This window comes from Paraburkholderia sp. SSBN10T, assembly GCF_056619545.1.
Genome location: NZ_JBWQQI010000007.1, coordinates 1 through 227,448 on the forward strand (window position 1 = coordinate 1; position 227,448 = coordinate 227,448).

Here is a 227,448-nt window from a genome sequence, read left to right on the forward strand (position 1 = left end):
CGCGCTGCGCGCCCCGCCGAAGGGCATAACCCCTTCTTCAGATGTCGTAGGTAGGTATGCCTGAGAAGGCGGGGCTGCCTAGGTTCGCGGCAAATGGTGCGGCCGTGCGGCAGCACCAGGAGCAATGGAATGGACATCTCCTCACCCGGCTAGCGCACGGCGCATAAGCAATTGCACAACGTGCAATTTGCGATGTGCTCGGCATGCCGCCGGCGCCAGCGTACCGCTAGTGGGCAAGCCAGAGATCGTTGGAATATCTATGGGGAGTGTGCAGAAGGCGCTATGCCCAACGGCGGGGCGCGCAGCGCAACGCTGGAACGGATCACGGCCTTGTCGCTCAGTTGAGTGGCGCGAGGGCCGGTCTTCGTGCGGACCATTCCGTGGTGGCCTGAGTGGTGGACACCTACAGGCTAGCGGTTGTCAGCCCGCTTTCTTTGCCTACTTTCTTTGCGGCGGCAAAGAAAGTAGGTGCCGCCCCGCACAGGGGCAACGCTAATAAACCATTAAGAATGCAAGGAAAGGCCAACACCCCATGAACAACAACCAAAAACCAAGGCGCCGCAGGCAAACAACCAACCCACCGCAGGCACCCCCCTCAACCCCTTATAATCAACGATTCCATCGCATTTCAGCAGACTTCCAACAATGAGCGACAACACGCTTGCCAAGAGTTTCGAGCCCCACAACATCGAAGCCCAGTGGGGCCCGGAGTGGGAAAAACGCGCCTACGCCGCGCCGGCGTTCCTCGAGAACCGCAAGAACTTCTCGATCCAGCTCCCGCCGCCGAACGTCACGGGCACCCTCCATATGGGGCACGCCTTCAACCAGACGATCATGGACGGCCTCACCCGCTACCATCGCATGCTCGGCGAAAACACCCTCTGGGTGCCCGGCACCGATCACGCGGGGATCGCCACCCAGATCGTCGTCGAGCGCCAACTCGACGCCCAGGGCGTCTCGCGCCATGACCTCGGCCGCGAAAAGTTCGTCGAACGCGTCTGGGAGTGGAAGCAGCAGTCCGGTTCGACCATCACCAGCCAGGTCCGCCGTCTGGGCGCCTCCATCGACTGGTCGCGCGAATACTTCACCATGGACGACAAGATGTCCGCCGCCGTGCGCGACGTATTCGTCCGTCTGTATGAACAGGGTCTGATCTATCGCGGCAAGCGCCTCGTCAACTGGGATCCGGTCCTCATGACCGCCGTCTCCGACCTCGAAGTCGCCAGCGAAGAAGAAAACGGCCATCTGTGGCATATCCAGTACCCCCTCGCCGACGGCTCAGGGCATCTGACGGTCGCCACCACCCGCCCGGAAACCATGCTCGGCGACGTCGCCGCGATGGTCCATCCGGAAGACGAACGCTACGCCGCCCTGATCGGCAAGATGGTCAAGCTGCCGCTCACCGGCCGCGAAATCCCCATCATCGCCGACGACTACGTCGACCGCGAATTCGGCACCGGCGTCGTCAAGGTCACCCCGGCGCACGATTTCAACGACTATCAGGTCGGCCAGCGCCACAAGCTGCCGCAAATCGAAATCCTCACGCTCGAAGCGAAGATCAACGACAACGCGCCGGAAAAGTACCGCGGTCTCGATCGCTTCGAAGCACGCAAGCAGGTCGTGGCCGATCTCGAAGCCCTCGGCCTGCTCGAGTCCGTCAAGCCGCACAAGCTGATGGTGCCGCGCGGCGACCGCACCGGCGTCGTGCTCGAACCGATGCTCACCGACCAGTGGTTCGTCGCCATGAGCAAGCCGGCCCCGGAAGGCACCTACAATCCCGGCAAGTCGATCGCCGAAGCCGCGCTCGACGTGGTCCGCAACGGCCAGATCAAGTTTGTGCCAGAGAACTGGACCACCACGTACTACCAATGGCTCGAAAACATCCAGGACTGGTGTATCTCGCGCCAACTCTGGTGGGGCCATCAGATTCCGGCGTGGTACGGCGAAAACGGCGAAATCTTCGTGGCGAAGAGCGAAGACGAGGCGCGCGCCCAGGCCGCCGCAAAGGGCTACAGCGGCGCCTTGAAGCGCGACGAAGACGTACTCGATACGTGGTTCTCCTCGGCGCTGGTGCCGTTCTCCTCGCTCGGCTGGCCGAACCAGACGAAGGAACTGGAAGCCTTCCTGCCCTCCTCCGTGCTCGTCACCGGCTTCGACATCATCTTCTTCTGGGTTGCGCGGATGGTCATGATGACCACCCACTTCACCGGCAAGGTGCCGTTCGACACCGTTTATGTGCACGGTCTGGTGCGCGACGCCGAAGGCCAGAAGATGTCGAAGAGCAAGGGCAACACGCTCGACCCGATCGATATCGTCGACGGCATCGACCTCGACTCGCTGGTCGCCAAGCGCACCACCGGCCTGATGAACCCGAAGCAGGCGGCGTCGATCGAGAAGAAGACCCGCAAGGAATTCCCGGACGGCATCCCCGCGTTCGGCACCGACGCCTTGCGTTTCACGATGGCGTCGATGGCCACGCTCGGGCGCAACGTCAACTTCGACCTCGCACGCTGCGAGGGCTACCGCAACTTCTGCAACAAGCTGTGGAACGCCACCCGCTTCGTGCTGATGAACTGCGAAGGCCACGACTGCGGTTTCGGCAAGCCCGCCGATGCTTGTGGCCCGAATGGCGAGGGCAACTGCGGCCCGGGCGCTTATCTCGACTTTTCGCAGGCGGACCGCTGGATCGTCTCGCACCTGCAGCGCGTCGAGGCCGAAGTCGCCAGGGGTTTTGCCGATTACCGCTTCGACAATGTGGCGAACGCCCTATACAAGTTCGTCTGGGACGAATACTGTGACTGGTATCTCGAGCTCGCCAAGGTGCAGATCCAGAGCGGCACGCCGGAACAGCAGCGGGCCACCCGCCGCACCCTGCTGCGTGTGCTCGAGACGGTCCTGCGCCTCGCGCATCCGGTGATTCCGTTCATCACCGAGGCGCTGTGGCAGAAGGTGGCCCCGCTCGCCGACCGTTACCCGCAAGGTAAGGCAGAGGGCGAAGCCTCTATCATGGTGCAGGCTTATCCGGTAGCCGATCTCAGCAAGCTCGACGAGGCCGCCGAACAGTGGGTAGCCGACCTGAAAGCCGTGATCGACGCCTGCCGCAACCTGCGTGGGGAGATGAACCTGTCGCCGGCCACCAAGGTGCCGCTGCTGGCTGCCGGCAATGCGGAACGGCTGCGCACCTTTGCGCCGTACGCCCAGGCGCTGGCGCGTCTGTCGGAAGTGCAGATCATCGCCGACGAAGCCACGCTCGACGCCCAGGCACATGGCGCGCCAATTGCTATCGTTGGAAACGACAAGCTGGTGCTGAAGGTGGAGATCGATGTCGCCGCCGAACGCGAGCGCCTGTCGAAAGAGATAGCGAGACTCACCGCCGAAGTGACGAAGTGCAACGCCAAGCTGCAAAATGAAAGCTTTGTTGCCAAAGCCCCGCCTGCAGTCGTTGAGCAGGAGCAGAAAAGGCTGGCAGAATATGAAACGACCATCGGCAAGCTGAACGCGCAACTTGCGCGCCTGCCGGCCTGATTGATGCTCCACGCCTGTGCCGGTGCACAGGCGCAGCCACCAGAGGACTCAGGGTAATCACATGCTAAAAGTTACAAAAGCGGTATTTCCGGTAGCAGGTCTCGGCACCCGGTTCCTCCCCGCCACCAAGGCGAGCCCGAAGGAAATGCTGCCCATCGTCGACAAGCCGTTGATCCAGTACGCGGTCGAAGAAGCCATGGCGGCCGGCATCACCGAAATGATCTTCGTCACGGGCCGCAGCAAGCGGGCCATTGAAGACCACTTCGACAAGTCGTACGAGATCGAGGCCGAACTCGAAGCGCGCGGCAAGGACAAGCTGCTCGAACTGGTGCGCAGCATCAAGCCGAGCCATGTCGACTGCTTCTACGTGCGTCAGCCCGAGGCGCTCGGCCTCGGCCACGCGGTGATGTGCGCCGAAAAGCTGGTGGGCGACAACCCGTTTGCGGTGATCCTCGCGGACGACCTGCTGTACGGCACGCCGCCCGTGATGGCGCAGATGATCGAGGTGTTCGACCACTATCACAGCTCGGTCATCGGCGTCGAAGAAATCCCGCCGTCGGAGACGAAGTCCTACGGGATCGTCGACGGCAAGGAGTGGGAAGATTCGATTATCAAGATGTCGGGCATCGTCGAGAAGCCGGCGCCGGAAGTCGCGCCGTCGAACCTGGGCGTAGTCGGCCGCTATGTGCTCAAGCCGCGGATTTTCGAGCATCTGCGCGCGCTGAAGCCGGGTGCCGGCGGCGAACTGCAGTTGACGGACGCGATCCAGTCGCTGCTCGCCGACGAACAGGTGCTGGCGTACAAGTATCACGGCACGCGTTTCGACTGCGGCAGCAAGCTCGGTTATCTGAAGGCGACCGTCGAGTTCGCACTGCGCCACCCGGAAGTGGCGGCGGATTTCCAGGAATATCTGCGCACGCGTTCGCCGGTGCTGGAAGGCTGAGCGGACCCTAACACACAAGCGCGGGGAAATCCCGCGCGGCAGACGTCAAAAAGGCGCTGTGCCCGCAAAATGCGGGCACAGCGCCTTTTCTTCTTTCTGCGTGATGCATGAAAGGACGGTGAAAGCGACGCCCGCTCAGCGGCGCCGCATCAAAAACACAAACACCTTGTCCTGCATCGAAACTTCAACGATTTCATTGCCCGTCTGCTTGGCGAAGGCGGCGAAATCGCGCTGCGAGCCGGGATCGGTGGCGAGCACCTTGAGAATCTGGCCGCTTTCCATGTCGGCGAGCGCCTTCTTGGCGCGCAAAATGGGGAGCGGGCAGTTCAGCCCGCGCGCATCGACTTCCTTGTGAACCTGAATTTGCATCGACGATGACCTTCGGGATGAGGCGCCGCGAACGACGCCGGACAGAGGGCCAAATTCTACCGCAGCCGTCATATCCCCGCCCGATGCCGCGCGGATATGACGACGATCACAGAAGCGCTTTCCAGCCCCTTACAGCGTCACCGCCTGCCCGCTGTGCAGCGACTCGCGCAGCGCGCTGCCGATGCGCGTCGCCTCCAGCGCGTCCGCCAGCGTCGCGCCCGCCGACGCCCCACCCTGCACCGCCGCGACAAACGCCCGCGCTTCGTAGAGGAAAGCGTCCTCGAAGCGATCGAAGAAGGTCGGCGTGCATTCGTTGCGAATGCCGCTCGCATCCGTGATCTCGACGCGGTTCAAGCGCGGATTGTGGCCGATCGCCAGCGCGCCCGCCGTGCCGATCACTTCGCTGCCGGTGTCGTTACCGTGCGCCATGGTCCGCGACGCGTAGAACATCGCGAGGCGCCCGTCCTCGAACTCGCAGATCGCGACACCATTGTCGACGTCGCCGAATTCGCGCAAGCCCTCATGCAACGCGACCGTGCCGCTGGCAAACACGCGTTTGGCGCGCGGCTTGCCGAGCAGCCAGCGCGCGACGTCGATGTCGTGCACGGTGCAATCGAGAAAGATCCCGCCCGAAGTCGGCGCAAAACGCACGAAGAAACCGTCTGGATCGTTCTTGTCGGTGGTTTGCGAGCGCACCAGGAACGGCCGGCCGATCACGCCCGCCTCGATCTTCTCGAACGCGTCGCGATAGCTCGGATCGAAACGGCGCATGAAGCCAATGGTTGCCTGCAGGTGCGGATGGCGCTCCGCTTCCGCCAGCACGCGCTCGCACTCGGCCAGATCCAGCGACAGCGGCTTCTCGCAGAACACATGCTTGCCGGCGCGCAGTGCGTCGACGATCTGTTGCGCATGCAACGCCGAGGGCGTCACGAGCCACACCGCGTCGACCTCGCGGTCTTCGAGCAGCGCGGCGTAGTCCTTGTACGCACGCGGCGCCGGCAAAGCCTCGCCAGCCCACGCAAGCTCTTCTTCAAGCGGACTGCAGACCGCGACGAGCGCGGCGCCCGGAACGCGATACGCGAGATTCTCCGCGTGACGCTTGCCGAGCCGCCCGAGTCCGACTACGCCGACCCGCACGGGTTGGCGGCTGGTAGAAACCGTCGCCATCATGCGCCCTCCCCGAGCCGCACCGGCCGCCCTTCACGCCACGAGCGCGTCGCGGCGTCCGCCAGCTCGAGCGCCTTCAGGCCGTCCGCCACCGTGGTGCGAACCGGCTTGCCCTGCGTGACCGCTTCGAAGAAATGCGCGATTTCCGCCGCGTACGCAGCCCGGTAACGCTCCAGGAAAAATGCTTCGGGCACATCGCTCGAAACTGCCGTCTTCGAATAGGCGACCACCTCGGTCGGACGCACGTTGCCGGCCTGCAGCATGCCGTTGCTGCCGAGCACTTCGAAACGCTGATCGTAGCCATAGGCCGCGCGCCGCGCCGTGTTGATCTGGCACAGGCGCCCGCTCTTCGTACGAATCGTCACCGCGGTCGAATCGATGTCGCCCGCCTCGGCAATCGCCGGGTCGCTCAGGCAACTGCCGGTCGCATGCAGCGTCTCGGCTTCGTCGTCGAGAATCCAGCGGAAGATGTCGAAGTCGTGGATCAGCATGTCCTTGAAGATGCCGCCCGAATGCTTGATGTACTCGACCGGCGGCGCCCCCGGATCGCGGCTCGTCACGATCAGCATTTCCGGCGTGCCGATCTCGCCCGCGTCGATGCGCGCTTTCAAGGCGGCAAAAGTCGGATCGAAGCGGCGCTGAAAGCCGATCATGCAGACCACGCCCGCGCGCTCCACGGCTTGCGCGCAGGCACGCGCGCGCTCGAGCGTCAGGTCCACGGGCTTTTCGCAGAAGATATGCTTCTTCTGCGCGGCCGATTGCTGGATCAGATCCGCGTGCGTGTCCGTGCTCGAACAGATCACGGTCGCGCCGACCGAGGCATCGCCCATCGCGCCGTCAATATCCGCGACCTGCGCCCCATGCAAGGCGGCAAGCGAGGCCGCCGCTTCCCGGTTCACGTCCACCACATACTTGAGCCGCACGCCCGGCTGCCGCGCCAGATTGGCCGCATGAATCCGGCCGATGCGCCCTGCACCGAACACTGCTACGTCGATTGTCTTGCCGCCTGCCATCTCAGTCATCGTATCCTCCAGTGTCTTTCGATTCTTCTACGTTCAATTCGAGCTTGTACGCGAGCGCGATGAACAGCGCCTGGCACAGGCAGATCGTGCTGGTCAGCGAGCGGAACGCAAACGCGCTCCCCTCCTTCACATAAAGTTGCGTGGTGGCGTAGCGTGCGAGCGGCGACAACTGGCTGTCGGTAATCACCAGCGTCTTCGCCTGATGATGATGCGCCACGCGCAAGCAGTATTGGGTTTCCTTGCCGTACGGCGCGAAGCTGATCGCGATCACCACGTCGCCCTTCCTGACGCTCCTGATCTGCTCGCGATACATGCCGCCGAAACCGGACACCAGATGCACGCGCTTGGGCGTGTGCTGCAGCGCATAGACGATATAGCTCGCCACCGGAAACGAACGCCGCACGCCGACCACATAGATGTTGTCGGCCTGCTGCAGCATCTTCACGGCGGCGTCGAACTCCGCGTCGTTGAGGCCGGCTTCGAGTTCGTCGAGGCCGCCGCGACAGGCGGCGACGAACTCGCGCGCCACCGCGCCGCCGGACAAGGCCCCCGGTTTTTCGTCGATCAGCTTGCGAATGCGCTGCTGGTAGCTCGGCGACGACGTGCCCTGGCCCGTGTACGCCTGGCGAAACACCGCCTGCAGATCGGAGAAGCCCGAGAAGCCAAAGCGCTGCGCAAAGCGCACCACCGCCGACGGATGCACGCCGCAGCTCGCCGCGATATCGCTGGTGCGATCGACCATCACGCTCGAGCGATGCTGCTCGATATAAGTCGCCACGTTCTTCAACTGACGCGGCAACGACTCGTAGTTTTCCGCGATGCGCTGCATCAAATCTTCGACGCTCGGCAATTCTTCTGTGCTGTCTTCCGCCATGGCTCTTCCTTTGCCGCTTTATTGCGCTGCAAAACGGCCTCCACAAAGGCTCTGTGCACCGCGCTGACGTTGCCGATTATAGGCAGGCGCCCCGCCAAATGGAACATATTTTCCATTTTTCTTTGTCATGAAATTTTCATTGCAACACGACGGAAGATGGCCTAATCTTGGTTCTGAGCGATGGTGTTGCGAGCACGCGTATTCACGCTAAGAGGGCTCGCAGGCATGCGGAAACACCAGACGCTCCCTTCAATAACGAAGACCGAGAAAGGTGGAGACATGAGACTTTGCAATGGCAAGGCAACGCTGAGGATTCTGGTGGCGGCACTGGCGCTGACGACGGGATTGGCCGCCACGAGCGCAGCCCGCGCGGCCGATGCGCACTTCGTACTGATCAGCCACGCACCCGATTCCGATTCCTGGTGGAACACCATCAAGAACGCCATCAAACAGGCCGACGAGGACTTCAACGTCGAGACCGACTACCGCAATCCCCCCAACGGCGACATCGCCGACATGGCCCGCCTGATCGAACAGGCTGCCGCGCGCAACTACGACGGCGTGGCCGTCACCATCGCCGACTACGACGTGCTGAAGGGTTCGATCGGCAAGGTCACCGAAAAGCATATTCCGCTCGTCACGATCAACTCCGGCACCGAGAAGCAAAGCGCCGATCTGGGCGCGATCATGCACATCGGCCAGCCGGAATATGCAGCGGGCAAAGCCGCGGGCGAAAAGGCCAAAGCCGCCGGCGTCAAATCGTTCCTGTGCGTGAACCACTACGCCACCAACCCGGCCTCGTTCGAACGTTGCCGCGGTTTTGCCGACGCGCTCGGCGTCGACTTCAAGACCTCCACGCTCGACGCCGGCACGGACCCGACCGGCATCCAGTCGAAGGTGAGCGCGTATCTGCGCAATCACCCTGACACCGGCGGCGTGCTGGCGCTCGGGCCGCTCTCGGCGGCGCCGACCATCAAGGCGCTGCAGCAGATGGGTCTGGCCGGCAAGCTGTGGTTTGCGACCTTCGACTTTGACGACGACATCGCCAAGGCCATCAAGGACGGCACGATCCAGTTCGCGATCGACCAGCAACCGTACCTGCAGGGCTATATCGCCGTGGCGGTGCTGGCCATCGCGAAGCACGACCACACCACCGACCCGGTGAAGATCCGCCAAATCCTGCAGGCCAACCCCAAGTTCCAGGCGCGTCTGTCCACCTATGGGCTCGCCCCCTCCTATGGTCCGCGCAATATCGGCTCCGGTCCGGGCTTCATTACGAAGGAGAACATCGACAAGGTGATCAAGTACGCAGGTCAGTACCGCTAAGCAATGTTGCATTGAATCCGGGTACGGGAGCACCGTCCCGGCAGGCATGAAGGGAGCGCGGCCAGCCGCCACCGGCCCCGCCGCGCCCGCTTCCCTTCGCAAGGTTCCACTTGCACTTCACTTGCATCAAGCGCCTTTAAGCGTTGCGTCGTCACGACGCGATCCGCCGGCGCATCAAGGAGAGCTTCAATGGGCGTCGCCAACCCTTTCCACGCCAAACATCACCGTTCCGAACAGCAAGCCGGCGCCGCCGCCGGCACCGACGAGCGCGTGCGCCGCGAATCGTGGTTCAAGCATCTGCTGAGCCGTCCGGAATTCGCCGCCCTGGCCGGCACCGTCATGGTGTTCCTGGTGTTCGGGCTTGCGGCCGGCAACTCCGGCATGTTCAACCTCGACGGCGTGATGAACTGGTCGCAGGTTGCCGCGTATCTTGGCATCATCGCGGTCGGCGCCTGCCTGCTGATGATCGCCGGTGAGTTCGACCTCTCGATCGGCTCGATGATCGGCTTTTCCGGCATGATGGTCGCCCTGCCGACCATGTACTTTCACTGGCCGATTGCGCTGTCGATCCTGTTCGCGTTCATCGGTTCGATGCTGCTCGGCGCCCTGAACGGCTACCTGGTGATGCGCACCCGGCTGCCCTCGTTCATCGTGACGCTGGCGTTCCTGTTTATCCTGCGTGGCCTCACGCTCGCCCTCTCGGTGATGTTTGCCGACCGCACCATCATCTCCGGCGTCGGCGACGTCGCCGCACAAGACTGGTTTGCCCACCTGCTGTTCCAGGGCGTCGCCTTCAAGGGGCTGTTCGCCTGGCTCGCACATATCGGCCTCGTGAAGACGCTCGATAACGGCCTGCCGCTCGTGCCGGGGATTCCGAAAGTGCTGCTCTGGTGGTTCGCGCTGGCCGTGGTCTGTGCCTTCACTCTCGCCAAGACGCAGTTCGGCAACTGGATCTTTGCGGTAGGCGGCGACGCCAACGCCGCGAAAAACGTCGGCGTGCCAGTGCGCCGCGTGAAGATCTCGCTGTTCGTGCTGACCGCGTTCTGCTCGTGCCTGTACTCCGTACTGCAGGTGTGCGACATCGGTTCGGCGGCAGCGGACCGCGGCCTGCAAGCGGAATTCGAGGCCATCATCGCCGCGGTGATCGGCGGCACGCTGCTCACGGGCGGCTACGGCTCGGTTGTCGGCGCAAGCTTCGGGGCGTTGATCTTCGGCGTCGTGCAGATCGGCATCACGTATACGAACATCGATTCGGACTGGTTCCGCGTATTCCTCGGCGCGATGCTGCTGTTCGCGGTGCTCTTTAACCATTACGTGCGCAGCCGCGTCGCGGCATCCCGCTAATCGAGGAGATCACGATGAACACCCCATTGAACACGACCCCGGGCACGACAGCGGGTGCGGCACAACCCGCGGACGGCGACTACATCCTCGCGCTGGAAAACGTCAGCCGCTATTTCGGCAACGTGATTGCGCTGAAGGACATCACGCTGCGTTTAAAGCGTGGCGAAGTGCATTGCCTGCTGGGCGACAACGGCGCCGGCAAATCCACCCTGATCAAGACGCTCGCCGGCGTGCACCAGCCGAGCGAAGGCACCTACCTCGTCGACGGCAAGCCGGTGCATTTCACCTCGCCGAAAGACGCGCTCGATCTCGGCATTGCCACCGTCTATCAGGATCTCGCGCTGGTGCCCCTGCTTTCGGTGGCGCGCAACTTCTTCATGGGACGCGAGCCGCAGAAAAAGCTGTTCGGTTTTATCAACGTGATGGATCTCGACCATTGCGCGACCGCCTCGCGCGAGAAGCTCGCGGAAATGGGCATCAACGTGCGCGACCCACATCAGCCGATCGGCACGATGTCGGGCGGCGAAAAGCAGTGCCTCGCGATTGCGCGGGCGATTCACTTCGGCGCGCGCGTGCTGATTCTCGACGAGCCGACAGCGGCGCTCGGAGTAAAGCAGAGCTTCAACGTGCTGAAGCTGATTCATACCGCACGGGCCAAAGGCATCTCGGTGATTTTCATTACGCACAACGTGCACCACGCCTATCCGATCGGCGATTCGTTCACGCTGCTCAACCGCGGCAAGTCGCTCGGCACCTTCACCAAGGACACCATTACCAAGGACGAAGTGCTCGACATGATGGCCGGCGGCGCCGAAATGCAGAAGATGATCGGCGAACTCGAAGGCGCGACGATCTGACTTGCGCGACGAAGCTGCGTCACGAAGTTACGTCAGTCAGGCACCAGGACATACAGGACATTTCATGGCTCTCACCAGCACACCCACGTCAACCGCCGCCAGCCGCTTTGCTCCGGGCCGCAGCCGCGACATCATCTGCCTCGGCCGGCTCGCGGTCGATCTTTACGCCCAGCAGGTCGGCGCGCGGCTCGAAGACGTGTCGAGCTTTGCGAAGTATCTCGGCGGCTCGTCGGCCAATATCGCGTTCGGCTGCGCACGGCTCGGACTCAGCTCGGCGATGCTCGCGCGGGTCGGCAACGACCATATGGGGCGCTTCCTAACCGAAACGCTCAGCAAGGAAGGTTGCGACGCCAGCCACGTGCGCATCGACCATGAGCGCCTGACCGCGCTCGTGCTGCTCGGCCTCAAGGACCGCGATACCTTCCCGTTGATTTTCTACCGCGAAAACTGCGCGGATATGGCCGTGGACGAAGCCGACTTCGACGAAGCCTTCATCGCCTCGGCGAAGGCGCTGCTGATTACCGGCACCCACTTCTCCACCGAGCAGGTGAACCGCACGAGCCGCCGCGCGCTCGATTACGCGCGCCGCAACGGCGTGCGCACCGTGCTCGATATCGACTACCGTCCGGTGCTGTGGGGCCTCACCGGCAAGGCCGATGGCGAGACCCGTTTCGTCGCGAGCGAGGACGTCACCGCGCATATTCAGCGCATCCTGCCCTTGATGGACCTCGTGATCGGCACCGAAGAAGAGTTCCGCATTGCCGGCGGCAAGACCGAACTGATCGACGCGCTCGCGATGGTGCGCGCCGTCACGCCGGCCACGCTGGTGGTCAAGCGCGGTCCGCTCGGCTGCCAGATCATCGACGGCGATGTACCCGCGGCGCTCGACGACGCGCCGATCCATGGCGGCGTCGAGGTCGAAGTATTGAACGTGCTCGGCGCAGGCGATGCGTTTGCCTCCGGCTTCCTGTCTGGCTGGCTGCGCGATCAGCCGCTCGACGCGTGCGCGCGTGCCGCAAACGCGAGCGGTGCGCTGGTCGTGTCGCGTCACGGCTGCGCCCCGGCGATGCCCACGCCGGCCGAACTCGAGTACTTCCTCGCCGAAGCGAAAGCCGACCCGCAACGCATGCGCCGCCCCGACCTCGACGCGAAGCTCGCTCGACTGCACCGCGTCTCGCCTGCCCGCAAGCAATGGAACGAAGTGCTCGGTTTCGCGTTCGATCACCGCAACCAGTTCTTCGATCTGGCGCAGCAGACCGGCGCCGACGAAGCGCGCATCGCGCAATTGAAAAGCCTGTTTGTCGAGGCCGTCGCCCAGACCGAAAGCGCGCTCGGCTTGCAGGGCCGCATCGGCGTGCTGATCGACGACCGCTACGGCCAGGACGCGCTCAACGCGGCCACCGGCCGTGGCTGGTGGATCGGGCGGCCGGTGGAACTGCCGGGTTCCGTGCCGCTCGTGTTCGACCACGGACGCTCGATCGGCACTTCGCTGATCAGTTGGCCGCAAGAGCATGTGGTGAAGTGCCTCGTGCAATACCACCCCGACGAGCCTATCGAGCAGCGGCTCGAACAGGAAGCGCAATTGCGCGCGCTCTACAATGCGACCCAGGCGAGCGGCCATGAGCTGCTGCTCGAAGTGATTCCGCCGAAGCACGCGCATCTGCCGGGCGGCTCCGATATCGTGTATCGCGCGTTGAAACGCCTGTACAACATCGGCATCTATCCGGAGTGGTGGAAACTCGAACCGATGGAAGCCGCGCAATGGCAGGCTGTCGATGCGCTGATTGCCGAACGCGATCCGTACTGCCGTGGCGTGGTGCTGCTCGGACTGTCGGCGGCGGTCGAACAACTGAACGAAGGCTTTCGTGCGGCGGCGCAATCGGCAACCTGCCGGGGCTTCACGGTCGGCCGGACGATTTTCCATGAACCCAGCCATGCGTGGCTCGCAGGCTCGATTGGCGACGACGAACTGATCGCGCGGGTAAGACAGACCTTCGAAACCCTGATCGCCGCATGGCGCGCCACGCGCGGCGACTCCGCGGCACGCAGCACGACGCCGCCTATCGTTCACCAGGAGCAGGCTGCATGAACCAGCGCATCTTGCATCACGATCCCACCTCCACTCATCATGCGTCCGCTGCTGCATCGCCTGCGCCGACGCCGGGCACGGTGCGGCTTACCACCGCCCAGGCGCTGGTGCGCTACCTCGCCGCGCAGCGTGTCAGGAGCGAGGATGGAAGCAGCACCGAGCCGCTGTTCGGCGGCGTCTTCGCGATCTTCGGGCACGGCAACGTCGCGGGGATTGGCGAAGCGCTGTACCAGCATCGTCGTGAGCTGCCGACGCTGCGCGCACACAACGAGCAGGCGATGGCGCATAGCGCGATTGCGTATGCGAAGGCGCATTTCCGGCGCCGGATGATGGCGGTCACCACCTCCATCGGCCCCGGCGCGACGAACCTGCTGACCGCCGCGGCGCTGGCCCACGTGAACCGTTTGCCGATCCTGCTGCTGCCCGGCGACACGTTCGTCTCGCGCGCCCCCGATCCGGTTTTGCAGCAGGTCGAAGACTTTCACGACGGCGGCATTTCGGCCAACGACGCGTTCAAGCCCGTGTCGCGCTACTTCGACCGCATCGTGCATCCGGCGCAATTGCTGAGCGCGCTGCCGCGCGCGCTGCGCGTGCTGACCGACGCCGCGCTATGCGGCCCGGTTACGCTGGCGCTGCCGCAAGACGTGCAGGCCGCCGCATGGGATTTTCCCGCTGACTTCTTCGAACCGCGCGTGGTCGGCTTCCATACGCCTGCGCCGATTGCCGAAGAAATCGGCGCCGCGCTCGAACGCTTGCGACGTGCGAGCCGGCCGCTGATCGTAGCCGGCGGCGGCGTGCTGTATGGACAAGCCACCCAGGCGCTGCATGCATTTGCCACTGCGCACGGCATTCCCGTGGCTGAGACCCAGGCGGGCAAAGGCGCGCTGGCATGGAACGACCCGCTCAACGCAGGCGCGCTCGGCGTGACCGGCTCGCCGGCGGCCAACGCCCTCGCGCACGATGCCGATTGTGTGCTGGCCATCGGCACGCGTCTGCAGGATTTCACCACCGGCTCGAACACACTGTTTACGCAAGCCGACGTCATTGGCATCAATGCGAATGCGTTCGATGGCCTCAAGCATCGCGCGCTCGTGGTGCAGGCCGATGCGCGCCTCGCGCTCGAGGCACTCGCTGCGCAGCTCAGTGGCTGGCATGCCGATCCTGCGTGGAGCTCACGCGCCCGCAAGCTCGCAGCAGGCTGGCGCGACGCGGTCGGCATGCTCACGCATGCGCCGCAACACGAGGCCGTCTTGCCCTATGACGCGGACGTGATCGGCGCGGTGCAGCGCTCGAGCGCCACCTCTGCCACGGACGATATCGTCGTGTGCGCGGCCGGCACGCTGCCCGCCGAGTTGCACAAGCTGTGGCGCGCGGGCCGTCCCGGTGCGTATCACGTCGAATACGGCTATTCGTGCATGGGCTACGAGATTGCCGGCGGCCTTGGCGCGAAGCTGGCCCGCCCGGAGCACGAGGTCATCGTGATGGTCGGCGACGGCAGTTATCTGATGATGAACAGCGAGATCGCCACCTCGGTGATGCTCGGCGCCAAGCTGATCATCGTCGTGCTCGACAATCGCGGCTACGGGTGTATCAACCGCCTGCAACAGGCCTGCGGCGGCGCTCCGTTCAACAATATGTTCGACGATTGCCAGCAAGGACCGCTAGGCGCCCCGCCGATCGATTTCGCGGCGCACGCGCGCTCGCTCGGCGCACAAGCGGAACACGTTGCGAATGTCGGCGAACTTGAAGCGGCGCTGCAACGCGCGCGCGCCGCGGACCGCACGTATCTGATCAGCATCGACACCGACGCCGCCCGCACCACCGACGACGGCGGCTGGTGGTGGGAAGTGGCCGTGCCGGAAGTATCGGAGCGCGAGAGCGTGCGCGCGGCGCGTGCGCACTACGAAGCCCAGATTGCCGAGCGCGCCCGGGGCGCCGGCGACACCGAAACCGATTGAGGACACTCGCATGGCTCAGTTCGAAGTACGCATTGGCATCAACCCGCTGTCGTGGATGAACGACGACCTGCCGTCGTTGGGCGGCGAAACGCCGCTCGAAGTTGCGCTGACCGAAGGACGCGCGATCGGCTATGACGGGTTCGAGCTCGGCAACAAGTTTCCGCGCGAACCGCAGGCTTTGAAAGCGCTGCTCGCGCAATACGACCTGGCGCTCGTCTCCGGCTGGTATTCGGGCAAGCTGGCGAAGCGCAGCGTCGCAGAAGAGATTGCGTCGGTGGACGCGCATCTGGAACTGCTGTCGCGCAACGGAGCGACGGTGATGGTGTACGGCGAGGTAGCCGATTCGATCCAGGGCGCACCGCAACCGCTCTACCAGCGGCCGCGTTTCTTTAGCGAAGCGCAGTGGGACGCCTATGCCGCCCGCGTAGACGAATTCGCCCACTATACATTGAGCCGCGGCGTGCGGCTCGCGTACCACCACCACATGGGCGCATACGTCGAGACGCCGGCCGACGTCGACAACCTGATGTCGCGCACGAGCGAGGCCGTCGGCCTGCTGTTCGATGCCGGCCACATTACGTTTGCCGGCGGCGATCCGGTCGCGGTGCTCGACAGGCATATCGGGCGCGTGTGCCACGTGCATTGCAAGGACGTGCGCCCGGCCGTGATGAAACTGGCGCGCAATCGCAACTGGAGTTTTCTGGACTCGGTGATCAACGGCGCGTTCACGGTTCCGGGTGACGGCACGATCGATTTCCCGTCGATTATCGAGCGCCTGAAACGACATGGTTATCGCGGCTGGCTGGTGGTCGAGGCAGAGCAGGACCCGATCATTGCGCCATCGTACGCGTACGCGGAGAAGGGATACCGGACATTGCGATCACTGGTGGACGCGCCGCTCGATGCGGGCACGTCTGCCACGAAGGAGGCAGCATGAGTTTGCTGGTGAAGGCACAGCGCGAGGGCCAGACGATCGCGCGGGTGACGCCGGAGACGGCGGCATGGCGGTATGTGGGTTTCGCGGCGTATCGGTTGGGCACGAACGAGGTCGTGCATGTGTTCGAGACGGCGCGGGAAGTGTGTATTGTGGTGCTGGCGGGCGCGGTGGATGTCGAGACTGCGGATCAGAAGTGGAGTGGTCTCGGCTCACGTGACAGTGTGTTTGAGGATGCCGCGCCCTATGCGGTGTATTTGCCGCCTGGGGTACGAGCCACGGTGCGGGCGGTGCGCGATGCGGAGGTGGGAGTGGCTAGCGCGCCCGCCAAGGGTGAATTTCCGGTGCGGTTGATCGAGCCGTCGCAGATGAAGCGTTCCACGCGAGGTAAGGGGCTTAATACGCGGTATGTTTGCGATATCTTGCCCCAGACTGACGATGCCGAGTCTTTGCTGGTTGTTGAGGTTCGGACGCCTGGTGGGCATGCTTCCAGCTATCCTCCGCATAAGCATGACAGCGACAACGTGCCGTTCGAGAGCTCGCTGGAGGAGACTTATTATCATCGGCTCGATCCGGCGCAGGGGTTTGCGTTTCAGCGGGTGTATACCGATTCGCGTGATATCGATGAGTCGATGGCTGTCGAGGATCATGATGTTGTTATGGTTCCTCGTGGGTATCATCCGGTTGTGGTTCCCTATGGGTATGATTCGTACTACCTAAATGTTATGGCTGGGAAGCAGCGGGTTTGGCATTTCAAGAACGATCCGGCGCATGAGTGGATTATTAATAAGGAATGAGGTTTTGCCTTGCAGGGGGCCTTGGGGTTTTGCCTGCGGCGCCTTGGTTTTGGTTGTTGTTCTTGCTGTTTTGGCCTTTCCTTGTTTTCTTATCGGTCTATTGGCGTTGCCCCTGTGCGGGGCGGCACCTACTTTTCTTTGCCGCCGCAAAGAAAAGTAGGCAAAAGAAAGCGGGCTGACAACCGCCAGCCCGTAGGTGTCCACCACTTAGGCCAACGCGAAGTGGTCCGCACGAGGAGCGGCCCTCGCACCCTCCGCGTTAGTGACAAGGCCGTCATCCGTTCCAGCGTTGCGCTACGCGCCCCGCCGAAGGGCATAACTCCTTATTCAGACGTCGTCGTAGGTGGGTATGCCTGAGAAGGCGTGGCTGCCAGGGTTCGCAGCAAATGGTCCGGCCGCACCAGGAACAATGGCATGGACTCCACCTCACCCGGCTAGCGCACGACGCATGAGTAATTGCGCAACACGCAATTAGCGATATGGTCGACACGCCGCCAGCGCCAGCGCGCCGATAGTGGGCAGGCCATAGATAGTTAGAATCCCTATGGAGTCTGCAGAAGGCGTTATGCCCGACGGCGGGGCGCGTAGCGCAACGCTGGAACGGATGACGGCCTTGTCACTTGCGCGGACGGTGCGAGGGCCGCTCCTCGTGCGGACCATTCCGCGGTGACCTGAGTGGCGGACACCTACGGGCTAGCGGTTGTCAGCCCGCTTTCTTTGCTTACTTTCTTTGCGGCGGCAAAGAAAGTAAGTGCCGCCCCGCACAGGGGCAACGCCAATAAACCAATAACAAAACAAGGAAAAGCCAACACCACAAACAAACCAACAAAGAGCAAGGCGCCGCAGGCAAACAACCAGGCCGCCTGCAAGGCAAAAACAATAACTATTTCCTCCGTGCCAGATCAACCCGAAGCCCCCCATCCTCCCCCATCCAAACCCGCCCTTTGGCAACATCACGCCGATAAGCATAGAGGTCAAACCGCATACCATGAGGAGCACTACTATCCTGAATCAAGGTCCGCCCATTCACGACAAGCGAATCAAACATCTTGATATCACCGGACTCGATCCAGACATAACTCTGCCCCGCCCCTGCGGGCGGCCGCGCGACAACGGCCCCACTCTCGCACCGAAACTTGAGCACAAGCCCTTCATCGGTCACAGTAGCACTCGCCAGATGCCCCTGCAAAACCGGCGGCGGAAAAACCGTGTACTGATCGAACACAAGCTGGTTCCCCTGTAATTCAACACCCTTGCGCACGAAGGGCGTCAAAGAAGCCAGCGGTATATTCAATGCCCTCAACATCCCCGCCTGCGGCACGCCCAACACCTTCACCGAGGTCGGCTCATACACCAGGTGCCGCTCATCCCGCGCCGCGATCGTCCCGCGCATCGTCGTCGGCAACCACATACCCGGGAAGTGGTTCCATAGCTTGATGCCGCCCGTCACCTGCAACGCGCCGTTCTCCGGCGTCAACGTCAGATCGTTCAGCGAACGCGGCTCGTAGTCCAGCAGATAATCGTTGAACAACGCCGCCATCGCCGGCCACGGTTCCACGACCTCACCGCCAATGACGCGGATGTCGTACTGCTCAGGATCGTCCAGATCGACCGGCTGGCCCGGCTTCTTCGGCACCATCTGTGCATCCAGCGAGCGCACGTGAAAGCCGATTCGACCCGAGACGAAGAAATCCACGTTCTGCATATGGATCAGCGGCGCCGGCCCCGGCGAGTGTCGTTCGTCCGTGATCGCCGAACCCGGTGTCAGCGTGTTTGTGCCGGAAAACGCAGTCCGGGTTCCGACAGGAATGGTGCGTGCTTCCAGCGTGCGCAATTCAGGCGGCACGCTGCGCCATTGTGCGCGCGCCGCCGCAAGCGAGGCCTGCTGCGCGCGAATGAAGCTGTCGTTAAAGCGTGCGCTTGCGCTGCCGGTTTGTTGGGCGGCATCGTTTGATGTGCTCGCCAACGTGTCGAACGACGGTAGATGCACATCGAGTGCTCCCGCTTCGTCGAAGGTGAAATAGCCCGCCGCCATCTGCTCGCGGTAGTGGTACAGGTCCAGCACGAAGGGGGTGTTTGCATCCAGCGGCGTCAACGCCATGTCGATGTTCATCGGTATCGAACGCATGAACTTCACGTCGCCGCCTTCCACCAGCATGCCGCGCGGCGGCATCGCGGCGGGCCACGCGATGCTTTGCAGCGTATGGTCGTCAAGCGTAAAGCGCACGCCGGCGGCCGACGTGTCGATCTGCGTGATCGTCATGCGTAGTGCCGGCGGCGGCGTCAGTCTGGCGACCTGCATCACCACGTCGTCGCCCTCGAGGCGGGCAATCGGCGTATCTACTTTCAGCAGGTCCGCCATCTTGACGTGCGCGGCCTGCATCAGCTTGTCCGCGGCGACGCCGGCCACCTCCACGTGGTCCGGGTGGAACACGAGTTCCTCCCGGTTGCGCATCGACAACGTGCCGCTCAGTACGATCGGCACCCAGCCGTCGCGGTGCATTTCGCCGGTAATGCGCAACGTGCCGCCGTCCTGCGGCACCACTCGCATGTTGCGCAGCGGCGAGCCCTGGTACTGGAACAGATAGCGGTTGAAAATCGCCGTCAGCCTGGCGCTATCGAGTGTGACGTCGCCGCGGTGCACGTCGATCACAACGCTGGTCGGATCGTCGAACACAATCGGCGCGCCCGCATGCGTCGGGGTCAGCGTCGCGGCCATATCGTGGATCATGAAGCCGATGTCGCCGATCACACGGAAATCCACGTCGCGCGCGAACATCATCGAGCCGTCAATGCCGGAGTCGCGCAGCGTCAACGGACGCACGCGTTGTTCCGTCAAACCGCTGGCCGCCGGCACACGCGCGGCAATGCGCTGTTCTTCGGCAAGCTGGCGTTGTTTGGCGAGTTCGAGTGCAGGACGCGTGGCAGGCGCGTTTGCGTCGGACGAAGACGCGTCGCTTGCAACAGCCTGCTGTCCTTGCGTCAGGCGCGGCTGTTCGGGTAGTCCGTCGGCGCCTGTAGCGGCGGCGGTCAGCGCAGCGGCGCCTGGGCCAGACGTCGCTGACGCGTCACTCGCCGATGAACTCGCATCCGCACAGGCCGAGACGAGCAATGTCATCGTGACGAGTACAGCACCCGGCCCGCATCGCGCGTAACTTGCTGGGCGTGTCCGTTGCGGCGGTGGTGCGTCGTCGGCGACGAACCATCCGCTCGCAGCGGACGACCACGAAGCGATTGCCGCGGCCAGCCGCCGAAGCGCCCGCGACACGCATCTCAACGCCATCGGTGCGTCGCAGCGGTCTTCGGTTGCTGTCTCTGCATGTGGCATGGTGTCTCCTCCCTCCTTAGGCCGCGGCGCGACTTCGCATGCGCAGCAAAGGGTTGTGTATGGCGTGGCGGGACATGCTTGCAACACCGTGCAGCCCGCTCTCGCCTGTCACTTGATTGTCTGCATTTGTCGCAGCATTGCCGACAAGATTTCTGGAGGAGGCTCACCAAACGATCAAGCGTTTGAATCGACCCGTCGTCTCGCTGCCAACCCTTATGGAGGCTGGCACTGGAGGATTTGCAAAATCAGGATTCAAACAGGGTGGAGCGCGCTGCCGGGCGGCGCACAGGCAGCGGCGCCGGGCTCGCGCGCGAAGCGCAGCGGAAACAACACGAAAGCGGCCCGCCAGCGGCGCAGAAGCCGGACATAAAAGTCAGCGAAACGACACATGCCGCAATGCAATACGCGAGGCGCTACACTAGCCGACGCCCAGCCATTCCTGCATCACGTCGCGCCGTTCATAAAACACGTCGAGCGGGCCATCGAAGACAATTTCGCCGTGGCCCATCACCGCTATCCGGTTTGCCAACTGGTGGGCGATTGCCAGCCGCTGTTCGATCAGCAGCATCGCCACGCCGCGCTCGCGCAGCACGCGCAGGCACTGCGCGACCTGGGCGACCACCTGTCCCGCGAGCCCTTCGGCAGGTTCGTCGATCACCAGCAGATCGGGATCGCCCAGCAGCGCGCGCGCCAGCGACAGCATCTGCTGCTCACCGCCTGACAGTGCGCCGGCCCGAGTGCGCCGGCGCTCGCGCAACACCGGAAAGAGCGTGTATGCGTCGTCGAACGTGAAGCGCGGGGCCCGTCCACGGGCACGCGGCGCGAGGCCTAGCTGCAGGTTTTCGTCCACGCTCAATGCCGCGAAGATGTCGCGGTGCTCAGGCACGTAGCCAATGCCGAGGCGAGCGATTTCAAAGGTCGGCACGCCGATCAGCGAGCGCCCCGCGAAGCGCAGCGCGCCCTCGGCACGCACCATGCCCATGATCGTGCGAGCCAGCGTCGAGCGCCCGGAGCCGTTGCGTCCCACCAGCGCCACCACCTCGCCCGCCTCGACGCGCAGGTCGACCCCGTGCAGCACCTGGCTCGCGTCGTGCCATGCGCACAATCCGGTGATCTCCAGCAACGCGCTCATCGTGGCTCGCCCTCGCCGAGGTAGGCCGCGAGCACCGCATCGTCGGCGCGAATCGCGGCGGGCGTCCCGGTTGCGATCACGCGGCCTTGCACCAGCACCGAGATGCGATCCGCGAGGCTGAAAACCGCGTCCATATCGTGCTCGACCATCAGCAAGGTGCGCCCTGCCGTGGTCTCGCGAATCAGCTCGATTGCGCGGGCTGCTTCAGCCCGGTTCATGCCGGCGGTCGGCTCGTCGAGCAGCAACGTATGTGCACCGCTCGCCAGCGCAATGCCGAGATCGAGCGCGCGCTGCTCCGCGTAGCTCAAGGTGCCGGCCAGCAGCGCGCGGCGCGCGCTCAGCCCGACGGCCTCCAGCACCGCCTCGGCTCGGGCGTCGACTTCGCGCGAGCCGCTCCAGCGATGCCACCAGCGCAAGCGGTCCCGCTCAGCGATCGCCGCCGCGCAGCGCAGGTTGTCGAAGACGCTTAGGCGTGCGAAGACGCTGGTCGTCTGGAAACTGCGCGCCAGTCCGCGCCGGCTGATCGCCGGTGGCGCCAGGCGGCTCAGGTCGACTCCGTAGAGTTCGATGCGCCCAGCGTCAGCTCGGGCGTGGCCCGCAATCAGATTGAAGAGCGTCGATTTGCCAGCGCCGTTCGGACCGATCAGCGCATGTCGTTCTCCCGGCTCCACCGCCAGATCGACACCGCGCAGAATCTGCGTCGCGCCAAAGCGTTTTTCGACGCCGCGCAGCGAAAGCGCCAAGGTCATGGCGTACCTCGCCGGCGGTGGGTTCCGTAGGTCAGACTCATCCATGCCCGCCGCGCTGCGCGCGCCGCCAGCCAGCCTGGTCCCGCGAGCAGGCAAAGCACCAGCACCAGCCACTTGCCGGACGACATCGCATCGCGCAGGAGTCCTGCTGATGCTCCCCACGGCAGCCATTGCAGACTCTCGCCGGCATCCGCATCGAACTGGACGGCATACGCCCACTGCACCGCCAGCACGCCGGCCAGCGTCCACAGCAGCAGTGCCGACGCGCTCCACAGATAGGGCCGCAGGCAGCGTCGCCAGCCATGCGCGGCGAGCCGCGCCGCCTGGGCTCGTCCCCAGCCGGTCAGGCCGTCCGGCGAAGCGCTCACCACGACAATGAAGAACAGTCCCAGATAAAGCAGCCAGGCGCGTGTCGCGCCGGCGACCACCACGCTGAAGAACGTCAACACGATCGCCCCGGCCACCGGTCCGAAAAACGATGCAGTGCCGCCGATCACCGTAGCGATCAGCACCGAACCCGAACGCAACATGCCGACGCTCTCGGTCGACACCAGTTCGAGATTGATCAGCCCGAGCGTCCCCGCCACGCCCGCAAAAAACGCCGACAGCACCACAACGCCGTAACGGATGCGCCACGGGTAGCAGCCGATCGCCGCCGCGCGAACCGGGTTGTCGCGCACCGCGTTGGCGAGGCGCATGAACGGCGTGCGCGACAACGCGAATACCGCCGCGCAGGCGAGCAGACACCAGAGCGCGATCAAACCATACGTGGCGCGCGCCGGACCAAAATTCCACGCCGCGAACCACGCACCGCCCGCACGATCGATCGGCACGCCGGCCTCGCCGCCGAACCAGTCGGGCAGCGTCCATGCGGCCGCGGCCACCAGTTCGCCGATACCGAGCGTGATCATCGCAAAGGCGGTCCCGGCGCGGCGCGTCGAGAGCGCGCCGAGCAGCACGCCGCACAGCGCACCCGCGAGCCCGCCGACGAGCGGCAACAACGGCAGCGGCACGCCAAACTGGTTGAAGACCCGCGCCGCGACGAGCGCGCCGAGACCCGCATAGGCAGCGTGGCCGAACGAGAGCAGCCCTGCTTCACCGAGCAGCAGGTTGTAGGAGAGCGCAAAGACGATCATCGTGGCGGTCTGCGCGAGGTACGCCAGCAACCAGCTTTGCGATCCGGCAAACAGGGGCGCCGCCAGAAACGCAATCAACGCCAGCCAGGGCAGCCGGTTGCGCCAGGCAGGCGTCGCGATGCCAGGTTCACCAGGTGAATCAGGCGGACCGGATCGATCTGGCCTGTCTGCTGGGTCCGTTGCATCCGCCATCCGCGCCCCCGCGAGCGGTCCTGAGGACTCTTTGATATCTCGTGTAGAGGTGCGCGGGCGCTGCGCGTTGCGGGGATCACGCATCGCTGTCGCGCTGTCCGAGAATGCCGCGCGGGCGCAGCGCCAGCATCGCTACCAGCAGCAGGTAGGGCAACAGCGGTGCGAGTTGCGCTAGCGTGAGACCGTCCCAGGCCGGCGGCAGCGACTGCCCGAAGGTCGAGGTGATCTCGCCCAGCGACAGGTCGCTGGCAACCGCAAAGGTTTGCACACAGCCGACCATCAGCGATGCCACCAGCGCCCCACCCAGCGACCCCAGACCGCCGATCACCACGACCACGAAAACGATCGAGCCGACCGACTCCCCCATCGCCGGTTCGATCACGAAGAGCGGCGCACCGATCACGCCGGCGAGCGCAGCGAGCGCCGTACCGACGGCAAACACGCCGGTAAACACGCGCGGCACGTTATGCCCGAGCGCCTCGACTGCACGGGGCTGGGTCAACGCGGCCCGCACGATCAAGCCGGTTTTCGATACGCGCAGCACCGCATACAGCACGGCGAGCATGGCGACGGACACGGCCATCATGAACCCACGATAACGCGGAAACGCCGCGCCGTAGACCTTGAAGAGCGGCCCATCGAGCACCGCCGGCACGCTCGCCGTCAGCGCGGACAAGCCCCAGACGAGCTTGATCGCTTCGCCGATCAGATACGCGGCGCCGAAGGTCAGCAACAGTTCGGCGAGGTGTCCGTGCGGCCGCACGCGGCGCAACAGCCAGCGCTCCATGGCCGCGCCGGCACACCCGACGGCGAGTGGCGCGAGCACCAGCGCACTCCAGAAGCCGGTGCGCGCAGCCACCGAGAAACCGACATACGCGCCGAGCATGTAGAAGCTGGCATGCGCGAAATTCAGCACTCCTAGCATGCTGAAAATCAGCGTCAGGCCCGCCGACAGCATGAACAGCAGCAGCCCGTAGCTGACGCCGTTGAGCAGGTTGATCACAAACGACTGCACGCGCGTGCCGTCCGTTACTGCGGCTGAACGACGAGCGCTTCGAGCGCCGAGCGCAACGCGTCGGGCAGCGCGACCGGCCGGCGCGTTGCGCGGTCGACGTAGACATGCACGAAATGGCCTTGCGCCGCCGGCTGCGCCTCGCCCTCCTTGAACAGCCCCACCTCGTAGCGCACGCTCGTCGAACCGAGCCGCACCACCCGCAGGCCAGCCTCGACACGCTCCGGAAACACCAGCGGGGCGAAGTAGTTGCACTGCGTTTCGACCACCAGGCCGATGGTCGCGCCGTGCTCGACATCGAGCACGCCGGCACGAATCAGGTACTCGTTCACGACCGTGTCGAAATAGCTGTAGTAGACGACGTTGTTCACGTGACCGTAGACATCGTTGTCCATCCAGCGGGTCGTGATCGGCAGGAAGTGCGGGTAGGCGGTGCGCGGCGCGGGGGCAGGTTTGTTCATCGTGAGCGGGGTCCGGGTCGTTGTATCCACAGGCTTGGTTAACGCGCGGCGGCCGGCAAGCAGCGGCAGCCGGCCGCATGCGTCCTCATTTACTGCCCGGGCCGCTCGACGAACTCGAACGGCAAGCCGCGCCGGCGCATGAACTCGCCCAGCGCCTGACCAGTGCCAGCGCGCCACGGACGCAGCCTGGCCGGCTCGACCAGCCGATACTCGAGCAGTTCCGGCGACAGCGAGATTGTGCCGTAGGCCCGCACGTGATACGCGATGATCAGTTCGTTCTTGCGGATGAACTCATAGACGCCGATCAGCTCGACCGTTTCGGCATGCAGCGAGGTCTCCTCACGGACTTCGCGCGCAATCCCCTCCTCCGGTGTCTCGCCATTCTCCATGAAGCCGGTGATCAGCGCGAAGGTGCCCTCGGGCCAGGCGGCATTGCGCGCCAGCAGAATTTTGCCTTCGTACTCGACAATCGCGGCCACCACCGGCAGCGGATTGTTCCAATGGACGTAGCCGCAGGTCTCGTCGGGGCATGCCTGGCGGATGCGGCCGCCTTCGTGTTCAGGGTCGGTGCGTTCGACGAGAGGCGTAGCGCAGCGGGGACAGAATCGGTAGTCACTCATGGTGGGCGGGGAATCGTCCCTTGGTATGTCGTTGTGATGCCGGGTTGGGCCTTGTCACGGCGCATGCCGCGCTGACGCATTGCCCATCTGTTGCCGATGCGGCGCTCATCTGTGCGCTCAGGCTGCTGTGCACAGTTCGCGCACCTGGGCGACGAAACGCTCGACCGTCTCCGGCTGGGTATCCCACGCGCACATGAGCCGGCAACCGCCCGCGCCGATGAATTCATAGAACTTCCAGCCGTGCGAGCGCATCGCCTTGGCCACATGAGCGGGCAACTGCGCGAACACCGCATTCGATTCGGTCGGGAACATGATGCTGACGCCCGGAATCCCGGCAAGACGCGTTTCCAGCAATTGCGCCATCGCGTTGGCGTGACGCGCATTGCGCAGCCACACGTCGCCGTCGAGCAGGCCGAGCCACGGCGCCGAGATAAAGCGCATCTTCGAAGCGAGTTGCCCGGCTTGCTTGAGGCGGTAGGCGAAATCGTCCGCCAGCGCGCGGTCGAAGAACACCACCACTTCGCCCACCGGCAAGCCGTTCTTGGTGCCGCCGAAGCACAGCACGTCGACGCCGGCGCGCCAGGTGATCTCGGAAGGATGCACGTCGAGCGCGGCCACCGCGTTGGCAAAGCGCGCGCCGTCCATGTGAACTTTCAGGTGGCGGCGTTTCGCAATCGCGGCGATCGCGCGCACTTCTTCGACGCTATAGACAGTGCCCACTTCGGTGGACTGCGTGAGCGTCACGACCTTGGGCTTCGGATAGTGGATGTCGGCGCGACGCGTGACGACGGCCTCGATCGCATCGGGCGTCAGCTTGCCGCCGACGCCCGGCGCGGTCAGCAGTTTCGAGCCGTTCGAGAAGAACTCCGGGCCACCGCACTCGTCGGTTTCGATATGCGCCAGTTCGTGGCAGATCACCGAGTGGTACGACTGGCACAGCGACGCGAGAGCGAGCGAATTGGCCGCCGTGCCGTTGAACACGAAGAAGACTTCGCAGTCGGTCTGGAACAGCTCGCGCAGGCGGTCGCAGACCTGCTGGGTCCAGGAGTCGTCGCCGTACGCGGGTTCGTGGCCGCTGTTGTTGGCGGCGATCAGCGCGTTGAGCGCTTCGGGACAAATGCCCGCGTAGTTGTCGGACGCGAAATGTTGCATGGCAGGCGTGGCGCCCGGCGACGGGCGCTGCAGGGATGACCGGAAAGCGGTCATTTTAGTGCGCCAGCCGCTAAATTGTTTTTGCCCGCTGCGATTTAAGGGTGCTTTACCGATGCGGACGATGCGCGACCCACGTCAACCCGAGCGCGCCGAGCAGCAACGCGCCTGCGGCGAGCCACAGCGCGGGCGAGAACGAACCGGTATGGGCGGCGATCGGCGCGGCCACCAGCGGGCCGACGATCTGCCCGACGCCGTAGGCCGCGGTCGCATAGCCCATCAGGCCGGCAGCGTGATTGCCGCGCAGGCGGCGCGCCTCGCGCATCGCGAACAACGTGATGGCGGTGAACGGCAGCCCGATCAGCATGCTGCCGAGCGCGAAGCCGCCGGCCGTCGGCCACACGATGCCCGACGCCACACCCGCTGCCTGCAGGACATAGCAGGCGGCCAGCAGGGTGCGATTGTCCCAGTGGTGCGGCAGACGCGCCGCACCGAGTGCGCCGGCCATCAGCGCGAGGCCGAACATCGGCCAGAACAGGTCGGGCCACGCGGAACCCGGCAGCGCATGGCGCGCGATCACCGGCAGGAAAGTCGCGGTGATGATGTAGCCGAAGCCTGGCACGCCGTACAGTAAGACTAGCCAGAAGGCGTCGGCGGGGTGTGCGGGACTGGTGGGGGCTTTGGCGGAGAGGGTTGTGACTGAGGGGGTTGTGGTTAACGGGGTCGCGGCTGCGGAGGCTGCGGCTGAGATCGTTGCAGGAGCGGTGGACGAGGCTGAGTGAGCGGCGCCATCACCGCTTGCAGATGCCGCGGCGCTCGGGCCTGCCTGCGCCTCCTCGGCAAACACCCGCCAGACCAGCGCGGACAGCACCGCCGCGGCCAGCCCGAACCCGAGCCAGCCCGCAGCCGCCCCCAGGCGCCCCGCGATGCTCACGAACAGCCCCGTCGCGACGATCCCCACACCCGGTCCGCTATAGATCACCCCACCCCACTCGTGCGCACCCAGTTCGGCAAGCCGCCGCAAGCCCCATTGCGATGCAAACACAAAGATCCACGCGCTCACCACACCCGCGGCGAAACGCACGATTGCCCAGATCCAGAAGTGATTGGTCAGGCCCATCGCGAGGGTCAGCAGCACGGTCACCGCGAGCCCCATCCGCACCATCCGTGCCGGTTCGACGCGCAACGCCGCGCAGCTCACCGCACCGGCGAAATAGCCGGCGTAATTGCACGACGCGAGCCAACCGCCATGACGGATGTCGAGCCCGCCGCCATGCAGCATCAACGGCAAGAGCGGCGTAAAGGCGAAGCGGCCGATCCCGAGAGCCACCGCCAGCACGATCATGCAAGCGATCGCGGCCTGGCGCGCGGGGTAAGGTCCGGCCGACGCGGTGAATGTGCGGGTTGAAGCGAGATTGTCCATGCAACTTCAAAAGAGTCAGATGCAGCCGAAAACCGGCGCAGGCCTGGCAGACACGCCAGGCACCTCAAGCCAGCATAGCTTGACGCATCAATCACGAAAAATGAATAATATTGATGTGAACCATCACACGGAGAGAATCATGGATCTGGCTGCATTGACGATTTTTCGCGCCGTGGTGCGCGAGAACGGCGTCACGCGCGCTGCCGCGAAGCTCAACCGGGTGCAGTCGAACGTGACGACACGCATCAAGCAGCTCGAAGAGCAACTCGGCACCGAGCTGTTTATCCGCGACGGCCGCCGGCTGGTGCTCACGCCCGCGGGCGAAACCTTGCTGCCCTACGCCGAACGGCTGCTCGCACTCGCCGACGAGGCGCGCCATGCGCTGCGCGAAGATCGCCCGAGCGGCCGCCTGCGCCTCGGCACCATGGAAAGCGTGGCGGCGAGCCGCCTGCCGGGGCTGCTCGCGCACTATCACCAGAACTGGCCGGAGGTCGGACTCGAACTGGAAACCGGCACGACCGGCCATCTGATCGAGCGGGTGCGGGCGTTCGAAGTGGACGCCGCGCTGATCGCCACCCCGCACGATGCCGACTGGGCCGGTGAGCTGTTCGAAACGGTGCCGGTGTTTCGCGAGGAACTGGTGATGCTGACGCCGCGCGGCCATCGGCCGATTCGCGAAGGCCGCGACATCGCGCTGTCGACGCTGATTGCATTCGAGCGCGGCTGCGCGTATCGCAGCTACGTCGAGAAGTGGTACATGGAGCATGGCATCCGCCCCGCGCGGGTGCTGGAGCTTGGCTCGTATCATGCGATCGTCGCGTGCGTGGCGGCGGGGGCGGGGGTGGCCGTCGCGCCGCGCTCGGTGCTCGACTTGCAGCACGATATGAACAACATCGCGGTTCATTCGCTCGGTGACCTGGGCATGATCGATACGCTGCTGATCTGGCGACGCGGACATTTCTCTTCGGCGCTCAGGGCGCTGCGCGAGACGCTGCTGGCCAGCAGCAATTTGATGCAGCCCGTGAGCGGGCAAACCGAGGCGGGATTGCAGACGGCATAGCAGTTGGCGCCAGACGAGACGGGATCGCAGACGGCGTAGCGGTTGGGACAAGTCGAGGTGGAACTGCAAATGGCGTAACGACCGAGGCCAGGCGCGTCAAAACAAAAGAGCCGCGAGCTTTTACGCTCGCGGCTCTTTTGTTTCAGGTGCCCCGCTACAGAAACAGGACACTCCGGACGCGCTTACAACTGTATTTACAACTGCGCTTCGACCCAGCCCTTCACACCGGCCAGCGCCGCCGGCAGATTCGCCGGTTCGGTGCCGCCCGCCTGGGCCATGTCGGGACGGCCGCCGCCCTTGCCGCCCACCTGCTGCGCCACGAAGTTGACCAGTTCGCCGGCCTTCACCTTCTTGCTCGCATCCGGCGTCACGCCGGCGATCAGGCTGACCTTGCCGCCTTCGACCGAAGCGAGCACGATGGCGGCGTTCTTCAGCTTGTCCTTCAGCTTGTCGACGGTTTCGCGCAGCGTCTTGACGTCCGCGCCATCGAGCGTGGCGGCCAGCACGTGCACGCCGGCCACTTCGACTGCCTGGCCGGCCAGTTCGTCGCCCTGGCTCGAAGCCATCTTCGACTTGAGTGCGCCGAGTTCCTTCTCCAGCGCCTTCACCTGGTCCTGCACCTGGACGATGCGTTGCGTCAGTTCCGACGGTTGCGCCTTCAGAGCCGCAGCGGCCGCGTTGATGCGGGTGTCGAGCTCCTGCACGTAGCGCACCGCGTTGTCGCCGGTAATCGCTTCCACGCGACGGATGCCGGCTGCGACGCCGCCTTCCATCACGATCTTGAAGAAGCCGATATCGCCGGTGCGGTGCACGTGCGTCCCGCCGCACAACTCGCGCGAGAAGCCGAGGTCGAGCACGCGCACTTCGTCGCCATACTTTTCGCCGAACAGCGCCATGGCGCCGCCCTTTACCGCTTCGTCGAACGGCATGACGCGCACGATGCCCGGCGCGTTCGCCAGCACTTCCGCGTTGACGATGGCTTCGACCTGACGGATCTGCTCGTCGGTCATCGGCGCGTTGTGCGCGAAGTCGAAACGGGTCTTGTCCGGGTCGACGAGCGAGCCCTTCTGCTGCACGTGCGAACCGAGAACTTCACGCAGCGCCTTGTGCATCAGGTGGGTGGCCGAGTGGTTGCGCGCGGTGCGGGCACGACGCACCGCGTCGATTTCCGCCTTCACGACGTCGCCGACTTTCAGCGTGCCCTGCTCGAGCGTGCCGTGGTGGCCGACCACATCGGCCTGCACCTTCAGCGTGTCCGCCACCGCGAAGCGCACGCTCGCGTTGGCGAGCAGGCCTTCGTCGCCGACCTGGCCGCCGGATTCCGCGTAGAACGGCGTGTGGTCGAGCACGACCACCGCCTGCTGCCCGTGCGTCACTTCCTTGACCGAGGCGCCATCCACGTACAACGCGATCACCTTCGCGTCGTCGAAGACGATTTCTTCATAGCCGTGGAACGTGGTCTTCGCGCCCGAGTACTCGAGGCCCTGCGCCATCTTGAACTTGCCGGCGGCGCGCGCCTGCTCGCGCTGGCGCGCCATGGCTTCGTCGAACGCGGCTTCGTCGACCGTCACTTCGCGTTCGCGGCACACGTCCGCCGTCAGGTCGAGCGGGAAGCCATACGTATCGTGCAGCTTGAACGCCAGTTCGCCGTCGAGCGTCTTGCCGCCCTTCGCTTCCAGCTCCGCCAGGGCGCCTTCCAGAATCGACATGCCGTGCTCGATGGTTTCGAAGAAGCGCTCTTCTTCCTGACGCAGCACGTCCGTCACGCGTTGTTCCGCGTCCTTCAGTTCGGGATAGGCCCCGCCCATTTGCGCGACCAGATCGGCCACCAGGCGATGGAAGAACGAACCCTTCTTGCCGAGCTTGTAGCCGTGGCGAATGGCCCGGCGCACGATCCGGCGCAGCACGTAGCCGCGGCCTTCGTTGCCCGGAATCACGCCGTCCACGATCAGGAACGAGCAGGCGCGGATGTGATCGGCGATCACCTTCAGCGAGTTGTTGGTCAGGTCCGCCACGCCGGTTTCGCGGCCCGCGGCCTGGATCAGCGCCTGGAACAGGTCGATCTCGTAGTTGCTGTGCACGTGCTGCAGGACGGCGGCAATACGCTCCAGGCCCATGCCCGTATCGACGCACTGCTTGGGCAGCGGCGTCATGTTGCCTTGCGCGTCGCGGTTGAACTGCATGAACACGAGATTCCAGATCTCGATGTAGCGGTCGCCATCTTCCTCAGGCGATCCCGGCGGGCCGCCCCACACGTCCGGGCCGTGGTCGTAGAAGATTTCCGAACACGGGCCGCACGGGCCGGTGTCGGCCATCTGCCAGAAGTTGTCCGAGGCGTAGCGGGCGCCCTTGTTGTCGCCGATGCGGATGATGCGCTCGACCGGCACGCCCACTTCCTTCGCCCAGATGTCGTGCGCTTCGTCGTCTTCGTGGTAGACCGTGACCCACAGCTTGTCTTTCGGCAACTGGTAGACGCCCGTCAGCAGCTCCCACGCGTAGTGGATCGCGTCGCGCTTGAAGTAGTCGCCAAACGAGAAATTGCCGAGCATCTCGAAGAACGTGTGGTGACGCGCGGTGTAGCCGACGTTTTCAAGGTCGTTGTGCTTGCCGCCGGCGCGCACGCTGCGCTGCGCGGTCGTAGCGCGCGAGTACGGACGCGATTCCGCGCCGAGGAACACATCTTTGAACTGCACCATCCCCGAATTGGTGAAGAGCAGCGTCGGGTCGTTGCCGGGCACAAGGCTCGACGAGCGGACGATCGTATGGCCCTTCGATTCGAAGAACTTGAGGAATTTCTCGCGGATTTCGGCGGCTTTCATAGCGTACTGGGGACGGTCCTGGCTGGATCTGGCGACATCCGGAGATGCGCCAACCGAAGGTTGCTTAAACGACTGATTATACGGGATCGGCGCCCTTGCGAGGCGGCGCGGGCCGCCTCGTGCGCAGGATTAGCCGTTCGGCCAGGCTTTGGCCCCTGCCGGCGAATTGGCGCATCGTTCGTCTTATGACGTTCGGCCGAATGGGGCCGCGCGCAGGAATCGCTTAAGATTCTGCACATCGGCGCCGCCGCGGCATCGGCACTCTCACCAGAGCGCGCCCCGGCCGGCGCGCCGGCTTCGCAGTTCGGCCAATAAGGAGACATCGGAACACTATGGGCGCTCTCAGTCATATCCGCGTGCTGGACCTCACCCGCGTGCTCGCCGGCCCGTGGTGCGCACAGACACTCGCCGATTTCGGCGCGGACGTCATCAAGATCGAACGCCCGCAGGTCGGCGACGACACGCGCCACTGGGGCCCTCCATACCTGAAGACGCCGGACGGCGCGGATACCCACGAGGCCGCCTACTACCTCGCGGCGAACCGCAACAAGCGCTCGGTCACGGTCGATATCGCCACCCCCGAGGGGCAGCGCATCATCCGCGAGCTGGCCGCCCAAAGCGACGTAGTGCTGGAAAACTACAAGGTCGGCCAGTTGAAGAAATACGGCCTCGACTACGCCTCGCTGAAGGAAATCAAGCCGGATCTCGTCTACTGCTCGGTGACCGGCTTCGGGCAGACCGGGCCGTATGCGCAGCGGGCCGGCTACGACTTTATCGTGCAGGGCATCGGCGGCTTCATGAGCATTACCGGGGAGCGCGACGGCCTGCCCGGCGGCGGCCCGCAAAAGGCCGGCGTGGCGATCGCGGACCTGATGACCGGCATGTATTCGACCATTGCCGTACTCACCGCCCTCACGCACCGCGACCGCACGGGTGAAGGCCAGTACATCGACATGGCACTGCTCGACGTGCAGGTCGCGATGCTGGCGAACATGAACTCGAACTTCCTCGCGAGCGGCCAGCCGCCGGCCCGCTGGGGTAACGCGCACCCGAACATCGTGCCCTACCAGACCTTCCAGACCAGCGACGGCTGGATCATCGTCGCGGTCGGCAACGACGGCCAGTTCCGCAAATTCGTCGAGGCCGGCAGCCGCCCGGAATTGGCCGACGACGAGCGCTTCGCCACCAACCCGGCCCGGGTGCGCAATCGCGACACGCTGGTGCCGATCCTCGCGGAGATGGTCCGCACGCTCGGCAAGCAGCAGTGGATCGCGGCGCTCGAAGCCGCCGGCGTGCCCTGCGGGCCGATCAACGATCTGGCGGAGGTGTTCGAGAACGAACAGGTGGTGGCGCGTGGCATGCAGGTCGATCTGCCGCATCCGAGTGGCGGCACCGTCAAGCTGGTGCGCAATCCGATCAATATGAGCGGCACGCCACCGCAGGCGCTGGCCCACCCGCCCACGCTCGGCGAGCATACCGAAGCCATTCTGCGCGACGTGCTGGGTTACGACGAGGAGCGGATCGCGGCGCTGCGCGCGCAAGCGGTGATCTGAAACAGGCGACGCAGAGGGCTCTGGGCGAAAGCCGGCCGCGGGCGCTCAGGCCACCGGACGCGGGTTCATGAGCGGGTTCGGGTTCGGACTCGGGTTCTGCGTTGGCGTCGGCTTCAGGTTCGTGCGCGGGTGCACGGGCACGTGCGCCGGCTCATCCGCCCGCTCACCCACCCACTCATTCGCCCTGCACCGCCTTCGCCAGCCAGCTCCGCCCCTCGTCCCAATCGCCAAGGCCACTCTCGGAATTGATATGGCCGCGTGCGCCGATTTCGCGCCAGCGGCTGCCCCACGCTGCAGCACACGCCTGCGAAAACGGCACGCCGCCATACGGATCGTCGGTACTCGCGACTACGACGCCCGGAAACGGCAGCGGTTCAAGCGGCACCGGCGCGAAACCGCTGGCATCCCGCGGAAAGCCCTCGCCCGTCGGATCAGGCACCGCCACCAGCAGCGCACCCGCCACTTTCGCCAGACTCCCGGCGCTCGCGTACTGCGACGCCCAGAACGCCACCGTGAGACATCCCAGACTGTGCGCGGCGAACGCAACCGGGCCCTGCGCGGCGTGCACCGCCGCCTCCAGCGCCCGGCACCAGGCGTCGCGCACCGGATGATCCCAAGCCGGCATCTGGACGCGCTCGAACCCCGCGTGCAAGCTTTCCCAGCGCGTTTGCCAATGCCCCTCGCCCGAATTCATATAACCCGGCAACACCAATACCGTTTGCTCAATCATCGCGCCTCCTCATGTCTACGCGGCTCCCGTCAAGCCGGCTATTGAAACACACGCGGAGCACACCAGGAACACACGCGCCCAAACCGCGCGCTCAGGCTCCGCGCCGGCCGCATTCCAAGGGGCCTCGCTCACCCGTCAACCAGGCGATTTCCCCCCAGCTACGGCATGCAAGCGTGTGCAAAAAACCCCGAGCGTTGGCCGGAAGCCGCACTCAGTCTGCCGGAAGGGTGGTCGTCAGGTAGAATCAAGAGATAAGCGAGCGCACCGCGCGCCCTCGACCGACCTTCTCCATCTCGCATGAATACCGAACGCAACGACGCGCCAGCGGCATCCAATTTCATCCGCAACATCATTGACGAAGACAACCGCTCAGGAAAGTGGGGCCAGCGCGTGGAAACGCGTTTCCCGCCCGAGCCGAACGGTTACCTGCACATCGGCCACGCCAAGAGCATCTGCCTGAACTTCGGCGTGGCGCGCAGCTACGGCGGCATCTGCCACCTGCGTTTTGACGATACCAATCCGGAAAAGGAAAGTGTCGAGTACGTCGAATCGATCATCGACGCCGTGCAGTGGCTCGGCTTCGAGTGGCGCAAGGACGGCAACGAGCACCTCTACTACGCCAGCGACTACTACGACAAACTGTACGAGTTCGCCGAGTTGCTGATCCAGCGCGGCAAGGCCTATGTGGACAGCCAGTCGGCCGAGGAAATGCGCGCCAATCGCGGCTCGGCCACGGAAGTGGGCACGCCTTCGCCGTTCCGCGAACGCTCGGTCGAGGAGAACCTCGACCTGTTCCGCCGCATGAAAGCCGGCGAGTTCAAGGAAGGCGAGCACGTGTTGCGCGCGAAGATCGACATGGCGTCGCCGAACTTCAACATGCGCGACCCGGTCATCTACCGGATCCGTTTCGCCCATCACTACCGCACCGGCGACAAGTGGTGCGTGTACCCGATGTACGACTACACGCACTGCATTTCGGACGCGCTGGAAAACATCACGCATTCGCTGTGCACGCTGGAGTTCGAAGACCATCGGCCGCTCTACGACTGGATCCTGAACGAACTCGCCGAAGCTGGCATCTTCGCCCGCCCGCTGCCGCAGCAAATCGAGTTTTCGCGTCTGAACCTCACGTATGCGATCACCAGCAAGCGCAAGCTGCTGCAACTCGTCACCGAAGGCCACGTGGACGGCTGGGACGACCCGCGCATGCCGACCATCGTCGGCGTGCGCCGGCGCGGCTTCACGCCGGAGGCGATCCAGTTGTTCTGCGAGCGCATCGGCGTGACGAAGGTCGATTCGTGGATCGACATGAGCGTGTTCGAAGGCGCGCTGCGCGACGACCTCGACGACAAGGCCCCGCGTACGGCCGCCGTGCTCGACCCGCTCAAGCTGATCATCGACAACTTCCCGGAAGGCGTCACGGAGGAATGCAACGCGCCGGTGCATCCGCATCATCCGGAGCACGGCACGCGGCGCTTCCCGATCTCGCGCGAGCTGTGGATCGAGCGTGACGACTACAACGAAACGCCGCCCAAGGGCTACTTCCGCCTGTTCCCGGGCAACAAGGTGCGTCTGCGTTACGGCTACGTGATCGAATGCACGGGTGCGGACAAGGACGAAAACGGCAACGTGACCGCCGTCCACTGCAACTACTTTCCGGACAGCAAATCGGGCACCGAAGGCGCGAACAACTACAAGGTCAAGGGCAACATCCACTGGGTCAGCGCCGTGGGCGCCTGCCCGGCCGAAGTGCGCATCTACGACCGCCTGTTCAAGGAACCGCAGCCGGACGCAGGCGGGCGCGATTACCTCGAAGCGCTCAATCCCGATTCGAAGCGGGTGGTGCAGGCCTACCTGGAGCCGGGCGCGCGCGACGCCCTGCCGGAGCAGCGCTATCAGTTCGAACGGCACGGCTACTTCGTCGCCGACCGCGTCGATTCGAAGCCGGGCAAGCCCGTGTTCAACCGCATCGTGAGTTTGCGCGACAGTTGGGGCAAGCCGGCGTAAGCTCGATGGCCGGCGGACGAGGCGCGCCGGCTCGGCAATGGCTAGGCAACGGATATATGCGTCGTCTTGCGTCAGCGCGTGCTGGCCGGGCATCGCTGAGGTCGAGGGCATCGCGGGCATCGAGCATGCCCGCGGCGCCCCGCCCGTTCGTTAGCATAGCGATCAATCGCGCGTGACGGTGCGTGCACCGCTTTCGGAGGAACGATGAGGTTTGCAGCCTGCCATCCGTCACGTCAATGCATCGCGCTGGCCGCGCTCGCGGCGGCCTGCTTCGCGTCCTCCGCGCAAGCGCAGGAACAGGAACTCACCGGCACGCTCAAGAAAATCCACGACGAGCAGACCGTCGTGCTCGGCGTGCGCGAAACATCGATCCCCTTCTCCTACTTCGACGGCCAAGGCACGGTGGGATATTCGCAGGCCATCGCCCTCGCCGTCGTCGAACAGATCAGGAAAACGCTCGCCCTGCCCGAGCTCAAGGTGCGCGAAGTCACCGTCACCTCGTCGAACCGCATCCCGATGCTGCAGAACAACCAGATCGATCTGGAATGCAGCTCCACCGCGCATACGCACGAACGCGAAGCCGAAGTGGCGTTCTCCGACAGTTTCTTCCAGTATGCAGTGCGTATGATCGTGCGGCGCAGCAGCGGCATCGCGGATTTTCCGGAACTGGCCGGCAAGGCCGTGGTAACGACGGCGGGCAGCTCCGACGAGCGCTTGCTGCGGCGATTGAACAGCGAGAAGCATCTCAGTATGCGCATTACGAGCGTGCGCGATCTTCCGGAAGCGGTCGCCGCGCTCAAGGACGGCCGCGCCGCAGCCTTCGTGATGGACGAGCCGATCGTGTATGGCTTCAAGGCGACCGACCCGCATCCCGACGATTTTGTGGTGACGGGTACGCCGCTTGGCTATGAGGTGTATGCCTGCATGTTCCGCAAAGGCGATGCGCCGATGCGCGAGCTCGTGAACGGCGTGATCGAGCGGATGCAGACCTCCGGGGAAGCGGAGCGTCTCTATAACGTGTGGTTCACGCAGCCGATTCCGCCTCGCGGGATCAATCTGAATTCCCCGCTGTCGGCGGCAATGCGCGCGCTGTTCGCCCACCCGAACGATCGCGCGCTCGATTGACTGAACGTACTTCGTGAACGCACTTCGCACCCGTGTCCGGCTCGTGCCTGGTTTTCGGACCGAGCCCGCTTGCGGGCTGTGCCTGGCTTTGTACCGCGCCGGGCCTCACAAGCTACGATGCAGTTCGGTCAGCGACAACGTGGTCTGGAACAGACGCGTCAAACTGCGGCTTGCATAGCGTTCGACCTCCTCCGGCGCGGCCCAGCGGTAAGCGTCCATTTCGGGAATCAGCGTGCCGTCCGAGCGGCGTGGAAACATCGACGTGCAGACGCACTGCGACAGGTCGAGTTCTTCGGCACGAGCACGCGCCGCGAACAGATGCAGGTCCTTGTCGCGCCGGTAGACGAACAGGCCCAGGTCCTTCAGGCGCTCGGCGGCGATCACGAGACCGGTCTCCTCGACCAGCTCGCGCAGTGCCGTGAAGTGCGGTGCCTCGCCCTCCTCGCCATGACCTTTCGGAATATCCCAGTGAGACGTCTCGGTGGCATGCGCGAGCAACACGCGCCCGTGCGGATCGAGCAGCACGACGCCGCAGGACACGACACGTGCGTTGATAGCGGCAGACATCGCGCGCCTCGTGTGCCCGCTCAATGCTTCTTCTGGAGTTGCCACGGGCCGCTCGCGGCGCGGCAGAACTGCGGACGCAGCGACATCGACTGTCCCTTCGCATTGAGCACCACGGTCGCGTGAAACAGGGCACGGGTTCGCATCGACATTGAGTATTCTCCTCGGGAGATCGTTCGGGCAGTCACGAAGCGCTTCGTGATCTGGACCTGAAAAGCATAGCATGAGGTCTTTGCCAGAGTGAGCCCGCACGCCACCTCGGCGTGGTTTTCATGCTGCGGCCGCGAAGCTACGCTTTCCTTGCGTTCATCAGAGAATCGCCAACTCATCAGGATGTCGAATCAATCAAGGTATCATCTGCCAATTGGGCGAGGCATAGCGGAATGCTCGACAGACAACTCGAATCAACAGATGCGTTCATCGCAGGACGGGATTTCTCGCTTGCAGATATGCCGATTGGCCTTTCGATCAACCGCTGACTCAGCGCGACGGGCTGCCGCCACGATCCAGCAGCGCGCCCCTATGCCTTCTAAGTGCCTTCCTCCTGCACACCAATCGCCGCAAACTGCGCCTCAGGTGTGTGGATTGCTATGCTCCGCAGTTGTATCCTCAAAGGCCTGAGGGAACCTGTTCCCCGCCGCCAACCAGAATGTCGCCAAAATGAAACTTTCGTTGCCGCCCCACGGACGGGCAAACCGCATGTATCCGCCGGGCTCGTCCAGCCTGCAAAGCCTCGCGTCGGTAATTACCGGTGTCGTCGTGGTATGCGGGCTGTATTTCGGCCGCGCCGTCCTGATTCCGATCACGCTGTCGGTACTGCTCAGCTTCCTGCTCGCACCGCTGGTGGCAGCGCTGCGGCGCTTGCGCATGGGGCAGTTGCCGTCGATTTTCATTGCGGTGTTTTTCGCGCTCGCCGTCGTGCTGGGCGCGGGTGCGCTCATCACGGCGCAGATCGTCCAACTGGCGGCCGATCTGCCGCAATACCAGGTGGCGATCGAGCAAAAGATCGAGACCGTGCAGGAAAAAACCGTCGGCCGTGCCGACATCCTCATGGGCAAAGCCGCGCAGACCCTGCAACGGGTCGCACCGTCGCGTCCGGCGGCGCCGCGCAGCTTCGGCAAAGCGAGCCGTAACGCCCCTGCGGCGCCGATGCCCGTCGAGGTGCACGAGCCGGCGCTCACGCCGATGCAACTGGCCCAACGGGCGTTCTCGCCAATCATCGAGCCGCTCGAAACGACCTTTATCGTGCTGGTCGTGACTATTTTCATCCTGCTGCAACGCGAGGATCTGCGCGACCGCGTGATCAGCCTGTTCGGCTCGCGCGACCTGCATCGCACCACCACCGCCATCAACGACGCCGCGAGCCGGCTGAGCCGCTATTTCGTCGCACAACTGGGCCTGAACCTCAGCGTGGGCGCGGTGCTCGCCATCGGTCTCGCGGGCATCGGCGTGCCGGGCGCGTTGCTGTTCGGCGTCGTCGCCGCGCTGCTGCGCTTCGTGCCGTACATCGGCATCTGGATTGCCGCGCTGCTGGCCGTGTCTCTCGCCGCCGCCATTCAGCCGCAATGGACCATGGCGGTGTGGACGTTGATCCTGTTCGTGGTCGTCGATCTGGTGGCCGGTCAGGTGGCCGAGCCGTACCTGTACGGCCGCCGCTCGGGCCTCTCGCCGCTCGCCGTGGTGGTCGCAGCGATTTTCTGGAGCTGGCTGTGGGGCCCCGTCGGGCTCGTGCTGTCGACCCCGCTCACGTTGTGCGTCGTCACGCTGGGCCGCTATGCCGACCGGCTCAACTTCCTGACCATCCTGCTCGGCGACCAGCCGGCCCTGACGCCGGCCCAAATGTTCTATCAGCGGCTGCTGGCCGACGACCCGCACGAAGCCATCGTGCAGGCCGACCGGCTGCTTGGCGAGATGTCGGTCATCGATTACTACGATCAGGTTGCCCTGGAAGGGCTGCGGCTCGCACGCAATGACGCGCTGCGCGGCGTGCTGACCTCGGAACAACTGGCTCGTTTTAACGAGGCGGTGGTCGATATCATCGAGAACCTCGAAACGGTAGAAGGCCTGCCGGACGGGATGGAGACGCCCGACGCGGCCGACGCCGCCCACGCTCACGGCCGGACCGAGCCGCATTATGGCGGCGGCGCAAGCCCGCAAGGCGTGGGCGACACCGTGGTGCTGTGCATCTCCGGACGCGGCGCGTTCGACGAAATGGCGGCCGCGATTGCCGTGCAACTGCTTGGCCGGCAAAACATCACGACTGTGGCGACGACCTACGAGCAATTCCGCAGCACGCGTAGCGAAGCGCAAGAAGCCAACAGCGCGACGATCCTCTGCGTGGTTTCGCTCGACGCCTCCGAGTCACCGCCGTATTTGCGCAACCTGCTCAGACGAATACGCAATCAACCCACGCCCGCAACCGTGATTGTCGGCCTCGGCGGTCTATCGGAAAGCGCGGGGGATGAAGCGGCAGCGGGTAACACGCGCAACGCCACGACATTTCGCGGCCTGATCGAAGAATGCCGGGCTGCCGTGCTCGCGCCGCCGCATGAGGAGCATGCCCAAGGGGCTGCTTAAGCGGCGGTCCCGCGCACCGGTCTTGCCGTCCGCGCGGGCCGGGATTGTTACGTGCGCGACGCCAAACAGCTAGCAGGTAGCCCCCCGGTAGCCGCCAGGCGGCCGCCGCTACAATAACCGCTCAAAGCCTCCACCGAACCCGCGCCCCCGCCATGCAGCATCTGAAATACCTCAGCGCCTATCCGGCCACGCTACAGGACAAGGTTCGCCGGCTGATCACCGAACAGCAACTGGGCGCCTATCTTGCCGACAAATATCCGCATAGGCACACGGTGCAAACCGACCGCGCGCTCTACGAATATGTTGCCGACCTGAAGCGCGAATTCCTGCGCAGCGGCCCCGCTATCGACAAGGTCGTCTACGACAGCAAGCTCGACGTGCTGCGACACGCGCTGGGTCTCCATACGACCATCTCGCGCGTGCAAGGCGGCAAGCTGAAGGCAAAGAAAGAGATTCGCATCGCCTCGCTGTTCAAGGAGGGCGCGCCCGAGTTCCTGCGGATGATCGTCGTACACGAACTCGCACACCTGAAGGAAAGCGATCACAACAAGGCCTTCTACCGGCTTTGTGAGTTCATGCAGCCCGGCTATCATCAAACCGAGTTCGACCTGCGTCTCTACCTGACGCATCGCGAACTGGTGCGTGAACAGTCCGCCTGATTCCCGATTCCACATTCCCCCGCAGAGGACAAACCGGTGTCGTCAATGAATCTTCGGTTGTACGCAGACGCGCAGTTCGCGAGCCCCTATGCGATGTCCGTTTTCGTAGCCCTTCACGAAAAGGGCTTGCCGTTCGAACTTTCGAGCGTCGACCTCGCCCGCGAGGCCAATCGCGCGCACGACTTCGCCGCACCGTCGCTCACGCAGCGCGTGCCGATGCTGGTCCACGACGACTTCGCGCTGTCGGAGTCGTCGGCCATCACGGAATACCTCGATGAGGTGTTTCAAGGTGCGCCGCTGTATCCGGCCGCCTCCCGGCAACGCGCACGGGCGCGCCAGGTGCAGGCATGGCTGCGCAGCGATCTGCTGCCGATCAGGCAAGAACGTTCGACCGAAGTACTGTTCTACGGTCCTTGCGGCACCCCGCTTTCCGACGCGGCACATGCGGCGGCCGGCAAGCTGTTCGCTGCTGCAGAGGCGCTGCTCGCGAGCGGCGCGCCGAATCTGTTCGGCGAGTGGTGTATCGCCGATGTGGACCTGGCGCTGATGCTCAACCGCCTGGTGCTGAACGGCGATACGGTGCCGCAACGGCTCGCCGACTACGCGAGGCATCAGTGGCAACGACCGTCCGTGCAGCGCTGGGTCAAGCTGGAGCGCCCCGCCCTTTAACGGTCTGCAGTCCTGTTGTTAGAGGTGCGCGGCAATGCGTCCAGGCACGCAGCGCCGCCTGGCGCGCAAGCCAGCATGCGCGCCAGGCGGCGCTGCGCGCGCTAATGCAGATCGCAAAATGCCCCGGTCTGGACGTCGATCCAGAGCATCTTCCCATCCGTCCTGTGGCTATATACAAGCGCACGCGACTCGCGCTGGCTGTGCAGAAAGCCTAGAACCGCATGCAACGTATGTTTGCCGCGGTAACGCAAAGATCGCGTGGTTTCGCCGCTGCCGATAACAATCACGATTGGGTTGATACGCACTTTTTGTGCAATCAGATCAGGCGTTGCTGCAGACATGGTTGCCTCCGGTGTGGGGTGACACATGGGATAACGTCGATGGCTGCGCAAGCTTGAGGTTGCGAAAGGCGCGGTAAGGCAAGGCTGGTTTGCACTTCGCGGGCGGCTGCGCAATCCTTTGCGCGACTCATGCCGGCTACCATCGCCATGAGTTCTGCGCCGCCTCCATAGCGCCTCCTACGTGCCCATGAAAGCATCGTAGGACGTTCATTCACGCGCCTCTATCGGCGGCGGCGGATAGTTCGGTCAGGATCGGCCCCAGCTAAGGATTGCCTGAGCGAAGCCGACGCGTCGCGTTTATTCGTCGGCGAGACCGTGTCTGATCGAGTAGCGGATCAACTCCGCATTGTTGCCAAGGCCAAGCTTTTGCATGAGCCGCATCTTGTGCGTGCTGATGGTCTTCGCGCTGAGCGCGAGCATCTCGGCAATATCGTTGATGGTCCGGCCCGACGCAAGCATCTGGAGCACCTGAAATTCGCGGTCGGAGAGAACCTCGTGTGGTGGCGCGTCGCCCGAGTGCGTCTCGAAGATAACCGCGTCGACCAGCTTCGGGTCGATGAAGCGCCCGCCGTCAGCCAGTTTGCGAATCGCGGCAAGCAGCACCTCGGGATCGCTGTCTTTCGTGACATAGCCGGTCGCACCCGCGCGCAACGCGCGCGACACGACCTGCGCCTCGTTGTGGATGCTCAGCACCAGTACCGGCAGCTCAGGTTGCTCGGCACGCACGCGCCGGATCAGGTCGACGCCGCTGATGCCAGGCATCGTCATGTCCAGCAGCAACAGATCGATGTCGCAGCTACGCAACTTGTCGACCACTTCGGAGCCTTGCGCCGCCTCCCCGGTCACGACGATATCGTCGGTCGTGGCGATAATCTGTTTCAAGCCCCCGCGCACAATCGCATGGTCATCTGCAATTAGAATTTTGATCATGAATAGGATCCGCCGGCGAGCGGAACGTGTTTGAAAACCGCGATGTTTGAGCGAGGAGCGGCATCTCCCCTTGAGTGCGGTGATTCTCATTGTTCGGATGCGGCACGCGTTGCCGAATCGCGGCGTACCCATCGGGCGCCGTCGCGCCGCTGAGGCGCCGCAGGCGTGGCACGCAGTCTAGCGCTTCTTCTGCTGCTTCTTTTGGTGCGTTTTCTGGTGCTTCTTTTAATGCCTCTTTTAGCGCACGGCACACTCCGCTTGCGCCGCCGTAGCGTGCGCATCGTCGCCCACGACTGCGATCCGATCCGCAACGTTTTCCTTTACCGGAAACCGCATGTATGCCAGCGCTCTCGCCGCTCGCGAGCCGCGCTGCGGCGCCGCTGCGCGCGACAAGATCATCTCCACGCAGTCTGCAAGCTCGCACAATGCCGGCATCGCCTCGGTGCCGATGCTTTCAGGGTGCGTTTTGCGCAGCGCCGATAACGTGTCGCCGAGCCGCCGGATCGACGCAGGGTGGCTATCCGTGAGCGGCCAGCAATGCATCAGACAGACAAGCGGTATCACGCTTCGATGCTCGCACCAGGTATCGAACAGGCGCATGCAAATCGAGTTGAGATGCTCCACCGCATTTTCACGTTCGGACAGGGAGGCAATCATGGCCGGCAGCCAGCAAAAGATTTCCGATATCCGATAATAAGTGACCCATCCGGTCGACGCAGTCAGGAAGCGCGGAAATTGCGCGACATGGCCACTGAACCGATAGTAAGGAAATCCTTAGCCATAGAGTTGATGCGTCAGGCCGTCGGCGAGACGGAAAATGCCGCTGAAAACGTCGGGAGAGACGGGAGTCAACACTCGCCTTATCATTGTGTGAAGCCCACCACAATCAGGTCGGGGACCTCGTCGAACCGCGAGACACCCAAAAAAAGACCGCCAGGCCCCTTCGATCCGAATCCCCATCTGAAGACGCAATGCAGCGTCGTCCAGGAAGGTTTAGCAGGCAGCGTATGAACGAATCCGTGCGTGATCCGGTGACAGAGACTGAACTGAAAGCGCTGAAAAAGCGCAATACCGCCTTGCAACGGAAGCTGGACACGCTGCAGCGGCAACTCATCGAACAGGAGCAACGCCTGCACCTGACACACGCGGCCCTCGACAAAATACACGAGGCCGTCTACCTGACCGATGAGCATGGCCATATCGTCTACGCCAACGAAGAGTCCTGCCGCTCGCTCGGATACAGCGCAACGGAGTTGTTGCGACTACGGATAACGGATATCGATCCCGACTGGACCACCGAAAAGAGCACCCAGCTTTGCTGCGAATTGCGCGAGCACGGCACCCTCCTCATTGAGACCAGGCATTGCCGCAAGGACGGCAGTGTGTTGCCTGTCGAGGTCAACGCAAGCCGTGTCGAATACGGCGGCAAGGAATACCACCTGTCACTGGTGCGGGACATCACCGAGCGGGAACTCGAGGCCAGGCTCCAGAGACTGCCGGAAAACACGCTCCACGTCATTTGCCGCTATGACCGGCAATGCCGGCTCGTGTATGCGAATTCGGGACTTTCCGGAACGCTGCGCAAACACGTGCAGGACTTGCTGGGCAAGAAGCCGACCGAACATACGGCCGATCCTCAATATGCGCGCTATCAGGCGTCGATCGCCGCGGTCATCGACACCGGGATAGAGCGCGATTTTGAAATGACCGTGCGGGAGGGCGATGGCGAGTCACGTCATCATCACATCCGCATCATGGCCGAACACGGATTAAAAGGGGAAATCGTGGGCGCGCTTGCCCTCGGGATCGACGTAACCGATCGCAGGGAGGCGGAGCAGCGGCTCCATGCGAGCGAACAGGCGTTCCGCGCTGTCGTCGAGCATTCACCCGACTATATCGCGCGCTACGACCTCCGCTACCGCCGCGTGTATGCCAACCCGGCGCTGCTGAAGCTGATGGACCGTGCTGCCGGTGAAGTGATGGGCACCACGCCCACGGAGTTGTCTTCGTTCGTCGACTCACAGCAGTACATGGAGCAGTTGCAGCAGGTCGCCGAGAGCGGCCGCGAAGTGACCCGGGAGGTGCTGCTGCGCGATGTCTCGGGCCGGGTCCGCTGGGGGCACATGCGGGTCGTTCCTGAGTTCGCCCCCGACGGCAAGGTGACAAGCATGCTCGCGATCAACCGCGATATCGACGAACTCAAGCGCAGCGAACGGGCTTTTCGCACCCTCGCGGAAAATGCGCCGGACCCGATCATCCGCTACGACCTGAACTGCCGGCGCACCTACGTCAATCCGGAATTCGAGCGCGTCAGCGGCGTGCCCGCCGAGAAATTGCTGGGTCAGCCCGCGGGACGAACAGACGGTGCGACGCCTGAAGTGGCCCGGCGTTTCCGGGCGAAGCTGAAGGAGATCATGGCAAGCGGCACCATGGACAAATTCGAACTCGCCTGGACCAAGGACGGCAAGGCGCAGTGCTGGTTTGTCCACGCGGTGCCTGAAAACGACGCACACGGAACCGTTCAGAGCGCGTTGACCGTCTGGCGCGATATCAGCGAACGCAAGGAAGCCGAGCAGCGCTTGTGCGAATCGTACGAGTTGCTGCGGGAACTCACGTCGCGACGGGAAACGGCGCGTGAGGAAGAGCGCAAGCGCATCGCACGCGAACTGCACGACGAGCTTGGGCAACAACTGACGGCGCTACGGATGGGCGCGTCGACGCTGCGTATCCGCTTTGGCCAGGACAATCCTGAACTTGCCGCACACGTGCAGAAAATCCTGGTTCTTGCCGACAAGACGATGCAGGTGGTCCGCGACGTCGTCGCTTCGCTGCGTCCGGCAGTTCTCGACGCGGGCATCGTCGCGGCGCTCGAATGGCTCGCGGCTGAATTTTCGCGTGACGCGCAGGTGACCTGCCGCCTGCGCGTACCGGAAGAAAATGTGGCGATTGCCGAGAATCGGGCGATCGCGCTGTTCCGCATCGTCCAGGAAGCCCTCACCAATGTCGCACGGCACGCGCAAGCTAGACACGTCTTCATCACGCTGGAGCAGAAGGGTTTCGATTGCCTGCTGGAAGTGCGAGACGACGGCAAAGGATTCGACCCGGCGGCGGTCGGCAGGCAATCCTTTGGGTTTGTCGGCATGAAGGAGCGCGTGTTGATGCTCGGCGGCGAGATCGACATTGCCAGTACGCGAGGCAGCGGGGCTGCTATCCGGGTACGTGTGCCCATTCGGCAGGCGCACGAGACGTTGCAATGCGGGTGAGGCTCACCGGCGGACGCCTCAACCGGAATGTCTGGCCCGCCCTACACGATTCGAACGTGTGACCTACGGCTTAGAAGGCCGTTGCTCTATCCGTCTGAGCTAAGGGCGGAAAATAAGAGACGACACTGGAATTTTAACCGACCGGACAATTCACGCCTTGGCCGATCAATAAGCGGCCAGTGTCAACGCGACCGCTGCGGCCTGCCCGTTCACCGCCGCACGAGAGCACCTCTCGCAACAGCACCTTAGCCACCGGGCGAGGCTCAGCGCAATGCAGGGGCCGGATTATAACCGAACCCGAGACGCAGCTCACTGCAGCCGGCCTGGCTGCCGCGAGCGCCCCCGCATCACCGCGATGGCGCGCTCAAACCGGTTGCGCATGCAGCATGAACCAGCCGAGACACACGATACCCGCGATCACGCAGTACACGCCAAAGCTCGCGAGGCGCCCGCGGCCTTCGAAATAACGCATCAGGAAGCGCACGCTCAGATACGCCGCGATGGCCGTCAACACGCCACCCAGCAGCGCGTCGCCAAGCTGGCCAGGGGCATGAAACAGCTTCGGCAGTTCGAGCACGCCCGCGGCAAAAATGATCGGCGTGCCGAGCAGGAACGAGAATTCCGCCGCCTTCTCGGCCGTCAGACCCACTGCATTGCCGGCGATCATCGTCAGGCCGCTGCGCGAAAAGCCCGGAATCAACGCGCCGATCTGCGCCAGCCCGACGAAAAACGCCTGGCGCAACGTCAGCTTCTCCGGCGGCTGATGCGCGCGCGAACGCTGCAGACGGTCGCCGAACCACAACAGCACACCATTGACGATCAGCGCGAACGCCACGATGCGCAGATCGTGGAACAGCAGTTCCAGGCGCTTTTCGAGCACCAGCCCAACCAGCCCGGCCGGAATCGTGCCGATGATCAGCGCCCACATCATGTGGCCGTCGTCATTGCGACGCCCGCCGAGCGAGGCGAAAAAGCCGCTGATCAGCGCGATCCAGCGCGCGCGGAAGTACCAGAGCAGCGCCAGCGCGGTGCCGAGATGCAGCGCCACGAGGAATGGCAGCAACTGCGGCGCATGCGCGTCGATATGCATGCCGAACAGCGCGGGCACGAGGAGGGTGTGACCAAGGCTGCTGACGGGGAACAGTTCCGTGACGCCCTGCAGCACGCTCAGAAAAATCAGAAACGACAAGCTCACGCGGCGGTCCTTTTAATGAGTAAACAATCGGGGAGGAGCACGCCGGACCACAGCAACCGGCGCATGGAAGCGCACCGATTATGCCTGGCCACCATGTCAGCGCCAAGCGTTTGAACGGTATTTGGGGAAATTTTGACGCATTGCGTCACAACTCGAAACGGTTGTTACGCCGCTGCAAGCTATTCGGCGCGCCGTTGGGCGGTCGCCCGTGGTGAGGGCCGCCCGTGCGGCGACCCATGCGAGGTGAGTATCGGAGCCGGCCTGCCTTGCTGCGGGTCGCGCGGCAAGGGTATCCGGAGCCGGGCGCTCAGCGGCCGAGCTTGTAGAAGAAGTACACCGTGCTGCCGGTAAACATGCCGAACAGGGCCATGCCCATTGCCATTGCGAGATCCATTGCACCCTCCGGAATCCGGTCAGGCCCGGCGGGACAATCGGCCAGGCAGTCCGGCGATTATCGTCAAGCTTGCCGGTGGCGCGAACCCGGAATTCCCCGAGAAGGGTTTCCCCGTAGAGCAAAGCAGCGCAAAATCGGCCTCGCGTCTGCGTTGCCGCGTGCCCTGCAGCCACGCAGTCCATTGACACAACCGCCACCAACCAGACTGTCCACCATGGCCCAATTCCAGCATCAGGACATCATCGAAATCACCCACGGCGCCTCGCTGCTGCGCTTCGCGCCGCAAGCCGGCGGGCGCCTGCTGTCGTGGCATATCGACGGCCAGCCCGTGATCCACTGGCCCGACGACGCCGACTGCAGCCAGCCGGCAAGAATCCGCGGCGGCAACCCGCTGCTGTTTCCGTTTCTCGGGCGCCACCGCGTCGACGGTCAGATCGGCCGCTGGCGCGACGCCGCCGGCACCGTACGCGACCTGCCGATGCACGGCTTCGCGCGCGACCTGCCGTTTGCGGCGAGCGTCGAACCCGCCGCGGCCTTGACGGCCGCATCAGTGTCCGCGCCAACGGTCGCTTCGGCCGCCGCGTCCGGTGCGACGGTCCGCATGACGCTCGCCGACAGCGACGCCACCCACGGCGGCTACCCGTTCGGCTTTCGCTTCGAAGCTGTCTACCGGCTCGCCGACGACCACACGCTCGACGTCGAACTGATCACCGTCAACACCGGGACGACGGCGTTGCCCTACTACGCCGGCCATCACTTCTATTTTTCGCTGCCGCATACGCAGCGCAGCGAAACCGTGCTCGAGCTGCCGCCCACCGGACGCCGCTATCAGCAGGCCGACGGCTCGATCAGCGCCGCCGAGCCCGGCGCGGCGCGCTACACGCTCGACGAGGCGCGCATTCTCGACCGCTTCCATTGCCTGACCGACGGCCCGGCAGCACCTGGCGACGGCACGCCGCAACCGCCGGTGCGGCTGATTGCGCCGGGCCTGAACCGCACGATCACGCTCGACCTGCAGCGACCCGGCTCGGTGCCCTGGTACGCCGTGACGACGTGGACCGAAGCGGCGGACTCGGACTTCTACTGCATCGAGCCCTGGCTCGGCCTGCCCGACGCGATCCACAACGGCCTCGGCCTGCGCTGGCTCGAACCGGGCCGGACCGAGAGCGCCGCCCTGCGCATCGCCGTCGACGCCCTGCGCTGACTTGCCGCGTACCAGGCCGCCGGCCCGGGCCGCCGCGTGGTGCGGCCCGTGGCTCACCCCGTGCCGCTCACGCGGCGCGGTCCCGTTTCGGGTGCTGCGCTGCAAAACCGTTAGAATCGGACGTTTTTGCCACTCTGTCGCGTGATCGGGATCGGCGCGCGGCGGCGCTTTGCGAGGTCCAATGTTGGGAACAAGAAGAATGAAACGGCTCGTGTGCGTGTCGTTGTTGGCAGTGCTCACCGCATGCGGGTCCGCGCCAGTGGGTCCGGGGTTCTATCGCGTCGAACGGGGCGATACCTTGTCGAAGATTGCCCGCAGCAGCCGGCAGTCGGTTCAGAGCATCGTGCGCTGGAACAACCTGTCGAATCCGGACAGCATCGAGGTCGGTCAGGTGCTGCGCGTCGCGCCGCCCGGCGGCAATTCGGCGCCGGTCACGGCCTCGACCGGCGGCGGCGCGCGCGGCGGCAACAGCGCGGCTGCCGCGCCTGCCCCGCGTAGCGCGCCAGCCGACACGTCGCCGGCCCCCGCGCCGGCCTCGTCGATCTCGCTCGTCTGGCCGGCCGACGGCACGGTGATCCGCCGTTTCGACGGCTCGAATTCGAAAGGCATCGATATCGCCGGCAGCGCGGGCACGTCGGTGGTCGCCGCCGCAGCCGGCACCGTGGTGTACGCGGGCAATGGTCTGCGCGGCTACGGCAATCTGCTGATCCTCAAGCACAATGCCGACTATCTGACGGCGTATGCGCACAACCGGGTGTTGCTGGTCAAGGAAGGCCAAAGTGTCACGCAAGGCATGAAGATCGCCGAAATGGGCGATACCGATTCGGACCGCGTCATGCTGCACTTCGAGCTGCGCTATCAGGGCCGCTCGATCGATCCGTCGCGCGCACTACCGGCACGTTAATTGCGGGTGATGACGCAGCCGCGCAAGAACCTCGCTTCCTGCGCGACGCTGCGTCTGACATCGGACATGGCGCTGCACGCCCCTGTCCGCCACCCCAATCCGGGAGGAGCCTCCCATGAAATCTGGATGGACCCCAAGCGCCGTCGCCGCGCTGGCGCTCGCGAGCCTCGTCGGCTGTGCCAGCTCGACAAAAATGACCTACTTGCCTAGCGGCGACACCGGCTTCGCCATCAACTGCAGCGGCAGCGACGCCAGCGAAAGCTGGGCCGAATGCTACAAGCGCGCGGGCGAAGTGTGCGGCGCGTACGGCTACGACGTGGTGTCGAAGGATGTCGACAACGGCGCCACCTCCGGCGGTTCGATCGGCGGAGTCTTCGGCGCCAATGTGAAGAACCGCTCGATGGTAATTCGCTGCAAACAGTAACGACAATGCGACAAACAGGCCGCCTTGACAGCGCCGCTTGCGCCATTCATCAGACACATTGCGGGAAACCTTGCATTCAATCCCAATTGAAGCGCAATCCACTCCGCCAAATGCAAATTTTGCAATTACCTGAAGAAAAAAAGCCCGGCTCAAAGGCCGGGCTAACGGGGGTTCGGCGCATATCGGTAAAGGACCGGTTCACCATGCGCCAAAACAGAATCTATCAACGCCATCTTGTCTACGCAATCATTTAATTACGCAAAAACTGTGACACGGCGCACGGAGTACGCATTCCGTGAACCAAAGTAATGACAAAAACGCCGATAAAGCGTACCAATTGAAACAGGGTGGCGCTCTGAAGAAGTTCACTCAAAGAGCCAATCAGATAAGCCCACACCCTTACTGGGCGGTCATCTGGTGAGATTCTCCCGTTTGCCCAATCAATCAATCAATAGTTAAACTGTTAAATTTTAAAACGTAAAATCCCAATTTCGACGATTTGTCCGCTTTGGTGCGAAAACGCACCTTTCATTGCCTGAAATTTCAAACTGTGGATCGACATCCGAGCCACATTCATCAGCTCTTTCGGATTAATTCGCGTAATGCGGACCATTTTATCTGTTAAATGTTTTGAGATAAAGCAGGCAGTGAGTCTCTCCGTACATTGCGAACCGACGGAAAGCGAGATTGCACGCGGAGGCAAATAACGCCGCATTGCGGCCGTCATTTGCCAGCGTATGCAATTTCAGTTACAGCACGCGCAACCCCAGTTCCGTCACCAGCACGGCGGCCTGCTGATGCGAAATCGTCGCGCCGCGAAACAGACCCGCATCGACAAGGCGCACGCCGCTCAGGTCGGCGAGGCGCAGGTCCGCGCCATCGAAACGGGCTCCTTTCACGTTGGCGTCCTTCAGACTGCCGCCCTCGAAAATCGCCTCGCGAAAATCGGCGCCGGCCAGATCGGCGTCGGAAAAATCGAGTTCCTGCAAGGTGGCTTTACGAAACGACAAGCCGCGCAGATGCGCACCGATCAGCAGTGTTTCGACGAACGTCAGACCGAGGGTGCTGCAATCCTCGAAGTTCGCGCCGGTCAGCTTGCAACCGTGATAGCTCGCCGAGGCAAGTTTCGCGCGGCGCCAGCTCGTGTTGTTGAGATCGCTCGACTGGAAGGCGGCATCGACCAGGTCCGCCGACGCGAAATCGGCCTGGCGCGCGCGGCAGCGCAGCCAGCGGGTTTGCGTCAAGGTGGCGCCGAAAAACGACGTCTCGGCGATGTTGCAACGCTGAAATTCGGCGCCGCGCAAATCGAGCCGCGACAGGTCCGCACCTTCGAAATCGCAGTCCTCGAAACGCAGCGGTTGCCGGGTGGCGCCGAGCAATTGCTGCACGTCGTCCCGTGCGAGCGTCGCATCGGCGACGGTGTGAACGCCGGCGTCCGGCGTCGTAGAATTGAGCGGCATAAGAAAGTGATTCCTGCGCGCTCCGGCACATGCCCGAGCGCAAAATGCCAAGCGTACCGGAACGCGCCGCCGCCGTGGCGCACAACCTGCGATGGTTTATAGTAACGCCCGCCCTTTTGCCACCCCAGCTACACGATGACCTCGAACGCCGCCGCCCATAGTCCGCTCTACCTCTCGCTGCTCGCGGAAACCGCGAAAATCGGCTGGCCGGAACTCGAACGTTTTTTTGCACGCGGCATCCTGCTGCACGTCGCACGCGACCTCGATCTGGTCAGCGTCGCCGAAGCGATCGCCAGCGACGATACGGCGCAAGTCACACAATGGCTCTCGGCGGGGCTGGTCGAGCGCATTCAGTCCGACACCGCCGCCGATTTCGCCACACGCGATCCGGACCTCTGGGCAGTGGTTGTCTCACCGTGGGTCTGCGTGCAGGAACGCGGCTGAGCAAGCCCGGGCGAGCCGGACGCAGCCGATTCGCGGCGCCGTCGATACGGCCTTGGCCGCTCATCTGGCCGGGGCCTCGTATCTGGCCGGGGCCTCGTATCTGGCCGGCACGGCGCCACGCCGATGCGGTTGTTGCTACGCATCGCGCATAGCGTTACGCCGGTATCCGCGATTGGCTGACTCTCTTTGGTCGGTCGCAGCGTTTATTCCAGTTACCGCTTGAAACAAGCGCATACATATCTCGCGACCCGCGCGTCCTAGAATGGCTGCAGCCCGCGCTCTCCGCGCGAACAGTCTGCGCGGGTCAGAAGTGCCGGCGTGCCCGCGCCGGCACTTCGCCCTTCCATTCAGACGTGCGGCGTGCGTAGCCTTCCCGCCGCCGAGCGGCACACGGCACACGCTTGCGAGACCTTATTGCGGTGCAGCCTGTGACGGCGCCGTCTGCGCTGCGTCCGGCGTGTCGAGTATCGTGGGCGGCCGGTCGTCGGTCGGCACACCGTGATAGTCGGGCGGATCTTTCGGAGGCGGGCCGTGATGCCCGGAAGCGGGATCGTTCGAGCAGCCGGCAAGGGCCGCCACAGCAAATGCAATCAGAAGGGCGCGATTCATAGACTCTCTAAAGTGAACATAACAACGCAGGTGCGCCGAGAGTCTACCTGCAAAGTCCGGGCAAGCGCACGTTGCCATACACCGCCCAGGTGCCGCTTTTTCGTCGTCTGACCTACTATGTACCCATGGCTGCAATCATCGAAGGAGGCTGCCATGGACGCTGAATCGATTGCGGGTTTCATCGGGCTCGGAGTGGGCCTGTTCGTGCTGCTGGGCTTGTCGATTTTCGAATCGCGGACCTACCGGCGCGAGCACAACGGTGAAGGGATGATGCACCACTGGCTGTCCGAGCATCACGTGCTCGACTGGACACGGCGCAAACACTAATTCCACATCACCTTCGTGACTGCCCGCTTGCCAGGTCACGAGACGCGCGCATGAGACTAATGGCAATGCGGCATCGAGGCCCCGCGGCAGGGAGGCGCGCCGCTGTTTGCGTGCAACCGCGGCGGTTACACGCCAGCCTTCGCCAACACCACGATCGACACGCCGAGCGCCTCGCGCTGCGTGTCCTCATTGCGATACGAATGCGGCACATGGCCGGGGAACGCGAGCACGTCGCCGGTTTCGAGGCCGTGCCGCTCGCCCGCCACAAAGATCGCCACGCGCCCTTCCATGCAGGTGAAATATTCGCGCGTGCCGGGCAGATGCGGCGTGCCGCGCATATACGCACCGGGCGCGAACGCCATGGTCTCCAGAATGCCGTCGGGCATCGGCTCCGGGACCAACGGACGGATCGTCAAACCATTGCCGCGATTCTGCGCGGAGATATCGTCGCGCGTCCACTTGCGGACCTTGGCGCGCGGCGACGCCAGTAATTCATCGAGCGGCGCACCCAGCGCGCCCGCCACCTTCATCAGCACCGCCAGCGAAGGATTGCCCTCGCCCGACTCCAGATTGGCCACCGTCGAGCGCGGTACGCCCGATGCCTTCGCAAGGCCCTCCTGCGTCAGCGCACGCGCATGCCGCAACGCCACCAGATTGCGCGCCAGATGCTGGGCCGCATGCGCCGCGTCCGGCACGGTGTCGCGAGCGGGTTCGTAAGCGGTCTCGTCCATCGTATCGACTTTCCGACAAGGGGTTGGACATCGCACTCGGCCGTGCGGTGTGGGGCTCCTATTATCGGGTCATCGAGACGGCGCCGGTAAAGCGATCGTCTCCCCCTTGAGCGCTTTGGAGAATCCACATGACCCGATCGAACAGAAACCTGCAAGGCGTGCGTGTCGCGCTCACCGGCGGCACCTCGGGACTCGGCCTCGCGTTGCTGGACGAACTGCTGGAGCGCGGCGCGCACGTCGCCTTCGTCGCGCGCCATGAGCAACGCGTAGCCCAGGTGGCCGCGACCCGTGCGAAGGCCGCCGGGATCGTCGGCGATATCGCGAACAAGGACGACATCTATCCGCTCGCGCTGCAGATCAGCGGCCTGCTCGGCGGAGTCGACGTGCTGGTGAACAATGCGTCGGCGCTCGGACCGGTGCCGCTCGCGCTGCTCGCGGACACCGAGTGCGAAGACTTCGAAGCCGCGCTGGCGACCAACCTGCTCGGCCCGTTCCGTCTTACCCGGGCCCTGCTCGGCTCGTTGACCGCGGCCGCCCGCGAACGCGGCGGCGCCGTGGTACTGAACGTCTCCAGCGATGCGGCCGTCGAACCCTATCCGACGTGGGGCGCGTACGGCGCCAGCAAAGCCGGCTTGCGGCATCTGAGCCGCATCTGGGACAAGGAACTCGCCACCCAGCGGGTGCGTGTGCTGTCGCTCGATCCAGGCGATATGGATACGCCGCTGCATGCCCTCGCCGCGCCCGGCGACGACCCCGCCAGCCTGAAACGCCCCGCCGACGCGGCCCGCGAATTCGCCGATGCGATCGAAGCGGCCTTGCACGCGCTGCGCAATCCAGCCCAGCGTGAAGGAGCCCAAGCATGACGATGCCCGCCGCCGCCCTGCCGGTGCAACGGCCTCACGACGCCCGCCTGCTCGTGATCGACTCGCACGGGCACATCGAACACCGTCCACGCACGGCTCTCGCGCAACTGCTGCGCGAAGGCGACTGCGTGATCGCCAACGACGCGGCAACCCTGCCCGCCAGCCTGCAAGGCATCCATCGACGCAGCGGCGCCACGCTCGAAGTCCGGCTCGCGGGCCGGGCGTCGCTCGATCCTTCGGATGTCAAACGTTTCACCGCGGTGGTGTTCGGCGCAGGCGATTTCCACACGCCGACTGAAGCGCGCAGCGCCCCGCCTGACCTGTTGCCCGGCGACCGGCTGAGGTTCGGCAAGCTTGGCGCGACGATCGTGCGCACGCTCGATCACCCGCGTCTTGTCGAACTGCAATTCGAAGCGGATGCGGCCCGCATCTGGCGCGCCCTGGCGCAACAGGGCAAGCCGGTTCAGTACGCGCATCTGCACGATGCGCTCGCCTTATGGGATGTGTGGACGCCGATCGCCTCGCAGCCGGTGGCGTTCGAGCCGCCGTCGGCGGGATTCGTGCTCGACTGGCGTACCGTTGCGCAATTGCAGGCGCGCGGCATCGGCTTTGCGACGCTCACGCATGCAGCGGGACTGTCGTCCACCGGCGACGCGGCGCTCGATGCCCGCTTGCCGCTCGACGAGCCTTACCGCATTCCGGCCGCAACCGCAGCGCTGATCGCTGCCACTCGCGCGCGGCAAGGGCGCGTGGTGGCGATCGGCACGACCGTGGTGCGGGCGTTGGAACATGCGGCGAGAAGCGATGGCACCGTGCGTTCGGGCGACGGCGTCGCCAACCAGCGGATCGGGCCGCAGACGAAACTGCGGGTGGCCGACGTGATCGTCTCCGGCACCCATGAACCGGAGACGAGCCACTATGCGTTATTGCGCGCCTTTACCGATACGTTGACGTTGCTCGGTGCGACCGAGGAACTCGAGGCACATCGCTATCGCACGCACGAGTTCGGCGATTCGGTGTGGATCGAGCGGCGCGCCTGTGTCGTGTGCGGGACGCGTGCGTATCCAGTGGATCCGCGTGAACGGGAGCGCGAGCGTTGCGTGACCTGCTGATGGAAAGGTACGAGCGCGCCCGCATGCCTTGCAAGGCCGCTTTGGCAATTTCCGCATTCCGAGATTGACGGCCATACGTCAGACCAGATAGAATCTCTGATTCGTCGGAGCGTAGCGCAGCCTGGTAGCGCATCTGATTTGGGATCAGAGGGTCGTAGGTTCGAATCCTATCGCTCCGACCATAGAATCAAAGGGGTTACACGCTTGCGCGTGTAACCCCTTTTTCTTTGCTGCCACGGTGAACTCGCCGGAGGGTCGTCAAGCGCGCCACCTGGCGGTACGCCGGTATGGCCACTCAACCTCCGGCTTGAAGCAGGACACAAGCTGGAAACACTTTCGAAGCCATTGAAGGATCGATCCGTGCGCAAATTCCTCTCGCTCATTCTGCTCGCGGCAAGCGCCGCAGCATTCACACCCGTTACCGCCGAGGCGCATCCGCGCGTGGTCTGCAAGCGGGAGTGGTATCGAGGCCACCTGGTGCGCCGTTGCCGTCAGGTGCCGCCGCCGCGTCATCACCGTCACCATCGCCGGCCGGCCCCGCATCGCAAGCCGAATTACGTCTAGCCGAGCCGCTGGGCGGTTTGCCGCACATCCGCGGCGAGCGTAACCGCCTGCCATTCTCATCAATGCCTGCTGGGTCGGCTGAGATCGTAAAGACGGCGGCGCTGCATCTCGCCGATCACGCGCCTGCGCATCATCTCGCGCCGGTAGTGGGCTACCGCGAAAATCACCGCAAACAACAAAACCGAAAATCCAATTGCGGTGGCCAAAACAGTTTCGTCCATAGCGGCCTCTTCCCAGATGCTGCAGTCATCCGCAGCCGTATTCGCTTCACCACCCGCAATTCAAGACCCGCGCACGACCTGGTGAACGCAGTTAGTCACCGGTGCGGTATGCGCGCCACGCACTGCGCTTAGCGCTGACCTGCCTGCGACGTGCCGTTGCTACCTACACCGTAGCCGCTCGTATCGCCCTTCGCAGCGGCGACGCGGGCTTCGGCAGCCTGAATGTTTTCCGGGTAATGCATCCAGTCGCTCGGGTTGTAACCGGCCTTTTCGACCTGAACCAGGTCGGCACGTACTTGTGCGCGGGTCAGCCCCTGGTTCGACTGGGCAAATGCGGCGAGCGGCGCCGTAATCAGAGCAGCAATGACAACGGCTTCAATCAGCGACTTCATGACAACTACCTCCAGAGATTGTTTTATCCGGCGCCCCATCCACTTGGTGTGCGACCGATGTTCACAGTCTATGACCCCGACAACCTAGGGTAAATACTTAGATGCTGAATACACTGTTGTCAAAAACATCATAATTTCGAGATACCGTCTGACCATTGTTAACAGCGGGGTTTCCCCGCTCGTCCTAGCATCTAAGCGCCGGGTTAACAGATCGCCGCGGGCATCGGTTCTATCGCAGACCGCTTGCTGCGCGCGAGGCGCTGCAATCGCATCCTGACCATCACGCGGGCACGGACCCGCAAGCCGCAGCAGCCCGTCAGCCGGCCACGCAATGCGCGTGGCTGTTCGTACATGCATGCCGGTCATCGTCCGGTCGAACTGCAGACCGTGACGCGGCGGTGCAAGTGTCTTGAGATCTGAAAGTCGGCAATGAGCGAGGACCGGCCGGGGAAAGGGCTCAGATGTCAGAAAACCGCTCACAGACCACGGGCAAAATCGGGGGCGCGCAGATGCTCATGTTTCTTGATCAGGACATCGCGCACATCGCCTGCGTCATGCCGGCCGCCCTGGCCGAAGGCCGCGGCGGGCCGATCCTGTCTGCCGATTATTGGCGCCGGCGGCTCAACAGGCTGCTGGACGACAACCACCTGACGCGCGCGCAACTTTGCGCGCTCGACAACCTGTTGCTCCAGCTCGATGCCTTCGACGCTCGCCATCACCGCGTCGACGCAGCCAATCGATCGCCAGTGTCGCTCGATATCTCCACCACGCGAGCACCACGCCGGAAAGTCTCCTGAGCGTCTGCGGTTGCACCTTGGCCGTTCAACAACCGGCTCGGCACGTCTTCGGGTGAACTGTTGGCTTGATAACGTTGCTTCGCAAAACGTCTAACTAAGATGACTGCTGGCAAATTCTGAAGAGTCTCACCATGCGCTATCCGTTCGATATCGCCGTTGCCTACGCCTTGCTCCTGTTTGTGATGTGTTGCGTCGTGAAGCTGGCGCTGTCCTGATCCGTCTGCGCGCAGAGCCGGCTTCGCAACGCACTGAAGCGGGTTCGCGACGCCCCGCCGTCGCGTCCCTGCGCGCTCACTCCCCCGCCCTTTCGTCGCGTCCGGAAACCGCTCTCCCTCGCTTGACGCCGGCATCGCATGCCTTGCTGTCATCTGCGCACCCATGCGACAGTGATACAACGTGGCGTCGCTCCCGTTTGCGTCGTCCAGGAAGCGCAACTATCTTGCGCGGGACCGGAGCAAGCGCTAAAGCAAAGCGCTAACTCCAGTCGACAAAGGAGACATCCATGAATCTGATCCTCTGGCGTCACGCCGAAGCCGAAGACATCGCACCGAGCGATCTCGCCCGCCAATTGACCGTACGCGGCCGCAAGCAGGCACAAGCCGTGGCGAAATGGCTGCGCGCACGGCTCGACGAAGACGCCGTGATCCTCGCGAGCCCGGCCGCGCGCACGATCCAGACCGTCGAAAGCCTCACCGATCAATACCGAGTGGTGCGCGAACTCGCACCCGGCGCCAGCGCGGCTGACGTGCTTGCTGCTGCCGGCTGGCCGGACGGCATTGCGCCGACCGTGGTGATTGTCGGCCACCAGCCCACCTTGGGCCATGTCGCGGCGCAACTGCTCGCCAACAGCGAATCGAGCTGGCCCCTCAAGAAAGCCGGGCTGTGGTGGCTCTCCAGCCGCGAACGCGACGGCGACGAACAGGTCGTCCTGCGCGCCGCCATCGGCCCCGATCTGGTGTAACCCAGCGTAACCGGATTACGCGCGTCGAACCGGTTTAGCTTACGGACTGTCATCTAAAGGTCATGGCATTGCCATGCGAACGTCACCGTGCATTACTACATTGGCGAAAAAGTGAAATTCTCATTTTTCGACTTGGAACGCCACATGCCAGATTTGCCGACGTCCTCCCTGCCGCTCGCTTCGACCCTCGAGACGCGCCGTCGTCTGCCGCATGCCGAAGAGACGGTCACAGCGCAACACAGGCTGCAGGTCGCCTGGGCGCGCACCGATGAGGAGCTTCGCGAAGCCCAGCGTCTGCGTTACCGAGTCTTCGCCGAGGAAATGGGCGCACGCCTGACCGGCCCGGCCGGCCTCGACGTCGATGCCTTCGATCACTACTGCGATCACGTGCTGGTGCGCGATCTCGACACGCTCAAGGTGGTCGGCACCTACCGCGCCCTGCCGCCGCACCAGGCGGCGCGGATCGGCCGCCTGTACGCCGAGAGCGAGTTCGACGTCTCGCGTCTCACCCATCTGCGCGCGAAGATGGTCGAAGTGGGCCGCTCCTGCGTGCACCCGGACTACCGCAACGGCGCCGTGATCATGTCGCTGTGGGGCGGCCTCGCTGCCTACATGTTGCATAACGGCTACGAAACGATGCTCGGTTGCGCGAGCGTGGCGATGGCCGATGGCGGCCACTATGCGGCGAACCTGTACTGCGCGCTGCGCGACAACGCGATGACGGCGCAGGAGTACCGTGCCTTCCCGCACACGCCGCTGCCCGTCGACGAACTGCAAACCGGTGCGAAGGTCGCGCCGCCGCCGCTGGTCAAAGGCTATCTGCGACTCGGTGCCAAGATTTGTGGCGCGCCGGCTTGGGATCCTGACTTCAATACGGCTGACTTCCTGACGCTGCTGCGCCTGTCGGAAATCAATGCGCGCTATGCACGCCACTTCCTTGGCGATACGCTGCCGGGTTGATTTGAACACTAGGCTGGACACTGAGCGTAGCGCTACGCTGTCACCGTAAACAACAACAGCCCGGCAAGGACCACTTGCCGGGCTGTTTGCTTCAGAGATTCAATGCTGCCAATGCGCCGGCATCAACGCCATTGTGGCGAGCATCGTCTCGTGCGGGTCGTCAGTCGTCCGTATAAACAACCCGATACGAGATGCCGACCTTTTCCCACTCTGCCGCTTCCTGAATCAGGCTGTAGTCGGTGAGCGGGTTGTTGGCGACCCATTCCTTCGGCAGGCGCACTTCGTAGCCATTGTTGACGCGGCTCACGGCGATCCCCGGCAAACCGACGTCGGCACGGCGCCGGCACAGCAACGCCGCGAGGCGCAGGCAGAACAGCAGCGGCCATTCCACCTCGCGTGTTTGCGAGAGCTTGCCGAGCTTGCCCGCGTGTCCCAGCACGAGCGCGGCAAGGCGCGCCTGGTCGGTACGCGAAAAGCCCGGCATGTCCGCGTTGCTGGCGATATAGGCCGAGTGCTTGTGATACGCGCTGTGCGAGATCGACAGGCCGATCTCATGGAGCGAAGCAGCCCAGCCCAGGAACATGCGGTTCTCGCTACGACGTTCGTCATCGGGCTCGTCGAACTGGTCGTAAAAGCTCACTGCCAGTTCGCCGATGCGCCCCGCCTGCGCGCGATCGACGCCATAGCGCCGCATAAAGCCTTCCACCGTGACCGTGCGCATGTCTTCGTGCTGCGAACGCCCCAGCAGGTCGTACAGCACGCCCAGACGCAAGGCGCCGTCGGTGGTGTCGACATAGTCGACGCCCAGTTCGTCGAACACCGCCAGCATGATCGACAGGCCGCCCGCCAGCACCGGAATCCGGTCGGCCTTCAGCGCCACGAGTTTCAGCCGGTTGACGTTCTCCGCCTTGATCAGCGCGCGCTTCAGGCGTTCGAGGCCGCCGCGCGAGATGCCGTGCGTGATACCGGGATCGTTGAAGCCGTTCGCTTCGACCAGTTCCGCGAGCGCGCGAGCCGTGCCCGACGAGCCGATGGCCTGCTCCCAGCCGGTCTTCTTGTACTCGTTGGAAATGATCTGGATTTCGCGGCCGGCCGCGAGTTCGGCCTGGCGCATCGTGTACTCGTCGACGTTGCCTGCCGGGAAGAAGGCGCGGCTATGGCTCACGCAGCCGATATACAGGCTTTCCATCTTGATCGGCGTGTAGTGCGAGCCGATGATGAACTCGGTCGAGCCGCCGCCGATATCGACCACCAGCCGCTTGCCGGGACTAGCGGGCACCGAGTGCGCAGCGCCGGCATAGATCAGACGAGCCTCTTCGCGTCCGGCAATCACTTCGATCGGAAAACCCAGTGCGGCCTGCGCCTCGCCAAGAAACTCGCCGGCGTTCTTGGCGATCCGCAGCGTGTTGGTGGCGACCGCACGCACGTGATCGGGATGAAAGTCGCGCAGCCGTTCACCGAAGCGTTTGAGCGCATCCCAGCCGCGCACCTGCGATGCGCGGTCGAGCATCTTTTCGCTCGACAGGCCGGCCGCGAGCCGCACGGGCTCGCGCAGTGCATCGACCTGGTAGATCTGGCTGCCGGCATCGGTTTCCTCGACCCGGCCCACGATCAGCCGAAAGCTGTTCGAGCCAAGATCGACGGCGGCGAGAAGTTGTGGAGTGTGAACCATCGATTGAGCGGACTCCATGCGCGCAAGCGCGGCCCGCTTGTTGCTAGCCGCGCTGTTCAAAGACGACATTTTAAGCGTACCCGACCTCACGATGTAACCTTCGCGCATGATTGCATGCGATATGGTCCCATTTGACTGCGTCATATTTAAGACACAGCACGGATACAGCGTAAAATTGATGACAATTCCAATGTCATAAGAGCGTCATCATACTGTGAGAATTTCCGAGCGTCTTTCGCCGTCCCTTCCTGACCTTACATTCTCACCATCGATGTCCACCCGCTACCCTCTTTTAAATCGCGAACTGGGCATCCTGGGTTTTAACGAGCGTGTATTGGCGCAAGCCGCCGATCCCGCCGTGCCCTTGCTCGAGCGCCTGCGCTTCATCTGCATCACCAGCAGCAACCTCGACGAGTTCTTCGAAGTCCGCATGGCCGGGCTGCAGGAGCAAATGCGCGACAATCCGGGCGCGCTCTCGCCGGACGGCATGTCGCTGCAACACGTCTATGACCTCGTGGTCGAGCGCGCGCAGAAACTCGTGCATCGCCAATACCGCATGTTGCACGACACCGTGCTTTCCGCACTCGAACAGGAAGGTATTTATTTTCACGGCACTGAAGTCTGGAATGAAGCGCAGACCGAATGGGCGCGCAATTACTTTTTCGACGAATTACTGCCGGTTCTGACACCGATCGGGCTCGATCCCGCGCATCCATTCCCGCGCGTACTCAATAAAAGTCTGAACTTTGTGGTCGAGCTCGAGGGCAAGGATGCGTTCGGCCGCCAGGCGCTGATGGGCATCGTGCAGGCGCCCCGCGCATTGCCGCGCCTCGTGCGCATGCCGCAGGAACTGTCGGGCTATACGCACGGCTTCGTGCTGCTCAGCTCGCTCCTGCAGCGCTTCGTGGGCGAGCTGTTCCCGAATCTGGTGGTGCGCAGTTGCAACCAGTTCCGCATTACCCGCAACAGCGAACTGTTCGTCGACGAAGACGAAATCACCAATCTGCGCGTCGCGCTGCAGGGCGAACTGCCGGCGCGGCACCTGGGCAACGCGGTGCGTCTCGAAGTGTCGGCGGACACCCCGGCGCATCTGGTGCGGCGCCTGCTCGACGAAAGCGGCCTGTCGGAGAAGGACTGCTACTTCGTCGACGGCCCGGTGAACCTGGTGCGGCTGATGCAATTGCCGGAGATGGTCGACCGGCCGGATCTGAAATTCGTCCCGCATATTCCGTCGATCCCGCCGCAGATCGCCAACAGCGCGAGCCTGTTCGATGTGATCGATAACGGCGACGTGCTGCTGCATCACCCGTACGAAAGCTTCCAGCCGGTGCTCGAACTGCTGCTGCAGGCCGCCAAAGACCCGAACGTGATGGCGATCAAGCAGACCATCTATCGGACGGGCACCGATTCGCCGCTGATGGACGCGTTGATGCAGGCCGCGCGCAACGGCAAGGAAGTCACAGTGGTCGTGGAACTGCTGGCGCGCTTCGACGAAGAAACCAATATCAACTGGGCCGCACAGCTCGAAGCGGTGGGCGCGCATGTGGTCTACGGCGTGGTGGGCCACAAGTGCCACGCGAAGATGATGCTGATCGTGCGGCGTGTATCGCACAACGGCAAGATGACGCTCAAGCGCTATGCCCACCTCGGCACCGGCAACTATCACCCGCGCACCGCCCGGCTCTATACCGACTTCGGCTTGATGACAGCCGACCAGAAGATCTGCGAAGACGTGCACCACGTGTTCCAGCAGCTCACCGGCATCGGCGGCGAACTGAAACTGCACGAGCTGTGGCAGTCGCCGTTCACGCTGCATCCGAAGCTCGTCGAGGCGATTCGCGCCGAGGCGGACCATGCGCGCGCCGGCAAGAAAGCGCGCATCGTCGCCAAGATGAACGCGCTGCTCGAGCCGACCGTGATCGCCGAGCTGTACGAAGCGTCGCAGGCCGGCGTGAAGATCGACCTGATCGTGCGTGGCGTATGCTCGTTGCAACCGGGCGTGCCGGGGCTGTCGGAGAACATCACGGTGCGCTCGATTGTCGGGCGCTTCCTCGAACATCACCGCATCTTCTACTTCTACGACGACGGCAAGGAACAGGTGTACCTGTCGAGCGCGGACTGGATGGACCGCAATTTCTTCCGCCGCGTCGAAGTCGCGTTTCCGATCAACAATCGCCGCCTCAAGCGCCGCGTGATCGCCGAGGGTCTCTCGGCGTTCCTCGGCGACAACCAGTCGGCCTGGCTCATGCAAAGCGACGGCCACTATCGCCGGCGCCGGCCGGGTAAGTCCTCGCGTAACGCGCAGATGAGTCTGCTTGGGAAATTCTGCTCCTGATCAAGCCTGTCGTGCAGCGTAGCCGCTGGTACCGCGGCTACGCTGCGCGGGTCGTAAAAAAACCGCCTGACAAGGCGGTTTTTTTATTCGACCACAGCAGACGGCCGTCAAGCCGGTGCGGGCTGCCGCCGCGCCGTGCGGAACACCGGGAAGCGCACGGTGAACGTGCTGCCGCGCCCTTCTTCGCTCTTCACTTCGAGCTGCGCATCGTGCCGTTGCAGCACGTGCTTGACGATCGCCAGACCCAGGCCGGTACCACCGGTGTCGCGCGAGCGGCTGCGGTCGACCCGGTAGAAGCGTTCGGTGAGCCTCGGAATATCCGCGGCGGGAATCCCGAGGCCACTATCGACCACCGCGAAGGTCGCGCAACCGCCGTTCGCCTGCCACGTCACATGAATCTTGCCGCCGTCCGGCGTATAGCGGATCGCATTGGTCACCAGATTGCCGAGTGCGCTCAGGATCTCCGTTTCGACGCCGGTGACGGTCAGCCCTTCGTCGGCATCGAAGGTGATCAGATGATGATCGCTCGAGAGGTTTTCCGCGTCGTCACGCAAATGTCGCAGGACCGCGCGCATATCGATCATCTGGTCGCTCGGCGGCTTGTTGTCGCCTTCGAGCTTGGCAAGCACCAGCAGGTCGTTGACGATATGCCGCATGCGCGCCGCCTGCTGCTCCATCAGCTCGAGGTAGCGCGCGCGTTCGGCTTCGCCTAGCGGCAGTTCGCGCATCGTCTCCAGAAAGCCCGACAGCACGGTGAGCGGCGTCTTCAGTTCATGCGAGACATTGGCGACGAAGTCGCGCCGCATCGCATCGGTGCGCTCGAGTTCGGTGATGTCCTGCGACAACACCAGCTTGCGGTTCTCGCCATAAGGAAACACCTGCACCGACAGCACGTTCTGGCGCTTCTCGCCCATCCCGCGCATGATCAGCATATCTTCGTAGTGGTGCGAATTCAGATAGCGGACGAAGTCGGGCTGGCGCACGAGATGGGTGATGTGCTGACGCAGATCGCGCTTCGCATCGAGGCCGAAATGCACCTCGGAGATGGCGTTGCACCATTCGATCTGGTCATGATCGTCGAGCATCGCCACGCCGTTCGGCGACGCCTGAATCGCCTGGATGAAGCGCGAGTGCTGCTGCTCGACCTGGCGCACCTGGGCATGCCAGCGCTTCGCGAGCTTGTGCAAACGGTAATAAATTTCGCCCCAGATACCCGGTGCGCTCGGCACTTCGCCGTAGACAGGCGCATCGAGCAGACGCCACAGACGCTGTTTATGGAAGGTGCTGAAGACGCTCTGCGCGAGCAGTACGACGATTGCGAAGATCAGTGCCGTCCTGACGTTGACGAACACGCCCAGCAACGCGCACAGAACAGCAAGCAGCACGACCGACACAATGGAACGCGCCCAGATGATGTTCATGTTCTAGCGATCGAAGAGAAAACCATGCGCCGCGATCGGTCCCGCGGCATTGTCATTCATGCGGCGATACGCCCGGCCAGGCGTGTCGCGCATGCCGGATCTTGCCGGTCGGCCGTTAAGCGCTTTTCGCGAGCCGGTAACCGCTGCCCCGGACCGTTTCAATCATAGCATCGCACCCCGCCGGTTTCAGCGCGGCGCGCAGGCGCTTGATATGGACGTCCACCGTGCGCTCTTCTACGAACACGTGGTCGCCCCACACCTGATCGAGCAGTTGCGTACGGCTATGCACGCGCTCCGGATGGGTCATGAAGAAGTGCAGCAGGCGGAACTCGGTCGGACCGAGATCGAGCTTGATCTCGCTGCCTTCCGCATGCGCCGCGACGCGATGCGTGGCCGGATCGAGCTTGAGCCCGTTGATCGCGACCACATCCTCGGTCAACTGCGGCGCCCGGCGGCGCAACACCGCCTTGATGCGCGCCATCAGTTCCTTCGGCGAGAACGGCTTGGTGACGTAATCGTCCGCGCCGATCTCGAGGCCGAGCACCTTGTCCTGTTCATCGCCACGTGCGGTCAGCATGATGATCGGAATGTGCTTGGTCCGTTCGTTGTTACGCAGATCGCGTGCGAATGCGATGCCCGATTTACCCGGCAGCATCCAGTCGAGCAGGACGAGGTCAGGCAACACGTCACTGATCAGGTTCTGTGCCTGTTCCGCGTTGTAAGCGCGGATCGGGCAATGGCCCGCGTGCTGAAGATTGACCGAAATCAGTTCGGAAATAGCGGGCTCATCTTCAATGACGAGAATGCTGCTGGGCATCGACACCTCTTGACCTTTTAAGCAGGGGTTAACTAAGCGCTTCGCGCTCGAGCGCGTCGCGCGACTTGTGCCGCACGTCGGTGCCCTTGACGATGTAGATGATGAATTCCGCGATGTTCTTCGCGTGGTCGCCGATCCGCTCGATCGCCTTGGCGATGAACAGGAAATCGAGGCCCACCGAAATCGAACGCGGATCTTCGGTCATGTACGAAATCAGCTTGCGCACGAAGGCACGGAATTCCTCGTCGATCGCCTTGTCGTCGCGCACGATCTGCGCGGCCGCGACCGTGTCGAGGCGCGCAAACGCGTCGAGCGCGCGGCGCAGGATCGACACCGCCATCTCGCCCGACAGCTTGATCTCGGCGATATTGATCTGGCGCGACGCACCGTCTTCCATCAGGCGCTTGGTGCGCTTGGCGATCTTTTCGGCCTCGTCGCCGGCGCGCTCGAGATTCGTGATGGTCTTCGAAATCGCGATCAGCAGGCGCAGGTCGCGCGCGGCCGGCTGGCGGCGCGCGATGATGTTGCTGCACTCTTCGTCGATCTCGACTTCCATCTGGTTCAGGCGATCTTCGGCAGCGATCACCTGCTCGCACATGTCGAGGTCGAAATTGTTGAGCGCGATCATCGCATTGACGATCTGCGACTCGACGAGTCCGCCCATTTCGAGAACCTTCGACGAAGCGAGATTCAGATCGGCGTCGAACTGACTGGAGAGGTGTTTGTCGGACATGTCATGCTCCCTAATGGTGCAGCTCGGGGTTAGCCGAAGCGGCCGGTAATGTAGTCCTCGGTTTCCTTGCGGACCGGCTTGATGAAGATCTTTTCGGTATCACCGAATTCGATCAGCTCGCCGAGGTACATGTAGGCAGTGTAGTCCGAACAACGCGCTGCCTGCTGCATGTTGTGGGTAACGATCACCACGGTGTAATCGCTCTTCAGTTCCGCGATCAGCTCTTCGATGCGGCCCGTCGAAATCGGGTCGAGCGCCGAGCACGGCTCGTCGAGCAACAGCACTTCCGGACGGATCGCGATGCCGCGCGCAATGCACAGGCGCTGCTGCTGGCCACCCGAGAGGCCGTAGCCGCTCTGCCCGAGCTTGTCCTTCACTTCGTTCCACAGCGCGGCCTTGGTCAACGCCCATTCGACCCGGTCGTCCATTTCCGAGCGCGGCAGCGTTTCGAACATCTTCACGCCGAATGCGATGTTGTCGTAGATCGACATCGGGAACGGCGTCGGCTTCTGGAACACCATGCCGATCCGCGCGCGCAGCAGCGAAATATCGCGCTTGGTGGTCAGCAGGTTTTCGCCGTCCATAAGGATTTCGCCTTCGGCGCGCTGCTCGGGATAGAGCGCGTACATCTTGTTGAAGGTGCGCAGCAGCGTGGACTTGCCGCAGCCCGACGGGCCGATGAACGCGGTCACCTTGCCTTCGGGAATCTGCAGATTGATGTTCTTCAGCGCATGGTACTTGCCGTAGAAGAAGTTGAGGTCGTTGACCTTGATCTTCGGCTGCGCCGACGCTTGGGCACTGGCGCCCTGGGCGGGGTCGAAACCGGCGGGCGCGGTGGGACGCGCGGTCGGATTGAGTTGAGTTTCTGCCATGTTCATCGGATTACTCCGCCCTTACTTTTTCGAAAAGATCGTACGCGCGAGGATGTTCAGGCCCAGCACCCCCAGCGTGATCAGGAAAACGCCGGCCCATGCAAGCGATTGCCACTGCGGGAAGGCGCTCATCGCAAACTGATAGATCGTGACCGGCAGGTTTGCGACCGGCTGATTCATGTTCCATGAGAAGAACTGATTCGACATCGCGGTGAACAGCAGCGGCGCGGTTTCACCGGCAATCCGGGCGACGCCGAGCAGCACGCCGGTGATGATGCCGGCAATCGACGCCTTCAAGGTAATCGACAGCACCATCTTCCACTTCGGCGTGCCGAGCGCAAAGGCCGCTTCACGCAGCGCGTTCGGCACCAGCTTCAGCATGTTTTCGGTCGTGCGGATCACGATCGGGATCTGCAGCAGCGCCAGCGCGAACACGCCGGCCCAGCCGCTGAAGTGACCGAGCTTCGCGACGACGAGAGCGTACACGAACAGGCCCACGACGATCGACGGCGCCGACAACAGGATGTCGTTGATAAAGCGCGTGACGCTGGCGAGCCAGCCCTTCTGGCCATACTCGGCCAGATAGACGCCGGCGAGAATGCCGATCGGCGTGCCGACGAAAGTGGCCAGCACGATCAGCATCAGGCTGCCGACGATCGCATTTTGCAGGCCGCCGCCATCGGTGTTCGGCGGCGGGGTCGACTGCGTGAACAGCTCGACCGACATGCCGCCGATGCCGAGGCGCAGGGTCGTGTAGAGAATCCAGATCAGCCAGATCAGGCCGAAGGCCATGGCGGCGAGCGAGAGCGTCAGCGCAATCGCGTTGGTGACGCGGCGGCGGCCTTGCAGCTTGACCCGCATGGCCTCCAGCGCGGCCGGATCCACCGAACCCGGCATCTTCATGGTGGGCTGGCTCATTTTGCGCCCTCCCCTTTCTCGAGGCGAAGCAGCATGATCTTCGAGATCGCCAGCACGATAAACGTAATCACAAACAGGATCAGGCCCAGTTCCATCAGCGCCGAAGTATGCAGGCCCGGCTCCGCTTCCGCGAATTCGTTGGCCAGCGCCGAGGTAATGCTGTTACCCGGTGAAAACAGCGAGACGTTGTCGAGCAGATTGGTGTTGCCGATCACGAACGTGACCGCCATCGTCTCGCCGAGCGCGCGGCCCAGACCCAGCATCACGCCGCCGATCACGCCGCTCTTGGTGAACGGCAGGACGATCTTCCACATGACTTCCCACGTCGTGCAGCCGATGCCGTACGCCGATTCCTTCAGCAGGACCGGCGTGACTTCGAACACGTCGCGCATCACCGAGGCGATGTACGGAATGATCATGATGGCGAGGATCACGCCCGCGCACAGAATGCCGATACCGATCGGCGGGCCCTGGAAGAACATGCCGACGAACGGCACGCCGCCGAGCACGACGCCAAGCGGCTTTTCAAACCAGGTGGCGAAGATCGGCGCGAACACCAGCAGACCCCACATGCCGTAAACGATCGACGGAATCGCGGCCAGCAGTTCAATGGCAATGCCGAGCGGCCGGCGCAACCATGCCGGCGACAGTTCAGTGAGGAACAGCGCGATGCCGAAGCTAACCGGCACGGCGATCACGAGTGCGATGATCGAGGTGGCGATCGTGCCGTAGATCGGCACGAGCGCGCCGAACTTCTGGCTGGGTGGATCCCAGTCGGCCGTCCAGAGGAAGCTCAGGCCGAATTGTCTGATCGAGGGCAGCGAAGCGACGATCAGCGAAACGATGATGCCGCCTAGCAGCAGGAGGGTGACGATCGCGGAGAGGCGCGTGAGACCGCCAAAAATGACATCGCCGGCGCGACTGGGCGCTTTCTGCTGCGCCGCGCTGCCGGGAGTGCTCGACACGAGAGGGATGTCGGACATGGGGACCTATGTACCTGTGACCAGATGCCGCGTGACACAACGCCACGCAACCAGCGCTACAGCCGCCCAGCCTCACATGAGGCTGGGCGGCTTGTTACTACGCGTTTGACGCTTACTCGGCGATTGCCTTGCCCGATGCGTCCTTCACCTTCTCTTTCCACTGCGTCTTGATTTCCGTCACGACCGATTCCGGCAGCGAGATGTAGTCAAGATCGTTTGCAGCCTGGCCGCCGTTCTTGAACGCCCAGTCGAAGAACTTCAGCGTTTCGGCGCCTTGCGGTGCCTTGTCTTGCGTCGTGTGCAGCAGCACGAACGTCGCGCCGACGATCGGCCATGCGTTCTTGCCCGGCTCGTTCGTCAGGATCTGGTAGAACGACTTCGACCAGTCAGCGCCGGCTGCCGCTGCCTTGAACGTGTCCGTTTCCGGCTCAACCACTGCGCCCGACGAGTTCTTCATCGCAACGTAGTTCATGTGGTTTTGCTTGGCGTACGCCCATTCGACGTAACCGATAGCGCCCGGCAGACGTTGCACGAAGGCTGCGACGCCGTCGTTGCCCTTGCCGCCCGTGCCCGTCGGCCAGCTAACCGTTGCGCCTTCGCCGACCTTCGACTTCCAGTCTGCGTTGACCTTCGACAGGTAGTTCGTCCAGATGAAGCTGGTGCCCGAACCGTCAGCACGGCGCACCACCGCGATGTCCGTATCCGGCAGCTTTGCCTTCGGGTTCAGTGCGGCGATCGCCGGATCGTTCCACTTCTTGATCTTGCCCAGGTAGATGTCGCCGAGCACTTCGCCCGACAGCGTCAGTTGGCCCGGGGTCACGCCCGGCAGGTTCACAACCGGCACCACGCCGCCGACCACCGTCGGGAACTGGAACAGGCCTTCCTTGGCCAGTTCGTCGTCCTTCAGCGGAGCGTCCGAGCCTGCGAAATCAACCGTCTTGGCGATGATCTGCTTGATGCCGCCCGACGAACCGATGCCCTGGTAGTTGACCTTGCCGCCGCCCGACTTCTGATAAGCGTCAGCCCACTTCGTATAGATGGGTGCTGCAAAGGTGCTGCCCGCGCCGGTAATGTCGGCGGCTTGCGCTGCGATCGCGAAGAGCGCGCCAGCCAGGCCAGCGAACGCGGTTTGCATCAATTTCATGAGACCTCCAGTGGTGTGAGCGGATTACACGACACCGCGAAGAATAGGGTCTCTTTGTGACAGTAACGTGACGAACCGTGAAAACCACGTGACAGTATGGTTACAGCAATGAAAGTAAGATTTGGCTGATGAAAGCTGCCGGAGCGGCGTTTTCGCCATGTTTGTAGAGATTAGGCGAAAAATGCGCGGCGAGAACGTTTGCGTGTCGATGAAGGGTTTCTGGAAGGGGGCTCGATCGAAACGGAAGCCGTCAGTAAGGGCGGGAACCCATGGCGCGATAGCCGGGCTCCCCTCGGCGAAAGGAAGGCGCGACGCCGCGACAATTGGCCGCGGCGACGCACACTCCCGCCCTGACGGGGCGGCTTCCCGATCAGGCGGTTGCCTGCTTGACCACGCTGGCAATGGCCTCGGCATGCTCAACCGCGTCGTCCACCCGCTGGGCTTCGACCATCACACGCAGCACCGGCTCGGTGCCGGAAGCGCGGATCAACACCCGGCCGTGCCCTTCCAGCGCTGCCTCGGCTGCGCTGATGGCGCGACGGATCGGATCGCTGCCCTTCCAGTCCGCCCCCGGTTGCATCCGCACATTGATCAGCTTCTGCGGGAACAGCGTCACGCCTTCGAGCAGTTGGCCGAGCGTCTTGCCGCTGCGCTTCATGGCCGCCAGCACCAGCAGCGATGACACGATTCCGTCACCGGTCGAATGGCGGTCGAGCGAGAGGATGTGGCCGGAACCCTCGGCCCCCAGTTGCCAGCCGTGTTCGCGCAGTTGTTCGAGCACGTAACGGTCGCCGACCGCCGCGCGCACGAACTGCACGCCGGCGCGCTGCAGCGCCACTTCGACCGCCATATTGGTCATCAGCGTGCCGACCGCGCCTTCCACCTTGCCGTCGGTTTCAATGCGATCCTTGACCAGCACATACAGCAGTTCATCGCCGTTGTAGAGGCGGCCGGCGGCGTCGACCACCTGCAGGCGGTCGGCGTCGCCATCCAGCGCGATGCCGAGGTCAGCGTGGTTGGCCCGCACCGCGCGCACCAGCGCGTCCGGCGCGGTCGCGCCGACGCCGTCGTTGATGTTGAAGCCGTTCGGCGCGACGCCGATCGGGATCACGTCTGCCCCGAGCTCATGGAATACGTGCGGCGCGATGTGATACGCCGCACCGTGCGCGCAATCGACCACCAGCTTCATGCCGCGCAGATCGAAGGCGGCCGGGAAGGTGCTCTTGCAGAACTCGATATAGCGGCCAGCGGCGTCATCCAGACGGCGCGCCTTGCCGAGCTGCTCGGAGGCGGCGCAGTCGAGCGGCTGCTCCAGTTGCTCCTCGATCTTCAGCTCGACTTCGTCGGGCAACTTGTCGCCGTGGGCGGAGAAGAACTTGATGCCGTTGTCGTAGTAGGGATTGTGCGACGCGCTGATCACCACCCCGGCCGCAAGGCGCAAGGCGCGCGTGAGATAGGCGATGCCCGGCGTGGGCATCGGACCGGCCAGCATGACGTCGACGCCTGCGGCCGAAAAACCCGCCTCCAGCGCGGCTTCGAGCATATAGCCCGAGACGCGCGTGTCCTTGCCGATCAGGACAGTCGGACGCTGGCCGCTGTTGACCCAGCGGTCCCCGCCCGCCAGCACCTTGCCGGCGGCGTAACCCAGCCGCAATACGAAATCCGGCGTGATCGGCGCCTCGCCAACCTTGCCGCGAATGCCATCGGTACCGAAAAAGCGACGTGCCATCTTGATGTTTTCCTTTCTCTTCGAAGGGTCAGTTGCGACGCGCTGCGTCGCGCATGGCTGCCCAAACTTTTAATGCATCGACTGTCTGCGCCACATCATGCACGCGCAATATCGCGGCGCCCCGCTCGGCGGCGCACACCGCCGCAGCGATGCTTGCGGCCAGCCGCTCGGACGCCGCCCGGCCCGTGACCGCGCCGAGCATCGACTTGCGCGATATGCCGACCAGAATGGGAAACGGTGCGGGAAACGGCGGCTCGCCGCGCGGCGCCGTGTCAGGCAAGCGGGCGAGCAACGCGTAGTTGTGTTCGATCACCGCCTTGCCGAAGCCGAAGCCGGGATCGACGCTGATGCGCCGTTTCGCAATACCCGCCTGCGTCAACGCAGCGACCCGTTGCTCCAGGAACGCCCGCACCTCGCCGACGACGTCCTGATAGGCGGGCTCGCCCAGTTGCATGGTCTGCGGCTCGCCCAGCATATGCATGACGCACAGGCCGCATTGGCTGTCGCGCACGGCCTCGAGCGCACCGGGCATGCGAAAGCCCCAGATGTCGTTGACGAGATCCGCGCCTGCGGCCAGCGCGTGGCGCATCACTTCGGGCTTATAGGTGTCGACGGACAGCGGCACCTGGGCGCCGCGCAACTGTTCGATGAGCGGAATCACCCGCTCCAGTTCCTCGTCGAGCGACACCGGCGGCGCACCGGGACGGGTCGATTCGCCGCCGATATCGATGATGTCGGCGCCGTCGAGCATCATCCGCTCGGCCTGGCGCAGCGCATCGCCGCGCATCGCGAACTTGCCGCCGTCGGAGAACGAATCGGGTGTGACGTTGAGAATGCCCATCACCAACGGGCGCTCGAAGCTCAGCGTGAAGCGGCCGCATTGCAACGGCTCGGGGGTGGGGAGAAACGATAATGCGGTGTTCGACACGTTACGGGCCATACCAGCAGGCAAATCAGATGAATGCAAAACGGGCCGGTGTGAAATCACACCGGCCCGTGCTTTGGACGTTGCTTCGATCAGGCCGGCGCAGTCGCGCTGCCCGGCTTCACCTCAGTGCCCGTGCTGCCGCCCGACGAAGCGTCGCTTGCCGACGGCGGCGAACTCTTCGGCGCGCGCGGCGGACGGCCAGCCATGATGTCGTTGATCTGATCGGCGTCGATCGTCTCCCACTCCATCAGGGCCGCAGTCATCGCTTCGACCTTGTCGCGGTTTTCGTCCAGCAGGCGCTTGGCGAGGCCGTACTGTTCGTCCAGCACACGGCGGATTTCCGCGTCGACCTTCTGCTGCGTCGCTTCCGAAATGGTGCGCGTGAAGCCGCGGCCGAACGGCGTAGCGTCATTCTCGTCGTCCACGTAGACCATCGGTCCGAGCGCATCGGTCATGCCGAAGCGGGCCACCATGGCGCGGGCCGTAGCCGTAGCCTTGTTGAAGTCGTCCGAGGCGCCCGTGCTGATCAGGTTCAGGAACAGCTCTTCCGCCACCCGGCCGCCGAACAGAATCGCCAGACGGTCCAGCAGGTAGTCCTTCGAGTACGTTTCGTTATCGTGCTCCGGCAACTGCCACGTCACACCCAGCGCACGACCGCGCGGGATGATGGTGACCTTGTGAACCGGATCGGCCTTCGGCAACAGCTTGGCGATCACCGCATGGCCCGACTCGTGGTACGCCGTGGCGCGCTTCGATTCTTCGCGGATCACGGCCGACTTGCGCTCCGGACCCATGAAGATCTTGTCCTTCGCGTCTTCGAAGTCGATCATTTCGACGATGCGCTTGCCGCGGCGTGCCGCGAACAGTGCCGCTTCGTTCACGAGATTCGCGAGGTCAGCACCCGAAAAGCCCGGTGTGCCGCGTGCGATCACCGCTGCGTCGACGTCGTTCGAGATCGGCACCTTGCGCAGGTGCACCTTCATGATGTGTTCGCGGCCGCGGATGTCCGGCAGACCGACATAGACCTGGCGGTCGAAACGGCCCGGACGCAGCAGCGCCTTGTCCAGCACGTCCGAACGGTTCGTGGCGGCGATCACGATCACGCCCGAGTTCGCTTCGAAGCCGTCCATCTCGACCAGCATCTGGTTCAGCGTCTGTTCGCGTTCGTCGTTACCACCGCCCATGCCGGCGCCGCGATGACGGCCGACCGCGTCGATTTCGTCGATGAACACGATACACGGAGCGTGCTTCTTGGCCTGTTCGAACATGTCGCGCACACGCGCCGCGCCGACACCGACGAACATTTCCACGAAGTCCGAACCGGAAATGCTGAAGAACGGTACTTTCGCTTCGCCGGCAATTGCGCGGGCGAGCAGCGTCTTGCCGGTTCCCGGCGGCCCGACCAGCAGCACGCCGCGCGGGATGCGCCCGCCGAGCTTCTGGAATTTTTGCGGATCGCGCAGGAAGTCGACCAGTTCCGAGACTTCTTCCTTGGCTTCGTCGCAACCGGCGACGTCAGTGAAATTGATGGCGTTGTTGTTCTCGTCGATCAGACGTGCGCGGGATTTGCCGAACGAGAACGCCCCGCCTTTCCCGCCCCCCTGCATCTGCCTCATCATGTAGAACCAGAACCCGATAATCAGGATTGTCGGTCCGAGGTAATACAGCGCGGACATCAGCGCGCTCGGTTCGTCATCGGCCTTGCCGCTCACCTGAACGCCGTACTTCATCAGGTCGCCGACCATCCAGATGTCGCCGGGCGACACGATCTGGTATTTCTGGCCGTCTGCTGGAGTGACCGTGAGGTTACGCCCCTGAACGATGACGTTCTTGACCTTGCCGTTCTTTGCGTCGTCCATGAACTGCGAATAGGAAACGCCTTCCTGGATACGGGGCTTGTCGAACTGCTTGAACACCGTAAACAGCACCAGTGCGATAACCAGCCACACTGCTGCCTTCGAAAACATATTGTTGTTCAAAGCACCACTCCTTCACTCATAGACGGGCGCCTACATTTGCCTTGCGGCACCACTAAAGCATTCTAATCCAGTCCGCAGACCCCTGCCATAACGTTTCGCTACCACAGAAATAGCGCAAGACGCTGTCCCAGTGCCGCTTTTCCGACAAATCTGGAACTCAAAAAGGTCGCGGGACGCTCACTGGGGTATCCACTTAAGCGGGCCGTTTCAGATGCTTACCCAAAATAAAAGTCTCGGACGATTTATCGCGCGACGCTTTCGGCTTGCGCGCGGCCACCGTCTTAAACTGCTGCTTGAACTTTTCGACAATCTGGCTGTAACCGCTGCCGTGAAAGCATTTGACTAAAAGGGCACCATCCGGCTTCAGATGATTCTGCGAGAATTCCAGCGCGAGATCGCATACATGCTCGATCCGCGCGGCGTCCGCGAGCGCCACACCCGACAGGTTGGGCGCCATATCCGAAATTACAAGATCGACCTGACGCTCTCCGACCAATTCTTCCAGTTGGTGCAGAACCGTGTCCTCGCGGAAGTCGCCCTGGATGAAGGTGACATCGGCAATCGGCTCCATCGGCAACAGGTCGAGCGCGATAATCGTGCCGTCGATGCCGCCTTCGCGCGCCGCATCGCGCTTCGCGCCCTGCGCCAGCTTGTTGCGGGCGTACTGGCTCCAGCTACCGGGCGCCGAGCCGAGGTCGACAATGACCTGGCCGGGACGGATCAGCTTGTCCTGTTCGTCTATTTCCTTCAGTTTGTAGGCTGCACGGGCACGGTAACCCTCCCGCTGCGCCAGTTTCACGTACGGATCGTTGATGTGATCGTGCAACCACGACGTGTTGAACTTGTTTTTTGCCATTAAACGTTGAACTCTTGCTGCGTGATGTCGCGCTTTTAGCGGATAATACGCGTTTAATTTGCGCGGCTGTCAGCGCATGGGTCATCAACCCGTGAGCCATCAACCGCGTTCTCTGTTGTTCTGACGCGCCGCCCTGCCTGATCGAGCCCAATAAGCGACCCAATCGCTCGAAAATGCAGGCGCCGCCATTTTAGTCGAGTCTCCCACTTTCCATGCCAGCCCTCAAAGTCTCTTCCGATCAACGCGCCGAGTTGCGCTCCCAGGCACATGCGCTCAAACCGGTCGTGCTCATCGGCGCCGAGGGCTTGACTGACGCCGTTCTGGCCGAAATCAAGGTCCACCTTGGCGCGCATCAGCTAATCAAGATTCGCGTGTTCGGCGACGAACGCGAAGAACGGATTGCCATCTACGAACAGATCTGCGACACGCTGAACGCCGCGCCGATCCAGCATATCGGCAAGCTGCTGGTGATCTGGAAGTCGGAAGCGGCGGCCCGGCCCGCTAGCCGCGCCAAACGTGGCGAACTGCCGAGCGCCCGCCAGGCGGCATCTGAAGAAACCAAGCCGGGTAAAGGCCGTGCCCCGCGCGTCGTCACGGTGGTCAAGCCCTCCGAAATCCCGATGCGCAAGCCGAAGCCCAAGAAAGTCGTGGTGCGCGGCAACGAACGCGTCACCGCGGGCGGCAATATCAAGCGCGCCAAGAAGCGCCAGACCAGCGCCAAGCGCCCGCATCAGGCAGTAAAGTAAGCGGCTCTGGAGGCTGAGGAGGCTGCGGGCGCCTTTTGCCCGCAGCGCAGTGAAGCGTTCGTCGTGTGACGTTCGCGGTACGTCACCTGCGGCATTTCACGCGCGGTGGTTCACCAGCGGTACTTCACCCGCAGTACTTCACCATTAGCCGGCGGCGCCCTTACCCGCTGCGCCTTGGACCCCTTTCCTGGGCTCCATTCCCGGAGCTCACCACGCTCGCTTCGACGGGCAGCTTCCACACCAGTGCAACCGCGAGCAAGCTCTCGATCAGATAAAACAGGCTCGACACGCCGTGCAGCACACCGAAGCGCGTCGCGTCCGGAGAATGAGCGACATCCGTGCCCGCCTCGAGCGCAGCCATGCGGATTGCATTCATGAAAGGCTGTAGCGCAAAGTATCCGAGCAGCACGCACACCAGCATCCCGGCAATCAGCCAGCGCAGACGGCGATAAGCGTTGTTGCCGCGGCGGATCAGCCCGTTGGCGAGCACCAGCAGCACGGCCCCGCACACTACGCCAAGCACGCCTTCGATGAGAAACAGTTGTGCCGCGACCGCGCCCGCCGAGATCCGGTCGAGCGAGTTGAACAGCACGGGCGCAACCGCATAGCCGATCGTGAGCAGACTGCCGACCCACACAACGGTAAGCAACCGGAACACCCGATGCGGCATGGGGGACACCTGAGTAGACACCTGGGCGGCCTTTAGACGTAGCTGACGGCGATGATTTCGTACTCGCGCACGCCGCCCGGCGCCTGCACCGAGGCCACGTCGCCTTCCGACTTGCCGATCAGAGCCCGTGCAATCGGCGAGCTGATCGAAATCAGACCGTGCTCGAGATCCGCTTCGTCGTCGCCGACGATCTGGTATTTGACCGACGCACCCGAATCGAGGTCTTCAAGCTCCACGGTCGCGCCGAACACGACGCGACCGTCGGCGTCTACCGCCGCGGGATCGATAATCTGCGCACCGGCCAGCTTCGACTCGATTTCCGCAATGCGGCCCTCGATAAAGCCTTGCTTCTCTTTCGCAGCGTCGTACTCGGCGTTTTCCGACAGGTCGCCTTGGGCACGTGCTTCGGCGATCGAGTTGATGACCGCCGGACGATCAACCGATTTCAGGCGCTGCAGTTCATCGCGCAACTTGTTGGCGCCGCGCGTCGTCAATGGAATAGTGCTCATAAACAGCTCTAGTGGCAAAAAACGGCCATAAAAAAAATCACCGCGGTTAAGTGCATCCCCGCTGGCGCCTTAGCCCGGGCAAAGCCCATGCCGGTACCTTGGGGGACGCCGCTTAACCGCGGCACTTACATCTCGGACAGGTATTCGAAGCCTTAGTTTAGGCGAGCGTGGAGTCCTTGTAAATCATAGACTTCCAGGTCCTTCAGATACCGCAAGCCTTCGACCGCAGCCCTTGCACCCGACATCGTCGTGTAGTACGTGACCTTGTTCGCCTGGGCGCTCATGCGGATTGAGCGCGAATCGGCAATCGCAGCGCGGGTTTCGTCGACGGTCGTGAAGACCAGCGCGATTTCGCCGTTCTTGATCATGTCGACGATGTGCGGACGGCCGTCCTTCACCTTGTTGACGACCTTGACCGGAACGCCGGCCGCTTCGATCGCGGCAGCCGTACCCTTGGTTGCAACGAGCGGGTAGCCCAGTTCGTGCAGCATGCGCGCGACTTCGACGGCCTTCGGCTTGTCGGCGTCCATCACGGTCAGAAGCACCGTGCCCGACTCCGGCAGACGCGAGCCTGCGGCGAGCTGCGACTTGAAGAGCGCCTCGCCGAAGGTCTGGCCCACGCCCATCACCTCGCCGGTCGAACGCATTTCCGGTCCGAGCACCGGGTCGACCGCCGGGAACTTGACGAACGGGAACACCGCTTCCTTCACGCTGAAGTACGGCGGATCGATTTCCTTCGTCACGCCCTGCTCGGCCAGCTTCTGGCCGACCATCGCACGTGCTGCGATCTTGGCGAGCGGCAGGCTGGTCGCCTTCGAGACATACGGCACCGTGCGCGAAGCGCGCGGGTTCACTTCGAGCACGTAGATCACGTCCTCTTTCGAGCCGTCCGCTTGCGGCACTTGCTGGATCGCGAACTGCACGTTCATCAGGCCGATCACGTTCAACGCCCTGGCCATCGCGCCGGTCTGGCGCTTCAGTTCAGCCACGGTTTCCTTCGACAGCGAGTACGGCGGCAGCGAGCAAGCCGAGTCGCCCGAGTGCACGCCCGCCTGTTCGATGTGCTCCATCACGCCGCCGATAAACACGGCGTCGCCATCGGAGATGCAATCCACGTCGCATTCGATCGCGTCGTTCAGGAAGCGGTCGAGCAGCACCGGCGAATCGTTCGACACCTTCACGGCCTCGCGCATATAGCGCTCGAGGTCGCGCGGCTCGTGGACGATTTCCATGGCACGGCCGCCCAGCACGTACGACGGACGCACCACCAGCGGATAGCCAATCTCGTCGGCGAGCTTGAGCGCTTCGTCTTCGGCGCGCGCAGTGCGGTTCGGCGGCTGGCGCAGGCCGAGGTCCTGCAGCAGCTTCTGGAAGCGTTCGCGGTCTTCGGCCGCGTCGATCATATCGGGCGAAGTGCCGATGATCGGCACGCCGTTCGCCTCGAGATCGAGCGCGAGCTTCAGCGGGGTCTGGCCGCCATACTGGACGATCACGCCGACCGGCTTTTCCTTGTCGACGATTTCGAGCACGTCTTCGAGTGTCAACGATTCGAAGTACAGACGGTCGGAGGTGTCGTAGTCGGTCGAAACGGTCTCGGGGTTGCAGTTGACCATGATCGTTTCATAGCCGTCTTCGCGCATGGCGAGCGCGGCGTGCACGCAGCAATAGTCGAACTCGATACCCTGGCCGATCCGGTTCGGGCCGCCGCCCAGCACCATGATCTTCTTGTTGCTGGTCGGGTTCGCTTCGCACTCTTCCTCGTAGGTCGAGTACATGTACGCCGTCTTGGTGGCGAACTCGGCCGCGCAGGTATCGACGCGCTTGTAGACCGGGCGTACGTTCAGTTCGATCCGGCGTTGCCGCACTTCAGCCGGCTTCGCGCCGAGCAGCCTGGCGAGGCGACGATCCGAAAAACCGCTTTGCTTCAGATACTTCAGTTCTTCCTTCGACAGGCTCGCCAGCGTGCGGCCACCCAGCGCCTTTTCCTTCAGGATGATCTGTTCGATCTGCGCGAGGAACCACGGATCGATGGCGGTCTCTTCGAAGATTTCCGCGGCGCTCATGCCGATACGGAACGCGTCGCCCACGTACCAGATCCGGTCCGGACCGGCTTCGCCGATCTCGCGGATGATCTCGTCGCGGCTGGTGGTTTTTTCGTCCAGGCCGTCCACGCCGACTTCGAGACCGCGCAGCGCCTTCTGGAACGACTCCTGGAAGGTACGGCCGATTGCCATCACTTCGCCGACCGACTTCATCTGCGTGGTCAGGCGCGGGTCGGCTTCGCGGAACTTCTCGAACGCGAAACGCGGAATCTTGGTGACGACGTAGTCGATCGTCGGTTCGAACGACGCCGGGGTCTGGCCGCCGGTGATTTCGTTCTTCAGTTCATCGAGCGTGTAGCCGCAGGCGAGCTTCGCCGCGACCTTGGCAATCGGAAAGCCGGTGGCCTTCGAAGCCAGCGCCGACGAACGCGACACGCGCGGATTCATTTCGATCACGATCATCCGGCCATCTTTCGGATTGATCGAAAACTGCACGTTCGAGCCACCGGTATCCACGCCGATCTCGCGCAGCACCGCGAGCGATGCGTTACGCAGGATCTGGTATTCCTTGTCGGTAAGCGTCTGCGCCGGCGCGACGGTGATCGAGTCGCCGGTGTGGATGCCCATCGGGTCCAGATTTTCGATCGAGCAGACGATGATGCAGTTGTCCTTCTTGTCGCGGACCACTTCCATCTCATACTCTTTCCAGCCGAGCAGCGATTCTTCGATCAGCAGTTCGCGCGTCGGCGACAGGTCCAGGCCGCGCTTGCAGATCTCTTCGAACTCGTCACGGTTGTAGGCGATGCCGCCGCCCGAACCGCCGAGCGTGAACGACGGACGGATCACCACCGGGTAGCCGCCGCTGCCGGTTTCGGCTGCGATCTGCGCCTGCACTTGCAGCGCTTCTTCCATGGAATGCGCGGTGCCCGACTTGGCCGAACCGAGACCGATCTTCGTCATCGCGTCCTTGAACTTCTGGCGGTCTTCCGCCTTGTCGATGGCTTCCGGCGACGCGCCGATCAGCTCGACCTTGTACTTTTCCAGCACGCCGTGCGCGTGCAGATCGAGCGCGCAGTTCAGCGCGGTCTGGCCGCCCATCGTCGGCAGGATCGCGTCCGGGCGCTCCTTGGCGATGATGCGCTCCACCACTTCCCAGGTGATCGGCTCGATGTAGGTCACGTCGGCCGTGTTCGGGTCGGTCATGATCGTCGCCGGATTGCTGTTGACGAGAATGACCTTGTAGCCTTCCTCACGCAGCGCCTTGCACGCCTGCGCGCCCGAGTAATCGAACTCGCACGCCTGGCCGATGATGATCGGACCCGCGCCGATGATGAGGATGCTCTTGATGTCTGTCCGCTTGGGCATAACGCTCTCGCTAATGTATTCCTGAATTCTTTCCGTTGGCGCGCTGCACCGCTGCTGCCGGAGCCGTTGTTTCCGTTGGCTTCCCGCTGCCGCGGCGGCGCGCTCTGTTCTGTGCGCTTGCGCAAGCGTCCGGCGCTGTTACCACCGGTGCTCCGCGTTGCGCGGGCGTCTTCTTATATACAGACGCCTGGACGCCTTATCTGGCCAGCTTATCTGGCCACACTCTAGGCAGCCGCAGCGGCCGCCGTCGTGCCGGCTTTCTTGTGGTCCATCAAGCCGGTGAAGCGATCGAACAGATAAGCAATGTCGTGCGGACCAGGCGACGCTTCCGGGTGACCCTGGAAGCAGAAAGCCGGCTTGTCGGTCAGCGCAAAGCCTTGCAGCGTGCCGTCGAACAGCGACACGTGGGTGACGCGCGCATTGGCCGGCAGCGTGGCGGCGTCGACTGCGAAACCATGGTTCTGCGACGTGATGACCACGCGGCCGTCGTCGAGATCCTTCACCGGATGGTTCGCGCCGTGGTGGCCGGTCTTCATCTTCATCGTCTTCGCGCCGACCGCGAGACCCATGATCTGGTGGCCGAGACAAATGCCGAAGGTCGGGATGCCGCGCTCGATCAGCTCTCTGGTAGCTGCGATCGCGTAGTCACACGGCTCCGGGTCGCCCGGGCCGTTGGAGAGGAACACGCCGTCCGGATTGAGCGCCAGCGCGTCCGCCGCGGTGGCTTGCGCCGGCAGCACGGTGACGTGGCAGCCGCGCTCGGCCAGAATGCGCAGGATGTTGTACTTGACGCCGTAGTCGAACGCGACCACCCGGTACTTCGGCGCACTCTGCGTGCCGTAGCCGCTGCCCAGTCGCCACTCGGTCTGGGTCCACTCGAACGATTCCTTCGTCGACACAACCTTGGCCAGATCCATGCCGGCAAGACCCGGGAACGAGCGTGCCAGTTCGATTGTCTTGGCTTCGTCATCCGACCCGCCCAGAATCGCGCCGTTCTGCGCACCCTTGTCGCGCAGCACGCGCGTCAGCTTGCGGGTGTCGAGGCCGGCGATGGCCACCACGCCTTCGTCCTGCAGGTATTGCGAGAGCGTGCGCTCCATGCGGAAATTCGAGGCGAGAACCGGCAGATCGCGGATGATGAGGCCGGCGGCATGGACTTTCGTGGCTTCGACATCTTCGGCGTTCACGCCGACGTTGCCGATATGCGGATACGTGAGGGTCACGATCTGACGCGCGTAGCTCGGGTCAGTCAGGATTTCCTGATAACCGGTGATAGCGGTGTTGAAAACGACTTCGCCAATCGTATGGCCGGGGGCGCCGATCGAGTAGCCACGAAAGACCGTGCCGTCGGCGAGCGCGAGCAGAGCGGGAGAAAAAGACGGCAACACGGGAGACTCCTTGGGGGAACACCCTGTGCCGACCTGTCTATCCGAGCCGTGCGAGCCGCAGCGAGGCGCATCGGCGTGATGCGCGCGCAGGCTCGCTCGCGTATCGCAGCAGACGTCGCAAGGGCGCGATGGATCCATTGTATGGATTGATCGGCTGGGTGCGGTGCGTCAGCCGCGCGCGGCGGATGAACGGTGTGGGAGAGGTAGGCGCTAGGGTGCGGGTTGATAAGCTCAAACCTTGGAATTATAGCTCTAAAGTGCCCCTCTCTCCAAATGTGAGATAGCTCCGGGACCGGGCGCAGAGCCCTCCCGGACACGCCAAGGCCTTTATCCATAAGGCTCTCAGGCCATCGCATCCTGATTTAGGCAGCGACGTCGGGATATCAAACAGCTCCGGCCTGAAAGCAGCCCGCAGGCCACCGGCGAAGCGGCTCGGGAACGCCTCCGGCGGACCTCATAGGCCGCAAAAAGCCCACCTCACGAATGATGCTCCGCCTGCAGATGAGCGTGCTGGGTCAGCACCCGGCTCGGCAATACGTACCAGATCGCACTGGCGATCTGCAGCACGACGAGGATGCCCCAGGCACTCAGGTGTGCTTCGGCTGGATAGTGGCCGGCGGTAGCCGGCCACAACGACAGCATCGCGCCGACGCCGATCTGGAAACCGAAGATCAGCAAAAAAATAATTAGCGTGAGCGTGGTATTGCCGCGGCCGATCAGATGCGGCGGGAAATGCCGCGCCAGCACGGCATAACTGAGAATGCCGGTGCCGCCGAAGATGCCGTAGGCGGCCCAGAGCAGCCCTGCCGGCAGCGGGGCGCCAAACATGATGAGCAACTGCGTCGCCACGAAGAGCGCCATGCCGATGCCGCAAAACGCATAGAGCGAGACGCCGAGCTTTTCCAGACTGCGCGCCGAGGCGCCGAAACCGATGCAGCCGGCCATCATCGCGAAACCGAGAATCGACACCTGGGCGGCGGCCTCACGAGGCGCGAGCCCCATCACGTCGCGCATCCACGCGCCGACCCACAGCGACTGCATCGCATAGAACACGCCTTGCGTGACGACCGAAAACGACGCAATTTTCCAGAACGCCGGACTTTTGAGGATGTGCCAGGTGCCCTTGAACTGCGTGCCGAGGCTCGCCTGGCGATGCCCGTCGCGCTTATCCGGCGCAAGCGTCCACAAGGCGAGCGCCACGACGACGGTCAGCACGCCCAGCGCGCCGCACACCGTACGCCAGCTCATGAAGGTCAGCGTCCAGGTCAGCGGCGAACCCACGGCCACGCCGCCCAGTCCGCCGACCGCCATCACCAGGCCGTTCATCAGCGGCAGCCGCGCGGGCTCGAAATGCTGCGCCAGCGCCTTGAACGCCGCGCCCAGACACACCGAAACGCCGACGCCGATCAGCAGGCGCCCGAGCATCATCATGCCCAGGCTGTGCGCCGCTCCGAATACCCAGATCCCCGCCGCCGCAAACAGCAGCGTGCCGGCCGTGACCCGGCGCGAGCCGTAGTGATCGAGCAGCACGCCCGCCGGCAGTTGCGCCCCCGCGAAGCCAAGGAAATACAGACTCGTCAGCAGACCGAGATTGGCGGCCGACAGGCCCAGATCGTGCGTGATGAGCGGCGCAAAGCCGAGATTGACACCGCGAAATACATAGGAAACGAAGTAGCCGGCTGAAAACAGCAGGAACACGCGGAGCTGGGTGGACGACATGAGTAATCGGCGGTTTCGGGTCAGACGAAAGCGCTCACGATAAAGGAAAAGGCAAGGAACGGGCGCAAAGACCCTGAAATGAAAACGCCGTCACCACAGGTGACGGCGTCGAAAAACGAGAAGTGATCGGAGCGCAATTCATGCGCTGCCCCCGCAACGCATGTGGCCACTTCCGTGAGAGCCGCTTTGGTCTAATTGCCCTTCTTCGCCTTGGCCGCGGTCTTCGGGCGGCTTGCTGCCGCAGCCTTCGACGCCTTGCTGGACGTGCCCGGGGCAGGCGCTTTCGACGTCTTGCCCTTGGCGGCGCTGGACGCGGAGGATTTGCTGGCCTTGCCCGCGGGATCCGACACCTTGACGACGGCGGTGCGGCCACGACCTGAGCGCTTATCGTAGCGCGAATCGCTCTTCGTGTCTGCGACCTGGGTGCCGATGCGCTCGACGCCACCGCCCTGCACGCTCGTTGCGATGCGCTCCGGGCCCGGCTCGCTCGGCATGGCCTTACCTACAGGAACGTGCAGCACGATAACCTGACCCGGGTTCACCTGATCGCGACGCGTACGGTTCCACGCCTTCAGTTGACCGACCGAAACGCCATAACGCACCGCCAATGCCGCCATGGTCTGCTTGCGCCGCACGCGGATCAGCATCTTGCGCGTGTCGGGGACATCCGGCTCCATGGCGAGGACGGCGCTTTCGGCGACGTCGGCACTGATGTCTTCGTCGGCATCGTCGTCGCTGCGTGGAACGACGATCGTCGAGCCCGGCTTCAGGCGCATGCCGACGGGAATCTTGTTGACTTCCATCAGCGTGTCCGCGTCCACGCCGATCTTCTGCGCGATCGCGGCCGGCGCCGCGCGCTCGGTCACCGTGTAGGTGGTCCACGACGACAGGTTGCCCGAGTACGTCTTCAGATTGTGCTCGAAAGCGCTGGCGTTATCGAACGGCAGCAGGATCTGCGGCTGCGTCGCGCCCAGGATGACCGGCTTCTTGAACGACGGGTTCAGCGAGCGGAACTCGTCAGGCGTCATGTTGGCGAGCTTGGCCGCCACGTCGACGTCGATATCGTGCGCGGTGGTGACCGTCACGAAATACGGGTGGTTCGGAATCGACGGCAGCGTCAGGCCGTAGACCTGCGGGTTCATCACGATGTTCTTCACCGCCTGCAGCTTCGGGACGTAGTTGCGCGTCTCGTTCGGCATGCGCAGGTTCTGATAGTCCGTCGGCAAGCCCGCCGCCTCGTTGCGCGCGATGGCGCGCTGCACGTTGCCCTCACCCCAGTTGTAGGCGGCGAGCGCAAGCTGCCAGTCGCCGAACATGTCGTGCAGGCGCGAAAGGTAGTCCAGCGCGGCACTGGTGGAGGCGAGCACGTCACGGCGCTCGTCCTGCCACATGTTCTGCTTGAGGTTGTAGGTACGACCAGTACCCGGCACGAACTGCCACATGCCGGCCGCCTTCGCAACCGACAGCGCCTGCGGGTTATAGGCGGACTCGATGAACGGCAGCAAGGCCAGCTCGGTCGGCATATGGCGCTGCTCGAGCTCTTCGACGATGTGATACAGATATTTCTGCGAGCGCTCGGTCATGCGCGCGACGTAATCCGGGCGCTGCGCATACCAGTTGGCCTGCATGTCGACGAGGTCGCTTTGCAGGTCAGGCATCTGAAAACCACGGCGAATCCGCGCCCACAGATCGGCATCGGGACTCGTCAACTGATCGACGGAACCCTGGTCGACATTGATCGTTTCTTTGGCAGAGGCTGTATTGCGAAGGGCGTCGGCTACGGCTTGCTGGCTGGCAGGATTGGAAGCGGTGCTATTGCTATTCGTCGTCGGCCCCTGGCTCGCGCACGCGGCGAGCATGAGGACCAACAACGCACTAAAGATAAATCTCATGAACGTCTCGGCTTCCACAGGACTGGAATTTGCTGCCGATAGTACGAAAGCGAAACGTTTACGTCAATCGGAAATATACGAAAAACCTAGGCAAATCTTAGGCTTGGCAGATTTTTCCGAAATTCAAGGTGAACATGCCCCCATAAACCTGGGGGTCAGCGGAACCTGTTCTTCCACTCACGCAACAATGTGAACGCGGTCAAACGATCCGGCACTGTTTCATGCAACTGTTCTGCGAGGGTGGCGTGGATAGCCAGACTATCGGCCCTTAAAAACGGGTTCACTGCCCGTTCGTGGGCGATGGTCGTGGGCAGCGTGGGAACGCCGCGCTCGCGCAGCGCGCTCGCTTCGTCGCGCCATGCCTGCAGTTGCGCATTGTCCGGTTCGCAGGCGAGCGCGAAGCGAATGTTCGACAGCGTGTACTCGTGTGCGCAGTGCACCTGGGTCGAGCCCGGCAGGGCCGCGAGTTCGTCCAGCGACGCCAGCATCTGTGCCGGAGTGCCTTCGAACAGCCGGCCGCAGCCACACGCGAACAGCGTGTCGCCGCAAAATACGTGCGGGGTACCGGCCGGATCGGCCGCCTGGAAGTAGGCAATATGGCCGCGTGTATGGCCCGGCACGTCGAGCACGCTCAGTTCGAGCGCCGGCTCGGCGATGCTCACGCGATCACCCCGCTTCAAACGGTAGGTCAGATGCTCGATCGCCTCGCCGGCCGGCCCATATACGGGCACGTCCTGGCCATTCAGCAGATCGGCCACCCCGCCGACGTGGTCTTGGTGATGGTGCGTGAGTAAAATAGCGCTCAACCGCCAGCCCCGCTTCGCCAGATAGGCGCGAACCGGAGCGGCCTCACCCGGATCGACGGCCACCGCATGGTGACCGTCCGACACGAGCCAGATGTAATTGTCTTCAAACGCCGGGACGGGGACGTACTCGAGCGCATTCATAGGCGACGCAATCTTCAATATGTCTGACCGAACGATTATAGACTGGCCCGCCTGGACCGATTCGCCACCCGGACGTTACGTGCTGGAATGGGAACAGGCGCAGCTCGACCGAGTGGTGTCGGACGTGTTCGGCTACCACGCGCTGCAGCTCGGTCTGCCGCAGCTCGATGCGCTGCGCGAGAACCGCATGCCGTGCCGGGGCCTCGTGCTGGACGCCGCCAGCGGTGCGAGCGCGCCTTATGAATTCCCGCGTGCGGCGGGCGCCGCCGCGCCCGAAAAACATGCGCCACCCGGCCGCAGCGTCGTCTGGTGCGACCTGCTGGACCTGCCGTTCGAGGCGCAGAGCGTCGACCTGATCGTGATGCCGCATACGCTCGAATTCACCAGCGATCCGCACCGGCTGCTGCGTGAGGCCGAACGTGTGCTGATGCCGGAAGGCCAGTTGATCATTCTCGGCTTCAATTCGTTGTCGCTGTGGGGCGCCCGGCAATCGGTCGGCAAGGTGACGGGGCGGCCGTTCGTGCCCGCTGCGCACGACCTGATTGCGTTCACCCGTTTGAAGGACTGGATTAAACTGCTCGGCTTCGACCTTGAACGCGGACGCTTCGGCTGCTATCGTCCGCCCCTCGTCAGCGATCAGTGGCTCGCGCGCTACAGCTTCATGGAAGCTGCCGGCGACCGCTGGTGGCCGATCTTCGGCGCCACCTATATGGTGAAGGCGATCAAGCGCGTGCGCGGCATGCGTCTGATCGGCCCAGTAAAGGTGAAAAAGCCCGTGCTTGCCGCGGGCCTCGCCCCCGCCGCCACCCCGAACACACGCAATCAGAGAAAATGACTTCCGACCTCATCGACATTTATACAGACGGCGCCTGCAAAGGCAATCCGGGCCCCGGCGGCTGGGGCGCGCTGCTGCGCTTCGGCGCGCAGGAAAAGGAAATGTTCGGCGGCGAAGCGAACACCACCAACAACCGCATGGAGCTGATGGCGGTGATCGCCGCGCTCGAAGCATTGAAGCGGCCTTGCAAGGCCGTGGTGCATACCGACTCGCAATATGTCCAGAAAGGCATCAGCGAGTGGATCCACGGCTGGAAGAAGAAAAACTGGATGACCGCGGCCAAGACGCCCGTGAAGAATGCCGATCTGTGGAAGCGGCTCGATACGGCCGTTCAGCAGCACGAGATCGAGTGGCGCTGGGTGAAGGGTCACGCGGGGCATCCGGAGAATGAACGTGCGGATGCGCTGGCCAATCGTGGAGTTGCCTCGCTGGCGGAGATTTGAGACGCGGGCCGGATGCTTGTGCGTGCGCCTTGCACACTTGCTTGCGTCCCGGCTCGCTTCGATCTTCTGCCGTCACCTTTTTCTCAGCCAATTTTTAGAGCAGGCTAATCCGACATGCGTCAACTCATCCTCGATACCGAAACCACCGGCCTGAATGCGCGTACCGGCGACCGCATTATCGAAATCGGCTGCGTCGAGCTGGTGAACCGCCGGCTCACGGGCAGCAACCTGCACTTCTATATCAACCCGGAACGCGACAGCGATCCGGGCGCACTGGCAGTCCACGGCCTGACTACCGAATTTTTGAGCGACAAGCCGAAGTTCGCGGAGATCGCCAACGAGTTGCGCGACTTCGTCCAGGGCGCGGATCTGATCATCCATAACGCACCGTTCGATATTGGATTTCTCGACGCCGAGTTTGCGTTGCTCGGCTTGCCGTCGTTTAGCTCGCAGTGCGGCGAGGTGATCGATACGCTGGTGCGCGCCAAGGCGATGTTCCCCGGCAAGCGCAATTCGCTGGATGCGTTGTGCGACCGCTTCGGCATCAGCAATGCGCACCGTACGCTGCACGGCGCCTTGCTCGACTCGGAGTTGCTTGCGGAAGTCTATCTGGCGATGACGCGTGGCCAGGAGAGCCTTGTTATCGACATGCTCGGCGAAGCATCAACGGGCGGTAGCGAGCATGCGCCGCGGGTGGTGCTTAGCTCGGTCGAGCTGCCGGTGATCGTCGCCAGCGAAGAGGAAATCGCCGCGCATCAGGCCGTGCTCGATGGGCTCGACAAGGCGGTCAAGGGGACCAGTGTGTGGCGTCTTCAACCTGTCGCGGCCGCGGATGAGCAAAGTGCTTAAAAAGTACTTTACGAGCCCTAGATCCTCTGACATAATCTCAATCTCTTCGGGTGGTTAGCTCAGCGGTAGAGCACTGCCTTCACACGGCAGGGGTCACAGGTTCAATCCCTGTACCACCCACCAATATTCAGCCGAAGACTCTGGAAGCACATACAGCGTTGGTTTGGCCGACACCGTTCCAGCAAACAGAGCGCTTCTGCTAAAGCGACACAAAAAAGCCCCGCACTAGCGGGGCTTTTTTTCGCCTACATCCTCCTCCAGCAGAACCCCGCCCCAGTCAGGTCGACCGGCACTGATGAACCCTGATCTGTCCTACGTGCGGTGCGCCACCAAAAGCGGGCGCTCAGCGTTTGACATGAGGGGCGGCCACAAGTGGCCGAAGCCTGCTTGCGGACGTCTCCTCAATGGAAGTGTTTAGTTAGGCCCCAGGTTCGTGGCAAACCACTTCGATGTTGTGCCCGTCCGGACCAATCACGAAAGCTGCATAGTAGTTCGCGTGGTACTGCGGACGCAGACCAGGCGCGCCATTGTCTTTACCACCCGCCTCCAGAGCCGCGCGATAGAAAGCTTCGACTTGCTGGCGATTCTCGGCCGTGAACGCCAAATGAAGATGCGCCGGCTTCTCCTCGGTTTGGCACATGCACAATGAAGCCTTACCCTTTGGGCTAAGCTCGACACCGAGCGGTCCCTCCATGACAACAGCTACGCCGAGCGGTTCGAGTGCCTTGAGGAAGAACGCTTTGCTCGCTGCATAGTCGCTGACTCCGAATCCGACATGGTCAAACATGAGTTCTCCTGAAGTGTGTGGGCCTGCGCAAGGCCTAACCTGGTTTTAGGGCGACAGCCGGTACCGCGTAAGGAGACTGCTACCCGCTGGTGGTCAGGGCGTCCAGAATCCCGCTCGACGCAATATTTTAGCGATCTCGCAAGCCGACGTTTGCGATAGGCCGCTTCTCGCCGAACGAAGCCCAACGCTGCTTTCAAGCGGCATGAGTCACGGGTTCAATCCCTGCACCACCCACCAGCTTCGAGTGACCCGCAAGAGTAAAAGCCCTCAGACGAAAATCTTGGGGCCTTTTTCATTGGCACCCAAGGCTCCAGGCTCATCCGCGGCTATGCCTCTTTTTCTCATCCGCAATATCCTCGAGCATTCTCCGAAGCTTCGGCAGAACATCAGTTGCCACTTCCATTTTCCGGAGTGCAGCGATCGCTTCCTTTTCTTTCTCGTTCCGCCCCGTCACGTCGACGTGCTGCAGCAACAGCACCAGCACATCCTCGATTCGGCCGAGCTGTTTGCCGTAGCTCGCCACATCGAGCGCTGCTTTCTCGACATCAGGATTGGACGAGTTGCCCAGATTGACCGTGTAGGAGCCAACCTGGCTGCCGAACATCGGGAAGTAAGGCATGAACGGACTGATTGCCTGGGTGACAGGCCCGGACAGGGGCAGGTTGACGGCGGCCATCGGATACCTCCATCTACATGTTCGATGAAGGACATTATCAAATATAAAAAACCTTCAACACATTGCGCTTGCCGATATCCGCCAGATGCATTGCGTCGCCCCAACGCCCTCCTCCATTCTTCGTATCAATTCAACCACATCCCCACATCATCCTCTTGCCACCGCAATAAAGCCGCTATATGCTTCAATTTCGGACATCGGCTCCGATCAGCATCTTCTTCACTTCACTCAACACTAAAGGGAGGCATCACATGTTGTTCAGCGTGCACATTGCCACCCTAAACGTGGCCCCGCGACCTTAACTAGTCGCCAACGCAGCGTCGCCATTTCGGCAAGCCTGCGCATTTTCCAGACGGTCTAACATTAGCTCGCCAGGTCATTCTGGCCCGCTTCGGCTGTCTATTCCTATTGCTCCTGAATGGAATCCCGGGGTCTCTACGTCCCCAGGCCGTGACTAATGACTACAAAAAAACTCGACTTTCGCGGACAAGCCTTTAAGGACGTCCTCGGCTTCACCGTTCGCCACTGGCGCGAACAACCCTGGCGTATCTTCGCCGTTACCGGCCTCGTGTTGCTCACGGCATTGGCCGACGTGCTCACCCCGATGTTTGCGGGGCATCTCGTCGACGCCATCGCTTCGGGCGCCGCAAGCAACCCGGCGGCGCGGCATGCCGCCGTGACCGCGTTCGCGATCCTGGTCGGACTCGGTTTTGGCGCCACGCTGCTGAATCAGGGTGTCTACATGAACATCATCGTGCTGACGCTCAAGATGATGAGCAAGGTCTCCAGCCATGCCTTTCATCGGGTACAGCGTTTTTCGACCGACTGGCATGCCAACAGCTTTGCCGGCTCGACGGTGCGCAAAATCACGCGCGGCATGTGGGCGCTCGACATACTCAACGACACGCTGTTGATTGCGCTGTTTCCGTCGTTCGTCATGCTGGTGGGTTCCACCGTGCTGCTCGGCGTGCGCTGGCCGTTGATGGGAGCGGTCGTGGGCCTCGGCTCCGTGCTCTATATCACGGTGACGGCCATGCTGTCGCTCGGCTTCGTCGCGCCTGCCGCGCGTCTCGCCAACGCGTGGGATACAAAAATGGGCGGCGCGCTGGCCGATGCGGTGAGCTGCAATGCCGTCGTCAAGGCATTCGGCGCCGAAGCACGCGAAGAAGTCTTGCTCGCCCGCATCATCGAGAAGTGGCGCCGTCGCACTAAACGCACCTGGGTGCGCGGCACGCTCAATGGCGGCGCGCAGGGTGGCATGCTGATCCTGATCCAGGCGTCGATCCTCGGCTCGGCGCTGTTCCTGTGGACACGTGGCGAAGCCAGCGTCGGCGACATCACGTTCGCGTTGACGATGTTCTTCATGTTGCAAGGCTACCTGCGTGAAGTCGGTATGCACATCCGCAACCTGCAGCGCTCGGTCAACGATATGGAAGAACTGGTGGCGCTCGAAAAGCAGTCGCTCGGCATCGAGGACAAGCCCGGCGCCCGGCCGATCGTGATCGAAAAGGGCGAAATCCGTTTTGAGCACGTCACGTTCCACTATGGCTCGCTCGCGACACCGCTGTACGACAACTTTTCGGTACGCATCGCGCCGGGTGAGCGCGTGGGGCTGGTGGGGCATTCGGGTTCGGGCAAGACGACGTTCATCAAGATGATCCAGCGGCTTTACGACGTAACGGGCGGCCGCATCACGATCGATGGGCAAGACATCGCTCTGGTCAGTCAGGCGTCATTGCGCAGCCAGATTGCGATTGTCCAGCAGGAGCCGGTGCTGTTTCACCGCACGCTGGCCGAGAACATCGCCTACGCCCGTCCTGGCGCGACTCGCGCCGAAGTCGAGCAGGCCGCGAAACTCGCCAGCGCCCACGACTTCATCGTCACGCTGCCGAACGGCTATGACACGCTGGTGGGCGAGCGTGGCGTGAAGCTCTCGGGCGGCGAGCGCCAGCGCGTGGCGATTGCGCGGGCGTTCCTTGCAGACGCGCCGATCCTGATCCTGGACGAGGCCACCTCGAGCCTCGACAGCGAAAGTGAGGTGCTGATCCAGCAAGCGATGGAACGGCTGATGGAAGGACGCACGACGCTCGTCGTCGCGCACCGGCTGTCGACCGTGCGGGCGCTGGACCGCCTGCTGGTGCTCGATAAGGGCAAGATCATCGAGGAAGGCAGCCACGAAGCACTGATCCAGCTCGAGAAAGGCTTGTACCGGAGACTCTTCGAGCGCCAGGCGCTGGAGTTGATCAAGGGTTTGTCCGAGCCCGACATGCGACGCGCAGCGCCTGGCGCCGGCGCGAAGCAGGTCGACGACTCGGAAATGCTGGTGGACGAATAAACGGCCGGAAGATGCGGGTTGCATGACATCCGCATCTAAAGTCTCAGGAAACCGGCGGATGGTTGCCCGGCTCCATCGCGACCACAAGCACTAGCAATGACTCAGGCCGGCGTATGCCAGTACGCCGGCCTTTTTTATCCCGCCAGACCGGCCTCACCCCTTCACAAAAATTTTTTCATCTCATGCTTGACAGTCTATCTATCAGTAGATAAAGTTCAGTCCATGGAAACGACAACGACAGTTCGCGAACAGATCCTGGACCACGCAGTCACGCTCATCATGCTGCGCGGCTACAACGGTTTTAGTTACCGTGATCTGTCAGATCTGGTCGGCGTAAAGACCTCGAGCATCCACTACTACTTCCCGTCGAAAGACGATCTGGTGCTGGAAGCGGTCAACGAGTACAGCAACGAGGTACTGAACGCCCTCCATGCCATCGACGCTTCGTTGCCGGCCGATGCAAAACTCAGCAAGTACGCGAGGCTGTTCGGCAGGACCCTTGGCGACGGCAACCAGATCTGCCTGTGCGGCATGCTGGCTGCGGACATCGAGTCACTGCCCGACAACATCCGACAAGCGGTGCAGGCGTTTTTCAAGGCCAACGAGAACTGGCTGGCGAAGGTTCTGACGCAAGGCGCACAGGAAAAAACGCTGGCGGTAAACGGCAAGCCGGAAAACGCGGCACGCGCGCTCTACGCGGCCTTTCAGGGCAGCGTCCTGGCGAGCAGGCTGTTTCACACCAAGGCTCGGCTCGAAGATGTCGAAGCTTCGGTGAGAATCGCGCGGTAACGCAGTCGCATGAGAGGTGGTACGCCACCTTTTTGTTTGGTCCGTTAATCTATCTTTGAGTAGATAGATTAACGGTAGATGTGAAGCAGAAGCACTCATTGTTATGCCGGCAAATCTATCTAGTAGTAGATAGCAAAACCTAAGCAATCCAACCTCTTTAAAGGAGTCTCACCATGTCCCTCGAAAAAGTTCTCTACCGCGCTCATGCCCACGCCACCGGCGGCCGCGATGGCCGTGCCGTGGTACCCGCAGGCAATCTCGACTTCAAACTGACCACGCCCAGGGAACTGGGCGGCGCGGGTGGCGAAGGCGCCAACCCGGAACAACTGTTCGCCGCCGGCTACAGCGCGTGTTTCCTCGGCGCGATGAAGTTCGTCGCCGCACGCGACAAGATCGCGATCCCGGCGGACGTCTCGATTGACAGCAGCGTCGGCATCGGCGCGATTCCGAACGGCTTCGGCATTGAAGTCGAACTGAAGATTTCGCTGCCCGGCATGGCGCGTGAAGCAGCGCAGACGCTGGTCGACAAGGCCCATATCGTCTGCCCGTACTCGAACGCGACGCGCGGCAACATCGACGTCACGCTGACGATCGTCTAACCCACAGCAGCCAATTACACAAACCGGAAACCATCATGAAGACCTTCAAGCCCATGCTGCTCGCCGCTGCCCTTGCCGTCAGCACAAGTTTTGCCGCCGCTGCTACTCCGGCAGCCCCCGCCACGCCCGACCAGGTGACGAGCCAATTCCTTCACGCGCTCAACAGCGGCACTGGACCGGCCATCAACACGCTGACTCCGGCGCAAGCGCGCCAGGTGCTGGTCGGTGCGCAGAACAGCGTCAAGGTCGATCTGTCGGGTATCGACGTGTCGAACAAGACCATCGAGCAGGACGGCATCACCGTGCCGATCACGATCGTACGGCCGCAGGGTGTCACGGGTACGCCGCCGGTCTTCATGTTCTTCCATGGCGGCGGGTGGATCCTCGGCGACTTCCCGACCCACGAGCGTCTGGTGCGCGACCTCGTCGTGCAATCCGGCGCGGTGGCGGTGTTCGTCAACTACACACCTTCGCCCGAAGCGCGCTATCCGGTGGCGATCAACCAGGCCTATGCGGCAACTAAATGGGTTGCGGCACATGGCAATGAAATCGGTGTCGACGGCAGCCGTCTCGCGGTGGTCGGCAATAGCGTGGGCGGCAATATGGCGGCGGTCGTGTCGCTGATGGCGAAAGACAAGAAAGGTCCCGCGATCCGTTTTCAAGGTCTGATGTGGCCGGTCACGGACAACAATTTCAGCGACGGCTCGTACAACGCCTATCCGGAAGGTCACTTCCTGACTCGTCCGATGATGAAGTGGTTCTGGGATGCGTACACCAAGGATCCGAAACAGCGTAACGAGATTTACGCGTCGCCGCTGCGGGCTTCGCAGGATCAGTTGAAGGGTCTGCCGCCGGCGCTGATTCAGGTTGCCCAGTTCGATGTGCTGCGCGACGAAGGCGAGGCCTACGGCCGCAAGCTCGACGCAGCAGGCGATGAAGCGACCACGGTGCGCTACAACGGCACGATCCACGACTTCGGTCTGCTCAACGCACTCGCCGAAGACGCGCCGACCAAGGCGGCGATCAAACAGCTCGCCAACGAGTTGCAGTCGCGCCTGAAGTAAGCATCAGGCCTGGCGCAACGAGGTATCGAGGGCTCGCGCGGCAACCCGGTCGCCCTCTGTGGCGAGTGCCGCGCGAAACACCGTTTGACGGTTATGTCCGGCTGCCGCCGGGGAATCCCATAGCAACTCGACCTTGGGACGCCGGTGCAGCCAGCCGGTCTGCGCTGCGGCCCGCGGCGCTGCCGAAGCGGAGGCCGTCGACGCGGTGGCCGGCGCCCCGCCCGCGTCGAGCACCGCAGCCGGCGCTGCTAGCGGCGTGGCAACCGCATCGCCCTGACCGTCCGGCCAGCGCACCGACAGTTCACGCGCGTCGTACTGGCCGAGCTTGCGGCTTTCCACCCAGACGACCACCGTACGCGTCACCGGATCGACGGCAATCGCATAGCGGCCTATCGCAAAGCGGCGCGCCGCGACATTGGTGCGCCACAGCGCCCGCGGCCGACAGATCCACAACACTGCGGCATACAAAGCCGGCGCCGCCACCAGCCAGCCGTTGGTTGCCGCCACCGCGTGCAGTGCACGCCGCCCGCCGGCGCTCCAGACGAAGGCGCCCACCGAGAAAACCGCGAACAGGAACCCAAGGAAAGCGAACAGACGCAGCGCCTGACGCAGCCATTGCGGCAGCGGATGAAACGGCCGCTCGGCCTGGGCGCGTGCGCCCGGCAGAAAGATCAGCAGAAACAGGAAGACGAGGTTGATACAGGCCCACGGCGACGAAGCCATCGCGGCCAGCGACGACACGATGGCCATCTGCGACATCGAAAACAGCCACCGAGTCAGAATCACGAGACCGATGGCCCGCAGCGCGAAAATCGTTCCGGCGCCAGGCGCCGTGTTCGCACGCGTCTCTTTCGTTCTCGCCAAGGCATCCTCCTGTCGGTGACGACGCCGCAGCCAAATTTGCGGCAGGGCCATTATAGGGATATTACCGAGGCGGCTCACGGTTCCTCCCCCCAAAACGCCACTTTCAGAGGATTCCCGGCCAAATGCGCGGCGCGCATGCAACAACGCCCTGCGTGCTTGACACACGCAGGGCGTTGTTGGAGCTCGCAGTGCCGCCTGGCGGGCGGTGCAGGAGCGGTATGGCTTCGAGCCGTTAGCTCGCGTTGACTTCGCGCAGCACCGTGCGGCGCTTCTGGCGCAGCAGTTCTTCGTACGAGGCGACGTAGTTCTGCGCCATCACCTTCGACGAGAAACGCGCTTCGAACGCCTTGCGCACCGTTTCGCGCGGCAGCGTGTTCAGACGCTTGACGGCGGCAACGGCGCTGATTTCGTCTTCGACGACGAAGCCCGACACGCCGTGCTCGATCACTTCCGGCACCGAACCGCGCTTGAAGGCGATGACCGGCGTACCGCAAGCCATGGCTTCGATCATCACCAGACCAAAGGGCTCAGGCCAGTCGATCGGGAACAGCAGCGCGTGGGCGTTGCCGAGGAATTCGGTCTTCTCCGCTTCGCTGATTTCGCCGATGTACTCGACGTGCGGCAGCGACATCAGCGGCTTGATGACTTCTTCGTAGTATGCGCGGTCAGCCTTGTCGAGCTTGGCGGCAATCTTGATCTTCATGCCAGCCTGCTCGGCGATGCGGATGGCCGTGTCGAGACGCTTTTCCGGCGAGATACGGCCGAGGAACGCGAGATAGCTCGGCTTGACGTCGGGGATCGGCTTCAGCAGGTTTTCCGGCAGGCCGTGATACACGGTGGACAGCCAGTTGGCCTGTTGCAGCGGCAGACGCTGATTGTCCGAGATGGACACCACCGGCACGTCGCTGAACGCGTTGAAAACGGGTTGCAGTTCCGGCAGGTCGAGACGGCCGTGCATCGTGGTCAGGAACGGCACCGGCTGGCGTGCAAACAGCGAGAACGGGTAGTAATCGATGTGGAAGTGCAGCACATCGAATTCGTCCGCGCGGCGGCGCACTTCTTCCAGCAGGAGCATGTGCGGGGCCATCACGTCGCGAATCGTCGGGTCGAGGCGCAGTGCCTGCGGCCAGAATGCTTCGAGCTTCGCCGAGGTGATCGAATCGCCGCTCGCGAAGAGCGTCACATCGTGTCCCTGTTCGACCAGTGCCTCGGTCAGGTAGGACACTACCCGTTCCGTTCCACCATACAGCTTAGGGGGAACCGCCTCGTGCAACGGAGCGATTTGAGCGATTCGCATAGAGAGAACTCCTCGTAAAAAATCAGGCAAAAGTACTGCGGTTTGTTAAAAGCGACTCGCTTTGCTCGCCTGGCCAGTCGGGCCGGCTGATGCCGGCTCAGGCCTGTTTCGTTCGAGAAATCCTGCGATGGATCGCTTGGTAAGGATGCCCAGACTGATCATCGTCACCAGGCTGTACATGTGCCATAAACGCACATGCGTCAGACTCGTTGACAAACTGTCAGATATTTCGTGGGACGACCGAGCACGCATTATGGATGCCGGGAATCCCGCGCGGCGCACAACATTTCAAACACTTTACGTTGTTACAAAGCGGAAACACTTTGCAAACCCTTGTTTTATAAGACAGTTCTACAGTAAGGGCTGGCCTTGGCGCGCGGTCTGCAAGCTGAATTTTTGCAAATTCTTCCGTCCATGTTTCCAGCGTGCCGCTCTTTGGCGCGCCGTCGCGCGCTGAATGGCTTTTGTAATTATATCTCGAAATTATTCCGCAATCTGTATGAACCACGGCCACGAGACGCGGTCGAGCAAACAGGTGTTGCGGATGCCCATCGCGAAATCAGTCGCGTCCCGTTGCCGTTCGAACACGGCGGAATGCCTTTTGCGTGTTTACAATGCGAGCATCTGCCTTTTGTGGCGATGCGTCCCGTGGCCCATGCCGTTGCATGACATAACCTGAAACACACCGACCACACGATCAATTGGAACATCTCACCATCGCCCAGCGTAATGCCCACAACGCAAAGCTCGCGAGCTATGCGCACAGGCCGCTTGCGTTTCTTTTTCGCTATATCCGCCGCCACCCGCTCGCCCATGCGACCGTCCTGTGCAGCGTGTTCGCGGCAGTGGGTTGTGCGCTCGCCTCTCAATACGCCATCAAGCATCTGATCGACGTGCTCGGCGAAGGCCGGCACCATCCCGGCCCGCTGTGGGGAGCGTTCGCCATCCTTGTCGGCCTGATCGCCGCCGACAACCTGCTGTGGCGGGTCGGCGGCTGGGTCGCCGCGCACACCTTCGTCGCCGTCACCGGCGACCTGCGCCGCGATCTGTTCCAGTACCTGAGCGGCCACTCGCCCACGTATTACTCGGAAAAGCAGCCCGGCATGCTGGCGAGCCGCATCACGGCCACCTCGAATGCGGTCTACACGGCTGAGAACACCACGGCCTGGAACGTGCTGCCGCCGTGCATCGCCGTGCTCGGCGCGATTGTCATGATCATTGCCGTCAACCCGCTGATGGCGGCTGGCCTGATGCTCTGCTCGGCGATCCTCTCGGTGGTGCTCTACAAACTGGCCGGGCGTGGTTCAGCGCGTCACCATCACTTCGCCACCAAGGCGGCGTCGGTCGACGGCGAACTGGTCGACGTGATCAGCAACATGGGCCTCGTGCGCGCCTTCGGCATGACCCTTCGCGAGCAGGCGCGCTTCGGCTCGACCGTCAAGGCCGAAATGGACGCGCGCCAGCAAAGCCTGCTCTACCTGGAAAAGCTGCGCCTGCTGCACGCGGTCATCACGGCCATGCTGTCGGCCGGCCTGCTTGGCTGGGCGTTGTGGTTGTGGGACCAGGGCCGGGCGACCTCGGGCGACATCGTGCTGGTCAGCTCGCTCGGCTTCACGATCCTGCACGGCACCCGCGACCTGGCTGTCGCGCTCGTCGACGTCACCCAGCACGTCGCGCGGCTCGCTGAAGCGGTGCGCACGCTGCTCGAGCCGCACGGCATGCCGGACCGCTCGGACGCTGTGGAACTGGTGCCGCAAGGCGGACGCATCGACTTCGAAAGCGTCACGTTTGCATACCCGCGCCGCCGGCCGATTCTCGATCACTTCGAGCTGCACATCCCGGCCGGCCAGCGAGTCGGGCTGATCGGCAAGTCGGGCGCGGGCAAGTCGACCGTGCTGTCGTTGCTGCAGCGTTTCTATGAAACGCAAGGCGGTCAGATCAAGATCGACGGGCAAGACGTCGCCGCGATCACGCAAGACAGCCTGCGCCACGCGATTGCCGTCGTGCCGCAGGACATCGCCCTGTTCCATCGCACCGTCTACGAGAACATCGCCTACGGCCGTCCTGAGGCGAGCCGCGACGAAGTGCTGGCAGCGGCTCGCGAAGCGCGCTGCTCGGACTTTATCGAAGCGATGCCGGAAGGCTACGACACGATCGTGGGCGACCGCGGCGTGAAACTCTCAGGCGGCCAGCGCCAGCGCATTGCGATTGCACGCGCCATCCTCAAGAACGCGCCAATCCTGCTGCTCGACGAAGCCACCTCGGCGCTCGACAGCGCCTCCGAAGAAGCGATCCAGAAAGCGCTCGACCGGCTGATGGTGGGCCGTACGGTGGTCGCTATTGCGCACCGTCTGTCGACGCTGAACACTTTCGACCGCATCATCGTGATGAGCTCAGGCAAGGTGGTCGACGACGGCTCGCCCGAAGAACTGCGCAACCGGCCGGGGCTGTATCGAGACCTGCTGGCGAAGCAGCACGGTAAGGGCACCACGCTGCACGCCGGCGGCAAGAAGGTCGACGAACAGCACGTGGTTTGAGAGCGAGCGGCGGCCTCCAGAGCGCTGTGAGCTGTGGGGCGTGAGCCACGAGCCGCAAGGGCCAGCCTCAATGAAAAAAGCCGCTTCATGGAAGCGGCTTTTTTGTCTTCAGGGAAATGGCTGCGAATGAACCCGGCCGCCCCTGTCTTAAGTCTGCACCCTCAGCCTGCCAGCGGCTCGCGCGCCGTGTGCCCCGCGCCACCGCCGTCGACGAGCACACCGGCCGCCTGCAGATCGCGCATGAAGTTATCGCGCCACACCGACACGTTGTTCTCGCGCAGCCTCGCCATCATGTCCCGATAGCGCGACTGACGCTCGGCGAGCGGCATCGATAAACCCTTTGCCAGCGCCTCGGCCATCCCGTCGATATCCACCGGGTTGACGATCAGCGCGCCGTCCAGCTCCTGCGCCGCGCCCGCAAAGCGCGACAGCACCAGCACGCCCGGATCCTCGGGATCCTGTGCCGACACGTACTCCTTGGCAACGAGGTTCATGCCGTCGCGCAACGGCGTCACGAAGCCAACGTGCGCGGTGCGAAACAGCGCCGCCAGCACCGGCCGCTCATACTGACGATGAATGTAGAGAATCGGCGCCCAGTCGAGTTCGGCAAAACGGCCGTTGATGCGTCCCGACTCGCCTTCGAGTTGCAAGCGGATGTCCTGATAGGCGTTCAGATCGGCGCGCGTCGGCGGAGCGATCTGCAGGAACGATACCTTGTTGCGCTGCGCGGGCGCATGTTCGAGCAGCCGCTCAAAAGCACGAAACCGCTCCACCAGTCCTTTCGAATAGTCGAGCCGGTCGACGCTCATGATCAGCTTGCGCGAATGCAGCGTGGCCTTCATCGTGCGCACCGGCTTGCCGCGCTCGCCGGCCTTTGCGAGTTCGGCGATCTCATCCGGATAGACGCCGATCGGATACGCCGACGCCTTCAAGGTCCGGCCGAAAGCCTGCACGACACTCGGCCCTTCGGCCGGCACGTCGACCGTGCCGTTCGCCTCGTTGACGATGTAATCGCAAAACGCCCGCAGGTCGGGGGCGGTCTGGAAACCGAGCAGGTCGAACGAGCAGAGCGCTTCGACCAGTTCGCGGTGCGGCGGCACCGCCAGCAGCACCTGGGAGGCCGGAAACGGGATATGCAGAAAGAAGCCGATGCGGTTCTTCACGCCGGCCGCGCGCAAGGCCTGCGCGAACGGAATCAGGTGGTAGTCGTGCACCCAGATGACATCGTCCGCGCGCAGCAACGGCACAAGCTGCTGGGCAAGCCAGGTATTGACGCGGCAATAGCCGCCGAAGTCGTGCCGGTCGTACTGCAACAGATCCGCGCGGTAGTGGAACGCCGGCCACAAGGTGGCGTTCGAAAAGCCGCGGTAGTACTGATCGTAGTCGCGCCGCATCAGCGGGATGGTGGCGAAGGTCACCGGGCCGCGCTCTTCCACGCTGATCTGCGGCTGCCCGGAGGCGAGCACCTCGCCGCTCCAGCCGAACCACATGCCGCCGGTTTCCTTCAGCGCATCGTAGACGCCGACCGCCAGACCGCCGGCCGCCGGCCCCCCTTCCGAGATCGGCGCGACCCGGTTCGATACGATAATCAGTCGACTCATGAAGCGCGGTTTCCGTGCAGAAGAACGTTCGGAACGAAGCGGGACGCAGCGCGCATCATGCGCGGCGCGCGGCGGTGACGATGCCGTCGAGCCACGCGAGCAAGGCGCCGACCGAGTCGAGCCGCGAGCGCGCGATGGTGTCTCCAGGGCCGACCTTGATCGACACGCCACCACGCTCGTTGACGACCGCAAAGCCCTTTTCGTCGGTCAGGTCGTCGCCGGCGAACACCGGCCGGCGGCCGGTGAACGGCGGCTCGTCCAGAAAGGCCCGCACGGCGCGTCCCTTGTCGACATCTTTCGGTTTGATCTCGTAGACCATCTTGCCGGGCTGCAGCACATAGGCGCCCGGATAGTCGGCCACCAGCCGCCCGGTGACCGTGCGCGCCAGCGGCTCGCGATCCGGCGCGTTGCGGTAGTGCAGCGCGAGCGCCGCACCCTTGATTTCGAGCAGCATGCCGGGGTTCGCATTGACGACCTCGGCCAGCACCTGCTCCATGCGCAACAGGCGCTCGTCGTGAAAGCCGATCCTTTGCGTGTCGCCGTTCGCATCGCGCCGCTCCGCGCCGTGCAGCCCGGCGATGGGCAGATCGGGCATGCCGAGGAACGCATCGATACTGTCGATGCCGCGGCCCGACACGACCGCCACCGCACCGTTGGTCAGGCGGCGCAGCTCGGTCAGCAGCGTGATGACCTCGGGTTGCACCAGCACACCGTCCGGTGTGGGGGCCAGTTCGACGAGAGTGCCGTCGAAATCGAAGAAAAATGCCGTCTCGCTCGGAGACAGAACAGCCGGAAGTGCTTGCATCGGTTTATCTTGCCTTTCAGCCGCTCGCAGCCGCAAAAGTGTGCGCATCTTACCGCGCATCCCGCTATTTTTCGGGAAAGTAAGCCTGAGTGCAACGCCAGCATGGGAATCCGCCCGCGCCGCACAGGAATTCCGTGCAAAAACCGCACGATGCGTCTTCAGACGCCTTTCACGCCACTGCGTCAAATCGCCCTGTCATGCCGGCCTTCAGCGGTGGCATATGACGGTGCGCGCCAATTTGCGATAAAGTCCCAGCCACGCTGACGGGTCCGCACGCGTGCCGGCACAACAAGGTGTCAAACGCCATTGCGAGCCAGCACGCGGTATTGGCGACATCGCTACGCCGCCAAACGCGACGTCTTAAATCGAGTCATGGATGCCCGCTTTGTTCCCCAGAATTTCACCTCAGAGAGTGCAACGGGATCCCGCGTCGCGCGGCACGCGTGGCCCAATGCGGCTCGCGCGGCGCCTGCAGCGGGCTGCGCTGCCGGGGCTGTTCGCGCTCGCCAGCGCATTGGTGCTGGGCCTGTTCGCCGGGTGTACGCATAAGGAAGAGCCCTGGCACCTGACAAACGTGACCGGCCACTTGCCCGATCTCGACTTCTCGCTCACCGGCGACGACGGCAAGCCAATGACCGGCGAAGCATTCAGGGGCGACACCGCGCTCGTTTACTTCGGCTACACGCACTGCCCGGACGTCTGCCCCGAAACCATGGCGCGCCTGATGCAGGTGCTCGCCAGGCTTGGCCCGCAGGCGCAAAAGGTGCGCATCCTGTTCATCACCGTCGACCCCGCGCGCGACACGCCCAAGGCGCTGCACGACTACGTCGGCGCCTTCGACGCAGAGCACGCCATGGGACTGACCGGCAGCGACCGGCAGATCGAGACGCTCGCGCGCCACTATCGCGTCGCCTATCAGATGGAGAAGCGCGACCCGAACGGCAGCTACGAAGTGACGCACAGCTCGGCCGTCTACGTCTTCGATGCGCAAGGCCACGCGCGGCTGCTCGCCACCGATCACGATTCGCCCGACGCGATCGCTGCCGATCTGCGTCGTATCATTGAAGACCATTCCTGACGATTCGCGAGTTCGGGCCACGCTTCGTGCCGGCTTCCCCTCCTCCTGACCTCTCCCTGACTTTGCGTTCATGAACCTCAAGATCAAATCGCTCGCTGCACTGGGCTGTGCGCTCACCCTCTCCTTCGGCGGCGCCGCCAGCGCCCAGGCGGCCGGCACGGCGGCCGTCAGCGCCCAGCATGCATGGATCCGCTGGCTACCGAACAACCTGCCCGCCGCCGGGTACGTGACGCTCGTCAACTCAAGCGACAAACCGATCGACCTTACCGACATTTCGAGCGACGACTACCAGGGTGCGATGCTGCACCAGACGGTATCGAACGGCTCGACGCAACAGATGGTGATGGCCGACAGGCTGACCGTGCCGGCGCACGGCCAGGTCTCGATCGCACCCGGCGGCTACCACATCATGCTGGAGCATGCGCAACACAAGGTTGCGCCCGGCGACACCGTGCATCTGAAGCTGCAATTCTCGGACGGCGAAACGCTGGACACGCCGTTCGCCGTCAAATCGCCCGCGCAGACCAACTGACGCCGCACGATGAACCTGCTTTACTGGCTCGACCCTTGGGAGCCGTCGCCGAGCGTCGTGATCGCCGTGCTGGTCACGGCGATCCTCTTTGCGCGTGGTGCGCACAAGGCGAAGGTCTCGCTGCGCCGGCACATTTCCTTCTGGTTCGGGCTGGGCGCGCTGTATGTCGCACTGCATACGAGGCTCGACTATTTTTTCGAGCATGAGTTTTTCATGCACCGCGCGCAGCATCTGGTGCTGCATCATCTCGGGCCGTTCTTCATTGCGCTGTCGTATCCGGGCGCCGCGCTGCGCGCCGGCGTGCCGTTCGCGTGGCGTCAGCGCTTCGTGCGGCCGGCGTTAGAGGCGGCGCCCGTGCGCAAGGTGATGGACGTGCTGCTGCATCCGGTGGTGGCCGTCGGCCTGTTCGTCGGCCTGATCTATTTCTGGCTGCTCTCGCCGATTCATTTCGTCGCGATGCTCGATGCACGGCTGTATCGCGTGATGAACTGGAGCATGGTGATCGACGGCCTGATGTTCTGGTGGCTCGTGCTCGACTCGCGCCCGGCGCCGCCCGCCCGGCTCTCGCCCGGCCGCCGGGTGCTGATCGTGATCGCTGCGATTCCGCCGCAGATCGTGCTCGGCGCTTTCATCTTCTTTACGCCGCGCGAGTTGTATCCGATCTACTCGATCTGCGGACGCGCGTTCACCTGGTTGAGCCCGATGCGCGACCAGCAGATTGGCGGCTTGTTGCTGTGGATTCCGGGTTCGATGATGAGCGTCGTCGGCGCGCTGATCGCCATGCGCCACTGGATGCGGCTTTCCGCGCGCGGACGCTTGCGTGACAAGCGTCAGGCCGCGCGCATCCAGACGTGCGGAATGCCGTCTTCATCGTGCACGTCCGAGATCGGCAGGAAACCGAACGCGCCATAGAAGCCCTGCAAATGGGCCTGAGCATGCAGGCGCATCGGGACGCCGGGCCACTGCTGCGCGATGTGCGTCACGGCGCGCTCCAGCATCTTGTTGCCGAGCCCCATGCCGCGGAAAGCCGCGGTGGTCAACACGCGGCCGATGCGGATGTCGGGATCGGTGTCGTCAGGCAGCAGCACGCGCAGGTAACCCGCCAGCTTCGGGCCGCCGTCGCCCGGGCCGAACGCGAACAGATGCCAGGCTTGTGTATCGAGGCCGTCGATATCGCCGTAGACGCAATTCTGCTCGACCACGAATACCTGGCTGCGTGCGGCCAGCATCGCGTAGACCTCGGCGGTCGTCAGGTCATCGAAGAATTTCCAGCGCCAGTCAAACGACGGCTCTTGCCTGCTGGTGGCGTGCTGCGGCTCGTTCATGAGAAAACGCGTCAATAGAAGGACGCCCATGCGGGTGACGGTTGCAGAATTATGCCGCGAATGCTGCGCGTGAGCATAGCGCGCCCGGGTCGCCAACACGATCTGGTCTATGACGACCCCAAAGTACCGAACGGTCTGCCGATAGGCTACACGGCGGGCTCCACGGCGTGCCGCAGCCGTTCGATCAGATTGCCCGCGCCGTGCAAATGCAGCGCGCCGACCACCACCAACGTGCGCGCCGGCGTATCGAGCATTTCCCGCACGCGCGGCGCCCAGGCGGCGTTGCGCGCATCGAGGATCGCGTTGCGCATGCCGGGCAAGCTGAACATCGGCGCTTCGGCTGCCACGGTATAGACCGCCTGAAGATCGCGCTGCAGCCACGCCGACTGCATGCGTTCGAGCGTGCGTTGGGGCCCGCTCAGATCGGCGAGCAGCATTTCCAGCCCGCTGCAGATCGTCGGCAACGGAATCGATTCGAGCGAGGCCACCACCTCCTGCGCGGTCTCCAGAAAACGGTAGGGTTTCGCTTGCGCATCGCACGCCCTGAGCAACCGCGGCTCGACGCCCTCCACTACCCGCTGGCACAGCGTCGGCGCCGCCATCATGACAGCCCATGGCCGCAGTTCACCGAGCGGCGCCAACGCGCCAGCGGAAGGCCAGGACGCGTCGAGCCGGCTCCATACCTCGGGCGCGAGGGCGTGCTCGATCGATTGACCACCGTCGAGCTTCAGGAACGGCAAGATAGCCTGAGCATCGGATTCGAAGACGAGCGTCTGCGCCCACTCGAACGCTTGCGATACCCAGCCGGGCATGCGCGGACTGGTAGCGGAGAACAGATGCATTGAGCCAAGCACCCTGACCTGGGTGCCGGTGAGCTGAAAGTACATGGAGAGAGAATCGCTGGCTCGGGGGACGACTGACAGTATTTCATAGGCAAGGCAAGACGGGCGAGCGTTGCTGCCGGTTCGCTTGCGCCCGCTCTGGCGCGCTGGCCAGGTCCCTGTGTTCGAGATGGCCAAACGCCCCGCGCAGTGCCGGTTGCGACAACAACGGGACGCGTGAGAACGCCTGTGGCGGACAAAACGAATGCACTATGGCGCCAGTAGCGCGAGCGATAGACGCCCACCGGCTACGAAAGCATCTTGCAAGGAAACGGGCGTCAAGCTACGCGTCGAAATGCCGATATCAGGTTTATACGTAGGCGCGCTTCGCAGCCCTACTTGCAAAACGCACTCGGTCGCGCGTCGCCGCGAGGCTACCCCCGGAGACCAGTTTGAGTTTGAATCGACCGCCCATCATCTGGCGCGCGATAGCTTTCGTGACGATCGTCTGCTTGTCGCTGGTTGTGCTCGACGGCTGGCGGAGCTGGAACGCGCGCGCGGTACAGCTTGGCGAGATGAACGTTGCTACCGCGAATCTCGCCCGCGCGATGGCGCAGCAAGCCGATGACACCTTCAGGGAAGCGGACACGGCACTGCTCGGTCTGGTCGAGCGCGTGGAAGTCGACGGAACCAGCCCCGCCGCCCTGCGGCGGCTGCGCGGCATCCTGTTGATGCGCCGGCAGCAGTTGCCGCAGCTCGACGGCCTGTTCATCTACGACGCGAACGGCAACTGGCTCACCAACACCACCTCGACCCCGCTGAACCAGTTCAATAATGCGGATCGCGAATACTTCATCTTTCATAAACAGCACCGCGACGCGGGTCCGCACATCGGCATGCCGATCATCAGCCGGTCGAGCGGTAACTGGGTGATTCCGGTTTCGCGACGCATCGACAATGCCGACGGCAGTTTTGGCGGCGTGGTGCTGGCCACCGTCAATATCGCGTTTTTCAAGCGCTTCTACGATACGCTGCAGATCGGCAAGGCGGGAGCGGTCGCGCTCGTACTGAATAACGGCACCATGCTGGTACGGCGACCCTTCGATACGAAACTGGTTGGCGCCAGCATGCTAAAAACCCAGTTATACCGGTCCTACATGACGCGTGGGCCGGTCGGCACGGCCTTCATCAAATCCGCGCAGGACGGCGTCACCCGGCTCAACAGCTACCGCAATCTGCAGGACTACCCGGTCTTCGTGGCCGCGGCGTTGTCGAAGGACGAGATCCTGCACGAATGGTGGCGCGACACCATCTGGCATTCGGCGGGCGTGCTGTGCCTGGTCGTTGTAGTGGCATTGTCCGGCTGGCATCTGGTCCGGCAAATCGGGCTACGCACCCTGGCCGAGGCGGAACTGATCAAGGCGCGCGACTCGCTCGAGAAGCTCAACCGGACCCTCGAAATGCTGGCGATGCAAGATGACTTGACGGGCCTTGCGAACCGCCGCCAGTTCGGCGTCACCTTGCACAACGAATTCAGCCACGCCATGCGTCACGGAAACGAGCTGGCGTTGATCATGATCGACGTCGATTGCTTCAAGCAATACAACGATACCTACGGACATGCCGCCGGAGATGAGTGCCTGCGGACGATCAGCCGGCTGATCCGCAACCTCGCCGCACGCCGTCCGCGCGACCTCGCCGCACGCTATGGCGGCGAAGAGATTGCCGTGCTGCTGCCGGATACAGGCATCAAGGATGCGGTTGCTGTCGCGGAGACGATTCGCGATGCCATCCGTGAGCTGGGCATCGAGCATCGGGGCAGCCCGGCAGGCGTCGTCACGATCAGCGCCGGAGTCGAGGCGCGCGTGCCGATCAGAGGCGCAGACGATCCGACCAGACTGATCCAGGCCGCCGACAAGGCATTGTACGAGGCGAAACGCGAAGGACGGAATCGGGTGGTAGCGGCAAGCAAGGGCATGGTTCATTAGCCAGCTTCTGCGGCGGCGTTTCTGATGAGCGTGCGGCATGCGGTTCCCGGCGGCCTCCCAGCTCTGCAGCTATCCTCAGCCGTCCGTCGAAACCGTCACAGTCTCCCACGCAAGGATCTCGTCCTCCAATGCCGACAACTTGCCTCGCACGAGCCCGAGTGCATCGCTGCCGAGCAAAAGATGCGCGGGCGGGCAGTCGGCGGCAATCGCCGCGAGCATCGCGCGCGCAGCTTTCCTGGGATCCCCCAGTTGCTGGCCGCTTTTCTCCTCGCGAGCTTTGCGGATGGGGTCGAAGATCTGGTCGTAATCCGGGATCGAGCGGGGCGTGCGCGTCATCGAGCGGCCAGCCCAGTCGGTGCGGAATGAACCCGGCGCCACGGCTGTCACGGCAATACCGAAAGGCTTGACCTCTTTGCCGAGAGATTCGGAGATGCCTTCAAGCGCGAATTTGCTCCCGCAGTAATAAGCGATTCCCGGCATCGTGATGTGACCGCCCATCGAGGTGATATTCAGAATGTGGCCGCGTCGGCGCCCACGCATGAAGGGCAAGACGGCCTTCATCATGGCGACCGCGCCAAATACATTCACATCGAACTGTCGACGCATCTCCGACAAAGGCGATTCTTCCATGATGCCTTCGTGGCCATAGCCGGCATTGTTGACCAGGACATCGATGGGTCCCACGCTCGCCTCGATTTCCGACACGACGCCGTCGATGGCGTCGAAGTCGGTCACGTCAAGGACACGTCCAAAAGCGGCATGCTCAGACAGAGACTCGAAATCACGCTGTCCCTGCACACTTCTCACGGTACCGACAACCTTGTGACCCACCGCAAGCGCCTCTTGTGCGAGCGCGCGGCCAAAGCCGCTGCTGACGCCAGTGATGAGCAGAGTTTTGCTGGATGCCATTGAAGCACTCTCCCGAATGTTGTTTGGAAAGTGCATACTAGTCTGACGAGTGAGGCCAATGAAGGCCAGTTTAGCTATTTTTCTTGCATAAAACTATGAGAACGAAGCATGCCGTTATTCAGCATCCGGACCTGTCCTCTCGAAGCCAGCAACGCATGGTTGCCCTGCTGCGCGCATTGGCTCCCGATGAGGGCTACAACCTGACGGCACTGCCGAGCGTCCGCATCCTGCGTTCGAACCGGGCGCTGTCGCGCACACCGGTTCTGTACGATCCCGGCATCGTGATCGTTTGCCAAGGCCGTAAGCGAGGTTACTTCGGCGACCAGCTCTATCTGTACGATGAACATCACTACCTCGCCGTATCCGTGCCCGTACCGTTCAGCATGGAAACCGACGCAACGCCGGAGCGCCCGCTGCTCGCACTGTATCTGCACCTCGATTTCACCATGGCCGCCGAGCTGGCCGCGCAAATCGACCGCGAAGGCGTAACGGAACGCGTACAAGCGCCTCAGAGCATGATGTCGACGCCGATGGACGACGCAATGCAAGCGTCCGTGTTGCGCTTCCTCGAGGCAATGCACCGGCCGCTCGAAGCCGCTGTGTTGGGCACGGGCCTGCTGCGCGAACTGTATTTCCGTGTGCTCACAGGAGCCCAAGGTAGCTCGATGCGTGAAGCTTTGGCAATGCGAGGACAGTTCGGCCGGATAGGCAAATCGCTCCGCCTTATCCATGCCAGCTACGCGCAGCCCCTCGACGTCACGCAACTGGCCGAAGAAGCGGGCATGAGCATTCCGAGTTTCCACAGTCACTTCAAGGCGATCACACAGGTGTCGCCGATGCAGTACGTGAAGTCGACGCGTCTGCATCAGGCTCGCCTGTTGATGGTGCGCCAGGAGCTGACCGCGGAAGCAGCGGGCCACGCCGTGGGTTACACGAGCCCGTCGCAGTTCAGCAGGGAATTCAAGCGTCTATTTGGCTTGACGCCGGCAGCGGAGACGAAGCGTATGCGCGAGAGCTTCGCCGTCCCGGCAGCATTCGCCGATGCGACTTATGTTTCGTCGCACTGAGTTTGGTGCGTTTCGTTTTGACTGTAACGTTATGGCATCGCGAAGGTGCGGCCACGTGAGCGACAACCGAGCGCTGGCACTGAAGCAAACGGCGGATTCGGAATCGGGAGCGGACATGATTCGGCGAATTGATGCCCGTGCATGCTTGATATCTAGGCGAACGGTAGCGGGCCGCCGAAGTCGCCTATATAGCAGAGGTGCGATACCGCACTGCCTGCATCATCGCCCCAGCAATGCAGCATGAAGGCAGGCGGTTCGAGATATGAGGCTGGATCCGCGTCTGGTTTGAGGCGTAGCGCAATCTGCGTGGTCGTACTGGGACATGTCAATACCGGTACCGCTCCGAGGCGCGTCTGCATCGAACGATGAACGTGTCCCGCAATGATGCGGTCGATATTGGAGAAGCGGGACAGCAGATCGCTCAAGCGGCCGACCTCTCGCATCCCATATAAGTCGAGATAGGGTATGCCTGTGCTGAAGGGTGGATGATGCATTGCGACGACCACGCGTCTGCCTGCATTTGCGACGAGTTCGCGTTCGAGCCAGCTTAGCGACGCGTCACTCAGCTCCCCGTGGTGAAGGCCGGGCACCGTTGTGTCGAGAGCAATGACCCGAACCGCACCGACGTCGATGCCAAAGTTCAGTTCGCCTTTCTGAGGTAGCCACTGCTGATCGCCGAAGGCTTTGCAAAGGTGAACCCGATCGTCGTGATTACCAGGCATCACCGCATATGGATGCCTTAACGGTGCCAGCAAATGACGCAGCATCTCATATTCTTCGGGCGATCCCTCGTCAGTAAGATCGCCGGTGATCAGGACGAGGTGGGGCTCAGGGTCCAGACGGTTGAGCGTTTCGACCGCTCTCGCGAACATCGTGTTGGAGTCGACCAGATCCTGATAGAGCTGGCCTCGAGGCCGAACATGAATATCTGAAACCTGTGCGATTACCGTCACGGCTCATCCCGGTTGATTGATCAGTTCTTCTATAACCCCATCGACGTCACAGCAAGATTAAGTGATCAAAAATCGCTTACGGGAGTGGGATATCCTTGTGCAGCGCAGATCGGACATTCGTCGCCTTCTTAGTGCAACCGGCAACGACAAGCGCGCTTGAGCGGCGACAAAATTTGCACTTCCTCCTTGCCGGCCTGTCACAGTGGTCGCCCTTGTCGATCGGCGAGGCAGGAATGGAATGCGGACAACTTCATGCTGTCCGCACGGAATGGCGCGAAAAAAAGAAAAGCCCCGACAAGTCGGGGCTTTTCTTTAACTTCTGGAGGCGCGAGCCGGAGTCGAACCGGCCTACACGGCTTTGCAGGCCGCTGCATAACCGCTTTGCTATCGCGCCGTAAGCGGACTGCTGAAACCGTGGCAACAAGTTGCTTGTACAACGGATTCGCAGATTTGTTCGATGGCCGGTCGGTCCACCAAACAAAAAGGGAAGCTTTGCTTCCCCGAATGTCTGGAGCGGGAGACGAGTCTCGAACTCGCGACCTCAACCTTGGCAAGGTTGCGCTCTACCAACTGAGCTACTCCCGCATGGTCCTGCTAACAACGTTCTGCCAGTGCTCTACTAGCCGACTTCTACATCACGCAAAACGCTGCTTCAAAAATCTGGAGCGGGAGACGAGTCTCGAACTCGCGACCTCAACCTTGGCAAGGTTGCGCTCTACCAACTGAGCTACTCCCGCGTTTTGCTGCTTACTTCTCAGCTACTTACCTGTACTGCGCTCCGGCAGTTCAGAACTGCGTGCATCGGAGAAACGAGATTATGTATAAACCGCTGAAACGTGTCAACCCCTTTCACGCAGGTCTTTTACGGAACAGTTTTCGCTCACAAGATCCCGCCTCGTTCACGAATCTGCGGCCACGCGAGCTTCATATAGTAGAGCATCGACCAGATCGTCAGGAACGCGGCCAGCAAGATCAGCCACATGCCCCACACGCGCGTGTCCATAGCGACGCCCGGTGCGAGCGGCAGCGGGCCGTAGAACAGCAGCATCGGAATCGCGACCATCTGGCACGCGGTCTTGAACTTGCCCAACGAATTCACAGCGACGCTCTTCGAGGCGCCGATCTGCGCCATCCATTCGCGCAGCGCCGAGATCGCGATCTCGCGGCCCACGATCACCAGCGCGATCGCCGAATCGAGCCGCGTCAGTTGAACCAGCACCAGCAGCGCGGCCGTCACCATCAGCTTGTCGGCTACCGGATCGAGAAACGCGCCAAACGCAGAGGTCTGGTTCCACCTGCGGGCCAGGTAGCCATCGAACCAGTCCGTCAGGGCAGCCAGGATGAAAATTGTCGCGGCTGCCAGATTGCGATGCGCGGGGCTCATCATCATGTCGGGCAAGTAGAACACGCCGACGACGAGCGGAATCAGAACAATCCGCAGCCACGTCAGGAAAATCGGGAAATTAAACGGCATGGGCAGGCGCAGCGTCTGACAAGGGAGTTGCAATTGTGCCGTGTCATAAGGCCTGCCACAAGCAAACAGGCGGCAAACCGCCCGTAAACAGGCGTCAAACGGGCATCCGGGGGGGCAGGAACATGCGGCGCGCCCGACATGGGTCGCGCCGCGTTTTGCGCAATCAGTGCAACTGCCGATAGATCTGCTCGGCAAGCGACTGGGAAATCCCTTCGACGCTGGCCAGATCGTCGATGCTCGCCGCCACCACCCCGCGCAACCCGCCAAAGCGTGCGAGCAGGCGCTGGCGGCGCTTCGCGCCGACGCCTTCGAGTTCTTCGAGGCGCGAAGTCTGGCGCGTCTTGCCGCGCTTCGCGCGCATGCCGGTAATCGCGAAGCGGTGCGCCTCGTCGCGGATCTGCGCAACGAGCATCAAGGCCGCGCTCTCCTTGCCGAGCTCGAGCGGCGCGCGGCCATCGGCGAAAACCAGCGTTTCGAGCCCGACCTTGCGTCCTTCGCCCTTCGCAACCCCGACCAGCATCCCGCAATCGAGACCCACTTCGGTGAACACCTGGCGCGCAATCTCCACCTGACCCTTGCCGCCGTCGATCAACACGATGTTCGGCAAGATGCCGCCGGCGGCCGGCTCGGCGGTGTCGGCCCCGAGTGCCGGATCGGCCGCCGGGTCGGTGGACTGCGAGAGCGCTTCGTCGGCGACATTCGCGGCAGCCTGCGCCACCATCTTCTCGTAGCGGCGCGTGAGCACCTGTCGCATGGCGGCGTAATCGTCGCCCGGCGTGATGCCGGTAATGTTGTAGCGCCGGTACTCCGAGGACTGCATTTTGTGATGGTGATACACGACGCACGACGCCTGGGTCGCCTCGCCCATCGTATGGCTGATGTCGAAGCATTCGATCCGCAGGTGCGCGAGATCGTCGCATTCGAGACCAAGCGTATCGGCGAGCGCACGCGTGCGCGATTGCTGCGAGCCCTGCTCGGACAGCAGGCGCGCTAGCGCGAGCCGTGCGTTCTGCTCGGCCATCGCCAGCCACGCGCGTTTTTGGCCTTGCGGCTGGCGCAGCAGGGTGACCTTGTGGCCCACCTGTTCGATCAGCAAATCGACCAGTTCGCGGTTCGACGGCGCATGGCTAACCACCAGCACCGGCGGGACGCGGTTGCCCAGATAATGCTGTGCGATGAACGCTTCGAGCACCTCGGATTCGATGCCTGTCACACGGCGGCGCGGCGGCTTGCCGGAGGGTTTTGCGGCGGCTTCACCGGCGCTCCCGGAAGCGTCATCGGACTCACCGTCGGACTCATCGGACACGGCATCATCGGCATCCTCAGCGGCTTGGTCACCGGAGGCGTAATCAGCCTCGCCCTGCGCGAGAGCCGCCTTCAGTGCGCTCTGCGCATCGGCATCGCCGTCGTCCAGACCGCCCTCGTCGATCGTCAGCGCGCTTTCCACATGAGCTGGGAAATACGCCTTGTCCCCGAGGTGCCGGCCGCCGCGCACCATCGCCAGATTCACGCACACGCGCCCGCCGAGGGCGACCACCGCGAGAATGTCGACGTCGCTATCGCTCCCCACCTCGATCGCCTGCTGATGCAGCACCGTGGAAAGCGAGCTCATCTGGTTGCGCACGGCCGCGGCCTGCTCGAACTTCAGTTCGGCGGCGAACGCGTGCATCTTCTCCTCGAGCTCCTTCATCACTTCGGTCTGCCGTCCAAGCAGGAAACGCGACGCGTTGGCGACATCGCGCGCGTAGTCTTCCTCGCTGATCGCCCCTACGCACGGCGCCGAGCAGCGTCCGATCTGATGCAGCAGGCAAGGCCGCGTGCGGTTGTTGAACACCGAGTCTTCGCAGGTGCGCAACTGAAACACGCGCTGCAGGATCTGGATGCTCTCGCGCACCGCCCACGCACTCGGGAACGGCCCGAAGTACTGGTTCTTGCGGTCCACCGAACCGCGGTAGTACGCCATGCGCGCAAACTGATGGCCGGTCAGCTTCAGGTACGGGTACGACTTGTCGTCGCGAAACAGGATGTTGTAGCGCGGCGTGAGCGCCTTGATCAGGTTGTTTTCGAGCAGCAGCGCCTCAGCCTCGGAACGCGTGACCGTGGTCTCGATGCGGGCGATCCGCGTCACCATCATCGCGATGCGCGGCGACAGCAGCGTCTTGGTGAAGTAGCTCGAAACGCGCTTTTTCAGGTCGCGCGCCTTGCCGACGTACAGCACGGTGCCCTGCGCGTCGTAATAGCGATAGACGCCGGGCAGATGCGGCAATTGCGCGAGCACCTTCTTGGGCTCGAATGCCTCGGGGGTTTCGGAAGCTTCGGGAGCGTCTGGATAGGTCATGCAGAATCGGGCTGAGCACCGCGCCAGGATTCACGCGGAGAGTGGGGTAAGTGCTTTAGAATCGCCAGTTTAGAACATTCCGCACGTGTCCGAGACCCGGATGCCGGCCACCATGTCCTCCGCGCGCCCTCCCGCACCATCCGGCCGTCCCTCGCAAGCCAGCCAGTCAGTCGCCACGCTCGCCCGGACGCCGGTAGGCAACGCCATCGCCTGCGACCTCTTTTGCGCCGTGATCGACAATTTCGGCGATATCGGCGTGTGCTGGCGCCTCGCGCGCCAATTGACCAGCGAACACGGCTGGCAAGTGCGCATTTTCGTCGACGATCTGCATGCGTTCAAAAAGCTCTGCCCCGCGCTGGAGGTCGAGCGCAGCCGCCAGGCGGTGAGCGGCATCGTCATCGAGCACTGGCGCGAACCTACCCACGCGGGCGACATGCTGGAAGTGGCCGACGTGGTCATCGAGGCGTTCGGCTGCGAACTGCCGCATGTCTACGTGGCCGCAATGGCGCGCCGCGAGCGCGCGCCGGTCTGGCTGAACCTGGAATACCTGAGCGCCGAAGACTGGGTGGCGGACTTCCATCTGCGCCAATCGCCACACCCGCGCTATCCGCTGACCAAGACGTTCTTTTTCCCGGGACTCGGCACCGGCACCGGCGGCGTGCTCAAGGAACACCATCTGGACGCCGCGCGCGCAGCCTTCGAGGCATCGCCGCCAACGCGCGAGGCATGGTGGCGGCATGTCACCGGCCTGCCCGCGCCCGGCCCGAACGCCACGGTAATTTCGCTGTTTGCCTACGAAAATCCCGCCCTCGACAGCCTGCTCGAACAGTGGCGCGACAGTCCGGCGCCCATCGAATTGCTGGTGCCGGAAGGCCGTATTTCAGGCGCGATCGCGCACTTTTTCGGTCTGCCGTCGTTTGTGGCCGGTACGCACGCCGAGCGCGGCAGCCTGCGCGCCCACGCGCTCGCCTTCACCGACCAGCCCGGGTACGACGCGCTGCTGTGGGCGAGCCACCTCAACTTCGTGCGCGGCGAAGACTCGTTCGTGCGCGCCCAGTGGGCGGCGCGTCCATTTGTCTGGCATATCTATCCGCAAGCCGATGACGCCCATCTGCCCAAGCTGGATGCCGCCCTCGCCCACTACGCCGGCCCCCTGCCGGCCGCCGCGCGCACGGCGCTGGCGCGCTTCTGGCACGCCTGGAACGGCGCCGGCCAGCCGGACTGGGCAGATTTCCAGCGCCACCGCGCGGCTTTCGAGCAGCGCGCGGCCACATGGGCCCAGGAACTGGCGGCGCTCGGCGACCTCGCCGGAAATCTGGCCGAATTTGCAAAAAGTCAGTTAAAATAAGCGGTTATCCAACGGCCGACGACGCAAGCGCGGCACGATGGCGGCGGCGAACCTCGCACGAACGGTGTCCCACTTCACTGTGCACCTTCCTTCAGTCAAAGCGAATCGTCTTCGCGCATCGGCGCCACTCGTGTACGCGCCCGCTCCGGGTAAAACGCAGAGTCATCGGAAGGTAACGGGCTGCGGGCACCCAGGCGCCGAGGTGTGATAAGCGCCGAGCCCGCTTGCGCCGTATGCCGTTGAGCACAGTTGAAGCTACTTATTTCGTACAGGACAGTTTTATGAAGACCGCACAGGAACTCCGCACCGGCAACGTCGTGATGATCGGCAGCGACGCGATGGTCGTGCAAAAGGCCGAATACAACAAATCGGGCCGTAACTCCGCCGTCGTCAAGATGAAGTTCAAGAATCTGCTGACCGGCGCAGGCATGGAAACGGTGTACAAGGCCGACGACAAGTTCGACGTCGTTCTGTTGGACCGCAAGGAAGTGACCTACTCGTACTTCGCTGACCCGATGTACGTGTTCATGGACGCCGACTACAACCAGTTCGAAGTCGAAGCCGAAATGATGGGCGACGCCCTGCACTACCTCGAAGACGGCATGGCTTGCGAAGTCGTGTTCTACAACGAGAAGGCTATCTCGGTCGAACTGCCCACCACGCTGGTCCGCGAAATCATCTATACGGAACCGGCTGTCAAGGGCGACACGTCGTCGGGCAAGGTGCTGAAGAACGCCAAGCTGAACACCGGTTTCGAACTGCAAGTGCCGCTCTTCTGCAACATCGGCGACAAGATCGAAATCGACACCCGTACCCACGAATACCGCAGCCGCGCTTAAAAACAAGCGCCGAAGCTGCCCGGCCCCATCCCGCGGCATCGCGGGAAAGGCGGCCAGATTAAAAAGCGCCCTTTTGGGCGCTTTTTCTTTTTTCGATGACCGTGTATGGTTGAGGAAAACTTTACCGGTAGGGTTTTCGATTTTGCTAATCAACGTGCAAAGCGAGACCCACCACGCGCCATAAACCATTGATAAGCTTAAGTACTTACTAATGGCACGCTCCCTGCTTCAAGAAGCACAAGCTGTTGCGGCTTGATCTTCTTTCTGACTTCGGAGATGCGCCATGAATAATGACATTGCGGAAGGCAAGTGGAAGCAAATCATCGGCAAGGCAAAAACCGCGTGGGGCAAACTGACAGACGACGAGTTGACGAAGGCCGAAGGCCGCGCCGACAGACTCGCCGGGCTGATTCAGGAACGCTACGGTAAAACTCGTGAAGAAGCAGTGCATGAAGTGCGCCGTTTCTTCGATACGAACCGCGACTGACCGCGCGCCGCGCTGTATTGCGCGGAGCATAGCGGCCGGTCATCGCACCCCTGTCTGTCGCCGTCAACCGGCCCCGGCGCCGGGGCTCCTTCAACCTGGAAAATAGCGCTAGCCATGCCACATGCCCTGATTGTCGAAGATGATCCCAATAGCCTGTCTGGCCTGTCCGCGATCCTCGCCGCCGACGGCTTTTCCGTCGACACCGCGACCACGCTCGCCGAGGCGCGGGCTGCGCTGACGCGCTTCATCCCCGACGTCGTGCTGGTCGACCTGAACCTGCCCGACGGCAGCGGACTCGACCTGCTTCAGCATCTGCCCGCCCAACCGCCGGGCGGCGCACTACCCGTGATCGTGATGACCGGCAACGCCACGGTCGAAAGCGCGATCGAAGGCCTGCGCCACGGCATCTGGGATTACCTGCTCAAGCCCGTCAACATCCCACGCCTGCGCAGCCTGCTCGCGCGTATTCCGCGCCCCTACGAGCTGACCGAAGAAGTCCAGACGCTGCGCGCTACGTTGCGCCAGCTCGGCCGGTTCGGCCCCATGCTCGGCAGGAGCGGTGCAATCCAGCATGTGTACGACATGATCGAACACACCGCGCCAACCGAAGCGGCCGTGCTGATCGCCGGCGAAGCCGGCACCGGCAAGGAGGTCACCGCTCGCACGTTGCATGAGATGAGCCGGCGCCGCAAAGGCCCCTTCGTCACGTTCGATTGCCGCACGGCGGCGAACCTCGCAGCGCAACGCTCGCTCGATAGCATGCTGTTCGGCCACGAGCGCGGCGCCTTCGCGGGCGCCGAGCAGCGCGAACAAGGTCTGTTCGAACAGGCGAGCGGCGGCACGCTGTTTATCGACGAGATCGCTGAACTGCCGCGCCCCCAGCAGGAGGCGCTGTTACGAGCGCTCGATTCCCAGACCTTCATGCGCGTCGGCGGCACCCATCAGGTGGTCACCGATTTCCGGCTGATCGCCTCGACCCGCAAGTCGCCACGCACGGCGGTGGCGGACGGCAGCCTGCATGAAGATCTCGCGCTGCGCCTCGAAGCGGCGGCGGTCACCCTGCCGCCGCTGCGCGAGCGCGGTGACGATGCCGCGCTCTTCGCGCAAGCCATGGTCGACGAGTTGAATCGGGAGGCCAGCGCTCGCGGCGTAGCCGATATGACCAAGCAGATCGGGCCGAATTTCCTGCGCGAATGTCTCGCGTATGAATGGCCCGGCAACGTGCGCGAACTGCAGGACCGCGTCAAGCGGGCCTATCAGGCATCGGGCGACGTGCTCGAAACGCTGCGCGCCGACGAAACCGGTTCAGCAGGCGTACGCGATCTGAATGGCAGCCGGGTGCAGGTCACCGTCGGCACACCGCTCGCGGATGTGGAGGAAATGCTGATCCGCGCGACGCTCGATGCGGTCGGCGGGACGCGGCACCGCGCCGCGTCGTTGCTGGGCATCAGCCCGAAGACGCTCTACAACAAGTTGCAGCGGATGCGTCTGAACTGAGCGGCTGCACTCAGGCAAAGGCGCTGCGCAACAGGGCCTGGGCCTGCAGATATTCCGGCTCGGCGATCAGCTTGCTCCACTTGAGCGCCTTGCCGCGCGGGCGCATCCGCTTGATGCGCGCCTGCGATTCCGGCGACGGCGTGAAGCGCAGCGCGTCGAGCACCTTCTCCGCTTCCGCGGGCTGATTGCAGATCAGCACCATGTCGCATCCTGCCTGCAAGGCCGCGTTGGCGGCTTCGGTGAGCGTGCCGCCTTGGCGCGCGGCTTCCATCGAGAGGTCGTCGCTGAAGATCGCGCCCGTGAAGCGCAGCTTGCCGCGCAACACCTCTTGTAGCCAGACGCGCGAAAAACCCGCCGGCTTCGAATCGACCTGCGGATAAATCACGTGCGCCGGAATCACCGAGGCGAGCGTCAAGCCGAGCCAGTCATACGGCGCCACGTCGTCATGCAGAATCGCCTCGAGCGGACGGTCGTCCACCGGCACCGCAACGTGCGAGTCCGCCTGCGCAAAACCGTGTCCTGGGAAATGCTTGCCGCAGTTCGCCATGCCCGCCAGCGCGAGGCCGTGATTCAGACTCTTCGCCAGCATGGCGACGACACGCGGATCGCGATGAAATGCGCGATCGCCGATCACCTGCGACTGGCCATAGTTCAGGTCGAGCACCGGTGTGAAGCTCATGTCGACGCCGCACGCCCGCAATTCGGCGGCGAGGATATAACCCACCGCCGTGGTGAGCTTGGTCGCATGCAGCACGTCGGAATCCCACAACGCACCCAGCTTGCCCATCGCCGGCAGCAGCGTGAAGCCGTCGGTGCGAAAGCGTTGTACGCGGCCGCCTTCGTGATCGACGGCGATCAGCAGATCCTCGCGCTCGGCGCGGATCGCATCGGTCAGCGCGACCAGTTGGGCGCGGCTCTCGTAGTGGCGCGCAAACAGGATCACGCCACCGGTCATCGGATGCGCGAGACGGCGCTTGTCGTCGTCGGTCAGCGTCTTGCCGACCACGTCGAGCATCACCGGTCCGGGATTGGTTTTCATCGAATTCCGCAAGAAAAAGAAAGAACGCGCGGCTTGTCGACGCCGCGTCGGGATAAATCAGGGGGTTACAGAAGGGATAGCAGGCGCAGCCGAAGCAACGGGGTCCGCCGTCTCCGCGATCACGAACGAAACCGCATAGTCGTGCTCGTCGCTAATCGTCACGCGGGCCGTGATGCCGCGCGCGTCGAGCCACTCGGCGAGTTCGCCGGAAGCGACCACCATCGGCTTGCCGCTCGCCTCGTTGAGCGTTTGCAACGCGCGCCAGGTCATCGGCCAGTGCATGCCGAGGCCAATCGCTTTCGAGAAGGCCTCTTTCGCCGAAAAACGGGTGGCAAGAAACGCGAGACCGCGCACCGCCGAGCGGGCGTGGCGCGCGTGATAGACCCGCAGTTCATCGGGGCCGAGCACTTTCTCCGCGAAGCGTCCGTTGGTGCGCTCCATCACTGCCGCAACGCGGCTCACCTGAACGATGTCGGTGCCGATGCCGTAGATTGCCATGCGTGGAAAGGATCCTCGTCGCTCAGTGCGGTTGTGTTTTGCCGGGCATTGCTGCGGATTGCCGCGGATTGTTGCGCACGCGTATTGCCGGGTGCTGCCGCTTATCGCCGCAAGCCGTCAAGCGCGTGCCGCGAGACGCGCGGCGACCATGATCGCCTTCATCTCGCGCACGGCGTTGTCCCAGCCGGCGAAAATCGCATGCGCGACGATCGCGTGGCCGATATTCAATTCGACGATGCCCTCGATCGCCGCAATCTGCTGGACGTTGGTGTAGTGCAGACCATGACCGGCATTGACCTTGATGCCGAGCGAGCGGCCGAATTCGACACTGCGCACGACGCGCTCGTATTCGCGCTGCTGCTCCGCCGGATCGTGCGCTTCGGCATAACGGCCGGTATGCAGTTCGATCACCGGCGCACCTGCTTCGTGGGCAGCGCGGATCTGGGTTTCGTCCGGATCGATGAAGAGCGAGACGCGCGAGTTCGCTTGCGCCAGTTGCTGGCAGGCGGCGTGCACGGCTTCGAACTGGCCGGCCACGTCGAGCCCGCCTTCCGTAGTCAGCTCCGCACGCTTTTCCGGCACGAGGCAGACATCATGCGGCTGCACCTCACAGGCGATGTCGAGCATCTCCTGCGTCACCGCGCATTCGAGATTCATGCGCGTCTTCAGCAACGGACGCAGCTTGCGCACGTCGGCGTCGACGATATGCCGGCGGTCCTCGCGCAGGTGCAGCGTGATCGCATCGGCGCCGGCCGCTTCGGCGTCGAGCGCCGCGCGGATCGGATCCGGGTAGGAGGTGCCGCGCGCATTGCGCAGCGTAGCGACGTGATCGATATTCACGCCCAGGTCGATGACAGTCGGCGACGTAAGAAAGAAGCTCATAAGTTCTGCAGGTCGATCAGGATCTGGCGCGTCGCGAGCGGCGTGCCGCCAAGATAAGTATTGAGCAAAAAGCGCATCAGCGTCTTGCTTTGCGCCACGGTCTGCGCACGATGGTAATCGTCCGCTTCCATATCGAGCAAGGTCTGGCCGGCAATCACCGGCCATTGCGCGGGCAGGTCGTCGGAGGCTTCGCGCACGCCGCGCTCCGGATCGAACACGTAGCGCCCCTCAGCCACCACCGTCTTGCGCGCCACCGTGCGGCTGAGCGCCATGGCATAGCCGGTTTCGCGCAGCAGCACGCGCTCGAACGAGCGCAGCACCTGCACGGCGGGTTCGTCGTGCGCGAGGCGCGCGAGCGTGACCACATAGTGCTGGAATAGTTGCGGATGCGGATCTTCGCGCCCGCAGAATTTGACCAGCAATTCGTTGACGTAGAAGCCGCACAGCAACGCGTCGCCAGCCAGCGGCAACATGCCGCCTACCCATTCGGCGCCGGTCAGCGTTCGCACTTCGGATTTTCCGGACCACGACAGCGCGAGCGGCTGGAAGGTCTGCAGCACGCCGCGCAAGGCGGAATGCGGGCGCTTGGCGCCTTTTGCCACGAGAGCGAGGCGCCCGTGATCGCGCGTCAGCACGTCGATGATCAGACTGGTTTCGCGATGCGGGTAGCTATGCAGGACGAACGCCGGCTGCTCGGTGACCTTGTACTCGGAGCCGGTGCTGCGCGGCGACCGGCGTGCCGGCGCCTTGCGCGGTTCGGCGCCGGCTGAAGTGGCCGAGGTGTCCGAACCTTCGCCGGCAGATTGGCGTGAGGCGTTGCGGGTGGAGGACCCGGATGAGGGAGAACTCGACTTCTTCGATGCACGGGCCTTCGACGGCTCGCGCGTCGGCGCGTCCGGCTCGACGTCGTCCGGTTCAGCGTCCGGTTGCAGCGTCATCCATGCGTCATTCGTACCCATACGCGCGGAGTCCGGCTTCGTTGTCGGCCCAGCCACTCTTCACCTTGATAAAGGTCTCCAGATACACCGGGCCGTCGAACAGCTTTTCCATGTCGAGACGCGCTTCGGTGCTGATCTGCTTCAGCTTGGCGCCCTTCTGGCCGATGATCATCGCCTTGTGCGTGTCGCGGTCCACCATGATGGTGGCGAAAATGCGGCGCAGGCGTCCTTCGGTTTCGAACTTGTCGATCAGCACGGTGCTCGTGTACGGCAGTTCGTCGCCAGTCCAGCGGAAGACTTTCTCGCGCAGGATTTCGGCGGCTAGGAAGCGCTCGCTGCGATCGGTCAGGTCGTCTTCGCCGTAGATCGGCGCGCCTTCCGGCAGGAACGGCTTGACGGTCGCCATCAGGCGTTTGATGTCGTCCGGATTCTTGGCGGACAGCGGCACGATCTCGTTGAACTGGCGCAGCGCGCTCACCTGCTGCATGAACGGAAACAGCGAATCCTTATCCGAAACGCGGTCGAGCTTGTTGGCGATCAGCAGCGTCGGCACCGACGGCGGAATCAGGTCGAGCACCTTCTGGTCGTCCGGACCGAAACGGCCTGCTTCGATCACGAACAGGATCGCGTCGACCGAGGTGAGCGTCGAAGTCACCGCGCGGTTGAGCGAGCGGTTCAGCGCGCCACTGTGCTTGGTCTGGAAGCCCGGCGTGTCGACGAAGATGTACTGCGCGTCTTCCAGCGTGTGAATGCCGGTGATGCGGTGGCGCGTGGTCTGCGCCTTGCGCGACGTGATACTGACTTTCTGGCCGACCAGCGCATTCATCAGCGTGGACTTGCCGACGTTGGGGCGGCCGACGATCGCGACCATGCCGCAGCGAAAACCAGTGGGAGTAGAAGCGTTCATATTCAGGCTACGGCAAGTTCGTGTGGACGCGCGACAAGGCGCGCGTCCATTCAATCAATGGCCCGCATCGGCGACGCGCGTTTGTACCGCGTCGGCAACGCCGGGTTCGAGTTCGGCAGGCGCCGCTACGCCGGGCGCAAGTTCGCGGGCGCGGGCTACGGCGGGTTTTTCGGTGCTGCGTGAAGGAGCGTCGGATCTGTCGTGCTTGTCGGCGCGCTCGGTCTTCTCCGCCCGTTCCGCCTTTTCTTTGTCCGCTTTGTCCGGTCCAGCCGGGTTGCTATATTCCACGTGGGCGGCACGAATCACCGCGAGCGGCGCGGCGGCGAGCGCAGACGCCGGCGCTGCACTAGGCGCCGCGCGTTCGGCAACGGCTTCGGCTGTCGCGGCCGCCCTGGATTCGCCGCGCACATGACGTTCGGTCTTGCGCTCAGGCGCGCGCAGGTCCAGCGCGGCCTGCACGCCGGTCACGCCAGGAACGATCTCCGGCTCCGTGTTTTTCGCCGCCCGCGCACCCTTCGAGCGCTTCGGCTTGGCCACCACGGCGGGCGCCGCGGCCATCACCTCGTCAAGCGCCTTCTTGGCCGCAGCCTGTTCGGCGGCGCGGCGGCTAGCGCCCGAGCCGGACACCTTCACTTCCAGCTTCGGAACCGTGCACTCGACTTCAAACTGCTGATTGTGCGCCGCACCATGAGTCGCGACGACAGTGTAGGTCGGCAACGCGATCTTGTGCCCCTGCAGATATTCCTGCAGCAGCGTCTTCGAGTCCTTGCCGAGGGTGCGCGGATCGATATGATCCAGAATCGGCACGTAGAGCCGCTTGATGACCGTCTGGGCGGCTTCGAAGCCGCCGTCCAGGAAGATAGCGCCCAGAATCGCTTCGAGCGTGTCAGCGAGGATCGACGGGCGGCGGAAGCCGCCGCTGCGCAGTTCGCCCTCGCCCAGCCGCAGACCGTCGGAAATATTCAGGGCCTGAGCAATTTCATACAGCGACTGCTGTTTGACCAGATTGGCGCGGACGCGCGACAGGTCGCCCTCGTCCAGCTTGCCGAAACGTTGGAACAATAGCGCAGCCACCGCGCAATTCAGAACGGAGTCGCCGAGAAATTCCAGCCGCTCGTTATGCGTGGCACTGTGACTGCGGTGAGTTAAAGCCTGGCGCAACAATTCCGCATTGCGAAATTCGTAGCGCAAACGGCTTTCCAACGGAGATAGGGGCATGTGCAGAGTATAACGCGGGCGCCTGCCCCGGCGAAAACGCGGGGAGGCCAACGGAAAAAGCGTAGTGAAGCGACCTTACCGCACGTTCTTAAAGTAGCGTGATAACACGCCGCGCTCGATGAGCGACATCTGCGCGGCGTGTTGTGTGGTCAGCGTGCGGCGAACGCTGTGACGATCAGTTGAACGTCCCAATGCGTTTCAGATTGCTGAAATTCATCCAGATAAAGAACGCGCGGCCGACGATATTCTTGTCCGGCGCAAAGCCCCAGTAACGGCTATCGGCGCTGTTATCGCGGTTATCGCCCATCATGAAATAATTGCCGGGCGGCACCTTGCAGATCACACCCCGTGCGTTGTACGTACAGTTGTCGCGATACGGGTAATCTTCCGCGCCGACGATGAACGGTGGCACCGCCGGATTGTTCAGAATCGCATTCTTGCGGCCGTCGATGTCTTCTTCGAACTGCTTCGCGTAACCGATGCGCTCTTCGTCGAAGTAGTCAGGCAGCGGCGTCTCCGGCACAGGCTTGCCGTTGATCGTCAGTTGCTTGTCCTGATAAGCGACTACGTCGCCCGGCAGGCCAATCACGCGCTTGATGTAGTCGACCGATTCGTCTTTCGGGTAACGGAATACCACCACGTCGCCGCGCTCGAGCGGACGGCCTTCGGTAATCTTGGTGTTGGTGATCGGCAGACGAATGCCGTATTCGTATTTGTTGACGAGGATGAAGTCGCCCACCAGCAGCGTCGGCACCATCGAACCCGAGGGAATCTTGAACGGCTCGACCACGAACGAGCGCACCACGAACACCACCAGAATCACCGGGAAAAAGCTCGCCGAGTACTCGAGCCACCACGGTTGCCGCAGCTTGTCATCACGCAGACGCGCCCGCGTTTGCGGAGCGTTTTCGTCGGCAAAGCGCTCGCCGACGCGTGCCTGCTGGCGATCGAACTCGGCTACTGCCTCGTCCGCCGCGCGCCGCCTTTGCGGCATGAAAACCAGTTTATCTGCGACCCATGCGACGCCCGTAATGATCACGAGCACAAAAAGAATCAGCGCAAAATTCATAGAGTTCCGTTCTTCGTCTTATTTGTCTTCGACACGCAGAATCGCGAGGAAAGCCTCTTGCGGAATCTCGACGGACCCGACCTGCTTCATTCGCTTCTTACCTGCCTTCTGCTTTTCCAACAGCTTTTTCTTACGCGAAATGTCGCCGCCGTAGCATTTTGCCAGCACATTCTTACGCAAAGCCTTGATGTTTTCGCGGGCGATAATATTCGAGCCGATGGTCGCCTGAACCGCCACGTCGTACATCTGGCGCGGAATCAGTTCGCGCATCTTCGCCGCCACTTCGCGGCCGCGGTACTGGCTCTGCGAGCGGTGCACGATCACCGAGAGCGCATCGACCTTGTCGCCGTTGATGAGCATATCGACCTTGACGACGTCCGCCGCCCGGTATTCCTTGAACTCGTAGTCCATCGAGGCATAACCGCGGGAGATCGACTTCAGACGATCGAAGAAGTCGAGCACGACTTCGCCCATCGGAATTTCATAGGTGAGCTGCACCTGGCGGCCGTGGTACTGCATGTTGATCTGCGTACCGCGCTTTTGCGTGCACAGCGTGATCACCGCGCCCACATAGTCTTGCGGCATGTACAGGTTCACGGTGACAATCGGCTCGCGCACTTCTTCGATCCTCGACGGATCAGGCATCTTTGCCGGGTTCTCGACCATGATGGTCGTGCCGTCGCGTTGCAGGACCTCATACACCACGGTCGGCGCCGTGGTGATCAGGTCCATGTCGAACTCGCGCTCGAGACGCTCCTGCACGATCTCCATATGCAGGAGACCGAGGAAGCCGCAACGGAAGCCGAAGCCAAGCGCCTGCGAGACTTCCGGCTCGTAATGCAGCGAGGCGTCGTTGAGCTTCAACTTTTCCAGCGAGTCACGCAGCGCGTCGTACTGGTTCGCCTCGACCGGATAGAGACCGGCGAACACCTGCGGCTTCACTTCCTTGAAGCCCGGCAGCGGTTCGCTGGCCGGACGGTTCACGAGCGTGACCGTGTCGCCGACCTTCGCAGCGGCCAACTCCTTGATGCCGGCGATGATGAAGCCCACCTGTCCGGCGGACAGCACCTCGAGATTCTTCGACTTCGGCGTGAACACGCCGATGTGTTCGACCGGGTACTGCGCGTCGGTCGCCATCATCCGGATCCGGTCCTTCGGACGCAGCGTGCCGTTGACGATACGCACCAGCATCACCACGCCGACGTAGTTGTCGAACCACGAATCGATAATCAACGCCTGCAGCGGCGCTTGCGGATCGCCCTTGGGCGGCGGCACCTTCGCGATCAGCGCTTCCAGGACGTCTTCCACACCGAGGCCCGTTTTCGCGCTGCAATGCGTCGCGTCGGTCGCGTCGATGCCGATCACGTCTTCGATTTCGGTAATCGCGTTTTCCGGGTTCGCCGCCGGCAAATCGATCTTGTTGAGCACCGGAACCACTTCGACACCGAGTTCGATGGCCGTGTAGCAGTTCGCCACCGTCTGGGCTTCGACGCCCTGGCTCGCGTCGACCACCAGCAGCGCGCCTTCGCACGCCGACAGCGAGCGGCTGACTTCGTACGAGAAGTCGACGTGCCCCGGCGTGTCGATCATGTTGAGGTTGTAGATCTGCCCATCGCGGGCGCGATAGGACAATGCAGCCGTCTGTGCCTTGATGGTAATGCCGCGCTCGCGCTCGAGATCCATCGAGTCGAGCACCTGGGCTTCCATTTCGCGGTCGGACAGGCCGCCGCAAATCTGGATGATGCGATCGGCGAGCGTCGACTTGCCATGGTCGATGTGCGCAATGATCGAGAAATTACGAATATGATCCATTCAGTACCGATCAAGCGAAAAAGGCGCGCTCGGACGATTGCGGAGCACGCCTTGTAAGTAGGTGAAAAACCTGTCTATTTTAGCCGAAAAAGGCTTCCGCCCCGGCATATCTTGCAGGAGAGCACGGAAAGTGGGCTCAGACGCGTGTCGGGCCCCGAGACTTTCGATGCGCTAGCGGGTCTGCCCGGCACGTGCGCTCAGCGCCGCCCGGACCCGCCCTTCGTCGAGGTGATAGTGGCACAACTCGACACCCTCACACACCAAAACCGGCACTAGCTCGTTATAACGTGTTTCGAGTGCAGGATCGGCGTCGATGTCGACGACTTCGACCTTCGCGCCGAACTCAGCCAGCAACGGCACGAGTGCGGCGCGCATCTCTTCGCAGAGGTGGCACCACGCGCGCCCATACAGCGTGAGCGGTGCCGCCATCGTCACTTCTGCGCCGAACCGCCGCGCGGCCGCAGCGGCACGAACTGGGTGTTGTCGCCGCGACGCACGAGCAGCGCGACCATCTTTTGCGGATCGAGATGCGCGGCCACTTCGTCGAACTGCTTCGCGTTGACGATATCCGTGTCGCCGACGCGCAGGATGATGTCACCCTTTTGCAAGCCAACCCGGGCGGCGGGCCCGTCCACCTGATCGACCTGCACGCCGCCCTTCACCTTAAGCGTCTTCTGCTGGTCGGCCGGGATGTCGCTGACCGCAATGCCCAGCGAGTTGGTGGCGCGCTGCTTGGGCGGCGGCGCCTGCTTCTCGTCCGTCTTGGCGGTCTTGTCCGGTTGCATTTCGGCAATCGTGACCGGCAGGTCGCGCGTTTGCCCCTTGCGCCAGACGGTGATGCTCGCCTTGGTGCCCGGCTTCGTATCGCCGACCATGCGCGGCAAATCGGTTGCCGTATCGACGGAATGACCGTTGAACTTCAGGATGATGTCGCCCGGCTGCACGCCTGCCTTGTCGGCCGGACCGCCCGGTTCGACGCTGCTGACGAGCGCGCCTTCAGCGGTCGGCAGGCCGAGCGAATCGGCCACGTCCTTGGTCACTTCGCCGATGGCCACCGCAATCCGGCCGCGCGTGACTTTACCCGTGCTCTTCAACTGATCGGCCACACGCATCGCTTCGTCGATCGGGATCGCGAACGAAATGCCCATAAAACCGCCGGTGCGGCTATAGATCTGCGAGTTGATGCCGATCACCTCACCCTGCATGTTGATCAGCGGGCCGCCTGAGTTGCCTGGGTTCACCGGCACGTCGGTCTGAATAAACGGCAGGTAGTCGCCGGTATCGCGCCCCTTGGCGCTGACAATGCCCGCGGTGACGGTGTTTTCCAGGCCGAACGGCGAGCCGATCGCGACAACCCATTCGCCCACGCGCACCTTGGTCGAATCGCCGATCGTGACTGCCGGCAGATTCGATGCGTTGATCTTCACGACCGCGACGTCGGTGCGATCGTCGACGCCGATCAGCTTGGCCTTGAATTCGCGCTTGTCGGTCAGCGTAACGTAGATGTTGTCGGCATCGTCGACCACGTGGGCATTGGTCATCACGTAGCCATCCTGCGACAGGATGAAGCCGGAGCCCACACCGCTGCTCTGCTCGGAATCGGCGTTGTCCGGCGTGTCCTGACTGCCGCCGCTGCCACCACTTCCGCCACTGCTGCTGCCGTTATCGCCGTTGTCACCGCCGCCGCCGCGCGGCGAACCGGGCTGCTGCGGCAACGGAATGCCGAAAAAGCGCCGGAAAAACTCGGACATATCGCCATCGTCGAGCCCCGGCGGCAAGCCACGGGTGCTGCCGCCGCTCGACACGCGAGTGGTAGTGCGAATGTTGACGACCGCCGGGCCGACTTTGTCGACGAGATCGGTGAAGTCGGGGAGATTGGCTGCGGGAGCCGCCGACGCCGCATGCGGCACAAGCGGCAGACAAACCGCCACCAGCGCGGCTGCGAGGAATTTGCGCACCGTGAAAATCGTCATATCGTAGCCAACCGAGGGATTCGAGGGATTACTTGGGAGCCTTATATTCTATGGCAGACGCAAATTGCTGCAATGTGGCTTGGGGCACTTCCCCTAGCAGAGTAATCCAGAAGTCACCTTGACGCTTAACCAGCACGTGCGTCGCCCCGCTACTGCCCGCGCCTTCCTTGCGCGTGTTGTTTTCAACCGGCTCGACAAATACCGAAATCGCCGCCAGACCGTCCGAAAACACGGCCTGATCGACCGGGATGGCGGGCTCGCCGGGGTCGCGTGCCGCCATTGGGCGACGCAACTCGCGAATCTTATGGAAGCCCGGCACGCTGGGCGCGATCTGCCATCCTTGCGCTTCCATGTCCACGGCCTCGACCGGCGGCCGTACGAGCGTCCAGCCAGCCGTATTGTGGATACCGTTGACGATCGCGGTCTTATCCACCGGGACACCGATGCTGATCTGCGAGAACGATAACTGCTCGAGCACCTGGCCGCTCGGGTCGAGCGTCTGGGCTCGCAGCAGCAAGCCGGTCTTTTTGTCCGCCCAAAGCTTGTAGGCAAAGCGGAACGCGTCTTTCGGATCGAGCTCGACGACCTCACTGTCGACACCGGCCACGCGGTCGGCGCCCAGCAGCTTCGGCTCATACACCGATAACACCTGGTCGCTGCTAGCGGCTAGCAGTGCCGGAAACGAATCTTTGTTTTGGCGCTTTTCGACGACGCAAAGATGCCGCTCAGGGATGAACGTGTACATTTCGTCGTTATGGCGCAACATCTTGCGCGGCTTGCCGTCCAGGCTTTCGAGCTGTTCGAACTCGCCGTCGTTACGGGTGGCGTAGTGCACGATCCGCGACGTCTGGACGAAATTGCCCCGTTGATAGACGAACGCACCCTCGTAATTCTGCTGCTGGGCAGCCTGGTGAATCCGGTTGAGCAAGTCCACCGCAGTGCGGCGGACGACGAGCGGATCGTCGGATTGCGCAAAGACACGCGGCGTGGCGGACAACAATACGGCTGCACAGAACAGGAATGCCGGCAGCCGCCCCCAGATAGTCGTTTTATTCAACCGCAGTGTCTGCATCAGACTATTGGCCTTGCGTGGTCATGGCGGAGGTACGAATCAGCGGCATGGAACCGGGCATGACCGGTTGCTGCGCGAACTGCTGATGAGCTTCCAGATACTGGTCGAGGCTGGCGTCGCGGATGATGTTGCCGTCCTGAACCGGCTGGGCCGTCACCGCCGGCACGGAGGCCATCGCCACACGCTGCACGACATCGCCATGGGACTGGACAGACGCGAGCTGGGCCACGCCCGTTCCACCCGGTACGCCCTGCAGTTGCGGCACAACGATCCACGTCAGCGTGGCGGCGGCAGCGGCAACCGCAAATGCGGGCACCACACGGCGGCGCAGAGCCAGCAAACGGCGCGCAACCGGCATCGCAGCGGGCGCCAGCACGTGCGGCTCCTGCTCGAAACGGCTGGCAAAGCCGGCGAGGAACGCACTGCTGGTCGCCGGGCTGACCGCCAGATCGTCCGAACGCAGCGCGTCGCCGATCAGGTGGTAGTGCGACCAGGATGCACGATCTTCGTGATCCAGCTCGGAAATAAACGTGTTCAGATGCTCTTCGCCGAACAGCTCACCGTCGACAAAAGCGGACAGACGCTCGCCTCGCGAGCTTGCTTGCGATTGCATCGAGACCGACCCCATGATGCTCCCCATCTTACAGACACCCCTAGTGACACCACCTAACCCAGATATTGCCTCATTGCCCCGCCGGGCTGGCTGGCCGACTACCAGCGTTTGCCTTCGGGTGTGTCAAGCAATGGACGCAATTTTGCCGCAATGGCTTCGCGAGCGCGAAAAATTCGTGATCTGACCGTGCCGATTGGGCACCCCATCATCTCAGCGATTTCTTCGTAGCTCAAACCTTCAATTTCACGAAGAGTAATGGCGGTGCGCAACTCTTCCGGTAAAACCGCCATCGCAGCATTGACCGTCTCGGCGATCTGCTTGCTCATCAACATCGACTCAGGCGTGTTGATATCCCTTAGTTGGTCGGCATCCGAGAAAGTTTCAGCTTCTTCAGCATCTGCTTCGGTCGAAGTGGGTGCGCGCCGACCCTGGGTGGCAAGGTAGTTCTTTGCCGTGTTGACTGCAATCCGGTACAACCACGTATAAAAGGCCGATTCGCCGCGGAATTGGGGCAGCGCCCGGTATGCCTTGATAAAGGCATCCTGAGCCACGTCCTCAACTTCAGCGGGATCTCGCACGAGGCGCGAGATCAGCCGGAGTATCTTGCGGTGGTATTTGGAGACCAGAAGCTCGAACGCGGCCTTGTCGCCCTTCTGGACGCGTTCGACCAGCACCTGATCAATTTCTTTTTCGCTCACCTGATAAATCCGTTAACTATAGGGTGCATCGCGGGGCACCATTGTAGCGTCCCCATCATCGCGTCAGGTTGCCAAGGTAACACCGGTTACAGTCGTTACAGTCAGACGCGTGAGGCACGCCGGCCCAGCACGGCCAGTTCCCGGAACGCTTCGCCGCAAAGCGTGTCGGCCATGAGCAGGAAGATCCGTGAACGTCCATCCGCGCCGGCGAGCGCCAGAATGAGAAGCCACCCGCTCCACTGCGAACAGCCGGCAATACGGCCCTGCGCGAGCATCTGCCCCGTGCGGTTCCAGACGGTGAGGCCATCGGACCCGATTTTGATCGCAGCGGGTTCGGCACGCCAATACCGCCACGCGCCCAGCAGCAGCGCGGCCAACACAGCCAGCGAAGCAGGCGCTGCCTGGATATCGCCAAGCCAGCCTGCGAGGCTCGCCTTAACTGCGGTCACGGCAATCAGGATAAACACGATTGTTGCCCCGCGAAGCGCAACGGAGCGCCGCAGGATAATCTGCGGCGCTCCGTTGGGCGACGCCGGTCCGGGCTGATGCGCCGGACCGGCTAGCAAGGGCTGTGAGGTCAAACGGTCAGGCCCGGATCAGGCGCGCTTGAAGACCAGCGTGCCGTTCGTGCCGCCGAACCCAAACGAGTTCTTCAGCGCGATGTCGATCTTCATCTCCCGCGCGGTGTTGGCGCAGTAATCCAGATCGCATTCCGGATCCTGGTTGAAGATGTTGATGGTCGGCGGCGAGATCTGATGATGCACGGCCAGCACGGTGAACACGGACTCGAGACCGCCCGCGCCACCCAACAGGTGGCCCGTCATCGACTTGGTCGAATTCACCACCATGCTCTTCGCATGGTCGCCGAAGGCGCGCTTGATGCCGGTGGTTTCCGCGAGGTCGCCGAGCGGCGTGGAGGTGCCGTGCGCGTTCAGATAGTTCACCTCGTCGACGTTCACGCCCGCGTTCTTCAGTGCCGCCAGCATGCAACGGCGCGCGCCGTCGCCGTTTTCCAACGGGGCAGTCATGTGATAGGCGTCGCCGCTCATCCCATAGCCGCTCACTTCGGCGTAAATCTTGGCGCCGCGCGCCTTCGCGTGTTCGTACTCTTCGAGCACCATCACGCCGGCGCCCTCGCCCAGCACGAAGCCGTCGCGATCCTTATCCCAGGGACGGCTCGCCGTGGCGGGATCGTCATTGCGTTGCGACAGCGCGCGCGCCGCCGCGAAACCGCCGATGCCGAGCGGCGACACAGTCGATTCCGCTCCGCCCGCGATCATCACGTCCGCGTCGCCGTATTCGATCAGGCGCGAAGCCTCGCCGATGCAATGCAGGCCGGTGGTACACGCCGTGACGATGGCGAGGTTCGGGCCCTTGATGCCGAACTTGATCGACAGGTGGCCGGAGATCATGTTGATGATCGAGGCCGGCACGAAGAACGGCGAAATCCGGCGCGGGCCGCGATTCAGCAATTCCGTCTGCGTCACTTCGATCATCGGCAGACCGCCGATGCCCGAGCCGACCACGACACCGACGCGCTCGGCGTTTTCTTCAGTGATTTCGAGACCGCTATCCTGCATCGCCTGGATGCCGGCAGCGACGCCGTAATGGATAAACGTATCCATATGGCGCGCTTCCTTACCGGGGACGTAGTCCTCGATATTGAAGCCCTTCACCTCACCGGCGAAGCGGGTCGAGAAGTTCGACGCGTCGAACTTCGTGATGTCGGCAATACCTGACTTGCCGGCGACCAGATTGGCCCAGCCGTCGGCAACATTATTGCCAACAGGCGAAATCAGCCCCAGGCCTGTAACAACAACACGACGACGGCTCACGGTAACCTCTTTTTCATGGGTGACAAAAGCAAAAGCCACAGTGGACACAGGAATCGGACCTGTGAGCCCTGTGGCTGTTAACCTGGAAACTGCGCGGGTAAATTCGCTGGCATATGCACCAGCCAACTCACCGCCCGCTGCGCTGGAGACGTCATCGCCAACTCCGTCGGCAATAGCACCAGCCCTGCGGATGCCGGAAACCGGCCCGACAGGGCGTCACACGCCGCCAACCCGGCAACGCGGGCGCGAATGACCTTAGGCCTTGACGTTTGCGCGAGCGTAGTCGATCGCTTGCTGAACGGTCGTGATCTTTTCAGCTTCTTCATCCGGAATTTCCATGCCGAATTCGTCTTCGAGGGCCATCACGAGTTCGACGGTGTCGAGCGAGTCAGCGCCGAGGTCGTTCACGAACGATGCTTCGTTCTTGATCTCCGCTTCGGCAACGCCCAGTTGTTCTGCGACGATCTTCTTGACGCGCTGTTCGATATTGTCCATTAACCCCTCCAAGGGAAAAGAAGTTCAAAAATACAGGTGCGCGCATTTTATCAGGTTTGCCCCTCAAAAAAGCGGCGCGCACGGTTCCTGTCAAGGCATCCGCCCCACGCGTCGAGAAACGCGTCACGGCGCGGATGGTAACCGAATTCCGTTACGACATGTACATGCCGCCGTTCACATGCAGCGTCGTGCCGGTGATATATCCAGCCTGCGGCGAAGCAAGAAACGCGACGGCATGCGCGATGTCTTCCGGGCTGCCCAGACGGCCCAGCGGAATCTGGGTCTTCAGCGCGGCCTGCTGCTCTTCCGGCAAGGTCTTCGTCATGTCGGTGTCGATGAAGCCTGGCGCCACGCAGTTCACGGTGATGCCGCGACTGCCGATCTCACGCGCGAGCGCCCGCGTCATGCCCGCTACGCCGGCCTTCGCCGCCGCGTAGTTGACCTGCCCCGGGTTGCCGGCCGAGCCGACCACCGACGTGATGTTGATGATGCGGCCGCCGCGCGCCTTCATCATCGGGCGCAGCACGGCGCGCGACAAGCGGAACACGGACTTGAGATTGGTGTCGATCACCGCATCCCAGTCGTCGTCCTTCATGCGCATTGCCAGTTGATCCTGGGTGATGCCCGCGTTGTTCACCAGCACATGCAACGCGCCGAATTCCTTTACGGTGCCGTCGATCAGCGCTTCCGCTGCAGCCGCATCGTTCACGTTCAGTACTGCACCACGGCCGTTCACACCTTCGGCCTTGAATGCTTCGGTAATGGCGCTTGCGCCGCTTTCGCTGGTTGCCGTGCCGATCACGGTTGCGCCCTGACGCGCCAGTTCGAGCGCAATGGCGCGGCCAATGCCGCGCGACGCGCCGGTTACGATCGCGATCTGCTTATCGAGAGTCTTTTCCATCTGTCAGTCCGGAGTGCCCTTACGGGCTAATTGCAATCTTGAGGCTGGCTGGTGTTGTTGGCTGCTGCTGACGCAGCGCTCAGGCCGTCACGAGCTTAAGCGTTTCTTCGAGCGAAGCCGGATCGAACACCGAAGCGCCGACCAGATTGCCGTCGATGCGTTTGGTCAAACCCGCCAGCACCTTACCCGGGCCGCATTCGATCACGTGCGTCACGCCCTGGCCCGCCATGACCTGCACGCATTCGACCCAACGCACCGCACCGGCTGCCTGGCGCACGAGGGCATCCTTGATAGCGGCAGGTTCGTTGACGATGGTCACGTCGACGTTGTTGACGACGGGAATCTTCGGCACCTGCACCTCGACGCTCGCCAGATACTCGCGCAACTGGTCCGAAGCGGGCTTGAGCAGCGACGAATGGAACGGCGCGGACACCGGCAGCGGCAGCGCGCGCTTCGCACCCGCCGCCTTGGCGAGTTCGCAAGCCTTCTCGACTGCAGCCTTATGGCCGGCGATCACGACTTGTGCCGGCGCATTGAAATTCACGGCTTCCACGACACCCACGGACGCCGCTTCGGCACACACCGCGCGCACCGTGTCGTCGTCGAGACCGAGGATCGCCGCCATGCCGCCCACGCCCACCGGCACAGCCGTTTGCATGGCTTGCGCGCGGAAGCGCACGAGCGGCACCGCATCACGGAACGCCAGCGCGCCGGCGGCGACCAGCGCCGTATACTCGCCGAGGCTGTGGCCAGCGACGATCGCCGGCGCCGGACCGCCCGCAGCCTGCCATGCGCGGTAGATCGCGTAAGCGGCAATCAGCATGACGGGTTGGGTATTGGTGGTGAGGTTCAGATCGTCGGCCGGACCTTCGGCGATCAGCTTGCCCAGATCCTGACCAAGCGCGTCGGAGGCTTCCTGAACCGTCTCGCGCACGATGGCGTGATCGGCAAATGCGTTGAGCATGCCGACCGACTGCGAGCCCTGACCAGGAAAAACGAACGCAAATTTCATGGGATACTCAAAATTCGATGTTTCAGATGCGTACGGCACGCGGCCCTAGCGACGCGATTCATCGCTGCGGGCGGCGCAACCGACGCGCCGCCTCATGCAGCCGCTCCCGCAGCCGGTCAATAGCGGATAACCGACGCGCCCCACGTGAAGCCGCCGCCCACGCCTTCGATCAGAACGTTCTGGCCGCGCTTGATGCGGCCGTCGCGCACGGCGACGTCGAATGCGAGCGGGATGGAGGCAGCCGACGTATTGCCGTGCTCGCCCACGGTGACGACCATTCGTTCCTGCGGCAGGCCGAGCTTGCGGCACGTGCTTTGCATGATACGGATATTGGCCTGATGCGGAATCAGCCAATCGACCTGTTCCGGTGCGAGCCCAGCTTTGGTAAGCGCTTCGACCGCGACCTTCTCCAGCACGTTGACCGCGAGCTTGAACACCGCCTGGCCATCCATATACAGGAACGCGCTGCCGGCGATCACGCCACCGTTCACGTTGCCCGGCGTGCAGAGGATGTTGGAGTGGCTGCCGTCGGCATGCAGGGCGCTCGAGAGCACGCCCGGCTCATCGGAGGCCGACAGGATGATTGCGCCGGCGCCGTCGCCGAACAGCACGCAGGTGGTGCGGTCGTTGAAATCGAGCAGGCGCGAAAAAGTCTCCGCGCCGATCACCAGCGCGGTGCGATGCTGACCGCTGCGGATGAAACTGTCGGCCGTTGCCACTGCATAGGCGAAGCCGGAACAGACGGCCTGCACGTCGAACGCCGCGCCGTTGTTCTTGATGCCGAGCTTGTTTTGCAGCAGGCACGCCGTGCTGGGGAACACATAGTCCGGCGTGGACGTGGCAACAATGATCAGATCGATCGATTGCGGGTCGATATCGGCCGCTTCGATCGCACGTTGGGCGGCGACCAGCGCGAGATCGCTGGTGGTGACATCAGGTTCTGCGAAGTGGCGCGCGTGGATGCCCGTGCGGGCCACGATCCACTCGTCGCTCGTCTCGACGCCCTGCCTGGCGAGACGTTCAGCCAGTTCCTGATTGGTGACGCGTCCGGGAGGCAGATAGCTGCCGGTTCCCAGCACGCGGGAATAAATTGTCGATTGAGCCATTATGCCTTCGAGGATAGCGCAGCGTAGGGCTCGGCTGGCTGGCCTGCGGCCGGGCTTGCGTAACCCGCACCGCTTGCGTCGCGCGTTGCCTGTTCCAGAGAACCCGCGTTCTCTTCCATGGCCCGCGCAAGGCGTTCCAGCACGCCGTTTTTGACGGCATCATACCCGCGTTTGATTGCCCACTCAAACGCGTAGGCGTCTGCCGAGCCGTGGCTCTTGATCACAAGACTGCGCAGGCCGAGCAGTGCAGCACCATTGTATTGCCGATGGTCCACACGCTTCTTGAAGCGCATTAACACCGGCCATGCAAGGACCGCCATCACCTTGGTCAGCCACGAACGGCCGAACTCTTCCTTGATGATGTTGTTCAGCATTTGCGCGAGCCCTTCCGACGTCTTCAGCGCGACATTGCCGACGAAACCGTCGCAGACGATCACGTCGGTCGTGCCCTTATAGATGTCGTCGCCTTCGACGTTACCGTGAAAATTCAGTGTACTCGCTCGCAGCAGTTCACCGGCACGCTTGATGGTCTCGTTGCCCTTGATGACCTCTTCGCCGATGTTGAGCAGGCCGATCGTAGGACGGTCTTTGCCCTCCAGCGCGGACACAAGCGCATGCCCCATCTCCGCGAACTGCAGCAGATGCTGCGGCTCGCAATCGACGTTGGCGCCCAGGTCGAGCATCATCGTATAGCCGGTGGGATTGGGCAGCGCGAACGCAATCGCCGGGCGCTCGATGCCCGGGAGCGTTTTCAGAACATAGCGGGACACTGCCATCAGCGCGCCGGTGTTGCCGGCGGAGATGCAGGCCTGAGCCTCGCCTTCCTTGACGCGGTTCAACGCGACGCGCATCGACGAGTCTTTCTTCTTGCGCAGCGCGACCTCAACCGGATCGTCCATGGCGACGATCTCGGAAGCGGGCACAACGACCAGAGCAGGCTCGCCCTCAGCCTTTAACTTCTTGAGCTGGGCGCGAATGGCGCTTTCGATGCCAACCAGCATCAGTTGCGCATCAGGATGCGAACGAACGAAATTGACAGCCGCGGGAACGGTCACGGACGGGCCGTGGTCGCCCCCCATGCAATCTATTGTGAGCTTTACTGTCATGGAGTGCGACGAATTTCAGGCGTAAAAAAGCGGCAGTAGAATGCCGCCTTTTTGTCGAGCCGGGAAAATGTCAAGCGAGCCGATCGCCACGCGAAACGCCAAGGGGCGCAACGCTGTGGAACGATTAGTCGTTCTTCGTCTTGACGACTTTCTTGCCGCGATAGTAGCCGTTCGGGCTAACGTGGTGACGCAGATGCACCTCACCCGTGCTCGGTTCGACAGCCAGCGGCGCTGCGGTGAGGAAATCGTGCGAGCGGTGCATGCCGCGCTTCGACGGCGACTTCTTGTTTTGTTGGACTGCCATGATAACTCCTAAAAATTTTCCGAATTCTAACACAGCCCGATACTGCAATCGCCACTGGCCGGATGGCCGGCGCGCCGCATCGTGCTCCTATGCAACTGTTCAGTGCTTTTCGCCGCCGGGACCGCCCTTTTTAAGGGCTTCGAGCGCCGCAAACGGATTGGGCCGAGCGGGCTCATCGCCCTCTTCAGCCTCACCCTGCGCGGCTTCGTCGCCCTCTTCACCCGCCACCCCTGACACGAGAGACTCGTGCACTTCAGGGCAGACATCATGCTTGGGCACCAGCGGCAAACTCAGCAGCAACTCTTCTTCGATCAAGTCGATAAGATCGAACTGGGTTGAACCCACGATCACATCGACTTCATCCTCGTCGAGCGGAAACTCTTCGGCTTCCGCCTCAGTGTTGACGATCCGATATGTCGCATCGACGTTGAACGCCTGCTCATACGGCGCGAGACACCGCTGACATTCGAGCCATGCAACCCCGTGAATCGCGAGCCTGAGATAAGGCTGCGGACCCTCGGTGCCGTCGTCCTGCAATTCCGGCTGCGTCGCCCCTTCGGCCTGCCAGGTGAACGCGCTTGCGCGCTCTGGCGCTTCCGCCGGAACTTCGTTTAACATGCGCGGCAGTTGCGAGACGCGCACGACACCCGCGGCCTGGCGCCCACTGCGCGCGAATTCGAACAGATCGAGCTCATGCGGGTCGGTAAGACCAGCAGGTTTGCCAGGATGTTGAGTCATGTGCGCTCCTGCGTCGGCACGGATTTAGCCGGGGTAATCGGTAGGTGCCTTGTATGTTGCCCGTTAAGGCGCTGCTTCCACTACGAGACAAACCCTAGTTGCAGCAAGGCTGCGGCGGGTATGGAGCTCACTTGCAACATGGAGGCAACATGCACATACCGATGAAAAGCCCAAAATCATATCCGTTTTGTCTTTTCGAGTCAAACACTTAAGCCCGCACGCGCCAAGGCCCGTGTGGCCTGCCCTCTCTAGCCGTTGGTTCACCATGCCGGATACCCCTTCCCGCCCGCCGCGCCTGATTCTGGCGTCGAGTTCGCGCTATCGCCGCGAGCTTCTGGAACGCCTGCGCGTATCGTTCGACGTCATTGTGCCGGCTGTCGACGAAACGCCCCTGCCGGGCGAAACGCCCGAAACGACCGCACTGCGGCTCGCCGAAGTCAAAGCGCGCGCCGTTGCCGCCCAACTGAACGCCGGCGAGCACGCCCTGGTGATCGGCTCGGATCAGGTCGCCACCTACGACGGCCTGCAAATCGGCAAGCCGGGCTCGCACGACAAGGCGCTCGCCCAGTTGCAGGCCATGCGCGGCCGCGAAGTGCTGTTTCATAGCGCGCTGTGCCTGTTCAATAGTCGCAACCGCAGCGCGCAGACGCTCGACGTCATCACCACGGTCCGCTTCAGGAATCTTTCCGACGCCGAGCTGGACGCCTATCTGCGCGCCGAAACACCTTACGACGTGGCCGGCAGCGCCAAATCCGAAGGGCTCGGCATTGCGCTGCTGGATGCGATCAGGTCGGACGATCCGACGGCGCTCGTCGGACTGCCGCTGATTGCGCTGTCGCAGATGCTGCTGGCGGCAGGCTTTCCTTTGCTGGGGGCGCAATGAGCGGCACACTGTATTTGATCCCGAACACGCTCGGCGAAGGCGACGCCGCGGCGCTCGACGCAGTCCTGCCCGCACCGGTACGGGCTCGCGCGGCGGCCCTGCACTACTACATTGGCGAAAACGCGAAAACCACCCGCGCTTTCCTGAAGAAGGTCGGTACCGAGCGCCCGATCCAGGAAATTGAAATTCGCGAACTGAATGTGAACACACCGGCGGGTGAGATCGACAAGCTGCTGGCGCCGCTTCTGGCCGGTACTGACGCCGGCCTTGTCTCCGAGGCCGGCTGTCCGGCCGTAGCCGATCCGGGTGCTTTGCTGGTGCGGCGGGCGCACGAACGCGGCGTCAAGGTCGTGCCGTTCGTCGGCCCGAGTTCGATCCTGCTGGCATTGATGGCTTCCGGACTGAACGGCCAGAGCTTTGCATTTCACGGCTACTTGCCTGTGGATGCGGCCGAACGGGCCAAGCGGTTGCGCGAGCTGGAACAGCAATCGCGCAAGGGGAAGCAGACCCAGATCTTCATTGAGACGCCTTATCGCAACAAGGCGCTGCTCGACACGCTGCTGGCAAGCTGCGCGCCGTCGACGCTGGTTTGTGTGGCGGTCGACCTGACGCTGGAAACGGAGACCATCGCCAGCCGCACGGCGGCGGACTGGAAAAAGGCGCCGGCGCCTGATTTGCACAAGCGCCCGGCGATTTTCCTGCTGCTTGCCGTTTGACAGGCTGACGGCATGCCCGCCGCCGATGCCGCCCCCTGCGGTACCCGGCGGCGCTCAGCCGCCACGCCTCTCACCGCAAGCTCATCTTCCCGCCCAGCACCAGCGCATGAACCGCGGCGCTGCCGACCGCCGCGCCAAACTTGCGCGCAACGCGGTCGGTGATGCTTTCCTTGACGGTGTAGTCGACGATATCCGGCGCCTTGATGATCTCGCGCGCCACATAGTCGGCGTCGCCGAAGCCATCCGCCAGCCCCAGGTCGACGCTCTGCTGGCCGGTCCAGAACAGGCCCGAGAAGATATCCGGCGTCTCATGCAGCCGCTTGCCGCGGCCTTCGCGCACCGCGTCGATGAACTGCTGGTGGATCTGATCGAGCATTTCCTGTGCGTGCGCGTCCATCTTCGGCGTTTCCGGCGAGAACGGGTCGAAAAAGCCCTTGTTCTCACCCGAAGTATGCAGACGCCGCTGGACGCCCAGCTTGTCCATCAGGCCGGTAAAGCCGAAACCGTCCATCAGCACGCCGATGGAACCGACGATGCTCGCCTTGTCCACGTAAATCTTGTCCGCCGCTGCCGCCGCGTAGTAGCCGCCCGAAGCGCACATGTCGCCCACCACCACGTACAGCGGAATAGACGGATATTTGGTGCGCAACCGGCGAATATCGCGATTGATGATGCCCGCCTGCACCGGACTACCGCCCGGACTGTTGCAGCTCAGGATCACGCCCGCGGTGCCGGCATCGTCGAAGGCGCTTTCCAGCGCGGAGTCGACGTCGTCGGCATTGGCATTGGTGTCCGCGGCAATTTCGCCGTCGAGTGTGATCAGCGCCGTGTGACGCCCGGTCGTGGCAACCTTCTCACCGGAAAAGTCGAAGACACCCCAGACAACCAGCAGCAGCACGGCAATGAACACAAAACGGAAAAAGATTTTCCAGCGGCGCGCCGCACGCTGCTCGCTGATCGCAGCCAGCGCAATGCGCTCGAGCGCGGCGCGTTCCCAGCCCGGTTCATCGGCGGGGGGCGGCTTGCGACCCGCGGAGGACGGTTGGTTCGGATCGGGAGTGAGATTGTCGGACATGCGTCGCAGATCGAAGAGTCAGGGGGTGACCGGACGCAGGTCGTCGTCCGGCAGCCAGAATACCGCGCGGCCATCCGGCGTATCCCGTTCGTCGACCTGAACGGGACGCAGCCTGCCGCCACGGCACGGACCGCCGACACATTTACCTGTGTCCGGCGCGTAAATTGCGCCGTGCGTGGCGCACATCAAGTATAAACTCGAAGATTCGAAGAACTGACCCTCAACCCAATCGAGCTCCATCGGCACGTGCGCGCAACGGTTCAGATAACCATAAGCGTGGCCACCATACCGGACAAAAAAGACAATTGCCTCGCCGCCGGCATATTTCGCCGCGCGCCGCAGCCCTGCTCCGCCGTCGATCAGTTCATCGGAGGCGCATACCCGGACCGGCTCCATGGCAGCCGCGCTCATGCGTTCTCGCGCAGCCAGGCGGACAATGCGCTCACGCTCGGGGCGACAAACCTTGGCTCGAGCGCCGACAACGAAGCAGCCGGATGCGCGCCGTAGGTGACGCCAATGCCCGCCACGCCCGCATTGATCGCCATCTGCAGATCATGAGTCGTATCCCCGACCATCACCGTGCGCGCCAGATCCTGGCCCAGTTCGCGGGTCAGTTCGTGCAGCATCGCCGGATGGGGCTTCGAGAAGGTTTCGTCGGCGCAGCGCGTGCCGTCGAACAGGCTGGTGAGGCGCGACTGGTCGAGCGCGCGGTTCAGGCCCACCCGGCTCTTGCCGGTGGCGACACCGAGCAGATAGCCCTGATCGCGCAACTCCTGCAGCATCTCGCGCACACCGGCAAAAAGTTCGGTGGTCTGGTCTTTCACCAGGTAATGGAAGCGGTAGCGCTCGGCAAGACGCGGATACTCCGATGGATCGAGCGTGGGCGCGGCGATCTGCAGCGCGTCGCGCAGGCCGAGGCCGATCACATAGCTGGCCGCCTCGTCCGCCGGCACCGGCAAACCGAGATCGCGGCACGCCGACTGGATACTGCGCGTGATATGCGCGGTCGAATCCATCAAGGTGCCGTCCCAATCGAAGACGATCAGATCAAATTGCTCTCTAGCCATGCGTATCCGTCTCCGGGTTTGACCCTTGGTTAATCTCATTGAGCTGGTCGATAAAGCGGCGGCATTCGGCCGGCAGCGGCGCCTCGAACTGCAGCACTGCTCCCGTAGCGGGGTGCGTCAGCTTGAGCCGGTATGCATGCAGAAACATCCGCTTTAGCCCTGGACGCGCATTGGTGCGCGCCAGCTCTTTATTCAGCGCGAAGTCGCCGTATTTAGCGTCACCGACGATCGGCAACGCCAGATGCGCCAGGTGAACCCGGATCTGATGCGTGCGGCCGGTCTTCAGTTCCGCTTCGAGCAATGCGTAGTCCGGCCAGCGGTTCACCAGGTTGAAGACCGTGTGAGACGCGAGGCCGTCCGCCTGAACCCGCACGCGGCGCTCGCCGTCCGCCGTCAGATATTTGTGCAGCGGCTCCTTGACCGCCCGGCGGCGGCCCCAGTCGCTCGCCCACTCGCCGTGCACGCAGGCGTAGTAGCGCTTGTCCATCTTGTTCTCGCGGATCTGCTCGTGCAGGCCGACTAGCGCCGCGCGCTTCTTGGCCAGCATCAGCACGCCGGAGGTCTCGCGGTCCAGCCGATGCACCAGTTCGAGGAATTTTGCCTGCGGACGCGCCTCGCGCATCTGCTCGATCACCCCGAACGCCACTCCGCTGCCGCCGTGCACGGCGACGCCGGCCGGTTTGTCGATGACCAGCATGTGGTCATCTTCAAAAAGAATATCGAAATGGCCGGCCGGCACCTGATTGTGAGTGCTCGCTTCGGTTCCCTGGGCAATTCGGATGGGCGGGACACGCACCAGATCGCCATGCTCGAGGCGGTACTGGGCGTCGACCCGGCCCTTGTTTACACGCACTTCCCCGCTACGCAGAATGCGGTAAATGTGGCTCTTCGGCACACCTTTACAAACGCGCAACAGGAAGTTGTCGATGCGCTGTCCGGCCGCGCCGTCGTCGATCTCGATCATCGAGACCTGGTCGCTTGCGACCGATTTCTGGGATATTTTGCCTAACTCTTTCATTCTGAATATAATTTGCCCAGCAGTCTGCGGCGGCCGGCGCATTGTCCGGTATTCTGGCGGTCTGCGCAGGTGCAAGCGATAAACAGTCATTTTACTTGCGCCCGGGTCTGGTTGCTCACCCGCATAACGAGATGCAACAAGTTGTACGCACGGAGTCAGCACCCGGCAGGGACGGCGCCCACAGGCGCGTTCGGTCACGGTCGGCTCCGCGGTAACGGAATTTTGGTAAAAAAGAATTTAACTGCGAGCCTCTGGTATCGGGCGGTTTGACGCCCTGCAGGACGAGGCTTCCGGTTGCGAAAATACGGCGTGCGCCCAAGGCGTCTTGTAGAAAGTACAAGACATGGCGACGTCAAAATGAGGCGAGACACCCCCGGCGAGAAAAGACGCGCCTATTGCGCGAACTTCCCGCTGCGGCTCGACCACAGTCTTCGACCCTCCGGTCACGCGCCCAGTTGGCGCACCGGCGCGAGTGGATGAAGGCGTGTGCAGGTCAGCCGGCAGTACCCGCGGCGTGTCGGGCCGTTATTTGAAGCCGTGTTCGCATGTGCCCTGCGGCACCGCGTCCTTTTGTACGGACCGGGCCCTCTCAGGCAATTCTCCCCGCCATTTTTCCCGCTCCAGCGTGCTTGTGAAAACACAATAAGGCGCGGCATGCCGCTGCCCTGATCGTCCTTTGCGTCCGACAAACGCTAAGGCGTGGGCAGGCTAAGCCGCTCTGGAGCCGTTCAATGAAACGCATGTTGTTCAACGCGACGCAGCAGGAAGAACTGCGCGTAGCCATCGTCGATGGGCAAAAACTCATCGATATCGACATCGAAACCGCCGGGCGCGAACAGCGCAAAGGCAATATTTACAAGGGCATCATCACCCGCATCGAGCCGTCGCTCGAAGCCTGTTTCGTCAACTATGGCGAAGACCGCCACGGTTTTCTGCCATTCAAGGAAGTCGCCCGTCAGTATTTCCGTGACGGCGTCGACATGCGCTCCGCCCGTATCCAGGACGCCCTGAAAGAAGGTCAGGAACTGATCGTCCAGGTCGAAAAGGAAGAACGCGGCAACAAGGGCGCCGCTCTCACCACCTTCATTTCGCTGGCGGGCCGCTACCTGGTCCTGATGCCGAACAACCCGCGCGGCGGCGGCGTGTCGCGCCGGATCGAAGGCGACGACCGTCAGGAACTGCGCGAAACCATGGCGCAACTCCAATTGCCGGACGGCATGAGCATCATCGCGCGCACGGCCGGCATTGGCCGCTCCGCCGAAGAGCTGCAGTGGGACCTGAACTATCTGATGCAACTGTGGCGCGCGATCGAAGCCGCGTCGCAAAGCGGCTCGGCTGGCCAGCCGATGCTGATTTATCTCGAATCGAGCCTCGTCATCCGCGCGATTCGCGACTATTTCCAGCCGGATATCGGCGAAATCCTCATCGACACCACGGAAATCCATGACCAGGCCCGCGCCTTCATGGACATCGTGATGCCGGACAATGTCAGCAAGGTGAAGCGGTATCACGACGATGTGCCGCTTTTCTCGCGCTTCCAGATCGAACACCAGATCGAAACGGCCTATTCGCGCACGGTGCCGCTGCCCTCGGGCGGCGCGATCGTGATCGACCACACCGAAGCGCTGGTGGCGATCGACGTGAACTCGGCGCGCGCCACCAAGGGCGCCGACATCGAGGAAACCGCGGCCCGTACCAACCTCGAAGCCGCCGACGAAGTGGCCCGCCAGTTGCGTCTGCGCGACCTGGGCGGCCTGATCGTGATCGACTTCATCGACATGGAATCGGCCAAGAGCCAGCGTGAAGTCGAACAGCGCCTGAAAGATGCGTTGAAGCACGACCGCGCGCGCGTGCAGATGGGCAAGATTTCGCGTTTCGGCCTGATGGAGCTGTCGCGCCAGCGTCTGCGCCCGGCCCTCTCGGAAGGCAGCCACGTCACCTGCCCGCGCTGCAACGGCACGGGCCACATCCGCGATACCGAATCGTCCGCGCTGCAAGTGCTGCGGATCATTCAGGAAGAAGCGATGAAGGAAAACACCGCGGCAATCCATTGCCAGGTGCCGGTCGAAGTGACCGCCTTCCTGCTGAACGAGAAGCGTGCCGAAATCAACAAGATCGAGTCGCGTTTCAAGGTCAATGTCGTCCTGATCCCGAACAAGCACCTCGACACGCCGCATTACAAGCTCGAGCGCCTGCGTCACGACGACGCGCGCCTCGACGATCCGCGCGCTTCGTGGAAGATGGCCGAAGAAGCGGCCCGCGAACTGGAATCGGAAACCGGTTACAGCAAGCGCGCCGAAGAAGTGAAGCCGAAGCAGGAAGCGGCGGTCAAGGGCATCACGCCTGAAAAGCCGGCGCCGAGCGCACCGGTTCGCCCCGCTGCACCGGCTACGCCTGCGCCTGTCGCAGTCACGCCGGCTAGCGGTGGCTTAATCGGCTGGCTGAAGAAGCTGTTCGGCGCGGCGCCGGCGGCTCCGGCACCGGCAGCACCGGCCCCCGTCGAGCAGACGGCGCGCCCGGCACGCGGCGATCGCCCGGAGCGCGGCGAGCGCAACGGCGAACGCGGCGGCGAGCGTAACCGCAACCGCCGTGGCGGCGCGAGCGGCCGTGATGGTGCGGCGCGCGGCGAAGGTGCGGCGTTGGGCGGCCGTCAGGGCCAGCCGTCGCAGCGGCGCGAAGAACGTGAAGGCCGCGAGGGTCGTGAAACTCGCGAGGGCCGTGAGCCGCGCGAAGCACGCGAACCGCGTGAGGGTCGTGAAGCCCGTGAACCGCGTAGTGGCCGTGAGCCGCGCGAAGGTCGTGAAAGCCGCGACAACCGTGGCGAGCGCGAAGGCCGTGAAAACCGCGGCGAACGTGCCGAGCGCGGCGAAGCGGTGGAAAGCGCAGCGCGTGGCGAGCGCCAGGAACGCGGTGAACGTCGCGAACGTGGCGAGCGTCCGGAACGTAGCGAGCGCCGCAAGCAGCAGCCGGAAGCCGCTGAAGCGCTGATCCAGGACGAAAACCAGACGGATCTTCTGACCCAGAACCAGGCCGGCAGCCTCGAAGGCGGCGCCCCCGTCGATCAGGAAGCCGTAGCCCGTGAGGGCGAAGAGCGTCGTCGTCGTCGTCGCGGTCGCCGTGGTGGTCGTCGCGAGCGTGAAGAAGAAGGCGTGAGCGGCAACCTCGGTGCGGAAGGCGCTGAGTCTGCCGAAGGTGCCGAAGCAGGTAGCGAAACGGCCATCGCAGCAGTCGAGATGCCGGCCCAACAGCCGCGTCATGAAGCGCCGGCCGCGCCGGTTGAAGTAGCCGTCGCAGCCGTGGCAACGGAAACCGCTGTCGCCACCGAACTGCACGCTGCAACGCAAACGACGGCTCCGCCTGCCGAACAGGTTGCCAGCACCGAAGCCTTCGCGCCGGCCGCACAAGCTGCTGTGTCCGAAGCCCCGGTTGTCGCGCAAGCCGAACCGGCTCACTTTGCATTCGCACCGGCGGCGCCGGCCGCTCCCGTGGCGCCTGTGGCTCCGGTCGAAACCAAAGCCGCAGCAACCCCTGTCGAAACGGCGAGCGCAGCGCCGGCAGCCCCGGCGGTGGAAACCCCGGCAGTTGAGGCGCCTGTGTACGCACCGGCAGCCGCCGAACCGGCAGTCGTCGAAACGGCTGCAGCCGAGCCGGTCGCCGCTGCGGCACCGATCGCACAAGCAGCACCGGCCGCTCCGGCAGTCGAAGTTGCTGCTCCGGTGGAAGCACAGCCGGTGGCCGAAGCCGCGCCGCAAGTCGTTGCCGAAACCATGGCCCCGGCCTCGCCGCAACCGGCAGTTGCACCGGTGCAAGCGCCCGCGCAAGCCCCGCTTGAGGCAGCCGAGCCGGCGCCTGCTGCTGCTCCGCAAGCGGCCGCGCGCAACGGCCTGTCGCCGGAAGCCCTGCAACCGGTGCTGGAAAGCGCCGGCCTCGTGTGGGTCAATACCGACGCCGCCAAGCTGCGTGCCGCCCAGGAAGCCGCTACGCAGACCGTGAAGCCGGTCCGCGTGCCGCGCGAGCGCAAGCCGTTGCCGCCGGCCGACAGCACACCGATGCAACAGGTCGAAACGGCGAAGCACCCGCAGTAAGCCGTCACGCCCGGCGCCGTGAGGTGTCGCGCAGGACGAAAAGCCCGCCCTTATCGGCGGGCTTTTTGTTGCCCGCCTGAGGGTATTCGCCCCACTACGGGCAGCCGGCCCTTCCGCTAAAATGGAAGACTGCACTCATTTGAAGCAATTCATGTCCCGACGCATCATCCCTGTTGCCGATCTCAGCACGGTGCCGGTTATTTCCGGCCCCGTGCAGGCGCCGAGCGGCGTGCTGCGCGATACCTTGTCGCGCCCGCTGCGGGATCTGCGCATCTCGGTGACGGACCGGTGCAACTTCCGCTGCGTCTACTGCATGCCGCGCGCGGTGTTCGACAAGGATTACGCCTTCTTGCCGCACAACGCGCTACTGAGCTTCGAGGAAATCGAGCGGCTCGCCGGCGTATTCGTGGCGCATGGAGTCGAAAAGATCCGCCTGACCGGCGGCGAACCGCTGTTGCGCAAGAATCTGGAATACCTGATCGAGCGGCTCGCCCAGCTCAGGACGCCGGAAGGCCGGCCGCTCGATCTCACCCTCACCACCAACGGTTCGCTGCTCGCGCGCAAGGCACGCAGTCTGAAGGACGCCGGCCTGACCCGCGTCACGGTAAGTCTCGACGCGCTCGACGACGCGCTGTTTCGCCGCATGAACGACGCCGACTTCGCTGTGAACGACGTGCTCGAGGGCATCGCCGCCGCGCAGGCAGTCGGCCTTGCGCCCGTGAAGGTCAACATGGTGGTCAAGCGCGGCACCAACGACACGGAAATCGTGCCGATGGCACGCCACTTCAAAGGCTCCGGCTGCGTGTTGCGCTTCATCGAGTACATGGATGTGGGCACCTCGAACGGCTGGAACATGGCCGAAGTGCTGCCGTCTGCCGAGGTCGTCGAGCGGATTGCCGAACACTTTCCGCTGGCGCCGCTCGAGGCGCACAGCGCCGCCGAAACCGCGCAGCGCTGGGGCTATACGGACGGCAGCGGCGAAATCGGCGTGATCTCAAGCGTGACGCGTGCGTTCTGCGGCACCTGCACGCGGGCCCGGCTGTCCACGGAAGGCAAGCTGTATCTGTGCCTGTTCGCATCAGCGGGACACGACCTGCGTGCGCTGGTGCGCAACGGCTCGAGTGACGCGGAGATCGCCTCCGCGGTTGCCCAGATCTGGCAGGGCCGCGCCGACCGTTACTCGCAGTTGCGCGGCAGCGGCGAGGCCGCGTCGCATGCGCCGGACGAGCGCCGCGTCGAAATGTCCTACATCGGCGGCTGAGGCCGTCTTGCCTGCCGCCCTCGCCCCCACGCCCGCCAACCTCACCGGCCTCGTCCTCGCCGGTGGCCGCGGCACGCGCATGGGCGGCGTCGACAAAGGCCTGCAAACCCTGCACGGCGAAGCACTGGCGTTGCACGTCCTGAAGCGCCTCGCGCCGCAGACCGGGCCGCTGCTGATCAGCGCCAATCGCCATCCCGAGGTCTACGCAGCGCTTGGCGCGCCATTCGGCGCGACTGTCGTGACGGATACGCTGGCGGACTTCCCGGGACCGCTGGCGGGTTTGCTGGCCGGCTTGCGCGCCGCCCGCACGGCGTTCGTCCTCAGCGCGCCGTGCGACTCGCCCGGGCTGCCCGCCGACCTCGCCGCCCGTCTCGTGGAGGCGCTCGACGCGCAGCAGGCCGATATCGCTACTGTCATCACCGCCGACGCCAACGGGAAGACGTCCATCCACCCGGTCTTCGCCTTGTTGCGCACGAGCCTCGCCGACGACCTCTCAGCCTTTCTGGAGGCGGGTGAACGCAAGGTCCGCGCGTGGTACGCGCGCCACAGGACGGTCGAAGTCGCCTTTCCCGATGAGCGCGCGTTTTACAATATCAATTCTTTGCAAGAACTCGCCGACCTCGAACGTCATTGAGACGTCCCGGAGATCGTAGCCGTTGTCCTGCTCCGGCCGCACGGCGGCCACCGGATCCGTTCCGGCCGACCGTATCCGGCCGCGACGCCTCTCCATTCATGACCACACTTAACGAATTTTCCAGTTGCGTCGCACAGTACGATCCTCAGGCGTTGCCGGTCACGGCCGCTCAGGCGATCGTGCGGCAGTGGGCCACCCCGGTCACGGCCGTCGAACGCGTACCGCTGCACGACGCGCTCGACCGCGTGCTGGCCGCGGACATCGTGTCGCCGGGCAATGTGCCCGCGCACGACAACTCGGCCATGGACGGCTACGCATTCAACAGCGATGCGCTCGCCGGCCAGGGCGATGCCGTTGAACTGGGCGTCGCCGGCAAGGCGCTGGCCGGCCATCCCTTTGGCGGCGCCGTCGCGATAACGGAATGCGTGCGGGTCATGACGGGGGCCACGATGCCGGCCGGTTGCGACACGGTTGTGCCGCAAGAACTGGTCACGCGCAGCGGCGAGACCATCTGTTTTGCCGCCTCGGCCGTGCGCGGCGGGGCCAACCGCCGTCTCGCCGGCGAGGATCTGGCGCTCGGCAGCGCCGCACTGCGCGCCGGCCGTGTCCTGCGCGCCTCGGACCTCGGCCTGCTTGCTTCGCTTGGGATCGGTGAAGTGCCGGTACGGCGCCGTCTGCGGGTTGCGTTCTTTTCGACCGGCGACGAACTGCGCTCGCTCGGCGAACCGCTCGATCCAGGCTGCGTGTACGACAGCAACCGTCACACGCTGTTTGCGATGCTGCGGCGGATGAACATCGATACGCTCGACCTCGGCGTGGTGCGCGATCAGCCCGCCGCGCTCGAAGCCGCGCTGCGCAGCGCGGCGGCCAGCGCCGACGTGGTCCTGACCTCGGGCGGTGTATCGGTCGGCGAAGCGGATTTCACCCAGCAGTTGCTGCGGACCTTCGGCGACGTTGCATTCTGGAGCCTGGCGATGCGCCCGGGCCGCCCGCTCGCATTCGGCCGCGTCTGGTCAGGCGAGCGCCCCGGTCTCGGCCTGCCTGCACTGTTCTTCGGCCTGCCGGGCAATCCCGTCGCCGTGATGGTGACGTTCTATCAGATCGTGCGCGAGGCGCTGCTGGTCATGTCGGGCGCTACGCCGCAAGCGGTCCCGCTCGTGCAGGCCCAAAGCCGCGACCTGATCCGCAAACGCGCGGGCCGCACCGAGTATCAACGCGGGATAGCCGAGCGCGACACGCGCGGCCAATGGCATGTCACGCCGACCGGCTCGCAAAGCTCGGGGGTCCTTAGTTCGATGAGCGAAGCCAACTGCTTTATCGTGCTCGAGCACGAGCGCGCTGACGTAGGCGCCGGCGAAAGCGTCGATATCATGCTGTTCGACGGCCTGATCTGAGGCTCGCGCGCCCTAGCCGATTTTTACCCAGACGCTACTCTTACCCTCTACCCTTACTACGACCAACGGGTTTGATCTACATGAAAAAACAGATCTCTTTCATCGGGCCGGGACAGACCGCCAAGGCACTGATCCTGGTGTATCTGACCTTCAGCGTGCCGATCGTGCTGCTCGGCGTGCTGGTCGCGTTTATCCGCTACGGTTCGGTCGAGTTGAGCACCGTGTTCAGCGCGCTGTTGCTGAATGCGATCCTCGGTTTCGTGCTGCTGTGGATTGCCTGCCATGCGTATAACTGGGTGGCGTCGCGTTTCGGCGGCATCGAGATCCAGTTGAGCGACGTACCCGAGGAAGCATGATGACTGCCACGATCCGTGCGGCCACACCCGCCGACGTCGGCGCGATTTTCTCGTTGATGCTCGAGTTGGCCGAGTTCGAGAAACTGACGCATCTGTTCGTCGCCACCGAAGCCGGCGTGCATGATGCGCTGTTTGGCGCGCGGCCGGCGTCGGAAGCCATGGTCGCCCAGCAGGAAGACGGCAGCATCGTCGGTTATGCGTTGTATTTCCATAACTTCTCGACCTTCCTCGGCCGGCGTGGGCTGTATCTGGAAGACCTCTACGTGCAACCGTCGCAGCGCGGCACCGGTCTCGGCACGCGGATGCTGCGGCAACTGGCGGCGTTGGCGGTCGAGCGGCAATGCGGCCGCTTCGAATGGACCGTGCTCGACTGGAATCAGCCGGCAATCGATTTCTACGAGAAGTTGGGCGCGACAGTGTTGCCCGACTGGCGCGTCGTGCGCATCACGGGTGACGCGCTGGACGAGTTGGCGGGCGCAGCAGCGCTAAAGGCATAGCGACCGCGGGCTGCGGCACGCAATTGCGCAACGCGCACCGCCACCCGCGATCTGACACAGCCCGCCCCTATCCGCCGCCTGCCCGGCCCTGATTGGTCCCTTCCTCGCGCACTATTCGTCCGCATCCGCGCCAAGCAGCGCGTCGCCCAGCAGGCCGCTCGCCTGATCCCCCGGCAACGCTTCGACATCGCGCAACTTGCGGTTCATCACCCGCGTGCGCGTTTCCGCGGCTTCGATCGAACGCGTCACCGTTTCGAGCTGCGACTTCGTCTTCGCCAGCACGTCGCCGAACTTGCCGAACTCGGTCTTCACCGCGCCGAGCACCTGCCACACCTCGCTCGAGCGCTTCTCGATCGCAAGCGTGCGAAAACCCATCTGCAAACTGTTGAGCAACGCGGTGAGCGTGGTCGGCCCGGCAATCGTCACGCGGTAGTCGCGCTGCAACGTGTCGGTGAGACCGGGCCGGCGCAGGACTTCCGCATAGAGGCCCTCGGTGGGCAGGAACAGCAGCGCGAAGTCGGTGGTGTGCGGCGGCGCCACATACTTCTCCGCGATCGTGCGGGCCTCGGCGCGAATGCGCGCCTCCAGCGCTCGCGACGCTTCTTCGACCGCCAGCGGATCGGCGCGCTCCTGCGCGTCGATCAGGCGCTCGTAGTCCTCACGCGGGAATTTGGCGTCGATCGGCAGCCACACCGGCACCGCCTCGCCGCCCGCTTGATCCGCTTGCTGGCGCCCCGGCAGCTTGATCGCGAATTCGACGCGGTCGGCGCTTTTCGGCACCGTCGCGACGTTCTTCGCGTATTGATCCGCAGTCAGCAACTGTTCCAGCAGGGCTTCGAGCTGCACCTCGCCCCACGTGCCGCGCGTCTTGACGTTGGTCAGCACCTTCTTCAGATCGCCGACACCCGCGGCCAGCGTCTGCATTTCTCCGAGCCCGCGATGCACCTGTTCGAGACGGTCCGACACCTGCTTGAACGATTCACCGAGGCGCTGTTCGAGCGTGGCGTGCAGCTTCTCGTCGACCGTGCGGCGCATCTCTTCGAGTTTGGTCGCGTTGTTCGCCTCGATGTCCTTCAGGCGCTGCTCGATCGTCGCCCGCACTTCGGCAAAGCGCCGGTCGTTCGTCTCCATCAGTTGTCCGAGCTGCTGCGCGAAGCCGTCGATCTTGCCGTTCTGCAGCGTCGTCATGCTGGTGAACTGCGTGGCGAGCGTCTGCTGGAACTGCGAGAAGCCGCCGTTCAGCTCGGTTCGCGAGACACGCGCGGTTTCCTTGATCTCGCTGCGCAGCTCGCGCTCGAGACGCTCAAACGCACGCGTCTGCGCTTCGGCTGTCGAGCCGACGTGATCGCCCAGCTCGTCGAAGTGCGCCTGCAGATCGCTGTGGCGGCCGCCGCGCATCAGGACCAGTAAGGCAATCAGCAGCGCGACGGCCAGCACTCCGACCGCCGCGAGCAAACCGATCATCATCATGAACGCGCCTTGCCGATAACCTCAGGATTGATCGGGTTCGCCGGACGGCCGGCGTGCGGGCCTTCGCCCAAGGCGGCGATCAGGTTGTCGGCGGCGAGATTGGCCATCGCGCGCCGGGTCGCTTCGGTCGCGCTCGCGATATGCGGCGTCAACACGACGTTCGGCACGGTGAGCAACGCCGGGTTCAGCTTCGGCTCGCCTTCGTAGACATCGAGCCCTGCCGCTGCGATACGCTTCGCGCGCAGCGCCTCGACGAGCGCCGCATCGTCGACGATGCCGCCGCGTGCGATATTGGTCAGCGTCGCCGTCGGCTTCATCTGCGCGAGCTCCGCCGCGCCGATCGTGTGATGGTTCTCCTTCGTATACGGCAACACCAGCACAACGTGATCGGCCCGCCGCAACAGGTCCGCTTTCGACACATACTCCGCGTTCAACCCGGCTTCGATCTCCGGCGCGACCCGCGAGCGGTTGTGATAGATCACCTGCATGTTGAAGCCGCGAGCGCGCCGCGCCAGCGCCTGGCCGATACGGCCCATGCCGATCACGCCAAGCGTCGAGCCGTACACGTCAGTGCCGAGAAAGCCGTCATACGCCCACTTCTGCCACTGCCCGGCGCGCAGCCAGTGTTCGGACTCGGCGATGCGGCGCGCCGCAGCCATCATCAGCGCCCAGCCGAAATCGGCGGTGGATTCGTTGAGCACGTCCGGCGTATTGGTGCCGAGCACGTTCGCCGCGTTGAACGCGGCCATGTCGAAATTGTTGTAGCCGACCGCCATGTTCGACACCACCCGCAGGCGCGGTGCTGCCGCCAGCACGGCAGCGCCGACCGGGTCGCCGGCCGTCAGCGCGCCGTCCTTGTCGGCGAGCCGCCGCGTCAGTTCGTCGGCGCCCAGCACCTCGCCGTTGTTCCAGTCGACCTCGAAATACTGTTTGAGGCGTTCGATCACATCCGGAAAGATCGGACGGGCAACAAGGATCTTCTGCATTGCATTTCTCCGAATAGCGCAGCGGTACCGTCTGCGGCGCCGCCGTCATCAACCGCCAAAAGTTAGAAGAACAGCCAGGCGGTCACCAGAAACACCGGCATGAGGATAGCGGCCGACCATGCCAGATAGCCAAAGAAACTCGGCATGCGCACGCCGCGCGACTCGGCGATCGCCTTCACCATGAAGTTCGGCGCATTGCCGATATAGCTGTTGGCGCCCATAAATACCGCGCCGGCCGAGATCGCAGCCAGCGTCGTGGCGCCTTTGGTCATCAAGGTTTGCGCATCGCCGCCGGCCAGATTGAAGAACACCAGATAGGTAGGCGCATTGTCGAGGAACGACGACAGCAAGCCGGTCGCCCAGAAGTACATCGCGTCGTGCGGCTGGCCGGACGCGTCGTTGACCAGATGCACGATGCCGGCGAACGCGCCCGCATCACCGGCGCGCAAAATCGTGATGACCGGCGCGATGGTAACGAAGATGCCGGCGAACAGTTTCGCCACCTCTTCGATCGGCGCCCAGTTGAAGGCGTTGCCCTCGCGCGCCGCACGCGGCGTCACCGCCAGCGACAGCAGGGTGACACCGATCAGCGCCAGATCGCGCAAAGCGTTTTGCAGCGCGACGTGCGTGCCGAAGACGTTGAACTCGATGCCCGGTTTCCACAAGCCGCTCATCAGCACGAGCGCAATCACGATGGCGAGCAGGATGAAATTGATCTTGCCGTCGATGCCGAGCAGGGGCGTATCCGGCGTGGGGTCGAGAAACGGCGAGCGCTCTTCTTCGCGGCGATGGAAATAGTACGAATCGAGCGCGTAGAACGTCACAAGCAGCACGCCGCACACGAACAGCATCGGCAACGCCAGATGCGCGGTGGTCCAGAAAAAGCCCACGCCGTTGAGAAAGCCGAGAAAGAGCGGCGGGTCGCCAAGCGGCGACAGCGAGCCGCCTGCGTTGGCGACGAGAAAGATGAAGAACACGACCACGTGCACGACGTGCTTGCGATTGTCATTGGCGCGCAGCAGCGGACGGATCAGCAGCATGGCCGCGCCGGTCGTGCCCATGATGCTCGCGAGCGCCGTGCCGAGGGCGATGATCGCCGTATTGGTGCGCGGCGTGCCGTGCAGATTGCCGCGCACGCAGATGCCGCCGGCCACGGTATAGAGCGCGGTCAGCAGCACAATGAACGGCACGTACTCTTCGAGCATCGCGTGAACGAAAGAGCCGAACGCGACGCCGGCGCCGAAGGTCGCCGCGAACGGCACGAGAAACACGAGCGCCCACGCCGCCGCGATCTTGCCGAAATGGTGATGCCAGAAGGTCGGCGCGACGAGCGGAAATACTGCAATGGACAACAGCACGCCCGCAAACGGCAAGCCCCACCACGCCGGCAACGTCGCGCCGTCGAGTGTTGCGGCCGACGCCAGTTCGGGCCATAGCGCCATCGCGGCGACGAGCCCCATGCTCGTCCACGCGGCATGTCGCTTCATATTCGGATCCTTGTGTTGTTACAGGCTAATACGGGCTAAGTGAAGCGCGCCTCAAAAGGCACGCTGGAGACAAAGGAGGTAGATAAAACCAGTTGGCCGTGGTTCACGCGCCGCGCACGACAATCGCGTGAACCCGGTACGGCCCGTGCGCACCGAGCACGATGGTCTGCTCGATATCGCCGGTACGCGACGGTCCGGAGACGAAGTTGACCGCGCGCGGCAGTTCGCCGCGTTCGGCGCGAATCAGGTCGAACGCCTCTTCATGGCCGGCGACGATACGCGAGGCCGGCACGATCGCAATATGCGTTTCGGGCAGCAGACCGGCGGACGCATAGGTTTCCGGGCCGGACAACAGCACCAGGGTGCCGGTCTCCGCCGTCGCGCAGAAACAGCCGGTGATACCTACCACGTCGCTATCTTCCGGCTTGCGGAACGCCACGGTGAGACCCGCTTCGGCCCAGTTGATATCCTGCAGCGTTTGCCACGCAATCGCGTGGACCGGCAGGCCATGCTGCGCGAGATAGCGCTGCGCGGCAGCCGGCACGTCGCTCATGGCTGCGACGCTCTCGACGGTAGTGGCCATCTTCTGCGCTTCGTCGATAAAGCGTGCGGCGAGATCCTCCGGCATGGGCGGCCGCGGACCTTGCGGATGGCGTGCGAGATAGTCGGCCACGGCCTCATGCTCGGAAGCGGCCGGCTCGGCTTCGCGGCCCTGGGCTGCGCGAATGCGCGCCAGGATGTTGCGGCGGGCGATCGATGTATCCATGGGCCGAATCCTCGCGATTGTCTCGTTACGATAGCCGGTGCGGCATCGCGAGGATTATACCGGCCACTTCACGCGCGAACACCCGGCCGGATGGCCAGGGCGGGCTACGGAACAACGCCCGCTGCAGCGCTTACTTCGAGACTTCCTCGTCCGGCTGTTTGATGCCGAACACCTGGCGCAGATAGGCGAGATAAGCCTTGTCCTCGCACATGTTCTTACCCGGCGAGTCGGACAGTTTGGCGACCGGCTGGCCGTTGCAGCGAACCATCTTGATGACGATCTGCAGCGGGTTGTAGCCGAGGTCGTTGGTCAGGTTGGTGCCGACGCCGAAGGCGAGCTTGCAGCGGCCGCGGAAGCGTTCGTACAGTTGCAGGACCTTGGGAATGTCGAGCGCGTCGGAGAACACCAGGATCTTGGTGCGCGGGTCGCAGCGGTTGGCCTCGTAGTGCTTGAGGAGCCGCTCGCCCCAGTCGAACGGATCGCCCGAATCGTGGCGGGCGCCGTCGAACAGCTTGCAGAAGTACATGTCGAAATCGCGCAGGAAGGCTTCCATGCCGTACACGTCGGACAGCGCAATGCCGAGGTCGCCGCGATACTCCTTGGCCCACATCTCGAAGCCGTAGGTCTGCGAATCGCGCAGGCGCGGCCCGAGCGCCTGGCAGGCCTGCAGGTATTCGTGCGCCATCGTGCCGAGCGGCGTGAGGCCATGCTTCATGGCGTAAAAGACGTTGCTCGTGCCGGTGAACTGTTGGCCGAGGTCGTCTTTGAGCGTCAGGATCACCTCTTCGTGCCAGCGCTTCGAGAAGCGGCGGCGCGTGCCGTAGTCGGCGATCTTGCAGTCCGCGAATTCGGGGCGCGCGCCGAGCAGCTTGATCTTCCCGGAGAGACGCTCGCGGCCTTCGCCGTAGGCCGGTTCGCGCTGCGTGTTGCGGAAGTAGACCTCGTTGACGATCGCCAGCACCGGGATCTCGAACAGGATCGTATGCAGCCACGGGCCCTTGATGTCGATTTCGATTTCGCCGTTGCCCTTCGGCGACGGCGTGACCGAGATGTACTTCTCGTTCAGATGAAACAGCGCAAGGAACTCGATGAAATCGCCCTTGATGAAGCGCATGCGCCGCAGGTAGTCGAGCTCGTCGTCGGTGAAGCGCAGCTCGCACAGCTTGCGCACTTCGTCGCGAATCTCGTCGATATACGGCACGAGATCGACATTCTGGGTCCGGCAGCGGAAGCGGTATTCCACGCTCGCGGCAGGGAAATGATGCAGAACGACCTGCATCATCGTGAACTTGTACAGATCAGTATCGAGCAGCGAAGTAATAATCATGATGGTGCGAACCGGACTGCAGCTAAAACGGAAGGCCCGACAGGGCCCATGCGCCTGCGGCACGCCCCGGCGCGCCGACCGTACGCATGTTACCCGAATGCGCACGGCTGTACGGCGCTGACGGGCTTGCCCGCGGGACCATAAACTAATCACGAAAACGTCTAAACCGGGCGGCTGGCTCCTGCATATGCCACTTGACGTTACGTTACAATACCGCTTTTGGCGTTTCGCCTCCCCCGATACCGCATGCAGGAGCTGCCTGAATGACTCACGTTGTGACCGAAAGCTGCATCAAGTGCCGCTATACCGATTGCGTCGATGTGTGCCCGGTGGACTGCTTTCGCGAAGGTCCCAACTTCCTCGCGATCGACCCCGATGAGTGCATCGACTGTGCTGTGTGCGTCGCCGAATGTCCGGTGAACGCCATCTACGCCGAAGAAGACGTGCCGGGCGACCAGCAGGAATTCATCGCGCTGAACGCCGATCTTGCCAAGAACTGGCCGAGCATCACCAAGACCAAGGCCCCGCTGCCCGAGGCCGACGAGTTCAAGGACGTGAAGGAAAAGCTGGCCCTGCTGGCTCGCTGAGCGCCCAGGGGGTGCTGACGGCCGGCCAGACGCACGCTGCGGCGGCGTCCCGGCTCAGTGATGGACCATCCCGGCTCAACCGGTTCGAATGAATTCGACATGAGTCCGGGGTATTGACAGGCCTTGGAGCACCCCCTACAATTTTGCTTCTCTGCTGTTGTTGTTCCCCGATAGCTCAGTCGGTAGAGCGCCGGACTGTTAATCCGTAGGTCCCTGGTTCGAGCCCAGGTCGGGGAGCCAAGAATTGCAAAGGCCCGTTAACCAAAACGGGCTTTTTTATGTAAAGGTTGTATTGCTGTTCCTCGATAGCTCAGTCGGTAGAGCGCCGGACTGTTAATCCGTAGGTCCCTGGTTCGAGCCCAGGTCGAGGAGCCAAAGAATTCGAAGGCCCGCATCCGTGCGGGCCTTTTTGTTTTTGCGCTTCCTGCGCCAGCACGCGCGAGGCGAGCACTCTCCTCTTCAGCCCGCTGTCTCGCGGACTGTCCCAGCGGCACCCACCCGCGTCATGCTTGCCGTTATACGATGACGTTTTCCCTTCGCGATCATTCCGCTCTACCGATGAACTCCATCCTGTTGCGTGTCACGTTTGCCCTTGCCGCCACGGCCTTGCTCAATCCACTCGCACATAGCGAGGAAGTGGGCAGCGTCAACACCAATTTCCACGTGACCGGCTCAGATCGCGTAGTGGTCGAGGCCTACGACGACCCGCTCGTTCAGGGCGTCACCTGCTATGTGTCACGGGCCCGCACCGGCGGCATCAAAGGCACGCTCGGCATTGCGGAAGATCCGACCGAGGCGTCGATCGCCTGCCGCCAGGTCGGCGCCATCAAGTTCACCGGGCCGCTCAAGCAGCAATCCGACGTGTTCTCCGTCAGCATGTCGCTGATCTTCAAGACCCTGCATGTGGTGCGCATCGTCGATCCGAAGCGCAATGCGCTGATCTATCTGACCTACAGCGATCGCGTCGCCAGCGGCAGCGCGAAAAACAGCGTGAGCGCCGTGTCGATGCCGGCCGGCACCACCATCCCGCTCCGCTAAAAGCCGCTCGTGCGGCGACACCCGGAACACCCGCTCCGCGCTAAACTGGCAGGCCGAGCTCGAGTTTCATCATGACCGTGACCCGTTTCCGCGATTCCGCCCGCTACTGGCGCACGCCGCTGTTGCCCGGCGCGGATCTGCTCACGGCCGAATATCACGATCACGAGTTCTCGCCGCACTGGCACGACGCGTACACGATTCCCGTGATCGTCGCGGGCGCCGAGGGCTATCGCTATCTGGGCACGGACTACATCGCCGAAGCGGGCAGCGTGCCGATCATCAACCCGGGCGAGCTGCACACGGGCGCACGGGCCATCGAGGAAGGCTGGCGCTATCGCGTGCTGTATGCGCCGGTGGATTTCACCCAGCAGCTCGCCAACGATGTCGCGGGTCAACCTCAAGCGCTGCCGTGGTTCGAACCCGGCGTGATCCGCGATCTCGACCTCGCCCAGCGGCTCGCGCGGGCGCACCGCCTGCTCGAAGCACAAGCCGATCCGCTCGCGGCCGAGGCCGCGATGCTCGACGCCCTCTCGACACTGCTCGTGCGCTATTCGGGCAACCAGACGAAGCCCGCGCGGCTCGCCGCCGACGACACGCGTGTAGCCAGCATGAAAGAGCGCCTGACCGGCGACCTCGCCGCCCCGCTGCAACTGGCCGAACTGGCGGGCGCCGTCGGCTTGTCGCCATTCCATGCCGCGCGCCTGTTCGCCCAGGCCACCGGTTTGCCGCCGCACGCGTGGCGCAATCAGGTCCGGCTGCAACGCGCACTCGCGCCCTTGCGCGCGGGCGTCTCCGTCACCGAGGTGGCGGCGGCCAGCGGCTTCACCGATCAAAGCCATTTCACCCGGCACTTCCGGCGCATGTTCGGGGTGCCGCCGGGACGCTGGCAGTCGGCCTGAACGAAGAGCCGCGCAAGCGCCCCGCGCGAGCCACCCAGCCACAACCGGCGCAGACGCCCCGACGCCGAACCAGGCCGCCCTTTCATCCCACCGCAAGAACGTACAAGCCCTTCATACCCCGCCGCCGTTATGCTCGGTGGACCAAGGAGGCAAGATTGACTGATCCCAAGCACCCGGCCCGATTCGCCGAACTCACCGCCGGCGCGCGCGACATCATCCCGATGATGGTCGGCGCAGCGCCGTTCGGCGTGATTTTCGGCACACTCGTCACGTCCGGCCCGCTGCACCTGTGGCACGGGCAATTGATGTCGCTCGTCGTGTTCGCCGGCTCGGCGCAGTTCATCGCGCTTGGCCTGATTGCCAGCCACGCGAGCTTTGCGGTGGTGTGGGCCACCACGCTCGTCGTCAACCTGCGCCATGTGCTGTATAGCGCCACGCTCGCGCCGTACGTCTCGCATTTGCCGCTGCGCTGGCGCCTGGCGCTCGGCGGCGTGCTCACCGACGAAGTCTTCGCGGTCGCCTGGGCACACTACCGGCACCACCCTCCCGGCTCGGTAAGCCCGTACTACTTCCTCGGCGCGGGCCTCGCCATGTACCTCAACTGGCAGATCTGGACGGTGGCCGGCCTGCTGTTCGGCGCGGCATTCCCTGGACTGCAGTCGCTCGGGCTCGATTTCGCCATGGTCGCCACTTTTATCGCGATCGTCGTGCCGCAGCTCGTCGCGCTGCGCTATTTCGCCGCCGCCGTCACGGCCGGCGCACTGGCGTTCTTCTGGCAGGCGTGGCCGTACAAGCTGGGCCTGCTCGCTGCCGTGCTGGCGGGGGTCATGGTCGGCGTGCTGCTGTCGCGTCCCAGCCCGCAGCGGCGCACCGTGGAGGTGACCTAATGAACTATGTCGCGCTGATCCTCGGCATGGCGCTGATCACGTGGATGATCCGCGCGGCCGTGTTCGTGCTGGGCGACCGGCTGGTGTTCCCGCCGCTCGTGCGCACCGCCCTCGGGTTCGTGCCGGTGACGGTGCTGACCGCCCTGATCGTGCCGATGGCCGTGTCGCCCCACGGCGGCGGCGCCGAGCTGACCTGGCGTAACCCGCAACTGGTCGGCGCGCTCGCTGCGGTTGCAGTCAGCGCCCTGACGCGCCGGCCGCTCCTGACTATCGCCGTCGGCCTCACGGTCTTTTTCGTCTGGCAAGGCGTCGTGCTCAAATAGAGCCCCTCGAGTGTGTCGACTGGAGTGAGCGCCTTAGCGCTTACTCTGGTCCCATAGCCCTGACTCCAATCCCATACAAGACGGTTGCCGAGCGGCGCTCTCAGCCTTGTGCAGCGCCGCAAGCGGCGCCGCCCCCGCGGCAAAAACACGCCGCGCCCTCAAGTTTTACCCTGGTTCGCCGTTATGCAGTCGAGGTCCGCTCGTCGGGAAGCGACTCCCGCTGGTTACGCGGCAACAAGCAGGATCAACCGCGTCGAGCATCGATGCCGCCCTGTCACGGGGGCTGTTCGCAGAAGGCGGCACTTTTGCGGTGCAACGCGGGAGGACCAAACGGGATAAGACATGGGTCAAATAACCCTTTCACTCAAAGACGAAACCGTCGCCAATTTGCGCAAGGATTTCGACGCTTTTTTGCGCGTCTCGCTCAAGCTCGACCCGCAATTCGCCACGCCGTCGTTTGAGGACTTTCTGCGCGCCAAGCTGCTCGACAACATGGTGCCGCTCACCGAGCACGCGGTGAAGCGGATGTTGCAGGGCGGCCAGTACGCGTGGGCCAAACGCACGCTGGACAAGGAATTCCCGGATGTGGTCGCGATCCTGATGCAGCAGGCGACCGAATTTGGCTTTGGCTTCGCGTCGCGCTCCGAATGGACGCCCGAGGAGCTCGCGAAGCAGTGCCACGACTGGGCGGCCGCGATCGTCAAGGAATCGGAGGGCGATGCCTCGCTGGTGGACCCGCTCGCGGCCCAGATCAAAGGTGCGGCTCAGGACATCCAGACCCTGGAAGAATTGATGCAGACGCCGGCGTGGCGCCTCGTCGAATCGCTGCGGCAGCGGGTGTATGAAGCAAAGGTGGCCTGCGAGACCAGCATCGGCAGCACGGCGCGCGAAAAACTCGGCGAACTGCGCGGCTTGCTGCGCCTCGGCATCTCTCACGGCTCGTTCCAGAAACAGGAAGCGCAGCAGATCATGGAATATCTGCGCCTGCTAAAGCCGGAAATCTTCGTGGAAGAGCCATACGATATCTTCTCGCGGCTCGCCGCATGGCTGCGCAACTTCTTCACGCCGCTTCCGCGGCAGCAGGCGCCGCAGCAACAACCCCGCCAGTCGCGTTAGGCGGCGCGGCGTCGGGCCGCGCCTGATTGACCGGGAGACCGGGAACGGCAGGCGAACCCGCCGTCCAGGCGTGCCATGCTTAGTGCTTGACGTCCGAACTGTCGTCCTGAGCCGGTGTCTGGCCCTGCATGTTCATCTTCATTTCGTTGTTGGCGGTTTGCTTGTCAGCCTTGCGGTTCAGCTTGGCGTCGCGGACCTGCTCCTTGTACTGCGCCTTGGCCGCAGACTGCTGTTCCTTCAATTGCGCCGTCGACGCCTTCTTCGAGGCGCGATACTCGGCATTAGCCTTCGCGTCGGCATCGCGCTTTTGCACCAGCGGATCGGTCGAAGCCGGTGCCGTCAGGCGCTGCGGAGCCGGCTGGACGCCTTGCGCAGCCGGGGCTGCGGTGTCGGCGCCCGGCGCTGTCATCTGCTGACCGGCCGCAGCGGCATCCGGTTGCGCAGTGGTCTGCGCAACCGCGCCGGTAGCGGCAAAAGCGGTCAGGGCGGTACCGATCAGAAGCGAACGAATCTGAGTCATAGAGCTATCCTCTCTGAAATTGTTGTCGGGACAAGGGTGCAAGCGCTTAGGGGCTGATGCAGTGCTGCAGCGGCGGGCCGCCGTCGGCGCTGCACCGGTTGCCTTGCACCCGGTCTGCTGTCACCCGCCGCTTTATGCAGCAGGTGTTCTACAGACCGTCACTTTACGAGTGAGGTTCTCGACAAACGCCCCCCGTTACGCAACGTTTCTTTTTCTAACAACGAGATAACATTTACCTTCAGTTATCCCCTTCCTCCTTGAATGGGCCTGCAGGCGGGCTTCTGGCTTATCATGCGAACCCCGTTACTCCTGCCGCAATCGCCATGCCTAATCTCGATTTCACGCTGACCGGCGACTACGTCGAACTGCACAATCTCCTGAAAATAACGGGTCTGGCCGATAGCGGCGGCTCCGCCAAGCTGATGGTCGCCTCGGGCGCCGTGACTGTGGACGGTCAGGTCGAACTGCGTAAAACCTGCAAAATACGCGCGGGCCAAGTCGTTCTGCTTGGCGACACGCGAATCGCCGTGCACGAGGCCTAGCACCGCAGCAGTGCACTGTGCGCCCGGCGCCCTTATTGCCCTTGCCGCCGCCACGCCGCCTTCCTGCCGGTTCGGCAAAAATCCGCACCAAAAATGTGCTTACAGATCGACAACAGCACGCCTACACAATAAGCTGTCTGTTTTGACAGAAAACGCCGCGGGCGCCGCCCGCATCGTGTCCCGTTCATGACCCAATCCGGCCTCTCCCGGGTGGCCGCCCCGCCGCCTACCCTCTCGCGCCACGCTGCCGACACCGCCCGCCTCGCCGCCCCGCTCGCCATCGCCCAACTGTCGCAGATGGCAATGGGCGTCACCGATACGATCCTGCTCGGCTCGCTCGGCCCCGATGCGCTGGCGGCCGGTGGCCTCGGCGCCAACCTGTTCTTCGTGGTCGTCACGTTGCTGCAGGGCGTGCTGACCTCGGTGAGCGTCAGCGTCTCGCACGCCCGTGGCGCCCAGGCCGAGGACCGCGTGCCGCACATCTACTGGACCGGCTTCGTGATGTCGGTGCTGCTGTCGATTCCCGCCTTCGCGCTGCTATCGTTTGCCGCGCCGATCCTGCTCGCCTTCGGCGAACCGGCGCCGCTCGCGCACAACGTCGGCGAGTACGCCTCCGTGCTGCGCTGGGGCGCGCTCGGCAGCCTGATCGGCATCGGCCTGATGCGCTCGTTCCTGCCGGCCATCGGCGCGGCGAAGCGGTTGCTGTGGGTGTCGCTGGCGGGCGTTTTCGTCAACGGTTTCCTGAACTACGGCCTGATTCACGGCGCGTACGGCCTGCCGCGCCTCGGCTTTCTCGGCTCGGCATGCGCCACCACGATCACGGTCTGGATGACGGCGCTGGTGCTGATGGCATGGCTGCATCTGCGGCCACGCTATCGCCATTTCGTCACGGCAACGCGGCCGAAATTGCCGTTGATGGGCGAGCTGTTCGGCATCGGCTGGCCGGTCGCGATCACCTATGGCGTCGAATCCACGCTGTTCCTGGCCACCGGCCTGATGGTCGGCCTGCTCGGCGAAGCCCAACTCGCGGCGCACCAGATTGCGCTGAACGTCGCCTCAGTCGCCTTCATGGTGCCGCTCGCGATCGGCCAGGCGGCCAACGTGCGGGTCGGCTACTGGTCGGGCGCCGGGCAGCCGCTCGCGGCACGGCACGCCGGTTTCGTCGCGATTGCGCTCGGCGTGGCCTTCATGTCGCTGTCGGGACTCGTGCTGATCCTCGCGCCGCACTGGATCGTCGGCCTCTATCTGCATCTGGACGATCCCGCCAACGCGGCCACGGTCGCACTCGCCAGTTCGCTGCTCGGCGTGGCGGCCGTCTTCCAGATTGTCGACGGCATGCAGACGGTCGGCTCCGGTTGCCTGCGCGGCCTGAAGGACACCCGCGTGCCGATGCTGGCCGCGGCGTTCGGTTACTGGGGCATCGGCTTTCCGACCGGCTACACGCTGGCGTTTCACTTCGCGCTGGGCACCAGCGGTTTGTGGTGGGGTCTCGCGGCCGGTCTAGCGAGCGTCGCGCTGCTGATGACGCTGCGTTTCCACAAGCTCAGCCTGCGCCGCGTGCCGCCCGCGCCCCCGTCCGTCTCGCGGCCCTCGGCATGACGCAGGCCGAGGCGCCTGGCTGCGTCGTTGCCGCACAGTCCAACCCGGCGAGCTAAGCAAAGCAGGTATCGTTAGTTGGTGCGCGCCACGCTGCGCGATACGATAAAGCCGTCTTCCTGACACTCCTTCCTCTGACGGGGAACGAAACTGGGTTTGAGCCCGCGCACTGCGCGGGTTCTTTTTTTCCGGCTTCGCTTCAAGTGCCGGCAACGCGTTCGCGCGGACGGTAAAATACGCGCCGGTTGCCTCACAGACCCACCCCGGTCGTCCCGCTTGCCACCACGGCCCGCCGCGTCCCATAAGGGCGCGCACCGCCTCACGGCCAGTGATCCGCTGCCCATCGTTCGCCGCACCGCGTGCCGAACCACGGGCTGCGGCGTCGGCGCAGAGCCGCCGCCGCAGCCTTGCCGGCATGCACACGCGCGCATCGCCATTCAAAAACAGAACCAAGGACCTCCTGACATGCTTGCCCGGGTTACCCGTCTCTTTCCGCTGTGGGCCGTGCTGGTCTCGCTCGCCGCCTATTTCTCGCCGGCCTCGTTCAGCCCTATCGCGCCGCACGTCACCACGCTCTTGACGATCATCATGCTGGCGATGGGCGTCACCCTGTCCGTCGACGATTTCAAGCGCGTCTTCACGCGACCCGCGCCGGTCGTCGCCGGCATCGTGCTGCACTACCTGGTGATGCCGCTTGCGGCATGGGCGATCGCCAAGGTGCTGCACATGCCGCCGGATCTCACGGCCGGCATGGTGCTGGTGGGCAGCGTCGCGAGCGGCACCGCGTCGAACGTCATGATCTATCTGGCGCGCGGCGACGTGGCGCTGTCTGTCACGATCAGCGCGCTGTCGACGCTGGTCGGGGTGTTCGCCACGCCCTTGCTCACGCGACTCTATGTCGACGCGTCGATCGCCGTCGATGTGCACGGCATGCTGATGAGCATTCTGCAGATCGTCGCGCTGCCGATCGTCGTGGGTCTCGTGATCAATCATCTGTTCGGCAAGCTGGTGCGCGCGGTCGAGCCCATTTTGCCGCTGGTCTCGATGATCGCCATTTTGCTGATCATCGCGGCGGTCGTGGGCGGCACGCAGAAGAGCATTGCCTCGGTCGGTCTCGTGGTGATGCTCGGCGTCGTGCTGCACAACGGCATCGGCCTGCTCGGCGGGTACTGGGGCGGCCGGCTGCTCGGTTTCGACGAAGCCGTGTGCCGCACGCTCGCCATCGAAGTCGGCATGCAGAACTCCGGTCTTGCCGCCACACTGGGCAAGCTGTATTTCTCGCCGCTCACTGCCTTGCCGGGCGCCTTGTTCTCCGTGTGGCACAACCTCTCGGGGTCGCTGCTGGCCGGTTACTGGGCCGGCCGCCCCGCCAGAGGCTCCACGCATCCGGATGGCGCAGTCGCGTTCAAGGCCGAACGCGGTTGATGCGCAGTTGATTCAAGGTTGATGCACGGCTGATGTCACGCCGCGCGCTCGTCGGCGACGGGAGCGCGGCGATCTGCACAGCAATCCGTTTCTCCGCGGGTGTTTCCATCGAACGCATTGTTCGCATAACGAATGATCCGGTTCGTACCGCCAGGACGGAAGGCCTGCACCGGCCAGCCCGGCCCGCTGACGGCCTCGTCTGCACTCACTCGGCCGGCATCCACGCGACCTGCGCTCGTCGCGAACCTGTCCGGTCAATTCCCCTTAGAATGCGTTGCTCGACAGAGCACAGATGCATCGGCCGCGTACCTTTAGCGTTCAGGCGTGCGCAAACCGAATCCAGCGGAGAAATAGCGTGCCGACGTACGACAGCAACAGCATCGCGTCGCAAGATCATCAGGCAACCGCAGAGATGGCAACGGCCGCGCGCCATTGCGCGCGCACGCTCTCCAGCACCAACATCGGCATCGGCATCGGCATCGGCATCGGCATCGGCAAGCGTTGCCTGGTTCTATACGCATTAGCGGCAGTTCTAACCGCCTGCGCCAGCAGGCCGCCGGCGGCCGCGTTCGATCGTCCGGTCACCCATGCGCTGCCGGCCCTCACGACGACCGCGCTCGGTACCGCTCTCGCCCCCATCGAGCAGGCGCACCCTGGCGAATCGGGCTTTCGCGTGCTCTCCAACGGCACCGAAGCGCTGCAAATGCGCATTGCCCTTGCCCGCGCCGCGACCAGAACGCTCGACATGCAGTACTACATCGCCAACGAGGACACCACCGGCAAACTGCTGCTAGGCGCCGCGCTCTACGCGGCCGATCACGGCGTGCGGGTGCGCATGCTGGTCGACGATCTGAATTTCAAGGACATCGACGACGTCATGGCCAGTCTCAACTCGCATCCGAATATCGAGGTCCGCGTCTTCAATCCGTTCGGCAGCACGCATCGCAGCGTGTTCGAGCGCACCACCAATCTGTTCACGAAGCTCGACCAGTTCACGCGCCGCATGCACAACAAGGCGATGATCGCGGACAACCAGGTGGCGATAGTCGGTGGGCGCAACCTCGGCGACGAATATTTCAGCGCGAGCCCGACGCTGCAGTTCCGCGATCTCGACGTGCTGGCAGCCGGCCCGATCACCGCGGACATCTCGGCGAGTTTCGACGAGTACTGGAACAGCAGCGGCGCGTATCCGTTGCGTGCGCTGAACCATCAGCGCTTCTCGCCGCAGGAACTGGACGCCACGCGCGACGCCTTGCGGGCGCACTGGCGCGCCACCGCCGATCCGTACAACGCGAAGCCGCTCAATGCGACGCCGCTCGCCACGCAGATCGCCAACGGTCAGCTCGGCCTCACCTGGGCCCCGGCGGAGTTCAAAGCCGACACGCCAGGCAAGATCGACCAGCCATCGCCCGATTATGTGAGCCCGCCGATGCAGCGGCTCGTCGAATTGACGAAGGACGCGCAGACAGAATTTCTCGTGATATCGCCCTACTTCGTGCCGCACGATGCCGGCGTGCAAGCGCTTGCGCAACTCACGCAGCGCGGCGTACGGGTGGCGGTTCTGACCAATTCGCTCGCCGCCACCGACGCCATTGCCGTGCAGGCCGGCTACAGCCCGTACCGCGTGCCGCTGTTGCAACACGGTGTGGAGCTTTACGAGTTCAAGCCGGAACAACGCAGCGCACGCGTCTCGGTCGGGGGCTCGAGTTCGCGTGCCAGCCTGCATGCGAAGACTTACGTAATCGATCGCAAGATTCTCGTCATCGGTTCGATGAACCTCGATCCGCGCTCGGCGCACCTGAACACGGAACTGGCGCTGGTGATCCATAGCCCCGCGCTCGCCGGCGAGGTCGCCGCCCTGTTCGACCGCGCCACCGCGCCCGAATCGAGCTACCACGTGACGCTCGCCACTGCTGCGCAACTCGCCGGTCTCAGCTATATCGGCGCGCCGGGCGCGCAACTCGAATGGACCGACAAGGAGGACAACACATGGCGTACCTATCACGCCGATCCGCAAGCCGGTTTGTACCGAAACCTGCTGACGGGTCTATTCTTGTTACTGCCAGTCCAGGGGCAGCTTTGATGCGCCAGATCCAGCGCTAGCGGCGCTGCCGCGCGCTAGCCGAACCACGCAGTGATCCACGTAACCCTTTAATCGAGTTAGGAGCGGAGTCGACCATGACCGAAGACGTACGAATGGAGCGCGACACATTCGGCGAGATTGCCGTGCCGAATGCCCAGTTGTGGGGGGCGCAAACGCAGCGCTCGCTGCAGAATTTCCGTATCTCGACGGAGAAGCAGTCGCCGGAGCTGATTACGGCGCTCGCCGTCATCAAGCGCGCAGCCGCCGAAGTCAATCTGGGCCTCGGCGTACTCGACGAGAACAAGGCGAAGGCCATCATGCAGGCTGCCGACGAGATCATCGACGGCAAGCACCCCGGCGAATTTCCGCTGGCGGTCTGGCAGACCGGTTCCGGCACGCAGAGCAACATGAACCTCAACGAGGTGATTGCGAACCGCGCGAGCGAGCTGCTCGGCGGCGAACGCGGCGAAGCGCGCAAAGTGCATCCGAACGACGACGTGAACCGCGGCCAGTCGTCCAACGACGTGTTTCCGACCGCCATGCACGTGGCCGCCGCGTACGCCATCGTCAAGCAACTGGTGCCGGCGTTGAAGACGCTGCGCGACACGCTCGACGGCAAGGCAAAAGCTTTTGCCGGCATCGTCAAGATTGGCCGCACGCACTTGCAGGATGCGACGCCGCTCACGCTCGGCCAGGAATTTTCGGGTTATGTCGCACAGCTCGACCACGGCATTCGCCACGTCGAAGCGGCGCTGCCGCATCTGTACGAACTCGCGCAAGGCGGCACGGCGGTCGGCACCGGGCTGAACGCGCATCCGCAATTCGCGGACAAGGTCGCGGCGGCGATCGGCAAGCTGACCGGCCTGCCGTTCGTGTCGGCGCCCAACAAATTCGAAGTGATGGCCGCGGCCGACGCGCTGGTATTCGCGCACGGCGCGCTGAAGACGGTGGCCGCCAGCCTGATGAAAATTGCCAACGACATCCGCTGGCTCGCCAGCGGCCCGCGCTGCGGGCTCGGCGAACTGTCGATTCCGGAGAACGAACCGGGCAGCTCGATCATGCCGGGCAAGGTCAATCCGACCCAGTCCGAGGCCATGACGATGCTGTGCTGCCAGGTGTTCGGCAACGACGTGGCGGTGAACATGGGCGGCGCGAGCGGCAACTTCGAACTGAACGTGTTCCGTCCGATGATTGCGCACAACGTGCTGCAATCGATCCGCCTCATCGCCGACGGCGCGCACAGCTTCAACGACAACTGCGCGGTGGGCATCGAGCCGAACCGCGAGCGCATCGACACGCTGCTCAACGAGTCGCTGATGCTGGTGACGGCGCTCAATCCGCACATCGGCTACGACAAGGCTGCCAAAATCGCCAAGCAGGCGCACAAGGAAGGCACCACGCTGAAGGCGGCGGCGCTGGCGCTCGGGTTTGTCACCGAGCAGCAGTTCGACGAGTGGGTGCGGCCGCACGACATGGTGGGCAATCAGGCGGGCTGAGGCTGCGTCAGCCCCGGCGCAATCCGCAAGCAACCAGGGCCGCGTTCTGCGCAAGGAGAACGCGGCCCTGAGCGTTGGGGTGCTGGCTCAAGGGGGCGACCTAGGATGCCAGCCTGGCGTGCCTGCTTGGGGTGTTAGCGTGACGTGCCGGTTTGAACACCAGCCTAGGGTCCGCTTTCAGCGCCGGACCTCAGGCGTTACCCGCTCAAATCTTGCCCTTGGCCACTTCTTCCGGCTTGAGTTCGACGATCGCGTCGAGCGCTTCCTTCACATCCAGCGCGTACTTGGCGAGACGCTTCTGTTCGTCGCTCTCCGGCACGTACGCCGGCACGGGCACCGGATGGCCGTTCTCGTTGACGGCCACCATCACGACCAGGCAGTCGGTGGTCTGCATCAGTTCGCCGCCCTTCGGATCGCCCGCCTGCACCGACACGTGAATGTGCATGCTGGTGCGGCCGGTATTGACGACCCGGGCGCGCAGTTCGACCAGATTGCCCACGAGGATCGGCCGGCGGAAGCGGATATTGCCGACGCTCACCGTCACGCAATAGCGCCCCGACCAGACCGCGGCACACGCATAGGCGGTCTCGTCGATCCACTTCATCAACGCGCCCCCGTGCACCTTGCCGCCGAAGTTCACCGAGGTGGGTTCGGCAAGAAAACGGAAAGTGGTTTCGGAACGGTCCAGCGGCGCAGCGGAAGGGGTGCTCATCTTGACTCCGGTCAAACAATGTGTCGAAAGGAGCCGATTATACGAGTGCAATTTTGACTACGCAGTGCGATGAGACCCGGTAATTCTGTTTTGCCGTCAACAACAGCGGGCCGGCACGGCGTTTCATTTGTGATAGGAAATGCCTTCGTCGATCGTGCCGTACATCGTGATGCCGCTCGAATCCGCGCTCGGCGGGGACGAACCGCCCTGTGCGCAAGCCGCGCACAACAGCAGGGTAGCGGCGATAGCAAGCAGGAATTTCATGACCGCGCGTTTTCCGGAAGACAGGATTCGATTCTAGCCTGGCGGCGCCGGGCCACGCACAAGCCTCACGCCTTGCACGGCTCCGGCTCGCTTCGAGCGTCCGATGGAGGCGATGGCTGCATTCGACGATTCACGCTAACCTGAAACATCGAATCCCGCAGCCCGCTACAGTGAACACGATGGCGAACGCTCGAGCCGCGCCGTAACCGCTTTGCATGGGAGCCCCATATGCCCGCCCCGCTTTCCGACGAACAGAATCACTTTCCCGGCCTGAGCCGGATCGGCGCGCTGCTCGCCGACCCCGGCCGGGCCGCCATGCTGTGGGCGCTGATGGACGGCAGCGCGCGCCCGGCCGGCGAACTGACCATGGTCGCGGGACTGTCGCCTTCCGCGGCCAGCGCGCATCTGGCCCGCCTCACGGAAGGCGGCCTGCTGGCCGTCGAGGTGCGCGGCCGGCACCGCTACTTCCGGATTGCCTCGGCCGATATCGCCGCCTCCATCGAAGCGCTCGCCAATGTCGCCCAGGCAAGCGCGCCACAGCGCACGGCGCCCCGGCCCGCGCGCACCGTGCCGGTCGACATGCGTTACGCGCGCACCTGCTACGACCACATGGCGGGCGAACTCTCGGTGCAGCTCTTCGAACGGATGCTCAGTCACGAGTTGCTGACCCTGCACGGCACTGCGCTCGAAGCGACGCCGGCGGGCGCCTCGCGGCTCGCCGCGTGGGGCATCGACGTAGCCGGGCAGCAGAGCCGCCGGCGCCGCTTCGCCTGCACCTGTCCGGACTGGAGCGAGCGGCGGCCGCATCTGGGCGGCGCGCTCGGCGCGGCCCTGCTCGAAACGTGGTCGGCGCACGGCTGGGTGGAGCGCACCGACCGGCCGCGCATCCTCCGAATCACGCCGGCCGGTCATCAGCATTTCAATGATTTTTTGACGAACTGATCGTCAAGCCGCTACGCCAGGCATTCAATTTCATTACAAGCCGGCCATTTAACACTTTTTGTTACACGAGAGGTAAGGGGGCTTACAAATGTGGGGGCCTTGAAACAGGCCCCAGAGATAGAGTGTTTTCACGGATGCAACACAACCACGTGTCCGCAAGAGAGACAACATGAAAACGCTCACCGCACCACACCGCTCAATGCGCCGCCCAACGGGTTATACCCTCATCGCCGCGGCGGCATTCATGCTCGCCGCTCAGGCGTCCCTCGCCCAGCAAGCGCCCCCGGATAACGCGCCCGCCGCGACCCAGAACAGCGTTCAGACCGATCCGCCGGGGCGCGTAGCGCGCCTGAACTACACCTCGGGCGCCGTGACCACGGAACCCGCCGGCGCCACCGACTGGGCCTACGCGCAGATCAACCGGCCGCTTACCACCGGCGACCAGCTCTGGGACGACCAGAACGCGCGCGCGGAAATGCACATCGGCTCCACTGCCGTGCGGCTCGGCGAATCGACCAGTCTCGACGTTCTTAACCTCAACGACACCAGCGCCCAGTTGAAGGTCGCACAAGGCACGCTGTCGACGCATGTGCGCGAACTCGCGCCGGGCTCGACTTATGAAATCGACACGCCGAATCTCGCGCTCGGCGTCAACGGCCCCGGCGACTACCGCGTCGACGTCGCGCCGGACGGCAGCAGCACGACCGTCACCGTGCGCAGCGGCAGCGCCACCGTGTATGGCGACAACGGCCAGGTGCCGATCGCCGCCGGCCAGCAGATCCGCTTTGCCGGCACGGCCTTGCAGCAGGTCGCGGACAACGCCGCACCGGGCCTCGACGGCCTCGATCAATGGGCCGCCGGGCGCGACGCCGAGGAAGACCGTTCGGTGTCGGCCCGCTATGTGTCGCGCGACATGCCCGGTTATCATGATCTCGATGCCAACGGCACGTGGCGCAGCAGCCCGCAGTACGGCGAAGTGTGGGTGCCGAACGCGGTGCCGACGGGCTGGGCGCCGTACCACGACGGTCACTGGGTCTGGCAGGCGCCTTGGGGCTGGACCTGGGTCGACGATGCACCGTGGGGCTTCGCGCCGTATCACTACGGCCGCTGGGCGTATGTCGACGACACGTGGGCATGGGCGCCCGGCCCGGTGGAGGTCGACGCACCGCCGGTCTATGCGCCGGCGCTGGTCGCCTTTGTCGGCGGCGGAGACAGCTCGTTCAACTGGGGCGTGAGTCTCGCGATCGGCGGGGTGGCCGCCGCAGGCGTGGCGTGGTTCCCGCTCGGCCCGGGCGAACCGTGGCACCCGCGCTGGGGTGACTGGAGCCCCGGATACTACAACCGCGTGAACAACTACAACCGGGTGAATATCACGAACGTCAACAACGTGACGAATATCACCAACATCAACAACATTCACAACACCTATATCAACTATCGCGCGCCGGGCGCCGTCACCGCCGTGCCGGCGACCGCCTTCGTGCATGGCCAGCCGGTCGGCCGGTTCGCCCAGAAGGTCGACCCCGCGCAATGGCATAACGCGCAGATCAACCCGGGCGGCCCCGGCATCGCGCCGGTGCGTCAGAGCTTCGAGTCCGGCATGCGCAATGCGAACTATCGGCCGCCCGCCGCGGTGACGGCCCGCCCGGTCGTGGCGACGCGCAGCCCAGCCGTGCCGCCGGCCTATCACGACACGCTCGCACAACGCTTTGCGCAAGGCGGCGGTCGGGTACCGGGCGCGGGCGATCCGATCGTGCGCACTTCGGTGCCGGCGCATTTCGCCGGTGCCGAGTCCCATGGCGCACCGGTCGCGGCCGCGTCGCAGAACGTCAGGGTGGTCCAGGCCAATTCCCCGCGCATGGAGCAAGGCGCCGCACCGCATGTCGCCCAGGGCGCCGTGCGGGAGGGCGAACCGGCGGCCAATGGCGTCCGTCCGAATCTCGGCGGCCCAGGCGCGGCGCAAGCGGCACAGGTCCCGCACGCAATGCCCGAGCAGGGCCGGCCGGGCACGCCTGGCGCGCCGGCTCAGATGGCCGCTCAAATGGCCAATGAGCGCGCCCAGCAACGCCCGCAGAACAACGGTGTGCCGCGTCCGCCGCAAGCCGCGGGCGCTGCGCCGAACGGCTTTGCGCAACAACACGGCGGCGCGCAGGCGCCTGGTCAGCAGACCGCCGCCGAAGCCCGCCACGAGCCCGCCTGGACCCAGCCGCATACGCCGATGGCGCTGCAGGCCCAACAGAACCCACAAACGCAAGCGCACGGTGCGCCTCAGCAGGCCGCCACCCGTCAGCCGTTCGCGCCGCAAGGCGAGCCGCAGAACCGTCAGCAGCCGGGCAGCTTGGCCGCGCAACAAGAAGCGCAGCAGCATGGTGTGCCGCACCCGGCGGAAAACCCGTCGATCGCGCAACGCTCGCCCGAGCAAGCCCAACGCGCACCGGCGTTCGGCGCAGCGGCGCAACAGCAGCCAGGCCAGGCGCGTGCAGCGGAGAATCGCCCGCAAGAGGCTCAACAGGCGCCGCGTCAGGAGTTCCACCCGCAGCCACAGCCGCAACCACAAGCTCAGGCTCAGCCGCATCAGGAGCCTCGGCCACAGCCGGTCCAGCAGGCACAACGTCAGGAGTTCCATCCGCAACCGCAGCCGCAGCCACAAGCTCAGGCCCAGCCGCGTCAGGAGCCTCGTCCGCAACCGGTCCAGCAGGCACAACGTCAGGAGTTTCATCCGCAACCGCAAGCTCAGCCGCGCCAGGAATATCATCCGCAGCAGGCCCAGCAAGCACCGCGTCAGGAGTTCCACCCGCAACCGCAAGCTCAGCCGCGTCCGGCGCAGCAGGCTCAACAGCCGCGGCCACAGCCGCATCCGGAGCAGCATTCGAGCAGCGGCGGCCACGACGACCATCGCAAGGGCTAACAGCGCCGTCACCAACGGCACTCGACGGCGGCCGGCAAGGAAGAGACGAGGACGACTCATTGCACTAACAGCTCACCAGGCCACCCGCGCCTTCGTCCCTTCAGGGCCAAGACTCGGCCCGGCCCGGTATGTGGCCCGGTTTGCAGCCCATCAACCGGCCAACAAAAAGCCCACGCATTTTCTTCTGCGTGGGCTTTTTTATTGCAGCGTGCTACAGGTACAGCGCACTGCAACGAATCAAACCGCCATCGGCGCGGTAAGCGGCTCGTGATGCCGGTAGCCGACCAGCGAAAAATCCTCCGGCTCGATTTTCTCGAGCCACTCGGGCTCGTACACGCCGGTTTTCGCGTACTCCGGCACCCGCTCTGCAATCGCCAGTTGCGGGCTCTCATACGGCTCGCGGCCGATCTGCCGCTGCAGCATGTCGAGCTGGTTTTCGTAGATGTGGGCGTCGCCGATGAAGTACGTGAACCAGCGCGGCGTATAGCCGGTCAGCCGGCCGACCAGATGCAGCAGGGCCGCCCCTTCGGTCAGGTTGAACGGTGTGCCGAGGCCGACGTCATTGCTGCGAATGTACAGGCATAGCGAGATTTCCCGGCGGGCGGCATTCGGCAGGAACTGATACAGCAGGTGGCACGCCGGCAACGCGATTTCCTCCAGCACCGCAGGGTTCCACGCATGAAACAGAATGCGCCGGTCGGCGGGGTTCTGCATGATCGTATCGAGGCACTGGCGCAACTGGTCGATCGCCTTGTATAGCAGCACCTTGCGGCCGCCGTCTTCCACGAATTCGGTGACCACCCGATAGCCGCGCCCGGTCGCATCCGCGATCCGAGCATCCGCCGACGCATCGAGCACCTTGTACGCCGGCCACTTGCGCCATTGCACGCCGTACACGTCGCCGAGGTCGTCCGGACCTTCGCGATACGGATTGGCCAGCCACTGCGGGTTCTGATTGGCGTTCGCGTCCCACACCTTGCAGCCGAGATCGCGGAAGTCCGCCGCGCTGCGCGAAGCGCGCAGGAATCCGACCAGTTCGCCAATCGCAGATTTAAAGGCGAGCTTCTTGGTGGTGACGGCGGGGAAACCCTGCTGGAGATCGAAGCGGAGCATCGCGCCCGGCATGCTGATGGTGCGGATGCCGGTGCGGTTCTCCTGCCACGTGCCGGTGTCGAGAATCGAGCGGACGAGGTCGAGATATTGTTTCATTCGGGTTCCTTCGGCCCGGCGCCGGGCGCTCAGGACTTTTTGCGACAAAACCCGATTCTAACAAGCGCGGACGACCGCTGCGCCGACGCGCTTTTTCTGCTGTAGAACCGCCTGCCTGCGAACACCGGCACCCTGTCTGCCCAAACCGCCCAGACGCGCTGCTGCACGTACCTCCGCCGCTCAGATATGCGGCACGGTGGCGGGCTCGGCATGCGCGGCAATCGGTTCGCCTTCCATATGGCGCATGCCGTGCGCGCACAGCAAACGGTACAGCGTGACCCGCGAGATGCCCAGTTCCTGCGCCGCGTCGCCGAGGCGGCCGCGATGACGCAGCAGCGCCAGTTCGATCGCCTGGCGCTCCGCCGCTTCGCGCGCCTGAGCGAGCGACACCGGCACGATCTCCACGTATTCCGCGAGCTCGAGATCGCGGGCGGTGATCGCGCGCCCTTCCGACATCACGATGGCGCGCCGCACCCGGTTGATCAGTTCGCGCACGTTGCCCGGCCAGCTATAGTTGTGCAGCGCGGCGATCGCATCGGGTGCGAACCCGCGCAGACGGCGGCTCGCATCTTTTCTGAAACGTTCCAGCATGTGCCGCGCAAGTAGTTCGATATCCTTACCTCGTGCGCGCAACGGCGGTTCGTCGATCTGCAGCACGCACAGCCGGTGATACAGGTCCGAACGGAAACGTCCTTCGATCATCGCGGCATTCATGTCGACGTGGGTAGCCGAGATGATCCGCACGTCGACATCCACCGCACCGTGGCCGCCGAGGCGCTCCACCTTGCGCTCCTGCAGGAAACGCAGCAGGCTCGCCTGGCTTTCGAGCGGCAGATCGCCGATTTCGTCGAGAAACAGTGTGCCGCCGTTGGCCGCTTCGACCCGGCCGATCTTGCGCTGGTTGGCGCCGGTAAAGGCGCCCCGCTCATAGCCGAACAATTCCGATTGCAGCAGGTGCGGCGGAATCGCGCCGCAGTTGATCGGCACGAACGGCGCCGTGCGCCGCGCCGAGCGCTCGTGGATCGCCACCGCGGTGAGTTCCTTGCCGGTGCCCGATTCGCCCGAAATGAACACCGGTGCGTCGGTCATCGCCACCTTGCGGATCGAGCGGAACAGCGCGAGCATCGCGTCGCACGAACCGACCATTTCACCTTCGGTGCCGTTCGGCGTGCCGTCGTTGGAAGCGGGCTCGCCGAGCGAGATCATGCCGTAGGCGTGCCCCACCGAGTCGACAATCCTGTCGCCCGAATAAGGCACCGTTACGTAATCGAAACAGTAGTCGCGCACGAGCCGGCGCAAGGCCGCGTCCTGCAGTTGGCCGGGCATGGTGGCCGCGACCCAGCCGACGTTCGGCATGGTCAGGCAAGATTCGAACGCAGCGATCTCGTGCTGCTGGAAATGGCTCGACAGGTCGAGCAAGCCGCCCGCTGCCATACCGGCGCGAACGGCGCGGCGCACGTCGCGCGCCGAACCGACCACTTCGACGTGCCAGCCACGCTGATTAAACCTGGTATTCAATTCCGCGCTAGGGTCACGCGAAACGTAAATCAGTTGCCGCGTTGCGGGTTCCATTATTCAGATCCTCTCGTCAACGAACGTTAAGGATGACGGCACGTACCTGAACATGTTTCAGACACGCTGACCCACTTCGGGATTCGCGCATAGCAAATACCGAACGGCCATTCCATTCCGTGCGGACAGCTGATCCCCGAAAAGCGGCGTGTGTGATTGAGACGGCCCAACCTCGGGCTTTTTTTAAATGCGGACTCTGTTTTCGAGAGCTTACTATACGCGCGCCGCTTCGAAAACAAATATGCGAATTTAATCAGCCCCTTCGCCGCCCAGCAAGGCTGCGCGGGCGTTATGCAAGTCTGCGCAATCTGAATAAAACGTTTCCAGGGCGACCGGCTAAGTGTCTACCCTGGCGTTTCCCGTACGGGCGCTAATTGCGAATTACCGGTATTTCCTGCTGCTCGTTTCAGGGCTGAAACGTTTTTGCATCCTTTTCGCATATCGACGCTTCACCGCCATCCTCACACCCAATCGCATCAACGGATTGCGCCTCATGGCACACGTTTCGCTAAAAGTCTCGCACCAAGGAGACACACCATGCGACTCGCTTTCCGCATCGATCTGCGCCACTTCCAGCCTCACGCCGCACTCTGCGCCGCGTTGCTGCTGGTGGCGCTGCCCCCTGGCGCCAACGCACAGGAACCCGTCACGGCCAGTTCTCCCGATACCGGGTCCGCCACCCTCGCGAGCATGACGCCCGCAGCGGTGACGGCCCCGGATACCGTGGACAGCAATGCAGCCGACCCCGCGAATTCCGCTGCAACCCGCAGCGATCTCGCCGGCGACGCGCTGAGCATTCCCGCCGACGCGGCGGCCGTCAATACGGTGAGCGTCAACGATCTGGTGCTCGACGACCAGGTGCTCTCGCAGCAGCGCGGCGGCTTCAGCGGCATGTTGATGGTGGCCGCCACGCCGCAACTGATGCGCGGTGTCGGCAACGGTGGCAACGGCGTGACGCTGTGGGACGAAATCGCCCCGCCGTCGCAGGTGCCGATCCCCGTCGACGTGGCCCGCTCCGCGCAGAGCAATGTGACGAGCTACCAGCGCAATTAGGTGCACGACGCGCTCGCTGCCAGCCGCACCGGCCGCCCGAGCGTCCCGATGTCCGTCCACCAGCAAGGAACCGAGATGACCGCCTCAACCCAGATGCTGCGCCGCACGTTCACCCGCGGCACACGCAGTCCCCGCACCGCCGCGCTCGGCGTGCTGCTGAGCGTGCTTGCCGCCGGCGCCGCCGCGCAGGTTGCGGCACAGGAGGTCAGCCAGCCGGGCAACCTGATCATCGAGCGCGACGTCACGCCGCGTGACGCCTTCGTGCCGGTTCCGAAGAGCGCGGACCCGATCAGCGTGCAGGTCGAAACCTTCCCCGCTGCGACGTTCAATGCGGCGCTCGGCGCGATGGCGAGCGATCTCGACCTGAACGGCGCGCACGGCACCGCCGGCGTCGCGGGCAACGGCGCGCTGCCGGGCGTGACGGGCGTCAACGGGGTGGGCGGCGTGGAGCATCTGCTGGCCGGCAACGGCAGCGGCGCCCCGGTCGGCGCGGCCGCCGGCCTCGGTGGCGCGGGCGGCATCGGCGGCTCGATCGCTCAATCGGTCAACGGCGCACTCGCCCCGCTCGGCGCGGCGATGGGAGCGCTGAAATGACAACCTCGCACACACAGGCCACGCACATCATGCCGTCACGTCTGCCTCTACGCCGTTCCTTGATCGCCCTCGCCTGGCTCGGCTGCGCGAGCCTCTCGGCTCAAGCGCTGGCGCAAACGCCGCCCGCCCAGGTCGAGGTGCAGTCGCTGATCGGCGCCGGTGTGGCGAACGGTGCGGTTGGGGTCGTCGCGATCAACGAGGCAGCAGGCCTCGACAACGCGCAAACCAATCAGGGCGTGATCTCCAGCGGGCAAGTGCCGCTCAGCCTGATCGGCAGTTCGCAAAGCGCCTCGACGGGCGCGAAGACGAGCGCCGCGCGCAGCGACATCAGTAGCAATGCATTTTCAAACACCTCTGGCCTTATCGAAGTGAATCAGTCGGCGGGTGTAGGGAATCTTCAGCGGAACAGCGCCGTGATCGGTTCTGCTCCGGTTGAAGGGGAGATCGTAGCGGATGGGGTGCTATCCGCTACGACCGCCAAAAACAGCGGCTTAGGCAATTCTGCTCAAAACCACAGCGCACGCGAAGTGTCCATCGGTTCGGACGCGCTCAAGAGCGTCAGTGGGATCGTCCAGATCAACCAGACCGCTGGCACGGGCAATGTCAGTTCAAACAGTTTTGTGCTCCGTCCCCCGGCGGGCACCTTTTTTTAACGAGCCACACTCTTTATCGGAGCGTCATCATGAAGCGCACTATCATTGCAGCGGCCGTTCTTTCGACGCTGGCAGCCAGTTCGGCCTACGCGGAATGCACGGCCGGTTGCGATCCGGCTGAGCTCTTTACGGCAACGAACATCTACACCGACATTGGCGAATTCGGCTTCATCAAGCTGCGCGGCAAGGTCGACGTGTCGAGCAGCTCGGGCGCCACGGTCAACAACACGCAGAACGTGGACATCGGCGGCGTTGACATGAAGACGCCGCCGCAGACCTACACCAGCGGCAAGGTGACCACCACCACCAACGCCACCAACGCCTGGTTCAACGGCAGCGGCGGCGGCTCGAACTACGCGGTGCACGGGTCGTTCGCCGCGGGCCAGTTTGCTGAAGGCTCGCAAGAGCAATCGGCTGCAGCTTACGCACAAGGCCAGAGCTTCAGCGAAAGCAGCGGATTCAAGCAAGGCTATCAAGCGTCTGTCAAAGGTGGCAACTACCTCAACACCCACAACAGCGCCAACGGCTATCTGGCAGCCGGCTTTATCGCCGGCATCGGCGGCGGCAATGGCGTGATCTTCGGTGGTGTGGCCGCGGGCTTCGCCGCTGCGCTGAACACGCACTCCTCGGCCAACTACGGCGCCTACTTCGCCGAACAGTCTTCCGGCCACCAGGCCGCCTGGGGACAGGAACATTCGTCCGGCTACTTCGCACAAGCGGCGGAACAAAGCGCTTCCGGCTACTACGAGGGCAGCCAGGTCTCCGGCAGTTCCAACGCATGGGGATGGAACGCGCATAACCACATCAGCGAAGGCTATGTCAACGTCTCCGGCAGCGTGACGCTGCACATCAACACCGAAACGCCGACGGAAATGTCGGCCGGCATCGGTGACGGTGCGCTGGGCCTCGCGAACGGCAACATCGGCGTCAACGTCGCCTCCGGCGTGGACAACGCGCAGTCCAACGACGCTGCACTGTCGAACATGGATGTGGGCCCGGTATTCGGCACGGCGCAGATCTACTCGACCCAGTCCTCCAGCGGCAAGGCGAAGGTGGGCGACTTCAACTTCGTCTCGGCCGTCGGCAACGGCGCGCTGGCAGGCGCCACCGGCAACATCGGCGTGAACGTGGCAACGGGTGTCGGCAACGTGCAGAACAACAGCCTCGCTGCCTCCGCCACGACCACGAGCGGCGGCGATTCGGGCTGGAGGCATGGTGGCTCTACCGGCGGCGAAGTGATCGCCAGCGACCAGAACTGCCAGACCGCAGACGCTATGGTGAACGGTGAATTTACCGGCTCGGCATCACTCGGCGCCGGCGCTCTCGCCAACGCAAGCGGCAACATCGGCGTGAACATCGCGTCGGGGGTGGGCAACCTGCAACACAATGGCCTCGCAGTCGCCAGCGTGTCGCATCAGTAAATAGAGCAGCAACGCAGGAAGACACCGGTCGGCCTTCGGGCTGACCGTCTGTCTCCGCAGGGGGAAGACCATGTTCGGGGTGAGCAGGGTAACGCTTGGATTTTTGCTGGCGCTGGGGGCGGGGCTCTTCCTGTCGCAGACGGGACAGGCCCAGAGTGCGCTCAACATGTATGCCGCGGCGGGTGTGCCTTTCGACCTTAAGGTGCACTCGGTCCGCGAGCTGCGCTACAACAACATCGTCTCGCAGCGCTACGACTATAGCTGCGGGTCGGCCGCGCTCGCGACGCTGCTGAAGTACGGCTACGGCATCGACATTCCCGAAACCGAAATGATCCGCCGCATGATGGTGTTCTCGACACCGGAAGTGGTGGTGAAAAACGGCTTCTCGATGCTCGACATGAAGAAGTTCGTCGAGACGCTCGGCCTGCGCGGCCGCGGCTTCCGGGTCGCCCCCGAAGCGCTCTACCACCTGCAGATTCCCGTGCTCGTGCTGATGAACAGCGACGGCTACGAACACTTCGTGATCGTCAAGCACGCGGAAAACGGCCGCATCTTCGTGGCCGACCCCGCACTGGGCAACCGCATCGTCATGGAAAACGACTTCGACGCGAAGTGGAACGGTCTCGTGTTCGCGGTCGTCGGCAAGCCATTCCTGGAGGATTCTCCGCTCTTGCAAGGCAACGAGTCGCTGGCGCTCAAGCTGCGTGAACGTGCGCTGGAAAACGGTACGGCAGTGACTCCCTTTGTTGAATACGGTTTGATCAAGGCAGAGTTGTTCTGACTCATCATGGATCGAAACTTTCTCACCGTCGGCTGCGCGTTATGTTTCGCGACGTGCAGCCTTGCCACGGTCGCGCGCGCTGCCGAACCGACCTCCTCTATCTTTGAAGACGTCGCCGCCGTCAAGCTGCAACCGGTCGACGACGACGTCCTCGCATCGCAAAGCGGCAAAGGTCTTGCCGGCAACATCATTTCCGGCGTTGTCGTCAACCTGCTGTCGCAATGGAACCAGCCGAACGGCACCACCGCCGTCGCCCAGGGAGCGCTCGCCATCGTCACCAACACGCTCAACCAGGTGAGCGTGCAATTGAGTTCGTCGGCCGCCGTGGTCGGTCCGAACACGGCCGGCGGCAGCGGCGCCAATCCGAACGCCAGCGCCACAGGCGGCCAGAACGCCAGCGTCAACGGCGTATCGCAGATCACCCAGGTGGCCGGCAACGGCAACACCGGCACCAACCAGGCGGTGATCGATTTCAACGCGCCGACGAGCAGCCTGTCGGGCGGCACATACAACAACGAAACGAGCGCCTCCGCCAGCAACGCGACGGGTTCCGTCAAAGCCGGCGTCACGTTCGGCAACGGCGGCATTTCGATCGCGCTGCAAACGCCGGCGGGCCTCGCCACCCAAACCATCGTGCCCGGTTCTTCACAGCAGGCCAGCACGATCGCCCAACTATTACAGATTGCAGGCAACAACCAGCAAGTCGCCAACGCGTTGCAACTGAATTTGCAGACGCACCAGATGTCGGCCTCGATGCTCCGCCAGCTAGGCGTATTACAAGCCCTGCAAAACACCGCAAGGAGATAACACGGGCCGCCACCCGCAGAAAGAGAAGGAAAACGAAGTATCGAAAGCAGCCGCGCGACGCACAAGGAGACATGCGACACGCGGTCAGAATACCGGGGGAAACAAAATGAACAGATTCTCAACGACCGGGGCGCCGCGCGTGATGTTAGCGGCCATCCCTGCTGCAGTGATGCTGTTTGCACTTTCACAGGGGGCCAGCGCCCAGGCGCTCGCGGATCAATCGCTTGAAGACCGGCTGAACACGCTGATGCGCGTGGTCGACCAGCAGCAGAAACAGATCAACTCGCTCGAACGACAAGTTACCAACCTCGAAATGTCGCAACGCGGCAAGGGTGCGCCGGGCTACGGCGCACCGGCCGACAGCGGCACGGTTGCCGAGCAGCCCGGCGCCGATGGCCTGCCGGTGCCGCTGCCGCCGCTCGCCCAGGTGAACCCCGGGACTCCCGCGCCGGGCAGCGGCACGGGCACCGCGACCGGCGTGCCCGTCAATCCGCCGGCGCCGGACAACAGCACGGCCGGCGGCCTGCCGGCGGCCACCGACGGTTCGGGCGCCGTCGGGCAAACCCAGAAAGCGGCGCAGCCGGTGCGCACGCAATCGGAAGATGCCGTGGTGCAGAGCCAGCAGCACACGCCGCTGTTCAACCACAAGCTGACCTTCGACTGGGGCATCAGCGATACCTACTACGATCGCCGCCAGTTGCAACTGTCGGGCTTCCTCGCGCTCGACGCGATTTTCCTCGGCAACATCAACCTGGGCGAGACCAAGTCGCACCAGGTGATGGCGGACCTCGACACGCGCTACGGCATCACCGACCGCCTGAGCGTCGACGTGGACGTGCCGTATGTCTACCGGCACAGCAGCTTCATCGTCGGCGGCGCAGGCGGTGCGGCGAGCCAGTTGTCGGACGCCTCGGCGAATTCGAGCGATATCGGCGACGTCAACTTCGGGCTGTACTACGAGTTCCTGAAGGAAACCAACAACCTGCCGGACCTCGTCGGCAGCCTGCGCATCAAGACGCCGACCGGTTCGTCGCCGTTCGGCATCAAGCTGCAGCAGGTCGACGCGAACAACACCAACCTCGTCGCCCCGGACAAGCTGCCCACCGGCACCGGTTTCTGGAACATCACCGCGGGTCTCTCGGCGTTGAAGACCTACGACCCGGTCGTGCTGTTCGGCAGCATCTCGTACACCTACAACATTGCGCGTTCGTTCTCGGATATCTCGTCGGTGGTCGGCCAGACCGAACCGGCGACGGTCAAGATCGGCGACGTCGTGCAGTTCGGCGGCGGCGCCGCGCTTGCGTTCTCAGACAAGGACTCGGCGAGCGTGTCCTACACGATGGCGCTGGAACCGGAATCGCAGACGAAAGCGCCGGGCGGCACCTATTCGAAGGTCCCGGGCAGCGAAACCACTGCTGCCGCGCTGACCTTCGGCCTGAATCACGTAGTGAACAAGCACCTGACGATCAACGGTTCGGTGTCGGTCGGCCTCACGCCCGACACGCCGAACTTCGTGGTCGGCGTGCGCTTTCCCTACACCTTCTGACGTGCTAACGATACGAGGTTGATCGTGCGCGAATCACCCCATCTGTCTAGTGTTACGCCGCCCTCAGGCACGCACCTGTCGTTGGCCCGGCCGCAGGAACTTGCCGTGGCGCGAGCGCAGGAGCTGCCCGTGGTGCGTCCGCAGGAAGTCGCTCTGGCACGCCCGGCAGAGTTCCTTGCAGCGCATCCCGAGGATGCCCTGGCGGGACGGACGCAAGACCCGTCCGCCGGCGCCCGGCCGGCGCCCGGCACGCCGCATGCGCAGACTGAAAGGATCCTGCTGTACGTCGCACGCACTCCGGATGAGGCGCTCTGCGCACATCTGAAGAGCCGCGGCTGGAACGTGCTGATCGCGCGCTCGGCGCATGAGGTCGGGCGTCTGCTCAAACCCGATATGGTGTGCGCGGGCGTCGTCGATCTGGCGAGCTTCGCGCTGCGCGACCTGGGCGGCCTCGAAGCGGGACTGCGGCAGCAGCAGATCGGCTGGATCGCGCTGTCCACTTCCGAGCGCCTGACCGACCCGGAAGTGCGCCGCCTGATCCGCCATTACTGCTTCGACTATGTCAAGATGCCGGTGGCCAACGCCACCATCGACTACCTCGTCAGCCACGCGTTCGGCATGGTCACGCTGTGCGATCCGGACGAGGTCGGCGCCGGCACCGCGCCCAGCGACGAAGACGAGATGGTCGGCACCTGCGAGGCGATGCAGCAACTGTTCCGCACCATCCGCAAGGTCGCCAACACCGATGCGAGCGTGTTCATCTCCGGCGAGTCGGGCACCGGCAAGGAACTCACCGCGCTCGCCATCCATGAACGCTCGCGGCGCCGTAAAGCGCCGTTCATTGCGATCAACTGCGGGGCGATTCCGCATCATCTGCTGCAGTCGGAGCTGTTCGGCTACGAACGCGGCGCGTTCACCGGCGCCAACCAGCGCAAGATCGGCCGGGTCGAAGAGGCCGACGGCGGGACGCTGCTGCTCGATGAAATCGGCGACCTGCCGCTCGAAAGCCAGGCGAGCCTGCTGCGCTTCCTGCAGGAAGGCAAGATCGAACGGCTGGGCGGACGCGAATCGATTCCCATCGACGTGCGGATCATTTCGGCCACTCACATCGATCTCGAGTCCGCGATGCGCGACGGGCGCTTTCGCGCCGACCTGTTCCACCGCCTGTGCGTGCTGCGCGTCGACGAGCCGCCGCTGCGCGCGCGCGGCAAGGACATCGAGATCCTCGCCCATCACATCATGCACAAGTTCAAGACCGACAGCGCACGCAAGATCCGCGGTTTTACGCCATCGGCGATCGAGGCCATGTACAACTACAACTGGCCCGGCAACGTGCGCGAGATGATCAACCGGGTGCGCCGGGCCATCGTGATGGCGGAAAACAAGCTGATCTCAGCGGAGGACCTCGATCTGGCCCACTACACCGCGCAGCAGAGCATGAGCCTCGCGCAGGCCCGCGAGGCCGCGGAGAAGCGCGCCATCGAAGCGGCCCTGCTGCGCCACCGGCACCGCCTGAACGAGGCGGCGGCGGATCTCGGCATCTCGCGCGTGACGCTGTACCGCTTGATGGGCACGCACGGGCTGCGCGAGATGTTCGGCGCCGATGAAGACGGCGTGCACGACGACGAGGCCGGGGCGCGTAAATGACGGTGGGGCGGCGGGGCTCGCGCCCTCGCACCACCCTCGTCTATAGCGTTGTCGCCGGGCCGGCGAAGGCGTCAGGTAGAATCGGAGCGATTACGTTCCCGTGTTCACTCGATGACGACGCTGACCCTGATCGTCGCTCGCGCCCGCAATGGCGTGATCGGCCGCGACAACCAGTTACCCTGGCGCCTGCCCGAAGATCTCGCGTTCTTCAAGCGCACGACGATGGGCGCCCCCATCATCATGGGCCGCAAAACCCATGAGTCGATCGGCCGGCCGCTGCCCGGACGGCGCAATATCGTCGTCACGCGCGATGCGAAGCGCCGCTTTGCCGGCTGCGACACCGCCACCAACCTCGACGACGCGCTGCGGCTCGCGGCCCAGGACCAGGCGCCGGAAGCCTTCCTGATCGGCGGCGCCGAGCTGTACGCAGAGGGCTTGCGCCACGCCGACAAGCTGATCATCACGGAAATTTCGATCGACTTCGAAGGCGATGCATATTTTGCCGCGCTCGATCCGCAGGAATGGGAAGAAGTCGCCCACGAGACGCATCGGGCCCATGCGCCCAACGAGTTCGACTATGCGTTCGTCACGTACCGGCGCACCGCGGCGGCAGCGGGAGAGCGACACCCGCCGGTGTAATCGGGCGCAGGCCGCAGGAATGAAAAACGCCGGGGAAGCATGCTTCCCCGGCGTTTTGGTTTGCGGCGCTGAAACCTGGCTCGCCTAGCTGGCCGGGTCTTAGCCGGCAACTGGCTTTAGCTGGACTTTTACCTGGCTTAGCCGGCTACGTTGGCCTGGCCAGCCTTACTGTCCGGCTATCGTCATCCGCTCGATCAGCACCGAGCCGGTCTGCTTGGTGCCACGCACCAGCGTGTCCGCGCCGATGGCGACGATATGGTGGAACATCTCCTGCAGCGTGCTCGCCACGGTGATTTCCTCGACCGGGTACTGGATCTTGCCGTTCTCCACCCAGAAGCCCGAGGCGCCGCGCGAATAGTCGCCCGTCACGTAGTTGACGCCCTGTCCCATCAGTTCGGTCAGCAGCAAGCCGGTGCCGAGTTTCTTCAGCATCGCCTCGAAATCGTCTTCGGGACGCGTCTTCGAACTCAGCAGCGACAGGTTGTGCGAGCCGCCGGCGTTGCCGGTGGTCTGCATGCCGAGCTTGCGCGCCGAGTAAGTGGACAGGAAATAGCCTTCGACCACCCCGTCCTTCACCACCGAGCGCCGTTTCGTGCGCACGCCTTCTTCGTCGAACGGTGCGCTGCCCATCGCGCGGGCCACGTGCGGGTCTTCGACCACCTGCACGTGCGGCGCGAACACCGGCTTGCCGAGACTGTCGACAAGGAACGAGGTCTTGCGATACAGCGCGCCGCCGCTCACCGCCTGCACGAAAGCGCCAAGCAGGCCCGCGGCCAGCGGCGCTTCGAACAGCACCGGCACCTTGCGGGTGTCGAGGCCGCGCGCGCCGATGCGCGCCAGCGCCCGCTGCGCCGCGTAACGGCCAATCGCTTCCGGGTCGGCCAGCTCCGCCGCGCTGCGTTGCGAGGTGTACCAGTCGTCGCGCTGCATGTTGCGGCCGCTGCCGGCGATCGGCGCGCAGGCCACGTAGTGGCGCGAATACGGATAGCCGGCGAGGAAGCCGCGCGAAGTGGCCAACACGAACTGCGAATGCTGCGCCGAGACGCTCGCGCCTTCCGAATTGCGGATCTGCGGGTCGGTGGCGAACGCGGCATCTTCGGCGCGGCGCGCAATCTCGACCGCTTCGTCGGCCGTGAGGTTCCACGGATGATACAAATCGAGGTCGCGCGGCGCGGTTTCGAGCAGTTCGGTTTCCGCAAGGCCCGCGCAGTCGTCTTCCGCCGTAAAGCGGGCGATGTTGTAGGCGGCCGCGACCGTATCCTTCAAGGCCTGCGAAGAAAAGTCCGAGGTGCTCGCGTTGCCGCGCTTGTTGCCGATAAACACCGTCACGCCGACCATCTTGTCGCGGTTGTGTTCGATCGTCTCGACCTCGCCACGCCGCACGGAGACGGACAGGCCGTCGCCTTCGGAGATTTCAGTCGCCGCGTCGGTGCCGCCGAGCGACTTTGCGTGACGCAGGATGTCCGAGGCGATTTCCTTCAGTTCATCCTGGGTATGCGGGAAAAAGCGCTGTCTGACGTCCATGTCTGCTGCCATATTCGTTGCCGTCCTGTTCGGGGCCGGGAGCGGCCCTCCGGTGTGTTCTCAAGTACGTCGCTACGTATCCCGCGATCATAGCAAGGTCCGCGCCGCCGCACCTGGCATTCGCTGAGGTGCAGCGGGGTTGGCGCGGCGCCGGCATGGCACGCCGCAGCCGCCGCGAGCACGGGATTCATGGGTCCGGCACGCTACAATAACGGTATGACACGTAAAACCCGCATTCAACCGATGGAACCCGCCGCCGAGCCAGAAATCGACGAGAACGGGTATGACCGTCCCAGCAAGTCCCAGCTCAAGCGCGAAATGCACGCGCTGCAGGAGCTGGGCGAGGCGCTGATCGCGCTGCCGAAAGACGCCTTGAAGCGCATGCCGATGCCCGAAAAGCTCGACGATGCCGTGCGCGAGGCCCGCCGCATCACCGATCACGAGGGCAAACGCCGTCAGGTCCAGTACGTGGGCCGCGTCATGCGCTCGCTGCACGAGGACGAGACGGCTGCGCTGCGCACCGCGCTGGATTCGTACAACGGCATCAACAAGGCCGAAACGGCGCGCATGCACTGGATCGAGCGCACCCGCGAAAAACTGCTCGCCGACGACGCCGCGCTGACCGAATTCATCCGCCAGCACCCGGCAGCCGACCCGCAGACAGGCCGCACGCTGATCCGCAACGCCCGCAAGGAGGCGCAGCAAAGCAAGCCGCCGCGCTATTTCCGCGAGCTGTTCCAGTGGATCAAGAACGCCGACGGCCCGGCAGCGGCCACGGACGACGCGCACGACGCCCCGGAAGACGACGATGACGAAGATCGCGCGTAGCCATTCTGACGAGCTCGTGATCGGGCTGGTCTCGATCAGCGACCGGGCCAGCACCGGCGTCTACGAGGACAAAGGAATTCCGGCCCTGCAGGAATGGCTGGGCGCGGCGCTGCGTTCGCCGTGGCAGGCCGTGACCCGGCTGATTCAGGACGACGTGCCGACGATCTCCGCGGCGCTGATCGAACTGGTGGACGAGGCCGGCTGCGATCTGGTGCTGACCACGGGCGGCACCGGGCCGGCGCGCCGCGACGTGACGCCGGAGGCGACCCTCGCAGTGGGCAGCAAGGAAATGCCGGGGTTCGGCGAGCAGATGCGGCAGATCAGCCTGAATTTCGTGCCGACGGCCATTTTGTCGCGCCAGGTGGCGGTGATCCGCGAAACACCCGTGCATGCGGCGCTGATCGTGAATCTGCCCGGTCAGCCCAAATCGATTCGGGAAACGCTGGAAGGCTTGCGCGACGAGGCGGGTGCAGTCAAGGTACCGGGCATTTTCGCCGCGGTGCCGTACTGTATCGATCTGATCGGCGGTCCGTACATGGAAACGAACGACGCCGTGGTGAAGGCGTTCCGGCCCAAGAACGCGCTGCGTGCGCCGCGTCAGGACTGAGCGGCGCGGTTCTTCTTAGGCTTCGGTGACCGGCGCGCTGGCCGCCGGGATCAGGAAGTGCTCACGGTAGTACTTGAGCTCATCGATCGATTCGTGAATGTCGGCCAGCGCCGTATGCATCGCGCGCTTCTGGAAGCCCTTGTACACGGCCGGCTGCCAGCGGCGGCACAATTCCTTCAGGGTGCTCACGTCGAGATTGCGGTAATGGAAGAAGCGTTCCAGATCCGGCATCCAGCGCGCCATGAAACGGCGGTCCTGGCAAATGGAGTTGCCGCACATCGGCGACTTGCCCGGCGCCACGTACTGGCCGAGGAACTCGCGGATCTGCTCGGTGGCGTCCGCTTCGCTGACAGTCGAGGCACGCACCCGCTCGATCAACCCCGAACGGCCGTGGGTGTTCTGGTTCCACTGATCCATCTTGGCGAGCGTTTCGTCGCTCTGATGAATAGCCAGCACCGGCCCTTCGACCACCTTGTCGAGCGTGGAATTGGTCACGACCACCGCGATCTCGATGATGCGGTCGGTATCGGGCTCGAGCCCGGTCATTTCCATGTCCAGCCAGATCAGGTTCATGTCGCTGCGCACGAGCGACGGCTCGTCAGCGGATTCGAGGATGTCAGTCATAAGGCAGCCTTGGGTGAAGCGCCGCGCGGCCCGGCAGGACGCGCCTTGGCGCCGTTGAAACAGTTCGTTTGAGCATCGCCCCGCCAGCCGGCGGGAAGAAACATATAATTCTCGCATAGATACCACGGATTCCCCGGATGCCTACCCTGTACTTCTCCGTTCTGTTCGCGATCGCCGTAGTGGCGATGGTCGGCACCAAGCTCTGGCTCGCGTCGCGGCAAATCCGCTTCGTCGCGGCCCATCGTGGGCAGGTGCCGGGCCAGTTCGCGGCCACGATCGCGCTCACGGCGCACCAGCGCGCCGCCGACTACACGATCGAACGCACCCGGCTGACGATGCTCGAGATTGTCGTCAGCGCAGCCGTGCTGATCGGGCTCACCTTGCTGGGCGGCGTACAGGCGCTCGACCTGGCGATTTCCGACTGGCTCGGCCGCGGCTACCTCGGCCAGATCGCCTTGATCGCGGCGGTGGTTGCGATCACCGGCGTAGTGGACCTGCCGTTCGACTACTACCGGCAGTTCGTGATCGAAGAGCGCTTTGGCTTTAACCGCATGGGCAAGGGCATCTTCTTCGCCGACCGCATCAAGGGCCTGTTGATCGGCGCAGCCTTCGGCCTGCCGCTGCTGTTCGTCGTGCTGTGGCTGATGAACCAGGCGGGCAGCCTGTGGTGGCTGTGGACGTGGGTCGTGTGGGTGGTGTTCCAGTTGCTGGTGCTGGTGCTGTATCCGTCGTTCATCGCGCCGCTCTTCAACAAGTTCGAGCCGCTCAAGGACGAAGCACTGAAAAGCCGCATCGAAGCGCTGATGAAGCGCTGCGGTTTTGCCGCCAAGGGCCTGTTCGTGATGGACGGCAGCCGCCGCTCCGCGCACGGCAATGCATACTTCACCGGCTTCGGCGCGGCCAAGCGCATCGTCTTCTTCGACACGCTGCTCGCGCGTCTGTCGGGCAGCGAGATCGAAGCCGTGCTCGCCCACGAACTCGGCCACTTCAAGCGCCGCCATGTCATCAAACGGATGATCGTGATTTTCGCCATCAGCCTCGTGATGCTCGCGCTGCTCGGCTGGCTCATGCAGTGCGTCTGGTTCTACGAGGGGCTCGGCGTGCGGCCGTCGCTGCTGGGCGGCAACAGCGGGCTCGCGCTGGTGCTGTTCTTCCTCGCGCTGCCGGTGTTCCTGTTCTTCGTCACGCCGCTTGGCAGCCTCAGCTCGCGCAAGCACGAATTCGAAGCCGACGCGTTCGCCGCCACCCAGACCGATGCGCAGGATCTGGTCAACGCGCTTGTCAAGCTGTACGAGGACAACGCCTCGACCCTCACCCCCGACCCGCTCTACACCGCGTTCTATTATTCGCATCCGCCGGCGTCGCAACGGATCGACCGCCTGCTGCGGCACGCATGAGCGCGCGCTCCCCGAAAGCGGCGCGCGCGCCGTCCGGCACGCGCGTGGGCGGCCTCGTCATTGCGGCTCATGGGCGTCACTACCTGGTCGCACCGGAAGACGGCGGGGCCATGCTGCAGTGCTTCCCGCGCGGCAAGCGCAGCGAAGTGGCGGTCGGCGATCGCGTGATCTACGAACCGACCTCGGCCGACCAGGGTGTGATCGTCGAGATCGGCGAACGGCGCAACCTGCTGTATCGCTCCGACCAGTACAAATCGAAGCTGTTCGCGGCGAATCTCGATCAGTTGCTGATCGTGCTCGCCACCGAACCGCACTTCAGCGAGGATCTGCTCGGCCGCGCACTGGTGGCTGCCGAGGAGAACGAGCTGAAGCCGCTGATCGTGCTGAACAAGACCGATGTCACCGCCGCGCTACCGGCCGCCCGAGAGCGGCTCGCGCGCTATCAGGCGCTCGGCTATAGCGTGGTCGAACTGTCGATCAAGACTCAGCCTGAGGCCGCACGGGCCGCGCTCGATGAACATCTGCGCGGCCATGCGACGCTGCTGCTTGGCCAGTCGGGGATGGGCAAGTCGACGCTGGTCAATCTGGTGGTGCCGAACGCCGAGGTGGCGACGCGCGAGATTTCGACCGCTCTGAATAGCGGACGCCATACGACGACGTTCACGCGCCTGTATCCGCTGTCCGACGGCGGCGCACTGATCGATTCGCCGGGGTTTCAGGAATTCGGCCTGCACCATCTGACCGAAGGCAAGCTCGAACGCGCGTTCCCCGAGTTCCGGCCGCTGCTGCCGAATTGCCGCTTCTACAACTGCCATCATCTGCAGGAACCGGGATGTGCGATTCTCGAAGCGGTCGCCGACGGGCGCATAGCGCCGGCACGGCACGCGCTCTATGCACAACTGGTTCACGAGGCGAGCCAGATCGTTCGCTGAGCGTCGCAGCTCGCTTAACTCGTCATCTTCCGCCTCATCCCGCCACCACGGATCTCCAGCCATGATGAAACTGATGCGCGCGCCGAATCTGCTGATCGGACAGCATTGGATCAATGTGCTGGCGACGGCGGGGATTGCGTGCGAGCTGCATAACCGCTACCTGAACGGCGCGCTTGGGGAGATTCCGGCGGATCAGTGTGCGCCTGAACTGTGGCTGGTCGACGAACGCGACGAGGCCATGGCGCGCAAGCTGATCGAGGTGGCCGCGGAGGGGCCCGGCGCGGGCGCGCCGTCCTGGCGTTGCAGCCAGTGCGGCGAGACGCTCGAGGCTCAATTCACGGTGTGCTGGCAGTGTGGAACGGCACGCGATCCACTTGACGGTTAAGGCCGCAGACGAAGCTAACGGCGCTCCGTCTCCGCGCTGCGCCTCCGTTGCGGCAGCCGCTTATCCACGCGCGTCAGGAGACCCAGACCGCGATCGTCAGCATCAGCAGCAGAATCATCCACAGGATCACAGCGCGCCATACGAGGCCCACGGCCGATTGCAGCGTGCGCGGCGTGCAGTCGTCACCGACCGGCAGTGCGTCGCCGTCGCCGGTAGCCAGCGCGTCGAGGCTCGACGGCTCCGCGAGCGGGCCACTCAGGCGCGCACCCAACGCGCCGCTGCCGGCCGCGAGCAACACGCCGTCATTGGCATCGGGCCATTGGCGCGCATGGTTGCGCCACGCATAGATGGCATCTTCGAAATTGCCGACAATCGCGAACCCCAACGAGGTGAGCCGCGCCGGCACCCAGTCGATCACGAAGAACGCGCGTTGCGCGAAGCTCGAAAACGCCGCGGTGCGGTCATCCGCTGGACGCGACCAGGCCCGCGCCAGATACTCCGCAATTCGGTACAGGACCGCGCCCGCCGGCCCGACCGGCACGAGGAACCAGAAGAACACGCCGAACACATGGCGGTGCGAAGCCACCACCGCATGAATCAGCGTGTGGCGCACGATCTCGCTGACCGGCATGTCGACCGTATCGATGCCGGTCCATTCCGTGAGGATTTCACGCGCGCGCGGCACGTCGTCGTTGTTGAGCGCGAGGTGAATGTCCGTGAAGTAATGGCTGAACTGGCGAAAGCCGAGCGTGAAATACACGATCACCACGTTCCACAGGAACGCCAGCACAAAGTTGATGTGATAGAGCACGTAGTAGACGAGCGCGACGGCCAGCGTCCAGGGCACCACCACCACGAGCCACGCGAGCAGGCCGTGCTTGGGCTTGCCGGCATCGAACCCGTGCGCCGCCGACTCCGCATGATATTGAAGCAACGCAGACACCGGATTATTCGGCGATAGCGCGCGGACCTGTTCAATAATCAGAGCCAGCAATACGGAGAAAAAAGTCATGCGATGCGCCGTGCTATTCGAGTTTTTACGATTGTTTTATAACGATAGCACAGGGTCGGATGAGACTGAGCGTGGCAAGGGTTGCAAAGCCGCGACACCCCGGCCTTTTCCGCGCCGTTCATGCGGCCAGAAAGCGATAAAAATTGCGTAGCATGCCGGCCGTTGCGCCCCAGATGAAGTACTGTCCAGCCGAGTCGCCACGTGGATAAGGCATGGCAAAAAACCGCCTCTCACCACCTTCCCAGCGAAACACCCGCACCTCATGATGGGACGGGTCCATCAGAAAACGCAGCGGTACTTCAAAGACCTCCGCCACCTCAAACGAGTCGGCCTCGACGGTGAACGGCGGATGCACGAGCCCGACCACCGGTGTGACGCGAAACCCGGTGCCGGTCAGATAGTCAGGCAAGCAACCGAGCACTTCCACACGCCCTGGATCGAGACCGACCTCCTCTTGTGCCTCGCGCAAGGCGGTGGCCGTTGCGTTGGCATCGGACGGTTCGTGGCGGCCGCCCGGGAAACTGACCTGGCCGGCATGGTCGTTGAGGTGGTCGGCGCGCTGGGTCAACAACACCGTAAGTCCTGCGTCGCGCACCACGAGCGGCACCAGCACCGCCGCAACTCGCGGATCGCCGAACTCCTTCCAGCGGGCATCGCCCGGTTCAGGCGTCCAGGAGAGGCGCTGCTCGAAGCGAGCGCGCAGGCCATCGGGCGTCAGACGTGCGGGGGCAACCAGTGGCAGATCGTCGCCTGTCGATTCGACAGGCAGGGTTTCGGGTTGGAAGACGGGACGGGTCAACGGGACTCTCGAGGCGAGCTTTTATAGGGCATGCCGCTATTTTGACCCAACAAACAAAAAAGCACCCATGAAGGGTGCTTTTTCTTACAGCTTTTACGCCTGGGAAGCAGCGCGGTCTTTCGAGACCAGCTTTTCCTTGATCCGGGCCGACTTGCCCGAACGGTCGCGCAGGTAGTACAGCTTGGCACGACGCACATCGCCACGACGCTTCACGACGATGCTTGCCAGCAGCGGCGAGTACGTCTGGAACGTACGCTCGACGCCTTCGCCCGACGAAATCTTACGGACGATGAACGACGAATTCAGACCACGGTTACGCTTGGCAATAACGACGCCTTCGTAAGCCTGAACACGCTTACGCGTACCTTCAACCACGTTCACGCTGACGATCACCGTATCGCCGGGGGCGAATTCGGGGATGGTCTTCTCGCCGAGGGCGCGCGCGATTTCTTCCTGCTCGAGTTTTGCAATCAGATTCATCACTGACTCCTAATGCCATCTTGTCGGCGTTCGTACCTGCCTCGCGCAGCGTTGGTTTGCGCTTGGCTACGGCCCCGATAGAGGATGGGTTCACATCAGGCGCCGTACACGCATGTGCGGCGCCGCCTATTCGCTAGTGACACCGGGGCGTTACGCCTTCGATGCTTCCTTCGCGAGACTTGCAAGCCATGCCTCGTCGGCACGGCTCAACATCTTGTTCTTTCTGGCCCTCTCGATCAGATCGGGCCGCTTGTGCCACGTGTTGCGCAGCGCTTCGCGCCGGCGCCACAACTCGATCTCCGCATGATGGCCGCCAAGCAGCACATCGGGCACCCGCACGCCTTCGTATTCCTCTGGGCGCGTGTAATGCGGACAATCCAGCAGCACGTCGACGAAACTGTCCTGCACCGCCGATTGCGAGTCGTTCAGCACGCCGGGCAACTGACGCACCACGGCATCCATCAACGCCATGGCCGGCAATTCGCCGCCCGACAGCACGAAGTCGCCGAGGCTCACTTCTTCGTCGACGCAGCGATCGATCAGGCGCTGGTCGATCGCTTCATAACGGCCGCACAGCACGATCAGGCCAGGTTCGGCGGCAAACCGCATCACCCGTTCATGATTGAGCGTCGCACCTTGCGGGGACATCATCACGACGCGCGAGCCGGTAATGCCCTGCTCCGCCTGTGCGGCTTTCGCCGCCCCGATCGCGTCTTCCAGCGGCCTGCCCAGCATCACCATGCCTGGGCCGCCGCCATACGGACGATCGTCGATCGTACGATAGTTGTCAGTCGTGAAATCGCGTGGATTCCACGTACGCAAACCGTAGCGCTCCTGCTTCGCCGCGCGGCTGGTGATACCCCAATCGGTCAGCGCACGAAACATTTCGGGAAAGAGCGTGACGACATCGAACTGCATCGCTCTCTCCGGTCAACGAGCTCGTTTAATAGTCAGCTTCCCAGTCGACGGTGATCTGCTTCGCCTTCTGGTCAACTGTTTTGACATAAACACCGACGAACGGGATCAAGCGTTCGCCAGTCACCGACTTACCGTCTTTGCCGGCAGCCGGGTATTCGATACGCAACACCGAGTGCGCACCGTTGTCGATCATGTCGGCCACCTTGCCGAGGGAAACCCCGGTGAGGTTCACGACATCCAGGCCGAGCAGGTCGACCCAGTAGAATTCGTCAGCTTCGAGCGCCGGGAAATCGCTACGGCAGATGTACACGCGGGTGCCACGCAGCGCGAGCGCCTCGTCGCGGTCAGCCGTGCCGCCCAGCTGGGCCACAATGCTATCGCTGTGTATCTTTGCCTGCAGCGCCGGTGCCGAACTGCGCTCACGGCCTTTCATCAGCCACCAGCGCTTCGCGCTCAGCAACGCGTCGCCACCACGTCCGGCATCCGCATGCGCGGCTACCTTGACCCAGCCCTTGAGGCCGTAAGCGTCGACAATCGCGCCCACTTCAACCGCGTCGTCCGGCCAGCTTTCGGCCGTTTCCGGGCGCATTGCCTCAGCGGCCGGAGCGGCACTGGCGGCACCCGGCCCGGCCTTGCCCTGGGCGCGCTCGACCGGCTTACGGACGAATGCGCCGAACGATGCCTCGGTACGCGGAGCAGCCTTGGCGCGACCTGAACTTCCTGAATCACGCTCAGACATGAGAGAGCCTCATAGCGCAAATCAGGGCGAACTTCGCTGCCTGCGCCTTTGCTAAAACCTGCAGCAAAACTCGCGCATCGGACACCTCGCGCAAGTTGCGCGAGCCGCCGGCGATGCACATGCTAGCTACCATTAAGCAGCCGGCTGCGCCTTTTGCGCTTCCTTCACGAGACGCTCGACCGTCGGCGACAGTTGTGCGCCAACGCCTTGCCAGTACGTCAGGCGGTCTTGAGCGATACGCAGCGACTCACCCTTCGTAGCGATCGGGTTGTAGAAGCCAACGCGTTCGATGAAGCGGCCGTCACGACGGTTACGCGAATCGGTTGCGACGATGTTGTAGAACGGGCGCTTCTTGGAGCCGCCACGAGCCAAGCGGATGATGACCATACTAGAATCCTTGAAAACCGGGGTTCGGAACCACTGAAACACGTGATTATAGCGGGAAACTGAAGCCATAACAAACACTTACCGGGATAAACTGAGATTCACGGTTGCGCTGGCCATACAGTCCAGCCGGCCGGGCCCCGTCAAATCGCCTGAATAGCACGATGGAACGCCCGTGAAACCTGCCCTCATTGCCGCCCTGCCTGGCGCGCTTTTCGCCCCGTTGCGGCTTGTCACGCAAGCCAGGCGGACGCGCGCTCATCGCTATCTGGCCGCCGCACTGCTGCTGATGCTGACCCACCCGGTGCTCGCCGCCCTGCCGATCGAGCGGCTCAAGCTGCCACCGGGCTTTCACATTCAGGTGCTCTCCGACGAGGTGCCGAGTGCACGCGGCATGGCGCTTTCGCCAAACGGCGTGCTATACGCCGGTAGCCTCGACGGCCACGTGTACGCGCTTGAATTGCGCGACTCGCACGTGGTTGCGCGTCACGTCATCGCGTCCGGGCTGGAGACGCCGGCCGGCGTGGCATGGCGCGACGGCTCGCTCTATGTATCGGCCGTCTCGGAAATCCTGCGCTTCGACGCGATCGACACCCATTTAAACGACCCGCCCAAGCCGGTTGTCATCAACGGCAAGCTGCCTACCGAGCGCCATCACGGCTGGAAATTTATCGCTTTCGGCCCGGATGGCAAGCTCTACGTACCGCAAGGCGCGCCGTGCGATATCTGCCTGCCCGACCGCGATCGCTACGCCATGATCGGGAGGATGGACCCGGACGGCAGTCACTATGAGACCATCGAGCGCGGCGTGCGCAATACAGTCGGCTTCGCCTGGCATCCGGTCACGCACGAACTTTGGTTCACCGACAACGGCCGTGACATGATGGGCGACGATGTCCCTGACGACAAGCTCAACCGCGCCCCGCGAGTGGGCATGGACTTCGGCTATCCGTATTGTCACGGCGGCGACACGCCTGACCCCGAGTACGGCAATAAAGATCATCCCTGCAGCGCCTTCACGCCGCCGGCGCTCAAACTCGGCGCCCACGTCGCTTCGCTGGGCATGCGTTTCTATACCGGCTCGATGTTCCCCGCTGCCTATCGCAACAATATCTTCATCGCTGAGCACGGCTCCTGGAACCGCAGCAAGAAAGTCGGCTACCGGGTCATGCGCGTCATCACCAACCCGGACGGCAGTGGTGCGCATCAGGAGGTCTTCGTCGAAGGCTGGCTGATGCCCGATGAAAACGTCTGGGGCCGCCCGGACGACGTCCAGCCAATGCCCGACGGTTCTTTGCTGATCAGCGACGATTATGCCGGTGCGATTTATCGGGTGACGTACGCTGCGCCCTGACGAGGCTCAATGAGCAGCCAACGCGCGAATTCCGTCAATCAGGATGCGACGTGACCGGCGCCGCGCCCCCGGGCGTAGAATGCGCGTCGGTCCGCGCACAGTTGCGCGCCGGTCCTCGCGACCGCCTGTCACTGAACTCTTGCCCACATGTCCACCCGCGTTTCGAATTCTCCACGCTTCAGGTCCAAGACAATTACCGCAGCGCTCGCGTTCTTCTTCGGCAGCCTCGGCGCGCACCGCTTCTATTTATATGGACAGCGCGATGTGTACGGCTGGGTCCACCTGATCTGCACCCTGCTCGGCATTCCCGGCGTTCTGCTGCTGATCGCCAGCGAGCGGACCTCGGCGCTCGGCTGGGTGCTGGCGGTTCCGGGCGCCATCTCGCTGTTTGCCGCATTCCTTGCGGCCATCGTCTACGGCCTGCGTCCCGATGAGAAATGGGACGCGCAATTCAATGCGCAGACGCAGCAACGCAGCCGCTCGGGCTGGAGCGTGATTTTCGTGGTGATCTTTTCGCTGTTCATCGGCGCGATGCTGCTCATGACCGGCCTTGCACTCTCGTTCCAGACCTACTTCGAATCGCAGGTTCAGGCGGCCAAAGCGTTGTCTCAATAGACGACCGCGGCTACGCTGCACGAACGCCCCACCTAGAAAAGACTCATTTGCGGATCGTCACGCACCTGGCGAGGCGGCTCTCCACGCATAAACTGCGACATATCGAGAATGCCGCGCCGGCGCTCGTTCAGACCGAGTCGGCGCACGGCCTGATGAAAGCGCTGCTTCAGCAGATCGGCCCATAGGCCCTCGCCCTTCATGCGGGTTGCATAGGAAGCGTCGTAGTCCTTCCCGCCACGCATGTCGCGCACCCGACTCATGACCCGGTCGGCGCGATCCGGAAAATGCGCCGCGAGCCAGCCCTTGAATAGCGGCGCCACTTCCCACGGCAGGCGCAGCACGATATAGCTGGCGTTGCTTGCCCCGGCTTCAGCACATGCTTCCAGCACACGTTCCATGTCCGGTTCCGTGACGAAGGGAATCACCGGTGCGATGCTCACCCCAACAGGTATGCCCGCCTCGCTGAGGGTGCGGATTGTGCGCAACCGCCGCGCCGGCGTCGCCGCACGCGGTTCGAGTGTGCGGGCGATCCCGGCGTCGAGTGTGGTGATCGTAATCGCCGCCATGAACTGTCCGCGCGCCGCCATGGGCGCGAGCAAATCCAGATCGCGCTCGATCAGCGACGATTTCGTAATGGCCGCAAACGGATGACCGCGGGCGCTCAAGACTTCGATCACCCGGCGCGTGAGACGCAAATCACGCTCGACCGGTTGCCAGGCATCCGTATTGACGCCCAAGGCGATCGGCTCCGGCACGTAGGACTTCTTAGATAGCTCGCGCTCGAGCAATTCCGGCGCGTTGACCTTGGCGTAGATACGACTTTCGAAATCGAGCCCCGGCGACAAGCCTAGATAACTATGCGTGGGCCGCGCAAAGCAGTAAATACAACCGTGCTCGCACCCACGGTACGGGTTGAGCGACACGCTGAACGGAATGTCCGGCGACGCGTTGCGGGTCAAAATGGTCTTCGCCCGTTCGTTGAACACCTGCGTACGCAACGCGGGCGGCCCGCCCTCTTCTTCCTCGTGCTGCACCCAGCCGTCGTCGACTGCCTCGCGCTGGTCGACTTCATAGCGGCCTTGCAGGTTCGTGACGGCGCCGCGCCCCTTGCGGGGCGTAGGCGGGGCGATCGGATATTCGGGGACTGAATCGGTCACGGCGAGGTACAACGCAAATAAAAAGCTGAAACGACAAACGGCGTAAACACTGTATAAATATACAGTGTTTACGCCGTTTGTCGAGCGCCATTGCGAGATGACTGCGGTGCGACCGCAGCGTCTTATTCGCCGACTGCGATGGTCAAACTTTCCTTGATTTCTTCCATTACCACATAGCTCTTCGACTGCACCGCTCCCGGCAATTGCAGGAGGATGTCGCCGAGCAGCTTGCGATAATCGGCCATCTCGCCGATACGCGCCTTGATCAGATAGTCGAAGTCGCCCGACACCAGATGGCATTCCAGCACCTCGGGAATCTTCTGCACTTCGCGGCGGAACTGGTCGAACATGTTGCCGCTCTTGTGGTCGAGCGTAATCTCGACGAACACCAGCAGCGCGGCGCCCAGTTCGGCCGGATTGACGCGCGCGTGGTAGCCGGTAATCACGCCGTCGCGTTCCATGCGCTTGACCCGTTCGATGCACGGCGTCACCGACAGCCCAACCTGCTCGGCAAGGTCTTTCATTGCCATCCGGCCGTCCTGCTGCAGCAGCCGGAGGATCTTGTGATCGAGCTTGTCGAGCGCGCGGATCGGTTGACGCTGGGTTCGCATGGTCTTTTTACTGAAAATCGGAAAAATACAATAACAAAACCTACCTTAGACTCAATAGTATAGCGGTTAACACTGGGCTGAAAGCGTATCACCTCGTTAATCGAACTATCTACAAACGAGTTGAGCCATCCGCGGACGCGCAAGCCCCCAAGAACCTTCTGGAGCAGCTATGCGAGTCGTCGTTTTGGGCAGTGGCGTCGTCGGGGTGACGAGCGCTTATTATCTTGCGCGTGCCGGTCACGAAGTGACCGTGATCGACCGTGAAGCCGGCCCGGCGCTTGAAACGAGCTTTGCCAACGCCGGCCAGATCTCGCCGGGCTACGCATCGCCTTGGGCCGCCCCGGGTGTGCCGCTGAAGGCCGTCAAATGGATGTTCCAGAAACACGCGCCGCTCGCCATCCGCCTCGACGGCACGCAATTCCAGTTGCAATGGATGTGGCAGATGCTGCAGAACTGCACGTCCTCGCGCTACGCCGTGAACAAGGGCCGCATGGTGCGCCTCGCCGAATACAGCCGCGACTGCCTGCAGGCGCTGCGCGCCGATACCGGCATCCAGTACGAAGGCCGTACCGGCGGCACGCTGCAAGTGTTCCGCACGCAGCAGCAATTCGATGGCGCGGCAAAAGACATCGCCGTGCTGAAAGACGCCAATGTGCCGTATGAACTGCTGTCGTCCGCCGAACTGGCGCGCGCCGAACCGGCGCTCGCCGCGACCGCGCACAAGCTGACCGGCGGCCTGCGCCTGCCGGGTGACGAAACCGGCGATTGCCAGTTGTTCACCACGCGTCTTGCCGCGCTCGCTGAAGAACTGGGCGTGAAATTCCGCTACAACACGCCGATCGATGCACTCGCGACGTCCGGCGGCCGGATCGCCGGCGTGCAATGTGGCAGCGAGCTGGTGCGTGGCGACGTGTTCGTCGTCGCGCTCGGTTCGTACTCCACGAAATTCCTGTCGGACATCGTCAAGATCCCGGTTTATCCGCTGAAGGGTTATTCGATCACGGCGCCTATTGTCGACGCGGCGGCCGCTCCGGTTTCGACGGTGCTGGACGAAACCTACAAGATTGCCATCACCCGTTTCGACGACCGGATTCGCGTGGGCGGCATGGCGGAGATCGTCGGCTTCGACAAGTCGCTGCGTGAGGCGCGCCGGGAAACGCTCGAAATGTGCGTGAACGATCTGTTCCCTGGCGGCGGCGATACGGCCAAGGCCAGCTTCTGGACCGGTCTGCGTCCGATGACGCCGGACGGTACGCCGATTGTAGGCCGCACGCCCGTATCGAACCTGTTCATCAATACCGGCCACGGCACGCTTGGCTGGACCATGTCGTGCGGCTCGGGCCAACTGCTCGCCGACCTGATGTCGGGCAAGCAGCCCGCGATCCAGGCGGATGATCTGTCGGTACATCGCTATCTCGGCGAAACGGGCGGCACGACCCGGCCGGCTTACGCCTGAGCGGTTTCGGATTGTCAGGGCCACTGGACGTTAAAGCTGCCCGGTCTACCTAAAAACAAACGGCGCCTCTGCTTGCAGGCGCCGTTTGTTTTTTGCACAACAATCTCATCGATCACGCAACCACGCATCCGCGTGGAGCATCAGATCAGAACTGATCCTCCGACAGCGCCAACACGCCCTCATCCCCCTTCGCGCTGACAATCGACGCTTCCAGCGCCGCCGCCTGCGGCAGCACATGCTCCGCGTAGAACTGCGCAGTCGCGATCTTCGCGCCATAGAACGACGGATCCTCAGCGCGCTTCCCGGCAGCCACCAGCAACGCACGCGCCATCTGCCAGCCGCCGAGCACGATGCCCGCCAGCTTCAGATACGGCACGCTGCCGGCGAACACCGCATTCGGATCCCGCTTCGTATTGGCGAGCACGAACTCCACCGCCGCTGCCAGCGCGCGATGCCCCTGCGCAAGCTGCTGCTGCATCGACTGGAACGCCGATCCTTGCTGCGCGCCAAGCGCCTCGACGGTCCCGGCAATCGCGGCCAGCAGCGACTTCGCCACCGCGCCGCCGTCACGCAAGGTCTTGCGGCCAATCAGGTCGTTCGCCTGGATCGCGGTGGTGCCTTCGTAGATCGGCAGAATCCGCGCGTCGCGGTAGTACTGAGCCGCGCCGGTCTCTTCGATAAAGCCCATGCCGCCGTGCACCTGCACGCCGAGGCTCGTTACGTCGATCGACAGCTCAGTGCTCCAGCCCTTCACGATCGGCACGAGGAATTCGTAGATCGCCTGATGCTCGTTGCGCTTCGCTTCATCGGGATGACGATGCGCAATATCGCAATGGGAAGCCGCGACATAAGCGAGCGCACGCGAACCCTCGGTCAACGCACGCATCGTCGCCAGCATGCGGCGCACGTCCGGATGATGAATGATCGAAACGGACTGCTTGGCCGAGCCATCGACCGGCCGGCTTTGCACGCGCTCCTTCGCATACGCCACCGCCTTCTGATAGGCACGGTCCGACACACCCACCCCCTGCATGCCCACCGCGAAACGCGCGGCGTTCATCATGATGAACATGTACTCGAGACCGCGATTTTCTTCGCCGATCAAGTGGCCGATCGCGCCGCCGTGATCGCCGAACTGCAGCACGGCCGTCGGGCTCGCCTTGATGCCGAGCTTATGTTCGATCGACACGCAATGCACGTCGTTGCGCTCGCCGAGCGAGCCGTCCTCTTTGACGAGGAACTTCGGCACGATAAAGAGCGAAATGCCCTTCACGCCTTCCGGTGCGTTCGGGGTACGCGCCAGCACGAGATGGGCGATATTCTTCGCCATGTCGTGCTCGCCCCACGTGATGAAAATCTTGGTTCCGAACAGCTTGAACGAGCCGTCGCCCTGCGGCTCGGCGCGCGTGCGCACGAGCGCCAGATCCGAGCCGGCCTGCGGCTCGGTAAGGTTCATCGTGCCGGTCCATTCGCCCGAGATCAGCTTCGGTACGTAGGTCTGTTTCTGGGCTTCGGTCCCCGCCGTCAGGAGAGCTTCAATCGCGCCGTCGGTGAGCAGCGGACACAGCGCGAAGGAGAGATTCGACGCGTTGAGCATTTCGACGCAAGGCGTCGCGATCAGCTTCGGCAGCCCCTGGCCTTCGTAGTCCAAAGGATGCTGCACGCCTTGCCAACCACCCTCGGCGAACTGCCGGAACGCTTCGGCAAAACCGGGCGTCGCCGTGACCTTGCCGTCCTTCCAGCTACTCGGATTGCGGTCGCCTTCGACGTTCAACGGCGCCAGAACCTCGCCGCACAGCCGGGCCGATTCTTCGAGCACGGCCTGCGCCGTGTCGAGGTTGGCATCTTCGAAACCCGGCAGCATCGCGATATCTTCGAGTGCGGCCAGTTCTTTCATCACGAACAACATGTCCTTGACGGGCGCCGTATAGCTCATTTCAGTTCTCCTCCTGTCTGCGATATAAAAAAGGGACGCTGGACTAACGGTCCCCGCGTCCCTTCGTTTACTGTCAGACGCCTTTTTTATGGCGTGGTTAGGGTCAGCCGAGTTCGCTTACCAGCTCGGGCACGACCGTGAACAGATCGCCCACCAGACCGTAGTCGGCCACGCTGAAAATCGGCGCTTCCGGGTCCTTGTTGATCGCCACGATGACCTTCGAGTCCTTCATCCCGGCCAGATGCTGGATCGCACCCGAAATGCCGACCGCCACGTATAGTTGCGGGGCGACGATCTTGCCGGTCTGGCCCACCTGGTAGTCGTTCGGCACGAAGCCGGCGTCGACCGCCGCACGCGATGCGCCCAGTGCTGCGCCCAGCTTGTCAGCCAGCGGCTCGAGCACCTTCGTGTAGTTCTCGCCGCTACCCAGACCGCGGCCACCCGACACGATGATCGATGCCGAGGTCAGCTCCGGACGGTCCAGCTTCGTCACTTCGCGGCTCACGAACTGCGACAGGCCGCTGTCGGCTGCTGCCGCAATCGTCTCCACTGCGGCGCTGCCGCCTTCTGCCGCGACCGGGTCGAAACCGGTGGTACGCACCGTGATGACCTTGACCGGATCGCCCGACTGCACCGTTGCAATCGCGTTGCCCGCGTAGATCGGGCGCTCGAACGTGTCGGCGCTGTCCACAGCGGTGATGTCGCTGATCTGCGCGACATCGAGCTTCGCCGCGATACGCGGGGCGATGTTCTTGCCGTACGCGGTAGCCGGCGCGAGGATATGCGAATAGTCCTTCGCAATGTTCAGCACCGTCGCTTCGACGTTCTCCGCGAGGCCCGCTTCGAGTTGCGGCGCATCGGCCAGCAATACCTTGGCGACACCCGCTACCTTCGCTGCAGCCTCAGCCGCGCCTTGCGCGTTGTGACCGGCCACCAGCACGTGCACATCACCGCCAATCTTTGCCGCGGCTGCAATCGTGTTCAGCGTCGCCGCCTTCAGCGACGCGTTGTCGTGTTCCGCAATTACCAGAATCGTCATTTCGTCCGTCTCCTCACAGCACCTTGGCTTCGGTCTTCAGCTTCTCGACCAGCGTCTTCACGTCAGCAACCTTCACACCGGCGCTGCGCTTCGGCGGCTCGACGACTTTCAGCGTCTTCAGGCGCGGGCTCACGTCAACGCCGAGGTCTTCCGGCTTGAGCGTTTCCAGCGGCTTCTTCTTCGCCTTCATGATGTTCGGCAGCGTCACATAACGCGGCTCGTTCAGGCGCAGGTCGGTCGTGATCACGGCCGGCAGTGTCAGCGACAGCGTTTCCGCGCCGCCATCCACTTCGCGCGACACCGTGGCCTTGCCGTCCGCTACGACAACTTTCGAGGCGAACGTCGCCTGCGGCAGGTTCGCCAGCGCGGCCAGCATCTGACCCGTCTGGTTCGAATCGTCGTCGATGGCCTGCTTGCCGAGGATCACCAGCGAAGGCTGTTCCTTGTCGACCAGCGCCTTCAGCAGCTTGGCCACAGCCAGCGGCTGCAGGTCTTCATTCGACTCGATCAGGATCGCGCGGTCCGCGCCGATGGCCAGCGCCGTGCGCAGCGTTTCCTGCGCCTGCGTCACGCCCGCCGACACGGCGATCACTTCCGTCGCCACGCCCGCTTCCTTCAGACGCACCGCCTCTTCCACGGCGATCTCGTCGAACGGGTTCATCGACATCTTTACATTCGCGATGTCGACGCCCGTGCCGTCCGACTTCACCCGGACTTTCACGTTGTAGTCGACCACTCTCTTGACTGGCACCAGGATTTTCATGCACACGCTCCAAAGTTACGAATACGTCAACCCAGCGAACATTATAGCGACTGCACCTTTGCGGCAGCCGTGTCGCAGGCTGGTTTACATCGAGGATAGCGCTCCTCAGCGGCGTGACAGCAATAACGAACGGTCGTTCTATTTTAATCCCGAAAAAACCCGGGCGACAACCCCGGGTTAAGACCTACGACTCTAATTCTTCATTTGCCATCGATGACGGTTGTGGTGTTCGGCGTTGCGCCTTACCAGGAGGCGACCACCGCGCCACCGTACTTCGCGTCGATGTACTGCTTCACTTCCGGCGAGTGGTACGCCGCAATCAGCTTCGCCACCCACGGTTTGTTCCGGTCAGCTTCGCGGATCGCGATGATGTTCACATACGGACCCTTGGGATCTTCGATCGCGATCGCGTCCTGCTTCGGCTTCAGGCCCGCTTCCATCGCGTAGTTGGTGTTGATCGCGGCCGCATCTACATCGCCGAGCGAGCGCGGAATCTGCGCCGCATCGAGTTCGACGATCTTCAGCTTCTTCGGATTGTCGACGATATCGAGCGGCGTAGCCTTCAGGCCGGCGTCGGCGCGCAGCTTGAGCAGGCCCTGCTTCTGCAGCAGCAACAGCGCGCGGCCGCCATTGGTCGGATCGTTCGGCACCGCGATCTTCGCACCCGGCTGCAGCTCGGCAAGCGACTTGAGCTTCTTCGAGTAGATGCCCATCGGGAAGGTCACCGTATCGGCAATGCGGATCAGCTTGTAGCCACGGTCCTTCACTTGCGCTTCGAGGTAGGGGTCGTGCTGATAGCTGTTGGCGTCCAGATCGCCGCCGGCGAGCGCCGCGTTCGGCTGGACGTAGTCCGCGAATTCGACGATCTTGATGTTCAGACCGTTCTTCGCCGCGACGCCCTTCACGACTTCCATCAACTGCGCGTGCGGGCCGCCGGTCACGCCGACCTTGATCGTGTCGTCGGCATAAGCCGTCGTGTTAGCGGTGAACAATGCGGCGGCGCCGAGTACGGCGGCGAGCTTCAGAACAAAACGGCGTTGCATGACTGATCTTCTCCAATTCTCTTCAAGCGGGTTCCGACAACCCTTGTGTTATTTGTGGCTCAGGCGACGCACGAGCCAATCCCCGAAAGACTGCACCAACTGCACGAACACGATCAGGATCGCGACGACCATCCACATCACGTCCGGCTCGTAACGCTGGTAGCCGTAACGGATGCCCAGGTCGCCGAGACCGCCGCCGCCGATCGCGCCCGCCATCGCCGAGTAGCCGACCAGCGACACGAACGTAATCGTCAGACCGGCGACCACACCGGGCCACGACTCAGGCAACAGCACCTTGAAGACGATCTGGCTGGTGGTGGCGCCCATCGCCTGAGCGGCCTCGATCAGGCCGCGGTCCACTTCGCGCAGCGCCGTCTCGACCAGACGCGCAATGAACGGCGCGGCAGCGATCGTCAACGGCACGACGGCCGCAGCGGTGCCGATCGACGAGCCGACCACGAGGCGCGTGAACGGAATCACTGCGACCAGCAAGATGATGAACGGCGTCGAACGCACCGCGTTGATGACCACGCCCATCGAGCGGTTCAGCGCGACGTTCTGCAGCACGCCCTGACGGTCCGTCAGATACAGCAGCACGCCGAGCGGCAGGCCGACCAGCGCGCCGACCAGCCCCGAGATGCCCACCATGATGAGCGTCTCCCAGAACGACTGGACGAACATATCGAACATTTCACTCAACATAGGACATCTCCTCCACCACCACACCCTGTTCGCGCAGATACGTCAGCGCCTGCGCCACCTTCGCCGGTTCGCCGCCCGCGAGCACCGCGAGCGAGCCGAACGCCTGCCCCTGGATCTCGTCGATCTGGCCATGCAGGATGTTGAAGTCGAGTTCGTAACGGCGAATCGTTTCGGACAGGATCGGCTGGTCGACCCCCGAGCCGGTGAAGGCGAGGCGCAGCAGATGGCCGCTGCCGGTCTTCAGGCGCTCGGCGACACGCGCCTTCAGCGCGGGCGGCAGCTCCTGGGCGATCACGTCGCCGATCAGCGCGCGCGTCACTTCGTGATGCGGCTGCAGGAACACGTCGATGACCTTGCCGTGTTCGACGACGCGGCCCGCATCCAATACCGCGACGCGGTCGCAGACCTGCTTGATCACATCCATCTGGTGCGTGATCAGCACGATGGTCAGGCCGAGTTCGCGATTGATGCGCTTGAGCAGTTCGAGAATCGAGCGGGTGGTTTCCGGGTCGAGCGCGGAAGTCGCCTCGTCGGACAGCAGCACCTTCGGCTTGCTTGCGAGCGCCCGGGCGATCCCGACGCGCTGTTTCTGGCCGCCGCTGATCTGCGCCGGGTAACGGTCTTTCTGCGCGGAGAGGCCCACCAGTTCGAGCAGCGGCAGCACGTTGGCCTCGATCTCGTCGCGCTTCATGCCGGCCAGTTCGAGCGGCAGCGCGACGTTCTCGTACACGGTGCGCGACGACAGCAGGTTGAAGTGCTGGAAGATCATGCCGATCTCGCGGCGCGCCTCGCGCAGTTGCGCGGCCGATAAGGTCGTGAGATCGCGGCCGTTGACGACGATATTGCCTTCAGTGGGACGCGTCAGCAGGTTGAGGGTGCGCACGAGCGTGCTCTTGCCCGCGCCGCTGCGGCCGATGATGCCGAACACCTCGCCCGCCGGAATCGACAGGTTGACGTTGTGCAACGCCTCAACCCAGCCCCGGGGTCCAGCGAAACGCTGGGAAATATTACGTATTTCGATCATGAAAAAACGAAACGGCGGAACTGCCCGCGAGCGCAGTGCGCTCCCGGCAAGCGGCCGCCGTGACTTTTATTGGGATTTGAGCCGCGATTCTACCGCAGCGGCGACATTGCCTTTAATAATCAATTCCGATCTTTTCATAACTGGCAGGAATTAGAGGCGAATCCCGCGCACCGTGCTCGCGCGTGTCACGGGGCTGAGACTATGATCGGGCCAATCAAAACCACAACGAGGGCGGACATGGAGACTACCCGGTACAACAACGCTCGCCTGGACCCGGCGGCCGCGCCAGGCTCAGGGGCCGAGGCAGAGCGCGCAAGCGGCACGGGAGAGACAACGCGGGATGGCGGCGCAGCGCGCTCGCTGGTCACGACCCGCGACGGCATCGAACTGCCGCTGTACCGGTGGCGTGCCGTCGGCACGCGCCGGGCGACGGTCGCCTTGCTTCACGGCCTTGCCGAGCATGCCGGACGTTACGCGGCGCTCGCCCAGCGGCTCAACGCGGCGGGCATCGAACTGCTCGCCGTCGATCTGCGCGGTCACGGCCATGCGCCCGGCAAGCGCGCTCGCATCGAGCGCTTCGACGATTATCTGCTCGACGCCGAGGCCTTGCTCAGCGTCGCGGCAGACGACGGCGCCCCCTTGTTCCTGATGGGCCACAGCATGGGCGGCGCGATTGCCGCGCTGTACGCGATCGAACGCCTGCCCGGCAGCGGTCACCGGCTAGCGGGCCTGATCCTCTCGAGTCCCGCGCTGGCGCCGGGCCGCGACGTGCCGCGCTGGATGCTGACCATGAGCCAGATCGTCAGCCGCGTCTGGCCGGGCTTTCCCGCCATGAAAATCGACGCGGCGCTGCTCTCGCGCAACCCGGCGATCGTCGAGGCGAATCGCAGCGATCCACTCGTGCATCACGGCTCGATTCCGGCTCGCACCGGTGCCGAGATCCTGCTGGCGATGGCGCGCATCGAACGCGGTCGCGCGGGGTTGCGAGTGCCCTTGCTGGTGTATCACGGCACCGCCGACAAGCTCACGGAGCCCGACGGCAGCCGCGTGTTCGGCCAGCACGCCGGCTCGCCGGACAAGACGCTGACGATGCATGAGGCGAGCTATCACGAGACGATGAACGACCTCGACCGCGAGCGGGTGATCGGCGAGTTGCTCGAATGGATTCAGGCGCGCTGTGGTTAAGCCGGAGGGCACGTGCTGCAGCGGTTCGTGCCCCGACATTCAGCGCTGCCAGTGCGGCGCGCGCTTGTCGATGAACGCTTGCACGCCTTCGAGCGCCGACTCGCCCATCATGTTGCACGCCATCGTCTGACCGGCTAGCTGGTAGGCCGCCTCGACGCCCATTTCGAGCTGGCGGTAGAACAGCCCTTTGCCGGCGCGTACCGCTTCGACCGGCTTCGCACAGATGCTGGAGGCCAGCGCAGCGACTGCCGCATCGAGTTCGCCGGCCGGCGCCACGCGGTTCACGAGACCTTGCTGACGGGCCTCGTGAGCGTCGATGAACGCGCCGGTCAGCAACATTTCGAGCGCCGCTTTACGCGACAGATTGCGCGACAACGGCACCGAAGGGGTCGCGCAAAACAGACCGAGATTGACGCCCGACACCGCAAAGCGCGCGGTGTCGGCAGCCACGGCCAGATCGCACATGGCAACGAGCTGGCAACCGGCTGCCGTCGCAATGCCATGCACGCGCGCGATCACCGGCTGCGGCAGACGCTGGATCGTCATCATCAGCTTCGTGCAACGGGCGAACAGCAGTTGGTAATACGATAGCGAAGGCGCCGCGCGCATCTCCTTGAGATCGTGGCCAGCGCAAAACGCCCGGCCCGCCCCTTCGATCACCACGACACGCGCGTCCGTTTCGGCGATAGACGCGAGACTCGCCTGCAAGGCGTCGAGCAAGGCCTCGGACAACGCGTTAAACGCTTCCGGCCGGTTCAGCGTCAAACGCTCGACGCCGTGCACGCCATAGGCATCGTGCGTGACCAGAACCAGGGGGGCATCGGATCGGGCGGCGCCGACGGCCACGTCCGTCTTCGCAACGTCCACTTCTGCCGCACGCGCTTGCGCAGTGCCGGAGGTTTGCCCGTTCGCATCATTCATGATCCGCCCTCGCCTTGCTCAACCCCGCTCGTCCGATGCCTCACCCAACGGGGCTCAGATCCCCGCCAGCGCCCGGATATGCGCAACCACGCTGCGCCCGAGCGCCGACAGGTTGTAGCCGCCTTCCAGACAGCTCACGATCCGGCCGCGCGCATAGCGGTTGGCGATCTCGCGAACCTGATCTGTCAGCCACGCATAATCGTCCTCGACGAGCCCCATGTTGCCGAGATCGTCCTCACGATGTGCATCGAAGCCGGCCGACACGAAGATCATCTCCGGCTTGAACGCATGCAGGCGCGGTAGCCACAGCATGTCGACCGCCTCGCGCACTTCCATGCCCTTCGAGCGGGCCGGCATCGGCACGTTGACCATATTCGGCGCCTGGTTATCGGCGCCGCTGAACGGATAAAACGGATGCTGGAAGAAACTGCACATCAACACCCGCGCGTCGCCGGAGAACGCGGCTTCCGTGCCGTTGCCATGATGGACGTCGAAATCGACAATCGCCACCCGTTGCAGGCCGTGCACGTCCAGTGCATGGCGCGCGGCAATCGCGACGTTGTTGAAGAAACAGAAGCCCATTGCCCGCGCCGGCTCGGCGTGGTGGCCAGGCGGACGCACGCTGCAAAATGCGTTGTCGTAACGGCCCTCGATGACAGCGTCGGTGGCGGCCACCGCAGCACCCGCCGCGCGCAACGCGGCTTGCCAGGTATGCGGATTCATCGACGTGTCCGGATCGATCTCAGCGTAACCCGTCTGCGGCGAGCGGCCGCGAATGTAGTCGACGTGCGCCTGGGTATGCACGCGCAGGAGCGCAGCCTCCTCCGCAAGTGGCGGCGATTCGCGCTCGATCAGCGCGTCGATGCGGCTTGCGATCAGTTGATCTTCGATTGCCTGCAGGCGCGCCGGACATTCGGGATGCCATTCGCCCATCTCGTGAAGCAGGCAGTCTGCGTGGGAATAAAAGGCTGTTGCCATGATTCTCTTGTGCGGCGCGTCGCACGAGCGCGCGGCGTGTCTCCGTCCAAAGGCGCGCACGCAAGGCGCGCCCAACACCGTCAAGTTACCACACCATCTGCCCGGGACGCGCCGTAGCAACGCTTCTGCACAGTTCGGCAATGGGCCTCGGGTATACTGCCCCTGATCCTTCCGTTGCCTTCTGCCACCTTCCGATCCGTTTGCACCACACCTCCCAGTTCACTATGATCGTCAAGCTTGCTCTGTCCGCACGAAACCGGCTGTGCACCCAGAACGTAGCCGCCGCACTGTCCGTCGCATGGTGCGTATTCGCGGCAGCCAGTCCGGCTGGGGCACAGACCCTCGCGCCCAAAGCGCCGCTGCTGGTCACGCAGGCGCAGCCGCAACAGCCGGTGCCGCAAGGACAGACGTTCGAAGAAGAAATCATTCCGCAGCGCTACGCGAACAACCCGGATGTCGACGGCTTTATCAACGACATGGTGGCGCGCTACGACTTCGATCCGGCTGCGCTGCACACGCTGTTTGCCGGCGTCAGCTACTCGGCGACCGCAGTCAAGCTCGTCACGCCCTCGCCCACGCCGTCCGTCAAGAACTGGCGCGTGTATCAGTCGCGCTTCCTCGACCCGGTCCGCATCAACGCGGGCGTGCGCTTCTGGCGCAACAACCAGGCAACGCTGCAACGCGCCTACGAGGAATTCGGCGTGCCGCCGGAAGTGATCGTCGGCATTATCGGCGTCGAGACGATCTATGGGCGCTTCATGGGTAACTTCCGCGTGCTCGACGCGCTGACCACCCTCGCCTTCGATTACCCGAACACGCCGAATCGCGCCGATCGCGAGCAGACCTTCCGCAAGAACCTCGAAGACTATCTGGTCTGGACCCGCGACTCGCAAATCGACCCGACCACGGTGCTCGGCTCGTACACCGGCGCCATCGGCATTCCTCAATTTCTGCCGAGCAGCATCGTGCAGTACGCGATCTCGTATGACGGCAACAAGCAGATCGATTTGCGCACCAGCCAGGCCGACGCGATCGGCAGCGTGGCGAATTATCTGAAACAGAACGGCTGGGAGAACGGCCGGCCGGTGGTATGGGACATCAGCCCGGACGCCGGCAGCCAGGGTATCGCGCAAGCCGGCGCCGACGGCCAGCCCGAACCGCACTGGCCACTCGAGCAACTGCTGCGCGCCGGGCTGCTGGTGAGCCAACCGGGTCTCGATATGGCGGCCGAGGCCGGCACCCCGGTCACGATCGTCGATCTACCCTCGCCGGGACTGCCGACCGAGTACAAGCTGGGGCTGAAGAACTTCTACGTGCTGACGCGCTATAACCGCAGCTTCTTCTACGCGCTGGCGGTGTATCAGCTTGGCGAGAAGATCAAGGCGCAACTGGTAGCGTCCGGCGATCTGGACAGCAACGGTGCGCCGCTTTCGGCACCGCCCCCGTCGATGCCGCCGGCTTCGCTGCCGCCGGCTAACGCACGTGCGCCAATGGCCGTGCCCGCCCCGGCGACCAGCCCGGTTCCCGCGCCGATGGGCATGCCGGCTCCAGGACCCGCACCCGCGCCGGACACGCAATAACCGGTCGGCGATCGGTTCAATCCGTTCGGACTGCCTGAACGAAAAAAAGCGCCGGTACTAGCCGGCGCTTTTCGTTTGGCGAAGCCGCGAGGCGTGCTCGCACCGCCGCTCTATCAAGCCGGGAACACGCCCGTCGACAGATACCGGTCACCGCGGTCACACACCACGAACACGATGGTCGCGTTCTCGACCTGCCGCGCAACCCGCAGCGCCACTTCGCATGCGCCCGCTGAGGAAATACCGCAGAAGATCCCTTCGACCGCCGCCATTTTGCGCGCCATCGCTTCCGACGCTGCCTGGCTCACGTTCTCGACCCGATCGACACGGCTGCGGTCGAAAATCTTCGGCAGATACGCTTCCGGCCACTTGCGGATACCCGGAATTCGCGAACCTTCTTCCGGCTGTGCACCGATAATCTCGATAGCCTGATTCTGTTCCTTCAGATACTGCGACACGCCCATGATCGTGCCGGTGGTGCCCATGGCCGAGACGAAGTGCGTAATGCGTCCTTCGGTTTCGCGCCAGATTTCCGGGCCGGTGGTTTCGTAGTGCGCGAGCGGATTGTCCGGGTTCGCAAACTGGTCGAGGATGATGCCCTTGCCTTCGCGCTGCATCTGCTCAGCGAGATCGCGTGCGTATTCCATGCCGCCCGTGACCGGAGTCAGCAGAATCTGCGCACCGTACGCGGCCATGCTCTGACGCCGTTCGACAGACAGGTCTTCCGGCATGATCAGCACCATCTTGTAACCGCGAATGGCGGCGGCCATTGCCAGTGCGATGCCGGTGTTGCCGCTGGTCGCCTCGATCAGCGTGTCGCCCGGTTTGATGCAGCCGCGCAGTTCGGCCTTCTTGATCATCGACAGTGCCGGACGGTCCTTCACCGAACCCGCCGGGTTATTGCCCTCGAGCTTGCCGAGGATCACGTTGTTGCGGCTGCGGATCTCGTCGTCAGGCAGGCGGACGAGCTGGACGAGCGGCGTATTGCCGATCGTGTCTTCAATCGTTTTGTAGGCCATATTGGGGTGTGGGGCTGTCGCTGCGCGATGTCTTCAATCCAACGATTCTAAACCACCGTGCAGCAGCCTGCCGTGCGGCCCTGTTGCCGGCATGGATGCAACGCTCGCGCGGCATGGCGATATAACGTGGCGATATAAGGCGGCATCCCATGCAAAAAGCCCGCGGCTGAGTACCGCGGGAGCCAGTCATCTGAGTGACGGCTGAAGGAGTGTCAGGTGTCGACTCCAACCAGAAAGAAAGCCTGCGAGACGGTGGCGCGGGCCCAGCCACGCGCCGCCGCCGCATAGCCTCGAGCGTGCATCTGACCCATAGGCCGCTCGCACGAGGCTATGACATACGTCTATTTCTTCACCACCACTGCGGCGCCACCCTTCTGCCCGCCAGGAGCCGCGGCGGAATCTGCCGCAGCGGCCGCGGCCTTGCCCTGCGCAGGCGACGCAGCCTGTGCACCAGCAGCAGCGCCAGCCGGACCGATAGCGAGACCCTCCGCCTGCAGGCGCTCGACGGTATGCCCGCCCATGCCCTTGACGCGTTTGCTGAGATCGGTGGGATCCTTGAACGGACCGTGCGCGTCGCGTTCTTCGAGAATGGCTTTGGCCTTGGCGGAACCGATGCCCTTGATGCCGCGCAGCGCATCTTCGCTAGCCGTGTTGACATCGACCGCCGCGTAGGCGTGACCGAATGCGGCGAGCATTGCCGCGGTAACCATGGTTTTTCGCAACATGATGGAATCTCCCTCTTACAACCGGCCGGTGACGATCACCGGCCAGGAGATTCCAGTTTAGAGAGGTCTGCGAATGATTTATAGCTGGCCGAATAGCCAACGTACGTAGCGGTCCACACCTTCCTGCACGCTCAGGAACGGTGCTTCGTAACCCGCCGCGCGCAGCTTCGTGAGATCGGCTTGCGTGAAGCACTGGTACTTGCCGCGCAGCGCGTCGGGAAACGGAATGTACTCGATCAAGCCGCGCTGCACCTGCTCGGCGAGCGAGAGCGGCGCTTCGTTATTCAGCGCGCGCAGCGTGTTGACGACGGTCGTCGCAATGTCGTTGAACGGCTGCGCCCGGCCGCTGCCGAGATTGAAGATGCCCGATTTCTCCGGATGATCGAAGAAGTGCAGGTTGACCCTCGTCACATCTTCGACGGAGACGAAATCGCGCGTCTGCTCGCCGGCTGCGTAGCCGTTGTATTCGCCGAACAGCTTGACCTTGCCCTCGGCGCGGAACTGGTTGAAATTGTGGAACGCCACCGACGCCATGCGCGCCTTGTGCGTCTCGCGCTGGCCATAGACGTTGAAGTAGCGAAAACCGGCGATCTGGCTTTTCGCGGTGGGCAGCACACGGCGGATCACCTGATCGAACAGGAACTTCGAATAGCCGTAGACGTTGAGCGGCTGCTCCACTTCGCGCTCTTCGACGAAACGGCTCGAACCGCCATACGTGGCCGCCGAAGACGCATACAGGAACTGCGTACCCTGCGCGAGACACGCGTCGAGCACCGCCCGGCTGTAGCGGAAGTTGTTGTCCATCATGTAGCGGCCGTCGGTTTCCATCGTGTCAGAACAGGCGCCTTCATGGAACACCGCGCGCACCTTGCCGAAATCGCCACGCGCAAAGCGTTCGACGAATTCGGTCTTGTCGAGGTAATCGTCGATCTCGCAATCGACCAGGTTCTTGAACTTGTCCGCGCGCGTGAGATTGTCGACGGCAACGATGCGTTGTTCACCGCGCTCGTTGAGCGCCTTCACGAGATTGCTGCCGATAAAACCGGCCGCGCCGGTGACGATGATAGTCATGGTCGTCCTGCGGAAATGAGCTTCAACTGGCCGCGAGCCGCTTCGTGCCGCAAGCGGGCGCGAAGCGGCGTGCGGTATTAGAGAAAGAGTTCGTCGTAATCGACGGTGGCGGTACCCAGCTTGCCGACCACGATGCCGGCGGCACGGTTCGCCAAGGTCACGGCGTCGACGAGCGACAGGCCCGCGCCGAGCATCACGGCCAGCGTGGCGATCACGGTGTCGCCCGCACCCGAGACATCATACACTTCGCGTGCGACGGCCGAGGCGTGCAGGATGCCGTCGTCGGAGAAGAGCGTCATACCCTCTTCCGAGCGCGTCAGCAGCAGCGCCTTGAATTCGAGTTCGGCGCGCAGCTTCGTCACGCGGGCGATCAGGTCTTCTTCCGACTTCCACTGCCCGACCACCTCGCGCAACTCGGCGCGATTCGGCGTGATCAGCGTGGCGCCGCGGTAGCGTTCCCAATCGTCGCCCTTCGGGTCGACCAGTACCGGTTTGCCGGCTGCGTGCGCCTTGGCGATCATCTTCGTGACGTGGGTCAGACCGCCTTTGGCGTAATCCGACATCAGGATCACGTCGTGCGTGGGCAGCAGTTCGTCGAAGCGGGCGAGACTCGCCAGCAGCACCTCGTGCGCAGGCGTGTTCTCGAAGTCGACCCGCAGCAACTGCTGCTGGCGCGACAGCACGCGCAGCTTGATGGTGGTCAGCAGAGCCGGGTCGCGCTCCAGATGCGGCACCACGCCGCTATCGTCGAGCAACTGGATGATGCGCTCGCCGGGCTCGTCGTGCCCGACCACGCATAGCAGCCCCGCTTGCGCGCCAAGCGCAACCGCGTTGCGCGCCACGTTCGCGGCGCCGCCCAGGCGATCTTCCTGCTTCTGCACGTGCACGACCGGCACCGGCGCTTCCGGCGAAATACGATTGACGTCACCGAACCAGTAGCGGTCGAGCATCACGTCGCCCACCACCAGCACACGGGCGCCGGCCAGCCGTGCGCGCGGCACGGCGGCAGCATCGGGCGCGCTCTCGGGCGCAGATACGGCGGCTTCGGTCATGGACTCAGACATCGGCTGGGAGTTCGGAAGGTTGGACATAGGGACGTCCGATCGAGTGGTAATCGATGCCCAGTTCGGTCATCGCTTCCGGTTCGTAGAGGTTGCGGCCGTCGAAAACAAGCGGCGTCTTCAGCACCGATTTCAGATGCACGAAGTCCGGGCTCTTGAACTCCTTCCATTCGGTGACGATCACGAGCGCATCCGCGCCGGTGAGCGTCTCGTTCTGCGTGCTGGCAAAGTGCAGACGCGCCATCTGCTGCGGCACGTCATGCAGATCGAGCGCAAACACACGGCGCGCTTCGGTGACGGCGACCGGATCGTACGCCTGCACATTGGCGCCGCGCGCCAGAAGCTCCGCGATGATGCGCCGGCTCGGCGCTTCACGCATGTCGTCGGTGTTCGGCTTGAACGCCAGCCCCCACACGGCAAAGGTGCGGCCGCTCAGATCCTCGCCGAGCGTGCCGGTGATCTTGCGCACGAGCACTTCCTTCTGCTCGTGATTCACCGCTTCGACGGCTTCGAGGATGCGCAGGTTGTGGCCGCTTTCGCTGGCGGTACGCACCAGCGCCTGCACGTCCTTCGGGAAGCACGAACCGCCGTAGCCACAGCCGGCATACAGAAAGTGATAGCCGATGCGCGGGTCCGAACCGATCCCGCGGCGCACCGCTTCGATATCGGCGCCGACGCGGTCAGCCAGGTTCGCCATCTCGTTCATGAAGGAGATGCGCGTGGCGAGCATCGCGTTCGCCGCGTACTTCGTGAATTCCGCCGAGCGCACATCCATGTAGAGCGTGCGTTCGTGATTGCGGTTAAACGGCGCGTACAGGCGCTTCATCAATTCGCGCGCACGCAGGCCGGCTTCGTCCTCGTCATGGCCGAGCACAATCCGGTCGGGGCGCATGAAGTCGTCGACCGCCGCACCCTCTTTCAGGAACTCGGGATTCGAGACGACCGAGAAACGATGCTGTTCGCTGGCGGCCAGACCGCGCTTCGCCAGTTCCTCTTCGACCACCGCGCGCACCCGCTGCGCCGTGCCGACGGGGACCGTGGACTTGTCGACGATCACCTTGAAGCCGTTCATGGTGCGGCCGATATTGCGCGCCGCTTCGAGCACGTACTGAAGGTCGGCCGAGCCGTCTTCATCGGGCGGCGTGCCGACAGCGATGAACTGCACGTCGCCATGCGCCACGCTCGCCTCGACATCCGTCGAAAACGTGATGCGCCGCGCCGCCCGGGTCCGCGCAATGATTTCCTGCAAGCCCGGCTCGTGAATCGGGACGCCGCCGTTGTTGAGGATTTCGATTTTGCGCGGATCGACATCCAGGCAGAAAACGTCGTGGCCGATTTCGGCCAGGCACGCGCCAGTGACAAGGCCGACATAGCCCGTGCCGATAATGGTGATTTTCATACGCGTTCCGGTAATCGGTTCCGGTGATGGATTCCGGCTCAGCTCGACGCCGTGATCGGCTCGACCCGGCGCGGGGCATAGGTTTCCCACCCACTGCAACCCGGACACTGCCAGTAGAAAAGACGTGCCCGGAAACCACAATTCTGGCACGTATACCGTGGCAGATTTTTGGTGCGCTGCTTGATCAGCGTGCGCATCAGCTCGAGCTCACTGCGCCGCGGTTCCTCCGCGGTGGCCTGCTGGGCTTCGAGCAGGCGAGTCATGCCGGCAAGATTGGGCGACTTCTGCATCTGCGAGCGCGCCAGCACATGTGCCGCCTCCTGGCCGCGCAACGCCGCGACGTGCTGATAGGCGACATCCAGCAGATCGTTCGAAGGATAGCGGTCTACCCAGGTGGTCAGCAAATCCGCGCCGTCCTCCGCCCTGCCGAGCGCCTCGTAGGCCTTCATCAGCTTTTCCGCCACCAGCGGCAAGTACGAGGAATTCTGTTCCTCGACCTGCAACCATTGTGCAATCGCCGCCGCCTGCGCACCGCCGGCCATCTCTACGTCACCGGACAGAATGGTGGCGCGCACGCTATGCGGATTGGCCTTCAGCGCCAGATGCAACTGGCGGCGGGCCTCGTCCGGCTTCTTCTGCTGCAGCGCTTCCTGCGCCAGTTCACAGTGGAACTGGGCGATTTCCTTGTCCAGCGATTCGGCGCCCATCGTTTCAAGGTGGCGCGCCGTATCGATCGACTTGTTCCAGTCCTTCTCGATTTCGTAAATGGTCAGCAGTGCACGCTGCGCGCCCAGCGCGTAGTCACCGCTCTCGAGCGCGCGGAACGTTTCTTCGGCGCGGTCTAGCAGACCCGCCTTCAGAAAGTCCTGACCCAGCTCATAGGCCGCGTGGTCGCGCTCCGTGACGGGCAAATCGGCGCGGCTCAGCAGGTTCTGGTGAACCCGGATCGCGCGGTCGGTCTCGCCGCGGCGCCGGAACAGATTGCCGAGGGCGAAGTGCAGCTCGATGGTTTCCGGGTCGAGCTTGACGACCTCGATGAACGCATCGATCGCCTGGTCCGGCTGTTCGTTAAGCAGAAAATTGAGGCCGCGGAAATACGAACGCGGCAGGTTGGCGCTCTCGGACAGCAGCGTCTTGAGGTCGTAACGCGCGGCCATCCAGCCGAACGCGAAAGCGACGGGTACGACGAGCAGCCACCAGAAGTCTAGATCCATGCGATTGATCGGGAGTGCAGAAACGAACGCCGCGCGCCTCGGGCACGCGGCAGGGGAAACCTAGATCAGCGGCGGCAGCGGTGGCGTTTCGACCACCGCCGGGGTTTCGCGCGCCACGCGTAATTCACGCTTGAGGCGCCCGTTCTCGAGCCGCAACCGGAACACCGCCGGCGCCGCCGATACCAGCCCAGCCAGCAGGCCGACCACGAAGAACGCAAGACCGATCAGGATCAGCGGAGCAGACCAGGCGTAGCCTGCCAGGAAATTCAGCGTAGCGGTTTGCGTGTTGGAGAGCGCGAGCACCAGCAGAAGCACGAACACCAGAACGCGGATCAACCAGACGATAAATTTCATGAATAAGGTCTCTCAACGGCAGTTGCGGGTAGGACGCCGGCTTGATGACGCGCGTCGCGCCACGGTGTCGCCCGCGCCGAAGTGACCCGTATTGTAATGGATGGCCCCGCCGGTGGGCAGCAACAAGCCATTCGCCTGCGCTTACGTGTGGTTTACCAAGTGGCTCAAAGGTGCGATGGCTGCGCAGCAGCAAATGCGCGGGCGAAAAAAAAGCGCCCGAAGGCGCTTTTTCTGGTCTTTTGCCGTCTGGCTTTGGCCGCTGACGCTACCCATGCCACGCTATCAACCGCGCAGCGGAGCATTTACAGGTCGTCGTCATCCGGCTCTTCGGCCTTCAGTGGTTCGCCCGAACGCCGGTCTACCCGCTCGCGCAATTCCTTGCCCGGCTTGAAGTGCGGTACGTACTTCTCAGGTACCAGCACCTTCTCGCCCGACTTCGGATTACGCCCGACGCGGGAAGGACGGCGATTGAGGCCGAAGCTGCCGAAGCCGCGAATTTCGATGCGATGACCATTGGCCAGAGCCTCCGACATCGCATCAAGCATCGTCTTCACCGCGAAATCCGCATCTTTAAGCACAAGCTGCGGAAATCGCGTAGCCAGCTGGGCGACCAATTCCGATTTGGTCATACTGCAGCAGACCTCTCAAGAAAACTCAAGGCTTACTGGTTCTGGCCGTCAAGCTTGGCCTTCAGCAGCGCGCCGAGGTTCGTCGTGCCGGTAGCAGCCGAGCTCGAGTCCGACGAAGCCAGGCCGCGGATCGCTTCCTGTTGCTCAGCCGAATCCTTGGCCTTGATCGACAGGTTGATGCCACGCGACTTGCGATCGATGTTGATGATCATCGCGTTGACCTTGTCGCCTTCCTTCAGCACGTTGCGAGCATCTTCCACGCGGTCCTGGGCGATTTCCGAAGCGCGCAGGTAGCCTTCGACTTCCGCCGACAACTGAACCACTGCACCCTTCGCGTCCACCGTCTTGACCACGCCGTCGACGATCGAACCCTTGTCGTTCATTGCAACGAAGTTGCTGAACGGGTCGCCTTCGAGCTGCTTGATACCCAGCGAAATGCGTTCCTTCTCGACGTCGATGCCGAGAACGATCGCTTCCACTTCGTCGCCCTTCTTGTACTTGCGAACCGCTTCTTCGCCCGTTTCGCTCCACGACAGGTCCGACAGATGAACCAGACCGTCGATGCCGCCCGGCAGACCGATGAAGACGCCGAAGTCGGTGATCGACTTGATTGCGCCTTGCAGCTTATCGCCCTTCTTGAAGTTGCGGCTGAAGTCGTCCCACGGGTTCGGCTTGCATTGCTTCATGCCGAGGCTGATACGGCGGCGGTCTTCGTCGATTTCCAGAACCATGACTTCGACTTCGTCGCCCAGTTGCACAACCTTCGACGGTGCAACATTCTTGTTCGTCCAGTCCATTTCCGACACGTGGACGAGGCCTTCGATGCCCGATTCCACTTCGACGAATGCGCCGTAGTCGGTGATGTTGGTGACCTTACCGAACAGGCGCGTGCCCGACGGGTAGCGACGGGAAATGCCTTCCCACGGATCGTCGCCCAGTTGCTTGATGCCCAGCGAAACGCGGTTCTTCTCTTGATCGAACTTGAGGATCTTCGCGGTGACTTCCTGGCCAACCGACAGCACTTCGCTCGGGTGACGCACACGACGCCATGCGATGTCGGTGATATGCAGCAGGCCGTCGATACCGCCGAGGTCCACGAACGCGCCGTAATCGGTGATGTTCTTCACCACGCCTTCCACGATCGCGCCTTCCTTCAGCGTTTCGAGCAGCTTTGCGCGCTCTTCGCCCTGGGTCGCTTCGATCACGGCACGGCGCGACAGCACGACGTTGTTACGCTTGCGGTCGAGCTTGATGACGCGGAATTCCAGCGTCTTGCCTTCGTACGGGGTCGTGTCCTTGACCGGACGCGTGTCGACCAGCGAACCCGGCAGGAACGCGCGGATGCCGTTGACCATCACGGTCATGCCGCCCTTGACCTTGCCCGTGATCGTGCCGGTCACGAGTTCGTTATTGTCGAGCGCTTTTTCCAGCGACAGCCACGAAGCCAGACGCTTCGCCTTGTCGCGCGACAGGATGGTGTCGCCATAGCCGTTTTCGAGCGCGTCGATCGCGACGGAAACGAAGTCGCCCGCCTGCACTTCTACCTCGCCCGCGTCGTTCAGGAACTCTTCGAGCGGGATGTAGGCTTCGGACTTGAGACCAGCGTTGACGACCACGAAGTTGTGGTCAACACGCACGACTTCGGCGGAGATCACTTCGCCGGCACGCATGTCTTGCTTGGTCAGCGACTCTTCGAACAGAGCCGCAAAAGATTCGGTATTCGGGGTAGAGGTTTGCAGGTCGGACATAAAAATCAAAATTTGCATGGTTTTCGCGGTGCCCGGCTGGCCGGATGGTCAGCAATGACGGCTATGTGCGAATGCCACGCGGGGTTAAGGGGTTAAAACACGCTCCACGCACCTGCGCGAAGCACCTACACAACAACATACTGCTTTTACAACGAATTTCCTGTCCGTGTTTTCACGCCGCTTTTAGCGACGCATTTCACACGGCAGGCAGAAGCGCCTGGTACCACTGCACGACCTGATCGACCGCCTGGTCGATCGACAATGCCGAGGTATCGAGCAGCTTCGCATCCGCCGCAGGCTTGAGCGGTGCGGCTTTGCGCTGACTGTCGCGCTCGTCGCGTTCACGCAAATCCCGGAGCAAGTCATCTATATTAGCAGAAAAACCTTTTTGGATCAATTGCTTATACCGCCGGGCGGCACGTGCCTCGGCACTGGCGGTCAGAAACACCTTGAGCGCGGCGTCCTGGAAGATCACCGTGCCCATGTCGCGGCCGTCCGCGACCAGTCCCGGCTCCTTGCGGAACGCCCGCTGACGGGCCACCAGCGCAGCTCGCACGGGTGCGTGGACAGCGATCGCCGAAGCCCGCTTGCCGATTTCCTCGGCCCGGATCTCGCTCGACACGTCGACGCCGTCGAGTTGCGCGAGCCCCTCGCGAAACGTGATATGGAGATCGTCAATCAGTTTGGCAAGGGCGTCGGCATCGTCCGGCGCAATGCTGTAGCGGATGCTCGCCAGCGCGGCGAGCCGGTACAGGGCGCCGCTGTCCAGCAGGTGGAAGCCGAGATTGGCGGCAACCAGTGCGGCCACGGTGCCTTTGCCGGAGGCAGTCGGGCCGTCGATCGTAATGACGGGCGTCTGGTGAAAGGGACGGGTCGGTTTCATCGAAAAAGTCGCACGTCGGGTCGATTCGGTCGAATCAAGGTTGGGCCAGCGCAATAAAGCGCTCGAAATAGTCAGGGAAAGTCTTGCCGACGCACTTCGGGTCGTTGATCCGCACCGGCACGCCGCCAAGGCTCACGAGCGAGAAACACATCGCCATGCGGTGGTCGTCGTAGGTGTCGATGGCGGCGTTCGGCGTCAGACTCTCAGGCGGCGTCACGGCGATATAGTCCTCGCCCTCCACCACCTTCGCGCCGACCTTGCGCAGTTCGGTCGCCATCGCCGCCAGCCGGTCGGTTTCCTTGACGCGCCAGCTTGCGATGTTGCGCAGCGTGGTCGTGCCGTCGGCGAACAGCGCGGCCACCGCGATCGTCATCGCCGCGTCCGGGATCAGGTTGCAATCCATGTCGATCGGTTCCAGCTTGCCGTGATCGTGGCCAACGCCGCGCACCTCGATCCAGTCGTCGCCCATCGTCACGTTCGCGCCCATGCGGATCAGCGCGTCGGCAAAGCCGACGTCGCCCTGAATACTGGCTCGCCCGACGCCTTCCACACGCAGCGGACCGCCGCCAAGAGCGCCCGCGGCAAGGAAATACGAGGCGGACGACGCATCGCCCTCCACCATGATCTTGCCCGGCGACTGGTAACGCTGGCCGGACGGCACGGTGAACTGGTGCCAGCCGTGGCGCTCGACCTCGATGCCGAAGCGCGCCATCAATTTGATCGTAATCTCGATATAAGGCTTGGAGATCAGTTCACCGTCCACCTGCACCACCGTCACACCGGCCTCGGTGCGCAGCAACGGCAGCGTCATCAGCAGCGCGGTCAGAAACTGGCTTGAAACGTCGCCTTTCACGCGGATCGGCGCCTCGGCGGCGATCTGGCCTGCACGAATGCGCAGCGGCGGATAGCCTTCGTTCTCTTCGTAGTCGATCCGCGCGCCGATCTGACGCAAACCGTCGACAAGGTCGCCAATCGGCCGCTCGTGCATGCGCGGCACGCCATGCACGCGATAGTTGCCGCCGTTGACCGCCAGTGCCGCCGTCAGCGGACGCACGGCCGTGCCGGCGTTGCCGAGAAAGAGGTCCGCGGCCTTGGCGGTGAACGCGCCGCGTGTACCGGTCACCACGCACTCGTCGCCCTCGCGCTTGAGTTTCACGCCGAGCTTTTCGAGCGCATCGAGCATCACGCGCGTGTCGTCGGAATCGAGCAGGTTGGTAATCGTGGTTTCGCCCTCGGCGAGCGCTGCGAGCAGCAGCACGCGGTTCGAAATGCTCTTCGAGCCAGGCAAGCGAATCGTGCCGGACGCACGGGAAAACGGTCCGAGATCGAGGTATTCCATGGTTGAGTCCAGTTCCGGTTATTTCGCGGAGTCAGGCGCAGCGGCAAGCGTCGCGCGCTGTTCCTGCCATTCGGTACGCGCCACGCGCGAGCGGGCGAAGACAGCCTCGAGCGCGGCGCCGTCCGCTGCCTCGATGGCGGCGCGCAGGCGCGCCAGCACGGCTGTGTACGCATCCAGTTCGTCGAGCAGCGCCACACGGTTCGCCACGCAGACATCGCGCCACATTTCGGGGCTCGATGCGGCGATCCGCGTGAAATCGCGGAAGCCGCCCGCGGCGAAGGAAAATTTCAGTGCCGCGTCGGGCGAATTGAGAATCTGCTCGACCAGCGCAAATGACAGCAGATGCGGCAAATGACTCACCGACGCAAAGACGCGGTCGTGCTGCTCGGCGCTCATCTGATGCACCGCCGCGCCGGTGGCGCGCCACAGCGCGGCGACCCGCTCCACCGC

At 63.6% G+C, this 227,448-nt stretch carries 210 protein-coding genes and 8 tRNA genes (1 of these 218 only partly in view); 91 read left to right on the top strand and 127 right to left on the bottom strand.

Features of this window, described 5'->3' with window-relative positions; genetic code table 11:
* Positions 1-645: 645 nt before the first annotated feature.
* Both AC1ECK_RS12570 and galU read left to right on the top strand, forming a co-directional pair.
* A complete protein-coding gene (locus AC1ECK_RS12570) occupies positions 646-3,525 on the top strand; it encodes a valine--tRNA ligase (protein ID WP_480319468.1) in 2,880 nt (959 codons plus the stop codon).
* Between the two features lie 61 nt (positions 3,526-3,586).
* Complete coding sequence (gene galU / locus AC1ECK_RS12575) at positions 3,587-4,468, top strand: UTP--glucose-1-phosphate uridylyltransferase GalU (protein WP_480319470.1); 882 nt, start codon at positions 3,587-3,589, stop codon at positions 4,466-4,468.
* 135 nt (positions 4,469-4,603) lie between these two features.
* On the opposite strand, the gene AC1ECK_RS12580 is transcribed toward galU, so the two are convergent.
* From AC1ECK_RS12580 to AC1ECK_RS12595, 4 genes are all read right to left on the bottom strand, one after another.
* On the bottom strand, positions 4,604-4,831 hold the full coding sequence (locus AC1ECK_RS12580) for a sulfurtransferase TusA family protein (RefSeq protein WP_480320109.1): 228 nt from the start codon (positions 4,829-4,831) through the stop codon (positions 4,604-4,606).
* Between the two features lie 135 nt (positions 4,832-4,966).
* Entirely contained in the window at positions 4,967-6,007 is a 1,041-nt protein-coding gene (locus AC1ECK_RS12585) for a Gfo/Idh/MocA family oxidoreductase (RefSeq protein ID WP_480319472.1), read from the bottom strand.
* Positions 6,004-7,026, bottom strand: coding sequence for an inositol 2-dehydrogenase (gene iolG / locus AC1ECK_RS12590; RefSeq protein WP_480319474.1), 1,023 nt, complete (start codon positions 7,024-7,026; stop codon positions 6,004-6,006). Before iolG ends, AC1ECK_RS12585 begins: the two co-directional genes overlap by 4 nt.
* Positions 7,019-7,900, bottom strand: a complete 882-nt coding sequence (locus AC1ECK_RS12595) for a MurR/RpiR family transcriptional regulator (RefSeq protein WP_090684196.1) — start codon at positions 7,898-7,900, stop codon at positions 7,019-7,021. The genes iolG and AC1ECK_RS12595 overlap by 8 nt, the downstream gene beginning before the upstream one ends.
* Before the next feature lie 279 nt (positions 7,901-8,179).
* On the opposite strand from AC1ECK_RS12595, the gene AC1ECK_RS12600 reads away from it, so the two are divergent.
* The 7 genes from AC1ECK_RS12600 (at position 8,180) to iolB (ending at position 17,205) form a co-directional block, all read left to right on the top strand.
* On the top strand, positions 8,180-9,226 hold the full coding sequence (locus AC1ECK_RS12600) for a sugar ABC transporter substrate-binding protein (RefSeq protein WP_480319476.1): 1,047 nt from the start codon (positions 8,180-8,182) through the stop codon (positions 9,224-9,226).
* Positions 9,227-9,415: 189 nt separating this feature from the next.
* A complete protein-coding gene (locus AC1ECK_RS12605; protein WP_480319478.1) occupies positions 9,416-10,570 on the top strand; it encodes an ABC transporter permease in 1,155 nt (384 codons plus the stop codon).
* Between the two features lie 14 nt (positions 10,571-10,584).
* On the top strand, positions 10,585-11,427 hold the full coding sequence (locus tag AC1ECK_RS12610) for an ATP-binding cassette domain-containing protein (RefSeq protein ID WP_480319480.1): 843 nt from the start codon (positions 10,585-10,587) through the stop codon (positions 11,425-11,427).
* Between the two features lie 64 nt (positions 11,428-11,491).
* Entirely contained in the window at positions 11,492-13,516 is a 2,025-nt protein-coding gene (locus tag AC1ECK_RS12615) for a bifunctional 5-dehydro-2-deoxygluconokinase/5-dehydro-2-deoxyphosphogluconate aldolase (RefSeq protein WP_480319483.1), read from the top strand.
* Positions 13,513-15,474, top strand: a complete 1,962-nt coding sequence (iolD, locus tag AC1ECK_RS12620) for a 3D-(3,5/4)-trihydroxycyclohexane-1,2-dione acylhydrolase (decyclizing) (RefSeq protein ID WP_480319487.1) — start codon at positions 13,513-13,515, stop codon at positions 15,472-15,474. Before AC1ECK_RS12615 ends, iolD begins: the two co-directional genes overlap by 4 nt.
* A gap of 10 nt (positions 15,475-15,484) precedes the next feature.
* Entirely contained in the window at positions 15,485-16,411 is a 927-nt protein-coding gene (gene iolE / locus AC1ECK_RS12625) for a myo-inosose-2 dehydratase (RefSeq protein ID WP_480319489.1), read from the top strand.
* Positions 16,408-17,205 carry a 5-deoxy-glucuronate isomerase gene (gene iolB, locus AC1ECK_RS12630; RefSeq protein WP_480319491.1) on the top strand — a complete coding sequence of 266 codons (798 nt, stop codon included), beginning with the start codon at positions 16,408-16,410 and terminating at the stop codon, positions 17,203-17,205. The genes iolE and iolB overlap by 4 nt, the downstream gene beginning before the upstream one ends.
* Before the next feature lie 883 nt (positions 17,206-18,088).
* Here the strand turns inward: iolB and AC1ECK_RS12635 are convergent.
* The 9 genes from AC1ECK_RS12635 to AC1ECK_RS12675 all read right to left on the bottom strand — a co-directional run bounded on the left by AC1ECK_RS12635 (position 18,089) and on the right by AC1ECK_RS12675 (position 28,407).
* Positions 18,089-20,323: a hypothetical protein gene (locus AC1ECK_RS12635; RefSeq protein WP_480320111.1), complete on the bottom strand. Its 2,235-nt coding sequence runs from the start codon at positions 20,321-20,323 to the stop codon at positions 18,089-18,091.
* A gap of 628 nt (positions 20,324-20,951) precedes the next feature.
* Positions 20,952-21,665, bottom strand: a complete 714-nt coding sequence (locus AC1ECK_RS12640; RefSeq protein ID WP_480319493.1) for an ABC transporter ATP-binding protein — start codon at positions 21,663-21,665, stop codon at positions 20,952-20,954.
* On the bottom strand, positions 21,662-22,414 hold the full coding sequence (locus AC1ECK_RS12645; protein ID WP_480319495.1) for an ABC transporter ATP-binding protein: 753 nt from the start codon (positions 22,412-22,414) through the stop codon (positions 21,662-21,664). Before AC1ECK_RS12645 ends, AC1ECK_RS12640 begins: the two co-directional genes overlap by 4 nt.
* Entirely contained in the window at positions 22,411-23,742 is a 1,332-nt protein-coding gene (locus tag AC1ECK_RS12650) for a branched-chain amino acid ABC transporter permease (protein WP_480319497.1), read from the bottom strand. The genes AC1ECK_RS12645 and AC1ECK_RS12650 overlap by 4 nt, the downstream gene beginning before the upstream one ends.
* Positions 23,743-23,818: 76 nt before the next feature.
* Positions 23,819-24,757 carry a branched-chain amino acid ABC transporter permease gene (locus AC1ECK_RS12655; RefSeq protein WP_480319499.1) on the bottom strand — a complete coding sequence of 313 codons (939 nt, stop codon included), beginning with the start codon at positions 24,755-24,757 and terminating at the stop codon, positions 23,819-23,821.
* 14 nt (positions 24,758-24,771) lie between these two features.
* A complete protein-coding gene (locus tag AC1ECK_RS12660; protein WP_480319501.1) occupies positions 24,772-25,215 on the bottom strand; it encodes an acyl-CoA thioesterase in 444 nt (147 codons plus the stop codon).
* Between the two features lie 89 nt (positions 25,216-25,304).
* Positions 25,305-25,835: an NUDIX domain-containing protein gene (locus AC1ECK_RS12665; RefSeq protein WP_480319503.1), complete on the bottom strand. Its 531-nt coding sequence runs from the start codon at positions 25,833-25,835 to the stop codon at positions 25,305-25,307.
* A 117-nt stretch (positions 25,836-25,952) separates the two neighbouring features.
* Positions 25,953-26,987: a threonine aldolase family protein gene (locus tag AC1ECK_RS12670; RefSeq protein WP_480320113.1), complete on the bottom strand. Its 1,035-nt coding sequence runs from the start codon at positions 26,985-26,987 to the stop codon at positions 25,953-25,955.
* Between the two features lie 106 nt (positions 26,988-27,093).
* Positions 27,094-28,407 carry a YbfB/YjiJ family MFS transporter gene (locus AC1ECK_RS12675; protein WP_480319505.1) on the bottom strand — a complete coding sequence of 438 codons (1,314 nt, stop codon included), beginning with the start codon at positions 28,405-28,407 and terminating at the stop codon, positions 27,094-27,096.
* Between the two features lie 139 nt (positions 28,408-28,546).
* Here AC1ECK_RS12675 and AC1ECK_RS12680 point away from each other — a divergent pair, with 139 nt between their 5' ends.
* The gene (locus AC1ECK_RS12680) at positions 28,547-29,467 is read left to right on the top strand and encodes a LysR family transcriptional regulator (RefSeq protein WP_480319507.1); all 921 of its coding nucleotides are present in this window, start codon (positions 28,547-28,549) and stop codon (positions 29,465-29,467) included.
* Positions 29,468-29,661: 194 nt separating this feature from the next.
* On the opposite strand, the gene alaS is transcribed toward AC1ECK_RS12680, so the two are convergent.
* Entirely contained in the window at positions 29,662-32,286 is a 2,625-nt protein-coding gene (gene alaS, locus AC1ECK_RS12685; RefSeq protein ID WP_480319509.1) for an alanine--tRNA ligase, read from the bottom strand.
* Positions 32,287-32,618: 332 nt separating this feature from the next.
* On the opposite strand from alaS, the gene AC1ECK_RS12690 reads away from it, so the two are divergent.
* A complete protein-coding gene (locus tag AC1ECK_RS12690) occupies positions 32,619-33,839 on the top strand; it encodes a CaiB/BaiF CoA transferase family protein (protein WP_480319511.1) in 1,221 nt (406 codons plus the stop codon).
* A 175-nt stretch (positions 33,840-34,014) separates the two neighbouring features.
* Here the strand turns inward: AC1ECK_RS12690 and AC1ECK_RS12695 are convergent, their stop codons facing one another.
* Positions 34,015-34,569, bottom strand: a complete 555-nt coding sequence (locus tag AC1ECK_RS12695; RefSeq protein ID WP_480319513.1) for an RBBP9/YdeN family alpha/beta hydrolase — start codon at positions 34,567-34,569, stop codon at positions 34,015-34,017.
* Between the two features lie 297 nt (positions 34,570-34,866).
* Here AC1ECK_RS12695 and AC1ECK_RS12700 point away from each other — a divergent pair, with 297 nt between their 5' ends.
* Together AC1ECK_RS12700 and AC1ECK_RS12705 are read left to right on the top strand one after the other, a co-directional pair.
* Positions 34,867-36,576 carry a glutamine--tRNA ligase/YqeY domain fusion protein gene (locus AC1ECK_RS12700; RefSeq protein ID WP_480319515.1) on the top strand — a complete coding sequence of 570 codons (1,710 nt, stop codon included), beginning with the start codon at positions 34,867-34,869 and terminating at the stop codon, positions 36,574-36,576.
* 204 nt (positions 36,577-36,780) lie between these two features.
* Positions 36,781-37,701 carry a transporter substrate-binding domain-containing protein gene (locus tag AC1ECK_RS12705; protein WP_480319517.1) on the top strand — a complete coding sequence of 307 codons (921 nt, stop codon included), beginning with the start codon at positions 36,781-36,783 and terminating at the stop codon, positions 37,699-37,701.
* Between the two features lie 105 nt (positions 37,702-37,806).
* On the opposite strand, the gene AC1ECK_RS12710 is transcribed toward AC1ECK_RS12705, so the two are convergent.
* Both AC1ECK_RS12710 and AC1ECK_RS12715 read right to left on the bottom strand, forming a co-directional pair.
* Positions 37,807-38,256, bottom strand: coding sequence for an NUDIX hydrolase (locus tag AC1ECK_RS12710; protein ID WP_480320115.1), 450 nt, complete (start codon positions 38,254-38,256; stop codon positions 37,807-37,809).
* Between the two features lie 32 nt (positions 38,257-38,288).
* Positions 38,289-38,417: a hypothetical protein gene (locus AC1ECK_RS12715; RefSeq protein ID WP_480319519.1), complete on the bottom strand. Its 129-nt coding sequence runs from the start codon at positions 38,415-38,417 to the stop codon at positions 38,289-38,291.
* A 508-nt stretch (positions 38,418-38,925) separates the two neighbouring features.
* Between AC1ECK_RS12715 and AC1ECK_RS12720 the strand changes: the two genes are divergently transcribed.
* From AC1ECK_RS12720 to yfcF, 3 genes are all read left to right on the top strand, one after another.
* Positions 38,926-40,842 (top strand): AI-2E family transporter, encoded by a 1,917-nt coding sequence (locus tag AC1ECK_RS12720; protein ID WP_480319520.1) that lies wholly within the window; start codon positions 38,926-38,928, stop codon positions 40,840-40,842.
* Between the two features lie 152 nt (positions 40,843-40,994).
* Positions 40,995-41,501 (top strand): M48 metallopeptidase family protein, encoded by a 507-nt coding sequence (locus AC1ECK_RS12725; RefSeq protein WP_480319522.1) that lies wholly within the window; start codon positions 40,995-40,997, stop codon positions 41,499-41,501.
* A gap of 36 nt (positions 41,502-41,537) precedes the next feature.
* A complete protein-coding gene (gene yfcF, locus AC1ECK_RS12730) occupies positions 41,538-42,170 on the top strand; it encodes a glutathione transferase (protein WP_480319524.1) in 633 nt (210 codons plus the stop codon).
* Between the two features lie 101 nt (positions 42,171-42,271).
* Here yfcF and AC1ECK_RS12735 read toward each other — a convergent pair whose 3' ends face one another.
* From AC1ECK_RS12735 to AC1ECK_RS12745, 3 genes are all read right to left on the bottom strand, one after another.
* Complete coding sequence (locus tag AC1ECK_RS12735; protein ID WP_480319526.1) at positions 42,272-42,511, bottom strand: hypothetical protein; 240 nt, start codon at positions 42,509-42,511, stop codon at positions 42,272-42,274.
* Positions 42,512-42,808: 297 nt separating this feature from the next.
* Positions 42,809-43,441, bottom strand: coding sequence for a response regulator (locus AC1ECK_RS12740; protein WP_480319528.1), 633 nt, complete (start codon positions 43,439-43,441; stop codon positions 42,809-42,811).
* A gap of 237 nt (positions 43,442-43,678) precedes the next feature.
* Positions 43,679-44,098 (bottom strand): hypothetical protein, encoded by a 420-nt coding sequence (locus AC1ECK_RS12745; protein WP_480319530.1) that lies wholly within the window; start codon positions 44,096-44,098, stop codon positions 43,679-43,681.
* Positions 44,099-44,307: 209 nt separating this feature from the next.
* On the opposite strand from AC1ECK_RS12745, the gene AC1ECK_RS12750 reads away from it, so the two are divergent.
* Positions 44,308-46,704 carry a PAS domain-containing sensor histidine kinase gene (locus AC1ECK_RS12750; protein WP_480319532.1) on the top strand — a complete coding sequence of 799 codons (2,397 nt, stop codon included), beginning with the start codon at positions 44,308-44,310 and terminating at the stop codon, positions 46,702-46,704.
* Between the two features lie 32 nt (positions 46,705-46,736).
* On the opposite strand, the gene AC1ECK_RS12755 is transcribed toward AC1ECK_RS12750, so the two are convergent.
* Together AC1ECK_RS12755 and AC1ECK_RS12760 are read right to left on the bottom strand one after the other, a co-directional pair.
* Positions 46,737-46,813 (bottom strand) — tRNA-Arg (locus AC1ECK_RS12755).
* Positions 46,814-47,068: 255 nt separating this feature from the next.
* Positions 47,069-47,899, bottom strand: coding sequence for an undecaprenyl-diphosphate phosphatase (locus AC1ECK_RS12760; RefSeq protein ID WP_480319534.1), 831 nt, complete (start codon positions 47,897-47,899; stop codon positions 47,069-47,071).
* Between the two features lie 608 nt (positions 47,900-48,507).
* On the opposite strand from AC1ECK_RS12760, the gene AC1ECK_RS12765 reads away from it, so the two are divergent.
* From AC1ECK_RS12765 to AC1ECK_RS12775, 3 genes are all read left to right on the top strand, one after another.
* Positions 48,508-49,497 (top strand): aldose epimerase family protein, encoded by a 990-nt coding sequence (locus AC1ECK_RS12765; RefSeq protein ID WP_480319536.1) that lies wholly within the window; start codon positions 48,508-48,510, stop codon positions 49,495-49,497.
* Between the two features lie 181 nt (positions 49,498-49,678).
* Positions 49,679-50,401 (top strand): peptidoglycan DD-metalloendopeptidase family protein, encoded by a 723-nt coding sequence (locus tag AC1ECK_RS12770; protein ID WP_480319537.1) that lies wholly within the window; start codon positions 49,679-49,681, stop codon positions 50,399-50,401.
* A 115-nt stretch (positions 50,402-50,516) separates the two neighbouring features.
* Complete coding sequence (locus tag AC1ECK_RS12775) at positions 50,517-50,825, top strand: hypothetical protein (RefSeq protein WP_480319539.1); 309 nt, start codon at positions 50,517-50,519, stop codon at positions 50,823-50,825.
* A gap of 749 nt (positions 50,826-51,574) precedes the next feature.
* Here the strand turns inward: AC1ECK_RS12775 and AC1ECK_RS12780 are convergent.
* On the bottom strand, positions 51,575-52,285 hold the full coding sequence (locus AC1ECK_RS12780) for a pentapeptide repeat-containing protein (RefSeq protein WP_480319541.1): 711 nt from the start codon (positions 52,283-52,285) through the stop codon (positions 51,575-51,577).
* A gap of 135 nt (positions 52,286-52,420) precedes the next feature.
* On the opposite strand from AC1ECK_RS12780, the gene AC1ECK_RS12785 reads away from it, so the two are divergent.
* Positions 52,421-52,729 (top strand): DUF2288 domain-containing protein, encoded by a 309-nt coding sequence (locus tag AC1ECK_RS12785; protein ID WP_480319543.1) that lies wholly within the window; start codon positions 52,421-52,423, stop codon positions 52,727-52,729.
* Positions 52,730-53,140: 411 nt separating this feature from the next.
* Here the strand turns inward: AC1ECK_RS12785 and AC1ECK_RS12790 are convergent, their stop codons facing one another.
* A complete protein-coding gene (locus AC1ECK_RS12790; protein ID WP_480319545.1) occupies positions 53,141-53,338 on the bottom strand; it encodes a hypothetical protein in 198 nt (65 codons plus the stop codon).
* 153 nt (positions 53,339-53,491) lie between these two features.
* Between AC1ECK_RS12790 and AC1ECK_RS12795 the strand changes: the two genes are divergently transcribed.
* Complete coding sequence (locus AC1ECK_RS12795; RefSeq protein WP_480319547.1) at positions 53,492-53,665, top strand: hypothetical protein; 174 nt, start codon at positions 53,492-53,494, stop codon at positions 53,663-53,665.
* A gap of 125 nt (positions 53,666-53,790) precedes the next feature.
* On the opposite strand, the gene AC1ECK_RS12800 is transcribed toward AC1ECK_RS12795, so the two are convergent.
* A complete protein-coding gene (locus AC1ECK_RS12800) occupies positions 53,791-54,396 on the bottom strand; it encodes a helix-turn-helix domain-containing protein (RefSeq protein ID WP_480319549.1) in 606 nt (201 codons plus the stop codon).
* A gap of 128 nt (positions 54,397-54,524) precedes the next feature.
* Between AC1ECK_RS12800 and AC1ECK_RS12805 the strand changes: the two genes are divergently transcribed.
* The 4 genes from AC1ECK_RS12805 (at position 54,525) to AC1ECK_RS12820 (ending at position 56,935) form a co-directional block, all read left to right on the top strand.
* Positions 54,525-55,259, top strand: coding sequence for an SDR family oxidoreductase (locus AC1ECK_RS12805; RefSeq protein WP_480319551.1), 735 nt, complete (start codon positions 54,525-54,527; stop codon positions 55,257-55,259).
* Positions 55,256-56,371: an S-adenosylmethionine:tRNA ribosyltransferase-isomerase gene (locus tag AC1ECK_RS12810; protein ID WP_480319553.1), complete on the top strand. Its 1,116-nt coding sequence runs from the start codon at positions 55,256-55,258 to the stop codon at positions 56,369-56,371. Before AC1ECK_RS12805 ends, AC1ECK_RS12810 begins: the two co-directional genes overlap by 4 nt.
* Positions 56,372-56,476: 105 nt before the next feature.
* Positions 56,477-56,553 (top strand) — tRNA-Pro (locus AC1ECK_RS12815).
* Positions 56,554-56,731: 178 nt separating this feature from the next.
* A complete protein-coding gene (locus AC1ECK_RS12820) occupies positions 56,732-56,935 on the top strand; it encodes a hypothetical protein (protein ID WP_480319555.1) in 204 nt (67 codons plus the stop codon).
* Between the two features lie 59 nt (positions 56,936-56,994).
* Here the strand turns inward: AC1ECK_RS12820 and AC1ECK_RS12825 are convergent, their stop codons facing one another.
* Together AC1ECK_RS12825 and AC1ECK_RS12830 are read right to left on the bottom strand one after the other, a co-directional pair.
* Positions 56,995-57,156 (bottom strand): hypothetical protein, encoded by a 162-nt coding sequence (locus AC1ECK_RS12825; RefSeq protein ID WP_480319557.1) that lies wholly within the window; start codon positions 57,154-57,156, stop codon positions 56,995-56,997.
* Positions 57,157-57,284: 128 nt separating this feature from the next.
* A complete protein-coding gene (locus AC1ECK_RS12830) occupies positions 57,285-57,548 on the bottom strand; it encodes a DUF4148 domain-containing protein (protein WP_480319559.1) in 264 nt (87 codons plus the stop codon).
* Positions 57,549-58,009: 461 nt separating this feature from the next.
* On the opposite strand from AC1ECK_RS12830, the gene AC1ECK_RS12835 reads away from it, so the two are divergent.
* The 3 genes from AC1ECK_RS12835 (at position 58,010) to AC1ECK_RS12845 (ending at position 60,266) form a co-directional block, all read left to right on the top strand.
* Complete coding sequence (locus AC1ECK_RS12835; RefSeq protein WP_480319561.1) at positions 58,010-58,345, top strand: hypothetical protein; 336 nt, start codon at positions 58,010-58,012, stop codon at positions 58,343-58,345.
* Between the two features lie 502 nt (positions 58,346-58,847).
* The gene (gene sixA, locus AC1ECK_RS12840; RefSeq protein WP_480319563.1) at positions 58,848-59,306 is read left to right on the top strand and encodes a phosphohistidine phosphatase SixA; all 459 of its coding nucleotides are present in this window, start codon (positions 58,848-58,850) and stop codon (positions 59,304-59,306) included.
* Positions 59,307-59,450: 144 nt separating this feature from the next.
* Positions 59,451-60,266, top strand: coding sequence for a GNAT family N-acetyltransferase (locus AC1ECK_RS12845; RefSeq protein WP_480319565.1), 816 nt, complete (start codon positions 59,451-59,453; stop codon positions 60,264-60,266).
* Positions 60,267-60,426: 160 nt separating this feature from the next.
* Here the strand turns inward: AC1ECK_RS12845 and ppx are convergent, their stop codons facing one another.
* Positions 60,427-62,007, bottom strand: a complete 1,581-nt coding sequence (gene ppx / locus AC1ECK_RS12850) for an exopolyphosphatase (protein WP_480319567.1) — start codon at positions 62,005-62,007, stop codon at positions 60,427-60,429.
* Positions 62,008-62,209: 202 nt separating this feature from the next.
* Here ppx and ppk1 point away from each other — a divergent pair, with 202 nt between their 5' ends.
* On the top strand, positions 62,210-64,273 hold the full coding sequence (gene ppk1, locus AC1ECK_RS12855; RefSeq protein WP_480319569.1) for a polyphosphate kinase 1: 2,064 nt from the start codon (positions 62,210-62,212) through the stop codon (positions 64,271-64,273).
* A gap of 107 nt (positions 64,274-64,380) precedes the next feature.
* Here the strand turns inward: ppk1 and phoR are convergent, their stop codons facing one another.
* From phoR to AC1ECK_RS12910, 11 genes are all read right to left on the bottom strand, one after another.
* Complete coding sequence (phoR, locus tag AC1ECK_RS12860) at positions 64,381-65,694, bottom strand: phosphate regulon sensor histidine kinase PhoR (RefSeq protein ID WP_480319571.1); 1,314 nt, start codon at positions 65,692-65,694, stop codon at positions 64,381-64,383.
* A 115-nt stretch (positions 65,695-65,809) separates the two neighbouring features.
* Entirely contained in the window at positions 65,810-66,511 is a 702-nt protein-coding gene (gene phoB / locus AC1ECK_RS12865; RefSeq protein WP_006051991.1) for a phosphate regulon transcriptional regulator PhoB, read from the bottom strand.
* A 28-nt stretch (positions 66,512-66,539) separates the two neighbouring features.
* On the bottom strand, positions 66,540-67,244 hold the full coding sequence (gene phoU / locus AC1ECK_RS12870; RefSeq protein ID WP_090684287.1) for a phosphate signaling complex protein PhoU: 705 nt from the start codon (positions 67,242-67,244) through the stop codon (positions 66,540-66,542).
* Between the two features lie 29 nt (positions 67,245-67,273).
* Positions 67,274-68,122: a phosphate ABC transporter ATP-binding protein PstB gene (gene pstB, locus AC1ECK_RS12875; RefSeq protein ID WP_480319574.1), complete on the bottom strand. Its 849-nt coding sequence runs from the start codon at positions 68,120-68,122 to the stop codon at positions 67,274-67,276.
* Between the two features lie 15 nt (positions 68,123-68,137).
* Positions 68,138-69,034, bottom strand: coding sequence for a phosphate ABC transporter permease PstA (gene pstA, locus AC1ECK_RS12880; protein WP_480319576.1), 897 nt, complete (start codon positions 69,032-69,034; stop codon positions 68,138-68,140).
* Positions 69,031-70,017, bottom strand: a complete 987-nt coding sequence (gene pstC, locus AC1ECK_RS12885; RefSeq protein WP_480319578.1) for a phosphate ABC transporter permease PstC — start codon at positions 70,015-70,017, stop codon at positions 69,031-69,033. Before pstC ends, pstA begins: the two co-directional genes overlap by 4 nt.
* Before the next feature lie 112 nt (positions 70,018-70,129).
* Positions 70,130-71,161 carry a phosphate ABC transporter substrate-binding protein PstS gene (gene pstS, locus AC1ECK_RS12890; protein WP_480319580.1) on the bottom strand — a complete coding sequence of 344 codons (1,032 nt, stop codon included), beginning with the start codon at positions 71,159-71,161 and terminating at the stop codon, positions 70,130-70,132.
* A 370-nt stretch (positions 71,162-71,531) separates the two neighbouring features.
* Entirely contained in the window at positions 71,532-72,890 is a 1,359-nt protein-coding gene (gene glmM, locus AC1ECK_RS12895; RefSeq protein WP_480319582.1) for a phosphoglucosamine mutase, read from the bottom strand.
* A 28-nt stretch (positions 72,891-72,918) separates the two neighbouring features.
* Positions 72,919-73,731, bottom strand: coding sequence for a dihydropteroate synthase (gene folP, locus AC1ECK_RS12900; RefSeq protein ID WP_480320117.1), 813 nt, complete (start codon positions 73,729-73,731; stop codon positions 72,919-72,921).
* Positions 73,732-73,907: 176 nt separating this feature from the next.
* Positions 73,908-75,797 carry an ATP-dependent zinc metalloprotease FtsH gene (gene ftsH / locus AC1ECK_RS12905; protein WP_480319584.1) on the bottom strand — a complete coding sequence of 630 codons (1,890 nt, stop codon included), beginning with the start codon at positions 75,795-75,797 and terminating at the stop codon, positions 73,908-73,910.
* 193 nt (positions 75,798-75,990) lie between these two features.
* Positions 75,991-76,653, bottom strand: coding sequence for an RlmE family RNA methyltransferase (locus AC1ECK_RS12910; RefSeq protein WP_480319586.1), 663 nt, complete (start codon positions 76,651-76,653; stop codon positions 75,991-75,993).
* 212 nt (positions 76,654-76,865) lie between these two features.
* On the opposite strand from AC1ECK_RS12910, the gene AC1ECK_RS12915 reads away from it, so the two are divergent.
* Positions 76,866-77,399 carry a YhbY family RNA-binding protein gene (locus AC1ECK_RS12915; protein ID WP_480319588.1) on the top strand — a complete coding sequence of 178 codons (534 nt, stop codon included), beginning with the start codon at positions 76,866-76,868 and terminating at the stop codon, positions 77,397-77,399.
* 160 nt (positions 77,400-77,559) lie between these two features.
* Here AC1ECK_RS12915 and AC1ECK_RS12920 read toward each other — a convergent pair whose 3' ends face one another.
* From AC1ECK_RS12920 to gloB, 7 genes are all read right to left on the bottom strand, one after another.
* Complete coding sequence (locus AC1ECK_RS12920; RefSeq protein ID WP_480319590.1) at positions 77,560-78,069, bottom strand: DUF4149 domain-containing protein; 510 nt, start codon at positions 78,067-78,069, stop codon at positions 77,560-77,562.
* 32 nt (positions 78,070-78,101) lie between these two features.
* Positions 78,102-78,578 (bottom strand): transcription elongation factor GreA, encoded by a 477-nt coding sequence (greA, locus tag AC1ECK_RS12925; RefSeq protein WP_480319593.1) that lies wholly within the window; start codon positions 78,576-78,578, stop codon positions 78,102-78,104.
* A 152-nt stretch (positions 78,579-78,730) separates the two neighbouring features.
* Entirely contained in the window at positions 78,731-81,985 is a 3,255-nt protein-coding gene (gene carB / locus AC1ECK_RS12930; RefSeq protein WP_480319596.1) for a carbamoyl-phosphate synthase large subunit, read from the bottom strand.
* A gap of 224 nt (positions 81,986-82,209) precedes the next feature.
* Complete coding sequence (carA, locus tag AC1ECK_RS12935; RefSeq protein ID WP_480319598.1) at positions 82,210-83,373, bottom strand: glutamine-hydrolyzing carbamoyl-phosphate synthase small subunit; 1,164 nt, start codon at positions 83,371-83,373, stop codon at positions 82,210-82,212.
* A 477-nt stretch (positions 83,374-83,850) separates the two neighbouring features.
* Positions 83,851-85,092: an MFS transporter gene (locus AC1ECK_RS12940; protein WP_480319600.1), complete on the bottom strand. Its 1,242-nt coding sequence runs from the start codon at positions 85,090-85,092 to the stop codon at positions 83,851-83,853.
* 191 nt (positions 85,093-85,283) lie between these two features.
* Positions 85,284-86,984, bottom strand: coding sequence for a transglycosylase SLT domain-containing protein (locus AC1ECK_RS12945; protein ID WP_480319602.1), 1,701 nt, complete (start codon positions 86,982-86,984; stop codon positions 85,284-85,286).
* A gap of 155 nt (positions 86,985-87,139) precedes the next feature.
* Positions 87,140-87,931, bottom strand: coding sequence for a hydroxyacylglutathione hydrolase (gene gloB / locus AC1ECK_RS12950; RefSeq protein WP_480319604.1), 792 nt, complete (start codon positions 87,929-87,931; stop codon positions 87,140-87,142).
* Between the two features lie 19 nt (positions 87,932-87,950).
* Between gloB and AC1ECK_RS12955 the strand changes: the two genes are divergently transcribed.
* From AC1ECK_RS12955 to AC1ECK_RS12970, 4 genes are all read left to right on the top strand, one after another.
* Positions 87,951-88,766, top strand: coding sequence for a class I SAM-dependent methyltransferase (locus tag AC1ECK_RS12955; protein WP_480319606.1), 816 nt, complete (start codon positions 87,951-87,953; stop codon positions 88,764-88,766).
* A complete protein-coding gene (gene rnhA, locus AC1ECK_RS12960; RefSeq protein WP_137953914.1) occupies positions 88,763-89,209 on the top strand; it encodes a ribonuclease HI in 447 nt (148 codons plus the stop codon). The genes AC1ECK_RS12955 and rnhA overlap by 4 nt, the downstream gene beginning before the upstream one ends.
* 114 nt (positions 89,210-89,323) lie before the next feature.
* Complete coding sequence (dnaQ, locus tag AC1ECK_RS12965; RefSeq protein WP_480319608.1) at positions 89,324-90,058, top strand: DNA polymerase III subunit epsilon; 735 nt, start codon at positions 89,324-89,326, stop codon at positions 90,056-90,058.
* A 48-nt stretch (positions 90,059-90,106) separates the two neighbouring features.
* Positions 90,107-90,181: transfer RNA gene (locus AC1ECK_RS12970), tRNA-Val, on the top strand.
* A gap of 295 nt (positions 90,182-90,476) precedes the next feature.
* On the opposite strand, the gene AC1ECK_RS12975 is transcribed toward AC1ECK_RS12970, so the two are convergent.
* Positions 90,477-90,845 carry a VOC family protein gene (locus AC1ECK_RS12975; RefSeq protein ID WP_480319610.1) on the bottom strand — a complete coding sequence of 123 codons (369 nt, stop codon included), beginning with the start codon at positions 90,843-90,845 and terminating at the stop codon, positions 90,477-90,479.
* Positions 90,846-91,161: 316 nt separating this feature from the next.
* A complete protein-coding gene (locus AC1ECK_RS12980) occupies positions 91,162-91,521 on the bottom strand; it encodes a hypothetical protein (RefSeq protein WP_480319612.1) in 360 nt (119 codons plus the stop codon).
* Positions 91,522-91,978: 457 nt separating this feature from the next.
* Between AC1ECK_RS12980 and AC1ECK_RS12985 the strand changes: the two genes are divergently transcribed.
* The 4 genes from AC1ECK_RS12985 to AC1ECK_RS13000 all read left to right on the top strand — a co-directional run bounded on the left by AC1ECK_RS12985 (position 91,979) and on the right by AC1ECK_RS13000 (position 96,308).
* Entirely contained in the window at positions 91,979-93,856 is a 1,878-nt protein-coding gene (locus AC1ECK_RS12985; RefSeq protein WP_480319614.1) for an ABC transporter ATP-binding protein, read from the top strand.
* 222 nt (positions 93,857-94,078) lie between these two features.
* Complete coding sequence (locus tag AC1ECK_RS12990; protein ID WP_480320119.1) at positions 94,079-94,645, top strand: TetR/AcrR family transcriptional regulator; 567 nt, start codon at positions 94,079-94,081, stop codon at positions 94,643-94,645.
* Between the two features lie 173 nt (positions 94,646-94,818).
* Positions 94,819-95,244, top strand: coding sequence for an organic hydroperoxide resistance protein (locus AC1ECK_RS12995; protein ID WP_480319616.1), 426 nt, complete (start codon positions 94,819-94,821; stop codon positions 95,242-95,244).
* 35 nt (positions 95,245-95,279) lie between these two features.
* The gene (locus tag AC1ECK_RS13000) at positions 95,280-96,308 is read left to right on the top strand and encodes an alpha/beta hydrolase (protein ID WP_480319618.1); all 1,029 of its coding nucleotides are present in this window, start codon (positions 95,280-95,282) and stop codon (positions 96,306-96,308) included.
* Between the two features lie 3 nt (positions 96,309-96,311).
* Here the strand turns inward: AC1ECK_RS13000 and AC1ECK_RS13005 are convergent, their stop codons facing one another.
* Positions 96,312-97,172 (bottom strand): hypothetical protein, encoded by an 861-nt coding sequence (locus AC1ECK_RS13005; protein WP_480319620.1) that lies wholly within the window; start codon positions 97,170-97,172, stop codon positions 96,312-96,314.
* A gap of 232 nt (positions 97,173-97,404) precedes the next feature.
* Positions 97,405-98,469, bottom strand: coding sequence for a glycosyltransferase family 4 protein (locus AC1ECK_RS13010; protein ID WP_480319622.1), 1,065 nt, complete (start codon positions 98,467-98,469; stop codon positions 97,405-97,407).
* Between the two features lie 701 nt (positions 98,470-99,170).
* Here AC1ECK_RS13010 and AC1ECK_RS13015 point away from each other — a divergent pair.
* A complete protein-coding gene (locus tag AC1ECK_RS13015; protein WP_480319624.1) occupies positions 99,171-101,006 on the top strand; it encodes an ABC transporter ATP-binding protein in 1,836 nt (611 codons plus the stop codon).
* 161 nt (positions 101,007-101,167) lie between these two features.
* Here AC1ECK_RS13015 and otsA read toward each other — a convergent pair whose 3' ends face one another.
* Positions 101,168-102,607: an alpha,alpha-trehalose-phosphate synthase (UDP-forming) gene (gene otsA, locus AC1ECK_RS13020; protein ID WP_480319627.1), complete on the bottom strand. Its 1,440-nt coding sequence runs from the start codon at positions 102,605-102,607 to the stop codon at positions 101,168-101,170.
* Positions 102,608-102,662: 55 nt separating this feature from the next.
* Positions 102,663-103,412, bottom strand: coding sequence for a trehalose-phosphatase (otsB, locus tag AC1ECK_RS13025; protein WP_480319629.1), 750 nt, complete (start codon positions 103,410-103,412; stop codon positions 102,663-102,665).
* A gap of 451 nt (positions 103,413-103,863) precedes the next feature.
* On the opposite strand from otsB, the gene AC1ECK_RS13030 reads away from it, so the two are divergent.
* The 3 genes from AC1ECK_RS13030 to AC1ECK_RS13040 all read left to right on the top strand — a co-directional run bounded on the left by AC1ECK_RS13030 (position 103,864) and on the right by AC1ECK_RS13040 (position 105,934).
* Complete coding sequence (locus tag AC1ECK_RS13030) at positions 103,864-104,490, top strand: SCO family protein (protein WP_480319631.1); 627 nt, start codon at positions 103,864-103,866, stop codon at positions 104,488-104,490.
* A gap of 70 nt (positions 104,491-104,560) precedes the next feature.
* Positions 104,561-105,022 carry a copper chaperone PCu(A)C gene (locus AC1ECK_RS13035; protein WP_480319633.1) on the top strand — a complete coding sequence of 154 codons (462 nt, stop codon included), beginning with the start codon at positions 104,561-104,563 and terminating at the stop codon, positions 105,020-105,022.
* Between the two features lie 9 nt (positions 105,023-105,031).
* The gene (locus AC1ECK_RS13040; protein WP_480319635.1) at positions 105,032-105,934 is read left to right on the top strand and encodes a cytochrome c oxidase assembly protein; all 903 of its coding nucleotides are present in this window, start codon (positions 105,032-105,034) and stop codon (positions 105,932-105,934) included.
* Here AC1ECK_RS13040 and AC1ECK_RS13045 read toward each other — a convergent pair.
* Both AC1ECK_RS13045 and AC1ECK_RS13050 read right to left on the bottom strand, forming a co-directional pair.
* The gene (locus AC1ECK_RS13045) at positions 105,853-106,347 is read right to left on the bottom strand and encodes a GNAT family N-acetyltransferase (RefSeq protein WP_480319637.1); all 495 of its coding nucleotides are present in this window, start codon (positions 106,345-106,347) and stop codon (positions 105,853-105,855) included. The genes AC1ECK_RS13040 and AC1ECK_RS13045 overlap by 82 nt on opposite strands.
* 146 nt (positions 106,348-106,493) lie before the next feature.
* On the bottom strand, positions 106,494-107,234 hold the full coding sequence (locus AC1ECK_RS13050) for a TraB/GumN family protein (protein ID WP_480319639.1): 741 nt from the start codon (positions 107,232-107,234) through the stop codon (positions 106,494-106,496).
* Positions 107,235-107,620: 386 nt separating this feature from the next.
* On the opposite strand from AC1ECK_RS13050, the gene AC1ECK_RS13055 reads away from it, so the two are divergent.
* Positions 107,621-109,156, top strand: coding sequence for a sensor domain-containing diguanylate cyclase (locus AC1ECK_RS13055; RefSeq protein ID WP_480319642.1), 1,536 nt, complete (start codon positions 107,621-107,623; stop codon positions 109,154-109,156).
* A 75-nt stretch (positions 109,157-109,231) separates the two neighbouring features.
* Here AC1ECK_RS13055 and AC1ECK_RS13060 read toward each other — a convergent pair whose 3' ends face one another.
* A complete protein-coding gene (locus AC1ECK_RS13060) occupies positions 109,232-110,065 on the bottom strand; it encodes an oxidoreductase (protein ID WP_480319644.1) in 834 nt (277 codons plus the stop codon).
* Between the two features lie 95 nt (positions 110,066-110,160).
* Here AC1ECK_RS13060 and AC1ECK_RS13065 point away from each other — a divergent pair, with 95 nt between their 5' ends.
* On the top strand, positions 110,161-111,132 hold the full coding sequence (locus AC1ECK_RS13065) for an AraC family transcriptional regulator (protein ID WP_480319646.1): 972 nt from the start codon (positions 110,161-110,163) through the stop codon (positions 111,130-111,132).
* Between the two features lie 152 nt (positions 111,133-111,284).
* Here AC1ECK_RS13065 and AC1ECK_RS13070 read toward each other — a convergent pair whose 3' ends face one another.
* From AC1ECK_RS13070 to uvrC, 6 genes are all read right to left on the bottom strand, one after another.
* Positions 111,285-112,085 carry a phosphodiesterase gene (locus tag AC1ECK_RS13070; protein WP_480319648.1) on the bottom strand — a complete coding sequence of 267 codons (801 nt, stop codon included), beginning with the start codon at positions 112,083-112,085 and terminating at the stop codon, positions 111,285-111,287.
* A gap of 320 nt (positions 112,086-112,405) precedes the next feature.
* A tRNA-Cys gene (locus tag AC1ECK_RS13075) sits at positions 112,406-112,479 on the bottom strand.
* 115 nt (positions 112,480-112,594) lie between these two features.
* Positions 112,595-112,670, bottom strand: a tRNA-Gly gene (locus AC1ECK_RS13080).
* A gap of 76 nt (positions 112,671-112,746) precedes the next feature.
* Positions 112,747-112,822, bottom strand: a tRNA-Gly gene (locus AC1ECK_RS13085).
* Positions 112,823-112,965: 143 nt separating this feature from the next.
* Positions 112,966-113,559: a CDP-diacylglycerol--glycerol-3-phosphate 3-phosphatidyltransferase gene (pgsA, locus tag AC1ECK_RS13090; protein WP_480319650.1), complete on the bottom strand. Its 594-nt coding sequence runs from the start codon at positions 113,557-113,559 to the stop codon at positions 112,966-112,968.
* Between the two features lie 163 nt (positions 113,560-113,722).
* A complete protein-coding gene (uvrC, locus tag AC1ECK_RS13095) occupies positions 113,723-115,897 on the bottom strand; it encodes an excinuclease ABC subunit UvrC (protein ID WP_480319652.1) in 2,175 nt (724 codons plus the stop codon).
* A gap of 112 nt (positions 115,898-116,009) precedes the next feature.
* On the opposite strand from uvrC, the gene earP reads away from it, so the two are divergent.
* From earP to AC1ECK_RS13115, 4 genes are all read left to right on the top strand, one after another.
* The gene (earP, locus tag AC1ECK_RS13100; protein ID WP_480319654.1) at positions 116,010-117,245 is read left to right on the top strand and encodes an elongation factor P maturation arginine rhamnosyltransferase EarP; all 1,236 of its coding nucleotides are present in this window, start codon (positions 116,010-116,012) and stop codon (positions 117,243-117,245) included.
* 281 nt (positions 117,246-117,526) lie between these two features.
* A complete protein-coding gene (gene efp / locus AC1ECK_RS13105) occupies positions 117,527-118,084 on the top strand; it encodes an elongation factor P (RefSeq protein WP_090684360.1) in 558 nt (185 codons plus the stop codon).
* Between the two features lie 283 nt (positions 118,085-118,367).
* On the top strand, positions 118,368-118,571 hold the full coding sequence (locus tag AC1ECK_RS13110) for a CsbD family protein (protein WP_480319661.1): 204 nt from the start codon (positions 118,368-118,370) through the stop codon (positions 118,569-118,571).
* Between the two features lie 114 nt (positions 118,572-118,685).
* Positions 118,686-120,068, top strand: coding sequence for a sigma-54-dependent transcriptional regulator (locus tag AC1ECK_RS13115; RefSeq protein WP_480319663.1), 1,383 nt, complete (start codon positions 118,686-118,688; stop codon positions 120,066-120,068).
* A gap of 10 nt (positions 120,069-120,078) precedes the next feature.
* Here the strand turns inward: AC1ECK_RS13115 and nagZ are convergent, their stop codons facing one another.
* The 22 genes from nagZ to AC1ECK_RS13225 form a co-directional block, all read right to left on the bottom strand.
* Positions 120,079-121,107, bottom strand: a complete 1,029-nt coding sequence (gene nagZ, locus AC1ECK_RS13120; protein WP_480319665.1) for a beta-N-acetylhexosaminidase — start codon at positions 121,105-121,107, stop codon at positions 120,079-120,081.
* Positions 121,108-121,164: 57 nt separating this feature from the next.
* Positions 121,165-121,605, bottom strand: a complete 441-nt coding sequence (gene acpS, locus AC1ECK_RS13125) for a holo-ACP synthase (protein ID WP_480319667.1) — start codon at positions 121,603-121,605, stop codon at positions 121,165-121,167.
* Positions 121,606-121,722: 117 nt separating this feature from the next.
* Entirely contained in the window at positions 121,723-122,487 is a 765-nt protein-coding gene (gene pdxJ / locus AC1ECK_RS13130; protein WP_480319669.1) for a pyridoxine 5'-phosphate synthase, read from the bottom strand.
* A complete protein-coding gene (gene recO / locus AC1ECK_RS13135) occupies positions 122,484-123,446 on the bottom strand; it encodes a DNA repair protein RecO (RefSeq protein ID WP_480319671.1) in 963 nt (320 codons plus the stop codon). Before recO ends, pdxJ begins: the two co-directional genes overlap by 4 nt.
* Positions 123,433-124,332 carry a GTPase Era gene (gene era / locus AC1ECK_RS13140; RefSeq protein ID WP_137953878.1) on the bottom strand — a complete coding sequence of 300 codons (900 nt, stop codon included), beginning with the start codon at positions 124,330-124,332 and terminating at the stop codon, positions 123,433-123,435. The genes recO and era overlap by 14 nt, the downstream gene beginning before the upstream one ends.
* A gap of 54 nt (positions 124,333-124,386) precedes the next feature.
* Positions 124,387-125,550 carry a ribonuclease III gene (gene rnc, locus AC1ECK_RS13145; RefSeq protein WP_480319673.1) on the bottom strand — a complete coding sequence of 388 codons (1,164 nt, stop codon included), beginning with the start codon at positions 125,548-125,550 and terminating at the stop codon, positions 124,387-124,389.
* Between the two features lie 175 nt (positions 125,551-125,725).
* Positions 125,726-126,619, bottom strand: a complete 894-nt coding sequence (lepB, locus tag AC1ECK_RS13150) for a signal peptidase I (protein ID WP_480319675.1) — start codon at positions 126,617-126,619, stop codon at positions 125,726-125,728.
* A gap of 18 nt (positions 126,620-126,637) precedes the next feature.
* Positions 126,638-128,431: a translation elongation factor 4 gene (gene lepA / locus AC1ECK_RS13155; protein WP_480319677.1), complete on the bottom strand. Its 1,794-nt coding sequence runs from the start codon at positions 128,429-128,431 to the stop codon at positions 126,638-126,640.
* Between the two features lie 171 nt (positions 128,432-128,602).
* Entirely contained in the window at positions 128,603-128,866 is a 264-nt protein-coding gene (locus tag AC1ECK_RS13160; protein WP_480319679.1) for a glutaredoxin family protein, read from the bottom strand.
* On the bottom strand, positions 128,863-130,404 hold the full coding sequence (locus AC1ECK_RS13165; RefSeq protein ID WP_480319681.1) for a DegQ family serine endoprotease: 1,542 nt from the start codon (positions 130,402-130,404) through the stop codon (positions 128,863-128,865). The genes AC1ECK_RS13160 and AC1ECK_RS13165 overlap by 4 nt, the downstream gene beginning before the upstream one ends.
* Positions 130,405-130,432: 28 nt before the next feature.
* Positions 130,433-131,476, bottom strand: a complete 1,044-nt coding sequence (locus tag AC1ECK_RS13170) for a MucB/RseB C-terminal domain-containing protein (RefSeq protein ID WP_480319683.1) — start codon at positions 131,474-131,476, stop codon at positions 130,433-130,435.
* Positions 131,477-131,480: 4 nt separating this feature from the next.
* Positions 131,481-132,104: a sigma-E factor negative regulatory protein gene (locus AC1ECK_RS13175; RefSeq protein ID WP_480319685.1), complete on the bottom strand. Its 624-nt coding sequence runs from the start codon at positions 132,102-132,104 to the stop codon at positions 131,481-131,483.
* A gap of 83 nt (positions 132,105-132,187) precedes the next feature.
* On the bottom strand, positions 132,188-132,787 hold the full coding sequence (gene rpoE, locus AC1ECK_RS13180; RefSeq protein ID WP_006051939.1) for an RNA polymerase sigma factor RpoE: 600 nt from the start codon (positions 132,785-132,787) through the stop codon (positions 132,188-132,190).
* A gap of 101 nt (positions 132,788-132,888) precedes the next feature.
* Positions 132,889-133,254: a protein YgfX gene (locus tag AC1ECK_RS13185; RefSeq protein ID WP_480319687.1), complete on the bottom strand. Its 366-nt coding sequence runs from the start codon at positions 133,252-133,254 to the stop codon at positions 132,889-132,891.
* Between the two features lie 129 nt (positions 133,255-133,383).
* Entirely contained in the window at positions 133,384-134,622 is a 1,239-nt protein-coding gene (gene fabF, locus AC1ECK_RS13190) for a beta-ketoacyl-ACP synthase II (RefSeq protein WP_480319690.1), read from the bottom strand.
* A gap of 255 nt (positions 134,623-134,877) precedes the next feature.
* Positions 134,878-135,117, bottom strand: a complete 240-nt coding sequence (acpP, locus tag AC1ECK_RS13195; RefSeq protein WP_004197638.1) for an acyl carrier protein — start codon at positions 135,115-135,117, stop codon at positions 134,878-134,880.
* Positions 135,118-135,268: 151 nt separating this feature from the next.
* Positions 135,269-136,018, bottom strand: a complete 750-nt coding sequence (gene fabG / locus AC1ECK_RS13200; protein ID WP_480319692.1) for a 3-oxoacyl-ACP reductase FabG — start codon at positions 136,016-136,018, stop codon at positions 135,269-135,271.
* A gap of 79 nt (positions 136,019-136,097) precedes the next feature.
* The gene (fabD, locus tag AC1ECK_RS13205; RefSeq protein WP_480319694.1) at positions 136,098-137,030 is read right to left on the bottom strand and encodes an ACP S-malonyltransferase; all 933 of its coding nucleotides are present in this window, start codon (positions 137,028-137,030) and stop codon (positions 136,098-136,100) included.
* A gap of 116 nt (positions 137,031-137,146) precedes the next feature.
* Positions 137,147-138,136 (bottom strand): beta-ketoacyl-ACP synthase III, encoded by a 990-nt coding sequence (locus AC1ECK_RS13210; RefSeq protein ID WP_480319696.1) that lies wholly within the window; start codon positions 138,134-138,136, stop codon positions 137,147-137,149.
* Positions 138,136-139,242 (bottom strand): phosphate acyltransferase PlsX, encoded by a 1,107-nt coding sequence (gene plsX / locus AC1ECK_RS13215; protein WP_480319698.1) that lies wholly within the window; start codon positions 139,240-139,242, stop codon positions 138,136-138,138. The genes AC1ECK_RS13210 and plsX overlap by 1 nt, the downstream gene beginning before the upstream one ends.
* Before the next feature lie 124 nt (positions 139,243-139,366).
* Complete coding sequence (gene rpmF / locus AC1ECK_RS13220) at positions 139,367-139,546, bottom strand: 50S ribosomal protein L32 (RefSeq protein WP_006051932.1); 180 nt, start codon at positions 139,544-139,546, stop codon at positions 139,367-139,369.
* A gap of 99 nt (positions 139,547-139,645) precedes the next feature.
* Positions 139,646-140,284, bottom strand: a complete 639-nt coding sequence (locus AC1ECK_RS13225) for a DUF177 domain-containing protein (RefSeq protein ID WP_480319700.1) — start codon at positions 140,282-140,284, stop codon at positions 139,646-139,648.
* Between the two features lie 265 nt (positions 140,285-140,549).
* Between AC1ECK_RS13225 and AC1ECK_RS13230 the strand changes: the two genes are divergently transcribed.
* Positions 140,550-141,167 carry a Maf-like protein gene (locus tag AC1ECK_RS13230; protein ID WP_480319702.1) on the top strand — a complete coding sequence of 206 codons (618 nt, stop codon included), beginning with the start codon at positions 140,550-140,552 and terminating at the stop codon, positions 141,165-141,167.
* Entirely contained in the window at positions 141,164-141,883 is a 720-nt protein-coding gene (locus AC1ECK_RS13235; RefSeq protein WP_480319704.1) for an SAM-dependent methyltransferase, read from the top strand. Before AC1ECK_RS13230 ends, AC1ECK_RS13235 begins: the two co-directional genes overlap by 4 nt.
* 70 nt (positions 141,884-141,953) lie before the next feature.
* On the opposite strand, the gene AC1ECK_RS13240 is transcribed toward AC1ECK_RS13235, so the two are convergent.
* From AC1ECK_RS13240 to AC1ECK_RS13255, 4 genes are read right to left on the bottom strand one after another with little or no spacing between them, the layout of a single operon-like run.
* Positions 141,954-142,958 carry a S49 family peptidase gene (locus tag AC1ECK_RS13240; RefSeq protein WP_480319706.1) on the bottom strand — a complete coding sequence of 335 codons (1,005 nt, stop codon included), beginning with the start codon at positions 142,956-142,958 and terminating at the stop codon, positions 141,954-141,956.
* Between the two features lie 18 nt (positions 142,959-142,976).
* Positions 142,977-143,369, bottom strand: coding sequence for a Rieske (2Fe-2S) protein (locus tag AC1ECK_RS13245; protein ID WP_480319708.1), 393 nt, complete (start codon positions 143,367-143,369; stop codon positions 142,977-142,979).
* The gene (locus AC1ECK_RS13250) at positions 143,366-144,025 is read right to left on the bottom strand and encodes an HAD-IA family hydrolase (protein ID WP_480319710.1); all 660 of its coding nucleotides are present in this window, start codon (positions 144,023-144,025) and stop codon (positions 143,366-143,368) included. The genes AC1ECK_RS13245 and AC1ECK_RS13250 overlap by 4 nt, the downstream gene beginning before the upstream one ends.
* Positions 144,018-145,043: an RluA family pseudouridine synthase gene (locus AC1ECK_RS13255; RefSeq protein WP_480320120.1), complete on the bottom strand. Its 1,026-nt coding sequence runs from the start codon at positions 145,041-145,043 to the stop codon at positions 144,018-144,020. The genes AC1ECK_RS13250 and AC1ECK_RS13255 overlap by 8 nt, the downstream gene beginning before the upstream one ends.
* A gap of 731 nt (positions 145,044-145,774) precedes the next feature.
* Between AC1ECK_RS13255 and AC1ECK_RS13260 the strand changes: the two genes are divergently transcribed.
* From AC1ECK_RS13260 to AC1ECK_RS13285, 6 genes are all read left to right on the top strand, one after another.
* Positions 145,775-149,128: an Rne/Rng family ribonuclease gene (locus tag AC1ECK_RS13260; protein ID WP_480319712.1), complete on the top strand. Its 3,354-nt coding sequence runs from the start codon at positions 145,775-145,777 to the stop codon at positions 149,126-149,128.
* Positions 149,129-149,279: 151 nt separating this feature from the next.
* The gene (gene moaA / locus AC1ECK_RS13265) at positions 149,280-150,389 is read left to right on the top strand and encodes a GTP 3',8-cyclase MoaA (RefSeq protein ID WP_480319714.1); all 1,110 of its coding nucleotides are present in this window, start codon (positions 149,280-149,282) and stop codon (positions 150,387-150,389) included.
* A gap of 79 nt (positions 150,390-150,468) precedes the next feature.
* Positions 150,469-151,023, top strand: a complete 555-nt coding sequence (gene mobA / locus AC1ECK_RS13270; protein WP_480320122.1) for a molybdenum cofactor guanylyltransferase MobA — start codon at positions 150,469-150,471, stop codon at positions 151,021-151,023.
* 98 nt (positions 151,024-151,121) lie between these two features.
* A complete protein-coding gene (gene moeA, locus AC1ECK_RS13275) occupies positions 151,122-152,417 on the top strand; it encodes a molybdopterin molybdotransferase MoeA (protein WP_480319716.1) in 1,296 nt (431 codons plus the stop codon).
* An 80-nt stretch (positions 152,418-152,497) separates the two neighbouring features.
* Positions 152,498-152,773 carry a hypothetical protein gene (locus AC1ECK_RS13280; RefSeq protein WP_480319717.1) on the top strand — a complete coding sequence of 92 codons (276 nt, stop codon included), beginning with the start codon at positions 152,498-152,500 and terminating at the stop codon, positions 152,771-152,773.
* Positions 152,773-153,270: an N-acetyltransferase family protein gene (locus tag AC1ECK_RS13285; RefSeq protein WP_480320124.1), complete on the top strand. Its 498-nt coding sequence runs from the start codon at positions 152,773-152,775 to the stop codon at positions 153,268-153,270. The genes AC1ECK_RS13280 and AC1ECK_RS13285 overlap by 1 nt, the downstream gene beginning before the upstream one ends.
* Before the next feature lie 111 nt (positions 153,271-153,381).
* Here the strand turns inward: AC1ECK_RS13285 and AC1ECK_RS13290 are convergent, their stop codons facing one another.
* The 5 genes from AC1ECK_RS13290 to pncB all read right to left on the bottom strand — a co-directional run bounded on the left by AC1ECK_RS13290 (position 153,382) and on the right by pncB (position 159,306).
* Complete coding sequence (locus AC1ECK_RS13290) at positions 153,382-154,737, bottom strand: DNA recombination protein RmuC (RefSeq protein WP_480320126.1); 1,356 nt, start codon at positions 154,735-154,737, stop codon at positions 153,382-153,384.
* The gene (locus AC1ECK_RS13295) at positions 154,737-155,726 is read right to left on the bottom strand and encodes a 2-hydroxyacid dehydrogenase (protein ID WP_480319719.1); all 990 of its coding nucleotides are present in this window, start codon (positions 155,724-155,726) and stop codon (positions 154,737-154,739) included. Before AC1ECK_RS13295 ends, AC1ECK_RS13290 begins: the two co-directional genes overlap by 1 nt.
* Before the next feature lie 62 nt (positions 155,727-155,788).
* Positions 155,789-157,213, bottom strand: coding sequence for a sodium:proton antiporter (locus tag AC1ECK_RS13300; protein WP_480319721.1), 1,425 nt, complete (start codon positions 157,211-157,213; stop codon positions 155,789-155,791).
* Positions 157,214-157,316: 103 nt separating this feature from the next.
* Entirely contained in the window at positions 157,317-157,979 is a 663-nt protein-coding gene (locus AC1ECK_RS13305) for a LutC/YkgG family protein (RefSeq protein ID WP_480319723.1), read from the bottom strand.
* A gap of 130 nt (positions 157,980-158,109) precedes the next feature.
* Entirely contained in the window at positions 158,110-159,306 is a 1,197-nt protein-coding gene (gene pncB, locus AC1ECK_RS13310; protein WP_480319725.1) for a nicotinate phosphoribosyltransferase, read from the bottom strand.
* Between the two features lie 263 nt (positions 159,307-159,569).
* Here pncB and fdxA point away from each other — a divergent pair, with 263 nt between their 5' ends.
* The 8 genes from fdxA to AC1ECK_RS13350 all read left to right on the top strand — a co-directional run bounded on the left by fdxA (position 159,570) and on the right by AC1ECK_RS13350 (position 164,156).
* Positions 159,570-159,893 carry a ferredoxin FdxA gene (gene fdxA / locus AC1ECK_RS13315; protein ID WP_480319726.1) on the top strand — a complete coding sequence of 108 codons (324 nt, stop codon included), beginning with the start codon at positions 159,570-159,572 and terminating at the stop codon, positions 159,891-159,893.
* 164 nt (positions 159,894-160,057) lie between these two features.
* A tRNA-Asn gene (locus AC1ECK_RS13320) sits at positions 160,058-160,133 on the top strand.
* Between the two features lie 59 nt (positions 160,134-160,192).
* A tRNA-Asn gene (locus tag AC1ECK_RS13325) sits at positions 160,193-160,268 on the top strand.
* 183 nt (positions 160,269-160,451) lie between these two features.
* Positions 160,452-160,931: a CreA family protein gene (locus tag AC1ECK_RS13330; protein WP_480319728.1), complete on the top strand. Its 480-nt coding sequence runs from the start codon at positions 160,452-160,454 to the stop codon at positions 160,929-160,931.
* A 71-nt stretch (positions 160,932-161,002) separates the two neighbouring features.
* Entirely contained in the window at positions 161,003-161,830 is an 828-nt protein-coding gene (locus AC1ECK_RS13335; protein ID WP_480319730.1) for an AraC family transcriptional regulator, read from the top strand.
* Positions 161,831-162,051: 221 nt separating this feature from the next.
* Entirely contained in the window at positions 162,052-162,717 is a 666-nt protein-coding gene (locus tag AC1ECK_RS13340) for an AzlC family ABC transporter permease (RefSeq protein ID WP_480320128.1), read from the top strand.
* The gene (locus AC1ECK_RS13345; protein WP_480319732.1) at positions 162,717-163,040 is read left to right on the top strand and encodes an AzlD domain-containing protein; all 324 of its coding nucleotides are present in this window, start codon (positions 162,717-162,719) and stop codon (positions 163,038-163,040) included. Before AC1ECK_RS13340 ends, AC1ECK_RS13345 begins: the two co-directional genes overlap by 1 nt.
* 342 nt (positions 163,041-163,382) lie before the next feature.
* A complete protein-coding gene (locus AC1ECK_RS13350) occupies positions 163,383-164,156 on the top strand; it encodes a DUF4088 family protein (RefSeq protein ID WP_480319734.1) in 774 nt (257 codons plus the stop codon).
* Positions 164,157-164,235: 79 nt separating this feature from the next.
* Here the strand turns inward: AC1ECK_RS13350 and AC1ECK_RS13355 are convergent, their stop codons facing one another.
* The gene (locus AC1ECK_RS13355; RefSeq protein WP_480319736.1) at positions 164,236-164,676 is read right to left on the bottom strand and encodes a hypothetical protein; all 441 of its coding nucleotides are present in this window, start codon (positions 164,674-164,676) and stop codon (positions 164,236-164,238) included.
* 323 nt (positions 164,677-164,999) lie between these two features.
* Here AC1ECK_RS13355 and AC1ECK_RS13360 point away from each other — a divergent pair, with 323 nt between their 5' ends.
* The 5 genes from AC1ECK_RS13360 to fumC all read left to right on the top strand — a co-directional run bounded on the left by AC1ECK_RS13360 (position 165,000) and on the right by fumC (position 171,818).
* Positions 165,000-165,218 carry an RNA-binding S4 domain-containing protein gene (locus AC1ECK_RS13360; protein WP_074265967.1) on the top strand — a complete coding sequence of 73 codons (219 nt, stop codon included), beginning with the start codon at positions 165,000-165,002 and terminating at the stop codon, positions 165,216-165,218.
* Between the two features lie 186 nt (positions 165,219-165,404).
* Complete coding sequence (locus AC1ECK_RS13365; RefSeq protein WP_480319738.1) at positions 165,405-166,817, top strand: MATE family efflux transporter; 1,413 nt, start codon at positions 165,405-165,407, stop codon at positions 166,815-166,817.
* A 462-nt stretch (positions 166,818-167,279) separates the two neighbouring features.
* On the top strand, positions 167,280-168,239 hold the full coding sequence (panS, locus tag AC1ECK_RS13370) for a ketopantoate/pantoate/pantothenate transporter PanS (protein ID WP_480319740.1): 960 nt from the start codon (positions 167,280-167,282) through the stop codon (positions 168,237-168,239).
* 355 nt (positions 168,240-168,594) lie between these two features.
* Positions 168,595-170,322, top strand: a complete 1,728-nt coding sequence (locus AC1ECK_RS13375; RefSeq protein ID WP_480319742.1) for a phospholipase D-like domain-containing protein — start codon at positions 168,595-168,597, stop codon at positions 170,320-170,322.
* A gap of 95 nt (positions 170,323-170,417) precedes the next feature.
* A complete protein-coding gene (gene fumC / locus AC1ECK_RS13380; RefSeq protein WP_480319744.1) occupies positions 170,418-171,818 on the top strand; it encodes a class II fumarate hydratase in 1,401 nt (466 codons plus the stop codon).
* A gap of 205 nt (positions 171,819-172,023) precedes the next feature.
* Here the strand turns inward: fumC and AC1ECK_RS13385 are convergent, their stop codons facing one another.
* A complete protein-coding gene (locus tag AC1ECK_RS13385) occupies positions 172,024-172,530 on the bottom strand; it encodes an acyl-CoA thioesterase (protein WP_480319746.1) in 507 nt (168 codons plus the stop codon).
* A gap of 123 nt (positions 172,531-172,653) precedes the next feature.
* Entirely contained in the window at positions 172,654-172,794 is a 141-nt protein-coding gene (locus AC1ECK_RS13390) for a hypothetical protein (protein ID WP_480319748.1), read from the bottom strand.
* Between the two features lie 228 nt (positions 172,795-173,022).
* Here AC1ECK_RS13390 and AC1ECK_RS13395 point away from each other — a divergent pair, with 228 nt between their 5' ends.
* Together AC1ECK_RS13395 and AC1ECK_RS13400 are read left to right on the top strand one after the other, a co-directional pair.
* On the top strand, positions 173,023-173,736 hold the full coding sequence (locus tag AC1ECK_RS13395; protein WP_480319750.1) for an ArsR/SmtB family transcription factor: 714 nt from the start codon (positions 173,023-173,025) through the stop codon (positions 173,734-173,736).
* 169 nt (positions 173,737-173,905) lie between these two features.
* A complete protein-coding gene (locus tag AC1ECK_RS13400; RefSeq protein ID WP_480319752.1) occupies positions 173,906-176,644 on the top strand; it encodes a DUF6600 domain-containing protein in 2,739 nt (912 codons plus the stop codon).
* 237 nt (positions 176,645-176,881) lie between these two features.
* Here the strand turns inward: AC1ECK_RS13400 and AC1ECK_RS13405 are convergent, their stop codons facing one another.
* Positions 176,882-177,853: a thymidylate synthase gene (locus AC1ECK_RS13405; protein ID WP_480319754.1), complete on the bottom strand. Its 972-nt coding sequence runs from the start codon at positions 177,851-177,853 to the stop codon at positions 176,882-176,884.
* Between the two features lie 180 nt (positions 177,854-178,033).
* Positions 178,034-179,425, bottom strand: a complete 1,392-nt coding sequence (locus AC1ECK_RS13410) for a sigma-54 dependent transcriptional regulator (protein ID WP_480319756.1) — start codon at positions 179,423-179,425, stop codon at positions 178,034-178,036.
* A 537-nt stretch (positions 179,426-179,962) separates the two neighbouring features.
* Between AC1ECK_RS13410 and AC1ECK_RS13415 the strand changes: the two genes are divergently transcribed.
* The 9 genes from AC1ECK_RS13415 (at position 179,963) to AC1ECK_RS13455 (ending at position 188,566) form a co-directional block, all read left to right on the top strand.
* The gene (locus AC1ECK_RS13415; RefSeq protein WP_480319758.1) at positions 179,963-180,478 is read left to right on the top strand and encodes a hypothetical protein; all 516 of its coding nucleotides are present in this window, start codon (positions 179,963-179,965) and stop codon (positions 180,476-180,478) included.
* Between the two features lie 75 nt (positions 180,479-180,553).
* Positions 180,554-181,072, top strand: a complete 519-nt coding sequence (locus AC1ECK_RS13420; RefSeq protein WP_480319760.1) for a hypothetical protein — start codon at positions 180,554-180,556, stop codon at positions 181,070-181,072.
* 29 nt (positions 181,073-181,101) lie between these two features.
* Entirely contained in the window at positions 181,102-181,725 is a 624-nt protein-coding gene (locus AC1ECK_RS13425) for a hypothetical protein (RefSeq protein ID WP_480319762.1), read from the top strand.
* A 29-nt stretch (positions 181,726-181,754) separates the two neighbouring features.
* Entirely contained in the window at positions 181,755-183,146 is a 1,392-nt protein-coding gene (locus tag AC1ECK_RS13430) for a hypothetical protein (protein WP_480319764.1), read from the top strand.
* A gap of 70 nt (positions 183,147-183,216) precedes the next feature.
* Positions 183,217-183,927, top strand: coding sequence for a C39 family peptidase (locus AC1ECK_RS13435; RefSeq protein WP_480319766.1), 711 nt, complete (start codon positions 183,217-183,219; stop codon positions 183,925-183,927).
* A 6-nt stretch (positions 183,928-183,933) separates the two neighbouring features.
* Positions 183,934-184,734 carry a peptidase C39 gene (locus AC1ECK_RS13440; RefSeq protein WP_480319768.1) on the top strand — a complete coding sequence of 267 codons (801 nt, stop codon included), beginning with the start codon at positions 183,934-183,936 and terminating at the stop codon, positions 184,732-184,734.
* A gap of 106 nt (positions 184,735-184,840) precedes the next feature.
* Positions 184,841-186,280: a hypothetical protein gene (locus AC1ECK_RS13445; protein WP_480319770.1), complete on the top strand. Its 1,440-nt coding sequence runs from the start codon at positions 184,841-184,843 to the stop codon at positions 186,278-186,280.
* A gap of 24 nt (positions 186,281-186,304) precedes the next feature.
* Positions 186,305-187,927, top strand: a complete 1,623-nt coding sequence (locus AC1ECK_RS13450; RefSeq protein ID WP_480319772.1) for a sigma-54 dependent transcriptional regulator — start codon at positions 186,305-186,307, stop codon at positions 187,925-187,927.
* 111 nt (positions 187,928-188,038) lie between these two features.
* Positions 188,039-188,566: a dihydrofolate reductase gene (locus tag AC1ECK_RS13455; RefSeq protein WP_480319777.1), complete on the top strand. Its 528-nt coding sequence runs from the start codon at positions 188,039-188,041 to the stop codon at positions 188,564-188,566.
* Between the two features lie 165 nt (positions 188,567-188,731).
* On the opposite strand, the gene pmbA is transcribed toward AC1ECK_RS13455, so the two are convergent.
* Positions 188,732-190,102, bottom strand: coding sequence for a metalloprotease PmbA (gene pmbA / locus AC1ECK_RS13460; protein WP_480319779.1), 1,371 nt, complete (start codon positions 190,100-190,102; stop codon positions 188,732-188,734).
* Between the two features lie 204 nt (positions 190,103-190,306).
* Here pmbA and yjgA point away from each other — a divergent pair, with 204 nt between their 5' ends.
* Both yjgA and mog read left to right on the top strand, forming a co-directional pair.
* Positions 190,307-190,918, top strand: coding sequence for a ribosome biogenesis factor YjgA (yjgA, locus tag AC1ECK_RS13465; protein ID WP_480320130.1), 612 nt, complete (start codon positions 190,307-190,309; stop codon positions 190,916-190,918).
* Positions 190,899-191,525 (top strand): molybdopterin adenylyltransferase, encoded by a 627-nt coding sequence (gene mog / locus AC1ECK_RS13470; RefSeq protein WP_480319780.1) that lies wholly within the window; start codon positions 190,899-190,901, stop codon positions 191,523-191,525. The genes yjgA and mog overlap by 20 nt, the downstream gene beginning before the upstream one ends.
* 15 nt (positions 191,526-191,540) lie before the next feature.
* Here mog and orn read toward each other — a convergent pair whose 3' ends face one another.
* Positions 191,541-192,149 (bottom strand): oligoribonuclease, encoded by a 609-nt coding sequence (gene orn, locus AC1ECK_RS13475; protein WP_480319782.1) that lies wholly within the window; start codon positions 192,147-192,149, stop codon positions 191,541-191,543.
* Positions 192,150-192,286: 137 nt separating this feature from the next.
* On the opposite strand from orn, the gene AC1ECK_RS13480 reads away from it, so the two are divergent.
* From AC1ECK_RS13480 to AC1ECK_RS13490, 3 genes are all read left to right on the top strand, one after another.
* Positions 192,287-193,546 carry a M48 family metallopeptidase gene (locus tag AC1ECK_RS13480; RefSeq protein ID WP_480319784.1) on the top strand — a complete coding sequence of 420 codons (1,260 nt, stop codon included), beginning with the start codon at positions 192,287-192,289 and terminating at the stop codon, positions 193,544-193,546.
* Positions 193,543-194,478, top strand: coding sequence for a ribosome small subunit-dependent GTPase A (gene rsgA, locus AC1ECK_RS13485; RefSeq protein WP_480319786.1), 936 nt, complete (start codon positions 193,543-193,545; stop codon positions 194,476-194,478). The genes AC1ECK_RS13480 and rsgA overlap by 4 nt, the downstream gene beginning before the upstream one ends.
* Positions 194,479-194,542: 64 nt before the next feature.
* Positions 194,543-194,863 (top strand): putative signal transducing protein, encoded by a 321-nt coding sequence (locus AC1ECK_RS13490; protein ID WP_480320132.1) that lies wholly within the window; start codon positions 194,543-194,545, stop codon positions 194,861-194,863.
* A 73-nt stretch (positions 194,864-194,936) separates the two neighbouring features.
* On the opposite strand, the gene AC1ECK_RS13495 is transcribed toward AC1ECK_RS13490, so the two are convergent.
* The 6 genes from AC1ECK_RS13495 to rpsP form a co-directional block, all read right to left on the bottom strand.
* The gene (locus AC1ECK_RS13495) at positions 194,937-195,875 is read right to left on the bottom strand and encodes a CobD/CbiB family protein (RefSeq protein ID WP_480319788.1); all 939 of its coding nucleotides are present in this window, start codon (positions 195,873-195,875) and stop codon (positions 194,937-194,939) included.
* Between the two features lie 118 nt (positions 195,876-195,993).
* Positions 195,994-196,674 carry a CoA pyrophosphatase gene (locus AC1ECK_RS13500; RefSeq protein WP_480319790.1) on the bottom strand — a complete coding sequence of 227 codons (681 nt, stop codon included), beginning with the start codon at positions 196,672-196,674 and terminating at the stop codon, positions 195,994-195,996.
* A 93-nt stretch (positions 196,675-196,767) separates the two neighbouring features.
* Positions 196,768-197,154 carry a 50S ribosomal protein L19 gene (gene rplS, locus AC1ECK_RS13505; protein WP_020069334.1) on the bottom strand — a complete coding sequence of 129 codons (387 nt, stop codon included), beginning with the start codon at positions 197,152-197,154 and terminating at the stop codon, positions 196,768-196,770.
* Positions 197,155-197,304: 150 nt separating this feature from the next.
* A complete protein-coding gene (trmD, locus tag AC1ECK_RS13510; RefSeq protein ID WP_480319793.1) occupies positions 197,305-198,072 on the bottom strand; it encodes a tRNA (guanosine(37)-N1)-methyltransferase TrmD in 768 nt (255 codons plus the stop codon).
* Positions 198,073-198,097: 25 nt separating this feature from the next.
* Positions 198,098-198,811 (bottom strand): ribosome maturation factor RimM, encoded by a 714-nt coding sequence (gene rimM, locus AC1ECK_RS13515; protein WP_480319795.1) that lies wholly within the window; start codon positions 198,809-198,811, stop codon positions 198,098-198,100.
* A 132-nt stretch (positions 198,812-198,943) separates the two neighbouring features.
* Positions 198,944-199,198 carry a 30S ribosomal protein S16 gene (gene rpsP / locus AC1ECK_RS13520; RefSeq protein WP_074263786.1) on the bottom strand — a complete coding sequence of 85 codons (255 nt, stop codon included), beginning with the start codon at positions 199,196-199,198 and terminating at the stop codon, positions 198,944-198,946.
* 220 nt (positions 199,199-199,418) lie between these two features.
* On the opposite strand from rpsP, the gene AC1ECK_RS13525 reads away from it, so the two are divergent.
* Positions 199,419-200,549, top strand: coding sequence for a PQQ-dependent sugar dehydrogenase (locus tag AC1ECK_RS13525; protein WP_480320134.1), 1,131 nt, complete (start codon positions 199,419-199,421; stop codon positions 200,547-200,549).
* Between the two features lie 147 nt (positions 200,550-200,696).
* Positions 200,697-201,164 (top strand): TM2 domain-containing protein, encoded by a 468-nt coding sequence (locus tag AC1ECK_RS13530; RefSeq protein ID WP_480319797.1) that lies wholly within the window; start codon positions 200,697-200,699, stop codon positions 201,162-201,164.
* 32 nt (positions 201,165-201,196) lie between these two features.
* Here the strand turns inward: AC1ECK_RS13530 and AC1ECK_RS13535 are convergent, their stop codons facing one another.
* Together AC1ECK_RS13535 and AC1ECK_RS13540 are read right to left on the bottom strand one after the other, a co-directional pair.
* Complete coding sequence (locus AC1ECK_RS13535; RefSeq protein WP_480319799.1) at positions 201,197-202,321, bottom strand: PA0069 family radical SAM protein; 1,125 nt, start codon at positions 202,319-202,321, stop codon at positions 201,197-201,199.
* A 122-nt stretch (positions 202,322-202,443) separates the two neighbouring features.
* Positions 202,444-202,932 carry an Lrp/AsnC ligand binding domain-containing protein gene (locus tag AC1ECK_RS13540; RefSeq protein WP_480319801.1) on the bottom strand — a complete coding sequence of 163 codons (489 nt, stop codon included), beginning with the start codon at positions 202,930-202,932 and terminating at the stop codon, positions 202,444-202,446.
* Positions 202,933-203,101: 169 nt separating this feature from the next.
* Here AC1ECK_RS13540 and AC1ECK_RS13545 point away from each other — a divergent pair, with 169 nt between their 5' ends.
* Positions 203,102-204,388: a D-amino acid dehydrogenase gene (locus tag AC1ECK_RS13545; protein ID WP_480319803.1), complete on the top strand. Its 1,287-nt coding sequence runs from the start codon at positions 203,102-203,104 to the stop codon at positions 204,386-204,388.
* 145 nt (positions 204,389-204,533) lie between these two features.
* On the opposite strand, the gene AC1ECK_RS13550 is transcribed toward AC1ECK_RS13545, so the two are convergent.
* The 6 genes from AC1ECK_RS13550 to AC1ECK_RS13575 form a co-directional block, all read right to left on the bottom strand.
* Positions 204,534-206,324: an acyl-CoA dehydrogenase gene (locus AC1ECK_RS13550; RefSeq protein WP_480319805.1), complete on the bottom strand. Its 1,791-nt coding sequence runs from the start codon at positions 206,322-206,324 to the stop codon at positions 204,534-204,536.
* A 103-nt stretch (positions 206,325-206,427) separates the two neighbouring features.
* Complete coding sequence (locus tag AC1ECK_RS13555) at positions 206,428-207,363, bottom strand: electron transfer flavoprotein subunit alpha/FixB family protein (protein WP_480319807.1); 936 nt, start codon at positions 207,361-207,363, stop codon at positions 206,428-206,430.
* A 13-nt stretch (positions 207,364-207,376) separates the two neighbouring features.
* A complete protein-coding gene (locus tag AC1ECK_RS13560) occupies positions 207,377-208,126 on the bottom strand; it encodes an electron transfer flavoprotein subunit beta/FixA family protein (protein ID WP_480319809.1) in 750 nt (249 codons plus the stop codon).
* 242 nt (positions 208,127-208,368) lie between these two features.
* Positions 208,369-209,169 (bottom strand): MetQ/NlpA family ABC transporter substrate-binding protein, encoded by an 801-nt coding sequence (locus tag AC1ECK_RS13565; RefSeq protein WP_480319811.1) that lies wholly within the window; start codon positions 209,167-209,169, stop codon positions 208,369-208,371.
* Positions 209,170-209,217: 48 nt separating this feature from the next.
* A complete protein-coding gene (locus AC1ECK_RS13570; protein WP_480319813.1) occupies positions 209,218-209,871 on the bottom strand; it encodes a methionine ABC transporter permease in 654 nt (217 codons plus the stop codon).
* Complete coding sequence (locus tag AC1ECK_RS13575) at positions 209,861-210,895, bottom strand: methionine ABC transporter ATP-binding protein (RefSeq protein ID WP_480319815.1); 1,035 nt, start codon at positions 210,893-210,895, stop codon at positions 209,861-209,863. Before AC1ECK_RS13575 ends, AC1ECK_RS13570 begins: the two co-directional genes overlap by 11 nt.
* 237 nt (positions 210,896-211,132) lie before the next feature.
* On the opposite strand from AC1ECK_RS13575, the gene AC1ECK_RS13580 reads away from it, so the two are divergent.
* Positions 211,133-212,080 carry an alpha/beta hydrolase gene (locus AC1ECK_RS13580; protein WP_480319817.1) on the top strand — a complete coding sequence of 316 codons (948 nt, stop codon included), beginning with the start codon at positions 211,133-211,135 and terminating at the stop codon, positions 212,078-212,080.
* Positions 212,081-212,119: 39 nt separating this feature from the next.
* On the opposite strand, the gene AC1ECK_RS13585 is transcribed toward AC1ECK_RS13580, so the two are convergent.
* The gene (locus tag AC1ECK_RS13585) at positions 212,120-213,001 is read right to left on the bottom strand and encodes an enoyl-CoA hydratase (RefSeq protein WP_480319819.1); all 882 of its coding nucleotides are present in this window, start codon (positions 212,999-213,001) and stop codon (positions 212,120-212,122) included.
* A gap of 54 nt (positions 213,002-213,055) precedes the next feature.
* Positions 213,056-213,979, bottom strand: a complete 924-nt coding sequence (locus AC1ECK_RS13590; RefSeq protein WP_480319821.1) for a histone deacetylase family protein — start codon at positions 213,977-213,979, stop codon at positions 213,056-213,058.
* Positions 213,980-214,203: 224 nt separating this feature from the next.
* Between AC1ECK_RS13590 and mltB the strand changes: the two genes are divergently transcribed.
* A complete protein-coding gene (gene mltB, locus AC1ECK_RS13595) occupies positions 214,204-215,559 on the top strand; it encodes a lytic murein transglycosylase B (RefSeq protein WP_480319823.1) in 1,356 nt (451 codons plus the stop codon).
* Positions 215,560-215,672: 113 nt separating this feature from the next.
* Here mltB and cysM read toward each other — a convergent pair whose 3' ends face one another.
* The 12 genes from cysM to AC1ECK_RS13655 all read right to left on the bottom strand — a co-directional run.
* On the bottom strand, positions 215,673-216,575 hold the full coding sequence (cysM, locus tag AC1ECK_RS13600) for a cysteine synthase CysM (RefSeq protein WP_480319825.1): 903 nt from the start codon (positions 216,573-216,575) through the stop codon (positions 215,673-215,675).
* Positions 216,576-216,916: 341 nt separating this feature from the next.
* Entirely contained in the window at positions 216,917-217,300 is a 384-nt protein-coding gene (locus AC1ECK_RS13605; RefSeq protein WP_480319827.1) for a ComEA family DNA-binding protein, read from the bottom strand.
* A 78-nt stretch (positions 217,301-217,378) separates the two neighbouring features.
* Positions 217,379-218,371 (bottom strand): ADP-glyceromanno-heptose 6-epimerase, encoded by a 993-nt coding sequence (gene rfaD / locus AC1ECK_RS13610; RefSeq protein WP_480319829.1) that lies wholly within the window; start codon positions 218,369-218,371, stop codon positions 217,379-217,381.
* 77 nt (positions 218,372-218,448) lie between these two features.
* A complete protein-coding gene (rfaE1, locus tag AC1ECK_RS13615; RefSeq protein ID WP_480320136.1) occupies positions 218,449-219,423 on the bottom strand; it encodes a D-glycero-beta-D-manno-heptose-7-phosphate kinase in 975 nt (324 codons plus the stop codon).
* A gap of 4 nt (positions 219,424-219,427) precedes the next feature.
* Positions 219,428-220,831, bottom strand: a complete 1,404-nt coding sequence (locus tag AC1ECK_RS13620) for a UDP-glucose dehydrogenase family protein (RefSeq protein ID WP_480319831.1) — start codon at positions 220,829-220,831, stop codon at positions 219,428-219,430.
* 38 nt (positions 220,832-220,869) lie between these two features.
* The gene (lapB, locus tag AC1ECK_RS13625; RefSeq protein WP_480319833.1) at positions 220,870-222,045 is read right to left on the bottom strand and encodes a lipopolysaccharide assembly protein LapB; all 1,176 of its coding nucleotides are present in this window, start codon (positions 222,043-222,045) and stop codon (positions 220,870-220,872) included.
* A 60-nt stretch (positions 222,046-222,105) separates the two neighbouring features.
* Positions 222,106-222,399, bottom strand: coding sequence for a LapA family protein (locus tag AC1ECK_RS13630; protein WP_137953799.1), 294 nt, complete (start codon positions 222,397-222,399; stop codon positions 222,106-222,108).
* Between the two features lie 302 nt (positions 222,400-222,701).
* Entirely contained in the window at positions 222,702-223,028 is a 327-nt protein-coding gene (locus tag AC1ECK_RS13635; protein WP_074300394.1) for an integration host factor subunit beta, read from the bottom strand.
* A gap of 32 nt (positions 223,029-223,060) precedes the next feature.
* Positions 223,061-224,794 carry a 30S ribosomal protein S1 gene (gene rpsA / locus AC1ECK_RS13640; protein ID WP_042321879.1) on the bottom strand — a complete coding sequence of 578 codons (1,734 nt, stop codon included), beginning with the start codon at positions 224,792-224,794 and terminating at the stop codon, positions 223,061-223,063.
* Positions 224,795-224,972: 178 nt separating this feature from the next.
* Complete coding sequence (gene cmk, locus AC1ECK_RS13645) at positions 224,973-225,659, bottom strand: (d)CMP kinase (protein ID WP_480319836.1); 687 nt, start codon at positions 225,657-225,659, stop codon at positions 224,973-224,975.
* A 34-nt stretch (positions 225,660-225,693) separates the two neighbouring features.
* Positions 225,694-226,998 (bottom strand): 3-phosphoshikimate 1-carboxyvinyltransferase, encoded by a 1,305-nt coding sequence (gene aroA, locus AC1ECK_RS13650; protein ID WP_480319838.1) that lies wholly within the window; start codon positions 226,996-226,998, stop codon positions 225,694-225,696.
* An 18-nt stretch (positions 226,999-227,016) separates the two neighbouring features.
* Positions 227,017-227,448, bottom strand: partial view of a prephenate dehydrogenase gene (locus AC1ECK_RS13655; protein ID WP_480319840.1) — the final stretch only. It continues 510 nt past the right edge of the window; 432 of the gene's 942 nt are visible here — the last part of the coding sequence; its start codon lies off the right edge, out of view; its stop codon occupies positions 227,017-227,019.

Coding starts and splice junctions, on each gene's coding strand:
- AC1ECK_RS12570 (WP_480319468.1), top strand. CDS start 646: ATGAGCGACAACACGCTTGCCAAGAGTTTCGAGCCCCACAACATCGAA.
- galU (WP_480319470.1), top strand. CDS start 3,587: ATGCTAAAAGTTACAAAAGCGGTATTTCCGGTAGCAGGTCTCGGCACC.
- AC1ECK_RS12585 (WP_480319472.1), bottom strand. CDS start 6,007: ATGATGGCGACGGTTTCTACCAGCCGCCAACCCGTGCGGGTCGGCGTA.
- iolG (WP_480319474.1), bottom strand. CDS start 7,026: ATGACTGAGATGGCAGGCGGCAAGACAATCGACGTAGCAGTGTTCGGT.
- AC1ECK_RS12595 (WP_090684196.1), bottom strand. CDS start 7,900: ATGGCGGAAGACAGCACAGAAGAATTGCCGAGCGTCGAAGATTTGATG.
- AC1ECK_RS12600 (WP_480319476.1), top strand. CDS start 8,180: ATGAGACTTTGCAATGGCAAGGCAACGCTGAGGATTCTGGTGGCGGCA.
- AC1ECK_RS12605 (WP_480319478.1), top strand. CDS start 9,416: ATGGGCGTCGCCAACCCTTTCCACGCCAAACATCACCGTTCCGAACAG.
- AC1ECK_RS12610 (WP_480319480.1), top strand. CDS start 10,585: ATGAACACCCCATTGAACACGACCCCGGGCACGACAGCGGGTGCGGCA.
- AC1ECK_RS12615 (WP_480319483.1), top strand. CDS start 11,492: ATGGCTCTCACCAGCACACCCACGTCAACCGCCGCCAGCCGCTTTGCT.
- iolD (WP_480319487.1), top strand. CDS start 13,513: ATGAACCAGCGCATCTTGCATCACGATCCCACCTCCACTCATCATGCG.
- iolE (WP_480319489.1), top strand. CDS start 15,485: ATGGCTCAGTTCGAAGTACGCATTGGCATCAACCCGCTGTCGTGGATG.
- iolB (WP_480319491.1), top strand. CDS start 16,408: ATGAGTTTGCTGGTGAAGGCACAGCGCGAGGGCCAGACGATCGCGCGG.
- AC1ECK_RS12635 (WP_480320111.1), bottom strand. CDS start 20,323: ATGACATTGCTCGTCTCGGCCTGTGCGGATGCGAGTTCATCGGCGAGT.
- AC1ECK_RS12640 (WP_480319493.1), bottom strand. CDS start 21,665: ATGAGCGCGTTGCTGGAGATCACCGGATTGTGCGCATGGCACGACGCG.
- AC1ECK_RS12645 (WP_480319495.1), bottom strand. CDS start 22,414: ATGACCTTGGCGCTTTCGCTGCGCGGCGTCGAAAAACGCTTTGGCGCG.
- AC1ECK_RS12650 (WP_480319497.1), bottom strand. CDS start 23,742: ATGGCGGATGCAACGGACCCAGCAGACAGGCCAGATCGATCCGGTCCG.
- AC1ECK_RS12660 (WP_480319501.1), bottom strand. CDS start 25,215: ATGAACAAACCTGCCCCCGCGCCGCGCACCGCCTACCCGCACTTCCTG.
- AC1ECK_RS12665 (WP_480319503.1), bottom strand. CDS start 25,835: ATGAGTGACTACCGATTCTGTCCCCGCTGCGCTACGCCTCTCGTCGAA.
- AC1ECK_RS12670 (WP_480320113.1), bottom strand. CDS start 26,987: ATGCAACATTTCGCGTCCGACAACTACGCGGGCATTTGTCCCGAAGCG.
- AC1ECK_RS12675 (WP_480319505.1), bottom strand. CDS start 28,407: ATGGACAATCTCGCTTCAACCCGCACATTCACCGCGTCGGCCGGACCT.
- AC1ECK_RS12680 (WP_480319507.1), top strand. CDS start 28,547: ATGGATCTGGCTGCATTGACGATTTTTCGCGCCGTGGTGCGCGAGAAC.
- alaS (WP_480319509.1), bottom strand. CDS start 32,286: ATGAAAGCCGCCGAAATCCGCGAGAAATTCCTCAAGTTCTTCGAATCG.
- AC1ECK_RS12690 (WP_480319511.1), top strand. CDS start 32,619: ATGGGCGCTCTCAGTCATATCCGCGTGCTGGACCTCACCCGCGTGCTC.
- AC1ECK_RS12695 (WP_480319513.1), bottom strand. CDS start 34,569: ATGATTGAGCAAACGGTATTGGTGTTGCCGGGTTATATGAATTCGGGC.
- AC1ECK_RS12700 (WP_480319515.1), top strand. CDS start 34,867: ATGAATACCGAACGCAACGACGCGCCAGCGGCATCCAATTTCATCCGC.
- AC1ECK_RS12705 (WP_480319517.1), top strand. CDS start 36,781: ATGAGGTTTGCAGCCTGCCATCCGTCACGTCAATGCATCGCGCTGGCC.
- AC1ECK_RS12715 (WP_480319519.1), bottom strand. CDS start 38,417: ATGTCGATGCGAACCCGTGCCCTGTTTCACGCGACCGTGGTGCTCAAT.
- AC1ECK_RS12720 (WP_480319520.1), top strand. CDS start 38,926: ATGAAACTTTCGTTGCCGCCCCACGGACGGGCAAACCGCATGTATCCG.
- AC1ECK_RS12725 (WP_480319522.1), top strand. CDS start 40,995: ATGCAGCATCTGAAATACCTCAGCGCCTATCCGGCCACGCTACAGGAC.
- AC1ECK_RS12735 (WP_480319526.1), bottom strand. CDS start 42,511: ATGTCTGCAGCAACGCCTGATCTGATTGCACAAAAAGTGCGTATCAAC.
- AC1ECK_RS12740 (WP_480319528.1), bottom strand. CDS start 43,441: ATGATCAAAATTCTAATTGCAGATGACCATGCGATTGTGCGCGGGGGC.
- AC1ECK_RS12745 (WP_480319530.1), bottom strand. CDS start 44,098: ATGATTGCCTCCCTGTCCGAACGTGAAAATGCGGTGGAGCATCTCAAC.
- AC1ECK_RS12765 (WP_480319536.1), top strand. CDS start 48,508: ATGGCCCAATTCCAGCATCAGGACATCATCGAAATCACCCACGGCGCC.
- AC1ECK_RS12770 (WP_480319537.1), top strand. CDS start 49,679: ATGTTGGGAACAAGAAGAATGAAACGGCTCGTGTGCGTGTCGTTGTTG.
- AC1ECK_RS12775 (WP_480319539.1), top strand. CDS start 50,517: ATGAAATCTGGATGGACCCCAAGCGCCGTCGCCGCGCTGGCGCTCGCG.
- AC1ECK_RS12780 (WP_480319541.1), bottom strand. CDS start 52,285: ATGCCGCTCAATTCTACGACGCCGGACGCCGGCGTTCACACCGTCGCC.
- AC1ECK_RS12785 (WP_480319543.1), top strand. CDS start 52,421: ATGACCTCGAACGCCGCCGCCCATAGTCCGCTCTACCTCTCGCTGCTC.
- AC1ECK_RS12790 (WP_480319545.1), bottom strand. CDS start 53,338: ATGAATCGCGCCCTTCTGATTGCATTTGCTGTGGCGGCCCTTGCCGGC.
- AC1ECK_RS12795 (WP_480319547.1), top strand. CDS start 53,492: ATGGACGCTGAATCGATTGCGGGTTTCATCGGGCTCGGAGTGGGCCTG.
- AC1ECK_RS12800 (WP_480319549.1), bottom strand. CDS start 54,396: ATGGACGAGACCGCTTACGAACCCGCTCGCGACACCGTGCCGGACGCG.
- AC1ECK_RS12805 (WP_480319551.1), top strand. CDS start 54,525: ATGACCCGATCGAACAGAAACCTGCAAGGCGTGCGTGTCGCGCTCACC.
- AC1ECK_RS12810 (WP_480319553.1), top strand. CDS start 55,256: ATGACGATGCCCGCCGCCGCCCTGCCGGTGCAACGGCCTCACGACGCC.
- AC1ECK_RS12825 (WP_480319557.1), bottom strand. CDS start 57,156: ATGGACGAAACTGTTTTGGCCACCGCAATTGGATTTTCGGTTTTGTTG.
- AC1ECK_RS12830 (WP_480319559.1), bottom strand. CDS start 57,548: ATGAAGTCGCTGATTGAAGCCGTTGTCATTGCTGCTCTGATTACGGCG.
- AC1ECK_RS12835 (WP_480319561.1), top strand. CDS start 58,010: ATGTCAGAAAACCGCTCACAGACCACGGGCAAAATCGGGGGCGCGCAG.
- sixA (WP_480319563.1), top strand. CDS start 58,848: ATGAATCTGATCCTCTGGCGTCACGCCGAAGCCGAAGACATCGCACCG.
- AC1ECK_RS12845 (WP_480319565.1), top strand. CDS start 59,451: ATGCCAGATTTGCCGACGTCCTCCCTGCCGCTCGCTTCGACCCTCGAG.
- ppx (WP_480319567.1), bottom strand. CDS start 62,007: ATGTCGTCTTTGAACAGCGCGGCTAGCAACAAGCGGGCCGCGCTTGCG.
- ppk1 (WP_480319569.1), top strand. CDS start 62,210: ATGTCCACCCGCTACCCTCTTTTAAATCGCGAACTGGGCATCCTGGGT.
- phoR (WP_480319571.1), bottom strand. CDS start 65,694: ATGAACATCATCTGGGCGCGTTCCATTGTGTCGGTCGTGCTGCTTGCT.
- phoB (WP_006051991.1), bottom strand. CDS start 66,511: ATGCCCAGCAGCATTCTCGTCATTGAAGATGAGCCCGCTATTTCCGAA.
- phoU (WP_090684287.1), bottom strand. CDS start 67,244: ATGTCCGACAAACACCTCTCCAGTCAGTTCGACGCCGATCTGAATCTC.
- pstB (WP_480319574.1), bottom strand. CDS start 68,122: ATGAACATGGCAGAAACTCAACTCAATCCGACCGCGCGTCCCACCGCG.
- pstA (WP_480319576.1), bottom strand. CDS start 69,034: ATGAGCCAGCCCACCATGAAGATGCCGGGTTCGGTGGATCCGGCCGCG.
- pstC (WP_480319578.1), bottom strand. CDS start 70,017: ATGTCCGACATCCCTCTCGTGTCGAGCACTCCCGGCAGCGCGGCGCAG.
- pstS (WP_480319580.1), bottom strand. CDS start 71,161: ATGAAATTGATGCAAACCGCGTTCGCTGGCCTGGCTGGCGCGCTCTTC.
- glmM (WP_480319582.1), bottom strand. CDS start 72,890: ATGGCACGTCGCTTTTTCGGTACCGATGGCATTCGCGGCAAGGTTGGC.
- folP (WP_480320117.1), bottom strand. CDS start 73,731: ATGGGCATTCTCAACGTCACACCCGATTCGTTCTCCGACGGCGGCAAG.
- AC1ECK_RS12910 (WP_480319586.1), bottom strand. CDS start 76,653: ATGGCAAAAAACAAGTTCAACACGTCGTGGTTGCACGATCACATCAAC.
- AC1ECK_RS12915 (WP_480319588.1), top strand. CDS start 76,866: ATGCCAGCCCTCAAAGTCTCTTCCGATCAACGCGCCGAGTTGCGCTCC.
- AC1ECK_RS12920 (WP_480319590.1), bottom strand. CDS start 78,069: ATGCCGCATCGGGTGTTCCGGTTGCTTACCGTTGTGTGGGTCGGCAGT.
- greA (WP_480319593.1), bottom strand. CDS start 78,578: ATGAGCACTATTCCATTGACGACGCGCGGCGCCAACAAGTTGCGCGAT.
- carB (WP_480319596.1), bottom strand. CDS start 81,985: ATGCCCAAGCGGACAGACATCAAGAGCATCCTCATCATCGGCGCGGGT.
- AC1ECK_RS12940 (WP_480319600.1), bottom strand. CDS start 85,092: ATGTCGTCCACCCAGCTCCGCGTGTTCCTGCTGTTTTCAGCCGGCTAC.
- AC1ECK_RS12945 (WP_480319602.1), bottom strand. CDS start 86,984: ATGAGATTTATCTTTAGTGCGTTGTTGGTCCTCATGCTCGCCGCGTGC.
- gloB (WP_480319604.1), bottom strand. CDS start 87,931: ATGAATGCGCTCGAGTACGTCCCCGTCCCGGCGTTTGAAGACAATTAC.
- AC1ECK_RS12955 (WP_480319606.1), top strand. CDS start 87,951: ATGTCTGACCGAACGATTATAGACTGGCCCGCCTGGACCGATTCGCCA.
- rnhA (WP_137953914.1), top strand. CDS start 88,763: ATGACTTCCGACCTCATCGACATTTATACAGACGGCGCCTGCAAAGGC.
- dnaQ (WP_480319608.1), top strand. CDS start 89,324: ATGCGTCAACTCATCCTCGATACCGAAACCACCGGCCTGAATGCGCGT.
- AC1ECK_RS12975 (WP_480319610.1), bottom strand. CDS start 90,845: ATGTTTGACCATGTCGGATTCGGAGTCAGCGACTATGCAGCGAGCAAA.
- AC1ECK_RS12980 (WP_480319612.1), bottom strand. CDS start 91,521: ATGGCCGCCGTCAACCTGCCCCTGTCCGGGCCTGTCACCCAGGCAATC.
- AC1ECK_RS12985 (WP_480319614.1), top strand. CDS start 91,979: ATGACTACAAAAAAACTCGACTTTCGCGGACAAGCCTTTAAGGACGTC.
- AC1ECK_RS12990 (WP_480320119.1), top strand. CDS start 94,079: ATGGAAACGACAACGACAGTTCGCGAACAGATCCTGGACCACGCAGTC.
- AC1ECK_RS12995 (WP_480319616.1), top strand. CDS start 94,819: ATGTCCCTCGAAAAAGTTCTCTACCGCGCTCATGCCCACGCCACCGGC.
- AC1ECK_RS13000 (WP_480319618.1), top strand. CDS start 95,280: ATGAAGACCTTCAAGCCCATGCTGCTCGCCGCTGCCCTTGCCGTCAGC.
- AC1ECK_RS13010 (WP_480319622.1), bottom strand. CDS start 98,469: ATGCGAATCGCTCAAATCGCTCCGTTGCACGAGGCGGTTCCCCCTAAG.
- otsA (WP_480319627.1), bottom strand. CDS start 102,607: ATGAGTCGACTGATTATCGTATCGAACCGGGTCGCGCCGATCTCGGAA.
- otsB (WP_480319629.1), bottom strand. CDS start 103,412: ATGCAAGCACTTCCGGCTGTTCTGTCTCCGAGCGAGACGGCATTTTTC.
- AC1ECK_RS13030 (WP_480319631.1), top strand. CDS start 103,864: ATGCGGCTCGCGCGGCGCCTGCAGCGGGCTGCGCTGCCGGGGCTGTTC.
- AC1ECK_RS13035 (WP_480319633.1), top strand. CDS start 104,561: ATGAACCTCAAGATCAAATCGCTCGCTGCACTGGGCTGTGCGCTCACC.
- AC1ECK_RS13040 (WP_480319635.1), top strand. CDS start 105,032: ATGAACCTGCTTTACTGGCTCGACCCTTGGGAGCCGTCGCCGAGCGTC.
- AC1ECK_RS13045 (WP_480319637.1), bottom strand. CDS start 106,347: ATGAACGAGCCGCAGCACGCCACCAGCAGGCAAGAGCCGTCGTTTGAC.
- AC1ECK_RS13050 (WP_480319639.1), bottom strand. CDS start 107,234: ATGTACTTTCAGCTCACCGGCACCCAGGTCAGGGTGCTTGGCTCAATG.
- AC1ECK_RS13060 (WP_480319644.1), bottom strand. CDS start 110,065: ATGGCATCCAGCAAAACTCTGCTCATCACTGGCGTCAGCAGCGGCTTT.
- AC1ECK_RS13065 (WP_480319646.1), top strand. CDS start 110,161: ATGAGAACGAAGCATGCCGTTATTCAGCATCCGGACCTGTCCTCTCGA.
- pgsA (WP_480319650.1), bottom strand. CDS start 113,559: ATGCCGTTTAATTTCCCGATTTTCCTGACGTGGCTGCGGATTGTTCTG.
- uvrC (WP_480319652.1), bottom strand. CDS start 115,897: ATGACCTATCCAGACGCTCCCGAAGCTTCCGAAACCCCCGAGGCATTC.
- earP (WP_480319654.1), top strand. CDS start 116,010: ATGTCCTCCGCGCGCCCTCCCGCACCATCCGGCCGTCCCTCGCAAGCC.
- efp (WP_090684360.1), top strand. CDS start 117,527: ATGAAGACCGCACAGGAACTCCGCACCGGCAACGTCGTGATGATCGGC.
- AC1ECK_RS13110 (WP_480319661.1), top strand. CDS start 118,368: ATGAATAATGACATTGCGGAAGGCAAGTGGAAGCAAATCATCGGCAAG.
- AC1ECK_RS13115 (WP_480319663.1), top strand. CDS start 118,686: ATGCCACATGCCCTGATTGTCGAAGATGATCCCAATAGCCTGTCTGGC.
- nagZ (WP_480319665.1), bottom strand. CDS start 121,107: ATGAAAACCAATCCCGGACCGGTGATGCTCGACGTGGTCGGCAAGACG.
- acpS (WP_480319667.1), bottom strand. CDS start 121,605: ATGGCAATCTACGGCATCGGCACCGACATCGTTCAGGTGAGCCGCGTT.
- pdxJ (WP_480319669.1), bottom strand. CDS start 122,487: ATGAGCTTCTTTCTTACGTCGCCGACTGTCATCGACCTGGGCGTGAAT.
- recO (WP_480319671.1), bottom strand. CDS start 123,446: ATGGGTACGAATGACGCATGGATGACGCTGCAACCGGACGCTGAACCG.
- era (WP_137953878.1), bottom strand. CDS start 124,332: ATGAACGCTTCTACTCCCACTGGTTTTCGCTGCGGCATGGTCGCGATC.
- rnc (WP_480319673.1), bottom strand. CDS start 125,550: ATGCCCCTATCTCCGTTGGAAAGCCGTTTGCGCTACGAATTTCGCAAT.
- lepB (WP_480319675.1), bottom strand. CDS start 126,619: ATGAATTTTGCGCTGATTCTTTTTGTGCTCGTGATCATTACGGGCGTC.
- lepA (WP_480319677.1), bottom strand. CDS start 128,431: ATGGATCATATTCGTAATTTCTCGATCATTGCGCACATCGACCATGGC.
- AC1ECK_RS13165 (WP_480319681.1), bottom strand. CDS start 130,404: ATGACGATTTTCACGGTGCGCAAATTCCTCGCAGCCGCGCTGGTGGCG.
- AC1ECK_RS13170 (WP_480319683.1), bottom strand. CDS start 131,476: ATGCAGACACTGCGGTTGAATAAAACGACTATCTGGGGGCGGCTGCCG.
- AC1ECK_RS13175 (WP_480319685.1), bottom strand. CDS start 132,104: ATGGGGTCGGTCTCGATGCAATCGCAAGCAAGCTCGCGAGGCGAGCGT.
- acpP (WP_004197638.1), bottom strand. CDS start 135,117: ATGGACAATATCGAACAGCGCGTCAAGAAGATCGTCGCAGAACAACTG.
- fabG (WP_480319692.1), bottom strand. CDS start 136,018: ATGGAAAAGACTCTCGATAAGCAGATCGCGATCGTAACCGGCGCGTCG.
- fabD (WP_480319694.1), bottom strand. CDS start 137,030: ATGAAATTTGCGTTCGTTTTTCCTGGTCAGGGCTCGCAGTCGGTCGGC.
- AC1ECK_RS13210 (WP_480319696.1), bottom strand. CDS start 138,136: ATGGCTCAATCGACAATTTATTCCCGCGTGCTGGGAACCGGCAGCTAT.
- plsX (WP_480319698.1), bottom strand. CDS start 139,242: ATGACAGTAAAGCTCACAATAGATTGCATGGGGGGCGACCACGGCCCG.
- rpmF (WP_006051932.1), bottom strand. CDS start 139,546: ATGGCAGTCCAACAAAACAAGAAGTCGCCGTCGAAGCGCGGCATGCAC.
- AC1ECK_RS13225 (WP_480319700.1), bottom strand. CDS start 140,284: ATGACTCAACATCCTGGCAAACCTGCTGGTCTTACCGACCCGCATGAG.
- AC1ECK_RS13230 (WP_480319702.1), top strand. CDS start 140,550: ATGCCGGATACCCCTTCCCGCCCGCCGCGCCTGATTCTGGCGTCGAGT.
- AC1ECK_RS13235 (WP_480319704.1), top strand. CDS start 141,164: ATGAGCGGCACACTGTATTTGATCCCGAACACGCTCGGCGAAGGCGAC.
- AC1ECK_RS13240 (WP_480319706.1), bottom strand. CDS start 142,958: ATGTCCGACAATCTCACTCCCGATCCGAACCAACCGTCCTCCGCGGGT.
- AC1ECK_RS13245 (WP_480319708.1), bottom strand. CDS start 143,369: ATGAGCGCGGCTGCCATGGAGCCGGTCCGGGTATGCGCCTCCGATGAA.
- AC1ECK_RS13250 (WP_480319710.1), bottom strand. CDS start 144,025: ATGGCTAGAGAGCAATTTGATCTGATCGTCTTCGATTGGGACGGCACC.
- AC1ECK_RS13255 (WP_480320120.1), bottom strand. CDS start 145,043: ATGAAAGAGTTAGGCAAAATATCCCAGAAATCGGTCGCAAGCGACCAG.
- AC1ECK_RS13260 (WP_480319712.1), top strand. CDS start 145,775: ATGAAACGCATGTTGTTCAACGCGACGCAGCAGGAAGAACTGCGCGTA.
- moaA (WP_480319714.1), top strand. CDS start 149,280: ATGTCCCGACGCATCATCCCTGTTGCCGATCTCAGCACGGTGCCGGTT.
- mobA (WP_480320122.1), top strand. CDS start 150,469: ATGGGCGGCGTCGACAAAGGCCTGCAAACCCTGCACGGCGAAGCACTG.
- moeA (WP_480319716.1), top strand. CDS start 151,122: ATGACCACACTTAACGAATTTTCCAGTTGCGTCGCACAGTACGATCCT.
- AC1ECK_RS13280 (WP_480319717.1), top strand. CDS start 152,498: ATGAAAAAACAGATCTCTTTCATCGGGCCGGGACAGACCGCCAAGGCA.
- AC1ECK_RS13285 (WP_480320124.1), top strand. CDS start 152,773: ATGACTGCCACGATCCGTGCGGCCACACCCGCCGACGTCGGCGCGATT.
- AC1ECK_RS13290 (WP_480320126.1), bottom strand. CDS start 154,737: ATGATGATCGGTTTGCTCGCGGCGGTCGGAGTGCTGGCCGTCGCGCTG.
- AC1ECK_RS13295 (WP_480319719.1), bottom strand. CDS start 155,726: ATGCAGAAGATCCTTGTTGCCCGTCCGATCTTTCCGGATGTGATCGAA.
- AC1ECK_RS13300 (WP_480319721.1), bottom strand. CDS start 157,213: ATGAAGCGACATGCCGCGTGGACGAGCATGGGGCTCGTCGCCGCGATG.
- AC1ECK_RS13305 (WP_480319723.1), bottom strand. CDS start 157,979: ATGGATACATCGATCGCCCGCCGCAACATCCTGGCGCGCATTCGCGCA.
- pncB (WP_480319725.1), bottom strand. CDS start 159,306: ATGATTATTACTTCGCTGCTCGATACTGATCTGTACAAGTTCACGATG.
- fdxA (WP_480319726.1), top strand. CDS start 159,570: ATGACTCACGTTGTGACCGAAAGCTGCATCAAGTGCCGCTATACCGAT.
- AC1ECK_RS13330 (WP_480319728.1), top strand. CDS start 160,452: ATGAACTCCATCCTGTTGCGTGTCACGTTTGCCCTTGCCGCCACGGCC.
- AC1ECK_RS13335 (WP_480319730.1), top strand. CDS start 161,003: ATGACCGTGACCCGTTTCCGCGATTCCGCCCGCTACTGGCGCACGCCG.
- AC1ECK_RS13340 (WP_480320128.1), top strand. CDS start 162,052: ATGATGGTCGGCGCAGCGCCGTTCGGCGTGATTTTCGGCACACTCGTC.
- AC1ECK_RS13345 (WP_480319732.1), top strand. CDS start 162,717: ATGAACTATGTCGCGCTGATCCTCGGCATGGCGCTGATCACGTGGATG.
- AC1ECK_RS13350 (WP_480319734.1), top strand. CDS start 163,383: ATGGGTCAAATAACCCTTTCACTCAAAGACGAAACCGTCGCCAATTTG.
- AC1ECK_RS13355 (WP_480319736.1), bottom strand. CDS start 164,676: ATGACTCAGATTCGTTCGCTTCTGATCGGTACCGCCCTGACCGCTTTT.
- AC1ECK_RS13360 (WP_074265967.1), top strand. CDS start 165,000: ATGCCTAATCTCGATTTCACGCTGACCGGCGACTACGTCGAACTGCAC.
- AC1ECK_RS13365 (WP_480319738.1), top strand. CDS start 165,405: ATGACCCAATCCGGCCTCTCCCGGGTGGCCGCCCCGCCGCCTACCCTC.
- panS (WP_480319740.1), top strand. CDS start 167,280: ATGCTTGCCCGGGTTACCCGTCTCTTTCCGCTGTGGGCCGTGCTGGTC.
- fumC (WP_480319744.1), top strand. CDS start 170,418: ATGACCGAAGACGTACGAATGGAGCGCGACACATTCGGCGAGATTGCC.
- AC1ECK_RS13385 (WP_480319746.1), bottom strand. CDS start 172,530: ATGAGCACCCCTTCCGCTGCGCCGCTGGACCGTTCCGAAACCACTTTC.
- AC1ECK_RS13390 (WP_480319748.1), bottom strand. CDS start 172,794: ATGAAATTCCTGCTTGCTATCGCCGCTACCCTGCTGTTGTGCGCGGCT.
- AC1ECK_RS13395 (WP_480319750.1), top strand. CDS start 173,023: ATGCCCGCCCCGCTTTCCGACGAACAGAATCACTTTCCCGGCCTGAGC.
- AC1ECK_RS13400 (WP_480319752.1), top strand. CDS start 173,906: ATGAAAACGCTCACCGCACCACACCGCTCAATGCGCCGCCCAACGGGT.
- AC1ECK_RS13405 (WP_480319754.1), bottom strand. CDS start 177,853: ATGAAACAATATCTCGACCTCGTCCGCTCGATTCTCGACACCGGCACG.
- AC1ECK_RS13410 (WP_480319756.1), bottom strand. CDS start 179,425: ATGGAACCCGCAACGCGGCAACTGATTTACGTTTCGCGTGACCCTAGC.
- AC1ECK_RS13415 (WP_480319758.1), top strand. CDS start 179,963: ATGCGACTCGCTTTCCGCATCGATCTGCGCCACTTCCAGCCTCACGCC.
- AC1ECK_RS13420 (WP_480319760.1), top strand. CDS start 180,554: ATGACCGCCTCAACCCAGATGCTGCGCCGCACGTTCACCCGCGGCACA.
- AC1ECK_RS13425 (WP_480319762.1), top strand. CDS start 181,102: ATGCCGTCACGTCTGCCTCTACGCCGTTCCTTGATCGCCCTCGCCTGG.
- AC1ECK_RS13430 (WP_480319764.1), top strand. CDS start 181,755: ATGAAGCGCACTATCATTGCAGCGGCCGTTCTTTCGACGCTGGCAGCC.
- AC1ECK_RS13435 (WP_480319766.1), top strand. CDS start 183,217: ATGTTCGGGGTGAGCAGGGTAACGCTTGGATTTTTGCTGGCGCTGGGG.
- AC1ECK_RS13440 (WP_480319768.1), top strand. CDS start 183,934: ATGGATCGAAACTTTCTCACCGTCGGCTGCGCGTTATGTTTCGCGACG.
- AC1ECK_RS13445 (WP_480319770.1), top strand. CDS start 184,841: ATGAACAGATTCTCAACGACCGGGGCGCCGCGCGTGATGTTAGCGGCC.
- AC1ECK_RS13455 (WP_480319777.1), top strand. CDS start 188,039: ATGACGACGCTGACCCTGATCGTCGCTCGCGCCCGCAATGGCGTGATC.
- pmbA (WP_480319779.1), bottom strand. CDS start 190,102: ATGGCAGCAGACATGGACGTCAGACAGCGCTTTTTCCCGCATACCCAG.
- yjgA (WP_480320130.1), top strand. CDS start 190,307: ATGACACGTAAAACCCGCATTCAACCGATGGAACCCGCCGCCGAGCCA.
- mog (WP_480319780.1), top strand. CDS start 190,899: ATGACGAAGATCGCGCGTAGCCATTCTGACGAGCTCGTGATCGGGCTG.
- orn (WP_480319782.1), bottom strand. CDS start 192,149: ATGACTGACATCCTCGAATCCGCTGACGAGCCGTCGCTCGTGCGCAGC.
- AC1ECK_RS13480 (WP_480319784.1), top strand. CDS start 192,287: ATGCCTACCCTGTACTTCTCCGTTCTGTTCGCGATCGCCGTAGTGGCG.
- rsgA (WP_480319786.1), top strand. CDS start 193,543: ATGAGCGCGCGCTCCCCGAAAGCGGCGCGCGCGCCGTCCGGCACGCGC.
- AC1ECK_RS13490 (WP_480320132.1), top strand. CDS start 194,543: ATGAAACTGATGCGCGCGCCGAATCTGCTGATCGGACAGCATTGGATC.
- AC1ECK_RS13495 (WP_480319788.1), bottom strand. CDS start 195,875: ATGACTTTTTTCTCCGTATTGCTGGCTCTGATTATTGAACAGGTCCGC.
- rplS (WP_020069334.1), bottom strand. CDS start 197,154: ATGAATCTGATTGCAAAACTCGAGCAGGAAGAAATCGCGCGCGCCCTC.
- trmD (WP_480319793.1), bottom strand. CDS start 198,072: ATGCAGTTCGATGTCGTCACGCTCTTTCCCGAAATGTTTCGTGCGCTG.
- rimM (WP_480319795.1), bottom strand. CDS start 198,811: ATGTCTGAGCGTGATTCAGGAAGTTCAGGTCGCGCCAAGGCTGCTCCG.
- rpsP (WP_074263786.1), bottom strand. CDS start 199,198: ATGGTCATCATCCGCTTGGCTCGTGGCGGCTCCAAGAAGCGCCCGTTC.
- AC1ECK_RS13530 (WP_480319797.1), top strand. CDS start 200,697: ATGTCCACCCGCGTTTCGAATTCTCCACGCTTCAGGTCCAAGACAATT.
- AC1ECK_RS13540 (WP_480319801.1), bottom strand. CDS start 202,932: ATGCGAACCCAGCGTCAACCGATCCGCGCGCTCGACAAGCTCGATCAC.
- AC1ECK_RS13545 (WP_480319803.1), top strand. CDS start 203,102: ATGCGAGTCGTCGTTTTGGGCAGTGGCGTCGTCGGGGTGACGAGCGCT.
- AC1ECK_RS13550 (WP_480319805.1), bottom strand. CDS start 206,324: ATGAGCTATACGGCGCCCGTCAAGGACATGTTGTTCGTGATGAAAGAA.
- AC1ECK_RS13555 (WP_480319807.1), bottom strand. CDS start 207,363: ATGACGATTCTGGTAATTGCGGAACACGACAACGCGTCGCTGAAGGCG.
- AC1ECK_RS13560 (WP_480319809.1), bottom strand. CDS start 208,126: ATGAAAATCCTGGTGCCAGTCAAGAGAGTGGTCGACTACAACGTGAAA.
- AC1ECK_RS13565 (WP_480319811.1), bottom strand. CDS start 209,169: ATGCAACGCCGTTTTGTTCTGAAGCTCGCCGCCGTACTCGGCGCCGCC.
- AC1ECK_RS13570 (WP_480319813.1), bottom strand. CDS start 209,871: ATGTTGAGTGAAATGTTCGATATGTTCGTCCAGTCGTTCTGGGAGACG.
- AC1ECK_RS13575 (WP_480319815.1), bottom strand. CDS start 210,895: ATGATCGAAATACGTAATATTTCCCAGCGTTTCGCTGGACCCCGGGGC.
- AC1ECK_RS13580 (WP_480319817.1), top strand. CDS start 211,133: ATGGAGACTACCCGGTACAACAACGCTCGCCTGGACCCGGCGGCCGCG.
- AC1ECK_RS13585 (WP_480319819.1), bottom strand. CDS start 213,001: ATGAATGATGCGAACGGGCAAACCTCCGGCACTGCGCAAGCGCGTGCG.
- AC1ECK_RS13590 (WP_480319821.1), bottom strand. CDS start 213,979: ATGGCAACAGCCTTTTATTCCCACGCAGACTGCCTGCTTCACGAGATG.
- mltB (WP_480319823.1), top strand. CDS start 214,204: ATGATCGTCAAGCTTGCTCTGTCCGCACGAAACCGGCTGTGCACCCAG.
- cysM (WP_480319825.1), bottom strand. CDS start 216,575: ATGGCCTACAAAACGATTGAAGACACGATCGGCAATACGCCGCTCGTC.
- AC1ECK_RS13605 (WP_480319827.1), bottom strand. CDS start 217,300: ATGTTGCGAAAAACCATGGTTACCGCGGCAATGCTCGCCGCATTCGGT.
- rfaD (WP_480319829.1), bottom strand. CDS start 218,371: ATGACTATCATCGTCACCGGCGCGGCCGGTTTTATCGGCAGCAATCTC.
- rfaE1 (WP_480320136.1), bottom strand. CDS start 219,423: ATGACCGAAGCCGCCGTATCTGCGCCCGAGAGCGCGCCCGATGCTGCC.
- AC1ECK_RS13620 (WP_480319831.1), bottom strand. CDS start 220,831: ATGAAAATCACCATTATCGGCACGGGCTATGTCGGCCTTGTCACTGGC.
- lapB (WP_480319833.1), bottom strand. CDS start 222,045: ATGGATCTAGACTTCTGGTGGCTGCTCGTCGTACCCGTCGCTTTCGCG.
- AC1ECK_RS13630 (WP_137953799.1), bottom strand. CDS start 222,399: ATGAAATTTATCGTCTGGTTGATCCGCGTTCTGGTGTTCGTGCTTCTG.
- AC1ECK_RS13635 (WP_074300394.1), bottom strand. CDS start 223,028: ATGACCAAATCGGAATTGGTCGCCCAGCTGGCTACGCGATTTCCGCAG.
- rpsA (WP_042321879.1), bottom strand. CDS start 224,794: ATGCAAATTTTGATTTTTATGTCCGACCTGCAAACCTCTACCCCGAAT.
- cmk (WP_480319836.1), bottom strand. CDS start 225,659: ATGAAACCGACCCGTCCCTTTCACCAGACGCCCGTCATTACGATCGAC.
- aroA (WP_480319838.1), bottom strand. CDS start 226,998: ATGGAATACCTCGATCTCGGACCGTTTTCCCGTGCGTCCGGCACGATT.